The 228,307-nt window shown below is 47.3% G+C and carries 233 protein-coding genes, 6 tRNA genes and 7 pseudogenes (2 of these 246 running past the window's edge); 133 read left to right on the plus strand and 113 right to left on the minus strand.

Annotation, left to right across the window (positions count from 1 at the left end):
- The 5 genes from FDZ78_RS11910 to FDZ78_RS11930 form a co-directional block, all read right to left on the minus strand.
- Positions 1-507, minus strand: the 5' portion of a protein-coding gene (locus FDZ78_RS11910) for a shikimate dehydrogenase (protein ID WP_123398002.1). Its footprint begins 252 nt before the window's first position; the window shows 507 of its 759 coding nt (coding positions 1-507); the start codon lies at positions 505-507; the stop codon falls past the left edge of the window.
- Positions 508-565: 58 nt separating this feature from the next.
- Positions 566-1,123 carry a hypothetical protein gene (locus FDZ78_RS11915; RefSeq protein WP_137426208.1) on the minus strand — a complete coding sequence of 186 codons (558 nt, stop codon included), beginning with the start codon at positions 1,121-1,123 and terminating at the stop codon, positions 566-568.
- Between the two features lie 34 nt (positions 1,124-1,157).
- The gene (locus FDZ78_RS11920; RefSeq protein ID WP_123398000.1) at positions 1,158-2,039 is read right to left on the minus strand and encodes a carbon-nitrogen hydrolase; all 882 of its coding nucleotides are present in this window, start codon (positions 2,037-2,039) and stop codon (positions 1,158-1,160) included.
- 71 nt (positions 2,040-2,110) lie between these two features.
- Entirely contained in the window at positions 2,111-3,199 is a 1,089-nt protein-coding gene (locus FDZ78_RS11925) for an agmatine deiminase family protein (RefSeq protein ID WP_240740274.1), read from the minus strand.
- Positions 3,183-3,419: a hypothetical protein gene (locus FDZ78_RS11930; protein WP_123397998.1), complete on the minus strand. Its 237-nt coding sequence runs from the start codon at positions 3,417-3,419 to the stop codon at positions 3,183-3,185. Before FDZ78_RS11930 ends, FDZ78_RS11925 begins: the two co-directional genes overlap by 17 nt.
- A 270-nt stretch (positions 3,420-3,689) precedes the next feature.
- On the opposite strand from FDZ78_RS11930, the gene FDZ78_RS11935 reads away from it, so the two are divergent.
- Entirely contained in the window at positions 3,690-4,301 is a 612-nt protein-coding gene (locus FDZ78_RS11935) for a DUF4136 domain-containing protein (RefSeq protein ID WP_123397997.1), read from the plus strand.
- 76 nt (positions 4,302-4,377) lie between these two features.
- Here the strand turns inward: FDZ78_RS11935 and hisIE are convergent, their stop codons facing one another.
- Both hisIE and hisF read right to left on the minus strand, forming a co-directional pair.
- Positions 4,378-4,977 carry a bifunctional phosphoribosyl-AMP cyclohydrolase/phosphoribosyl-ATP diphosphatase HisIE gene (gene hisIE, locus FDZ78_RS11940; protein WP_123397996.1) on the minus strand — a complete coding sequence of 200 codons (600 nt, stop codon included), beginning with the start codon at positions 4,975-4,977 and terminating at the stop codon, positions 4,378-4,380.
- Entirely contained in the window at positions 4,974-5,732 is a 759-nt protein-coding gene (gene hisF, locus FDZ78_RS11945) for an imidazole glycerol phosphate synthase subunit HisF (RefSeq protein ID WP_107033080.1), read from the minus strand. Before hisF ends, hisIE begins: the two co-directional genes overlap by 4 nt.
- Before the next feature lie 298 nt (positions 5,733-6,030).
- Here hisF and FDZ78_RS11950 point away from each other — a divergent pair, with 298 nt between their 5' ends.
- The 3 genes from FDZ78_RS11950 (at position 6,031) to FDZ78_RS11960 (ending at position 8,153) form a co-directional block, all read left to right on the plus strand.
- Positions 6,031-6,231: a hypothetical protein gene (locus FDZ78_RS11950; RefSeq protein ID WP_107032506.1), complete on the plus strand. Its 201-nt coding sequence runs from the start codon at positions 6,031-6,033 to the stop codon at positions 6,229-6,231.
- A 225-nt stretch (positions 6,232-6,456) separates the two neighbouring features.
- Complete coding sequence (gene dusB, locus FDZ78_RS11955; RefSeq protein ID WP_123397995.1) at positions 6,457-7,461, plus strand: tRNA dihydrouridine synthase DusB; 1,005 nt, start codon at positions 6,457-6,459, stop codon at positions 7,459-7,461.
- Entirely contained in the window at positions 7,458-8,153 is a 696-nt protein-coding gene (locus tag FDZ78_RS11960; RefSeq protein ID WP_107032508.1) for a GIN domain-containing protein, read from the plus strand. The genes dusB and FDZ78_RS11960 overlap by 4 nt, the downstream gene beginning before the upstream one ends.
- 89 nt (positions 8,154-8,242) lie before the next feature.
- Here FDZ78_RS11960 and FDZ78_RS11965 read toward each other — a convergent pair whose 3' ends face one another.
- The 3 genes from FDZ78_RS11965 to FDZ78_RS11975 all read right to left on the minus strand — a co-directional run bounded on the left by FDZ78_RS11965 (position 8,243) and on the right by FDZ78_RS11975 (position 12,220).
- Positions 8,243-8,968 carry a GIN domain-containing protein gene (locus FDZ78_RS11965; protein WP_123397994.1) on the minus strand — a complete coding sequence of 242 codons (726 nt, stop codon included), beginning with the start codon at positions 8,966-8,968 and terminating at the stop codon, positions 8,243-8,245.
- 85 nt (positions 8,969-9,053) lie between these two features.
- Positions 9,054-10,217, minus strand: coding sequence for a dicarboxylate/amino acid:cation symporter (locus FDZ78_RS11970; protein WP_136408628.1), 1,164 nt, complete (start codon positions 10,215-10,217; stop codon positions 9,054-9,056).
- 47 nt (positions 10,218-10,264) lie between these two features.
- Complete coding sequence (locus tag FDZ78_RS11975; protein ID WP_124075803.1) at positions 10,265-12,220, minus strand: NAD(+) synthase; 1,956 nt, start codon at positions 12,218-12,220, stop codon at positions 10,265-10,267.
- Between the two features lie 125 nt (positions 12,221-12,345).
- On the opposite strand from FDZ78_RS11975, the gene FDZ78_RS11980 reads away from it, so the two are divergent.
- From FDZ78_RS11980 to FDZ78_RS12030, 11 genes are all read left to right on the plus strand, one after another.
- Entirely contained in the window at positions 12,346-12,711 is a 366-nt protein-coding gene (locus FDZ78_RS11980; RefSeq protein WP_136408629.1) for a PLDc N-terminal domain-containing protein, read from the plus strand.
- Between the two features lie 35 nt (positions 12,712-12,746).
- Positions 12,747-13,799, plus strand: a complete 1,053-nt coding sequence (gene cls, locus FDZ78_RS11985) for a cardiolipin synthase (protein ID WP_240740275.1) — start codon at positions 12,747-12,749, stop codon at positions 13,797-13,799.
- Positions 13,800-14,320: 521 nt separating this feature from the next.
- The gene (gene lon / locus FDZ78_RS11990; RefSeq protein ID WP_160630832.1) at positions 14,321-16,708 is read left to right on the plus strand and encodes an endopeptidase La; all 2,388 of its coding nucleotides are present in this window, start codon (positions 14,321-14,323) and stop codon (positions 16,706-16,708) included.
- 46 nt (positions 16,709-16,754) lie between these two features.
- Entirely contained in the window at positions 16,755-17,345 is a 591-nt protein-coding gene (locus FDZ78_RS11995) for a PASTA domain-containing protein (RefSeq protein WP_136408632.1), read from the plus strand.
- Between the two features lie 2 nt (positions 17,346-17,347).
- Positions 17,348-18,418, plus strand: a complete 1,071-nt coding sequence (locus FDZ78_RS12000; RefSeq protein ID WP_107032516.1) for an RluA family pseudouridine synthase — start codon at positions 17,348-17,350, stop codon at positions 18,416-18,418.
- A 106-nt stretch (positions 18,419-18,524) separates the two neighbouring features.
- A complete protein-coding gene (locus tag FDZ78_RS12005; protein WP_123397989.1) occupies positions 18,525-19,403 on the plus strand; it encodes an ABC transporter permease in 879 nt (292 codons plus the stop codon).
- A 17-nt stretch (positions 19,404-19,420) separates the two neighbouring features.
- Positions 19,421-19,708, plus strand: a complete 288-nt coding sequence (locus FDZ78_RS12010) for a DUF3098 domain-containing protein (RefSeq protein WP_107032518.1) — start codon at positions 19,421-19,423, stop codon at positions 19,706-19,708.
- Between the two features lie 32 nt (positions 19,709-19,740).
- Positions 19,741-20,559, plus strand: coding sequence for an undecaprenyl-diphosphate phosphatase (locus tag FDZ78_RS12015; protein WP_123397988.1), 819 nt, complete (start codon positions 19,741-19,743; stop codon positions 20,557-20,559).
- Between the two features lie 22 nt (positions 20,560-20,581).
- Positions 20,582-21,307 carry a tRNA pseudouridine(55) synthase TruB gene (gene truB / locus FDZ78_RS12020; protein ID WP_107032520.1) on the plus strand — a complete coding sequence of 242 codons (726 nt, stop codon included), beginning with the start codon at positions 20,582-20,584 and terminating at the stop codon, positions 21,305-21,307.
- Between the two features lie 391 nt (positions 21,308-21,698).
- A complete protein-coding gene (gene queA / locus FDZ78_RS12025) occupies positions 21,699-22,751 on the plus strand; it encodes a tRNA preQ1(34) S-adenosylmethionine ribosyltransferase-isomerase QueA (protein WP_107032521.1) in 1,053 nt (350 codons plus the stop codon).
- A gap of 57 nt (positions 22,752-22,808) precedes the next feature.
- Complete coding sequence (locus FDZ78_RS12030) at positions 22,809-23,441, plus strand: YigZ family protein (protein WP_123397987.1); 633 nt, start codon at positions 22,809-22,811, stop codon at positions 23,439-23,441.
- A gap of 98 nt (positions 23,442-23,539) precedes the next feature.
- Here the strand turns inward: FDZ78_RS12030 and rsgA are convergent, their stop codons facing one another.
- The 6 genes from rsgA to FDZ78_RS12060 form a co-directional block, all read right to left on the minus strand.
- Entirely contained in the window at positions 23,540-24,487 is a 948-nt protein-coding gene (gene rsgA, locus FDZ78_RS12035; protein ID WP_123397986.1) for a ribosome small subunit-dependent GTPase A, read from the minus strand.
- Positions 24,484-25,362: a tetratricopeptide repeat protein gene (locus FDZ78_RS12040; protein ID WP_123397985.1), complete on the minus strand. Its 879-nt coding sequence runs from the start codon at positions 25,360-25,362 to the stop codon at positions 24,484-24,486. The genes rsgA and FDZ78_RS12040 overlap by 4 nt, the downstream gene beginning before the upstream one ends.
- 55 nt (positions 25,363-25,417) lie before the next feature.
- On the minus strand, positions 25,418-26,263 hold the full coding sequence (locus tag FDZ78_RS12045) for a helix-turn-helix domain-containing protein (RefSeq protein WP_107032525.1): 846 nt from the start codon (positions 26,261-26,263) through the stop codon (positions 25,418-25,420).
- A 122-nt stretch (positions 26,264-26,385) separates the two neighbouring features.
- Positions 26,386-27,513 (minus strand): endolytic transglycosylase MltG, encoded by a 1,128-nt coding sequence (gene mltG, locus FDZ78_RS12050; protein ID WP_240740276.1) that lies wholly within the window; start codon positions 27,511-27,513, stop codon positions 26,386-26,388.
- A complete protein-coding gene (locus FDZ78_RS12055; RefSeq protein ID WP_107032526.1) occupies positions 27,488-27,823 on the minus strand; it encodes a MerR family transcriptional regulator in 336 nt (111 codons plus the stop codon). Before FDZ78_RS12055 ends, mltG begins: the two co-directional genes overlap by 26 nt.
- A gap of 351 nt (positions 27,824-28,174) precedes the next feature.
- A complete protein-coding gene (locus tag FDZ78_RS12060) occupies positions 28,175-30,085 on the minus strand; it encodes an outer membrane beta-barrel family protein (RefSeq protein ID WP_136408633.1) in 1,911 nt (636 codons plus the stop codon).
- Positions 30,086-30,115: 30 nt separating this feature from the next.
- Between FDZ78_RS12060 and FDZ78_RS12065 the strand changes: the two genes are divergently transcribed.
- Together FDZ78_RS12065 and FDZ78_RS12070 are read left to right on the plus strand one after the other, a co-directional pair.
- Positions 30,116-30,487, plus strand: a complete 372-nt coding sequence (locus FDZ78_RS12065) for a transposase family protein (RefSeq protein ID WP_107037111.1) — start codon at positions 30,116-30,118, stop codon at positions 30,485-30,487.
- On the plus strand, positions 30,462-31,427 hold the full coding sequence (locus FDZ78_RS12070; RefSeq protein ID WP_240740261.1) for a transposase: 966 nt from the start codon (positions 30,462-30,464) through the stop codon (positions 31,425-31,427). The genes FDZ78_RS12065 and FDZ78_RS12070 overlap by 26 nt, the downstream gene beginning before the upstream one ends.
- A gap of 13 nt (positions 31,428-31,440) precedes the next feature.
- On the opposite strand, the gene FDZ78_RS12075 is transcribed toward FDZ78_RS12070, so the two are convergent.
- Both FDZ78_RS12075 and FDZ78_RS12080 read right to left on the minus strand, forming a co-directional pair.
- Complete coding sequence (locus tag FDZ78_RS12075; protein ID WP_136408634.1) at positions 31,441-31,689, minus strand: hypothetical protein; 249 nt, start codon at positions 31,687-31,689, stop codon at positions 31,441-31,443.
- 144 nt (positions 31,690-31,833) lie between these two features.
- Complete coding sequence (locus tag FDZ78_RS12080; protein ID WP_136408635.1) at positions 31,834-32,817, minus strand: hypothetical protein; 984 nt, start codon at positions 32,815-32,817, stop codon at positions 31,834-31,836.
- Between the two features lie 295 nt (positions 32,818-33,112).
- On the opposite strand from FDZ78_RS12080, the gene FDZ78_RS12085 reads away from it, so the two are divergent.
- Positions 33,113-33,751, plus strand: a complete 639-nt coding sequence (locus FDZ78_RS12085) for an energy transducer TonB (protein WP_107032529.1) — start codon at positions 33,113-33,115, stop codon at positions 33,749-33,751.
- A 12-nt stretch (positions 33,752-33,763) separates the two neighbouring features.
- Here the strand turns inward: FDZ78_RS12085 and FDZ78_RS12090 are convergent, their stop codons facing one another.
- From FDZ78_RS12090 to rd, 3 genes are all read right to left on the minus strand, one after another.
- Complete coding sequence (locus FDZ78_RS12090) at positions 33,764-34,054, minus strand: hypothetical protein (RefSeq protein ID WP_107032530.1); 291 nt, start codon at positions 34,052-34,054, stop codon at positions 33,764-33,766.
- A 53-nt stretch (positions 34,055-34,107) separates the two neighbouring features.
- Positions 34,108-34,635, minus strand: a complete 528-nt coding sequence (locus FDZ78_RS12095; RefSeq protein ID WP_205743438.1) for a hypothetical protein — start codon at positions 34,633-34,635, stop codon at positions 34,108-34,110.
- Between the two features lie 356 nt (positions 34,636-34,991).
- Entirely contained in the window at positions 34,992-35,153 is a 162-nt protein-coding gene (gene rd / locus FDZ78_RS12100; protein WP_107032531.1) for a rubredoxin, read from the minus strand.
- A gap of 284 nt (positions 35,154-35,437) precedes the next feature.
- Here rd and FDZ78_RS12105 point away from each other — a divergent pair, with 284 nt between their 5' ends.
- The 4 genes and pseudogenes from FDZ78_RS12105 to FDZ78_RS12120 form a co-directional block, all read left to right on the plus strand.
- The gene (locus tag FDZ78_RS12105; RefSeq protein ID WP_016564205.1) at positions 35,438-36,673 is read left to right on the plus strand and encodes a site-specific integrase; all 1,236 of its coding nucleotides are present in this window, start codon (positions 35,438-35,440) and stop codon (positions 36,671-36,673) included.
- Positions 36,674-36,691: 18 nt separating this feature from the next.
- Positions 36,692-37,081, plus strand: coding sequence for a hypothetical protein (locus FDZ78_RS12110; RefSeq protein ID WP_016564204.1), 390 nt, complete (start codon positions 36,692-36,694; stop codon positions 37,079-37,081).
- A gap of 310 nt (positions 37,082-37,391) precedes the next feature.
- Entirely contained in the window at positions 37,392-38,633 is a 1,242-nt protein-coding gene (locus tag FDZ78_RS12115; RefSeq protein ID WP_016564203.1) for a primase-helicase family protein, read from the plus strand.
- 253 nt (positions 38,634-38,886) lie between these two features.
- Positions 38,887-39,384 (plus strand): annotated as a pseudogene (locus tag FDZ78_RS12120) (CHC2 zinc finger domain-containing protein); the annotation flags it as partial.
- 86 nt (positions 39,385-39,470) lie between these two features.
- Here the strand turns inward: FDZ78_RS12120 and FDZ78_RS12125 are convergent.
- The 3 genes from FDZ78_RS12125 to FDZ78_RS12135 are packed head-to-tail and all read right to left on the minus strand — an operon-like array spanning position 39,471 to position 42,676.
- Positions 39,471-40,517 (minus strand): tyrosine-type recombinase/integrase, encoded by a 1,047-nt coding sequence (locus FDZ78_RS12125; RefSeq protein WP_068960001.1) that lies wholly within the window; start codon positions 40,515-40,517, stop codon positions 39,471-39,473.
- Positions 40,501-41,475 (minus strand): tyrosine-type recombinase/integrase, encoded by a 975-nt coding sequence (locus FDZ78_RS12130; RefSeq protein WP_068960000.1) that lies wholly within the window; start codon positions 41,473-41,475, stop codon positions 40,501-40,503. The genes FDZ78_RS12125 and FDZ78_RS12130 overlap by 17 nt, the downstream gene beginning before the upstream one ends.
- Positions 41,468-42,676: a tyrosine-type recombinase/integrase gene (locus FDZ78_RS12135; protein ID WP_123400575.1), complete on the minus strand. Its 1,209-nt coding sequence runs from the start codon at positions 42,674-42,676 to the stop codon at positions 41,468-41,470. Before FDZ78_RS12135 ends, FDZ78_RS12130 begins: the two co-directional genes overlap by 8 nt.
- A gap of 142 nt (positions 42,677-42,818) precedes the next feature.
- Here FDZ78_RS12135 and FDZ78_RS12140 point away from each other — a divergent pair.
- Together FDZ78_RS12140 and mobV are read left to right on the plus strand one after the other, a co-directional pair.
- A pseudogene (locus FDZ78_RS12140) lies at positions 42,819-43,298 on the plus strand (toprim domain-containing protein); the annotation flags it as partial.
- Between the two features lie 193 nt (positions 43,299-43,491).
- A complete protein-coding gene (mobV, locus tag FDZ78_RS12145) occupies positions 43,492-44,859 on the plus strand; it encodes a MobV family relaxase (protein WP_022508104.1) in 1,368 nt (455 codons plus the stop codon).
- Positions 44,860-44,948: 89 nt separating this feature from the next.
- Here mobV and FDZ78_RS12150 read toward each other — a convergent pair whose 3' ends face one another.
- The 3 genes from FDZ78_RS12150 to FDZ78_RS12160 form a co-directional block, all read right to left on the minus strand.
- The gene (locus FDZ78_RS12150; protein WP_016564142.1) at positions 44,949-46,175 is read right to left on the minus strand and encodes an MFS transporter; all 1,227 of its coding nucleotides are present in this window, start codon (positions 46,173-46,175) and stop codon (positions 44,949-44,951) included.
- 636 nt (positions 46,176-46,811) lie between these two features.
- On the minus strand, positions 46,812-47,777 hold the full coding sequence (locus FDZ78_RS12155; RefSeq protein WP_240740261.1) for a transposase: 966 nt from the start codon (positions 47,775-47,777) through the stop codon (positions 46,812-46,814).
- The gene (locus FDZ78_RS12160; protein WP_107037111.1) at positions 47,752-48,123 is read right to left on the minus strand and encodes a transposase family protein; all 372 of its coding nucleotides are present in this window, start codon (positions 48,121-48,123) and stop codon (positions 47,752-47,754) included. The genes FDZ78_RS12155 and FDZ78_RS12160 overlap by 26 nt, the downstream gene beginning before the upstream one ends.
- Before the next feature lie 401 nt (positions 48,124-48,524).
- Here FDZ78_RS12160 and FDZ78_RS12165 point away from each other — a divergent pair, with 401 nt between their 5' ends.
- The 14 genes and pseudogenes from FDZ78_RS12165 (at position 48,525) to FDZ78_RS12230 (ending at position 61,949) form a co-directional block, all read left to right on the plus strand.
- Positions 48,525-49,178 (plus strand): flavodoxin family protein, encoded by a 654-nt coding sequence (locus FDZ78_RS12165; RefSeq protein WP_124076480.1) that lies wholly within the window; start codon positions 48,525-48,527, stop codon positions 49,176-49,178.
- A 417-nt stretch (positions 49,179-49,595) separates the two neighbouring features.
- Positions 49,596-49,668, plus strand: a tRNA-Lys gene (locus tag FDZ78_RS12170).
- A 212-nt stretch (positions 49,669-49,880) separates the two neighbouring features.
- The gene (locus FDZ78_RS12175; RefSeq protein ID WP_123543107.1) at positions 49,881-50,870 is read left to right on the plus strand and encodes a DUF6043 family protein; all 990 of its coding nucleotides are present in this window, start codon (positions 49,881-49,883) and stop codon (positions 50,868-50,870) included.
- A gap of 374 nt (positions 50,871-51,244) precedes the next feature.
- Complete coding sequence (locus tag FDZ78_RS12180; protein WP_160631494.1) at positions 51,245-51,562, plus strand: helix-turn-helix domain-containing protein; 318 nt, start codon at positions 51,245-51,247, stop codon at positions 51,560-51,562.
- Positions 51,543-52,916, plus strand: a complete 1,374-nt coding sequence (locus FDZ78_RS12185) for a DUF3987 domain-containing protein (protein ID WP_240740278.1) — start codon at positions 51,543-51,545, stop codon at positions 52,914-52,916. Before FDZ78_RS12180 ends, FDZ78_RS12185 begins: the two co-directional genes overlap by 20 nt.
- Positions 52,917-53,006: 90 nt before the next feature.
- Positions 53,007-54,092: a DUF6371 domain-containing protein gene (locus FDZ78_RS12190; protein WP_107036991.1), complete on the plus strand. Its 1,086-nt coding sequence runs from the start codon at positions 53,007-53,009 to the stop codon at positions 54,090-54,092.
- Entirely contained in the window at positions 54,089-54,568 is a 480-nt protein-coding gene (locus FDZ78_RS12195; RefSeq protein WP_136408638.1) for a DUF3408 domain-containing protein, read from the plus strand. The genes FDZ78_RS12190 and FDZ78_RS12195 overlap by 4 nt, the downstream gene beginning before the upstream one ends.
- Before the next feature lie 185 nt (positions 54,569-54,753).
- On the plus strand, positions 54,754-55,140 hold the full coding sequence (locus tag FDZ78_RS12200) for a hypothetical protein (RefSeq protein ID WP_124076417.1): 387 nt from the start codon (positions 54,754-54,756) through the stop codon (positions 55,138-55,140).
- Positions 55,121-56,077: a relaxase/mobilization nuclease domain-containing protein gene (locus FDZ78_RS12205; protein WP_124076415.1), complete on the plus strand. Its 957-nt coding sequence runs from the start codon at positions 55,121-55,123 to the stop codon at positions 56,075-56,077. Before FDZ78_RS12200 ends, FDZ78_RS12205 begins: the two co-directional genes overlap by 20 nt.
- Before the next feature lie 2 nt (positions 56,078-56,079).
- Positions 56,080-56,817 carry a hypothetical protein gene (locus FDZ78_RS12210; RefSeq protein ID WP_124076413.1) on the plus strand — a complete coding sequence of 246 codons (738 nt, stop codon included), beginning with the start codon at positions 56,080-56,082 and terminating at the stop codon, positions 56,815-56,817.
- Positions 56,818-57,354: 537 nt separating this feature from the next.
- Positions 57,355-59,385, plus strand: a complete 2,031-nt coding sequence (locus tag FDZ78_RS12215; protein WP_228449333.1) for an RHS repeat domain-containing protein — start codon at positions 57,355-57,357, stop codon at positions 59,383-59,385.
- Complete coding sequence (locus FDZ78_RS12220; RefSeq protein ID WP_123475526.1) at positions 59,382-59,846, plus strand: hypothetical protein; 465 nt, start codon at positions 59,382-59,384, stop codon at positions 59,844-59,846. The genes FDZ78_RS12215 and FDZ78_RS12220 overlap by 4 nt, the downstream gene beginning before the upstream one ends.
- Positions 59,839-61,431 (plus strand): annotated as a pseudogene (locus FDZ78_RS12225) (RHS repeat domain-containing protein); the annotation flags it as partial. The gene FDZ78_RS12220 and the pseudogene FDZ78_RS12225, both read left to right, overlap by 8 nt.
- Complete coding sequence (locus tag FDZ78_RS12230; RefSeq protein WP_107036981.1) at positions 61,410-61,949, plus strand: hypothetical protein; 540 nt, start codon at positions 61,410-61,412, stop codon at positions 61,947-61,949. The pseudogene FDZ78_RS12225 and the gene FDZ78_RS12230, both read left to right, overlap by 22 nt.
- Positions 61,950-62,493: 544 nt before the next feature.
- Here FDZ78_RS12230 and FDZ78_RS12235 read toward each other — a convergent pair.
- From FDZ78_RS12235 to FDZ78_RS12250, 4 genes are all read right to left on the minus strand, one after another.
- The gene (locus tag FDZ78_RS12235) at positions 62,494-63,036 is read right to left on the minus strand and encodes a TetR/AcrR family transcriptional regulator (RefSeq protein ID WP_107036982.1); all 543 of its coding nucleotides are present in this window, start codon (positions 63,034-63,036) and stop codon (positions 62,494-62,496) included.
- 181 nt (positions 63,037-63,217) lie between these two features.
- A complete protein-coding gene (locus FDZ78_RS12240) occupies positions 63,218-63,823 on the minus strand; it encodes a GNAT family N-acetyltransferase (RefSeq protein ID WP_161953445.1) in 606 nt (201 codons plus the stop codon).
- 2 nt (positions 63,824-63,825) lie between these two features.
- A complete protein-coding gene (locus tag FDZ78_RS12245; RefSeq protein ID WP_107036983.1) occupies positions 63,826-64,005 on the minus strand; it encodes a hypothetical protein in 180 nt (59 codons plus the stop codon).
- An 83-nt stretch (positions 64,006-64,088) separates the two neighbouring features.
- A complete protein-coding gene (locus FDZ78_RS12250; protein WP_161953446.1) occupies positions 64,089-65,435 on the minus strand; it encodes a site-specific integrase in 1,347 nt (448 codons plus the stop codon).
- A gap of 756 nt (positions 65,436-66,191) precedes the next feature.
- Between FDZ78_RS12250 and FDZ78_RS12255 the strand changes: the two genes are divergently transcribed.
- A complete protein-coding gene (locus FDZ78_RS12255; protein WP_124076222.1) occupies positions 66,192-67,064 on the plus strand; it encodes a site-specific integrase in 873 nt (290 codons plus the stop codon).
- Positions 67,065-67,330: 266 nt separating this feature from the next.
- The gene (locus FDZ78_RS12260) at positions 67,331-67,567 is read left to right on the plus strand and encodes a hypothetical protein (protein ID WP_124076224.1); all 237 of its coding nucleotides are present in this window, start codon (positions 67,331-67,333) and stop codon (positions 67,565-67,567) included.
- 437 nt (positions 67,568-68,004) lie between these two features.
- Here FDZ78_RS12260 and FDZ78_RS12265 read toward each other — a convergent pair whose 3' ends face one another.
- A complete protein-coding gene (locus FDZ78_RS12265) occupies positions 68,005-68,487 on the minus strand; it encodes a hypothetical protein (RefSeq protein WP_137426209.1) in 483 nt (160 codons plus the stop codon).
- Between the two features lie 124 nt (positions 68,488-68,611).
- On the opposite strand from FDZ78_RS12265, the gene FDZ78_RS12270 reads away from it, so the two are divergent.
- The 4 genes from FDZ78_RS12270 (at position 68,612) to FDZ78_RS12280 (ending at position 69,709) form a co-directional block, all read left to right on the plus strand.
- Positions 68,612-69,022 carry a hypothetical protein gene (locus FDZ78_RS12270; RefSeq protein ID WP_136408640.1) on the plus strand — a complete coding sequence of 137 codons (411 nt, stop codon included), beginning with the start codon at positions 68,612-68,614 and terminating at the stop codon, positions 69,020-69,022.
- Between the two features lie 4 nt (positions 69,023-69,026).
- Complete coding sequence (locus tag FDZ78_RS12275) at positions 69,027-69,299, plus strand: hypothetical protein (RefSeq protein ID WP_136408641.1); 273 nt, start codon at positions 69,027-69,029, stop codon at positions 69,297-69,299.
- Between the two features lie 103 nt (positions 69,300-69,402).
- Positions 69,403-69,477: transfer RNA gene (locus FDZ78_RS14675), tRNA-OTHER, on the plus strand.
- A 13-nt stretch (positions 69,478-69,490) separates the two neighbouring features.
- Entirely contained in the window at positions 69,491-69,709 is a 219-nt protein-coding gene (locus tag FDZ78_RS12280; protein WP_136408642.1) for a hypothetical protein, read from the plus strand.
- 8 nt (positions 69,710-69,717) lie between these two features.
- Here the strand turns inward: FDZ78_RS12280 and FDZ78_RS12285 are convergent, their stop codons facing one another.
- Complete coding sequence (locus FDZ78_RS12285) at positions 69,718-69,990, minus strand: hypothetical protein (protein ID WP_136408643.1); 273 nt, start codon at positions 69,988-69,990, stop codon at positions 69,718-69,720.
- 61 nt (positions 69,991-70,051) lie between these two features.
- On the opposite strand from FDZ78_RS12285, the gene FDZ78_RS12290 reads away from it, so the two are divergent.
- The 13 genes from FDZ78_RS12290 (at position 70,052) to FDZ78_RS12350 (ending at position 77,431) form a co-directional block, all read left to right on the plus strand.
- The gene (locus FDZ78_RS12290) at positions 70,052-70,420 is read left to right on the plus strand and encodes a hypothetical protein (RefSeq protein ID WP_136408644.1); all 369 of its coding nucleotides are present in this window, start codon (positions 70,052-70,054) and stop codon (positions 70,418-70,420) included.
- Between the two features lie 4 nt (positions 70,421-70,424).
- On the plus strand, positions 70,425-72,428 hold the full coding sequence (locus tag FDZ78_RS12295) for a hypothetical protein (RefSeq protein WP_136408645.1): 2,004 nt from the start codon (positions 70,425-70,427) through the stop codon (positions 72,426-72,428).
- Between the two features lie 25 nt (positions 72,429-72,453).
- Entirely contained in the window at positions 72,454-73,326 is an 873-nt protein-coding gene (locus tag FDZ78_RS12300; protein WP_136408646.1) for an ATP-binding protein, read from the plus strand.
- A complete protein-coding gene (locus FDZ78_RS12305) occupies positions 73,323-73,553 on the plus strand; it encodes a hypothetical protein (RefSeq protein WP_240740279.1) in 231 nt (76 codons plus the stop codon). The genes FDZ78_RS12300 and FDZ78_RS12305 overlap by 4 nt, the downstream gene beginning before the upstream one ends.
- A 2-nt stretch (positions 73,554-73,555) precedes the next feature.
- Positions 73,556-74,182, plus strand: a complete 627-nt coding sequence (locus FDZ78_RS12310) for an AAA family ATPase (protein ID WP_136408647.1) — start codon at positions 73,556-73,558, stop codon at positions 74,180-74,182.
- Positions 74,183-74,404: a hypothetical protein gene (locus tag FDZ78_RS12315; protein ID WP_136408648.1), complete on the plus strand. Its 222-nt coding sequence runs from the start codon at positions 74,183-74,185 to the stop codon at positions 74,402-74,404.
- Positions 74,405-74,409: 5 nt separating this feature from the next.
- Entirely contained in the window at positions 74,410-74,628 is a 219-nt protein-coding gene (locus FDZ78_RS12320) for a hypothetical protein (RefSeq protein ID WP_136408649.1), read from the plus strand.
- Positions 74,609-75,097 carry a hypothetical protein gene (locus FDZ78_RS12325; protein ID WP_205746903.1) on the plus strand — a complete coding sequence of 163 codons (489 nt, stop codon included), beginning with the start codon at positions 74,609-74,611 and terminating at the stop codon, positions 75,095-75,097. The genes FDZ78_RS12320 and FDZ78_RS12325 overlap by 20 nt, the downstream gene beginning before the upstream one ends.
- A 1-nt stretch (position 75,098) precedes the next feature.
- The gene (locus FDZ78_RS14680; protein WP_168182060.1) at positions 75,099-75,263 is read left to right on the plus strand and encodes a hypothetical protein; all 165 of its coding nucleotides are present in this window, start codon (positions 75,099-75,101) and stop codon (positions 75,261-75,263) included.
- Positions 75,264-75,284: 21 nt separating this feature from the next.
- A complete protein-coding gene (locus FDZ78_RS12330; RefSeq protein WP_136408650.1) occupies positions 75,285-75,938 on the plus strand; it encodes a DUF3164 family protein in 654 nt (217 codons plus the stop codon).
- A gap of 209 nt (positions 75,939-76,147) precedes the next feature.
- Complete coding sequence (locus tag FDZ78_RS12340; RefSeq protein ID WP_136408652.1) at positions 76,148-76,396, plus strand: hypothetical protein; 249 nt, start codon at positions 76,148-76,150, stop codon at positions 76,394-76,396.
- Positions 76,386-76,943, plus strand: coding sequence for a phage virion morphogenesis protein (locus FDZ78_RS12345; protein WP_136408653.1), 558 nt, complete (start codon positions 76,386-76,388; stop codon positions 76,941-76,943). The genes FDZ78_RS12340 and FDZ78_RS12345 overlap by 11 nt, the downstream gene beginning before the upstream one ends.
- Positions 76,940-77,431 (plus strand): hypothetical protein, encoded by a 492-nt coding sequence (locus FDZ78_RS12350; protein ID WP_370291693.1) that lies wholly within the window; start codon positions 76,940-76,942, stop codon positions 77,429-77,431. Before FDZ78_RS12345 ends, FDZ78_RS12350 begins: the two co-directional genes overlap by 4 nt.
- Positions 77,432-77,515: 84 nt before the next feature.
- Here FDZ78_RS12350 and FDZ78_RS12355 read toward each other — a convergent pair whose 3' ends face one another.
- The 12 genes from FDZ78_RS12355 to FDZ78_RS12415 form a co-directional block, all read right to left on the minus strand.
- On the minus strand, positions 77,516-78,388 hold the full coding sequence (locus tag FDZ78_RS12355) for a DNA adenine methylase (RefSeq protein WP_136408654.1): 873 nt from the start codon (positions 78,386-78,388) through the stop codon (positions 77,516-77,518).
- 67 nt (positions 78,389-78,455) lie between these two features.
- Positions 78,456-78,662: a hypothetical protein gene (locus FDZ78_RS14865; protein ID WP_136409187.1), complete on the minus strand. Its 207-nt coding sequence runs from the start codon at positions 78,660-78,662 to the stop codon at positions 78,456-78,458.
- A 132-nt stretch (positions 78,663-78,794) separates the two neighbouring features.
- Positions 78,795-80,024, minus strand: a complete 1,230-nt coding sequence (locus FDZ78_RS12365; protein ID WP_240740280.1) for an ISAs1 family transposase — start codon at positions 80,022-80,024, stop codon at positions 78,795-78,797.
- Between the two features lie 396 nt (positions 80,025-80,420).
- Positions 80,421-80,906, minus strand: coding sequence for a hypothetical protein (locus FDZ78_RS12370; protein WP_136408655.1), 486 nt, complete (start codon positions 80,904-80,906; stop codon positions 80,421-80,423).
- A 2-nt stretch (positions 80,907-80,908) separates the two neighbouring features.
- Positions 80,909-82,213 (minus strand): reverse transcriptase domain-containing protein, encoded by a 1,305-nt coding sequence (locus FDZ78_RS12375; protein WP_136408656.1) that lies wholly within the window; start codon positions 82,211-82,213, stop codon positions 80,909-80,911.
- Between the two features lie 383 nt (positions 82,214-82,596).
- Positions 82,597-82,830, minus strand: a complete 234-nt coding sequence (locus tag FDZ78_RS12385; protein WP_136408658.1) for a hypothetical protein — start codon at positions 82,828-82,830, stop codon at positions 82,597-82,599.
- Between the two features lie 107 nt (positions 82,831-82,937).
- Positions 82,938-84,239 carry a phage minor head protein gene (locus FDZ78_RS12390; protein WP_240740281.1) on the minus strand — a complete coding sequence of 434 codons (1,302 nt, stop codon included), beginning with the start codon at positions 84,237-84,239 and terminating at the stop codon, positions 82,938-82,940.
- A 14-nt stretch (positions 84,240-84,253) separates the two neighbouring features.
- A complete protein-coding gene (locus FDZ78_RS12395; protein ID WP_136408659.1) occupies positions 84,254-85,591 on the minus strand; it encodes a DUF935 family protein in 1,338 nt (445 codons plus the stop codon).
- Positions 85,592-85,595: 4 nt separating this feature from the next.
- On the minus strand, positions 85,596-86,012 hold the full coding sequence (locus FDZ78_RS12400) for a phage protein Gp36 family protein (RefSeq protein WP_136408660.1): 417 nt from the start codon (positions 86,010-86,012) through the stop codon (positions 85,596-85,598).
- A gap of 10 nt (positions 86,013-86,022) precedes the next feature.
- Positions 86,023-86,253 (minus strand): hypothetical protein, encoded by a 231-nt coding sequence (locus FDZ78_RS12405; RefSeq protein WP_136408661.1) that lies wholly within the window; start codon positions 86,251-86,253, stop codon positions 86,023-86,025.
- A gap of 1 nt (position 86,254) precedes the next feature.
- Positions 86,255-87,823, minus strand: a complete 1,569-nt coding sequence (locus tag FDZ78_RS12410; RefSeq protein ID WP_136408662.1) for a hypothetical protein — start codon at positions 87,821-87,823, stop codon at positions 86,255-86,257.
- Positions 87,813-88,301 carry a DUF1804 family protein gene (locus FDZ78_RS12415; protein ID WP_136408663.1) on the minus strand — a complete coding sequence of 163 codons (489 nt, stop codon included), beginning with the start codon at positions 88,299-88,301 and terminating at the stop codon, positions 87,813-87,815. Before FDZ78_RS12415 ends, FDZ78_RS12410 begins: the two co-directional genes overlap by 11 nt.
- Positions 88,302-88,502: 201 nt before the next feature.
- Between FDZ78_RS12415 and FDZ78_RS12420 the strand changes: the two genes are divergently transcribed.
- From FDZ78_RS12420 to FDZ78_RS12460, 9 genes are all read left to right on the plus strand, one after another.
- Positions 88,503-89,447 (plus strand): phage protease, encoded by a 945-nt coding sequence (locus FDZ78_RS12420; protein ID WP_136408664.1) that lies wholly within the window; start codon positions 88,503-88,505, stop codon positions 89,445-89,447.
- A 114-nt stretch (positions 89,448-89,561) separates the two neighbouring features.
- Positions 89,562-90,557 (plus strand): hypothetical protein, encoded by a 996-nt coding sequence (locus FDZ78_RS12425; RefSeq protein WP_370291906.1) that lies wholly within the window; start codon positions 89,562-89,564, stop codon positions 90,555-90,557.
- 3 nt (positions 90,558-90,560) lie between these two features.
- Positions 90,561-91,064 carry an N-acetylmuramoyl-L-alanine amidase gene (locus FDZ78_RS12430; RefSeq protein ID WP_136408666.1) on the plus strand — a complete coding sequence of 168 codons (504 nt, stop codon included), beginning with the start codon at positions 90,561-90,563 and terminating at the stop codon, positions 91,062-91,064.
- Between the two features lie 19 nt (positions 91,065-91,083).
- A complete protein-coding gene (locus FDZ78_RS12435) occupies positions 91,084-91,581 on the plus strand; it encodes a hypothetical protein (RefSeq protein ID WP_136408667.1) in 498 nt (165 codons plus the stop codon).
- On the plus strand, positions 91,565-91,885 hold the full coding sequence (locus FDZ78_RS12440) for a hypothetical protein (RefSeq protein ID WP_136408668.1): 321 nt from the start codon (positions 91,565-91,567) through the stop codon (positions 91,883-91,885). Before FDZ78_RS12435 ends, FDZ78_RS12440 begins: the two co-directional genes overlap by 17 nt.
- Positions 91,872-92,369, plus strand: a complete 498-nt coding sequence (locus FDZ78_RS12445; protein WP_136408669.1) for a hypothetical protein — start codon at positions 91,872-91,874, stop codon at positions 92,367-92,369. The genes FDZ78_RS12440 and FDZ78_RS12445 overlap by 14 nt, the downstream gene beginning before the upstream one ends.
- Positions 92,370-92,375: 6 nt before the next feature.
- A complete protein-coding gene (locus FDZ78_RS12450; protein WP_136408670.1) occupies positions 92,376-92,852 on the plus strand; it encodes a hypothetical protein in 477 nt (158 codons plus the stop codon).
- Positions 92,853-92,890: 38 nt separating this feature from the next.
- Positions 92,891-93,088: a hypothetical protein gene (locus FDZ78_RS12455; RefSeq protein WP_136408671.1), complete on the plus strand. Its 198-nt coding sequence runs from the start codon at positions 92,891-92,893 to the stop codon at positions 93,086-93,088.
- Positions 93,085-95,841, plus strand: a complete 2,757-nt coding sequence (locus FDZ78_RS12460; RefSeq protein ID WP_136408672.1) for a hypothetical protein — start codon at positions 93,085-93,087, stop codon at positions 95,839-95,841. The genes FDZ78_RS12455 and FDZ78_RS12460 overlap by 4 nt, the downstream gene beginning before the upstream one ends.
- Positions 95,842-95,931: 90 nt before the next feature.
- Here FDZ78_RS12460 and istB (FDZ78_RS12465) read toward each other — a convergent pair whose 3' ends face one another.
- Both istB (FDZ78_RS12465) and istA (FDZ78_RS12470) read right to left on the minus strand, forming a co-directional pair.
- On the minus strand, positions 95,932-96,717 hold the full coding sequence (istB, locus tag FDZ78_RS12465) for an IS21-like element helper ATPase IstB (RefSeq protein ID WP_107031685.1): 786 nt from the start codon (positions 96,715-96,717) through the stop codon (positions 95,932-95,934).
- Positions 96,701-98,272 carry an IS21 family transposase gene (gene istA, locus FDZ78_RS12470; protein ID WP_255575990.1) on the minus strand — a complete coding sequence of 524 codons (1,572 nt, stop codon included), beginning with the start codon at positions 98,270-98,272 and terminating at the stop codon, positions 96,701-96,703. Before istA (FDZ78_RS12470) ends, istB (FDZ78_RS12465) begins: the two co-directional genes overlap by 17 nt.
- Positions 98,273-100,010: 1,738 nt before the next feature.
- On the opposite strand from istA (FDZ78_RS12470), the gene FDZ78_RS12475 reads away from it, so the two are divergent.
- From FDZ78_RS12475 to FDZ78_RS12485, 3 genes are all read left to right on the plus strand, one after another.
- The gene (locus FDZ78_RS12475) at positions 100,011-101,396 is read left to right on the plus strand and encodes a phage integrase SAM-like domain-containing protein (RefSeq protein WP_123615073.1); all 1,386 of its coding nucleotides are present in this window, start codon (positions 100,011-100,013) and stop codon (positions 101,394-101,396) included.
- A gap of 244 nt (positions 101,397-101,640) precedes the next feature.
- A complete protein-coding gene (locus FDZ78_RS12480) occupies positions 101,641-102,252 on the plus strand; it encodes a DUF6088 family protein (RefSeq protein ID WP_123615072.1) in 612 nt (203 codons plus the stop codon).
- The gene (locus FDZ78_RS12485; protein ID WP_123615071.1) at positions 102,236-103,261 is read left to right on the plus strand and encodes a nucleotidyl transferase AbiEii/AbiGii toxin family protein; all 1,026 of its coding nucleotides are present in this window, start codon (positions 102,236-102,238) and stop codon (positions 103,259-103,261) included. Before FDZ78_RS12480 ends, FDZ78_RS12485 begins: the two co-directional genes overlap by 17 nt.
- Before the next feature lie 129 nt (positions 103,262-103,390).
- Here the strand turns inward: FDZ78_RS12485 and FDZ78_RS12490 are convergent, their stop codons facing one another.
- Complete coding sequence (locus FDZ78_RS12490; protein ID WP_123615070.1) at positions 103,391-104,320, minus strand: site-specific integrase; 930 nt, start codon at positions 104,318-104,320, stop codon at positions 103,391-103,393.
- 59 nt (positions 104,321-104,379) lie between these two features.
- Between FDZ78_RS12490 and FDZ78_RS12495 the strand changes: the two genes are divergently transcribed.
- Both FDZ78_RS12495 and FDZ78_RS12500 read left to right on the plus strand, forming a co-directional pair.
- Entirely contained in the window at positions 104,380-105,531 is a 1,152-nt protein-coding gene (locus FDZ78_RS12495; RefSeq protein WP_168182064.1) for a restriction endonuclease subunit S, read from the plus strand.
- A gap of 26 nt (positions 105,532-105,557) precedes the next feature.
- Positions 105,558-106,181 (plus strand): restriction endonuclease subunit S, encoded by a 624-nt coding sequence (locus FDZ78_RS12500; RefSeq protein WP_136408674.1) that lies wholly within the window; start codon positions 105,558-105,560, stop codon positions 106,179-106,181.
- Here the strand turns inward: FDZ78_RS12500 and FDZ78_RS12505 are convergent.
- The 3 genes from FDZ78_RS12505 to FDZ78_RS12515 are packed head-to-tail and all read right to left on the minus strand — an operon-like array spanning position 106,174 to position 111,857.
- On the minus strand, positions 106,174-107,451 hold the full coding sequence (locus tag FDZ78_RS12505) for a restriction endonuclease subunit S (RefSeq protein ID WP_136408675.1): 1,278 nt from the start codon (positions 107,449-107,451) through the stop codon (positions 106,174-106,176). The genes FDZ78_RS12500 and FDZ78_RS12505 overlap by 8 nt on opposite strands.
- 38 nt (positions 107,452-107,489) lie before the next feature.
- A complete protein-coding gene (locus FDZ78_RS12510; RefSeq protein WP_123615066.1) occupies positions 107,490-109,034 on the minus strand; it encodes a type I restriction-modification system subunit M in 1,545 nt (514 codons plus the stop codon).
- A gap of 3 nt (positions 109,035-109,037) precedes the next feature.
- On the minus strand, positions 109,038-111,857 hold the full coding sequence (locus FDZ78_RS12515) for a type I restriction endonuclease subunit R (RefSeq protein ID WP_123615065.1): 2,820 nt from the start codon (positions 111,855-111,857) through the stop codon (positions 109,038-109,040).
- Between the two features lie 262 nt (positions 111,858-112,119).
- Between FDZ78_RS12515 and FDZ78_RS12520 the strand changes: the two genes are divergently transcribed.
- Positions 112,120-113,346: a transposase gene (locus FDZ78_RS12520; RefSeq protein ID WP_136408189.1), complete on the plus strand. Its 1,227-nt coding sequence runs from the start codon at positions 112,120-112,122 to the stop codon at positions 113,344-113,346.
- 186 nt (positions 113,347-113,532) lie between these two features.
- Here the strand turns inward: FDZ78_RS12520 and FDZ78_RS12525 are convergent, their stop codons facing one another.
- The 7 genes from FDZ78_RS12525 to FDZ78_RS12555 all read right to left on the minus strand — a co-directional run bounded on the left by FDZ78_RS12525 (position 113,533) and on the right by FDZ78_RS12555 (position 119,430).
- Positions 113,533-114,741 carry a relaxase/mobilization nuclease domain-containing protein gene (locus FDZ78_RS12525; protein ID WP_123615064.1) on the minus strand — a complete coding sequence of 403 codons (1,209 nt, stop codon included), beginning with the start codon at positions 114,739-114,741 and terminating at the stop codon, positions 113,533-113,535.
- Entirely contained in the window at positions 114,738-115,133 is a 396-nt protein-coding gene (locus FDZ78_RS12530; RefSeq protein WP_123615063.1) for a hypothetical protein, read from the minus strand. The genes FDZ78_RS12525 and FDZ78_RS12530 overlap by 4 nt, the downstream gene beginning before the upstream one ends.
- Positions 115,134-115,312: 179 nt before the next feature.
- Positions 115,313-115,792, minus strand: a complete 480-nt coding sequence (locus FDZ78_RS12535; RefSeq protein ID WP_168182066.1) for a DUF3408 domain-containing protein — start codon at positions 115,790-115,792, stop codon at positions 115,313-115,315.
- Positions 115,779-116,627 (minus strand): toprim domain-containing protein, encoded by an 849-nt coding sequence (locus tag FDZ78_RS12540; protein ID WP_168182069.1) that lies wholly within the window; start codon positions 116,625-116,627, stop codon positions 115,779-115,781. The genes FDZ78_RS12535 and FDZ78_RS12540 overlap by 14 nt, the downstream gene beginning before the upstream one ends.
- Before the next feature lie 125 nt (positions 116,628-116,752).
- Entirely contained in the window at positions 116,753-117,796 is a 1,044-nt protein-coding gene (locus FDZ78_RS12545; RefSeq protein ID WP_123615060.1) for an AAA family ATPase, read from the minus strand.
- Positions 117,784-118,104: a DUF3853 family protein gene (locus FDZ78_RS12550; RefSeq protein ID WP_123399146.1), complete on the minus strand. Its 321-nt coding sequence runs from the start codon at positions 118,102-118,104 to the stop codon at positions 117,784-117,786. Before FDZ78_RS12550 ends, FDZ78_RS12545 begins: the two co-directional genes overlap by 13 nt.
- Before the next feature lie 237 nt (positions 118,105-118,341).
- Entirely contained in the window at positions 118,342-119,430 is a 1,089-nt protein-coding gene (locus FDZ78_RS12555; RefSeq protein ID WP_136408676.1) for a hypothetical protein, read from the minus strand.
- 89 nt (positions 119,431-119,519) lie between these two features.
- Here FDZ78_RS12555 and FDZ78_RS12560 point away from each other — a divergent pair, with 89 nt between their 5' ends.
- Positions 119,520-119,891 carry a transposase family protein gene (locus FDZ78_RS12560; protein WP_107037111.1) on the plus strand — a complete coding sequence of 124 codons (372 nt, stop codon included), beginning with the start codon at positions 119,520-119,522 and terminating at the stop codon, positions 119,889-119,891.
- Positions 119,866-120,831 (plus strand): transposase, encoded by a 966-nt coding sequence (locus tag FDZ78_RS12565; RefSeq protein ID WP_240740261.1) that lies wholly within the window; start codon positions 119,866-119,868, stop codon positions 120,829-120,831. The genes FDZ78_RS12560 and FDZ78_RS12565 overlap by 26 nt, the downstream gene beginning before the upstream one ends.
- Positions 120,832-121,178: 347 nt before the next feature.
- On the opposite strand, the gene FDZ78_RS12570 is transcribed toward FDZ78_RS12565, so the two are convergent.
- Positions 121,179-121,249 (minus strand) — tRNA-Gln (locus FDZ78_RS12570).
- A gap of 389 nt (positions 121,250-121,638) precedes the next feature.
- Here FDZ78_RS12570 and FDZ78_RS12575 point away from each other — a divergent pair.
- The 3 genes from FDZ78_RS12575 (at position 121,639) to lptB (ending at position 124,487) form a co-directional block, all read left to right on the plus strand.
- Positions 121,639-122,844 carry a site-specific integrase gene (locus FDZ78_RS12575; RefSeq protein ID WP_124075939.1) on the plus strand — a complete coding sequence of 402 codons (1,206 nt, stop codon included), beginning with the start codon at positions 121,639-121,641 and terminating at the stop codon, positions 122,842-122,844.
- 187 nt (positions 122,845-123,031) lie between these two features.
- Positions 123,032-123,658 (plus strand): uridine kinase, encoded by a 627-nt coding sequence (gene udk / locus FDZ78_RS12580; protein ID WP_107033491.1) that lies wholly within the window; start codon positions 123,032-123,034, stop codon positions 123,656-123,658.
- 31 nt (positions 123,659-123,689) lie between these two features.
- Positions 123,690-124,487: an LPS export ABC transporter ATP-binding protein gene (lptB, locus tag FDZ78_RS12585; protein WP_107033490.1), complete on the plus strand. Its 798-nt coding sequence runs from the start codon at positions 123,690-123,692 to the stop codon at positions 124,485-124,487.
- Positions 124,488-124,700: 213 nt separating this feature from the next.
- On the opposite strand, the gene FDZ78_RS12595 is transcribed toward lptB, so the two are convergent.
- The 15 genes from FDZ78_RS12595 to porQ all read right to left on the minus strand — a co-directional run bounded on the left by FDZ78_RS12595 (position 124,701) and on the right by porQ (position 135,390).
- Positions 124,701-125,132, minus strand: coding sequence for an RNA-binding S4 domain-containing protein (locus tag FDZ78_RS12595; RefSeq protein WP_123399154.1), 432 nt, complete (start codon positions 125,130-125,132; stop codon positions 124,701-124,703).
- A 40-nt stretch (positions 125,133-125,172) separates the two neighbouring features.
- Positions 125,173-125,736: an aminoacyl-tRNA hydrolase gene (gene pth, locus FDZ78_RS12600; RefSeq protein WP_107033488.1), complete on the minus strand. Its 564-nt coding sequence runs from the start codon at positions 125,734-125,736 to the stop codon at positions 125,173-125,175.
- Between the two features lie 156 nt (positions 125,737-125,892).
- Positions 125,893-126,540, minus strand: coding sequence for a 50S ribosomal protein L25/general stress protein Ctc (locus FDZ78_RS12605; RefSeq protein ID WP_107033487.1), 648 nt, complete (start codon positions 126,538-126,540; stop codon positions 125,893-125,895).
- 138 nt (positions 126,541-126,678) lie between these two features.
- Complete coding sequence (locus FDZ78_RS12610) at positions 126,679-127,467, minus strand: hypothetical protein (protein WP_136408678.1); 789 nt, start codon at positions 127,465-127,467, stop codon at positions 126,679-126,681.
- Positions 127,468-127,494: 27 nt separating this feature from the next.
- Complete coding sequence (locus FDZ78_RS12615; protein WP_136408679.1) at positions 127,495-127,956, minus strand: hypothetical protein; 462 nt, start codon at positions 127,954-127,956, stop codon at positions 127,495-127,497.
- Between the two features lie 245 nt (positions 127,957-128,201).
- On the minus strand, positions 128,202-128,363 hold the full coding sequence (locus tag FDZ78_RS14685) for a hypothetical protein (protein WP_160632081.1): 162 nt from the start codon (positions 128,361-128,363) through the stop codon (positions 128,202-128,204).
- 116 nt (positions 128,364-128,479) lie between these two features.
- Positions 128,480-129,280 carry a nitrilase-related carbon-nitrogen hydrolase gene (locus FDZ78_RS12620; RefSeq protein WP_107033072.1) on the minus strand — a complete coding sequence of 267 codons (801 nt, stop codon included), beginning with the start codon at positions 129,278-129,280 and terminating at the stop codon, positions 128,480-128,482.
- A gap of 23 nt (positions 129,281-129,303) precedes the next feature.
- The gene (locus tag FDZ78_RS12625; protein WP_123399162.1) at positions 129,304-129,840 is read right to left on the minus strand and encodes a 1-acyl-sn-glycerol-3-phosphate acyltransferase; all 537 of its coding nucleotides are present in this window, start codon (positions 129,838-129,840) and stop codon (positions 129,304-129,306) included.
- A gap of 31 nt (positions 129,841-129,871) precedes the next feature.
- Positions 129,872-130,237, minus strand: coding sequence for a hypothetical protein (locus FDZ78_RS12630; protein WP_124075940.1), 366 nt, complete (start codon positions 130,235-130,237; stop codon positions 129,872-129,874).
- 97 nt (positions 130,238-130,334) lie between these two features.
- Complete coding sequence (gene thrC, locus FDZ78_RS12635; RefSeq protein WP_124075941.1) at positions 130,335-131,651, minus strand: threonine synthase; 1,317 nt, start codon at positions 131,649-131,651, stop codon at positions 130,335-130,337.
- A gap of 236 nt (positions 131,652-131,887) precedes the next feature.
- Positions 131,888-132,214, minus strand: coding sequence for a hypothetical protein (locus FDZ78_RS12640; RefSeq protein ID WP_133166557.1), 327 nt, complete (start codon positions 132,212-132,214; stop codon positions 131,888-131,890).
- 20 nt (positions 132,215-132,234) lie between these two features.
- Complete coding sequence (locus FDZ78_RS12645; protein WP_136408680.1) at positions 132,235-132,735, minus strand: 3'-5' exonuclease; 501 nt, start codon at positions 132,733-132,735, stop codon at positions 132,235-132,237.
- Complete coding sequence (locus FDZ78_RS12650) at positions 132,728-133,600, minus strand: 4-hydroxy-3-methylbut-2-enyl diphosphate reductase (protein ID WP_136408681.1); 873 nt, start codon at positions 133,598-133,600, stop codon at positions 132,728-132,730. Before FDZ78_RS12650 ends, FDZ78_RS12645 begins: the two co-directional genes overlap by 8 nt.
- A 49-nt stretch (positions 133,601-133,649) precedes the next feature.
- Positions 133,650-134,345: a (d)CMP kinase gene (gene cmk, locus FDZ78_RS12655; RefSeq protein WP_136408682.1), complete on the minus strand. Its 696-nt coding sequence runs from the start codon at positions 134,343-134,345 to the stop codon at positions 133,650-133,652.
- The gene (gene porQ, locus FDZ78_RS12660; protein ID WP_136408683.1) at positions 134,335-135,390 is read right to left on the minus strand and encodes a type IX secretion system protein PorQ; all 1,056 of its coding nucleotides are present in this window, start codon (positions 135,388-135,390) and stop codon (positions 134,335-134,337) included. The genes cmk and porQ overlap by 11 nt, the downstream gene beginning before the upstream one ends.
- 156 nt (positions 135,391-135,546) lie before the next feature.
- On the opposite strand from porQ, the gene FDZ78_RS12665 reads away from it, so the two are divergent.
- A complete protein-coding gene (locus FDZ78_RS12665; protein WP_136408684.1) occupies positions 135,547-135,996 on the plus strand; it encodes an energy transducer TonB in 450 nt (149 codons plus the stop codon).
- On the opposite strand, the gene FDZ78_RS12670 is transcribed toward FDZ78_RS12665, so the two are convergent.
- Positions 135,977-136,906 carry a DMT family transporter gene (locus tag FDZ78_RS12670; protein WP_136408685.1) on the minus strand — a complete coding sequence of 310 codons (930 nt, stop codon included), beginning with the start codon at positions 136,904-136,906 and terminating at the stop codon, positions 135,977-135,979. The genes FDZ78_RS12665 and FDZ78_RS12670 overlap by 20 nt on opposite strands.
- Positions 136,907-137,042: 136 nt before the next feature.
- Between FDZ78_RS12670 and FDZ78_RS12675 the strand changes: the two genes are divergently transcribed.
- A complete protein-coding gene (locus FDZ78_RS12675; RefSeq protein ID WP_136408686.1) occupies positions 137,043-137,825 on the plus strand; it encodes a polyphenol oxidase family protein in 783 nt (260 codons plus the stop codon).
- A 431-nt stretch (positions 137,826-138,256) separates the two neighbouring features.
- Complete coding sequence (gene dnaA / locus FDZ78_RS12680; RefSeq protein ID WP_136408687.1) at positions 138,257-139,645, plus strand: chromosomal replication initiator protein DnaA; 1,389 nt, start codon at positions 138,257-138,259, stop codon at positions 139,643-139,645.
- Between the two features lie 14 nt (positions 139,646-139,659).
- On the opposite strand, the gene FDZ78_RS12685 is transcribed toward dnaA, so the two are convergent.
- Positions 139,660-140,112: a type I restriction enzyme HsdR N-terminal domain-containing protein gene (locus FDZ78_RS12685; protein ID WP_240740402.1), complete on the minus strand. Its 453-nt coding sequence runs from the start codon at positions 140,110-140,112 to the stop codon at positions 139,660-139,662.
- A gap of 232 nt (positions 140,113-140,344) precedes the next feature.
- Between FDZ78_RS12685 and holA the strand changes: the two genes are divergently transcribed.
- From holA to FDZ78_RS12725, 8 genes are all read left to right on the plus strand, one after another.
- Positions 140,345-141,379: a DNA polymerase III subunit delta gene (holA, locus tag FDZ78_RS12690; protein ID WP_136408689.1), complete on the plus strand. Its 1,035-nt coding sequence runs from the start codon at positions 140,345-140,347 to the stop codon at positions 141,377-141,379.
- A gap of 19 nt (positions 141,380-141,398) precedes the next feature.
- A complete protein-coding gene (locus FDZ78_RS12695; protein WP_124075944.1) occupies positions 141,399-143,159 on the plus strand; it encodes a helix-turn-helix transcriptional regulator in 1,761 nt (586 codons plus the stop codon).
- A 302-nt stretch (positions 143,160-143,461) separates the two neighbouring features.
- Positions 143,462-146,881, plus strand: coding sequence for a SusC/RagA family TonB-linked outer membrane protein (locus tag FDZ78_RS12700; protein ID WP_124075945.1), 3,420 nt, complete (start codon positions 143,462-143,464; stop codon positions 146,879-146,881).
- A 16-nt stretch (positions 146,882-146,897) separates the two neighbouring features.
- Complete coding sequence (locus FDZ78_RS12705) at positions 146,898-148,316, plus strand: RagB/SusD family nutrient uptake outer membrane protein (RefSeq protein WP_123399189.1); 1,419 nt, start codon at positions 146,898-146,900, stop codon at positions 148,314-148,316.
- A 41-nt stretch (positions 148,317-148,357) separates the two neighbouring features.
- A complete protein-coding gene (locus FDZ78_RS12710; protein WP_107033055.1) occupies positions 148,358-149,446 on the plus strand; it encodes a thioredoxin family protein in 1,089 nt (362 codons plus the stop codon).
- A 238-nt stretch (positions 149,447-149,684) separates the two neighbouring features.
- Positions 149,685-150,161 (plus strand): Fur family transcriptional regulator, encoded by a 477-nt coding sequence (locus FDZ78_RS12715; RefSeq protein WP_107033054.1) that lies wholly within the window; start codon positions 149,685-149,687, stop codon positions 150,159-150,161.
- A gap of 37 nt (positions 150,162-150,198) precedes the next feature.
- Positions 150,199-151,473, plus strand: a complete 1,275-nt coding sequence (locus tag FDZ78_RS12720) for an adenylosuccinate synthase (protein WP_107033053.1) — start codon at positions 150,199-150,201, stop codon at positions 151,471-151,473.
- Between the two features lie 63 nt (positions 151,474-151,536).
- A complete protein-coding gene (locus tag FDZ78_RS12725) occupies positions 151,537-152,781 on the plus strand; it encodes a DUF1015 domain-containing protein (protein ID WP_124075946.1) in 1,245 nt (414 codons plus the stop codon).
- 164 nt (positions 152,782-152,945) lie between these two features.
- Here FDZ78_RS12725 and FDZ78_RS12730 read toward each other — a convergent pair whose 3' ends face one another.
- The 3 genes from FDZ78_RS12730 to FDZ78_RS12740 all read right to left on the minus strand — a co-directional run bounded on the left by FDZ78_RS12730 (position 152,946) and on the right by FDZ78_RS12740 (position 154,813).
- Positions 152,946-153,578 carry a C40 family peptidase gene (locus FDZ78_RS12730; protein ID WP_123400449.1) on the minus strand — a complete coding sequence of 211 codons (633 nt, stop codon included), beginning with the start codon at positions 153,576-153,578 and terminating at the stop codon, positions 152,946-152,948.
- A 150-nt stretch (positions 153,579-153,728) separates the two neighbouring features.
- Positions 153,729-154,454, minus strand: coding sequence for a hypothetical protein (locus FDZ78_RS12735; protein ID WP_136408690.1), 726 nt, complete (start codon positions 154,452-154,454; stop codon positions 153,729-153,731).
- On the minus strand, positions 154,451-154,813 hold the full coding sequence (locus FDZ78_RS12740; protein ID WP_135472283.1) for a helix-turn-helix domain-containing protein: 363 nt from the start codon (positions 154,811-154,813) through the stop codon (positions 154,451-154,453). The genes FDZ78_RS12735 and FDZ78_RS12740 overlap by 4 nt, the downstream gene beginning before the upstream one ends.
- A 163-nt stretch (positions 154,814-154,976) precedes the next feature.
- Between FDZ78_RS12740 and FDZ78_RS12745 the strand changes: the two genes are divergently transcribed.
- The 19 genes from FDZ78_RS12745 (at position 154,977) to FDZ78_RS12840 (ending at position 167,050) form a co-directional block, all read left to right on the plus strand.
- A complete protein-coding gene (locus FDZ78_RS12745) occupies positions 154,977-155,333 on the plus strand; it encodes a hypothetical protein (RefSeq protein WP_136408691.1) in 357 nt (118 codons plus the stop codon).
- Between the two features lie 26 nt (positions 155,334-155,359).
- Positions 155,360-155,854: a hypothetical protein gene (locus FDZ78_RS12750; protein WP_136408692.1), complete on the plus strand. Its 495-nt coding sequence runs from the start codon at positions 155,360-155,362 to the stop codon at positions 155,852-155,854.
- A gap of 68 nt (positions 155,855-155,922) precedes the next feature.
- Positions 155,923-155,988 (plus strand) — tRNA-OTHER (locus FDZ78_RS12755).
- Positions 155,989-156,291: 303 nt separating this feature from the next.
- Positions 156,292-156,366, plus strand: a tRNA-Ile gene (locus tag FDZ78_RS12760).
- A gap of 20 nt (positions 156,367-156,386) precedes the next feature.
- Entirely contained in the window at positions 156,387-156,605 is a 219-nt protein-coding gene (locus tag FDZ78_RS12765; RefSeq protein WP_124076704.1) for a hypothetical protein, read from the plus strand.
- 46 nt (positions 156,606-156,651) lie between these two features.
- Positions 156,652-156,858, plus strand: coding sequence for a hypothetical protein (locus tag FDZ78_RS12770; RefSeq protein ID WP_240743517.1), 207 nt, complete (start codon positions 156,652-156,654; stop codon positions 156,856-156,858).
- 415 nt (positions 156,859-157,273) lie between these two features.
- Positions 157,274-157,507, plus strand: a complete 234-nt coding sequence (locus tag FDZ78_RS12775; protein WP_136408693.1) for a DUF3276 family protein — start codon at positions 157,274-157,276, stop codon at positions 157,505-157,507.
- A complete protein-coding gene (locus tag FDZ78_RS12780) occupies positions 157,491-157,898 on the plus strand; it encodes a zinc-finger-containing protein (RefSeq protein WP_136408694.1) in 408 nt (135 codons plus the stop codon). Before FDZ78_RS12775 ends, FDZ78_RS12780 begins: the two co-directional genes overlap by 17 nt.
- Complete coding sequence (locus tag FDZ78_RS12785; RefSeq protein ID WP_124076771.1) at positions 157,891-158,169, plus strand: demethylase; 279 nt, start codon at positions 157,891-157,893, stop codon at positions 158,167-158,169. Before FDZ78_RS12780 ends, FDZ78_RS12785 begins: the two co-directional genes overlap by 8 nt.
- Before the next feature lie 116 nt (positions 158,170-158,285).
- Positions 158,286-159,074 (plus strand): hypothetical protein, encoded by a 789-nt coding sequence (locus tag FDZ78_RS12790; protein ID WP_136408695.1) that lies wholly within the window; start codon positions 158,286-158,288, stop codon positions 159,072-159,074.
- Entirely contained in the window at positions 159,071-160,165 is a 1,095-nt protein-coding gene (locus tag FDZ78_RS12795) for a hypothetical protein (RefSeq protein ID WP_136408696.1), read from the plus strand. Before FDZ78_RS12790 ends, FDZ78_RS12795 begins: the two co-directional genes overlap by 4 nt.
- The gene (locus FDZ78_RS12800; RefSeq protein WP_124076598.1) at positions 160,158-160,721 is read left to right on the plus strand and encodes a DUF3127 domain-containing protein; all 564 of its coding nucleotides are present in this window, start codon (positions 160,158-160,160) and stop codon (positions 160,719-160,721) included. The genes FDZ78_RS12795 and FDZ78_RS12800 overlap by 8 nt, the downstream gene beginning before the upstream one ends.
- Positions 160,721-161,137 carry a hypothetical protein gene (locus tag FDZ78_RS12805; protein WP_136408698.1) on the plus strand — a complete coding sequence of 139 codons (417 nt, stop codon included), beginning with the start codon at positions 160,721-160,723 and terminating at the stop codon, positions 161,135-161,137. The genes FDZ78_RS12800 and FDZ78_RS12805 overlap by 1 nt, the downstream gene beginning before the upstream one ends.
- 54 nt (positions 161,138-161,191) lie before the next feature.
- Positions 161,192-161,767: a hypothetical protein gene (locus FDZ78_RS12810; protein WP_124076600.1), complete on the plus strand. Its 576-nt coding sequence runs from the start codon at positions 161,192-161,194 to the stop codon at positions 161,765-161,767.
- Positions 161,768-161,769: 2 nt separating this feature from the next.
- Positions 161,770-163,506 carry a DEAD/DEAH box helicase gene (locus tag FDZ78_RS12815; RefSeq protein WP_136408699.1) on the plus strand — a complete coding sequence of 579 codons (1,737 nt, stop codon included), beginning with the start codon at positions 161,770-161,772 and terminating at the stop codon, positions 163,504-163,506.
- Positions 163,507-163,695: 189 nt separating this feature from the next.
- On the plus strand, positions 163,696-164,145 hold the full coding sequence (locus FDZ78_RS12825) for a VRR-NUC domain-containing protein (protein ID WP_124076659.1): 450 nt from the start codon (positions 163,696-163,698) through the stop codon (positions 164,143-164,145).
- The gene (locus FDZ78_RS12830; protein WP_136408701.1) at positions 164,142-164,957 is read left to right on the plus strand and encodes a hypothetical protein; all 816 of its coding nucleotides are present in this window, start codon (positions 164,142-164,144) and stop codon (positions 164,955-164,957) included. The genes FDZ78_RS12825 and FDZ78_RS12830 overlap by 4 nt, the downstream gene beginning before the upstream one ends.
- Complete coding sequence (locus FDZ78_RS12835; protein ID WP_136408702.1) at positions 164,869-165,573, plus strand: ATP-binding protein; 705 nt, start codon at positions 164,869-164,871, stop codon at positions 165,571-165,573. The genes FDZ78_RS12830 and FDZ78_RS12835 overlap by 89 nt, the downstream gene beginning before the upstream one ends.
- Before the next feature lie 262 nt (positions 165,574-165,835).
- Complete coding sequence (locus tag FDZ78_RS12840) at positions 165,836-167,050, plus strand: ParB N-terminal domain-containing protein (RefSeq protein WP_137426210.1); 1,215 nt, start codon at positions 165,836-165,838, stop codon at positions 167,048-167,050.
- A 465-nt stretch (positions 167,051-167,515) separates the two neighbouring features.
- On the opposite strand, the gene FDZ78_RS14690 is transcribed toward FDZ78_RS12840, so the two are convergent.
- From FDZ78_RS14690 to FDZ78_RS12850, 3 genes are read right to left on the minus strand one after another with little or no spacing between them, the layout of a single operon-like run.
- The gene (locus FDZ78_RS14690) at positions 167,516-167,683 is read right to left on the minus strand and encodes a hypothetical protein (RefSeq protein WP_168181967.1); all 168 of its coding nucleotides are present in this window, start codon (positions 167,681-167,683) and stop codon (positions 167,516-167,518) included.
- 12 nt (positions 167,684-167,695) lie between these two features.
- Positions 167,696-168,577, minus strand: coding sequence for a phage capsid protein (locus FDZ78_RS12845; protein WP_136408278.1), 882 nt, complete (start codon positions 168,575-168,577; stop codon positions 167,696-167,698).
- A 25-nt stretch (positions 168,578-168,602) separates the two neighbouring features.
- The gene (locus tag FDZ78_RS12850) at positions 168,603-169,694 is read right to left on the minus strand and encodes an HK97 family phage prohead protease (protein ID WP_168181969.1); all 1,092 of its coding nucleotides are present in this window, start codon (positions 169,692-169,694) and stop codon (positions 168,603-168,605) included.
- Between the two features lie 310 nt (positions 169,695-170,004).
- Here FDZ78_RS12850 and FDZ78_RS12855 point away from each other — a divergent pair, with 310 nt between their 5' ends.
- Together FDZ78_RS12855 and FDZ78_RS12860 are read left to right on the plus strand one after the other, a co-directional pair.
- Positions 170,005-170,250 (plus strand): hypothetical protein, encoded by a 246-nt coding sequence (locus tag FDZ78_RS12855; RefSeq protein ID WP_136408280.1) that lies wholly within the window; start codon positions 170,005-170,007, stop codon positions 170,248-170,250.
- Between the two features lie 72 nt (positions 170,251-170,322).
- A complete protein-coding gene (locus FDZ78_RS12860) occupies positions 170,323-170,865 on the plus strand; it encodes a hypothetical protein (protein WP_136408281.1) in 543 nt (180 codons plus the stop codon).
- Positions 170,866-171,453: 588 nt separating this feature from the next.
- Here FDZ78_RS12860 and FDZ78_RS12865 read toward each other — a convergent pair.
- Together FDZ78_RS12865 and FDZ78_RS12870 are read right to left on the minus strand one after the other, a co-directional pair.
- A complete protein-coding gene (locus tag FDZ78_RS12865) occupies positions 171,454-171,720 on the minus strand; it encodes a DNA-directed RNA polymerase subunit alpha C-terminal domain-containing protein (RefSeq protein WP_135472335.1) in 267 nt (88 codons plus the stop codon).
- A gap of 115 nt (positions 171,721-171,835) precedes the next feature.
- Positions 171,836-173,011 carry a phage integrase SAM-like domain-containing protein gene (locus tag FDZ78_RS12870; protein ID WP_136408719.1) on the minus strand — a complete coding sequence of 392 codons (1,176 nt, stop codon included), beginning with the start codon at positions 173,009-173,011 and terminating at the stop codon, positions 171,836-171,838.
- A 707-nt stretch (positions 173,012-173,718) separates the two neighbouring features.
- Here FDZ78_RS12870 and FDZ78_RS12875 point away from each other — a divergent pair.
- The 18 genes and pseudogenes from FDZ78_RS12875 (at position 173,719) to FDZ78_RS12970 (ending at position 189,917) form a co-directional block, all read left to right on the plus strand.
- On the plus strand, positions 173,719-175,374 hold the full coding sequence (locus tag FDZ78_RS12875) for a diphosphate--fructose-6-phosphate 1-phosphotransferase (RefSeq protein ID WP_124075947.1): 1,656 nt from the start codon (positions 173,719-173,721) through the stop codon (positions 175,372-175,374).
- Between the two features lie 170 nt (positions 175,375-175,544).
- A complete protein-coding gene (locus tag FDZ78_RS12880) occupies positions 175,545-176,636 on the plus strand; it encodes a lysylphosphatidylglycerol synthase transmembrane domain-containing protein (RefSeq protein WP_168182076.1) in 1,092 nt (363 codons plus the stop codon).
- A gap of 580 nt (positions 176,637-177,216) precedes the next feature.
- A pseudogene (locus FDZ78_RS12885) lies at positions 177,217-177,918 on the plus strand (PRTRC system protein E); the annotation flags it as partial.
- A gap of 4 nt (positions 177,919-177,922) precedes the next feature.
- Positions 177,923-178,144, plus strand: coding sequence for a PRTRC system protein C (locus FDZ78_RS12890; protein WP_016274015.1), 222 nt, complete (start codon positions 177,923-177,925; stop codon positions 178,142-178,144).
- Positions 178,145-178,479: 335 nt separating this feature from the next.
- Positions 178,480-179,658: pseudogene (locus FDZ78_RS12900) on the plus strand (IS4 family transposase).
- 103 nt (positions 179,659-179,761) lie between these two features.
- Positions 179,762-180,133, plus strand: a complete 372-nt coding sequence (locus FDZ78_RS12905; RefSeq protein WP_136409189.1) for a BlaI/MecI/CopY family transcriptional regulator — start codon at positions 179,762-179,764, stop codon at positions 180,131-180,133.
- A 129-nt stretch (positions 180,134-180,262) separates the two neighbouring features.
- Positions 180,263-180,898, plus strand: coding sequence for a CatB-related O-acetyltransferase (locus tag FDZ78_RS12910; protein ID WP_136408721.1), 636 nt, complete (start codon positions 180,263-180,265; stop codon positions 180,896-180,898).
- 20 nt (positions 180,899-180,918) lie between these two features.
- Entirely contained in the window at positions 180,919-181,815 is an 897-nt protein-coding gene (gene bla / locus FDZ78_RS12915) for a class A beta-lactamase (RefSeq protein ID WP_104404003.1), read from the plus strand.
- A 9-nt stretch (positions 181,816-181,824) separates the two neighbouring features.
- Entirely contained in the window at positions 181,825-182,388 is a 564-nt protein-coding gene (locus FDZ78_RS14980) for a zinc ribbon domain-containing protein (RefSeq protein ID WP_370291694.1), read from the plus strand.
- An 87-nt stretch (positions 182,389-182,475) separates the two neighbouring features.
- Positions 182,476-183,264 (plus strand): hypothetical protein, encoded by a 789-nt coding sequence (locus FDZ78_RS12930; RefSeq protein ID WP_123400332.1) that lies wholly within the window; start codon positions 182,476-182,478, stop codon positions 183,262-183,264.
- The gene (locus FDZ78_RS12935; protein WP_136408722.1) at positions 183,254-185,038 is read left to right on the plus strand and encodes a DUF4303 domain-containing protein; all 1,785 of its coding nucleotides are present in this window, start codon (positions 183,254-183,256) and stop codon (positions 185,036-185,038) included. Before FDZ78_RS12930 ends, FDZ78_RS12935 begins: the two co-directional genes overlap by 11 nt.
- Positions 185,039-185,077: 39 nt before the next feature.
- Positions 185,078-185,680 (plus strand): uracil-DNA glycosylase family protein, encoded by a 603-nt coding sequence (locus tag FDZ78_RS12940; RefSeq protein WP_107033043.1) that lies wholly within the window; start codon positions 185,078-185,080, stop codon positions 185,678-185,680.
- Between the two features lie 2 nt (positions 185,681-185,682).
- Positions 185,683-186,132, plus strand: a complete 450-nt coding sequence (locus FDZ78_RS12945; protein ID WP_057250590.1) for a DUF6194 family protein — start codon at positions 185,683-185,685, stop codon at positions 186,130-186,132.
- A 41-nt stretch (positions 186,133-186,173) separates the two neighbouring features.
- On the plus strand, positions 186,174-186,854 hold the full coding sequence (locus FDZ78_RS12950; protein ID WP_124076277.1) for a zinc ribbon domain-containing protein: 681 nt from the start codon (positions 186,174-186,176) through the stop codon (positions 186,852-186,854).
- A gap of 148 nt (positions 186,855-187,002) precedes the next feature.
- Positions 187,003-187,803: pseudogene (locus tag FDZ78_RS12955) on the plus strand (DUF6597 domain-containing transcriptional factor).
- Between the two features lie 82 nt (positions 187,804-187,885).
- Positions 187,886-188,488, plus strand: a complete 603-nt coding sequence (locus tag FDZ78_RS12960; protein ID WP_107033042.1) for a TetR/AcrR family transcriptional regulator — start codon at positions 187,886-187,888, stop codon at positions 188,486-188,488.
- Complete coding sequence (locus FDZ78_RS12965; protein WP_136408723.1) at positions 188,485-189,114, plus strand: hypothetical protein; 630 nt, start codon at positions 188,485-188,487, stop codon at positions 189,112-189,114. The genes FDZ78_RS12960 and FDZ78_RS12965 overlap by 4 nt, the downstream gene beginning before the upstream one ends.
- The gene (locus tag FDZ78_RS12970; RefSeq protein WP_136408724.1) at positions 189,111-189,917 is read left to right on the plus strand and encodes a 4Fe-4S dicluster domain-containing protein; all 807 of its coding nucleotides are present in this window, start codon (positions 189,111-189,113) and stop codon (positions 189,915-189,917) included. Before FDZ78_RS12965 ends, FDZ78_RS12970 begins: the two co-directional genes overlap by 4 nt.
- Before the next feature lie 425 nt (positions 189,918-190,342).
- On the opposite strand, the gene glmS is transcribed toward FDZ78_RS12970, so the two are convergent.
- The 22 genes from glmS to FDZ78_RS13080 form a co-directional block, all read right to left on the minus strand.
- Entirely contained in the window at positions 190,343-192,187 is a 1,845-nt protein-coding gene (gene glmS, locus FDZ78_RS12975; RefSeq protein ID WP_136408725.1) for a glutamine--fructose-6-phosphate transaminase (isomerizing), read from the minus strand.
- A gap of 276 nt (positions 192,188-192,463) precedes the next feature.
- Positions 192,464-193,267, minus strand: a complete 804-nt coding sequence (locus tag FDZ78_RS12980) for a glycosyltransferase family 2 protein (RefSeq protein WP_136408726.1) — start codon at positions 193,265-193,267, stop codon at positions 192,464-192,466.
- 46 nt (positions 193,268-193,313) lie between these two features.
- Positions 193,314-193,856, minus strand: coding sequence for a putative colanic acid biosynthesis acetyltransferase (locus FDZ78_RS12985; RefSeq protein WP_107033324.1), 543 nt, complete (start codon positions 193,854-193,856; stop codon positions 193,314-193,316).
- Positions 193,846-195,015 carry a glycosyltransferase gene (locus FDZ78_RS12990; protein ID WP_107033339.1) on the minus strand — a complete coding sequence of 390 codons (1,170 nt, stop codon included), beginning with the start codon at positions 195,013-195,015 and terminating at the stop codon, positions 193,846-193,848. Before FDZ78_RS12990 ends, FDZ78_RS12985 begins: the two co-directional genes overlap by 11 nt.
- Positions 195,016-195,031: 16 nt before the next feature.
- Positions 195,032-196,210 carry a glycosyltransferase gene (locus FDZ78_RS12995; RefSeq protein ID WP_124076148.1) on the minus strand — a complete coding sequence of 393 codons (1,179 nt, stop codon included), beginning with the start codon at positions 196,208-196,210 and terminating at the stop codon, positions 195,032-195,034.
- Positions 196,211-196,233: 23 nt separating this feature from the next.
- Positions 196,234-197,229 (minus strand): acyltransferase family protein, encoded by a 996-nt coding sequence (locus FDZ78_RS14985; RefSeq protein WP_107033325.1) that lies wholly within the window; start codon positions 197,227-197,229, stop codon positions 196,234-196,236.
- A 2-nt stretch (positions 197,230-197,231) separates the two neighbouring features.
- A complete protein-coding gene (locus tag FDZ78_RS14695; protein WP_160631876.1) occupies positions 197,232-198,032 on the minus strand; it encodes an O-antigen ligase in 801 nt (266 codons plus the stop codon).
- 461 nt (positions 198,033-198,493) lie between these two features.
- Positions 198,494-199,732 (minus strand): glycosyltransferase family 4 protein, encoded by a 1,239-nt coding sequence (locus FDZ78_RS13010; RefSeq protein WP_124076151.1) that lies wholly within the window; start codon positions 199,730-199,732, stop codon positions 198,494-198,496.
- 3 nt (positions 199,733-199,735) lie between these two features.
- Entirely contained in the window at positions 199,736-200,728 is a 993-nt protein-coding gene (locus FDZ78_RS13015; RefSeq protein ID WP_124076153.1) for an acyltransferase, read from the minus strand.
- Positions 200,729-200,752: 24 nt separating this feature from the next.
- Positions 200,753-201,499, minus strand: coding sequence for a glycosyltransferase family 25 protein (locus tag FDZ78_RS13020; protein ID WP_124076155.1), 747 nt, complete (start codon positions 201,497-201,499; stop codon positions 200,753-200,755).
- The gene (locus tag FDZ78_RS13025; RefSeq protein ID WP_107033331.1) at positions 201,496-202,440 is read right to left on the minus strand and encodes a glycosyltransferase family 2 protein; all 945 of its coding nucleotides are present in this window, start codon (positions 202,438-202,440) and stop codon (positions 201,496-201,498) included. Before FDZ78_RS13025 ends, FDZ78_RS13020 begins: the two co-directional genes overlap by 4 nt.
- Positions 202,431-203,180, minus strand: a complete 750-nt coding sequence (locus FDZ78_RS13030; RefSeq protein ID WP_137426211.1) for a beta-1,6-N-acetylglucosaminyltransferase — start codon at positions 203,178-203,180, stop codon at positions 202,431-202,433. The genes FDZ78_RS13025 and FDZ78_RS13030 overlap by 10 nt, the downstream gene beginning before the upstream one ends.
- A gap of 124 nt (positions 203,181-203,304) precedes the next feature.
- Positions 203,305-204,288: a glycosyltransferase gene (locus FDZ78_RS13035; protein WP_136408729.1), complete on the minus strand. Its 984-nt coding sequence runs from the start codon at positions 204,286-204,288 to the stop codon at positions 203,305-203,307.
- Positions 204,288-205,211, minus strand: coding sequence for a hypothetical protein (locus tag FDZ78_RS13040; protein ID WP_136408730.1), 924 nt, complete (start codon positions 205,209-205,211; stop codon positions 204,288-204,290). The genes FDZ78_RS13035 and FDZ78_RS13040 overlap by 1 nt, the downstream gene beginning before the upstream one ends.
- 21 nt (positions 205,212-205,232) lie before the next feature.
- Positions 205,233-206,699 (minus strand): lipopolysaccharide biosynthesis protein, encoded by a 1,467-nt coding sequence (locus FDZ78_RS13045; RefSeq protein WP_137426213.1) that lies wholly within the window; start codon positions 206,697-206,699, stop codon positions 205,233-205,235.
- Positions 206,700-206,709: 10 nt separating this feature from the next.
- Positions 206,710-207,681 carry an acyltransferase family protein gene (locus FDZ78_RS13050; protein WP_124076163.1) on the minus strand — a complete coding sequence of 324 codons (972 nt, stop codon included), beginning with the start codon at positions 207,679-207,681 and terminating at the stop codon, positions 206,710-206,712.
- 3 nt (positions 207,682-207,684) lie between these two features.
- Positions 207,685-208,836 (minus strand): acyltransferase family protein, encoded by a 1,152-nt coding sequence (locus FDZ78_RS13055; RefSeq protein WP_107033338.1) that lies wholly within the window; start codon positions 208,834-208,836, stop codon positions 207,685-207,687.
- Positions 208,772-210,079 (minus strand): UDP binding domain-containing protein, encoded by a 1,308-nt coding sequence (locus FDZ78_RS13060; RefSeq protein ID WP_136408157.1) that lies wholly within the window; start codon positions 210,077-210,079, stop codon positions 208,772-208,774. Before FDZ78_RS13060 ends, FDZ78_RS13055 begins: the two co-directional genes overlap by 65 nt.
- 18 nt (positions 210,080-210,097) lie before the next feature.
- The gene (locus FDZ78_RS13065; protein WP_136408732.1) at positions 210,098-212,494 is read right to left on the minus strand and encodes a polysaccharide biosynthesis tyrosine autokinase; all 2,397 of its coding nucleotides are present in this window, start codon (positions 212,492-212,494) and stop codon (positions 210,098-210,100) included.
- Between the two features lie 3 nt (positions 212,495-212,497).
- Positions 212,498-213,334: a polysaccharide biosynthesis/export family protein gene (locus FDZ78_RS13070; RefSeq protein ID WP_123400528.1), complete on the minus strand. Its 837-nt coding sequence runs from the start codon at positions 213,332-213,334 to the stop codon at positions 212,498-212,500.
- A 23-nt stretch (positions 213,335-213,357) separates the two neighbouring features.
- The gene (locus tag FDZ78_RS13075) at positions 213,358-214,875 is read right to left on the minus strand and encodes a hypothetical protein (RefSeq protein WP_124076439.1); all 1,518 of its coding nucleotides are present in this window, start codon (positions 214,873-214,875) and stop codon (positions 213,358-213,360) included.
- A gap of 144 nt (positions 214,876-215,019) precedes the next feature.
- The gene (locus tag FDZ78_RS13080) at positions 215,020-215,544 is read right to left on the minus strand and encodes a transposase (protein WP_107033498.1); all 525 of its coding nucleotides are present in this window, start codon (positions 215,542-215,544) and stop codon (positions 215,020-215,022) included.
- Positions 215,545-216,212: 668 nt separating this feature from the next.
- On the opposite strand from FDZ78_RS13080, the gene FDZ78_RS13090 reads away from it, so the two are divergent.
- From FDZ78_RS13090 to FDZ78_RS13105, 4 genes are all read left to right on the plus strand, one after another.
- Positions 216,213-217,751: a site-specific integrase gene (locus FDZ78_RS13090; protein ID WP_107033496.1), complete on the plus strand. Its 1,539-nt coding sequence runs from the start codon at positions 216,213-216,215 to the stop codon at positions 217,749-217,751.
- 79 nt (positions 217,752-217,830) lie between these two features.
- Positions 217,831-218,301, plus strand: coding sequence for a hypothetical protein (locus tag FDZ78_RS13095; protein WP_107033495.1), 471 nt, complete (start codon positions 217,831-217,833; stop codon positions 218,299-218,301).
- Positions 218,298-218,564: a helix-turn-helix transcriptional regulator gene (locus tag FDZ78_RS13100; protein WP_107033494.1), complete on the plus strand. Its 267-nt coding sequence runs from the start codon at positions 218,298-218,300 to the stop codon at positions 218,562-218,564. Before FDZ78_RS13095 ends, FDZ78_RS13100 begins: the two co-directional genes overlap by 4 nt.
- Before the next feature lie 9 nt (positions 218,565-218,573).
- Positions 218,574-219,332: a helix-turn-helix transcriptional regulator gene (locus FDZ78_RS13105; RefSeq protein ID WP_136408733.1), complete on the plus strand. Its 759-nt coding sequence runs from the start codon at positions 218,574-218,576 to the stop codon at positions 219,330-219,332.
- Between the two features lie 267 nt (positions 219,333-219,599).
- Here FDZ78_RS13105 and istB (FDZ78_RS13110) read toward each other — a convergent pair whose 3' ends face one another.
- The gene (gene istB / locus FDZ78_RS13110; protein WP_136408734.1) at positions 219,600-220,385 is read right to left on the minus strand and encodes an IS21-like element helper ATPase IstB; all 786 of its coding nucleotides are present in this window, start codon (positions 220,383-220,385) and stop codon (positions 219,600-219,602) included.
- Positions 220,369-221,951, minus strand: a pseudogene (istA, locus tag FDZ78_RS13115) (IS21 family transposase). Before istA (FDZ78_RS13115) ends, istB (FDZ78_RS13110) begins: the two are co-directional and overlap by 17 nt.
- On the opposite strand from istA (FDZ78_RS13115), the gene FDZ78_RS13120 reads away from it, so the two are divergent.
- Positions 221,950-223,056 carry a hypothetical protein gene (locus FDZ78_RS13120; RefSeq protein WP_136408735.1) on the plus strand — a complete coding sequence of 369 codons (1,107 nt, stop codon included), beginning with the start codon at positions 221,950-221,952 and terminating at the stop codon, positions 223,054-223,056. The pseudogene istA (FDZ78_RS13115) and the gene FDZ78_RS13120 sit on opposite strands and share 2 nt — an antisense overlap.
- 218 nt (positions 223,057-223,274) lie before the next feature.
- Here the strand turns inward: FDZ78_RS13120 and FDZ78_RS13125 are convergent.
- The 3 genes from FDZ78_RS13125 to FDZ78_RS13135 form a co-directional block, all read right to left on the minus strand.
- Positions 223,275-223,359 (minus strand) — tRNA-Ser (locus FDZ78_RS13125).
- Positions 223,360-223,518: 159 nt separating this feature from the next.
- Complete coding sequence (locus FDZ78_RS13130; protein WP_124075757.1) at positions 223,519-224,823, minus strand: pitrilysin family protein; 1,305 nt, start codon at positions 224,821-224,823, stop codon at positions 223,519-223,521.
- 30 nt (positions 224,824-224,853) lie between these two features.
- Positions 224,854-225,678 carry a C40 family peptidase gene (locus FDZ78_RS13135; protein WP_124075756.1) on the minus strand — a complete coding sequence of 275 codons (825 nt, stop codon included), beginning with the start codon at positions 225,676-225,678 and terminating at the stop codon, positions 224,854-224,856.
- A 244-nt stretch (positions 225,679-225,922) separates the two neighbouring features.
- Between FDZ78_RS13135 and FDZ78_RS13140 the strand changes: the two genes are divergently transcribed.
- A complete protein-coding gene (locus FDZ78_RS13140; RefSeq protein ID WP_107031868.1) occupies positions 225,923-227,467 on the plus strand; it encodes a Do family serine endopeptidase in 1,545 nt (514 codons plus the stop codon).
- A 150-nt stretch (positions 227,468-227,617) separates the two neighbouring features.
- On the opposite strand, the gene FDZ78_RS13145 is transcribed toward FDZ78_RS13140, so the two are convergent.
- The gene (locus FDZ78_RS13145) at positions 227,618-227,992 is read right to left on the minus strand and encodes a RidA family protein (protein ID WP_107031869.1); all 375 of its coding nucleotides are present in this window, start codon (positions 227,990-227,992) and stop codon (positions 227,618-227,620) included.
- A 59-nt stretch (positions 227,993-228,051) separates the two neighbouring features.
- A protein-coding gene (locus tag FDZ78_RS13150) for a YihY/virulence factor BrkB family protein (protein WP_136408738.1) crosses the window boundary here: on the minus strand, positions 228,052-228,307 show its 3' portion. 1,142 nt of this gene lie beyond the right edge of the window; only the last 256 of its 1,398 coding nucleotides appear in the window; its start codon lies beyond the right edge, outside the window; the stop codon is at positions 228,052-228,054.

The raw sequence follows: 228,307 nt of genomic DNA on the forward strand, positions 1-228,307 counted from the left end.
GAGTTGAGCATAAGAAAGCTGACCCTCTGCAGGTGTACGTGACACGAAGACAGGTTCGACACCGAGATTTATCAGGGCGCGGTTGATAGCCTTTGATGCGCCCCCAGTGCCAAGTATCAAAGCCCGGTTACGTTTGGGGTTGATAAGAGGTGCGATAGAATTCTGGAATCCCATGGCATCGCTGTTATAGCCTTTGAGCCGGATGTCTCCGTTTTTGTCGCGTATGATCTTTATGACATTCACAGCCCCGATCTGAGCGGCTTCCGAGTCCATCTCGCTCATATAGGGGATGACCTGCTCTTTGTAAGGGATGGTCACGTTGAGGCCTGAAAGATTCGGATTTTCAGAAATTACCTCCATGAGATCGCCAATTTCCGGTATTTCAAAATTGACATATTCGGCGTCGATATTTTCTGACTCGAACATGTTGTTGAAATAGTTCATTGAGAAGGAGTGGGTGAGGGGAAAGCCTATAAGGCCATAGACTCTGTGGCGTGGCAGTGACATATTATTATGGTATTATGCGGGTGGATATATCAAATGGATTTATTTTTTCTGCTGGATGTCAGTCGGAACATGAAGTGGCGCTCGCAGGCCGTAACGCATCCCAAGGGATGAGAAGGAATGTGAGTCTGCTCCCTTTCAGTATGTAGACTCTGAACCTGGATGTGGATCTGACAGACAGTATCTCAGACCACTGGATTGTTTCCGGATCCGGAACGGGCAGAGGCGGAAGAGGTGCACGTTCTTCTTCAGATGCTATGGGCAGGAGGGTGCGTTGAGCGACTGATTTCCCGGATTCTGCATTTTCTTTTTTTTCATCCGACAGATAGATGAGGCGGATGAAATTGTTTTCGTCAATCTCTACCTGCTTTCTGATGACAGCCCGTCGTGCTTCAGGTGTGAGCATGTAGTAGGTATAGAGAAATGACATGAGCATCGGCACCACAATGAAAAGCAACATCAGGGCTATGAGCAGGAAGCGCGGGTCGTAGACAAAGCCTACTGCGGCACAGATGGCTATGGGAAGTATGATTGTCCAGCCGTAACGAGGAATCCACAGGCTGAGCAATACCGACAGGTAGTCACCGGACGAGGTTGTGAATGGTTGTGTTGTGGTCACTTTCCAGATGTTGAGTTCTGACCGCGTAGCACCGTCAGTCAATGAAACGTTTTGTGAGATCTCCGTAGGCTTCAATTCTGCGGTCGCGTAGGAATGGCCACCAGCGGCGCACCTGCTCCGAACGTTTCATGTCAATTTCTACCACGGTCTCAGCCTCAGCATTGTCAGGTGCGAGATAGAGAAGTTCGCCCTGAGGACCGGCCACAAAACTTGAACCCCAGAAAGATATTCCGTTTGTGGCTCCTGACGGATCAGGCTCGTGGCCCACACGATTGACTGTTACAACCGGCAGTCCATTGGCCACCGCATGGCCGCGCTGCACTGTCATCCAGGCATCTCGCTGGCGTTTTTTTTCGTCAGGCGTGTCGCTGCTTTCCCATCCTATCGCAGTTGGGTAGATCAGCATTTCGGCTCCGTTCATGGCCATCAGGCGTGCGGCTTCAGGATACCATTGGTCCCAGCAGACAAGAACTCCAAGACGACCCACTGAGGTTGTGATCGGTTTGAAACCTATGTCGCCGGGAGTAAAATAGAACTTCTCATAATATGCGGGATCATCGGGGATGTGCATTTTGCGGTATTTGCCGGCAAGAGATCCGTCGCTGTCAAACACAAGAGAGGTGTTGTGATAGAGCCCGGCGGCACGGCGTTCGAACAGAGAGGTGACAAGTACCACTCCGGCTTCACGAGCTACTGAGGAATAGAAACTGGCTACCGGTGATTCAAGATCAATGCTGACCGCGAGATCAAAATTGTCGACAGTCTCTACCTGACAGAAGTAGAGAGAGTCATGGAGTTCCTGAAGGACCACAAGCTGTGCTCCCTGAGAGGCAAGCTGTCTGACCTTTTCTGCAAGGCGCAGGCGGTTGGAATCGATGTCGGGGGTGTTGTGCTGTTGTATAAGGCCTACGAGCATAATGCTGTGTATATCTTATTGGGATTGATGATTATTGGATTCGGGTCTCAGTTAAAAAGAGAGAGTGTGTGTCAGATCCAGCGGTTGTCGCTGATGCCATTGACTGTTCCGGCGGGTATCTGCATGGTCACGCAGTGGAGCGAGCCGTGCTGACGGATCAGAGGAATGCAGTCGATTCCGCAGATGTCATGCTCAGGGAATGCTATTTTTAGCACCTGTGCGGCGAGCATATCTTTTTGTGCCTGTCCGTAGGTCGGCATCAGTATCCGCGTCGGTGTTATGAGGAAGTTCGCATAGGTCGCCGGAAGAATCTCGCCGTCAATTTCTATGACATCGGGCAGCGGTAGCTCTATCAGGTTGTATGGCTGGCCTGACGGGGTGCGCAGAGTTGAAAGTTCCTCTTTCATTTTTGCCAGTTCCTGATGGTTCGGATTGTCGGCATCGCCGGGGCCGCAGTAGATTATGGTGTCATTTGGAGCAAGTCGTGCGAGGGTGTCGATGTGGCTGTCAGTGTCATCTCCGATTAGGGCTCCGTGATTGAGATAGAGAATGTGGTTTAGTCCGAATGCTTTGCGGAGGTATTCGGATATCTCTTCACGATTACACTGGCCGTTGCGGTTAGGTGACAGCAGACATTCTGCGGTGGTCAGCAGCGTGTCTTTGCCGTCAGATTCGATCGAACCGCCTTCAAGCACGAAATTCAGCCGGTTTTCGACCCTATGGGCAAACAGACCGAGTGCGTTTAGCCTGGAGGTGATCAGGTTGTCTTTGTCAGCGGCAAATTTCAGCCCCCAGCCATTGAATTTGAAATCAAGCAGTAGCTTTGATCCGTCAGATTCGACTGTGATCGGGCCGAAGTCGCGAGCCCAGGTGTCATTTGTCGGTAGGTCAAAAAATCTGACACGTGAAGAGTCGAAATTCTGTTCGCGGATGGAGTCGAGACAGAATTCCGCCGGACCGACAAGTGCCACACACTCGCCGGCATCAGCGATTGCGCGCACTATCTCCGCAATGCATCTGCGGGCTTCGGGCAGAATATATGCCCAGTCGGTATTTTCATGAGGCCACGCTAAGATTACGCAGTCCTGGTTCTCCCATTCCGCCGGGAGTCGGCGTGAGGCCGTGGTCGTAGCCACGGATGGATTATTCGTCATATTCATCTTTGAGGTTATCCCAAATAGAATCCAGAGATTCGAAATACTCCTCGCAATAGTCAAGGAAGCCTCTCTTTTCGGAGCTACCTACTTCGTCACACCACTGGCGGTAACTTGCTCGAAGTTCCGGATCTTCGTGGATCATTTTTTTTAATTCGGCGTCAGCGATATCAGTGCTCCCGTAGTGTTTGAGCATGTCATCGAAGATGCCAGTAATATCGTCCATTGTATTATTAGGTTTAGGGTAAGAAAAAAGATCGCTTGACGTTTGTTATTACTTGTATAAACAATTTAACGCTACGGAGTCAATAATGTTCAAAATTAGCGCTTAGTTGTGACATTAGCAAATTTTAAATTATAAAAAGCTTAAAAAGAAAACGTCTTTTGCTCAGAGAACTAAAAAGCATTATCCGCGTTTCTTATTATATAAGTGATAATGAATTTTCAGAGTCGCTTGTCGGTTTTATAAAAGATAGGTTATCAAAATGTATATGATATGAAAAAATGGTTTGGTTTCATGGTGCTTGCCGTGATGGTGATACTGAGTTCGTGTAGCCCGTATAATCTGGTGACGAGTACCACGTATAATGACGCGGATCTGAGCAATTACTCGACTTTCCGCATCGTCACCCCCGACGAGGGTAAACTTCCTCCTGGAATGGCAATGGTTACATATTATAATATAGCGGCTGCTATCAGGGAGCAGATGGTCGACCGTGGTTTCAGAGAGGATCCGGCTTCTCCATTGCTGATCAATATAGGTCTTACCATCAAGCAGCAGATCGCTACTGAACCGGCTATTCCTCCGGGAGTCTATCCGTATTATTGGGGACCGTATCACGGTTATGCTCCGTGGTTTATGTATCCGAGAGGCTATTATTGGCCGGGCTATTATGCCAATGCTCAAGTTATAACAGGTGTGTATCGCGAGGGGGTGCTCACTATGGATATAGTCAATATCGCTCAGAAGGTTCCTTTGTTCTCGGCCTCAGTGGGTACAATTCTTGACAATGGTGACACTCAGTTCCGTAACCTGCAAGGCATAGCAGAGGCTGTACAGACTTTGTTTTCAAAATTCCCTGTGCCACTCCTGCCACAGTATCGATAATAATTTCAGAGCCGAGATAACTTTAGATTGTTGTCCCGGCTCTGAAATTATGTCTGACTTGTGTTCAATACTTTCTCTAACTGTGGCGGCGCAGCAGTTCGCGCTCCATGTCAGGAAGCGAGAGCCCCATCTGTTCGATAAGTACGAGAAGATGGTAGATCAGATCGCAGGCTTCGTATGAAAACCGGTCGCGGTTTCCCTCGACAGCTTCAATGGTTGATTCTACAGCTTCTTCGCCTACTTTCTGGGCGATTTTCTTGACTCCTTTTATGAATAGTCGTGTGGTGTAGCTGTCTTCTGGCATTTCCGCGTGGCGTCGGCTGATGAGCGCAGCGAGTGAGCGGATGAAACCTTCCTCGTCAGGAGTGTCAAAGCATGATGTGGTTCCGCGATGGCATGTAGGGCCGATTGGATTTGCCTTTATTAATAAGGTGTCATTGTCGCAGTCGCTGTACATGTCAACTACTTCAAGGAAGTGACCGCTTGTCTCTCCTTTGGTCCACAGGCAGGAACGGGTGCGGCTGTAAAATGTCACATGTCCGCTTGAGCATGTTAGGTCAAAGGCTTCGCGGTTCATATAGCCAAGCATGAGTACGCGGAGCGTGACGGCATCCTGAATTATGACAGGGAGAAGGCCGTCGGCGCATTTTTCGAGATTGAAATCGTTGAAATTCATAATCTGACTGGAATGTTGCGTGTGGCGAGTTCTCGTTTGAGGTCTTCAACGGAGATTTCACCGTAGTGGAATATTGAAGCGGCAAGAGCGGCATCGGCTTTGCCGAGAGTGAGCACGTCGGCAATGTCGCTGACACTGCCCGCACCTCCTGAGGCTATAATCGGTATGCTGAGGGTGGCGGCGAGCTGGCTGAAAGTGTCGCAGGGGTAGCCCCTGCGAGTGCCGTCGTGGTTCATGGATGTGAACATGATCTCTCCGGCTCCGCGTTTTTCGGCTTCTGCAGCCCAAGTGAAAAGTTCTCGATCAGAAAGGCGTGTTCCTCCGTGGGTGGTTACGTGCCAAATGCGGTCATCAGTCATTCTGGCATCAATGGCTACGACTATAAACTGGCTGCCATAGCGGGCAGCTATCTCGCTGATGAGCTCAGGACGGCGGACGGCGGCTGAGTTGACTGTGATTTTGTCGGCGCCGGCATCAAGAAGACGCGATGCGTCATCAAGTGAGGCTATACCTCCGCCAACAGTGAAGGGTATGTTCAGGCGGTCGGAAATGCGCTCAACGAGTCGGGCAAAAGTGTTTCGTTCTTCGAGGGTGGCGCTGATGTCAAGATAGACAAGTTCGTCAGCACCTTCGGCTGCATAACGGGCGCCGAGTTCCACTGGGTCACCTACGTCTGTCAGGCCGGTGAAGTTCACGCCCTTTACGGTGCGTCCGTTTTTGACGTCAAGACATGGGATAATGCGTTTTGCGAGCATAAGTAGCTGTTAAAAGTTAAACACATTATATATAATAAATGTGTGCATGTTAATCTTTGGCAAAATTAAGCAAAAAAATCGTATTTGTAAAATAGGTGCCGGCGGGAAATAAGAAGGCCCGATTTTGCTGCAAAATGTTAAAATATGCGGATGCCAATGACAAAATTTAGCGTTTTTTTACTTGTGGGTTCATTCCCAACAAAAAAATAATAAAAAAAGTTTGGTATGTAAATAAAATGTCTTACCTTTGCGGTGTTTTTGAAGCTTAAAATTGTTTTATAATTTAATCAAAAAGAAAATGAAAAAGTTAGTTTTATTACTCGCTGTAGTTTTCAGCGCATCTCTTTTCTCTTGCGGTTCTTCTGACAAGAAGGCTGAAGCTGCTGACTCTGCAGTTGTAGAAGAAGTTGCTGTAGAAGAAGTTGTTGTAGCTGATTCTGTAGCTCCTGCTGACAGCGCTGCTGCTGTTGTTGATTCTGCTGCTGTTGTTGCTGAATAATTCAGGCAAACAGACACAGACGCAACTTTCACACGAAAGAAATCAAGCTGATTGCTCCAAGAGCGACCAGCTTCTTTTTTTATATATTTGTGTCAATAGCCGGAACGTGGGGCTGCGTCAGATTGTCCTTGGGATTGGTGGATAAGAAGAATATCTTATGCTTTTGGACGCTTATATTTTATAATTGAGAGAAAAATTGCTAATTTTGTTTTAGAATTAGCACTTATGCAGATATGTAACATAGATTTGGGCGAGCGTCCGGTGATGCTTGCCCCGATGGAAGACGTGACAGACCGCTCTTTCCGCCTGATGTGCAAGGAGCAAGGAGCCTCGATGGTCTATACTGAGTTTGTCAGTGCGGATGCGCTCATACGTGACATTCCGGCTACTACCCGCAAACTTGCTATAGATCCGGCCGAACGTCCTACCGCAATCCAGATATATGGTCGTGAAATCGAGCCTATGGTAGAGGCTGCAAAAATAGTCGAAGCAGCCGGCCCTGACATCATAGACATAAATTTCGGGTGCCCAGTTAAAAAGGTGGCCGGCAAGGGTGCGGGGGCAGGAATGTTGCGCGATATTCCGAAAATGCTCTCGATCACACGTGCTGTGGTTGATGCTGTCAAACTACCTGTCACGGTAAAGACCCGTTTGGGCTGGGATCATAATTCCAAGATAATAGTCGAGCTGGCTGAGCAACTTCAGGACTGCGGTATAAAGGCTTTGACTGTGCATGGCCGTACACGCTCTCAGATGTACACCGGATCGGCTGACTGGGAAATGATAGCTAAAGTCAAAGAAAACCCGCGTCTGACCATTCCGCTGATTGGCAATGGCGATATCACTACTCCGGAACAGGCCCGTGATGCTTTTGATCGTTACGGTGTTGACGGGGTGATGGTAGGGCGCGCTTCAATCGGTGCTCCCTGGATTTTTCATGAAATCAGAAGCCTGATTGACGGAAGTGGGGCTGAGCCTTTGAGTGTGGGGGAAAAATTCGCCCTGATACGCCGTCAGATTAGAGAGAGTGTCAGTCGGATAGATGAATACAGAGGCATTTTGCATATACGTCGCCATCTTGCGGCTTCGCCTCTTTTCAAGGGGATATCGCATTTCCGCGATACTCGCATTGAAATGCTTAGAGCATCGACTGTCGATGATCTGTTCGGTGTCCTTGACCGAGTAGAAGAAATTGTAAAAGAAAACCAATCAAAAGAAAACGAGATATGAAAACACTGACCACCTTACTTATGTCGCTTTGCTTCCTTGGAGCATCGGCCTCCGGGCTTGTGAAATATGAATTGAAAGTCAACGAATTTCATGAGCTGAAAGTGGTTGATGCAATTAGAGTTGTCTATTCAAGCAGTACGGATTCGGCCGGCATGGCTGTTTTTACGTGTCCTTCTGAACAAGCTTCAGCTCTGATTTTCAATAATAAAGGCGGAAAGCTTTCCATGCAGATTTCTACTGAAAGTGTAGGATCTAAAGATCTGCCTGTTGTTTATGTCTATTCTTCTTATCTTAACAAGATTGAAAATTCGGGAGATTCCCTTGTTAAGGCTGTGAGGATTACAGAATGTCCGAAATTCACTGCGACTCTGATCGGTAATGGCCGTCTTTCAGTTCCTTACGTGAAGGCGACTGAGGTCAATGCCGCTATTCAGACCGGTAATGGGACTTTGGTTGTCGGTGGTGAATGTCAGCGGGCTAATGTCAAATTCATGGGAACCGGCGTTATTCAGGCTGATGAGCTGAAGGCTGTTGATGTCAAAGTCAAGGCTGGAGGTACCGGGTCGATAGGAGTATGGCCTCAGGAGTCTCTTGCAGTTTCCGGCGTGGGCAGCACTAAGGTCTACTATAAAGGCAATCCCGAAATCAAGAACCGCACTGTCGGAGTCAAGACCCTTCCGATGCAGCAGTAAGAGGTTGTTTATGGAGATATAGAAATCCCGCGTTCCGATATGCCGGAGCCGCGGGATTTTTTTCTGTCTGTATTGTCAGACTTGTAGGATCAGTTTGCGACTTTGATTGATCCGGCTGATGATTTTTCGACTGTCGAGCGGTTGACTTTGAGGGCGGGGGCTTTTATCGAACCTGCGCTGGATGCTTCGAAATCGCCTCTGTCTGCCTGTCCGGAAGTAATGGAAATCGAGCCTGCGGATGATGCCTCGCAACTGATACGCTCCGCTTTTATGGCTGCTGTTTTTACGCTTGCTCCGGATGATGCTTCGAGTTCTATGTGTGAAGCATTGAGATTCCCGGTTATGACAGAGGCTCCGGAGGATGCTTCAATGTCAAGTTTGGCGGCAGTCAGTGATGCGAAGACGATTCTGCCGGCAGAAGAGGCTTCGAGGCTGATTTTCTTTTTGGATGATGAAATCGGATTTGTGCACTTTACGGTAGCTCCTGAAGATGCTTCTACAGAGCAGACAATCGGAGTTGACACTGTGACGGTGACGCCGTTGATTTTCTTATTGGAGCTTTTCCAATTGTGCTTTGGCTGGATTTCAAGTGTTTTGCCGCTGACTTTTACATCAATAAATTCAATCCGTTTTGCATCGCCGGATATAGTTACGTTGGTGTTTTCCCCGGTTGTGGGTTTGTAGATCACGTTGACTCCGGCGCTTGCTTCTATGGCCTCGATTTGTTTGGTGATTTTCAGAACTTTTGATTCGGCAAAGGCGATCAGGCTGACGGTTAGGCACAAAGTGCTCAGAATGGATTTTTTCAGTGTCATAATAATAATGATTGTTGAAACAGTTTTTTTATAATATGACGCGAGAAATTCGGAAAAGTTACATTCAGCCTTTTACAAATTTCTGTTATTGTTTGCTCGTCTCCGGAGGAAAGATGCGGTTGATGATGGCTGCTATCGCGCCGTCGCCGGTTACGTTGCAGGCTGTGCCGAAGCTGTCCATTGCTATGTAAAGGGCTATCATGAGGGCTACCATCTGTTCGTCGAAGCCGAGTATCGACTGCAGCAGCCCAATGGATGCCATTATGGCGCCGCCTGGAATTCCCGGAGCTGCTATGATTGTGATGCCGAGCATGCCGATGAAGTGGCAGAACAGGCCAAGGTCATGTGGCTGATTGTGCATGATCATCAAAGCCAAGGCGCAGGCTACAATTTTCAGGGTGCTGCCACTCATGTGGATTGTGGCGCATAGTGGGATGACAAAGCCTGCGATGTCCTCGCGGACGCCCATTTTTATTGCCTGGCGGAGCGTCACAGGTATTGTGGCGGCTGAAGATTGTGTGCCGAGGGCTGTAAAATAGGCAGGGAGCATGGTTCGCAGCATCCGTAACGGGTTTTTGCGGGCAAACGGGGCGGCTATGCAATACTGGAGAACCAGAATGAAGACATGGAGAATGAATATTATGACTATGATCTTCATGAAGCATTTGAGGATCATTCCGACCTGTCCTTCAATGGTCATGTTGAGGAAAATGCCGAAGATGTAGATGGGCAGAAGCGGCAGAATGGCTGCGTCGATGGTCTTGGAAACAATGTCGCGGAATTCTGAAAAACCATTTTTAAGGGACTTCCCGTTGAGAAACGCCATGCCGAGGCCGAGCATGAATGCAAGGACAAGAGCGGTCATTACTGTCATAAGAGGGGGCATTTCAATTGTGAAATACGGCAGCAGCTGCGAGGCGTTTTCGCTTATAGCGATACTCTCTTCGCCTCCAATCAGAGACGGGAAGGTCAATGTGCCGGTGAAGTAGGAGAGGATTCCGGCCATGAAGGTGGCTATGTATGCGATGGCTGCGGTTACAACAAGCAGTTTGCCGGCGCGGCCTCCGATATCGGCTATGGCCGGCGCTACAAAACCGACTATGATCATCGGAATCATGAAGCCGAGGAACTGGGAGAAAATGGCATTGAAAGTAGCCATGATTCTGCCGCACCATGCAGGAGCTATCAGACCAAGCAGTGTGCCGATCACAATGGCAATGAGGATGCGTGGAAGGAGGCTTAATTTCATGAAATTGCAGATTTAAGAGGTTGTTGTGATGAATGATCGGCATTGTATCAGCGGTTCTGGCGCCAAAGTGTGGATGACGCATCGGATGGCATGCGCCAGTCTCCGCGTGGCGACAGGCAGACAGAGCCGACTTTAGGCCCGTCGGGTAGGCATGAGCGCTTGAATTGCTGGTTGAAGAATCTGCGCATAAACACCGAAAGCCAGTGAGTTATGGTTTCGTCGGAGTATTCGTCTGCTGTAAAGGCGTTGCGGGCAAGGAGGTAGATTCTTTCAGTGGTAAAGCCGTAGCGCAACATATAGTAAAGGAAGAAGTCGTGAAGTTCATAGGGGCCTACGAGGTCTTCTGTCTTCTGTCGGATGTTGCCGTCGCTGTCGGCTGGAATAAGTTCGGGGCTGATGGGTGTGTCTATGATGTCGAGCAGGCATCTGCGGACTTCGGATTTTTCCGGGGCTTCAGATGCAAAATAGTTGACAAGGTATTTGACCAGAGTTTTGGGGACTCCTGCGTTTACTCCGTACATAGACATGTGGTCTCCGTTGTAGGTTGCCCAGCCCAAGGCAAGTTCCGAAAGGTCGCCTGTGCCAAGCACTATGCCTCCGGTCTGATTGGCAATGTCCATCAGAAGCATTGTGCGTTGGCGAGCCTGTGAATTCTCATATGTAACATCGTGATTTTCCGGGTTGTGCCCAATGTCTTTAAAGTGTTGCTTTACTGCGGCGCCGATGCTTATTTCTCGTGATGTCACGCCCAGATGGCTCATCAGTTCTACTGCGTTTGAATGAGTTCTGTCTGTTGTCCCAAAGCCGGGCATCGTGACGCCGATTATTCCTTTGCGGTCAAGGCCCAGGCGGTCAAATGTTCTGACGGCGATCAGGAGTGCGAGCGTGGAATCGAGACCGCCGGAGATGCCTACGGTCAGAGTGTGGCAACAGATTGCGTCAAGCCTTTTGGCCAGAGCGGCAACCTGGATGTTTATGATTTCTTCGCAGCGTTCGTGGATCGCTTCAGAGCCTGCGGGGACAAAGGGGTGAGGATCTATGTTGCGGAGTAATGTCTGAGCCAGGGTGTCCGATCCGGAGTTTTGGCAAGTGATGCAGATACTTGAATCAGAGCTTGAGTTTTCGATTGTAATTCCCTTGCACTCAGTTGAGGCGCAATCCGCAAATGTGGTCATGTGTATGCGGTCTCGTTCAAGCGCCTGAATATCGATGTCGGCAATCGATGTGTTGTCTGACGGATCCCAGCGTCGGTTAGCTTGGAGTGTTGCGCCGTTTTCGCAGATAATAGCTTTTCCGTCAAAAGTAAGGTCGGTGGATGATTCTCCCCATCCGGCTCCGGCGTATGCATAGGCGCAGAGGCAGCGGGCAGACTGCTGTTGTAGCAGGGATGTGAGATATTTATATTTGCCGATAAGGTCGTCGGATGCAGACAGATTCAGAATGATCTGTGCACCGGCCATTGCGAGTCGGCATGAAGGTGGAATCGGCACCCAGAGATCTTCGCAAATTTCTATTCCGACCAAAGTTCCGTGGGAGCGGAAGATGCGGCCTGAGGACATTTCGAAAGTTTCGCCGCAGATTTCCACAGTCTCGCATGAGCCGGGTGGCAGCGGGCGCCACCAGCGCCGTTCGTAAAACTCGTTGTAATTCGGAATGTAGGATTTTGAGACAAGGTCAACTTTGCCGTTGCGTATAAAGGCTGCGCAGTTGTAGAGCGCGCCGGCATGACGCACCGGCAATCCGACTGCAAAATGCACGTTAAGGTTCTTTGAATAGTCTCGAAGGTCGATAAGGGCCTTTGCGGCCGCATCAAGAAGTGTGGCATTGTGGAAGAGATCCCCGCAGGTGTAAGCCGTAAGGCTCATTTCCGGGAATACGGCCAGTTCGACCCGACTTGATTCAAGTTCCATCAGTTTTGACTTTATGCCGTCGAGATTGAACCCTACATCGGCCACCTTTACGGTCGGGGCTGCGGCTGCTATGCGAATAAAACCGTTGTGCATGGGATGATATATGTAAAATACGTGATTTGGAGCACGAAATTAGAAATAAATCCGCTATTTTTATAGTATAAGTTGATAAATTTTAAAAATAGGTTTAACTTTGTGCTTGCTGACATTGGTATATTATGCAGTTTGACTATATCACTTTAGACTGGGAGAGCATCCGGTGGAGCCTGATGATGGCCTACGGGGTGTTGATCCTGTGTGTTATCGGGATTGTCATAAGCGAGAACCGTAATCCGCTCAAGGCATTGGGGTGGATCATGGCGTTGCTGCTGTTTCCGGTAGGAGGGATTATTCTGTATTTCATATTCGGACGCAGCATACGTAATGTGCGTATGATCTCGCGGCGTAACCGCAGGCGTTTGCTCAAACTGGAAAATACATTGCCGCTGCCGAAGCTTGACAAGGGGCTTTCAGCGGAAAACCGCCAGCGTATACGTCTGGCATATAATATAGGGGGGCTAACCTTTACACTGGAAATCAGATAAAAATTTTCAATAACGGAGAACGTCATTTTGAAGAATTGTTTGATGACCTCCGTCATGCAAGGTCTTATATAAATCTTCAGTTTTATATCATAGCTAACGATTCGCTCGGCCGTCGGTTGCGCGACATTCTTGTCGAACGGGCTCAGGCCGGAGTCAAGGTCCGTGTCATCTATGACTACATCGGTTCTTTTGATGCGAGGCGACTGGATTTCTTCCGTCGCATGAAGGAGAACGGGGTGGAGGTTCATTCGTTTTTTCGCCTGTCGTTTCCGAGTCATGTCAACAGAGTGAACTGGCGCAATCACCGTAAGGTTGTTGTGATTGACGGTAATGTCGGTTATATCGGGGGCATGAATGTGGCTGACCGTTATGTCAGAGGGACCGGCCGGGGAAAATGGCGTGATACTGCGGCAAGGATATCTGGGCCGGGTGTGGCGGCTTTGCAGTATAATTTTGCTGTCGATTGGAAGTTTATGGGCCAGCCATTGCTGTGTGATCCGGTGTCGGGAATACCTGACGGAGTCAAAGACTGCATGCGGGGAGTCACGTTGCAGATGCTTGCTTCCGGTCCGAATGATCGTTGGGGCAATATGACGTTGCTGTTCTATAAGGCCATATCCACTGCCCGGCGCAGAATATGGCTTCAAACACCGTATTTCCTGCCGAGCGACGGGCTTCTGAAGGCCCTGGAGTCGGTGTCTTTGGCCGGAGTGGATGTGAGGGTGATGATGCCGATGTCAGCTGACTCGAAAATTCTGACATACGCGTCTCACAGCTATATAGAAGAATGCTTGCTTGCAGGAGTGAAAATATATCTCTATGAGGCTGGTATGCTTCATTCGAAAGTTATGATTGTGGATGACGATTTCTCCACATTAGGCTCTACTAATTTTGATTTCAGAAGCATGGAGCATAATTTTGAAGAAAACGTGCTTCTTTATTCTGCTGAGGCAAATGAAGCGTTGACTCGCGGATTTGAAGCGGACGCTTCTGAATGCAAGCGTCTTAAACTTGCTGACTGGAATCGTCGCAGTCGTGCCACTCGTGCGCTTGAATCGCTCTGCAGATTGCTTAGTCCGATACTTTGATTGAATTCCGGATCGGGGTATATATAAAAAAACGAAGGCTGGCCTCACGGTCATCCTTCGCTGCTTACACATAGTACTTAACGTCAGTGGATTTATAAATGTCTAATAATGCAAATGTCTCTATTATAAGAAGTAGAGTTTTTGGGGTAACGCCACGGATTCAAAATTGTTTTAAGAATGTTTTTGAGCATTGCTCCCGTGATGTTGTTGCAAAGTTATAGTATTATTTTGTTAATTCCTAATATTAATTTGCGCTATTGCGTGGCGCCGAGGTGCGGAATTATCCGGAATCGTGCTTCAAAGTTTGAATTTATAAAAGGAGTGCTTGCAGATGTCTGAAATCTGTTTTTGGGAGCGGGGAGAAAGTAATAAAATGTAATTCGGTTAAAATGTGTTAAAGTGTAATTTTGGAAATACTGCACAATATATAGGAGGTAATTGTGGATTTTTTTGTAACTTTGAGGCCTTGTTTTGCATTGTGCTTACTGACGTTGCAAAACCGGCTAATCATGGATAAGAGTATGAAAGAAGATACAACAAAGATAGTTTCAGTAGGACAGATAGATATAGGAGTCCCCTCCGAGCGGCCTAAGCCAGATTTCTCAGATCTCCCGATCATAGCCATGCGGGACCTCGTTCTGTTCCCGGGTGTTACTTTCCCGATTACATTGGGGCGTGAAGCCTCTGTCCGGACAGCATCGGCTGCTGCTGAACACAGCATTCCGGTTGGAATATTCTGTCAGAAAGTAGCATCAGTTGAAACTCCTGTACTTGATGATCTGTATGAATATGGCGTAGTGGCCGACGTCCTGAAAACATTTGATTTGCCTGACGGCACACATACGGCCATAATAGCAGCCCGCGAAAAAATCAAGATAGAAGGTCTTTCTGCCGGAAGCCATATCCCCGGTGTTCTGTCTGCCCAGGTCAAACCAGTTCATGACAGTGTGTCGCGGTCATCCGACAAAGAGTTTGTGGCTATCGTCGATGACATCCGGCAGACCACTCTCAATATACTCCAGAGCGGAAATGAAAAGATGAGCGATCTGGCCTTCAATATAGAAAATATCCCAGGTCCCCAGTTGCTGATCAATATGATCTGTACCCACTCGCCTTTTACTCCGGAGGTCAAGATCGAATTGCTGAAAAAGAACCGTCTGAAAGATCGCGGACAGCTTCTTCTCAGCCATCTTGCTCATAGCGAGGAGATGGCCGAGATCCGAGCGGAAGTCCACCGCAAAGCTCGGCGTAACATTGACGAGCAGCAGCGCAACGCATTCCTCCAGCATCAGTTTGAGGTTTTGCGCGAGGAGCTGTATGGCGATGATGATGACTGTGCCACACTTGAAGCGAAGGCCAAGGATATCGACTTTCCCCAGCCCGTGCGCCGCACATTCGCAAAAGAACTCGAAAAGCTCAGACGTCTGAACCCCCAGAGCCCCGATTATAGTGTGCAGTATTCCTATCTGCAATTGCTGACAGATCTTCCTTGGGGAAAATCGACCCCTCTGAACGCTGATTTTGCTTCTGCCGAAAGAGTTCTTGATGAAGACCATTACGGTCTGGAAAAAGTCAAGGAGAGAATCCTTGAACAGCTTGCGGTGATGATGAACACTCCTGAAGGCCGTTCGCCAATCATTTGTCTTGTCGGTGCGCCTGGAGTCGGAAAGACCTCTTTGGGACAGTCTATAGCCAAAGCGCTTGGACGTAACTATCAGCGAGTTTCACTCGGCGGCCTGCATGACGAAGCGGAGATCCGCGGACACCGTCGCACATATATCGGAGCGATGCCAGGCCGTATAATTGATGCTGTCAAGAGAGCCGGTTCGTCAAATCCGGTGCTTCTCCTTGATGAAATAGACAAAACCGGCAGTGACTTCAAGGGCGATCCGTCATCGGCTCTGCTTGAAGTGCTTGACCCTGAACAGAACAGTCATTTCCATGACAACTATGTTGATGTGGACTATGATTTGTCACATGTGCTCTTTATCGCCACAGCCAATACTCTTTCTACTATTCCCCGCCCATTGCTCGACCGAATGGAGGTTATCGATATCTCAGGTTATCTTCCTGAAGAAAAGATAGAAATCGCGCGCAAGCATCTGATTCCGCGTATTTCCGAAGAAAATGGATTCGGGAAAGACGAAATCGCGTTTACAACCGATGCTCTTTCGAAAATTATAGAAAGCTACACCGGAGAAAGCGGTGTGCGCATGCTTGAAAAGGAACTTGCCAAAGTGATCAGAAAGATCGTGCTTAACAAAATGCGCGGTAAGGACTATAAACTCACCGTTGAAGCCGGTGATCTGGTAGACTACCTCGGAGTAGAGGCTTACACGCCTGAACGTTATGAAGTGTCGGATACCCCAGGTGTTGCCACCGGACTGGCATGGACTGCGGTAGGAGGTGAGATTCTTTTTATTGAGACATCTGTCACCCAAGGGAAAGGTGAGAAGCTGACCATCACCGGAAATCTCGGCGATGTGATGAAAGAGTCGGCAGTCATAGCCACTCAGGTGGTAAAGGCGCGATCTGCGGCAAATGGCATTGATCCTGACAGTTTCGAGAACCGCCAGCTGCACATTCATGTGCCTGAAGGAGCCATCCCGAAGGACGGCCCTTCGGCCGGTATCACCATGTGTGTGTCTATCCTTTCTGCTTTGACCGGGCGCCCTGTGAAACCACGTCTTGCAATGACCGGCGAGATCACCCTGCGTGGCAAAGTGTTGCCGGTCGGCGGAATCAAAGAAAAGATGCTTGCGGCGAAGCGGGCTGGAATCACTGACATAATACTCTGTGCCGATAACCGGAAAAATATCGAAGACATCAAGCCTATCTATATCGCAGGACTGACATTTCATTATGTCAGGACAATTGACGAAGTATTTGCGGTGGCGTTTGGCGACTGAGTCGTAAAGAATCCTCTCGATCACTCAACTATACATTTTAAAAGACATGAAGAAAGTTTTTCTCCATATCGGGATCATGATAATAGTGGCTGTGGCTATCGGATGGCTGGCCATGCTTTGGCTCGACGTCTGGACACGCCATGACGATACAATAACAGTGCCTCCGGTCAAGACTCTTTCTTATGGCGAAGCTGCCGCCAGGCTTGATCAGCATGGATTGGTCGCCGTGTTGAGCGACTCCGTCTATGACAAGTCTACTCGTCCGGGCACAGTGATTGATCAGAATCCCAAGGTTGGAACCATCGTTAAGGAAGGACGAGAAATATATTTGACAATCAACGCATTTTCCCCAAAAATGGTTTCGTTGCCTACTCTTACCGACATATCCTTGCGCCAGGCCAAATCAATTCTTGAAGGTCTGGAGATAAAGAAGGTGGTTGAAAAACGGGTTCCGAGCGACTTTAAAGATCTTGTGTTGACTGTCCGTTATAAAGGCACACGGCTTTCACCCGGTGCACGTGTTCCGGTCAATGCTACAATCGAACTTGAAGTTGGCGAGGGCAAAGCCGAGGAACTCATTGATACGGTCGGCGAAGATTCGGTCGAATCGGCCGGCGAACAACTGAATCTGTTCTGATCATGACAGTCGAAGATTTTGATGAAGAACTTGGCGGAGCTCTTGACTGCGAGATTTCTGCTTCGGGTGGCGAAGGCGAGCTCTATGAGCATTTCCGTTTCATTGTCGACAAGGGGCAGCAACTGCTGCGTGTGGACAAATATCTTGTCACAAAGCTTGAAAAGTCATCGCGCAACCGTATCCAGCAGGCTGCTGACGCAGGTTGCATTCTGGTCAACGGCAAGGCTGTCAAGTCAAACTACCGGGTCAAACCGCTGGATGTCATCCAGATTGTGATGGACCGTCCGCGATATGAACTTGAGATTATTGCAGAGGATATTCCGCTTGAGATCGTTTATGAGGACGATCAGCTCCTTGTGGTCAATAAGCCTGCCGGACTTGTGGTGCATCCCGGTCACGGAAACTATTCCGGGACTTTGGTCAACGCTCTGGCATGGCATTTCAGGGACAATCCGGATTACGATGTGAGTGATCCGCGGCTTGGGCTTGTACATAGAATTGACAAAGATACCTCCGGCCTTCTTGTCGTAGCCAAGACGCCTGATGCCAAAACCCATCTTGGCCGTCAATTCTTTAATAAGACCACAAAACGTGAATACAATGCCTTGGTGTGGGGAGTTCCATCGCCGTTAAGCGGGCGCATCGAAGGCAATATAGGCCGGAATCCGAAAGATCGCCTGCAGATGACAGTGCTTCCGCCCGACGATCCGACAGGAAAGCATGCTGTCACTCACTATGAGGTGCTTGAAGATTTCGGACATGTGGCGTTGGTGAAATGTGTGCTTGAAACCGGACGCACCCATCAGATCAGAGTCCATATGCGCCATATCGGCCATCCGCTGTTTTCTGATGCCCGCTATGGCGGCGATGTGGTGCTGCGTGGCGAACGAAGCGGATCATATCAGAAATTTGTAGCCAACTGCTTTGAATTGTGCCCTCGTCAGGCACTCCATGCCAGGACTTTGGGCTTTGTCCATCCGGTGACCGGAGAAGAAATGTTTTTCAGCGCTCCGATTCCGGCTGACATGCAGGCTCTGATTGAGAAATGGCGCTCTTACGCCTCACAGCGATAGAGAGTGGCATTGAATGAAGCCCGATATTGATCTGATGTGTTAAAATTAGGTTAAATTACTTGACAAGGGCTTAATAAGATTGTATTTTTGTGTTCTATTATCTATTATGGCAAGAAGGCGTCATCACATAATACCCTTGTTTACTACCCGTGCCACGGCGACAGTCTCGGTTGCTTTGGTTCTTTTCATCCTTGGAATGGCAGCCCTGATCGGGATTGCCACACGTGTTGTCACCGACAATATACGTGAGAATATGGGGTTTGTTGTTTTGTTCAACGAAGATGTGACAGCTTCTGATATAGATGCTGTCAAAAAAATGTTTGATAAGGCATCGGGGGTGTCATCTACGGTTTATTCTTCTCCGGATGTTGTTCTTGAACGCTGGCAGTCGATGGTCGGAGAGGACGAGGATATTGTAAAGCTTTCAGGGATAAATCCTTTTGTAGGCGAACTTGAAGTGCATGTTACTTCGGAATACGCATCGTCTGACAGTCTTGACCGGATGATCGCTCCTATGATGCTCATGCCGCAAGTCAGCGAAGTCAAAGTCCATACAGAACTTGTGGATAAGGTGAACGCCACCCTTCGCAGCGTCGGGCTGGGGCTTCTTATTGTTGCCGTAGCCCTTTTGATCGTGTCATTCGTGCTGATTTTCAACACTGTCAGACTTTCGGTCTATGCACGGCGTTTTACAATCTATACAATGAAACTTGTCGGTGCGACAGGCTGTTTTATACGCCGTCCGTTCCTTGTCGATAATATTGTCAATGGACTTGTGGCGGGACTTATAGCTTCCATTGCCTTGGCTCTGGTTGTGCTTTACTGCCGTTCGCTTGACCTTCCGGTAGCGGAGATGTTCACTCTCCGGACGGTGCTCCCGGTTGTGGGCGCTTTGCTTGTGACCGGAGTGTTGATCTGCCTGATTGCGGCATTGTTTGCGACCAATATATACTTGCGCCTGTCATATGATGAAATGTTTAAATAACTACATATATTAATATAATGGCATACAAACAGACAACAAAGCCATCTGCTCCCCAAGGTTCTCAGCTCGATCCTGAGAGCCGCAGTCAGCTTCCTTTTTTGAAAATGAATTTCATACTCATGGCTATTGCCGGAGTTATGATCGTGCTTGGTTTCTGCCTCATGGCTGGTGGGGCTACCGATTGGGATGCCTTTAATGCTGATATTTTTTCAGTCCGCCGCGTGGTTGTAGGCCCGACTATAGCATTTCTCGGTTTTATCTTTATGGGATTTGCTATAATGTATAGCCCTAAACGGAAAGTGTGAATAAGAAAATCAACTAAAAGGAATTAAAAGAAATGGATTGTATTGATGCCCTTATCCTTGGCATAGTGCAGGGCTTGGCCGAATATCTCCCTATAAGCAGCAGCGGCCATCTTGAAATCTGCCGCGAGATTCTTGGCCTTAGGCTTGCCGGTGCTGACGCTCTTGAATTTGATATTGCACTGCATGTGGCTACCGTCTTGAGTACCATCGTAGTCCTTTGGAGCGAATTTGTGCCGCTGTGCAAGTCGTTTTTCACAATAGCGAGAGATGATAAATTTTTCTATGTCTGCAAGATCCTTCTGTCTTGTATTCCTGTAGCAGTTGTCGGCTTGCTGTTTAAAGATTTTGTGGAACAATTTTTTGGCGGCGGCTTGCTTGTGGTCGGAATCTGTCTGCTTGTGACCGCATGTCTGCTGTCATTTGCTTACTTTTTCCGTAACCCTGATCGGGAGAAGAGAGAGGGTATCAGAGGTCATGATATTTCATGGACCGATGCATTGATCATCGGTTGTGCTCAGGCTGTGGCAGTCCTGCCGGGACTGAGCCGTTCCGGCACTACGATTGCCACCGGTCTGCTTCTTGGTGACAAGCGTGACAAGATAGCACAGTTCTCATTCTTTATGGTCATCATCCCTATACTCGGTGAAGCGTTGCTTAGCGCTAAGGATCTTATTGCAGGAGAAGGTGTCGGTGAAGCCATCGGTATGTGGCCGCTGCTTGTAGGTTTCATCGCTTCGTTTGTGGTCGGCTGTGCGGCTTGCAAGTGGATGATAAGCATTGTCAAGAAAGGCAAACTGGTATGGTTTGCAGTCTACTGTCTCATAGTCGGTGTGCTCTGCATCGTGTGGTAAATACAATTTCCCCTTTTTAAGTATGGATTTCGTAACCGGAGAAATTTTATATATTGACAAGCCTCTTGAATGGACTTCGTTTGATGTGGTAAAGCGTCTGCGAGGTGTTATCCTCCACAAGATTCATAGAAAAAAATTCAAGGTGGGACATGCCGGAACGCTTGACCCCCTTGCTACGGGAGTTATGGTTGTGGTGACCGGTCGTGCGACCAAACTGATAGAATCGCTGCAGGCTGGAGTGAAAGAGTATGTCGCCACTCTGCAACTCGGAGCAACAACCCCTTCTTTTGACCTTGAAACGGAAGTCGATGACACATATCCGACTGAACATATAACTCTTGAGTCGATACAGGAGATTTTACCTCGTTTTATAGGTCGCATAGAGCAGGTCCCACCCGCATTTTCAGCATGTAAGGTCGATGGCAAACGGGCCTATAAGATGGCACGCAAAGGTCACGATGTAGAACTTAAGCCCAAAGTGCTGGTCATTGACACCATTGAGATCACAGACTTTGATCAGGCTTCGATGGTCTTGACGCTCAGAATTGTTTGCAGCAAAGGAACTTATATCCGGGCTCTTGCGCGTGACATCGGTGAGGCTCTTGGCTCCGGAGCGCATCTGATCGGCTTGCGCCGCACAAGAGTGGGCGAGGCTACCATAGAGCGCTGTCTTAGTGTCGATGCTGCTGTAGAGATGATCAGAAATGCAGAAGTGACTTTCCCTGAAGGAGAGGAATCTCAAAGTTGATCACTCCGGAATTATTCACGTTTAATTATTCAGAAATCAGTTCTAAGAGGATGTTTAAAACCAAGAGTTAAAATCTGAGTGGTGTATCTTTTAGATAAATTGATGCAAATGAGGAAGGAGCATAGCGAGCTATGTGACTGACGAATTTCAACAATTAAGCAAAAGAGACACCAAGGCTCAGGTAACTTAAAAAATTCTCAAACATGAAATTACTGAAAGAAAAAAAGACAATACCATCGCCTGCGAAAGTTTTGGGCGCCTATAGCTCTTCATCTCAGTCACATAGCTCGCTATGCTCCTTCGATTCAGAGCCATATCCACCTCAAAACTTTCGCTCAGATTTTAACTCTTGTTTTTAAACAACCTCTAAAAGTTTATCAGATATTTAAGGATGAAATTATCGCAATTTAAATTCCGCCTTCCGGAAGAGCTTATCGCCCAGCGTCCGGCTCCTGAACGGGACCAGTCAAGAATGATGGTTGTAAACCGTCGTACCGGAGAAATAGAACACAAAATTTTCAAGGATATCATTGACTATTTCGATGACGGAGACCTGTTTGTCTATAACGACACGATGGTATTCCCGGCCCGCCTTTATGGCAACAAGGAGAAGACTGGCGCTCGTATCGAGGTTTTCCTGTTGCGTGAACTCAGTGCTGAAAATAAACTTTGGGACGTTCTTGTGGAACCGGCTCGCAAGATCCGCATCGGCAACAAGCTTTATTTCGGTGACGATGAGTCGATGGTGGCGGAAGTGATTGACAATACAACATCACGCGGCCGTACACTCCGTTTCCTCTATGACGGCCCGCATGAAGAATTCAAGAAGGAACTGTATAAACTCGGCACCACACCTCTGCCTTACTACATAAACCGCGAGCCGGACGAAGAGGATGCCGAACGCTATCAGACCATCTTTGCCCGTAAGGAAGGAGCGGTGATTGTGCCCGGTGCCGCGCTCCATTTCTCGCGTGAACTCCTCAAGCGTCTTGAAATCAAAGGTGTGAACCAGGGCTTTATCACAATCCACAGCGGCCTCGGCAACTACCGTGACATTGATGTCGAGGATCTGACAAAGCATCGCATGGATTCTGAAGAGATGGAGGCCGATGAAGAACTTGTAAAGCTTGTCAACGCCACTAAAGACGGCGGCCATCGTGTCTGTGCGGTCGGCACCTCGGTGCTCCGTGCGGTTGCAAGTTCTGTCAGCATGGGCGACCACATGAAGACTTACTCAGGATGGACCAACAAGTTCATATTCCCGCCTTATGATTTCTCGGTTACAGATGCGCTTGTGTCGAATTTCCATCTGCCGTATTCCACAATGCTCATGATGGTAGCTGCTTTCGGAGGCTATGATCTTGTCATGGACGCTTATAAGAAAGCTGTTAAGGAAGGTTACAAGTTCGGAGTCTATGGTGATGCCATGCTCATTGTATCATAACTTTGGGAGATCAATTAATACTCTCTCTTACTGATATTCTCTGACTATAATCAATATATGGCCAATTATCTGACCATTGCGAATCAAAGTGAAGCGGCTTTTCGTGAAAAGATGAGCCGCTTCATCTCTTTTGCCATTCCGGTCACCACGGCTGCGGAGGCTAAAGAGTATGTGGCGCTGTATACAAATGAGTATCACGATGCGCGCCATGTGTGCTGGGCCTATATGCTTGGATCAGACAGGAAGGAGTTTCTTTCGTCAGACAACGGAGAACCTTCCGGCACTGCCGGCAAGCCCATACTCGGCCAGATCAACTCATTCGGGCTGACCAATGTGCTGATAATCGTTGTCAGATACTTCGGAGGGATCAAACTTGGCACATCCGGCCTTATTGCAGCTTATCGTGAAGCGGCCCGGCTGGCTATCGAAGCGGCCGAAATCATAGAAGGCCGCGATATGACAACTCTCAGCCTGACTTTTCCGTATCTGGCCATGAACGATGTCATGAAACTTGTGAAAGCTCAGAATCCTGCCAATGGCCGTGAATGTGTGAAAATAATTTCGCAGGATTTCGATAACACCTGCTCCATGATGTTGTCTTTGCCTCTTGATCTTCTACCGGAACTATCCGGCCGTCTTGAGGCGATATCCGGCACATCTGTCATTGCCCCTGAGGATTCTGAGAATTAAGAGCCGGTTCGACAATAAATGTTAAATTTATACAACCCCACATAGTAGCATTGCAGATCCCCGTGTCAGGTCATGTCTTACAGTCATAGAGGCGCAGATCAGTAGCCTTTGCGGTATTTGTCTTCTTCGGAATCTTCAAGTATCGACAGGTATGATGCGTAGCGTGACTCTGATATCCGGTGATCGTCTACTGCCTCTCTGACGGCACATCCTGGTTCGTGAGTGTGTGTGCAGTCGCTGTAGCGGCATTCCGCTCCGGTTTTGAATATCTCAGGGAAAAAGTGGCTTACCTCATGGCGGTCAAATTCGAGGGTCCCGAATCCCTTTACGCCCGGAGTGTCAATGATTGCAGACGGCTCGTCCATATCCGGCAGATCAAACATTTCTGAAAAGGTAGTGGTATGCATGCCGGTGTCATGAGTCGATGAGATCGAGGCGGTGGCAAGTTGCAGTCCGGGAATAAGATCGTTGATCAGAGTGGATTTGCCAACTCCGGAATTGCCGGAAAACAATGTCGTTTTTCCTCTGAGATTTTCACGTAGAGTCTCCAGCCCTTCACCGGTTTTGGCCGATACTTTCACCACTGTATAGCCGATGGATTCATACAGATAGCTTGCGGCGTTGAGATATTCCATTGCGTCAGGATCATCTTCAAGCAGGTCTATTTTGTTCATGACTATAACAGCCGGCACACGATAGGCTTCGGCTGTAGCCAGAAAACGGTCAATAAATGTGGTGGAGGTTGTTGGATGGAAGAGTGTCACTACAAGACATACCTGATCAAGATTTGCCGCCAATATGTGGGCCTGCTTGGAAAGGTTGCTTGCTTTGCGGATTATATAGTTGCGCCGGGGTGCAATCGCGGTGATATAGCCCGTGTCACCGTCAGGCAGACTTACGGTCACGTGATCTCCGACAGCCACTGGATTGGTAGTACGGATTCCTTTCAGCCTGAAATTTCCTTTTATCTTGCAGTTAAGGTCTTCGCCGCTTTCAGTGCGCACGAGATAGCTGCTTCCGGTATTTTTGATTACAGTTCCGGTCATTTCGATTTATTGTTTGATTGTTTGTCTAAAAATTGCGCCGCTCTTTTCTTGTCCACGCCGAGTTCGATTGCCTTTAGTGCATCGGCCTTGGCGTCGTCGGGGCGATAGCGCATTTTATTTAACGCTGCACGGTAGAGATAGAGTTCACCATCATCTGGGGTCATTGATAATGCTGCGTTGATATCATCCGAAGCATCCTGTAGATTTCCGCAGAGCATATGGCAATAACCGCGACCACTGTAGAATTCGGCATCCTTGTGCTCTTCAAGAACTTTGTTGTAATAGGGGATGGCTGCTGCAAATTCTCCGGTCCCGCTCAGTACAGAGGCACCGGCTATGTTGGTCTCGGTCTCGGAGGGGAAATTACGCTCCATGAATTCGAAATCAGCTTTCGCGGTCTTGAATTTATGAGCTCTTAAGGCGAGGAGACAGTGATGAAAACGAGGGCTGATAACCGTCGAGTCAAGTTGCAGGATCAGATCATAGTCCTTGTAAGCCTCTTCTTCCATACCGAGTGCAGAGAGAACGCGGGCGCGGTTGCTGAGTATGGTGACTGATGCCGGAGCCATCACATGTGCGTCAGTCAGTATGGCCAAAGCCAAAGAGTCCTGACCCATATTGAATCTGATTATTCCGAGATTCGACATGAGAAGAATGTTTGATGGGTTGCCGGGCTCTAACTTCAGAGCTGCTGTCAGAGCCTCGGCTGCTTCTTTCCATTTCCCTTCGTTGCAGGCCTTGTCGGCTTCATCTACTTTTTGCATGTAAGGGCTGTCCTCTTCCGGTTTGGCCGTTGAGGCCGTGGCGGTGAAACAAGGTGTCAGTATGGATAATATCAGTATACTTGTGCGGAATATATTCAGAAGTATTTTCATTTTGGAGACTATGGTGGTGAAAGAGAGGGCGCCGACCGTGAATGGTGGCTTGAAATCAATTTTCAGACAGCTTGTTGCGGTAGTCACGAGGCGACATGCCGGTAAGATGCTTGAAGTATTTCCCGAAAAACGACTGGTTGGAGAAGTTCAGCGCCAGACTTATTTCCTGGATGTTCATACCTGTGCTTCGGAGCATGAGTTTTGCTTCGAGGATCACACGGTGATCAATCCATTCTCCTGCGGTCTTTCCGCTGATATCTTTAAGTACAGCAGAAAGATGCTTTGGAGTTACAAAAAGTTTGTCGGCGTAGAAATTGACCGCGCGTTCTGATTTGAAGTGGGTTTCAATCAGGTCAATGAAATTGGCCAGTAGTTCTTCGCGCCTGGAATGGTGACTGTGGTCTTCCGATCTTGAGGCATAGATGCTGAGGGTGTTGTAGAACAGGAGTTCGCAGCTGGCGCCGAGAGTCAGTTTGTTGAACGGGCGGCCTTCAAGCCTGATCTGCTTCTGGAGCATCTCATAGATCAGATACTGGCTTTCAAGTTCCTCTGCAGTCATCTCGATGATTGGGTTGGAGTTGTAGTGGAGAGTGTAGGGGGCTACGAAATGGAGCGATGGCAGAATTTCGTTCAGCTTGTCTTCATGGACCACAATGAAAAAGCCTTCGAAGTCGTGACTTTCTTTGCATTGGCTGATGATATGGCCGGGTTTGAGGACCATAAGAGAATTAGGCCCCATATACCTGGGGGCGACATCAACGGTCGCTGAAATCTCGCCCTGTCTGCACACGGCTAAAAGCATGTGGGCAAGACGTGAGGGAAATTTGACGTTGCTGATTTCAGAAAGTGAGCGAAACACTCTTATTGTTTCATACGGACGGTCGTGTAGAGCTGAGATCATCGGAATCAATTGATGTTTGTTTCGCTGCAAAGGTAGGAATTATTTCAATAGAAAGTGGTCAGTTTCTCGCTTTTTTGAGTTTAAAGTTGTTTCGGGTGGTTAAATTTTGTCCAGTTTGGCGGTCAGCGTATTCCACGTCGGTTAAGTTCGGCCTGATAGCGCCGGGCATTGGCCATGTGTGTTGCATAGTCAGAGGCAAAGTTGTGGTAGCCTGAAAAGTCTTCTTTCGCACACATGTATATGTAGTCGTGTTTCGGAGCATTCAGCACCGCGTCAATTGTTGCAGCTGCCGGTATTCTGATAGGTCCGGGAGGGAGTCCGTTGACTTTATATGTGTTGTATGGCGATTCGATAGCAAGGTGTTTACCGGTGATTCTGCGCAGGGTGAAGTCACCTGTTGCAAACTTGACTGTTGGGTCGGCCTGCAGTTTTATCCCTTTTTTGAGACGGTTGAGATACAGACGCGCCACTTTCGGCTTTTCATCGGCCTTTGCTGTCTCTTCTTCAACAATAGATGCAATTGTCGCTACCTGAGAGGTTGTAAGTCCAAGGCTTGCGGCTTTGGCCCGGCGCTCTTTGCTCCAAAATCGGTTGCGGTAGTCAAGCAGGCGTCTGACCACATTGGCCGGAGAGGCGCTCCAGTAAAACTCATAGTTGTCAGGAATAAATGCGGCCGAGAAGTTCGGTCGTGAAAAACCGCTGTCAGGCAGGACTTCATCACAAGCCCGCTGAAATTCATCAGGAGTGCATTGAAGCTGTGAGGCTATACGCTCAGACAGCTGCTTCATGGTTCTTGTGCCGTTGAACCGGACATCGACAGGTGTCTGGCGTCCGCGTGCTATGCGTTTGCTGATATTCAGTGCGCTTTGGCCTCCACTCACTTTATAGGCTCCCTGCGAAACATCAGAATTTCCTCCGAACAGTTTCCAGATTATATAGACGCGGGTACCCATTGATGATCCCAGCGAATGTTTCATCGAGTCTTTGACTGCATTTGTTGAGATGCCCTTCGGAATATAGATCCACTCGCTTTTGCCGTCTTTGGCGGAGTAGGGGATAAATACGAATCCTATGGCCGAGCATACCGCTACGAAGATAGCGATTGCTCCGATGAGCAGTCCGAGGCTGTGTCTCTGTCCCCATGACTGTTTCTTCTTTTTCTTCCGTTTAGTTTGTGTTGCCAGGGCTGTGAATTTTAAGGAGTTATTCTGTCTGAAACCGTGTTTAGCGAAGATGGTGGAGCGAATCAAGCATTTCCTGCAGACGGTCGCGGACCTGCCTTAGCCGCTGCACGGTCTCGAATTTTTTTGTAATGCCGTCGCGATTGCGTTTGAGTTCTTCTTGAGCCGCTTCAAGTTTCATGCCTTTGTCCTTGACGAGGTAGCTGATCATGCGTATCGCTTCGATGTCACGAGGAGTATAAAATCGTGTGCCACGGTCGTTTCTGCGTGGATTGATTGTCGGGAAGATGTTCTCCCAGAAACGCAGTGTTGACATTGGCAGTCCTACCATTTCGGCTACTTCGCTGATTTTATAATATTTTTTGCTCGTGCTGTCCATTGGCAATCGGAGGCTGTTAGCTCAAATTGCAGGCAAAATTAGCCATAAAATCCGAATCTGACAATACTTTCTACGAATAGAGCAGAGCCTTGTCACGGCTCTTTCATTTAAAAATGCTTGGAATTTTCAAAGTGCATGACTGATAGTTAGTTAAAAGTCATTAACCCTTTTATCCAAAATGAGATTAATACAGCCATTGCGTAACTGCTACATATAACTACTTGATTAACAGTGGCGCATTGTAGCATCAAAGTTAAATGAAAGAGCCGTGGAGCCTTGTGCGGAGGGGTGTCTGAAAATGTTGCCAGATACTCTCCGGGGACAAGGCTCTGCCGGTATGGCCTGCTGTTTCTACAGGCGTTTAAGTTCTGCTTCGGAAGCCGGAACTCCTTTATATGTGCTCTTGCGGGGCTGAAATCTGTAGATCAGGCTAAGAGCGATGCCTCTGCGGTCATAGCTCTGCTTTTTGTCGACAAAGACACCACAGGTGTTCATTGTCCAATCGTTGTTCGCGGTGTTGAATATGTCAGTTGCCGAGAGTCTGACGGTCAGAGATCTGTTCAGAAATGTTTTTACGACGGAAGCGTCAATTGACATCCATGTCGCACCGAATCGGTTTGTGTGCATGTCTCCCTCTGTCTGTCCGTTCATATTGGCTGTTATCGACCATCCGTGAGGCAGTGAGAACGTATTGTCAAAGTAGTATGAAAATATAGGCTTATTGTGGCTTGTATTGTCGAGAGTCAGCCATTGTCGATACAATCCGGCTGTGACATTCGGTGTCCAGCAACCGACGGGCTTGCTCCATACAAGGTATAAGCTGAGTGCGGTAACGTCAATGTTGACCGGGTGCATGAGCAGTTGCAGGCTGTTTGCTGGATATAGTTCCTTGATGTAAGCGAATGTGTCAAGGCTACGTGTCAGATCGCCCTGTAGTATAAAATCTTTCCACATCCCGAAAAGCCTGATGTCATGCATTCTTTCATCACGCAGACTTGGATTGCCACCCTCTATTTCGTGTTGCCCGACATAGTTTAACGATCCTGTAAGGCGGGAATATGGAGGTTTCACCGTGGACATTTTATAGCTCAGGCTGATCTGAGCGTCATTATTGAATGTGTAGCCGAGCGAAATGTCTGGTGTAAGCATATGGTCGCGGCGGCTTACGTCTTTATCTCGCTTCCTATCGGTCCTGAAATCATAGTCAACATACTCGTATCTTGCTCCGGCAGAAAGAGAAAACTTCCCGAACATGCGTGACCATGACGCGAAAAGCGCGGCTGAAGTCTGCCTTGTGTCGGTCAGAGAGGATGGAATGTATTCTCCTATCAGGCTGTTGAGCATGTGGTAGTCAAGTTTGGTATGAGTGTAGCTGTCCTGTGTGCCTATGGTGAAATTCCCGTTCCAGATAGGGTAATCCAGGTAGAGTTTGGCAGCCCAGAGAGAGGATTTGCGCTTATCTGTAGAGTTGACATCCGGATCTGCTGATTCAGGATATGTCGTTGCTACGCTGCTGTTGCCTTCCGAGAGGCGGAAGTCTCCGTCAAAATGGATTCTGTATTTGTTTGCAAATGTGTTCTCATAGTACACTGATGCGAGGTGGCTGTGGGCACGGATGAGTTTGTCTATGTCACGCCTAAGCGCAGGATTGCTGTCAATCCATTCGGTTCCGGAATTGCTGAAGTCGCCGTGCTCAGGGTTGTAGCGATAATATGCTCCTGCTGATTGGGAGTCTTTGGCATAGTTGAAACCGGCTTTGACAACTCCGGTTTCGGTAGGGTAGGAATTATTCTGACTGCTTCCGACCACTGTTTTTGTCCCCTCATATGTGAGCGTGTTTGTGGTGGTGCCTTTAGCAAGTGAATTATCATAATTGACTGAACCGTTGACAAACAGTTCCAAATTGCCGGTCCGGTAGCTGAGATCGAGATCATCCATGACCGACCATTTGCGCCTTCGCTTAACCTGAAGCTGGTTGGTGGCGGAGAGGCCATCGATGAAATTGCGCCTGGTGGTGATTCTCAGTACTGCGTCTGTCGTGCTTGCGTAAGCAGCGCCAGGAGCCATCAGCAGTTCTACTTTTTTCAGATTTGAGGAGAGTATCTGCCGTAGTTCCTGCTCATCGCGCATCTGCCGCCCGTTGATATAGATTTCAAGATTGTGTTTGCCTATGACACTGACGGCATCATCCTGCACTTTTATCATAGGAAGTTGGGCGAGGACGTCAAGAGTATTGCGGGTCAAGCCGAAAGCACGGTGCATGAATTTTGAGAAAAGTGTTAAATTTGTGGCATGAAAACCGCAGATGCAATATGGATGTGCCTGCCCGAGGGCATGGACGAACTATTTGAAATGGTGCGCTTCGAGCGCACGGAACAGTCCTATGACATATGGCTTGACGAAAAGAAGAAACTGTCTGATGAAGACTATCGTAATCCAAATATCGTAGCGCGAGGCTATACGGATTATGTAACAATACAGGACTATCCGATGCGTGGACGGCCTGTATTTCTTCACATGCGCAAGAACAAGTGGTGGGACAGGCAGACCAACGAAATCTTCAGCTACAATCTCGAACTTCCCAACGAGGAAGGAACACGACTCAGCGCCGAGTTCGTGGCTTTTTTAAAAGACGAAGGTGGAGACGACAGCCCTGTCGATTAAACAGATAGCGCAGATGTACTGCGTCAACGGCAAACATTTTGCCGACTTGTACCGCAATAAGATAAGCGGTTACGCCGACTGGTGCGAACAGGAGCTTGGCTGTGGGTTCTATTTCAACGCCGATAATATCGGCCCTTACATGAGTCTTGATGAGACGTGTCTGAGCAACGGGGAGGTATGGACGTTCCTGACCAACAAGGACGGCCACGGAGGCAAGGGAACACTTGCGGCAGCCATTCCCGGAACAAAGAGTGACGAAATTATATCCATACTCATCGGAGCTATGGAGAAATCAATCAGACGCAGGGTCAAGGAAGTGACCTGCGATCTCTCGCCATCAATGATGCTCATAGCCGCAGAAGTGTTCTATAACGCCCATGTAGTCAACGACCGTTTTCATGTCCAACAGGTCTATAATGAGGCCGTTGACGAAATCCGCATTGACATTCGCCGACAGCTCATCGCAGAGGAAAACAACCGCAACAAGTCCGAACCGCCGGTAACGTACTCCAACGGAGAGACCATGCGCCAGATACTGGCTCGCAGCAAACACACTCTGATGATGTCGCAGAACAAATGGACTGACATACAGCGCCATCGTGTCAACATACTGTTCAAATACTATCCAATATTGAAGGCTGCATACAGCCTTGCGATGGAGCTGCGCAAGATTTTCAACGCTAAAATCTCACCGACAAAAGCCATGGGGAGGATGAACAAGTGGTATGAAAAGGTAATGGCATTGGGTAACAACAACTTCCGCTCGGTAATCAAAACATTCAAGAACCACGCCCCAACAATCCTGAACTATTTCCGTCGTCGTGCGACCAATGCCTCTGCCGAGGCATTCAACTCTAAAGTCAAAATATTTCGCTCACAAATGCGTGGTGTCCGGGACCGCGACTTCTTCATCTTCCGATTAGTCAAACTCTACGCCTAAAAATTTAACACTTCTAATTGCCCAATTTAACATATGCACCGTGCTTTCGGCTTGAGCCAGTATTGCCGAGTGTTGCAAGATTAGAGCCTGGAATGGAAGATACAAGTGTTGAGCCGACAAGCTTTGTGGCGGGCTGTTTTGCCGTGACAATGATCTCCTGCAGCTCATGCGTTAGGCTGTCAGGATCTGTCTGGACTTGAGCTTTTGCTGTAATGGAGGCAAAAAGAATGGTAAGGCCTGTGATGAATGTTTTTGTGTTCATGCGAGTAAAATTGATACTGCAAAATTACTCGCAAAACCTCTGTAAATCCAAAATAATAGTCTGACCAGGAGAGTCGTAATAGGTTGATAATCAGTGGTGCGTTTTGTTGTTTTTCGGAAAAGTCTGACCGCCGGAGAAAAAGGCTTAAAAAACAGACATAATGTCCGGGCGGGCAGGCGCTACGTTTTCTTTGAGGCGCGATTTCAGCCGTGATTTACGTTTATATATCACATCGACGGATTCGCCGAGGAGCAGACTGACAGTGCGTGTTGAAAGTCCGCTTGCGAGATAAACCAAAAGCTGATAGTCTTCCGGCTTAATGGCGGGATAATTCTCACGGACTTTGATGAGAAGATTGTCGCGGCAGTCGTTTACGGCCTGTTCCATGTTGGGAAAAGAGTCTGTGCGCACAGACTCGATTTCAGCTTTTACTTTGTCGATTATCGCCTTTCGCTCAGTTTTTGCCCCTTGTGATTCATAATATGTCTGGCAAAGGGAGTCAATTAATGTAAAACGGCTTTCGAGCAGGCCGTGGAGCTTTGATTCGAGGCGTCCGATGTCACCACGGCTGGCATCAATCTGAATTTTAAGCCCGGAGGCCTCAGACATAAGTGCATCGTTGCGGGCTGATTGCAATCTGATGCGTTGCCGCATCCAGGCTATTGTCATGGCGGCAAAAAGGAGAATGACAAGGCCGATTGCCAGCTGCATCTCACGTTTGGTCCGTTCCTTATACAAAAGAAACTCCTTTTCTTTCTGTAGGTAGAGCGCTGTGGCAAGAGCATCGGATCCACCGGTTGACTGTATCAAGGCTTTAAGCCGTGAAGCTTTTTTGTGTTCATCAGTCTGGTTGTGCCTGTTGTAGTAGTCTACGGCTATATTTATTATAGTATCTGTGGGTGCTGAGAGTCGGTTGATAACCATCGCCTCGCTGTAAAGAAGCGCCCAACGAGCCATCGTGGCTGAGTCGCGGAATTCGGACACATCAATGCTGTTGAGCCGAGACATAGCTGCGGATGGATCACTCTGCATGAGGCGTTCGGCCTCATCAAGCACTACCGGATGCGAACTTGAATAACTGCATCCGGTGACAATGACCATAATGACTATGTAAAGCAGACTACGCATGATGCAAAATTAAGCAAAAAATTCTGTACCATACAATATCGGCTTGTCTTTATTGTCAATCGGCCGCTATTTTCAGAATGACGAATGGTGATTTTTCAGATTATGATGCTGTTATACATTGTTATATGGGTTAAGTTAAATTGTTTTAAAAGCGAGTGCGGAGAGTGGTGAATTATCTGAAATTCTGTGATTTTAAGCCGGATTTAATTATGCCTGATAGCATCTTTTCTCTGCCTTTGATCTGCAATTAGCCGATAAACTCAGAAGAATTTTTTAACTCTCCAAATAAAAAATTATGAAAAAACTATTGCTTGTCTCTGTTGTGTTGATCCAGTCATGTATAGCGCTATTCGCCCAACAATTATATAATGACAGTACTTATAGTTATAGGGAGATACGATTCCCTCTGACAGAGAGTGACACGAATACTGTTTTCTACTATTTCAATGATGAATGGATTCCGGGGCTCATGCTGGAAATGGTCGAGCCACAATCAATAGAGAAGATTGAAATTAAAAATGACAATTTTGGGAATCAGGCAGTTTTCTTTACGTTGCCTTCAAAAACTCTGTCTCAACTGAAAACGAAAGCCGATGAAATCAGAAAGCATCTGTTTGAAAATTATGATCCTATATGTGAATTTCCGGGAGGTAACGGTCTGTTGAAGGAATGGTTGAGCGCCAACAACAGAATTCCGGAAGGATATAAGGGACATGAAAGGGTAGTGGTTTTGTTTAAGGTTCAGCCTGACGGTGAAATCACAGATGCTAAAATGTTGAAACAGAGCAAAAACGAGGCTGTCAATGAAGGGGCTTTGAGGCTGGTTGGTGAAATGCCTAAGTTTCGGGTCAAATACTATACTCCAAAGAAGATGCCGGTCGGAATGGCTCTCCCGATTGTGTTCAAAGATCCGAATGCAATTTATATCAGATAAAAAGGAGTCGGTTTACCAGTCATCATCGTCAAGATCATGGTATAGATCAAGAGTATCTTCTACATCATCGTATATGTCATGATCGTATTCGATTTCGTCAAGGCGGTCTTGCAGTCTGTCTATTTCATCTTGAATACGGTCATAGCGCTCTGACATGATGTCGCAATCGTCAAGCTGGCATTCAAGTCTGTCTATACGGTCTTGCAGAGCGTCAGTGTCATTATCGCTTATATCGTCGGCGTAGCGGGAATGTTTGATGTATGGCTGAATTGGCTTCGACGGCAGTTTTGGAGTTATAAACAAAAAAATACCGACAAGACTTTCGACGGCAAAGTGATATGAATTTTAAGCAGTTTCTAAGATGATGCGTTGTCATTAGAAGTTAGCAGTTTGTCTATAACGTATTTATCAGCTTGTGCTCTGGAGGTGAATTTGATCACGTTTCCGCTGAAATTGTCTAAGAGTAGATTTATGACCGGCAATTGATCGGATGAAAAATTCAGGATCCATTGCCGGAATTCTTCGTCAAGGACGAACTCGGTCCAGGGTATATCTTCTCTCGGTCTGCCAAGCCTGCTGATGGCTCCGTCAATGCAGGCTTCTGATGGAAGATCGAAAAGAAACACAGTGTCGGCTTTCTGAAGCCTCATCGGGAGTGTGCGGAGGTAGTTGCCGTCAATGATCCAGTCTTCATAATTGAGTATTTCAGAGAGCCTTGTGTCAAATTCATCGTGAGTCACTGTCGTTCTGTCTGGCTTGTGCCAGATCATGTCGAGATAGTACAATGGCAGACCGGTCTTAGCGGCAAGTTTACGTGCAAAAGTGCTTTTCCCGGCTCCGGGGCAGCCGATGATCAGGATGTGTTTCATGATTCTGTGGTTCATATTTTGCACATAGAGTTACTTTTAATAACAAGTATAAAGCCGGTATGGAGTCAAAAAGATATAGCGCATCTTTTGTCAAATATAATGATGGTGATATCCTCTCGAAAAATCAATTGCAAAGATATGATTGTTTATGAATCGAGTCAATAGATTGTGCGGAAAATGGCGGCTCCCGATATGTCGATAGAGTTGGCAGACTGAGCTCTGACCCATGATGAACTGTGGGCAAGGCAGAATGTGGCAATAAAGAGAAACAGCCTTGATTTTATTTGAGATCAAGACTGTTTCCTATTTGTCAAAAAGCACCGACGGATTAATAATGTTAATTCCGTTTAATAAAGAGGAGTTGGAGACACCTAAGATTCAGGTTCAAACATATCCTTCCCAACTCCGCATTCAGGGCAGAGCCAGTCTTCGGGGAGGTCAGCAAATGATGTACCGGGCGCAATGCCATTTTCAGGGTCTCCGACAGCAGGATCATAGATCCAGCCGCAGACAGTGCAAACGTATTTGTCCATAAATCAAATGTATGTTTAAAATAAACACCTAACGGAATAGCAAATTTGAGTAAAGCGTAGCGAACAGACTGAAAAAGCGTTCGTTACGCTATATTTTTCTCTTGTTCAAAAGCCAAGAAGAGACAGAATATGGACAAACGCAGCAAAAGTTCAGTTACTTTATCATTACCCGTGCGATGATGCAAATTTCTTGCGAAACCTAAATTTTGCATCGTTTGGCGTTATGTGTCGTATCTGTCGGTAACTCACTATGAATTAATTTTGTAACCAAAAAAAAGTGAGTTATGAGAAGTACATTTAAGGTATTGTTCTACGTGAAGAAAGGCAGTGAGAAACCCAACGGCAACCTGCCTTTGATGTGTCGCATTACGGTGGACGGAGAGATTAAGCAGTTCAGTTGCAAGATGGATGTTCCCTTGCGCCTGTGGGACGTGAAGAACAACCGTGCTTCGGGTAAGAGTGCCGAAGCGCAAAGAATCAACCGTGCCGTTGACAAAATCAGAGTGGAGATAAACCGCCGTTATCAAGAGTTGATGCAGACGGACGGTTATGTCACTGCTGCCAAGTTGAAAGATGCCTATCTCGGCATCGGTATCAAACAGGAAACCTTGCTAAAACTGTTTGAACAACACAACAGCGAATTTGCCAAGAAAGTGGGACACAGCAGGGCAAAAGGAACATTCCGACGTTATGTTACCGTCTGCAAGCACATCCGTGAGTTCCTACCCCATACCTACAAGCGTGAAGATATTCCGTTAAAAGAGTTGAACCTCTCGTTCATCAACGACTTCGAGTATTTCCTGCGTACTGAGAAAAAATGCCGCACCAATACCATTTGGGGCTACATGATTGTGCTGAAACACATTATTTCCATAGCGAGGAATGACGGTCGTCTGCCGTTCAATCCCTTTGCAGGGTACATCAACTCTCCCGAAAGCGTGGACAGAGGGTATATTACGAGAGAGGAGATACACACAATGATGAACACCGATATGCCCGACAAGACACACGAGCTTGTCAGGGATTTATTTCTGTTCTCCACCTTTACAGGTTTGGCATATTCCGATGTCAAGAACCTTACGGAAGACAACCTGCAAACATTCTTTGACGGAAATCTGTGGATTATCACCCGAAGAAAGAAAACTAACACGGAATCCAATATCCGATTGTTGGATGTTCCCCGAAAGATAATAGAGAAGTACAGGGGTATGACAAGAGATAATAAAGTATTCCCCATGCCGAGTAACACGACTTGCAACAAGAAGCTGAAAGCCATTGCCAAGTTGTGCGGTATAAAAGTCCACTTGACCTATCATGTAGCAAGACATTCGGCAGCGACCACTGTGCTGTTATCCAACGGAGTACCCATTGAAACCGTCAGCCGACTTTTGGGACATACCAACATAAAAACGACCCAAATTTACGCAAAAATCACAGCCCAAAAGATTAGTCAGGATATGGAAACATTGTCGCACAAACTGGAGGATATGGAAAAGAACATTTGCAATGCCATTCAGTAACCCTTAAATCAAACGATAATGAAAGAGGAAAGAAACATCATAACAATGAACGAGTTCGGCAATGTAGTTATGCCGAAAGATATACAGGCAACCGCCATGAGTGAGTGGGAGCTTTGCGAGTTGTTCAATGTAACCGCCCCGACTATCAGGGCAGGGATAAAGACACTCTGCAAGAACGGCATTCTGAATGAGTGTGAGATAAGGCATACCATCCGACTGTCCGACAAGTGCAGCATGGAGGTTTACAGCCTTGAAACGATAATCGCCCTTGCGTTCCGTATCGGCACATACAGTGCGAAGCAGGTGCGCAATGCCGTTCTTGAAAGACTGTACTTGCGAAAAGAGAAAACAAGCATCTTCTTTTCGCTGAACACCAACGGCATAGCCAAAGCCGAATACTTCTCGTAGCTGAATTGGTTGCACGACTGACGGAATCCATTCATTCAGTCACGAATAGAGTAATCAAGCCAGCGTGTCAGCATATAATCTGACCGACATATCAACAGGAACTCCAATTTTTTCTCCCGAAAAGCGTAATCCCCACATTCGTTTTTTGGGAGTTTTTTCGTCTGTCCTGCCCGACTTCCGTTCCAAACCATTGAAAGTTTTTTCTTCGGGGGCTATTTGTCACCGTTCTGCCGCGTTTTGCGTAACAACTTATCCGATAAATGCTTATACTTTTGTAGCTGGTATTTTTCAAACTTAAAACCATTTGATTATGTCAGCTAACAAACAACAAGACAGCCACAGACCGCCATCGGATGGTGGCATGGCAAAGGAGGAATTCATCCGAGTGGGGACTACGCTTTACAAGATTGTGGAGCAGCCCAAACTGAACGGAGGGTATGTAAGGAAACGCATAGCATGGAACAACGAAACCCTGCGCCAAGACTACGGCAAGGACTACATCGGCAGCGTTCCCAAGTATGACGGCTTCTGCACCGTACCCGAACACATCGGCTACCATCCCGTGGTCGGCAAGTTCCTTAACCTCTATGAACCGATAGACCACCAACCTAAAGAGGGCGATTTCTCGCATATCCAATCTTTGGTAGGTCACATCTTCGGGGAGCAATACGAGTTGGGCATGGACTACCTACAACTGCTCTACTTGTACCCCATTCAAAAGCTGCCTATCCTGCTGTTGGTATCAGAGGAACGCAACACAGGCAAAAGCACATTTCTGAATTTTCTAAAACTCCTATTTCAGAACAATGTAACCTTTAACACCAACGAGGATTTCCGTAGCCAATTCAATTCCGACTGGGCCGGCAAACTGCTTATCGTGGTGGACGAGGTGCTGCTCAACCGTAGGGAGGACAGCGAGCGGTTGAAGAACCTAAGCACCACACTTTCCTACAAGGTGGAAGCCAAAGGCAAAGACCGTGACGAGATAGCGTTTTTCGCCAAGTTCGTGCTATGCTCCAACAACGAGTACTTGCCTGTAATCATTGATGCAGGGGAAACACGCTATTGGGTACGCAAGATAGACCGCTTGCAGTCTGATGATACCGACTTCCTGCAAAAGCTGAAAGCGGAGATACCCGCCTTTCTTCATTTCCTGCAACACAGAACACTATCCACCGAAAAGGAAAGCCGTATGTGGTTTGCTCCATCGCTGTTGCATACCGAAGCCTTGCAGAAGATAATCCGCAGCAACCGTAACCGACTGGAGATAGAGATGCACGAGCTGATACTTGACATCATGGATAGTGTCGGCACGGACACATTCTCGTTCTGCTACAACGACATTCTTCTGTTGCTGGTACACTCGCAGGTAAAAGTGGAGAAGCACCAAGTCCGAAAGGTGTTGCAGGAGTGTTGGAAACTTACGCCTGCACCCAACGGACTGACCTATACCACCTACCAATTCAACTACAATCGGGAGTGTCGGTATGAGCCTGTAAAACGGGTCGGTCGTTTCTATTCTGTCACGAGGGAACAACTTGAATCCCTGTAATATCATTCTTTTTTTGTTGAATTGATGAATAAGGATATAACTATGCTGACAATAAACAATATACACTCTCAACAAAATCTCAACAATCGAAAAGAGAAGTTGAGAGAGGAACAGCACCCGATTGTTGATTTCTCTTTTGGCGAGTGGTTTGTTGAGAAGATGTTGAGCAAATATCTTTCTGTAAATAAATGTGTTATATAAGCCATTCAACAAATCAACGTTTTTACAATCATCATCAAATCTATAGAATATCATGAACATACAAGAAGTTAAACAAATCAGAATCGCAGACTATCTGCAAAGTTTGGGTTACACGCCCGTCAAGCAACAGGGCAGCAGCTTTTGGTACAAATCACCGCTGAGAGAGGAAACGGACGCATCTTTCAAGGTAAACACAGAACTCAACAAATGGTACGATTTTGGACTTGGCAAGGGCGGTAACATCATCGCATTGGCAGCGGAACTCTACCATACGGAAGATGTAACCTGCCTGTTGAAGCGCATAGAGGAACGGACACCATACATCCGCCCTGCATCGTTTTCTTTTGGCAAGCAGCAATCCGACAACCGCACTTATCGGGTATTAAGAGTTGGCGAGCTGTCATCACCTGCGCTCATTGCCTATCTGCAAGAAAGGGGGATAGACATTGAACTCGCCAAAAGGGAGTGTAAGGAACTGCGGTTTGAGAATGCCGACAAACCCTATTTCGCCATCGGCTTCCCGAATATGGCAAGAGGGTATGAAGTGCGTTATCCAAACAAGAATAAAATCCAAACCTCTTCCGTAAAACCTATATTGTGTAGTCAGTTCTATATATAGGTTTGGATTTTATTTTCTCATTTTATGACACGGAGACCGCAGAGTTCAGCAAAAGATTGAGGAGCCTTCTTCCATTTTTTAGGTATTTCTCTGTCTTTTTCGTTCTCAATTGTGGCAAGAGCCTTTTCTTCCTGCTCGGTTGTAATATCAAGATAAACCATAGTAGTTTTGACATCAGCATGTCCAAGGAGAAAAGATATCTGTACGATATTCATGCCATCTTCAAGCCAATGAGAGGCTTTCGCATGTCTTATTTGATGGGCGTGCAGGTTCAATGGGACTTCCGGGCATTCTCCATTAGCTACTGCCGCATATTTATGAAGTCGTTTTGCAATAGCAGGTTGAGTCATCTTGGTGCTAGTCCCTTTTATCCGTGAATAAAATACATAGGAATCCGGATCTAGTTGCGTTGGATGGAACTCCACTATATATTTTTCAAGATGCGCCACAACTTTTGGAAGCAGATAGAGGGTTCTGACCTTATTCCCCTTTCCTATTATCGTAGCGTATGGCTTGGAGGCATGAAGATGAAGATGTTGTATCTTCATAGACAGCACCTCGTCTATTCGTGCGGCAGTGCCATACATCAATATGAGAAACACGAGATCACGGCGTCCAGTTGAAGTATTCGTATCAGGTGCATTCAACAATGCTTTCACCGCATTCTTACTCAATCCCTCGACTTTCTTACGGACTGACCTCTGTCTTGGTATTTGAGCAGACTCGCAGGCCAGATATGTCAGGCTGACATCTTTCTCGGATAGGTATTTGATAAATGCCCTGATGGATGCAAGGCGGTTGTTGCACGTTTCGGAAGAGTTTTTTCTGTCATTCTTCAGCCAAAGTATCCATTCTTCTATGACCTGACGTTCAAGAAGCTTGAAAGAGAAAGTCCTGGCATCAAGACCTTTTACCTGAGTTATAAAATGTAGGAACAGAGACAGTGCGTCATGATGGTTCTTCACTGTATGGGCGCTGCTTGATTGGACGGTTGGCACATAGACAGTCAACCAGTCATTGATATGGCGCGAGAATGCAACGGCCTCTTTATTCGGTTTCTTCATGGTTGACATCGGTTAAATCAGGGACAATGTTATCGAAGGATTCTTGTGTCCTCTCTTCTATAATATCGGAGAGTCCGGGCACGAGGGAGTAGTAATAGGCAGTGCTCTCTATCACACTGTGCCCCATGCTCTTGGACAGATATAACAACTTTGAGTTAAAATCCATGCCGCGGTTAATCCAGTTGTTTATATTGGTTGTGGCATAATGATGTCTCAGCGCGTAGGGAACAGCATGACATGGACTTACATTTTTCCAGATTTTCCGAAAATTGTCAGATACCCATGAATTATCATGAAAAGAGTTATTTCTTGCGGGAAAGAAATAAGTCCGTTCAGGGAATATGTCAGCTATCGCCTTGTCGTATTCCCGCATAAGCTGAAGCATACTATCGTGTAGGACGACAAAGTGCTGGTCATATCCCTTAGATAGCCTGATATTGAGTACTCCAGTTTCAAGGTCGACATCCTCACATCTGAGCAGACGAGCCTCCGTAGTTCGCACTCCAGAACTGTATAGTAGTCTGAAGAATACCGGTATAGATATATTGCGGATTCTGTTTTGTTTGGTCAAAGGGCCGGACAGAGTGTCGCATCCATTGAAAAATCTTCGTAGTTCATCTTCTGAAAAAGCATGAGGGACGTATGTCGAACGCATCTTTTTGGGAAGCTTCGGTGGATTTACGTTGGTCAACCCTCTTGATTTGAGATATTTTACGAAAGCTATTATCGGATAGGCCCTTGTCTGGCACGATTTTCCACTTTCAGTATCCCGTTTGGCGCACCATCCATCAACCATTTGTTGAGTCAGAATGCTTTCGCCCGGATATCGGTGGTGGCAATATCGATCGAACAGACGCATGCAGACTTCATAAGAGGTGACATTCCAGTGTTCAGAAGCGACTCTGAAAGCGATAAACCGCTTTATCAACGGAGCTATCCCCGAAACAAATTCAGTCATGGAATACCTCCTTTCTTACTGGGAACTGCTCTATGCTGAGAGCGCATTCTTTCAGATGGAGAAAATCCGCGCTCAGATATGGGTTCAACGAGGAAGGTGATGAATGGCCCAATACGGACGATACCACGGGCAGAGGAACACCCTCGTTCAGGAGAGATGTGGCGACATGATGCCGGAATATGTGGAAACCTTTGCGACTTCCCTTGTTCTGCCTTATGCCTGCGACTTTCATGATTCTTGCGGCAATATTATAGGTGTTGTCTAAGCGCAAGTGCAGAGGATACTGACTAACAAAGATTTCCTCGGTGCTGCAGGTTGGACGTTCATGGCAGATATAATCGTATATTGCATTGCCGACAATGGGACGTAAAGGTAGTTTCAGTGGGACACCGGTTTTCTCTTGATTGACAAGTATCACATCATTCTCCCAGTCTATATCAGTTAGTCTCAGGCCTAGAATGTCGCAGCCTCTCAACCCTGTGAATAAGGCAATAAGACCGATAGCCTTATCCCGCAAGCACAGATCAGAGTCCCGAGCTGTCAGAACTTTCTTTACACTGGCAATTTCTTCTGCTTTGAGATACTCGATGTTACGACGCTTGCTTCTTGTCATGGGAAGCAATGAGATGAAGTGTTCGCAAACGCCATCCTCAAAGAATGGAGCACAGCACCTGACCACCACTCTGATAACTTTCCTGTAACCACAGCAGTGTCCTGAAAAAGCTGTCTGAATGTGATTCTCACAAGCCTCGCTAAATGTGAAAACACCTTGTGTCTGCAACTCACAGAAGAAGTTCGTGGCGAGGCTTGCCTCACGCTTGATTGTCGTGGCCTTCTTTCCTGACTTTGGCTCTTCACGGCGATAGATGTCTATTGCGCGTTGAAACTCTTTCGAGAGTGTGTCATACTTCTTTTCCCCGCCGCGAGGTGTATTGCCATGGCCCGGTAGAATACCGGTTCTATCGAAATGTTCGATGGTAGCGAAGAGCCTACGCCAATGGTGAAGTGGACGGTGATTTGGATCCGCATCTACTTTGGATCGATAGATGTCTTCATAAGAGATGCCGGGATGAACACTCCGAAGACGTAACGCATAATTAATCGCCAGCCGGAAAAGGTCAATGGTGTACTTTGAGTACCCATTGTCATGAAAGTGTCCAAGCAGAATTGATGCTTTGGATTTTAAATCCTGTTCTTTCATATGAATGAATATTGATTACTGAAATTAATATAATAAAAATCAAAACAACATGATAGAATATTCACTGGATTCCAGTTGATTATATATGATAGTTTGGATTTTATACTTGTTTGGATAACGAATCTTATCCAAACGTTTGGATAAGTTGCGTAATAGATACTTCAAGGGATGTGTCGCCCCGAAGGACATCACCCATATCCGACAGCAAAAAGAGCCACGAACCGTCTGTTATCTTTTCGAGGGCTTCATGGATTATCTCTCGTTCCTGACCATCCGAGTAAAGAACAATCCGCAACACCCACGATTGAATGCACAGGATTACGTCATTCTCAACTCCGTTTCCAACCTCTCGAAAGCGGAAAGCATATTGGCAACCTATACCCGAATCGGCTGTTTCCTTGACAATGACACAGCAGGACGGAACGCATACGCCAACCTGCAACGGATGTTGGGTGACCGCTTGCAGGATATGTCGGTTCACTATGCAGGGTATAATGACTTGAACGAGTACCTGTGCAAAAAACTCTTGTCCCAATCGACAGAGCCGATAAAGGAGGAGAAGCAAGTACAATCCGCAAGGCGGATGATGCAGCCACCGAAAAAGAAAGGGCTGAAAATATAGAGGGGAACAGGTTCGCTTTCCCAAGGGTATTTAGACAGAAATACCATAGCTCAATAGGGCGTTTTCTTCACGCATTACACGGTAATGCTAAAAACTCCCTATCGAGCCAAAGGGAAATCCCTTTGGAAACCCTGAGAGCCAATGCCACAGGCAGAGAATACACTCATAACAATAACCGTAAAAATCAAACTACATGGGATATTTTTCATTGGACATAAAGAAAGCAAAAGGTTCATCGGACACCGTACAATCCGACCATATAGAGAGAAGAATCATACCTAAAAACGCAGACCCGACAAGAACGCATCTGAACAGGGTACTTATAGAATACCCCGATGGCGTTCATGGCAGGGATGAAGCGATTGCCCACAGGCTGAACACGGCAGGCATCAAGCGGAAGATTACACATGACCAAGTCCGTGTAGTCCGAGTGGTTCTGTCGGGAACACATGAGGACATGATGGACATACAGGAAAACGGAAGACTTGACGAATGGTGCAGCGACAGCATCCAATGGCTGCAAGCCACATTCGGCAGGGAGAACGTGGTTGCCGCCCATCTTCACATGGACGAGAAGACACCGCATATCCATGCAGCCATTGTTCCCATCGTGACAGGTGAAAGGCGCAAAGCCAAGAAAGAGCAGGAAGACGGCAAACGGAAGTATCACAAGAAAGCAAATACCGTCCGTTTGTGTGCCGATGACCTGTTCAACCGTCAGACCTTGATTGCGTACCACGACAATTATGCAAGGGTTATGGCTAAATACGGATTACAGCGAGGTGTGCGAGGTTCCGAAGCACGGCACACCACCACGACACAGTATTATCGGGACATACAGAAAAAGAACGCTGCCCTTGATGCAGAAAACAAGCGGTTACAGGAGCAGAAAACCGAAACCGAACAGGAACTCAGACAAGCCAAGAAAGAGGTACAGACCGAGAAACTGAAAGGTGCAGCCACCACCGCAGCGACCAACATAGCTGAAAGTGTCGGTTCTCTTTTCGGGAGCAACAAGGTCAAGACTTTGGAAAGGGAGAACACCGCCCTGTATCGGGAAGTTGCCACCCATGAGGAAACCATTGAGATACTGCAAAACCGCATACACACGATGCAAACCGAGCACAACCGCCAGTTGTTGGAAATACAGCAGAATCACCGTAAGGAGATGGCGGAAAAAAGTGTCAGACACAAAGATGAAGTATCAGGTTTGAAACGCATTATCGAAAAGCTGTGTGCATGGTTTCCTATGGCAAAGGAAATTATGAGAATAGAGAGCCTGTGCCGCCTTGTCGGGTTCAATGAAAGGCAGACCACGACATTGACTTATGGTAAGCCTTTGATATACGAGGGCAAACTTTATTCGGAGGAACATAATCGGAGTTTTACGACAGAAAGAGCAGGCTTTCAAGTGGTGAAAGACCCTGCGGACAAGTCTAAACTGACACTCGTAATCAACCGCCAGCCCATAGGCGAATGGTTCAGGGAACAGTTCGACAGGCTACGGCAGAGCATACGACAGCCAATTCAACCACAAAGGAAAAGTAGAGGAATTACATAAGTAGTTAAAACAGATTGCAATAAGCCTCCGATAATCGTATTTCCCTATCAGAGGCTTATTGCTGTTTAGATTTAGTTACGTTTCATAAATCATGATTTTTGTTTTTGATTGTCGACCTTTCTAAGTTGTGGAAGACATAAGGCTATTATAGCGAGAAGCAGAATAGCCATACCTGAGAACAAAAACCAACGGTTTACCCCGATTTGGTCTGCAAATGCACCCGACACTACCAACCCAAGCGGCATGGCAAACGACATGATGCTGCCAAGAAGTCCGAAAACACGCCCTAAATACTCGGGTTGTATCTGTTCTTGAAATAGCGCGGTCTGTACTCCATTATAGAATGGGGCAGAAAAGCCCATCAACGTACAACATATCGCAAATATCATAAAACCATTGGTTGGTAGCAAGCCGGAAACAGTCAATGACACTCCCATAAGAAAGATAGAGCCGATGATATTTGCCATGCGCTTTTTGAAACCTCCCCATGCGCCCAATAGAAGTCCGCCCAACAACATACCAACTGCAAAAACAATTTCCACCACGGAAGCATGCAAGGTACTTCCCTCGAAATAATTCATACTCATCAGCGGAAATAGCGCATTGATTGGCATATAAATGAACATATTGATTGCTCCTATCCAAAGCAATGTGAAAAGAGCTTTATTTTGTCGTATTGCGTTATAGCCAATGCGCAGTTCGGTGAAAAAGTTTTCTTGCTGCAGCGCTTCAATCGGTTGTTTTGGGATGTGAACCATTGCAACAGTGATACAGGCAATTATTGCTCCGAATACGTCAAGGGCAACCGCAGAATTCAACCCCCATTTTGCATAGAGAAAAGCGGCAATTGCCGGACTTAGGATGAAACTTGCCGATTGGATGGACTGGGTGTAGCCGGCACATTTGACTAACTGTTCTTCAGGCACTAAAAGAGGTGTTACCGCACTTAACGCAGGGGAATGGAATGCAGTGCCAACGCTTCTAATGAAGAGGATGAGCATTACTATCCATACAGGTAGTTCCGCTGACAGGGAAATTACGGTAAGTACCAGTCCAGCACAAGCTATGATGACATCTGCACCAATCATGACCATTTTCCGGTTCCAGCGGTCAACAAGTACTCCGATTGCAGAACCTAAAACCGCTTGAGGTAGAAACCCAACCAAGGTCGCCATTGACAACACCATCGCAGACCCTGTTGTATTTGTCAGATGCCAGATGATGGCCATTTGAAGAACCCCACTTGTTATCAGGGACACAGCTTGCCCCGCCCATATTGTATAGAAATCTTGTTTCCAATTTCTGATTTTTTCCATTTGAATTTTTCCTTTTATCTTTTGAATGTTTCTTGATTTTATAGCACAAAAAATCTCTCGACAAGCCTGAAATAGCATGCCGGATTACAAAGACAATGACATTCAAATCGAATTAATTAGATTTGAATGTGGAAAAATTACCAAGGTTTATGATATGCAATATTAACGGTGTTTTTACCTGTTAATATTGTACAATTGTTCATAATCATATTGAAAACCACTATATATGTTGCGACTTATCTTAATTGGGATGGTATTATATGCACACCGAATCCGCTGCAAAGTTACAATAAATTATTCGATTTTTGCACTAACTAAAGTAAAGAATTTCAATGCTTCCTGAATTTTGCCTTTCCTTTTTTATCCAAATCTGCAAAAAATAACGGCATAAGCAAATAGGTATATATCGAAAGGCAAAAAATGGCGAATACTGTTTGTATTGGATACTATATCAAAGATTTGTCGTATCTTTGCACCTGAAAGAGTTATTTGATAGTAAAACACCGCAAAACGCTGAAAATCGCACGGTTTCCTAGTCGTTACCATTACTTTTCAGATACTCCGTTAAATGTTTATTCGGCTCAAGCCGAAAGCACGGTGCATATGTTAAATTGGGCAATTAGAAGTGTTAAATTTTTAGGCGTAGAGTTTGACTAATCGGAAGATGAAGAAGTCGCGGTCCCGGACACCACGCATTTGTGAGCGAAATATTTTGACTTTAGAGTTGAATGCCTCGGCAGAGGCATTGGTCGCACGACGACGGAAATAGTTCAGGATTGTTGGGGCGTGGTTCTTGAATGTTTTGATTACCGAGCGGAAGTTGTTGTTACCCAATGCCATTACCTTTTCATACCACTTGTTCATCCTCCCCATGGCTTTTGTCGGTGAGATTTTAGCGTTGAAAATCTTGCGCAGCTCCATCGCAAGGCTGTATGCAGCCTTCAATATTGGATAGTATTTGAACAGTATGTTGACACGATGGCGCTGTATGTCAGTCCATTTGTTCTGCGACATCATCAGAGTGTGTTTGCTGCGAGCCAGTATCTGGCGCATGGTCTCTCCGTTGGAGTACGTTACCGGCGGTTCGGACTTGTTGCGGTTGTTTTCCTCTGCGATGAGCTGTCGGCGAATGTCAATGCGGATTTCGTCAACGGCCTCATTATAGACCTGTTGGACATGAAAACGGTCGTTGACTACATGGGCGTTATAGAACACTTCTGCGGCTATGAGCATCATTGATGGCGAGAGATCGCAGGTCACTTCCTTGACCCTGCGTCTGATTGATTTCTCCATAGCTCCGATGAGTATGGATATAATTTCGTCACTCTTTGTTCCGGGAATGGCTGCCGCAAGTGTTCCCTTGCCTCCGTGGCCGTCCTTGTTGGTCAGGAACGTCCATACCTCCCCGTTGCTCAGACACGTCTCATCAAGACTCATGTAAGGGCCGATATTATCGGCGTTGAAATAGAACCCACAGCCAAGCTCCTGTTCGCACCAGTCGGCGTAACCGCTTATCTTATTGCGGTACAAGTCGGCAAAATGTTTGCCGTTGACGCAGTACATCTGCGCTATCTGTTTAATCGACAGGGCTGTCGTCTCCACCTTCGTCTTTTAAAAAAGCCACGAACTCGGCGCTGAGTCGTGTTCCTTCCTCGTTGGGAAGTTCGAGATTGTAGCTGAAGATTTCGTTGGTCTGCCTGTCCCACCACTTGTTCTTGCGCATGTGAAGAAATACAGGCCGTCCACGCATCGGATAGTCCTGTATTGTTACATAATCCGTATAGCCTCGCGCTACGATATTTGGATTACGATAGTCTTCATCAGACAGTTTCTTCTTTTCGTCAAGCCATATGTCATAGGACTGTTCCGTGCGCTCGAAGCGCACCATTTCAAATAGTTCGTCCATGCCCTCGGGCAGGCACATCCATATTGCATCTGCGGTTTTCATGCCACAAATTTAACACTTTTCTCAAAATTCATGCACCGTGCTTTCGGCTTGACCCGTTTATTCATCAAACGGTTAGACGAAACCGTTCAGAATTTAAAATAGTTGAATTAATTTGTCAATGGCTATAACACCGGAGATGTCTGATTTGTTTATTGATGCTGATGGAAAAATTCCTTGATCTTTTAGTCCTCTGAATAGATCGAATTTCCATGCCTTGTTGATAGACCGGTATACCGGTAGCTTGTTTTTTTGCAAATGGGGGAGGGAGAAGTTGTTGATCTATAACGAAACAAACTTCTTGGTAAGGTGCATACCTGTCGGTAAGTTGTTGGTTTATTTTGGGTTCCATGTAATTTCGCAGTGTGAAAATAATAGGAACAAGATTGAAAATTAGTTAGACAATGAAAAAAGTAATAGTAATCAATGGCAGCCCCAGGCGTAATGGAAACACTCTTCGTATGGCTGATTCAGTGGTTGCCGGTATTCAAACTGTGCTTTCGGAAGTAGAGGTGAAGTGGTATGATCTTTATGAATTCAGGTATAGTGGATGTCGCAGTTGTTTTGCCTGTAAAGCGAAGGATGGTGGTAGCTATGGACGATGTGTGATTGGCGATGATTTGTCAGCAGTGCTTGACCAGATCGCCGATGCAGATTGCCTGATAGTTGCATCGCCAGTATATCTTATGGATGTAAGCGGTCAGACACGGAGCTTTGCCGAGCGGTTGTGTTTCTCGTTGGGCTCATATGAAAAGGGCTACCGGTCGCTTGCGAAGAAAAATATGCCTGTCGTAACGGTCTACACCATGAATGCACTACCAGAAATGGCCTCCTACAGGGCATTTGATAATATAGAATACTTCCTTGGACATATATTTTCACTACCACGGCGCCTGTGTGCACTCAATACTTATCAATTTCAGGATTATACCAAATATGTAGTCGAGACATTCTCCGAGCTGGAAAAGGCATACTGGCGTGACGTGCATTTTAAGGATGATTTGCAAGCAGCTTTTGATGCGGGCAAAGATATCGCCGGACAATTGCATGAAGGGTAGGGGACGGCGAAAGTCAGTTTCGGGCTTGTTTTTTTATATTGTTGTCATCGACATACGGCCCGGATGTCAAAAAAACAGAAATAATGACTCCCAAAAAATCGCATATGAAATAAGTTTGCAATTGTGACAGATATAAATGAATGTTTTTGTCTGGAAGAATCAGTTTGTGCGGTTGATGATGCTGGTCTTACTGGCAATCATCTGATGTATAATGTGTTGCTGCTCATATGAACGGTGCGGAATGATCTTGAACACTGAGTTGAGAAGATAAATGCGAAAAGAAAAACGAAAAGAAAAATCATTTTTTTGAAAAAAATATTCAAAAATATTTGCATGATTAAAAAAAACTCTCTACCTTTGCATCGCTTTTAAGGAAAAGCCCACTTGAAAACTCAAGCGGTCACCGACCAAAGCATTGATTCGCTAGCTCAGCTGGTAGAGCACAACACTTTTAATGTTGGGGTCCTGGGTTCGAGCCCCAGGCGGATCACTTGAAATTAAACCCAAACATCTATATATCAGATGTTTGGGTTTTCTTATTTTTGAAGATTGTCCACAAATTGTCCACCAAATGAAGAGCTGCGCTGATGTGGACAAAAATTTTTCGATGTTGAGTGTTAAATTTTCTCAAACATTATGGCCGGGGTGCGTGTTTTGTATTTCGGTGCGAATTTTTCGTGCTGCAACAACTATCCCCCATTTATGAACAACGAGGAAAAAATTGAACACGCAAAAGGGCTTCTCCGCGAATGGAAAGCCACACACCACGAGGAATACTGCAACTTCACCGACTGGATGCATGACCGCGAAGGCCCCGGCTTCATCGCGGTATTCAACCATGCCAAGGCTTTCATGCCGCAATTTGAGACAGCCGTGCTGCTGCATCTTAAAGATGACAGCTCGAATGATGTGGGCCATCTGGAAAAGATGCTTGTCGAGGGAGGCATGGAGAACCATCTGCTGACAGGGCTGAATACTCCCCACATACCCGGCAACATTTTCCTGCCGATGTTGGCATGGATGTTCTACGGGCGCAGCTTCGAGTGTATGGTGGAGTACGGAGAAGACCTTATCAGAAATCCCAAGACTAATTTTCTTATACGCTTGGGAGCGAAACACCATATCAAGTGGATAATCAAGAGCAGCATAGCATTGAAAGGCCGAACAGAAGAGGACTGGGCTAACTTTGTCGAGGAACAGCGCGAGATGGGCAGCGAACCTAACGTTACCGCCAAGACCATCGCCAAGTTGAAGACAGCTTCGGAAGAAATACGGGAATTTGTAAAACCCGCAGGAAAGAAAGGTGCTCCGGGCAGAGCCGCCCGTCGTCGCCCGTTGACCGAGCTTTTGCCCAATGGCGACAATTATCTCTTTGACTGCATCGACAACCATGTGAAGATACGCAATAGCGGCAAGGATTTCGCCATGCTATTTATCGTGCTTAACGAGGGGCAGGCGTTGGCGAGAACCAATATCGTCGAGTTTCATTCCGCTCTCTCCGAAAGATACAAGGATAATCCCGGAATACCAATCCCAACCCCGCGCAGCATACAGGAGGGTCACAAGAGCTATATGGAGCTTACCGAGTACAAGGGCAACAAAATCCGAATGTTCGAGCGGCCGGAGTATATTTCCGAATACAATGACATCCGGGAGAAGCTGAGTGTAGCCGATTATATGTTTGCCGACTGACATAAGCGCTCGACCAAAACCATAATGCAGAAGCCATCTGACAATTTTGTCGGGTGGCTTTTGTCGTTTTTGGCAGTTTGGTTTACCCCTATTTCAGACAAATTTCTTCGTTTTATTTCGTTACGAACCAAAACGAATTTAACCCACTATCTATCAGTGTTATACATTTGCAAGGGCACGAGATTTGTGCTTTCTTTGCACCGCTGTAACGCTGAAAACGCATAGTGGTAACGAGGCTCAACGGGGAAAATAGACCGGTCGCCCCCAACGCCTCAATACGATTGCCGATGCGTCAGGCTGAACAGCCTTTGACTGCATTTAACTGTTGTCGGTGCGGTCAATGTCTTAACCCAGATGACGCGAATAAAATCAACATGACAGGTTTATCCGAACTTTTGCAGGAAGGAGTGGCCGGGCTTACACTGGCCATCCCCCTGTGCGACCTCAAGGAATTTGCCGACTATATAGTAGCAAAGACCAAGGAGGAACTGCTGCCTACGTTGAAGGCGGCGGACACAGATCCGCTTATTCCCCGTTTGGAGGTGATGCGGATGCTTGGTGTATGCGCCAACACCCTTAGAAACTGGCGTAGGAGCAAATATCTTGAAGCCGTGCTTGTGGGCGCGAAAGTGTATTACCGCACGTCGGCTGTTAACAAAGTCCTTAATGAGTATGGAAAAGAACGTATCTGACAGAAAAGGTATCGACCCGATGCTCGTGCTCGGCAAGGCCGTTGACATGAGCGTGAAGATTAAAGGCGGCGATTTCCCTTTGGGTGCCATGCCTATGAAGATTCAGCGTATCGTGCGGGAGGCGAATGAGTGTTACGGTTACCCGGTGGATTATCTGGCAGGAGCTATGCTTGTGGCTGTCGGGCTGGGTATCGGCAATACCCATTTCGCCCGGCTCAAAGGGAAATGGGATGAGAGCGCGATTCTTTTCATGGCTCTTGTCGGCAGACCCGGTGCCTGTAAGTCGCATCCGCTGAATTTCGCCATACGTCCGTTCACTGAGCTGGACGGTAAGGCAACACGCGCATACGTCAAGGAGTGCGAGGAATACGAGCGTCAGCGTGAACTGCCGATGAAGGAGCGTACAGCCCCACACCCTGTGGCCCCGGTATGCAAACGTTTTCTTATTTCTGATGCCACCCCGGAAGCCATGCTGCTTATTCACTCGCAGAATCTGCGTGGCATACTTATGTGGAATGACGAGCTTGCAGGATGGTTCAAGAACTTCAACCGCTACAACAAAGGTTCTGACGAGGAATACTGGCTCAAACTGTTCAATGCCAATCCGTCGTTCTCCGACCGCAAGGGCGTGAAAAACTCGGTTTATATCAGCCGTCCTTTTATCTCGGTTGTGGGAACTATACAGAACGGTATACTCAATGAGCTGGCTCAGGGAAGTCGCACCTCAAATGGTTTCATCGACCGTCTGCTGTTCGTTATGCCCGGCAATCAGGACAAGCAGCCGTGGAGCGACAGAGAACCATCGTTCGACATAGAAGCGGCATGGGCTGACATCATCGGCAGACTTGTGGCAATGCCCTACGAAACCGATGATGACGGCAATATCGTCGCTGGGATTCTGCCTTTCACTCCTGAGGCAAAATCGCGACTTTACGAATGGCAACGTCAGAACACTGAGGAATGTAACCGGGAGGAATGTGACGCACTGAAAGGTGTCTATAACAAGTTCGATTTCCATGCCATACGCTTTTGTCTAATAATGCAAATGGCGCGCTGGGCATGTGGTGAAGCTGACAAATCGGAAATAGAGCTTGTATCGGTTGAAAATGCCATATCACTTGTGGATTATTTCAAGACAACCGCCACAAGAGTGCAGGGCATTATCCGCGAGCTGTCGCTGTCGGAACTGCAAAGAGCCGTGATGTCGGCTCTACCCGATGAGTTCACAACTGAACAGGGTGTTGAAATCGCAGCCGACAATTCTATGCCGGAGCGTACTTTCAAGGATTTTATCAGGCGTTTCACCGGGATTCACTTTCAGAAAATACGTCATGGAATTTATGGCAAGATATGACTGTAAACCTGCATTTTCTGCACTTTTTGCATTTTCCTCCAACCAAAATGCAGATAATGCAGATAGTGCGAACCGATTTTTTGAGAATCTATGAATAATATACACCGATTCATTCTCCAGCCATACAAAGGAGTGGCTACACGACATCCCTGCCCCGCCTGCCACAAGAAACGTTGTTTCAGCCGGTATATTGACACCGAGAAACAAATCTCGTTTCCCGACGATGTCGGCAGATGCGACCATGAACAGAGCTGCGGCTATCATCTTACGCCGAAGGAATATTTCGAGCGTAATCCACAGGCGAAGCCTGTGCACTGTGATTTCGCAACTCCGTCAGCATGGCGAGCCAAACCGACCGAGCAGCTAAAGCCTACCTCCTTCATCGCGGCAGAGACTGTTTCACAGACTCTGCACGGATATGAGAAGAACAATCTCTATCTGTTCCTCCGCTCCAAGTTTGGGCCCGAGGACGCGCTCCGTCTGATGAAGGATTACCGCGTAGGCACATCGAAGCACTGGCCGGGATCATGCGTCTTCTGGCAGACCGATATTAAAGGTTGTGTCCGCACGGGTAAGGTCATGCTCTACAATGCCGAAAACGGCAAGCGTGTCAAAGAGCCATTCAATCATGTGACATGGGTTCATTCGCTGTTGAAGTTGCCGGAGTTCAATCTGCGTCAGTGCTTTTTCGGCGAACACCTCTTGCCGATGAACCGAGGCAAACCGGTTGCCATTGTCGAGAGCGAAAAAACTGCAATCGTGGCATCTTATTATCTGCCGGAATATGTGTGGCTGGCAACAGGTGGTAAAAACGGTTGCTTTAATGCCGATGCACTTCGTGTTCTCCGTGGCTGTCAGGTTATCCTGTATCCCGATATTGGCGCGACCGACCAGTGGCGGCAGAAGCTGAGTTTGTTACGCAGTCTCGGTATCGAGGCAAGCATCTTCAACCTCCTTGAAGAAGTTGCCACTGATGACGAGCGAACAGCCGGACTCGACATAGCAGATTATCTGCTGCAAATCGAGCCTGACCAAGCGATACTGCAATCAATGATACGCTGTAATCCGATTTTGCAGAAACTCATGGATGATCTGCAACTCACTCTTGTGTCAGTTGAACGGTATAACCCGGATACTGATACTATTCACAAACCCTCAAAAACTGATAAATCATGACAGCAAAGAAATCTCCGTCAACAACCGCATCCAAGTCAACTCAGTTGACCGATGCGCCCGAATCCAAAGTATCAACCCATAATCCCGATTTTATTATGAAGTCAGATAACTCAACCAACCCTGTCAATCCTGTTAACAGCGACAACGCTGTCAACAGCACTTCTCCTGCAAACACAGACAATCTGTTCGACAACGAGCAGACGGCAACCGACACTACCGAGCCACCGAAGCAACAGCGCGTGGGCAAGCAACAGCGCAAATCGGATTACGCCGATTTCAAGGCTACCTATCTCACGCCGGCAAAGCTGGAGAAGCGTCACCCTGTCAACATTGAGGACAGCGTGTGGGAGAAGTTCGAACGCATCGCCCGTATCCTCGGCGACCGTGACACCACCGTCGGCAGCTACATCAACGCCGTCCTCTTGGAGCATCTCAATCTCTATGCCAACGACATCGAAATATGGCGTAAACTCTGAGATGATAATGTCGGGATACCACTGCACCCGGTACACCGTGGGGCAGCTTCCCGATGAACGTAGTGAATTGGGAAGGCAAGGATATGTTTCGGGATTTCTTTTTCTCCGAAAACGACTCCCCAAAACTGCGCAGCATAAGCCGCTCTTTGCCTCCCCGATTCACATAAACCACAACAATGTCTACTATGAGTAAACCTACTGTCAGGAAGGGCGGTCGTCCCTCTAAACCGACCGATGAGAAGCGCACCCATGTGGTGACAATCAAACTGAACGATGCCGAATACTCCGACCTTCTGGAGCGGTCAAAAGCCGCCGGAGTAAAGATGGCGGAGTATGTCAGGCATGGCGCGTTCCGTCTCACTATCGTCAGTCGCCTGAGCGAGATTGAAAAGGAGATTGCCAAAGGAATACTAAATCTCAGCTCCGATTTCAATCAGGCAATGACCTGTTTTCATCAGCTCAAACTTCGCAGCGCGGCCAATAAATTAGCCGCCGTCGTCGATAAGATGTTTGACATTCTCAAAAAATTAAGACCCAATAAAGAGACTGACTATGTTTGCAAGAATACTTAAAAGCGGCACGTTTCACGATGTCGTGGGGTATGTGACGCGCCAGTTCCACGACCCGAAAGAGTACACACCAGACACATGGCGCATCATCGGAAGCGATAATATCTTCATCTCCGACTATGCGAAAATGGTTCAGTCGTTTGAAGCGATACATGGATTTATGCCCGGCAAGGAGAATCCGGCAGGACATATTTCCATCAGTTTTGACACCGCCGATGCGTCAAGACTGACCGATGAATTCATGGCTCAGCTCGCAAAAGAGTATATAGACGGTATGGGAATCAAGAACACCCAGTATCTTGTCGTGCGCCATCTGGAAACCGAACATCCGCATTTTCATATCGTCTATAACCGTGTGAATATGTCAGGCAATGCAGTCGACGAGCGCAAGAATTTCAGGCGCAGCGACCGTGTTGTAAAGGCTATCAAGGACAAATACGGACTCACATACTCGCCGCTGAAACAGAAATACGAGGACAAAATTCCGGTATTTAAGGAGCGGATCAGTCAGGCGATTTATGGCTGTAAGTCGTGGGATGAATTCTCGCGCCGACTCGCCTGTGCAGGAATTGAGGTAAAATTCCATGATGACCACAACACCGGCAAACACATCGGAGTGAAATTTACAGACGGTGACATAACGGTCAACGGGTCTAAAATCGACCGTGCTTTCACATATCGCCGACTGAACAACCTCTTTGAGTTCAACCGCAGGCATGGGCAACAACAGTCTGATCATGCTCCGGCACACCCCAAAGTAACGGTCGAATATACCCCGACGCAAAAGCCCTCACTTGTAGAAGATGTGATTGAAGCCACCGTCGGGGCAATCGGAAATTTGTTCACTCTCGGCCCCGGCTTCGATCCTGAGGAACAGGCGTTTCAAAACGCCATCAAGAAAGAAGAAGCCAAACGTAAACGCAAATCAAGAAAAATCTGAATATGTCAAAGCTATATGATGACGTCAAGAAACAAGGTGAGCAGATTGACGACCTGCAAAAGACAGTAACCAACCACACCACCCGCATCGAGACCCTCGAAACAAAAGCGAAGGCAACGCCACCGCCACAAGCAGTCAATCAAGGGCCGATAACGGTGAAATTGCCCGACAACATAGCAACCAATGAAAGCATCGGCAAACTGCTTGATGAGAAGCTACTGGAAACTTCAACCGACGGCACACTCAAAAAAGTCATGGAGCAACTGCCGGGTAGCCTGTCGAAAGGAGTTGCGGATGTACTGTCCGACAATCTGGGAGACAAGGTCAAGGACGCTCTTTATGAAGGATTCCGCAGGGAGTTTGCGGATGAGCGAAGAAAGCTCTATGACGTGGTGAACGACATGCGCTACAAAGCTCAGTCGATAATTTGGGGGCAATGGTGGCGTGCTACCCCACATTGGGTCTATGCCATCTTTGCTGTTCTACTTATCGCCGCCGGAGGATTCGGTTATGGATTCTTCTATCAGCTCAACAAAAACTCAAAGCTAAAAGATGTGGAATGGCTCTACCGTTACGAGCGTGGACTTAACCGCGACATGAATGTGGTAATGCACCGTGAACGCCTTATGCTCCACGGCAAGCCCAACGAAGTTGACAGCATGAGGTCGCTAATCCGACATCAGGAGCATAGAACCCAAGCCGACACCACTTTTGTAAACTACTATCCTACCAATCCCTAAATATATCCCATGCCACCGGCTGCTACATGAGCTTTCGGTGGCATTTCTCTTTTAATCGGAGTAATACTGATATGTTTTTCAGCATATCGCATTGTTGGTTTAAATATTATCCGTAATTTTGTTAATTAAGATGGAATAGCAATCTCAACTCCTGTAATGATTCTGACGCGATGTATAAGCATATCTATTGATAATGGTGTGACCTTAAATCAGACCAAGACACGCCGCACTCTCATCGTGCCAAATCAGGCGATTGCAACCTACGTCACCCAGTGGACTTACGACAGCCACAACCGACTCATCGAGATGATCTATCCCGACGAGGAGAAGGTTACTTATTCCTACAACCTCGGAGGTCTCCTTGAAAAGGTTCGCGGCGAGAAGTCATACGGCTATGACTACATCACCAAGTTAGGCTACGACAAGTTCGAGCAGCGCAGCTACCTGAAGTACTGCAACGGCGCGGAGACATTCTACACCTACGACAACCGTCGCCGCCTGAGCAATCTCGCTGTCAACAGCGGAGGCACATCCATTATGGACAACGCCTATACGTTTGATGCGGTCAGCAATGTACTTTCGGTGGCAAATAATGCTTCTCTCCCTGCCAACGGCAATGCCGGCGGCCAGATGTCGCACACCTATACTTATGACGGTCTCTATCGTCTCGCCACCGCCAAAGGTACATACACCGGAGCAGACAACAAGTCCGCATCCTATACCCTCGCTATGGGCTATGACAATATGCACCGCATCAAGTCGAAGAGCCAGCATCTCACTCAGGACAACGTTCAGTTCAACGGCACCCTCAATGTCGGTTACGACCTCACTTACGCCTACAGTTCGGAAGAAGGAAAGAAATTCCAACTCGAAAGTGTAAAGGATGTTAATTACCGCACTGAGGAGACTCCCGAAGGTCAACAAGTGGAGAACGGTCACATCTACCAGTACGACAAAAACGGCAACCTTATTTACGTCAACACCAATCGCGTAATGACGGATGGCCATAGAGATAACAGTGTCGGAGAGCGCAAGCTTATCTGGGATGAGGAGAATCGTCTGCTTGCTGTTGACGACAACGGCTTCGTGTCCAACTACTGGTACGACGCCGACGGAGAGCGCACTGTCAAGACATCCGGAGAAAGCGATCAGGTCTATGTCAACGGAGTCTTCTCCGGTGGCTCGACCAACACCGCGAAATTCTCCCTCTATGTCAGCCCGTACCTCGTGGCTAATCAGGGAGGTCGTTACACCAAACATATCTACGCTGGTTCGCAGAGAATTGTGTCCAAGGTCGGCGATTTCGCCTCCTACGGCTCAGACCCGCGCCGCATAGAATATGCCGGTGCCAACACCGACGGCCTTTCGGTTGACTACAAGTCAAAGTATGCAGCGCAGCAGCAGGTTATCAAGGACAACTACAAGTTCTTCGATGTACCGTACAACGGCACTGACAACGACAACTATGCTGACGGCGAAGGATTCTGCTGCAATGACGGTTCAATGGAGGCGGCTGTTGCGCAGGCTCGGAAGGCTCAGACCCGCGCGGTTTCGCGGTCTTTCAAAGATCCCGACAACTACGAGAACTTGCAGTTCTTCTATCACCCCGACCACCTCGGAAGTTCCAGCTTCATTACCAACCTTGACGGTGAAGTAGTTCAGCACATCGAGTATGTCCCCTTCGGCGAAGTCTTCATCGAGGAGCGCAACAACGTGTGGAACACTCCTTATCTCTTCAACGCTAAAGAGTTCGATGAGGAGACAGGTATGTACTACTACGGTGCCCGCTACTATGACCCACGTATCAGCCTGTGGATGTCAACTGACCCAGCACAAGAAGAATATTATAGCCATTCTTCCTACTGTTTCTCAGGCAATAATCCTATAATATACATAGATTACAATGGAAAAGAATGGACTGATTTAGATGGGCAGGTCATAACAGATACTAAGAATATCAAGAAATTCATATTTTATTCAAAAGATTTCAGCAAACAAGCAAAAGTGCAATATAATGACGGCATCAAAAAGTATGGAGCTGGAAGTGTAGCCATGAGTCAGACAAGTACTACTCAGGCTTTCTCAGAAGATTGGAAAAATATGAATGGAACTGAGATTTCTGAAGTATTAATTATGACGCACGGGAAGAATCAATCAATTCTTGTTGGTGAAGGTCAGCAGTTTACGGCAACAGGAGATGGGAAAACTAATATTTCAAGGTCTCCTGCTCCAAATATTCAAGATCTTCCTCAACCGACTGGCAATATTGAAAATGCGATGTTATATATGTATTCTTGCCATTCTGCAGACACAAATCCACATCCACACGGAGAAGGAGATCATCAACAAGGAGCTTTGCTTGGGTCACAACGACCAATAGCGTATGTATTTGCTCAATATTTCAAATTTTATGGAGTGCAAGGCACAAGTGAATCTGTAAATTACCATTACGGCTTAATGGATTTATTTTCGCCTTCATCAGATTATTTGCAACCATATCCAGCAAATGGAGGTAAATGGCGCATTTACTACAATTCCAATAACTCATTAAGAAAGCAGGGCAAATGACAAAAAAAAGACTTTTTCTCATTGTCGTATTTACTGCGACAATAGTCTTAAGTCTACTCTCTATCGCTTATAGCAAGCACTATATCAAATATAGTGCTTGCTATAAGCTCACTACACTTAAGACTCCGTACTATCCTGATGCCTATAGGTTTATAAATACTAAAGAAGATCTTGAGGTTTGTATTGAATCGGTGAACGATACTGTTGATGTTAAGAATTTCATTGAGTCCAATAAAATAGACTTTAGAAGATATTCCTATGTGATGGTATTTGGTGCCCCTATTAAGGAGATGTATTATAGTTTAAAAACAACTATTTTTGACGATAAATCACCAAGTTATGCAAAAGCAATAAAATACAATAAAAAATGTGTTTTTATAAAATATGCTCATCCAACCGGGTATATATATATATACCGAATAAAAAAGGACCTAAGCCTAACAGGTTTCAATGGAATCTAATGGCATAGTCTATGTAAACACCAACCGGGTTATGACTGACGGACATAGGGACAACAGTGTCGGTGAGCGCAAGCTCATCTGGGATGAGGAGAATCGTCTGCTTGCTGTGGACGACAACGGTTTCGTGTCCAACTACTGGTACGATGCCGATGGTGAACGCACTGTCAAGACTTCGGGCGAAAGCGATCAGGTCTATGTCAACGGAGTTTTCTCCGGCGGCTCGACCAACACCGCTAAATTCTCCCTCTATGTAAGCCCGTATCTCGTGGCAAATCAGGGAGGTCGCTACACCAAGCATATCTACGCCGGTAGCCAACGCATCGTGTCCAAGGTCGGCGATTTCGCCTCCTACGGCTCAGACCCGCGTCGCATCGAGTATGCCGGTGCGAACACCGACGGTCTTTCGGTTGACTACAAATCGAAGTATGCAGCCCAGCAACAGGTAATCAAGGACAACTACAAGTTCTTCGATGTTCCCTACAACGGTACTGACAATGACAACTATGCCGATGGTGAAGGGTTCTGCTGCAACGACGGCTCTATGGAGGCGGCGGTGGCAGAGGCACGGAAGTCTCAGACCCGCGCGGTTTCGCGGTCGTTCAAAGACCCCGACAACTACGAGAACTTGCAGTTCTTCTATCATTCCGACCACCTCGGCAGCTCCAGCTTCATCACCAACCTTGACGGTGAAGTGGTTCAGCACATAGAGTATGTCCCCTTCGGAGAGGTCTTCATCGAGGAGCGAAACAACGTATGGAACACGCCTTATCTCTTCAACGCGAAGGAATTCGATGAGGAAACAGGTATGTACTACTACGGTGCTCGTTACTATGATCCACGTCTCAGTCTGTGGATGTCAACGGATCCAATGGAAGAAATTTCGCCCGATATATCCAGTTATACTTTTTGTCATAACAATCCGATAAATCGTGTTGACCCATTAGGATTAACTGACTATTTTAACGAAAATGGAGCATATATTCAAACCATAGATGATCAAAAAGATGTCAGGGTAATGGTTTTTATAACGAAGAAGGATAAGGATAAAGCTGCACTCGCAGTCAGCGAAGGCAAATGTATGGCTGTTCCATCAAGAGAAGTTGTAAAGACCATGAAAGAAACATATGATCTAACCGAGAAAACCGGCAATGAACATGGTTTCCGGGTTGGAAAAAACGGCACGATTTCCCCAATTGTTGAGGGAGAGGGCGATGTTGTTAACGATGCTCACTGGAAAGATGCAATTGACGCTCTTGTCAACGTTGGAGACAGGGTTTCCTATGATGTGCATTCTCACCCGCAGTTAATCTTCCATGAAGGTGATAGCAAGTTATTATACAATAATTTACCCTCTCAAACTGACATAGATAATACTGTTGGAGATAGTCCTAATGTAGTATTAGGTTATAAGATGGTTCAGCTTCCTAATAATCATAATACAATTGGTGGTTCACCAAATGTAACCGTTGAAAAACGAATACGATTCTATAACAGGACTGGGGCATTGAACTCTGACAATTACAAATTCTCATCATTTGAGAGAGCTGTAGATAAGATTCATAAATGGAAACCAAAGACAAAATAGCTATTAAATTAGCAATTATGTTAATTGGTGTATGCACCCTGATTTCTTGTAAAGCAATTATCTCCCCCAACACGAATGGGGGAGATGATTACTCTCTCATAAAAGTATTAGGATATGCCTATGCCAATCCAAGTTCTGGTGATACAATTAATACCATACCATCATATTCTTTCAATTTGCCTAAAAAAATGGTAAAAAGGGTGGATTATGATATGGGGATAACTGTTGTAGAACTCAAAGATTATCAGTACATTTATATCATATATGAACCAAATAAGTTTTCGGATTATAGTGAACTTATTAGTCATCTTAAAGTTTATTTGGAAGAGTCGGACAATTCTCGATTAAATAAACTTAGCAATCACATTAATCTAAATAAAAACACTAAGCGTTTAAATCGTTTTTACAGAAAAGATAATTTTGAAATTGGCATACTCAATGTCCTTCCTCAAAATTACGAGGACCTTTTTAGTGTGATTGAAAACTCGTTTAATGTACAGTATCGAAGCCATAATTAGGTCATCACGAAATTCTCATATGAGTGTTTGGTGAGATACGATTGATAGATAAACAGAGTTCAATAAAATTCTCTTAGAATTGAGGCTGGAATCAGGTTTTTACTAAAACTGATTCCAGCCTCATAATATAAATGTTTGTCGTTAAGCGTGACGTTCAGAAAATTAAACTATGACAAAATCTTTTAGGTGAATTAAAATTGGAAAATCTATATGCGGGTAGAATTATAATTTTGTACATCAAAATTCGCCCCTTGAAATTAAATTCACAAAAATTATTCCTATGTTTTTAATATACCTTCGAAACATATCTATTTGGTATAATTCACAACATCGGTTATTTTGCTCATAAAGTCAACCTCCTCAATCATCAGGTCGTTGATGCTCTTGGTGAAATTCTTATAATGCCGAGAGCCTTGTATGAAAAGATTGAAAATAGCTTGTGCCGCATTTATTATACCGTAATTGTCCCTTAAATCATCCCGGACACTCTCAATCAGCGTAAAAATAATAGCATATCAAATTTACTGAAATGAATGATATATTATTAATTAGAATCAAAATTCATTGACTCGATAAAGATATTTCCGATATTCTCGACATAGACGCGGTTTAGGTCGAGAATGTTGTTTACACGGCCTCCGACTATGCGGCTCATGAAGTCTTGCTCCAGCTGCATCAGTTCGCCGACGTTTGATGTGAATTGGTCGTAGTGCTTGGAGCCTTGAATGAATAGATTGAAGATTGCCTGTGACGGATTTTCGACACCGTAGTTATCCCTTAAATCATCGCGGACTCGCTCAAACGGGGTCTTGTATCTGTTATAGAAGTCGGAGACAGTAGCCTTGGATAGTTTCTCGCGTTCGTCATCCGAGAGCGCGAACACCGGGAAGAACAGTTCGTCGAGGATATTGGCGAAAAGAGTCTTTTTATTCTTGAAATAGTATGCGATAGCACCCCTTGTCTGCTTGATTACCTTTTCAATATCGGAAATCGCGATAGCGTCCCAACTGCCGATAGCAACCAGCGGATAGCACTTTCTAAGTATATCCGACCTATTTCTTAACGATTGTTCCCGATGTTTCGACATTACGCAAAAAGGGTATGGAGAAGCGTCGTATCTAACACGAGGGTTGTTGTGGAAGACCTGTAAGAAAGATACGGCGCAACCCCATACCCGTATGACGTATGGACTCGCGTTTCATATCTATCCGTCTTCTTACTAAAATTTTCCACGCAAAATGCGGATAATGCAGAAAATGCAGAGGAAATTATGCTGTTATCAATTTTAGGTCGAAGAAGAAAATCCGGCTTTTCAAATCCTCATCGGCAGATATGCCAAACGCATCTTTCTCTCCTTGCTCGGTCTTATATAGAGGCTTAAAGCCGTTTTTCAGGTAGTAATGCAGAGTGGATTCGGTATTGTAGGCATCAACGAGCATATAGCGGCAAGCCGCCTTATTATTCTCGTCCATAAACCAGTATTTGAGGACATCCATGAGCTGAGTGCCTATATTCAATCCTTGACCTTGAAATGTCTTGTTCACACCGAGGCGACCAATCAACACCGCAGGATAGCTGCGGTGGCGCTTTTGCTGGGGTATCTTTCGTTGGAGAGCATTTCGTGACGGATTGTCGAGTGTATAGGTCTTAATGCCATCGTAGGAGAGAGTGGCAATCGCCACAATTTCACGCTGATTCTCTCGGTTTATCCAACAATACGTTTTGCCAAGCAATTCATCCTCATAGAGAAAGACATCATGGCTGAAAAAATCGTCAAGGTCGTAATCTCCACAAGAAAAGGGGTCACAGTAATCTGCGACCTCCTTGGTATAAGGCACCATAAAGGTGTTTTCTACGAAAATAAATTCAGCCATTGTCAATTTTTCCGTGGAGGAAATATGATGTTCTTGGCACTCTCCAACATTGTGGAAAGCACCTTACGCTGTGATTCCGAGAGTTTTGGCGTAGGCAATTTGCCATTGCGCTCCGCTTCCTCGGTGAAGATTCTTGCATCTTCGCCCCAAAGTTCGGGGGATGTTTTAATTGTCATTGCCATAGTTTTATCTCCTTTTACTAATTCAATTACAAAGGTACAACAAATTTCTCACATAATCAGCTTAATAGGCTGATAAAATAACATCAGTCGAGCAAGCTGACAAGTTCTTTTTTCAGATCCTCGTCAATCTCCCTGTATCTGGCGAAAGCCTTGCTGCCCTCTTTATGCCCTGACAAAGCCCCAACAAGACTGGGATCCTTGACTTTCTTGTATAGATTGCCGATGAATGTACGCCGTGCCATGTGGCTGCTTGCAATCTCATTTATCGGGCGTTTCTCCTCTTCCCCGGTCTTTGGATTGCGTACAGTCACCATTCGGGTTATCTCGCAGAGAGTGAATATCTTTTTTATTGCCTCGTTGTATTTCTGTGCGCTGATGAAAGGAAACAGTTTCTCAGCTCCTTTGGCAGAATATTTCTCCACCAATTGCCGTGCGCGTGTATTCAGTGGCACTCGTACAACCTCCGGGCGTTCATTCTTGGTCTTGTTGGGGATGTACTCGATTGCACCGTTTATGATGCTTCCCGACGTCATTTCCAACAAGTCCGACACTCGGCAACCGATAAGGCACTGAAAAACAAATATGTCGCGTTGCACCTCCAAAGCCGGTTTATCCGACAGGTCGAAATCGGCTATCAAATCGCGCTCCTCTATTGTGATATAGTAAGGAGTGCCGTATTTCTCACTGCCTATACCTGTGAAAGTTGCGAACGGAGTGCGGTCGAGATAGCCACGTCTCACACACCAGTTGAAGAAAGCCCGAAGCCTTTTTAGTATCCCTATGACAGAATTCTCGCCGCGTTTCTCCGGGCGACGGGGCTTACGTGCAGTCTCAACGACATCAGAGGCGGTCTTGTATATTGAGGGATATTTGTCATAAATTTTCGGCTCATTGACCACAAATTCCTTGAACCGCTCTATCTCAGCGGAATCAAAGTCGTTGAGAATAAGCGTGAACTTTGTCCGGGTCGTTTTCTGCCTGTACAGCTCAAAGCGACGCAACAGTCGGGCAAGCACCTTGTAGTGGCCTGACAGTGGTGCGCCGTCAAGATGCTTGTCGAGAAATTCATTGAACACATCGAAAAACGACATCTTCTTCGGAGCGGCCTCAAACAGTTCCGGGTGGTGGTGACGCAGAATAGCGTCCTCGAAAAATTCTTTGGAGAGAGACTTTTGTGGTGTGCTTACACAGAGCGAAATCAGTCGGCTCTCCAAAGATATCAGATTGTCATTTATTATTTGTAACTTTGCTAGTGTCTTTCGGTCTGCGCGTGGCATAATGATCTTACCGTCACGAAAACGGGTAGCCTCAACAAAGATGCCGCTTTTCAGGCGCAGACGCAGTTCGCGCGACACCGACAGTCGCAACATGATTTCAGCTTCGCCATTGGCGTTGACCTTAGAGGATAGAGAGCGTGTTATGGTTGCCATATTCAGAGAGATTATTTTGATGTGGTACAAAATTACGCAATTTTGTACCACATGGCAAAATTTCCGTCCACGCTTTGTCCACATCTTCTGCCTCTACTTGCGCCCTGATGATTTCCAAAGTTCAATGTCTCGAATGGCTTTGTTATGATAAGGCGCTGATAATCAATCAATACGTAATAATTAGCTTTGAATGCTAAAATTCATTACGATTCAATACGATTCACAAATGTCACTCCCAGGCGGATCACGATAAGATTTATCAAATCGAAGAAAACCTCTGAAAATCAACGATTTTCGGAGGTTTTGCTTTTTGCCTCTTACCCCAAATCGGCGCAATATACGGCAATATCCGGTGTGCAAAAAGGGAGCAAAGAATTTTATACTGAAATTGCTCCCTTTTTAGGGGATATTGGGTTGCTTTTCAATATTTTGCGCCGATTGCGACTACTTTATACCTGCTTCCTGAGGGAGCTTCAGAGGGAACAGTATGCAGACAATACAGCACTTTTGTCAAAGTATGCCAAACTCTGAATCCGGCTTGTCAACCACCTGTCGGCACTTTCTTTTTTAAGAATATTCCATTTGAATAATTGTTAAAAAAGGGAGCAAATCGGGGAGCAAATCAGCGAAAACCATAGAAAATATGATTTTGCTCCCTCTTTACACCCCGTTTTTCTGATGTCTTCTGGTATTTACAGATTGTAAAACTGAAAAATTTTGCGTATCTTTAAGATACCATTAAAGCCACAAGACAAAATGAAACTATCCAATGAAAGCTACTTTTCCTTGAACTTCATCGCGAGGAAAAGAGCCAACAAGGAGGGTGAGCTGCCGATAACCCTCCGTATCACGATGAACGGACAGCGTGCAGAAATATATATTAACCGCACTGTCAGACCCGATGACTGGAATGCCGCGAATGGTAAGTCAAAAGGCAAGTCAAAGAAAGACCTTGAGCTTAACCGCTATCTTGACACGGTGCGCACCAAGATCTGCGAAATCCACAACCGGCTCGTTATGCGTGACGAGCCGATAAATCCGGATGTGCTTAAACGAGCGTTCCTCGGCAAGCTCGAAAAGCCCAAGATGCTTTGCGAGGCTTTCCGTGAGGTTAACGTGAAAGTGAGGGAACAGTATGAGCGCGGCGACATCTGCAAGGCTACCGTGCTTCGCTGGGAACGCTGCGAGAAGTATCTGTCAGAATTTCTGATGATGAAGGAGAATGTGTCCGATATTCCGATGAAGAACCTTACATCGGGAATGGTGGATGACTTCGAGCATTTCCTGCGTGTAAGAAAAATGTGCGCCAACAATGCCGCCGTGAAGTATATCCGCTATCTGAAGAATGTCGTGAGGGTCGGTATCGCCAACAAGTGGATTGATGACGATCCGTTTATCGGCAAGCGTTATACCCGCACAAAGGCTGACAGGGAATTTCTGAGCGAAAACGAGCTGAAAGCGATAATGAAGCTCGACCTTACGACACTCCCCCGTCTTGACCTCGTGCGTGACACATTCGTGTTCTGCTGCTTCTGCGGACTTGCCTTCGCTGACATATATGGGGCACAAAACGAAGCGTTTGATGTTGAGGTCGGCGGTTTTGAGCGAAAGCCTTTGAGTTTGCGGTAGTTAGACGAGGGTGGGGGAGTGCGGCGAAAAAAACGAAGCGTTTACATTGCTTTAATTTCGGTTTAATTTTTGGCTTCACAGGTTTACACGAAGGCTACATGGGGCGCATGGTCGGCGATGATGGGTTTACGTCATTGATCCCAGTGGTCGGATAGGATAGGGCGGTCGGCTTTGTGCCGACTTTTTAGTGCCGGTTCTTGATTTATATAATTTCAAAAGGTTGCAAATAGCGGTTATTTGTGTATATTTGCGGAAAATTTACGAGTATGAGACAGACCAAATGCATCATCGTTCACTTGACAGGCAAGCGTAAAACCCTCGCTTTCGGCTCGATTGCCGCCATTTTCCATCATCTGACCCCGGAACAAGTAGGATGTGGGTATGATTATCTGCGCCGCGCCGGGTTGAGTGGTGGCGGCACGGTCGTTACCAAACGTGCGATAATACAGCAAACTACGCTGCTCACAGCCCCTCGTGGAGCCGGTGATGGCGCAGATGATTGAATGACATAATAACGGCGTTTGAACGGCCTTAGAGAGCCGCTAAAACGCCTACATTCCGGGGGAGCCAAACGGTTCCCCTATTTTGTGTTCGAAAGGCCGATTCTGAGGGGTGGATATTCAGGTGGATATTCAAAGTGGATATTCACTTTGGCTAAACTGGATATTCACATTTGGGGTAATCGGGGGGGTAATAGAGTGGTGGAAAAATACCGTTTTTTCAAAATAGACCCCCGATTTCGGCATTTCACTATTAAGAAAAAACCTCCACTTTGCGCCCAGGTACCTTATTAAATATAGGAATTTCAAGGGTTTGAGCCGATTTAGACCCCATTTTGAGGGGGTAACACTCCGGGAAGGGGCGATTCGAGGGTATTCCGGGGTTTCCTTTGGTATCCGTTTCGTTCAGTTGGGGCATATTCCAAGCCTCTCCCATTCCTCTATAAGTCCACGGTGGATTTGGAAAGTTCCCTTGGGGCAGCTTGAAAGGATTCCTCGCCAACGTTTTTTTCTCGCTCAAGCTGCGCGATGCGCTCCTTGAGGCGACCTATCTCTTCTGCCTGTTCCTTTATAGTAGCCATAAAACGCTCGATGAGTATGGCATTAGAATCTTGCTGCGAAAATTTTTGAGGGTTATTTGCGATATTTTTCTCGGATGCCTCTTCGGGAGGTTCATCCGAGGGTACTGTTGTGTGATCTACTGAGTCTCTCAGCATATCCCCTTGGCCTGTCAATAGCCATACAGGAGAATATTTGGGAAATCTTTCACAAATGAGTTCCAGCCACTTAGACTGTATATCGGTGCCCTTGGATATTGCTTTGGATATAACTCCTCTACTTGCACCTATTGCACGCTCAATGGTGCCGATGGAGACCCCCTCGGCATCCGCTAAAACCTTTATGCGAGATAAAATTTTACACATAATGCGAAAATTATCGTCAATAAATTTGGTGGTGCGAAAATTATCGCTTACCTTTGCAGCGTATTCAGTAATGAACGAGCGGCCAAAGATACGAAAAAACCGCGAGTTCTCAAAATTTACAGATATGAGCGAGACAAAGAAAATGACAACGGAGGAGATTCTTGAAATCTTCAAGGGCGAGTACGACCGCCTTCTCCGTAAGTGCGAGCGCAGAGTTGAAAAATACGCCCTCAATATGAACGAGGACTACGAATACTTCTTCCGTTGGCACGGTGATGACATGTATAAAGCCCAAGTCAACCTCAAGGCTATCCGGGGACTTCGCCCGGCCACTGCATGGGATGACCTTGAAAAAATCAAGACGTGGCTCGGAGGTCACATCAAGAGCATCGAACTCAACCTCATCGACGGAAGTCAGTACCCGACAAGCTCAAGCATCATGCACAATGTTGCCGAAACCCTTAGCCGGGTGGCTCAGCAGGAGCTAAGAGGAGAACTTCAAAGACTACTGTTTGCAATAACCTGTAACGAGTAACACTATGAGCAAGACGACCTATTGGTTTCAGATACATGACTTCTATACCGAACCGGATAAATGCCGCATAATCGAATTGGACGAGGATTATCCGACTGAGGACTCAGCGAAAGCCGCGGGATGGGCAATAATTGAAGCCTTTGCCAAAATACACGGACTCGGCTACGAGAATCAAGGCGACCAATACATGGCCTTCTATCAAGGTGGCGAGAATGATGGACTCGGAGCCTTGACCATCGAGGTCTATGATTCCAGCGGGATGCCGGTGGACTTATAAGGGTTAGACCCAAGAGAGGGCGATCCTCCGGCAAGAGAGCCGGTTAAAGCCGAAAGGCACAACATTTGACCCCCCCGGCGTTGCCAAATGCGCCGGGGAATTCGGAAGGGTAGCTCAATTGGTAGAGTAGCCAAATACAAAGTCGGAGATGCGGGTTCGAATCCTGCCCCTTCCACCAAATTTCAGAAAAGATGAAACAACATTCAGAGAAAAGAACCGAGGTCGCAGTCAAGCTGCTCATTGAGACCTTGACACAGAACCTCACCGACACCGGGGTTGTCCTCGATGAGTTTGAGGCAACTCACAACGACTGGGAGTGCGACCAATCCAAGCAGTACTCTGCCCTCGTTGCCGGACACTTCGCTCTGAAAGAGGCCATCGACGAGATTAACAACCGACTAAATAAGTGAGAAAATGACTAAAAGTAAGAATTTCCCTCAGAATCCCGAAGTTCCACATGATAGTGTGGGTTTCGGACCCGCAGGATGTTCAGAGCCTGTAAATACTCAAGTTGAATATGTTCGGGCAGAGCATCTAAATCTACCTCGAAACAATCCATTCCGGGCATCATCAACTCTTTCAGAGGCTCAATACGAGCGATTCTCGCAAACGACAGTAGGTCGCGCTTATATTCGTCTCTTTGGGTATCGTCGCTGTACTCTACGACTTGAACCCGAATCTTGTATTTCATAATTGGTTCAGTTGTGAATGAGATTGTAAAGATAATAAATAAAATCCAATAAGTGAGACAGATGATGAAAAAGAACATCGCAGTATCAAAAGAAACACGTGAGAAGATTGCCAAGCTCTTCAACGTGACCATGCGTTCAGTATGGAATGCCCTTAATCTCGACTACCCCGAAACTGACCTGACAAAGCGTATCCGCAAGGTCGCAAAAGAGAATGGAGGCGTAGTAATGACTTCTATTCCGGCAGGAGAGGCCATCCACTTCTTTGATGGCACGATGAGAATGGAATTTGACAATGGTGCCATTTTGGAGTTCTATCGCAAGGATGGCACCGGCCACATCTACGTCAAGGGTGCAGAGGTTGAGGTTTATGAGAATGTAACCCTTCCGATGATTTATGAAATCAAGGAACGGGCAGCAGCTTTGAGATAAGGGTATGGAATATTGCAACGGCAGACTTTGTATATCGACCCGCGAGTTATTCGACGGCGGCATCGTTACGGAATCCAATTATCGTAATTGGACGAACCGTAACCGTGTCGAGGTCGTACAACGTGGCGGCGGTGCAAGGGGAAGCTACGCTCTCATTGCCGTTGACAGCTTACCCCAACGCTACAAAGACAAAGTTGAAGAAGTTTATCCCGGCGGCGCACAGGCTCGGCTTGAGGGCTGGGTCAAGAGCAACTATGAGGTCGATCAACAGGCCGTGGCCTTTTTCTTCTCCAAAGAGAAGTGCGGCATGACGCTCCCACGCGAGAAGGCACAGGAATACGTCACCAACGCCTCGGTTCTCAACACCTGCATCAAGCTCTACGACAGAGCGGCCACCGCCCAAAGGCTGTTCGGAGGCAAATACGACTGGAGTATGATGGCCGCGACCATTGAGGTTCTGCGCAAACACTTCGGCCACACCCTCCCGGCATCGACCCTGCGGTTTCGCAAGAAGGTCAACGACTACAAGGCTAACGGTTACGCCTGTCTCATAAGCGGCAAGTTCGGCAATCAGTGTGCCCGGAAGGTTGACCACAAGACCGAGCGTCTTATTCTCGGCATTGCAGTCCTTCCCAACAAGCCGTGGGGTACCAACGTCCTCGAACTGTACAACTCTTTCGTTACAGGCGAGCTTGACGTGTACGACCCGGAATCCGGAGAACTGTTCAACCCCGATGACTTTGCCGACAAGAACGGCGAGCCGATGGTTCTGAGCGAGGCGACCATCATCAACTATCTGAACAAGCCGAAAAACAAAATCATCATAGACAAGGCGACTATGAGTTACACGACCTTCATGCACGAGACCATGCCGCACATGCACCGTCATCACGGCGAGTTCTCGCTGTCGAAGGTGTCATTCGACGACCGCGACCTTCCGCGCAAACTCAAGGACACCCGGATTCGCCCGAAGGCATATTATGCCTACGACGTGACAAGCGGCTGCTGTATCGGCTACGCCTACAACCGCGCCAAGAACGTCGATCTTGTGGTTGATATGTTCCGCAATATGTTCAGGCTGCTCGACCGTCAAGGCTGGGGTTGCCCTGCCGAGGTCGAGGTCGAGAACCACCTCATGAGCCAATGGCGGGACTCTTTCCTCCGGGCAGGTGTTATGTTCCCATTCGTAAGGTTCTGCGCTCCGATGAACTCACAGGAGAAACACGCCGAACAGTTCAACGGTGCAAAAAAACGCAGCATCGAGCATCGCAACCATGTAGGCATCGGCAGGTTCTTCGCCAAGAGCCGACAGTACCGAACCGAAAGCAACAAGGTATTCGATGAGTTCAACAATACCTATGTCGAGAAGGAATACTACACTTGGGATGAGTTGATCGCTGACGATATGCGCGATATCTACGAATACAACCATGCCCTGCATCCCAATCAGAAAAAGTACAAGGGCATGACAAGGTGGGACGTACTTGTAGCCAACATCAATCCGACACTCCAACCCCTCGACAAAGCGACCATAGCCCGATATGTCGGCGAAAAGGTCAGCACCTCAATCCGGCGAAACTCATACTGCCGGGTAGCCGGAGCCGATTGGTGGCTGAGCAAGACCGAAGTCATCGAGCTGCTCGCCCCCAATGACTACAAGGTCGAAGCCTACTACCTCACAGACGAGGAGGGCAAGATCACCGATATGTTCATCTACCAAGGCGATATGTATATCGACCGGCTTGAGAACCTCGGCACCTACAACACCGCCCGTGCCGAGCAGACCGAGGAGGACGAGAGAATCTTCACAGAGCAGCGAAAAAAGATCAGCCACTTCAACAAATATGTCGAAGACAACGCCATCGGGCGTGTGGGCGTAATAGAGCGCGACACACGGCCTCAGACGATCGAGGTGGAAGAAGTTATCGTCCCGGAGTCGGAAACGCGAGAAACGCAAGAATACGGCCTCAGTGAAGACTACGCCGCACGAGCCTTGCAAGACTTATAGAACGAAATTATAACACTGTTAGAATATGATTACAACAGACGTCAAAAACAAAATCCTCGCCGCAATCAAGGCGAACCGCGCCAACTATCCGAGTGACGCGAAACACGCCGCCTCACTCGGCATCACGACCTCGGTTTACAGCGCGGTCAAGAACGGGCAGACCGACCGGGTTCTGAGCGATGCCAACTGGATAAGCATCGCCCGTAAGCTCGGAGTCAGCCTCCGGGGTGAAATCGAATGGAAGGTCGCCAAGACCCCGACCTTCATGTTCATCACGGCGCAGTTGGAGGCCTGTCAGTCGAGCGGCATCAGCGCAATCCTCTGCGACCAGCCCAATATCGGCAAGACTTTCACCGCACGGCACTATGTCAAGACGCACCCCAACGCCATCTACATCGACTGCTCGCAGGTAAAGACCAAGCTCAAGCTCGTGCGCAAAATTGCCGCTGAGTTCGGTGTCGATAGCAAAGGCCGGTACTCGGATGTGTATGAAGACCTCGTTTACTACCTCGGCTCCATCGACTGCCCCCTCATCATTCTTGACGAGGCTGGAGACCTTCAGTATGAAGCCTTCCTCGAACTCAAGGCACTGTGGAACGCCACCGAGCGATGCTGCGCATGGTACATGATGGGAGCCGACGGACTCAAGGAGAAAATCAACCGATCCATCGAGTGCAAGAAGGTCGGCTACACTGAGATGCTCAGTCGCTACGGTGATCGCTACAGCAAGGTTACGCCGGATGACAGCAAAGAGCGCACCAAGTTCCTCATTGAACAGGCGCGGATCGTTGCCAAGCTCAACGCACCGGAAGGCATCGATGCCGGGGAGATTGCCCGGAAGACGGGTGGCGGACTTCGCCGAGTTTACACTGAAATCGAAAAACTTAAAAGACAATGATAATGATAAGCGTAATTGAAAAAGAATACATGGAGACCGTCATCAGAATGGGCAAGCGTCTCCAACGTGGCGAAATCGATTGGGAGCAGCGTCGATACGAGATAGCATTCGCCGTCTATATGGAGCGCAGAAAACTCTTGACATCAAGAGAGGATGATGTTAAGGACGCTGTAGCAGAGGCAGATTTGCTTATAGCGGAACTGAAAAAGCCTCAAGAGAAGAAGTAACGATGGCAAAGCGAGCATATAGTCCGAAAGAGGTTCTTGCCAAGACCTACAAAACCTTGCCGTGGGGTGAGCGGTGGAGCCGACCTTTCGGCACCCCGACCATCAACGAGGCGTGGTTTATCAGCGGCGCGTCCGCTTCCGGCAAGAGCAGCTTTGTGATGCAGCTCGCCAAGGAACTCTGCAACTACGGAATGACACTCTACTGTTCCTTCGAGGAAGGTGTGAGCCAATCGTTCAAGGAGCGTGTCGAGCGATTCAAGATGGGCGAGGTGCAAGGTCGGTTCCGGGTTGCGACGAGCGATACCTATGATGAGCTTATAGAGCGACTTGCCAAACCTAAAAGTCCCCACTTTGTGATTGTGGACAGCTTTCAGGTGGCAGGGTGGACATACGACCAAGCAAAGCAGCTGATAGACCGTTTCCCGGCAAAGAGTTTCATCTTCATCTCGCAGGAACACAAAGGTCAGCCAATGGGCAAAGCTGCCGTGCGGCTCCGCTACATTGCCGGGATCAAAGTCCGGGTGGTAGGTTACAAGGCATTTTGCCAAGGACGATTCACCGAAGATCCCGGCAGCTATTATGTAGTGTGGGAAGAAGGTGTTTTAAGAACTTCAAACAATATCGGATAAATGAGTACGAAAAAAGAAATGATAATACTTGAGCCGAACGGACGCATCCGAAAAGAAGGGTTCTGTTCCCGGCCAATGACCTGTCCGTACTGCGGCGGCAAAGGTTTCTTCATGGAGCGATTCCTGCCTTATGCGGATATAAAAAAGGATTGTCCCGACTGTGAAGGAACAGGCGAGGTAATCGCCTTGGTAACGATAGATTGGAAACCGAATAAACAATAAATAACATGGCACAAAACATCAATCAGGTCTTTCGTCAGTTAGGCCGATCCGAAAAAACTCAATTCATCGAGAAGAACCTTGAGTATGCCTCTGAATGGGCAATCGCCGAATATGTGGACACATATTTCTTAGGAGTGGCAAAGCACCTGCCTGAAGAGACTCTGATGGCAATGCTTCACTATAAACAAGAACAGAGCAAGAACGATGAAACAACAGGTAACTAACTTCGGGCGGTTCTACTCCGCCTTTCACAAGCTCACCATTCATGGCGAGCCGGACGAGGCAAAGCGTCAGTTTGTGTTGCAGTACACTGCCGGACGCACCGACTCCCTCAAGGAGATGACCCGGAAGGAATATGACGACCTCTGCATAGCCATCGAAGGCATGAACGGAACGAGAGATGAACTCAAGCGTCGCCGGAGCATTGCCCTCAAGCTGATGCAGGAACTTGAAGTTGATACGACCGATTGGGCGCAGATAAATGATTTCTGCCGCCACCCCCGAATCTCCGGGAAAGCCTTCGGGCAGCTCTCGATCGAGGAACTGATGGAACTGGCCACCAAACTCCGCTCCATAAAGCGCAAGGGATGGCAGCGCAAGAAGTCAGAACCGACGCAAGCCCCGGAAACACCTCAGCAACGTATAACATATCTCATAAACCTTGCCGCTCCCGGCATGACAAGCTACAACTGAAATGAAGCAAGTAATAAAACAAATCGAAAACTACATTCAGCTCCACACCTCGGACATGGAGAACGGTGATTACATCGAACTCCTGCGAGAGATAGCTGAATGGGCGACGAACCAAGCCAACCTCGTCGAATTCCAATGTGAAGAGTTAATTCCCACCGAAGAATAATCACCCTTTAAAATCATAATTATGGAACAAGTTCAGATGTCCGCCGAAGAGCGGAAAGAGTTCGAGGCTTTCAAAGCCGAGCGCGAGAAAAAACGTCGCGAAGAAGAGCGCAAGCAGCAGCGTCAGCAGTATGCAGCTCTTGTCGATGACGAGATTGCGGCCACCATCCCCAAGCTACGGGAAGTGAGTGAAATGCTCAAGAATGCCAAGGATAAAATCTTTGGCAACTTCGAAACCATTCTCAAGATGAAGGCCGAGATAATCGGAGCCGCACGTGATGGACAGTGCAGCCATACATTCACCAACTCCGACAGCACCCTCCGCATCATACTCGGAGTCAACTGCATCGACGGATACCGTGATACGGTAGAAGACGGCATCGCAATGGTTAAGACATACATCGAGAGTCTTGCCAAGGATGAGGCTACCAAGTCGCTGGTCAACGCCGTACTGCGCCTTCTCAGCCGTGACGGGCAGGGTAACATCAAGGCAAGCCGAGTCCTTCAGCTCCGCAAGATGGCTGAGGACAGTGGCAATGAACAATTCCTTGAGGGTGTTCGTATCATCGAGGAGTCATATCAGCCCACAGTCAGCAAGAAGTTCATCCGCGCCCAATATAAAGATGATAAGGGTGCATGGCGTTACATTCCACTCGGCATGACAGATGTCGATTAAACCGATAGGCTATGAAACGAGAAATATCAAGACCACCCAAGGTCGCCCTCTGCCGGGTCTGCAAAGGCACCGGCAGGGTGGCCGGGGATGAGGAAGGCGAGTTTCACACTTGCCTTCAGTGCGAGGGCAGCGGCAGGGTAACCGTGAGCTGCGAGATGACATTGGATATCAGACCGTATAAACCCCAACACTCTAAACGACACTGACGCATGGGTAAGAAACCCGGAAAGAGTTATCAAAAGAGAGTTACAGACATCAACAGGATATATGACCTTCACGCCAAAAAGGGAATTCCCAACCGGGAAATATGGCGCAGGTACATATATCCTGTGTATGGTATCTGTGAGCGTACTTTTTACAACCTTCTGAAGGCTCCGACAAAGCCGGGTTTCAGCGAGACCTTACCCGATTTACCCAATCTTTTCGATATGTTTAAAGACACGGACGATGGCGAATAATTATGACCAGATAATCAAGAACATTCTCCGCGACATACAAGTGGAGATGACCGATGAGTTCGACCGCAATTTTGAGCGACAGGCTTTCTTCTCTGAGGCTTGGCAGCGCAGAAAAAGCCCCACCCGCCCCGGAGGTCATATCCTCGTCGATACCGGTGGCCTTCGCCGCAGCATCATGAGCTATGAGACCGAAAACAGCATCGTGTTTCGTAGCGAACACCCGGCAGCGGCCATTCACAACGAGGGCGGTGAAATCAAGGTCACAGCCAAAATGAAACGATTCTTTTGGTATAAATACTATTCGACCACCGGCTCTTTCGGCAGACGCAAGGATGGCTCACAGCGTAAGGATAAGAGGACTGTTCAATTATCAACCGAGGCAGAGTTTTGGAAATTCATGGCCTTAATGAAAGTCGGCTCAACCATCAAGATACCACGCCGACGATTCCTTGGAACCGCCCCGGAGGTCGAGCAGACCGTCAGGCAAATTATCGAAGAGAACATCACCGAATTTTTCAACACCGATTTCGATATTATAGAACGATGAGAAAAGAACTTTACAACAAAATCAAACAGCGTCTGACACTCTTATGCGTCAACGCCGCCGGGGAGTATTACGAGGCTCCTCTTGACATGGACGATGATGTACGCTTCCGTGCCATCAAACATATCGACCTGTGGAACCGAAACGTGGAATTCATCGAACAGGAAGCCGCATGGGAGCGTCCGGCTGTGTTCATCGAATTCGAGCCGATACACTGGACATCTATCGTGCCGGGCATAGAGTACCGTGCAGAGGCAAGAGTGCGACTGCATATCGTGACTGATTGGGCTCCTGCCGTAGCCGATGGTTCCGACGGTTCCGGCAGATTCTTTGAGTTGCCGGATAAAATCCACGATGTCCTTGCCGGACTCAATGGTGCAAACTTCAAAGATTTCACCCTCGAAGAATCGCATACAAACCACGACCACGAGGATATCGTTGAAAGCATCGAAGTATATAACTTTATCGCGTTCAAACATACAGCCCAATAAACGCGCTGTGTCGCGTATAAATGAGAGAGCCGTTACCTTTATCGGGTGACGGCTCTCTTGCGATATATGGGCGAGAAAAAGGCCTTATGCGGCGTTGTCGGGAGGAAGGTCGGGTATCGTGAACAGCATGATGTCCGTGTACCGGGCATTGTAGTTCATCGTCGCTTTAAACTCCCTCCTTTGACAACGGGCAAACGGGTCGCCGAGCGAGGGGTGGCGACCCATCCACTCGCACAGTTCGACAATGCACGATTTCTCGGAAGTAAAATAAATGAAGTTGTGTCCGGGCAGAACCGACAGCACATCGAGGTAATCGGCGAGTCGCCAATACATACGATAGGTTCCGACATCGGTGGAAAGGTATGGCGGATCAACAAGGAACACCACACCCGGAGTGTCTTTAAATCTCTCGAACAGTTCCCGGTAATCACAGGATTCTATCTCAAGACCGGCGAGATAATCCGGGCAGGGAGCATAGTCGCTCTTACGGACATTGTTATACAATACCTCGGAGCGCATATCTTCGATGCTCAGTTTATACTTCATAGAGAACATCAATGAAGACGAGAGCGTGATGAAGTCGAGATAACCGGACTCCTGTTCCTCCTGTTCGAGCAGTTTGAATATCTGCTCGCGAGACTCACCGGTGATAGGCTTGTGCCTGTCGAAACGGTCTGAGATAGGCCGTATAAGGGAGAGTAGCCGGTTGGTGCGCCCGATATTGTTGATGCGGTGTCGGTAGTTGTCGAAGTCGTTGTAGATCACCCTTGATTCCGGGTGGTAATATTTGGTGATGTGGGACAGTAGGCCGGAGCCGCCGAACAGATCGACAAAGACCGTACCGGGTGGATACTGTTTGATTACTTCGATGAAATGCTTTGCAAACATTCGTTTTTGTCCTACGAATGGAAGCGGAGCGGAAAGGTATAATGTATGTGGATGATTGGATGTCGCCATTTTTTGATTGTTTAGACAATGCAAAGTTAGTGTACAGGCGACCGCAGCACACTATCGACGTGACGAATTACACTGCAGCCGGATTGCAGTCGCTTTGGAACCGCTTGATTAGAGTATATACCTTGCGCTCTGATACTCGATAATTGGTGGCAAGGCAAGCCACCGCATACGACACCTTTTCCCCGTCGGCAACCATTTTGTTGAAGTCAACAAAAAGGTCGATGTAGTCGGCATCCTCAAGTCTAATTCCGGATTGACGGAGCCTGTTAAGCAGTTCCCGATCACGGCTCTTTCATTTAACCTAAAATAAATAGCATATCTTCCCTTACCCGGTTCATTGAGAATCGGGTAATTTTTCCATGTCTGTATATCAAAGAGTTATTCTGGTATCAAAATCTTATTTTTTTCACTTTTGACTTAAAAATCGAATCAGTCTGGTAAAGCTCATCGAGATATGTCTGATCAGTTCGGCTATGCCTTTATTCTTATCTGATTGTTTCTTGCGAAGTCCTTTCCATATTGAGAACACCGAGTAAACTATTCTTTGTATGGTATCGAGGTTTCTGGCGGCTCTCGTCGACTTGCGTTTTATATTGTCCTGCTGAAGATTGTAGTCCAGCCCCCAGTGCATACTTTCTATTGACCAATGGTTGCGCACGAAGATTCCTGGCTTCGGAGTATGCGTAGGCATACTGCTGACGTACAGGCGTTTTTCTGAGGTGTGTACTCCTGTTGACTTTTTGACTGTGGACGATTCATACTCTATGATGGTCATGTTTCCGCCCCATTTCTTCTTGTCTGCGATAATGTCCAGTCCGTCATATACGCGGTAGGTTCTCGTCTCTATCCTGCCGTGGGCCAGTTCGGGACCTTCGGTGTAAGAATATACCGGTGTGTGTTCCACTAGCCTGTCCTCAATGCCGTATCGCAATGACGGCTGGTTGGCTTTGAGTTCTATCAGAAAGTCTCCGCCTTTCTTTCTGATTTTCTCGACAATATCCTTCTGCATAGACATTGCGTCGGCTGTGACAATCTTTCCTGCGACATCTATTTTATCAAGAAGTATCGGTATGGCCTTTATCTCGTTGCTCTTTTCCTGACAGGCTTCGGTGGCGATTGTTATGCCGGTGCTGAACGAATAGGCAGAGACGATATCCGGGCTTCGCCCGTTTTCCTGAACGGTGCCGCGCTCGGCTTTGCCGTCAATGCAGATTATTTCAATGATGCGGCTGGCGCAAGTAAGTCTTTCAAGGAATATGTCTGCGAACTGCTGCATCCTGTCGGCCATATCCATATCGTTGATGCCGTTCTCCACACGGCAAAGCGTGGCCTCAGATGGTACGCCGTTCCTTAACAGGCCCATTTTGTGTAATTTGTTGAGGTTGTATCTGCCGAACTCCAATATCTCGGCTCGTCCGATGCATCCGGCCATACGTCCGAGTATCATCAGCATGATGATATCGTTGAGGCTGTGACGGAAATTGCCTTTGTCCAATCTACGGAAATCCGGCACGGATGAGGCAAACGCTCGAAGTTCTTCCATGATACTGCGCCTTGTGTCAAATTTATTGTGTACTTTTGCGGTATGATCAGGCGCATAGGCGTCAGTCGAACAGACTTGGTCAAGTGGCTTCATTTTTTTTGGCGTAACTCTTTGATTATCACCTATAAAGTTACTAAAAATCTGCCACTTGGCCAAATTTTCATTGCACTTATTTTCTTGAAAATCAGAGGTTAAAGCCTCTCCACCCGTACTGCTCTCGCTATAAAATAACACATTTGTCGAGAATGAGACGAAATCTTAAATGAAAGAGCCGTGGTTCCCGATTGAATTTCAGTATTTCAAATATGGTCATGTCCCGAAAAATTATTAAATTTGCAGCGTCTCACTTATAAAACACCCGCGTAGGGAAGCTCAAGGAGGACTTAATGCCCCCGGCGAGCTTCCCTACGCGGGTTGTGTTAAAAGTAAGTGAGACGACTATTAACAGGCCGGGGGCATTTTTATGCCCTCCCCCGATGGGCAGATGGGTCAGTTCACTCGGTAGAGTTCCAAGTCAATCGCATCCTTGGCATTCCAACCGTCGAGCAGCGTCTTCTGAACGAACTGCATTGCGCCGGTGTAGAAGGCTGTCAAGGTGTCAAGGGTCTCGAAGGTGACATATTCCGGATTGTCATCATCTCCGAGCTTGAAGGTTACGGGCAATGTCGCTCCGGCAGTCTGAACCGCGAGGTCGTAAGCGGCCTTATAGTTAAACTGATTTTCGGTGGAGAGCCACACCATTTTGCCATCGTATCGATAGCCGGAGAGAATTCGGGAATCGGTCTGAGAGTTTATCCAACCGCTGATGATGGATTTGATTTCCTCCTCGGATGGCTTATGGTTGAATTCTTCCTCCATGTAAGAGGTGATGCCGGATTCATCGACGGACACGTCCCAACGGACACGCCATTTGTTTCTTACCGGGTTTGTACACTCAAGCAGAGCGACATCGGGATTGCCTTGGACTCGTTTCATGTTTAAGTAAAGACGTATTTGGTTTTACCTTTGCCGAAGGTCTCCGCCTTGATGGTGGTCTCGAAAGGGAAACCGTCCGGCATTTCACTAACTTGTTGGAGGATGTTTTTCATCTCCTCCGAGTTGGTGAAGAACTTCTTCTGTTCACCGTTCTGCTCGATGGCGACAACGCAGCGGTCTTCACCCTGCGAGGTCTTGACACCCATCTCGAAGTCGCGGACTACGATGGGAAGGTTCACCAGTTCCCGGATACTTACCACCGCTCCGGGGAATCGCTTCTTGCCGTCATCAGGCTTGTAAGCGACATTGAGGTCTTTGAATGATTTCATTTCTATGCCTGTTAATTTGTTAAAGAGATTATTACATTGCGCGTGCTTGGCCATTCCGTAGAACGAGGCAACAAGCACACGTCGTCTTTTACGACTTTTCACCTCGCCCATCTTCCGGGCGAACTTTTTCTTTATGCGCTTGCGGATGAGCGCATGGTCGGGATAGATGACGTATCCCAAAAAATCAATACCCTCGGTTACCGGGAAGACACGCTCGTTATATTTTATCTTGAGTCCGATGCATTCCACGCACTCGTGAATGATGTCCCGGATTCTCCACAGTTCCTCTTTGGTAGAGGCAAGAACGGCACCATCATCACAGTATCGATAATAGAAAGGCACTCCGAGACGGTCTTTAAGAATGTGATCGAGGTGAACCGACAGTAGCAGGTTGCAAAGTCCTTGGGAACTTCTCAAGCCTATACTCACCCCGGAAGGCATCATACGGATGAACCGCTCAAGTATCACAATCAATTTCTCATCCTTGAAGATGCGCCGGACGCAATTGATAATGGACTGCTGACTGACGCTCTCATAAAACTTTGAGATGTCGAACTTGTAGCAGAACCGGGTCTCATCCGGGTGTTCCCGGAGATCACGCTCGATGTAAGCCTTGAGGTCGTGCATACCGCGACCTTTGATGCTTGCCGAAGTCGTGCGGATGAAGCGGCGTTTCAGATGCTCATCGACAACAGACATCACAGCATGGACGGCGATGCGGTCTTTCATCGTGAGAACCTGTATGTGCCGTTCTTTGCCGCCCTCGATGATTGTGCGTTCCCTGTAACCACCGGCGATGAAATAGCTGCCGTCGGCAATCTGAGCCGAGAGTTCCGCTATCACCTCCTCCCGGTGTGCCAATAGCCAACGACCCTGTCGGCTCCGCTTCCGGCTTGTGCCTCGCAGAACTTGGTCGAATGACTGTGCCATATTTGGATAAGCGACAATCTCCTCTATGATATGTCCTTCTCGACGCATGGTGCGGAGCGTTTTAGAAATTTGTAACAACAGGCTCCTTGAGCCTTCCTTCTCTGAGTCCGGGTTCTTCGAGCTTTCGCCTACCAAACCCTACTCGTTCACTTGGTGTTCCGGCTTTCCGGCTTTCGCCGCTGTTGCCGAGGCTCATCCCTCTCGGCACCTCGGTGGGAACACGTTCCCGGTGATGTATGCCGATTGTTGGTTGTCCAGCCGCGAGCCGACATTCGTGTTCGCATTCGAAGCATCGTTATTCGCATTCGCGTACGACACGCCGCCATTCGCATTCGCGTTGTTGTTGCCGCGATAGACCACACGGCCTATTGAGGGACTCTGCCTTTTGAACTGCAAATTTACTCATAATTTGGCGTTCAGCAGTGAACATATCAAATTATAAGCCAAAACACAGCGGCGATGGCACCTCCGGCAACGGTAAGAATCCAATCGACCCAATCCCAATAGCAGCCGTGTAGCCTGTCTTTCAACTCAAGACATGACGCCGCCACTACCGAGGCGTATATGGCCGGGATAGCACCAAGGGCAAACAGCCCTACGAGAAGACCGCCAATGAGGTGCTTGTAGCGGTTGGAGGTCTTGAGGAATAATAAAATCTTGTCCATAAACTTTTGTATGTCAGAAATTGTTTGTATTTTTGCATTCAAGAATCGCACTGTGTGTGGGCTAAACTTGCGTAAAGCATAAGGGGTCGCCACAGTCGGTTCTTTTTTTATTGTATGGCATCTGTTATCGAATACAGGAATCGGTCATGTCTGATTTTGCCGGTACGCGATATGATGTCGGTCTCTCCGACATTGAGATAGACCTTCCTGCCGTGCAGTTCAGCCTCATAGTAGTAGAATCTCTCGATGCGGTCGCGGCGTGGTTTTGATTTCGCCACTTTTTTTATGAATTTCGCTCCGGCCAAAAGAGAATCAAGCGAGGCGAGATCATCTTTAGTCAGTACGGAACTTCTCCCGAAAGTATCGGCATATAAATGCTTGTTCCCATATTTGGAGAATCCGACATTCATAGGATGGCCGTTGCCGTTGACAGAAATTTTCTTTGTAAGGAGCGGTTCCATCTCACGCATATAATGCTTTTTGACAACGGCACTTTCGGATTTTGAAAGGTCGTTGTAACACTCATTTATAATGGCACACGCCTCGCACAGACTGTTCATCGGCCTAAATGCGAATTTCCGTTTGTTTATATCGCAGTCCCGGCAGCGGCGTATAGTGTATGGATTGTAGTCCGGCACCGTCTTTTGCTCAAGTCCGGGATTGAATCGGAATATTCCTTTGCTGTCGCGTTGCAGAGCCTCGTCGCCAAGCCTCATCGCCTCCGCGTGGGATGTCGCCGGATACTTTGACTTGCGAACCTGTACGACAGTGCATCGGCAGTTCCATCCATTCGGAGGATAGAACTCCGCCCAAAACGGGTCAGACGGAGGCAGGGTCACACCATCGAGGGCGGCGTGTTCCGGGCGAACCTTATCATCCTTTTGAGTTCGGTATTGGAGATTGTATCGGTCTCCATCCTGCATGAATCCTTCCCATTTAGCAGCCATTTCTGCCGAAGCGGTGACAAAGTTATACTCAGCCCGGAGGTAGTTTGCATTATAGGTTTGGTCGATGCTTCGAACATCGTTCAAAAAGCGTTCAAACGATTTTCGTTCGCCGTTCTCATCTACAAGTGAGGGGAAAGCCTCGTTGAGTTCGTGGAATGTTTTAATGCCAGAGAAAATAAAGTCCGAGCGGTGGAGCCTTTTGCGCATGGCATCGGACATCTTGACTTGCTCGAATGACGAGTCAAGGGCAGACGCATGGCTCTTGATGAATTCCCGGACTTGCGGAGTGGATAGAATATCGATGGAGAGCTGCGCACCTTCAGTTTTATACACAGCCTTCATCATTCCGTTGAACAGAACGGAGAGCTGCTTGCGTATTTCGTCCTCACGCTCTTTGCGCCCGGCCATGAACACCTCCGGCATATCCTTGAGCAGACGGGCATAGCGTTCATGCAGCCCCACATAGTCAGTGGGGCTTAGTCGAAAAAAGGTCTGCCGTTCTTTTGCTTGCCCTTATCATCCGCCTTCGTGTCATCGCCATCTTCCCCATCACCTCCGGGTGGTATGATTGGTGCGGTCTCCCGACGGTCTCCCACAGGCATGCCGTATTTGTCGGCAAAGTATGAAGGGTCAACATCGAAATTGTTGAGAACCATAGTCTCGTATGCAATCTGTTGTTCCGGGGTATAATCCACTGCATCGTCCCATTCAAAGCGCAAGCCTTTGAGGGGGAAACCGTGCTTGATCATCCGGGGAATAAGCTGATTGTTCACGATGTCGCGGAGCATATCGCGGTCGGACTCCACAAGGTTCTCGAAAACCTGCAAGTGTGTTTCTGACTGCGACAGTGAAGAACCGTCCTCAATGGTCATGGTCTGGCCGATGGTCAGTTTCGACAGTTCCGAATTGGCACGGTCAATGCGCTTGTCATATACATTGAAGGCATCGCCTTTGCCGGATTCGACAAACTGAACTTCCGTCTCCATGCCGGTCACCATGCCGAGATTGCTTCCGGCTTCCTGTATCATCTGCTCAAGGCGTTTCCACTCCTTTGGGTCGCGTGTTGTTGTCTTTGCGACACGCATAGGCATACCGAATATTTCGGCAAAGGCATCCCAAAACGCGAGTGCGTTCTTTTTGGGTATTGTCTGTTGTGCCGCTTTGAGGAAGAGTCCGAGATCATCGGGTTGTCCGGCTTCTATCAACCAATCCGAATATGGCCTTTCGTGGTAGTCTATGCCCGAAGTCCAGTCATCCCCTACATTTTGGACACAGCGGTGATACTCCGAGATAACGTGCTTGCGAGGTATAAGCCGGACACCGTCATAAGACAGGCACCCGTCCCCGTCCTGCGTGAGCTCTCCGAGTTCAATCAATGAGTGGCCGAACCACAACGAATCGTGGCACAGGCGCAGAAGCTGTTTGAACCAGGATTGATCGAAATAATGCATGGCAGACTCATCCTCGTCGCCGGATTCATTGACGAGCTTAAACGAGCGTGACATTACGAACCCTCGCCGCTGCTCGATACAGCCGGAGAGGTGGAGGTCAACGGCAACGTCCCTGTAAATGTCATAAAGACGCTGCCGGTTAGGGTTGTCAACATTTATTGCGAGCTGCCATGCCGCCCTCCAATCCGCTATGTCCTTTCGCGTCAGTGCATCGGTAGTCCGATGTATGTCCATGACGATGCTCTGAAACTTTGCCCGGTCTTTCGGCTTGGCAAGATTCAGTTCTCCGTATGGGGTCTGGAGTATCATGGGGTCGCTCTTTTTGGAGCGGAAGTTCTCAAGGAATTTGTCGAGTACGCCCATAGTATTACCAATTATGACGGAGCCGTGGCTCCGAGTGAAATATTGTGCCGTTCATGACGGGAGTGTGCTCTTCCTCAATCAGCGGCAAGTCCGGGATGATTTTGCCTGACTGAACACCCTCAAGCCATTCGATAGCCCGTTCATAACGCTCCTTGCGTATCTCGATACCCATCTTCTGAGGGAGTGAGGCAACAAGATGATAGAGGGCTATGTCGGCAGTCCGCATGACAATAAGCCTGTTCCGGGCATCCCCTTCGGCTGAAAAAATCGCCTCGCAATCATAGACAGGACGCAGATACCCGGAGATTTCCTCGATTGCCTCAAGTTCCGCGTTGGCGCGGTTTTCCTCAGAGGCACGTGAGATAACCTTGAGCGCATCTTCGCCTATGACCACGGCGTAGTCGGTGTCGGTGATAAACATGATGCTGAAGTTAAGTTGTTACGAAAAGAGCGTGTCTCTCGATATCCTCGACGGTCACGCCTTTGCGGAACCGTTTGCGCTTGATAAGTTCCTTGATTGTCTGTTTCGGGACGACTTTGAGAGAGCCGCCGAGGTTGATGACGTAATACTTCCTGCCGAACAGTCCGGCGAGTTTTTTTGCTTTGCGCACGGCTCTCTTGAAACGCCATGCGGCATAATACTTTTTGATGGTCTTGAACATATCACCATGAATTTTTAGGGTGCCGACGCGGTATCGACACCGGTTTGAATGTCTCTTGTCTCGTGCTTCGCTGTAGAAACCATATAGCACCTTCGTCTGCGTCCGGCGCGTCATCATGGACACGGGAGCCACGTTCAAGTGCAAGAGTCTGCTCTATGCCTACCTCCATGTCCGGGGTACCCTTGAGAGCTTCGTTGTAGAATACGAATCCACGCTCCCACAGAGGCGAGACCGCCTCGATGCGTTGAATCTTCTCTGGCTTTTTTCGGGTGTCCGGCATGATTGGCAGCTGATAGCCGCGAATGTTTCCTTCAGTCGCAAACTCATCGAGGATAATATCCTGCATAAAATTCGCCTCCATATAGAATGTCACTACGACATTCTCCGGCAAACTTTCATAGAGGTTGTATAGCCAACGCACCATCCCGGAAACGGTATCCTGTCGGACGTATGTGTCGATAAGGTGCAGCTCGGTTCCTATCTTACCCCACAGGCGACACGCCTTGTAGTCATTGGCTGTGGTCGACTTGAAAGACGGGTCGGTGTAGCAGACAAGCATATCGTACTTGTCGAGTTTGGGCATACGCTTGAACCGAATCCATTCATGCCTGAAGATGGTGCCGTCCGTGATGGGGTTGTGCATCATCTCCTTTTCCCATGCCCTGTATCCGACAAAATCCTTATATTCCTGTGCTTCCTCCTTAGTCCATTTTTCAGCCCATACAGGGTTCCCATCGCTGTCAACGGCCTTTATCTCGGACACATGAACACCTTTGGAAGCGGCAATATTGGCAAGCACAGAGTTTTTGGAGATAAGGTTGCCGACCATGATAAAACGACCACGGCCAACGTCGAGCGCACCGAACAGAGCCTCCTTCACCCAATCGGTCAAATCTTTTATACGCTTTTCATTCCGGCATATCTCGTCATCGTCCAAGTCATCGATGACAATATAGTCCGGGCGAGCCTCGCGGTCACGGAGACCACGGGGAGACTGTCCACGGCCAACAGCGAGGAACTTGGCACCGCCCTTGGTCTTGAATTCCCCCTCAAGCCAAGAACCGAGGTTTTTTTGCTCGCCGAAGTCAGCGATCAATTTCTGATTGAATTCAAGTTCGGCCTGTAAATCGCCGAGCAGACGTATTGCGTTGTCCTCGGACTTGCCGACGGTTATCATAAAATTGATGAGTCTCTTCGGTTGGAAAATAAGCCAAAGAGGAATGAACACACCGATATGGGTTGACTTGGCATGACCTCTCGGCCATTTGAACACAGCCTTGAGGTTGGGGGTATTCCTTATCTTCAGAGCGGCCTTCGTGTGGAATGGAGCGTTGTGTATCGTCTTGATGATCTCGCCGGTTGTCTTGTCGCGCAATGTAAGGAAATGGGCGAAGTAATACTCGCAGAACTCGTCATAGTTCGAGAGCAGCCGCTTTATGCGCCTGTCGCGTTCAACCGGGGTCTCTTTGGCGATAGCCATAGACACAGCCGTCAGCGTCTGAACCTCCCGGCAATGTTCCTGCCACCGTTCAAACGCCTCCTTCTGCTCTTTTGTCCATTTAGTCGCCATAGCAAACGAGAGTTCCCTTGTTAAAAGATTCTATGAGGAACCCGTCCTGCAACCTGTTTACAGTCTTGATAAGCTCAAGTGTGATCTCTGGGTCTGTCTTAGCACGGAATTCAAGATATTTCGAGAAGGCGGTGAATACTTCTATTGCCGCCACGACGTTAGCCTGTGACTTGTCAAGTTTATCAATGGCGGCTGTCAGTTTGGACAGCTTGTCTCCGAGACTGTCGATAAGGTTGAGGTCGCCGGAGGCGTTCACTTTGTCAAGAAGGGTGTTTGTGGCAAGCAGCAGCTTCTTGATCAGTTCCGGGCGTGATATTGTTTTTGCCGCACGGGTTTCCTTCCATCCGTCGGCGGTACACCATTTCGATATAGTTACCCTCGATACGCCGACCATGTCCGCGATCTCGGTCTGCTCCTTCCCGGACATATACAAGGTACGGGCAAGGTCTTTTTTTCTTTCGAGTTCTGCTTTTGTCATGTTGATAATGATTTTGCGCGGTTACATTTCGGCAAGCATGATGGTGTCGAGCCGAAAAACTATGCAAATTTGGAGAGTTCACGCCTAAGAGCAAAAAAAGTGTGCAACGGTTTCATACAAGTGTGCAACCGTTGCACACTTTCTTGTCGGGCAGAGGATTACGTCGTAATATTGCACCGAATTTCAAACGCAACGACCGCAATGGGAAAAAGAGTAAGAATGACTGATGACAGTCTCAACAGCCACGGAAGCCGGGTATTGACAGCCGGGTGTGACACCGCACAATATGAGCGGAACCCTGTGCTGCTGTACATGCACGAGCGCGGCAAGGTCATCGGTTACATGAAGGACATCGAGGTCAAGAATGGCGAGATCAGCGGCGAGCCGGTCTTCGACTGCGCGACTGAATTGTCCAAGCAGTGTAAAAAACAATGGGAGGTAGGTTCTCTCCGAATGGTCAGCATCGGAATCGATGTCCTTGAGCTTAGTGAAAAGCCGGAACATCTCGTTGCCGGGCAGACTGCGCCGACCATTACGAAGAGCAAGATCTTCGAGACCTCCATAGTTGACATCGGAGCCAATGACAATGCCATAGTCATGCGCCACAACGGAAAGCAGATAACGCTGGGCAGGGACAGCGAAAATCCCCTGCCTATGCTCAGTAATAAACCTCAAACAACAAAACAACAAATGGAACTCAAGACCATCGCCCTCAAACTGGGTTTGCCGGAAACGGCTGACGAGACCGCCGTGCTTGCAAAAATCGGCGAGCTGAACCTTACTGCCGCAGAAGTGGAGCAGCTCAAAAAAGACAAGGATGCGCTGACTCTCTCGCAGGTTACTTCTGCCGTCGAGACCGCCATCAAGGAAAACCGTCTCACACCCGATAAGAAGGAACATTTCATCAACCTTGGCAAGACAATCGGCATCGACAGTCTCAAGGCGACCCTCGACGCAATGACCCCGGCGGCAAAGCTCAGTAAAACCATCACTCCGTCTAACGGTAGCACACCCCCTGCCGGTCAGAAGACCTACAACAAGTTCCGCGAGGTTCCCGAAGATGAACTCCGCAAAATGCGCAGCGAGAATCCGACAGAATATCGCCGTCTCTTCAAAGCCGAATATGGCTACGATTGCAACATCTAACCAAAAATATCAACAATGATGAAAACAGCATCCAAAACCATCTGCGCTCTGCTTTTCAATATGCTCATGGGCGCAATCATCGCAACGCTTCTCGGCGTTCCCCCTCTCGTCGGTATGCTCTTCATGGTGGCCATAGGCATCACCATGAGCTTCGCGCCGGTCCCCAAAGGCGCACTCCGTGCCGGAGTCTATACCGAGGTATGGACAGGCGAGCTTGTGAAAGGACTCCGCGAGTTCCTAACAGGCTCATGGCTCGACGGTGTTCCTGACCAATCGTCTATCGTCAACAACGATGTCATCCACCTTGTAGAAGTGGGTGTTGACCCCGATGTCCTCATCAATAACACGACCTATCCGATTCCGCTTCAGGCACTCGAAGATAAGGATATCGCCATCTCGCTCGACAAATTCCAGACAAAGGTCACTCCCGTCACCGACGATGAACTGTATGCCATTTCGTATGACAAGATGTCCCGTGTCAAGGAAAGCCATGCCAACGCCCTCAGCGATGCTAAATTCGCAAAAGCGGCACACGCACTGTGCGCACAGGAGAATACAGACAAGACACCCGTCCTTAAGACTACCGGCGCAGCAGACCCCACAACAGGCCGACATCGTCTTACCCTTAACGACCTAATCAGTCTGAAAGAGGCTCTCGACAACCTCAAGGTGCCGGCCTCGAATCGTCGTCTTGTCCTTTGCCCCGACCATGTAAACGACCTGCTGCGTTCCGAGCAGACATTCCGTGAGCAGTTCAATATCAACCGCAATACCGGCACTGTCGGCAATCTGTATGGCTTTGACATCTATACTTACGGAGACAACCCTGTCTATACAACCGCCGGTAAGAAAAAGGCAGTCCAAGCAGCTGCAAGTGCAGGTGAATTCCAGTGTTCATTTGCCTTCTATGTTCCCCGTGTGTTCAAGGCTACCGGCTCCACAAAGATGTATTACAGCGAGGCTTCGACCGACCCCGAATACCAGCGTAATAAAATCAACTTCCGCCATTACTTCATCGCAATGCCTAAGAAGGCTGATGCCGGTGCTGTAATGATGAGTGGCTATACCGCTCCGACTACAGGTGGCGGTACACAGACTGAAGGTAAGTAACGCATGGCAAGACTCAAGTATCTTGTAATTCACTGCACCGCCACCCCGGAGGGTCGTGATGTGTCCGCCGCAGACATACGGCGTATGCATTGCTCCCCGGTGAGTGCCGGTGGCAGGGGATGGAAGCAGGTAGGCTACACAGACCTGTTCCGGCTCGACGGCACAGTCGAGCGTCTTGTGAATAATAACGAGGATGCCAATGTCGATCCGTGGGAAGTTACCAACGGAGCCAAGGGCTACAACTCCATCAGCCGACACATCGTGTATGCAGGTGGCTGTGACGAGTCTATGAATCCGAAGGATACCCGGACAGCGGCTCAGAAAAAAGCAATGGCCGCTTACGTCCTCAATTTCCACCGCCGGTTCCCCGATGTCAAGATCATAGGACACCGCGACCTGTCGCCCGACCTTAACGGCAATGGCATCATCGAACCCTTCGAGTTTATGAAAGCGTGTCCGAGCTTTGAAGTTTCGGAGTGGCTTAAATCTATCGGCATCAACCAATAATCAACAAATCCGAGTGGCTATGACATTCAGTGAAATTCTTAACATACTTCTTGGCGGTGGCTTCCTTGCCTTAATGGTGGGTGTCATTACGCTCAAGGCGACAGTCCGAAAGGCCAACGCCGATGCCGAGAGAGCAAAGGCCGATGCCGAAAGTGTGCGCATCACCAACACTGAGAACGCCACCCGGATTCTTGTAGAAAACATCGTCAAACCTTTAAAAGAGGAACTCAATGCAACCAGAGAAGACCTACAGGCAACGAAAAAGGAGATGGCCTCTACCAAGAGAGAGATGGCGCGTCTCCGCAAGGCTGTCGAAGCTGCTTCCGGCTGTCCTCATTCCGATGGCTGTCCTGTGCTGCGTAAGTTGCGCGACAACCAAAAAGACACAGACGGAACAGATTCAGGCAGTGCAGACGGTAGAGAAGCACGATACCATAACAGTGATAAGGCAGATACACAAGGAGACGGTGCCGATGAGTCAGGCTCGGATAACCGTATCCGTGGACAGCCTCCTTAAACTCCCGGCAGGAGCGTCGTACCATAAGCGCAGCGGTCAAGCCGGAGCCGAGGTCTCCTTAAGAGGCGACACAATCTTCGTCACCGCGACCTGCGACAGTCTTCAGCGCGAAGTGGAATATTACGAGGAGCAATACCAAGCCACCCTCGAAGCTCTCGACAACCTCAAGGAGAGCGTTCAAACGGAGCGCGAACACCGTTCAAATCCAATTAAAATCGCATTGGCGGCATTTATTGCCGGACTGTTTGTCGGCGTACTCTCAACAATAATCATCTTATCAAAATCCCGATATGGAAAAAAATAAAAACTTCCTGTATGGCATCGGCTCGCTTGCTTTCGATGACTTTACGATGGGCTACATCGAAAAAGGCTCATTCGATTTCGGAGGCACCAAGCCGGAATCCGTCGATGTGGAGGCCGAGCAGGTTCCCGATGCGCCGGTTCTGACCCTGCTTCAGAAAAATGGTCAGATTGCCCCGACCTTCAACCTCATTCAGCTCAACTACGAGAATATCGCGGCTGTGCTCGGTGGCAAACTTATCGGCACCAAACCGAACTACACCGGCTGGGAGGCTCCTTCCGACCTCGTTCAAAAGTCCGGCAAGTGGACAATCAATCTCGTTTCCGGCCAAGTGATCACCATTCCCAACGGCACCATTCTCGCAAGCCTTGCCGGTAAGCTCACACTTACCGAAGTCGCAAAGCTCGAATGTCAGCTCAAGGTCAACAAACCGACCGATGGCTCTGCGCCATATTCCATCAAAGACGCTCCGGCTTCGGCAGGTTAGTAACGTATGAAGGACAAGACCATCAGAATGATCCAACAGGAGGCAGCGGAGGCACTCTTAAACGTGGGTGTCTCCCTCCCCCTGAAGGAGTTCCGGCTACCGTTCAGAAAACGACCGATAGTCTTTAGGGTGACGATGCGCCGCCCCTGCATGTCCGGCCAAATCGAAATTGCCCGGACTTATTTGTCAATGGGGGTCAAAAGCTCCGATATGGAGAAATTCTCCAAGGAAGAGCAGATGGAGTTCCTCGCCAAACATGGAGGCAAGATCTGTAGGATGATCGCCCTGACTCTTGGCCGAACAGTCTATGTGAAGCCGTTGACATGGTTCGTGCGCCATTTTGTCCGCTATGAATATCAGATAGCGGCTGTGAGGGAATTCGTCCGTCTCATGGGAACCGACCCTTTTATACCTATTATCAGATCAGCCGAGAAGACAAATCCGATGCGGCTGAGACTGAGCCAAAAAAAGAAGGGGAGTTAACGACTCACTACGAGAATTCCCATAGCCCCTTCGGATTCCTGTGGCAAGTGGCTACCGCCACGGGATGGACGATTGACTACATACTCCACAAGGTCAATTATCAGACACTCATCATGATGTTGAGCGATGCGCCCCGGTATATCGAGAAACGAACCTCAAAGCCGGAGGCCGGAGGTTCGGCAGAGGATGAAGCCAACGAAGTAGCAGGATTTTTCAGAAGCAATCTCTTACAATGAAACCGGTCGAAATAGAATTCTTGATGAAAGACGGACTGACTCCCGGCTTGAAAAACGCCGGGAGGATAGTCCGTCAGTTCTCCGATGACGCAGCAGCCGAGTTAAAGGAAGTGTCAGAGTCTCTCAAATTGCAGAGGCAGCACGTCTCGCGCCTTGAAAAGACTCTCAAGGAATTGGAGAAGGCATCCAAGAGTGCTGCGCCCGGTGCTGAGTGGAGCAAAGCCAAAGCTCGTATCGAGGAAGTCAGGAAGGAACTCGAAGACGAGAAAGCCGGACTTGCCGAGCTTGTCGATATGGAGAATCAGCTCAAGGCTGCGTCGGAGGGAGCGGATGTCTCCCTCCGGCAGCAGCTCCGCAATCTCACTCAAGAGATAGCCACACTCATGGTCGCGTATGCCCAACTCAGCGATGAAGAGCGTGCCACAGCCGAGGGAAAGGCTCTGCAACGTCATATCGAGGAGCTGACCGAACAGGCCGGTGTCTTGAGAGACGCGATGGGCGATACCACTGCGGCCATTAACAACGCAGCTTCCGACACACGAGGCTTCGATCAGTTGACGGGAGCCCTTCAGCTTGCCATCGACAGTTTCGGCTTGGCGACCGCCGGAGCCGAGATGTTCGGAGTCAGCCAAGAGGATTTGGTGGAGGCTCAGACAAAATTACAGGCAGCTCTTGTAGCGAGCAACGCACTCAGTTCCATTCAGAATAACTTGCAGAGGCAGTCTGCACTCATGCAGGGCATCGGAATTATTCAGACCAAGGCTGCTACTACTGCCGAAACGATAAAGACTGCCGCGCAGGGTCGCGGGGTTATTGTCACTAAGGCCGCTACAATCGCACAGGCGGCGTTTAATGCGGTTGCCAAGGCGAATCCTTATGTCTTGCTTGCTATGGCCTGTGTGACGGTCGTAGGGGCTTTGTATGCCTTTGCCAAGGGTAGTAAGGCAGCTCAGAAAGCAGAGGAAGAGCGTCAGGAACAAATGGAGAAAGCGCGTGAGGAGCAGGAGGAATTTGCCCGGACGGTAGCCACTGCTGCCGGAGAGCAGATTGCGTCTTTCCTCAAATTGAAACGTGCATGGGAGAACCTTGGAGACAGTTTCGATAAAAAGAAGAAGTTTATAACAGATACCAAGGAGGAATGGCGCAAGCTCGGTAAAGAGATAGACAACGTCAACGATATGGAGAAGATATTCCGTCAGCATACGAAAGATATGATGACGGCGATCATTCTCCGCGCAGAACTGAAAGCCTATGAGACCCGTATTCAGAATGTCGCAGACCAGATGGTCGAGAACATTGAAAAGAATAAAACATATAAATATGTTCCGGCGACTACCGAAACAAGATTCGTAGATCTGACTGAGGCCGAGAAAGCGGCCATCTCCGATCGGGACAGTGCCGGAAACTTTGTAACAGGCGGTCGTGGGGAACGAAATCTCCGAATGGTAAAAGGAGCCTCTTCATATTGGGCTCTTACTGACGAGGGTGCGCGTATTGTCACTCAGATGCGCAGGGATGCCGGTAATGCTTCGGCTTTGGCCGCTCAGAACAATGCCCGGACAAATGCCGAAAGGACTATTCAGGAATATATCGGTGAAATGAATCGACTGGCCGATCAACTTGATGCTACTATGGCAAATATTCCCGGTACAAATGTTGATCCGGATGGTGGTAAGCCGGACAAACCCGATAAGCCGGACAAACCCGACAAAGATGATCGTGTCGAGCAGGAACGTCGTGTCGCAGAGGAACTGCGCAAACTGCGATGGAAAAATCAGCAAGAGGAAATCGACCAACTTGAGGATGGTGCAGAGAAGCGTCGCCGTCAGATTGCCCTTGACTATGAAAAGCAGATGTCCGAAATACAGGATCAAGAGGATAAGTGGCGAGAGATGCAGAACGGCACGTTGTCGCCGGAGCAAACCGAGGCTATTGCCGAGGCTCGCCGTCTCGCCAACCAAGGTATGCAGAATGCCATTCGTGAGGTCGAGAATGACGAAGTTGCAAAGAACCGGGAAAAGCTCAATGAGCTGCTTGAGCAGTATAAGGACTATGATCAACGCCGCAGGGATATAGAATCATCCTATAAAGCCGATATGGAAACCCTCAATGCTGAACTCGCCCGGCTTGAATCGGAGGGATTGGACACCACCGAAATCAAGTCGGCAATATCAGCCCGCGAACAGGCTTACCGTTCCTCTATTTCATCGCTTGAGGGAGAAATATTGCAGGCAAGCGATTTCTATGACAAACTGTTCGGCACGGTATCCGACCGAGGATATAAAGTCCTCAAGGATTTCTATGCACAGGCAAAGGAGACTCTTGAGAATGCAAAGGTTGACGGCGACGGTGTCGAAATAACCATCCCGGTAAAGGATGCCGACGGCAAGTTTGTAAAGAAGGCGGTCAAAATAACAGTCGATGAGTACCGGCGAATGCTCAAGCAGGTGCAGGAAATCAAGAAGCAGCTTGAAAAGAATAATCCTTTTGCCGCTTTCAGGACTTCATGGTCTGAACTTAACAAAGCCATCAAAGAGGGAGGTGATGTGTCCGGCGCACTCAAAGACCTCAATGCAAAGGGGAAGGAAGTGACAAGTACCATACGGGGCTGGGGAGAATCCCTCGGCTCAGTGTTTGGTGATAACTTCAAGAACTCGATGAATGAGATTCTGACCTTCTGCGACGGAGCAATGGATATGGGTACCGGCATCGCGCAGATATGGTCGGGAGATGGAAAACCCAGGCTCGGATGACCCCTTAGACCAAGGTTGAATTGACCCCTGAAAATATTTTGAATTGACCCCTGAAAACGTTCTGGCCGACGGGGTCAATTTTATTTTGTCTTATCGGCTTTTTATAGCTTTAAGCTTACGGACGCTTTCGCCGGTAAGCGTGATTCGATGAGCAGTGTGGACAATGCGATCGAGTATTGCATCTGCCACTGTGGAGTCACCGATTGCTTCGTACCAGTCCAGTTCGGGGAGCTGTGATGTCACGATGATTGATTTGCGACCATGGCGGTCTTCGATGATTTCCGTAAGGTGTGCGCGTTCCTTGGCGTCGAGAGGCACCAGGAAGAGATCGTCGAGGATCAGGAGCTGCGTTTTTTCGAGTTTCTTGAGCTCCGTTTCGATTGTTCCTTTGTTTTTGGCGATTTTCAGGGTCCCCATCAGTTTGGATGCGTTCGCGTACAGTACGCGCATACCGGCCTTGCATGCCTCGTATCCCAGTGCTGTTGCCAGATAGCTTTTGCCCGTACCAGAACAGCCTGTGATGAACAGGTTTTCACCTTTACGGATAAAGTCCAGCGATGCGAGACGCTCCATCTGATTACGATCCAGGCCACGCGGAAGGTTATAGTCAATCTGCGCCACCGACGCGTCATCGTATCTGAAGTTTGCGTTTTTCACCAGGCGCTCAATATTGCGTGCGGCCCTGTAGTCCCATTCTCTGGATAACAGCCAGTTCAGAAAGCTGTCAGGTGTCATTGTCTCGGCGAATGTGGCCTGAAGACTTTCGGAAAACGCTGCCGACATGCCGTGTAAGCGCATACGGTGCATCAGATCCAGAGAGATGGAGTTGCGGTCTTTCTCCGCTGTTATTGGCGTGGTTTTATTGTTCGTTTCCATGTTGTTCGTTGTTGTTGGCTGATAGTTTTATGCTCGCGGCAAAATATTCTTTACCGCGTATGTTCCGGTGGGATGGTGTCTGACGGTCATTGCCGTCAGCATCAGCCCCCGGCAAATAATCTGCATCGGCTCCGGACTCAAGTATGTCCACCATGTCGCTGACACTGTAAAGGCGTGCGTCCATTGCCGCGGCGCATCCTGACACAAGCCGTTTCAGTCCATACTTTTTCTCAAGTTTCATGATGCCACGGCAGACTCTGAAGGCAAGTTCCGGATAACGCCTGTCCTCGATGACAGCACGCAGATAGTGCAATACGATGTTGTCGATCTGTGCAGCGCGTGAAAGCAGTTCCGCAATGTCGCTCTCGCAGCTCCCCTTGCGTCCGGGCAGATTGTGTGACGGTTTCGTTGTATATTCATACGGAGTATCGTTGCGGTGATGCGTCGCCACATGGGTAAAGCCATGAAAGATGTCGATCGTGTCAGTGTCGTAGACCAGTTCCACACGTTTGCCTACATATTGCACAGGCACACTGTAGTGATGCTTGTGCAGAGTTACGTAGCTGTTACGCTGTACTGTCGCGACAGCCCGCTGTTTCATCTGATAGCGGTTCGCAGGCAATGGCCGGAGATTGTCCCGCTCCACAGCCTCAAAGAGCTGACGGCGTGATTCCTTTCGACGCGTCAGATTACGCGCGTTGAACTTCTCCAGAGACCTGAGGATTGCTTCGTTAAGCGACTCCAGATTATGGAAAATCTGACCTTCAAGGTCTACGTACACAGACCGATACATCAGTTTTACTGCATTTTCCACCAGGGCCTTGTCCTTTGGATGCCGCACACGGGCAGGCACCACGGCGCAGCCGTAATGCTCGGCAAAGGATTCGAAGTCAGGATTTATGACCGGCTCGTCGCGGCCACTGCGCGTGACTGCAGATTTCAGGTTGTCAGGCACAATCGCACATGGTGCGCCGCCGTAGAAACGGATGGCGTTTTCGCAGGCCTTTATCAGATCTTCCTTCTTCTGCGTCCACACTGCCTCGCAATATGTGTAGTGGCTACATGGAAGTATCGCCACAAACACCTCGACCTTTCGTATCCCGGCTGTTGCCTCATCGACTATTTCCAATCTGTCTCCGGCAAAATCGATATACATCTGGTCTCCGGCGCGGTGCTTCACATGCCCGATGGCGTTGGTCTGCAGCATGAACTGCCTGAGTTTCATCCCGAAAGATGCCTTCAGATAGCCATCGGGATGGCCGGTATGATACTCTTCATACAACTTCTTGACCGTCATGCCCTTTCGAGAAAGTCGCGCCGCATAATCGGGCAATAGGGCTTCAAGCCAGACCTGCCGCTCCGACGGTTTACGTTCCTTTGCCCCTGGTATGGCAAATAGTTCCTGTAGCCGCGCATCACTCAGCGACGGCAGCTTCTCAGCGGGTATACCGCTGTCCTGATACATTCTCACATAGCGGCGCACCGTGTTCCGGGATATGTCAAAGGCACTACTGATGCCTTTTATGCCCATCCCTGATGCGTGACATAGGAGAATATTCTTTTATCTTGTGTTCATGTTTTCTTTGAATTATATCCCCCGTCGGCCAAAACGGAATTCAAAGATACATATAAAATCCCCTGCTGACATTACGTCGACAGGGGTCATTTTTATATTGGGCAAAAGGGTCAGTGATATTTTGGCTTAAGGGGTCAATTCAACCTGGTCTAAGGGGTCATCCGAGCCTGGGTTTTCCATCGGAGAGAGAAGCTTGGAGAAGATTATATAAATTCATTGTGAGGTCTGAATTTAAGATTTTACGCCGAAACAATACATTGCCACATCTCCGGCGCTTTCGAGCGGTGACAACGGTCTGTAATGACATAGAGGATGCTGTCAGCTTGTTTCATTAAAGCCAACAATTGTTGCTGCCAACCAATAGAGGTAAGCAAAAGGCGTAGTTCTCCCATGCCGCTTGTGTTCGCAAAAGCCAACAGCAGTAGCGGTCCACCTTTTTGAGGGCAGAATACGCTTTGTGTTCGGTTGCAAATCTTTGCAATCGGAACCTTTCTTCTAATGTTACATTGAGGTCACCTTACCCTGTGCTATCCTATTATATAATTATGCGCCAGATGCTTGGAACCTACTACATATCTCCTCTACTTAACGCCGCCACTAAATCCAAAAAAATCCGGCGTGTTTTGGCAATATACAGTAATGTCCGTCAGTACATTATGACGCGCACAGAGCGTCAGTATTTTCAATTCTCAGTAGCCGCTGACTGAGGAATAAGCCCGTTAAGCATCGCTTCCTTACGGCGAGTTGTTTAGGGCTGGCGGTACAGGCCGCCACCTTACGGCTTCTCATAAGTTCATAGTACATCGGGTGCCTTTTCACCCGACTAAGATAATTACGTGTCGCAACGACAATTAGGCATAGCAACGTCAAAGAGCATCATTCCTAATCCGGGCAATATGGTTGAACGTGTCGGACGGATGCTTCTGCCTCGTAGCGTTACATAAAGATACGAAAAAAATCTCATATCTCCAAAAGAGCACAATCTATAAAGTGGTAATCCTGTATCTCAGCCATCGCTATAAATTGGAGTATAGCCATAGCTTCCATAAGTGCAACATCAAACAACAACAGCCGGCATCAGCGTAAAGTCGGGTCTTTGCCCGCACGCCGATTATAATCGCGTTAGTAAAGTTTCCGGTTACGATGTCTGGCACACACTCTTAGGATTGTGCGTTGGTGTTCGACCCGTTTAGGTCGAATATGTTTGACGCCCACTCTTGGGTCTTGTCTTTTGGTGTGTCTTATACATGACGGTCACGGCATGGTACAGTGTCAGCCCCGCTATTGTCGTGTGAAAACACACCGCAACTACTAAAACCATATAGCCGCCTGTATGGTTCGGGCGAGAGTGAATGAAGTCTTATTAAAAAATGCAAAATCAACTACTGCGCTTGAATGATGATGAATGACGATGAATTTTGAAAGAGATTTTCGGTTTCTGTTGTGCAATTGTTGTGCAAAAATGGCAAAAGAAAATCGCAACCGATTGTTATTTAATCAGTTGCGATTTTGAAGTGTTGCCTTGGAAGGGCAACTTTTGTGATATTTCGTGAAACTTCGATTTTGTAAATATGCCAATATTAAATGGTTATACATTTTAACAATTTCATAAAGTCGCAAAAAGCATCATAATGTCGCTTTGATTTGTATCAACTTTGTATCAACTTTTGAACTATATCATATACCTTTGCCGTTATTAGATAAACACTTATCGAATATGGCTAAATCAGCATATACTAAATTCGTACTGCGAACCACCAAGAAAACCGGCGTTGCGCCTCTTTATACCCGTCGCGTTGGCTTCAACTCCAATCTTATGCTCCACTCTCGAATTGAAGTTGACATCAAGACTTGGAATGACGCCATTTCCACTCCCGGACGGTGGAATACATTTCGTGCCGGTCCAGGGAAGGAACTCTGCGACAAGCTTGATGAAATGTCGGCTCTGATTGATACTATAATCAACGACCCTAAAGGTTCAAGAACGAAACTTGATAAGGCGATAGATGAATTCGCCCATAAAGAGCAACGCGAGTTTCAGGAGGCACAACGGAAAGCACAGGAAGAAGCACAAGAGCGTAAGAAAGCTCAACGTGAGGCTGAACAGCGGCGCAAAAAAGAAGAACTTGAAGCGATGCTCCGACAGCGTGAAGAATCCTTCATTGTGGCTCTTGATGTCTTTATTGATGCTGCCCCGGCTCGAACATGGCACGGCAAACCAATTGGACTGAAAACGATACAGCACTACAAGCATCTTCGCCGCTATATCCGCGACTTTATGAAGAAGAAGCATATCACCGATATTCGGTTTGACGAACTCAATAAGTCGTTTTATTCCGATTATCTATCCTTTGCCTATGGAGAGGGATTAAAGCTAAATACTATCGGCGACCATATCAAGGTAATCAAGACCGTTATCCGCGACCAACCGATGCGCATACAATGTATGGCAGAAGATTTCCTTAGATGTGAAAAGCTGAAAGAGGAGTCGGAAAGTATCGCTCTGCTCGAAAGTGAGATTGATCTGATAGCAAAACAAGAGTTGCCAACCGAACACCTCAGAACCGTGCGCAATCAGTTCATATTGATGTGCTGGACAGGAGCCAGACACTCCGACCTCGAACAACTCAATTACAACTCCATTCATGTAACAGAGGATGGAGAACGATATATCCAATATAAAGCAAAAAAGACCGATAAGGTATCGGTGGTAAAGATTTTGCCCGAAACTCAAGCAATCCTCGACTTATACGATGACGGAAAGGCGATGCCACGTGTAATCAGCAACCAGAAGTTCAACGATGCGCTGAAAGAAATAATGAAAGCTGTATATGAGGCAAATCCGGAAAGTACATTAGCCGGATATGTTACCAAGGCATATACCGCCGACGTAGGCAATGGCAGAGCCGGACGCAAAACCGACATATACCAGCGATGGCAGATGGTGAGCTGCCACACCGGGCGCCGCTCATTCGCCACTAATATGCGACTACGAGGTAATGACCGAGATGTAATCTGTGCAGCCACGGGCCACACCACCGAAGCATCACTCAGCCGCTACATCAAGGAAGACCGTCTTACTCGTGCCTCACGTCTAAAGTAGAACTATGCAAAAGAATAATTTTTCTTTTCACCAGCCCTATCTATATGTTGGTTTGGTTTAAGTCGGGTATATATTACCCGGACTAAACCAAACTGACATATCATACCACACCTATGATTTGCGGCTGATGTAAAATCCTATTTAATTGGATGTAATGTTTTGTGTAATTGGAAATAAAACACTAACTTTGCACTGCTGAGAAAGGACAATTAAGCGTTTATTTTCCTTTTTTACTCATCGCGATATGAAACAAACAATTATCTCAAAGGTCAATCGCAGCAAGAAGGGCACCATCTTCTTGCCGGATAGCTTTTTGCCTATTGATACTCACTACGCCTCCAACATATTGTCAGAACTATGCAATGAAGGGAAGCTTGTCAGAGTTGCCACAGGGATATACGTTAAGCCAAAAGAATCACGATTTGGGCCCGTTATTCCGACGATAGGAGAAATAGCACAGACCATAGCAAAACGTGATGATGCGCAACTGTTGCCAACCGGAGCGACTGCTGAGAATTATCTCGGTTTTTCAACACAAGTTCCAATGAACTCCGTGTATCTTACATCAGGAACACCACGTAAAATAAAGATTGGCAAACGTACTCTGACTCTTAAACATAGTGTGCCATCGACATTTGCATATAAGGGCAAGATTATGCCGATATTAGTGCTTGCGCTAAAGTCTATCAAGCAATATAATGTTGATGATAATACTCTTGACGTAGTTTATGGCGTGTTGAAAGAAAGCCCGGAGGAAGAGACATGGCAAGAAGATATAGCTCGTGCTCCGCGCTGGATTAGAAAAATTATTATCGAAACAAAGGATAAAATCAAACGAAATGAGCAGATGGATTGATGCCTCGGATGCTGACCGTCAACAGTCGGCATATATTATAGCAAATGAAAAGAACATCAGCGTGGGTGCGGTTGAAAAGGACTGGTGGGTTACTGCCATTTTGAAGGTTCTGTTTTCCCTTTCCCCGGCAAAGTATATGTTCTTCAAAGGTGGAACAAGTCTCAGCAAAGGCTGGAACCTGATTGACCGCTTTTCGGAAGACATCGACATAGCCCTCTATCGTGATTTCTATCTCAATGAACTTGGTAAGGATTGCGCTAAAGCTGCAACTAACAATCAGGTGAAGAATCTCCGCATTGTCAATCGTGATTATATACTTGGCGAGTTCGCAAAGGAATTGGAATCGAAACTTATAGAATCCGGTTTAGGCGAATGCAAGGTAGTACCGATAACCACAAAGAAGGACGGTTCGCCAATCGACCACGACAGCGATCCGGTAATCATAGAGATTCACTATCCGGTCAAAGTTGACTCTGATGCGTATGTGCGTCCCGTAGTCAAGATTGAGATAAGTTGTCTTTCGATGAAAGAACCGTTTGAAGTCAAGCGCATATCATCACTCGTTGGCAATGCTTTCCCGGAGATTGACGGTGAGACATTTGCCGAAATACCGACCATAACACCGACACGCACATTCCTTGAAAAAGCCTTTCTGCTCAATGAGGAATACCAGCGTCGTTCACCTCGCTCCGACCGCATGAGCCGCCATCTTTATGATTTGGAGCGACTGATGGACACTGCTTTTGCAGAAGCCGCACTCTCCGACATGGAATTATATCAGGAAATCATCGCCCATCGCCAACGATTCTATCATGTCGGCGGTGTAAACTACGAGCTTAACCATCCGTCAACCATCGCATTCTGTCCGACTGGCGAATTGCGCGACAAAATGCGCCTTGACTACGAAACAATGAAAACCTCCATGATTTACGGGGAGAAGCTGTCGTTTGATGCACTAATTGACCGGCTCGAACAATTGGAAAATCGTTTCCGCTCAATGCCCATGTAACCTATGAGGACAACAACACTCACGCCCAACCTTCTTTTTGCTGAGTATTTCCATATAAGTTTAGGTTTGGTTGGGCATATATAAAGCCCGAACCAAACCAAACTATTGTAGCGGGGATGTTTCTCCGCGTCAGAGGGAGCGGAGCATTTTGTCGATGCACTTTTTCTTTTGCTCAGCGCCCGGATGGACGTAAAGGTTGAGAGTTGTGGCGATGTCGGCATGGCCGAGTATGACGCTGACCGTTTTGTAATCGCAGTTGCTTTCGATGCAGCGTGTGGCGAAACTATGGCGTAGTCCGTGAAATTTCAGCGGGGGTATGCCGAGCTGTTTCATCAGCTTCATGTAGTAGTTGCGGTAGGTACGCGGCTCAATGGGCTGCGGCTCGTTGCTTATGACGTAGTATTCGTTGTTGACGACCTTCTTAAAGGGTCGTATCATTGTCATCAGGGGCTTGTTGAGCGGTATTTCGCGGGCGGAGTTTGCGGTCTTGGGAGTATTGACGACGATTTGAGTGTGTTTGGTGCCGTCATCTTCGAGAACATAGATTCTCTCCACCGTGCGTTGCACAGTCAGCATTGAGCGTTCAATGTCGAGATCGCACCATTTCAAGCCGCATACCTCCCCGATGCGTAGCCCGGTCGTAAGGCAGACGTATATGCCGAGATTGCGGAATGTGAAGTTCTGGCTGATGTAGTCCAGAATTTTGCGGTGGTTTGCGGCTGTCAGGACTTCTAAGCCTTGCTTTTCGGGAGCGGTCGGATATTTGATGTCCCACTCGCAGTGTTGGAGATAGCCGTGCTTTTCGCCGAAGCGAACTATCATTTTCAGGACTATGAGTATGTCCTTGACGTACTTCTGACTCAGACCGGAGTTAAGTCGGTCGATTACAAACGACTGCACATCCGCTTCGGTCAAGGCGTAAAGATTCCCGAATGTCGGGATTATTTGATTCTCTACGATTAGGGCGTAGGCTGAGTATGTGGATTGCTTCACATACTGTCGCTTGTCCTTTTTCCAAAGGACAGCGAGATCTTTGATTGTGATTTTTTCTTTTTCCATATTCGTTGAAATGAATTGATTAGGATAATTAAAGAAAATATCGCATCAATTCGCCCGTTTTGCGCTTCCCCGGCTTCACCGAGCCGTGGAAAAAGTGTCGACTGGGTGACTATATACGCATTTTTAGCGGAGAAAGCCCCAATTGTGTTAGTTCAAAATTTGGAATAATACCATATTACAAGGTTGAACAACTAAATTGGTGTGAGAAATATTTAGGAGAAACTCCATATCTGAGCCAACGAGGAAAGAATATTTTACCAGAAGGCTGTGTCGTTTTCTCTAAAAGAGGTGCCGCAATCCTAACCAACAAGGTCAGAATGAATCTCTTCCCGATTAATATTGATACCAATTTGATGGGAATTAAAGCAGATAATTCGTTTATCTCAGATCAATATTTGTTTTATTTCATTCTCCGAGCAAGATTAAGTCGAATTGCGGATACCTCAACTATTCCTCAAATCAATAATATTCATATTAATCCCATCACTATACATGTTCCATCTTTAGAAGAGCAAGAAAAAATAACTCGGTCCTTGGGACTACTCGATGAGCGCATAGCTACCCAAAGGAGGCTGATTGAGGATTTTATATCTTTGCGTAGAGCATTACTACAAAACGCAATATCAAGAGGCTTATCCAAGAAGTCGTGGAAGTTGACCTCATTAAGTGACATTCTGACCGAGCGCGGCGAAAAAAACTCTGCGGGATACAATGTTTGCTCGGTATCGGTTTCTGAGGGAGTTGTAAATCAGATAGAATATCTTGGTCGCTCATTTGCTGCAAAAGAGACAGGACATTATAATGTTGCTCGCTATGGGGATATTATATATACCAAAAGCCCGACCGGGAGTTTCCCTTATGGAATAGTCAAACGCAACACTCAGAAATTACCGGCAGCTATTTCCCCATTATATGGGGTATTTGTTCCTAAATATGATTGGATTGGTATATTGCTGGGTTACTACTTTGAGAGCGAGGTAAATACTTTTAACTATCTTCATCCTATAATTCAGAAAGGTGCGAAAAACACAATCAACATCACAAACAGTGGATTCTTAGCAAACAGCGTCCCTCTGCCAACCGATGAAAGCGAGGCATTAACCCTCGCTAAATGCTTGGATACAATTAGCGACAAGATTATTCTTGAAAAGTCCATATTGACCCATTACACAGAGCAACGAGAATATTTGTTATCCAAGATGTTCGTGTGACATAGATTGAGGATATATTTCAATCAATGTCCTCAATAAATGAAACGCTATATGAAACATTGACCACGGATTGCAAAACGTCATTCAATGAAATTGGCATTGATTATGGAGGTTTGACCGGGAAATCCGCTGAAGATTTTGGCTATGGAAAGCCTTTTATCTCATATCTGAACGTATATCAGAATCAAGTGATAACCGATTACAATTTTGATAATGTGGAGATTAGAGACGGAGAGAATCAGAATAAGGTACGCACGGGCGATTTACTGTTTACCCTGTCGTCGGAAACGCCCGAAGAAATTGGCTATTCCGCTGTATATATGGGGAATGCTAAAGAACTATACTTGAATAGTTTTTGTTTTGGCATACATATTCAAGAGTCTGAAATGGTGTATCCCCCTTATATGGGATACTTTACTTCAACGACTTATTTCCGTAGGAAGATAATCCCCTATGCACAAGGCAGCACTCGCTTCAATTTACATAAGCCATCGTTGATGAATATAAAATTCTCACTTCCCGCAAAAGAATATCAAATAAAGATCTTCAATACTCTCCAGTTGTTAACCGACAAAATATCGACAGAAATAGAATTGCATAACAGATATATTCAACAGAGAATCTATCTGCTATCGAAGATGTTTATATGAGCATCTTTGATAGAAGGTAGCCTTTCTGACTTTCATATCTTTGTAATATTGTTCTCTCGCATTCTATCTTTATCAAAACGGCTCTAATAGTGGCTGCTATATCTCTTTGCTCATCAAGCGATGGCAAAGGTATTAGCATATTAAAGAAATCTTTTATCGAGACATTCAGCAGTCCGTGATTTCTTGCTCCTTCAACAACAATTTCTGCAATATCTTTGTGCCATTTCTTTGACTCAAAGTAAAACAAAAGATAATCTGAGTCAATGAGTTTTTCTTTTGGCTGGAAGCAGATATAGAGGGGAGACAATACACCTGATTCATATTTGTCCAACCTTTTTACTGCGCCCCAAATATAATCACCTGAATAACTTTTATTGTATGCGAAATCGCCCTTTTTAAGAATATAATAATTGCTTAGATTCTCACTTGCAACTACTTTGTTGAAGAATGAACATTGATCAATCAGTCCATATTGAGCTGCGATTGTAAGAATACGGTTTGATTCAATAGTGGTATTTCTCCTTGTTATGCGTGTGCAAATATCACCAAGTTGACATACTGACCAGTTATCAACATATTTCTTATTGATTCTCTGACGAGGGACATTTTCTCTTGGTGAGCAGTATACTTCTTCAACAATTGAGGACTTTAGTTTTTCCAAATCCTCAATCAGCCTCCTTTGAGTTGCAATGCGCTCGTCAAGGAGTTGTAAAAAATATGCGATTTTTGATTGTTCATCAATTGAAGGAATAGAGACCACGAGCGATTTCAAGGATTCTTTATAGAGATGGACAACGGAAACACCTTGGGCTAATTTGGCGATCTCCCGCTTGCGTACCCCATTTAGTTGATAGCACAAAAAAGAACCACTATCATTATTCAATCGAATAATATTTAAGTCTCCCCCTAAGAAAACATCATTTTTGAGGACACATCGTGCAGTGGCAATATCTTCGGCAGTTTCGCCTGAGGATGGGATTATGACATCATTTGCCACACTTTTAATCAGGCTGTCTTCTGGTAAATTCGTCCTACTGATAACGTTTGTGATATTTGTGGCAGTATACGTGGTATATAGTTCTCCATATAGAATGCATGGTTTCCCGTTCTCATTCCTTTGGTCTTTAGATATACCTGCACCTTTACTGAATGTCGCGATTTTCCCTAATCGAATTCTTCTCCACGGTTCGGTGAATCCGGGGAAGCGCAGGGAGGGTGCGGATGTGGAAACGGGCGAATTGGAGTTTTTATTGTTTTCAGTGTCAGTCATCGGGATTTTCAATCTTTACTGTTCAACATTAAGGATTCTTATTCCACGATTCCAAGTTCGCGGAGATACACTTCGATTTGCGCGTCGAGTTCAGAGCGTTTCGCTTCAAGCTCTTTGATGTCTGCCATTACTGCCTTGATGTCGATTTCTTCCTCTTCCTCGAATGTATCTACATAGCGGGGAATGTTGAGGTTATAATCGTTGTCGGCTATCTCCTTAAGCGAAGCCAGATGGCTGTATTTTTCGATTTCAGTACGATTGCGATAGGTATCTACAATCTTCTGTATGTGTTCGGGGCGCAGTTTGTTTTGCGTCTTAACCTTCTCAAACTCCCGGCTTGCATCAATAAAGAGAATGGAGTCATCCTCCTTGCGGCATTTCTTGGCTACGATGATGCAGGTTGGTATTCCCGTGCCGTAGAAGATGTTTGGTGGCAAACCGATAATAGCGTCAATGTAGTTCTTGTTCTCAATGAGATAACGGCGTATCTTACCCTCGGCATTACCACGGAATAGTACGCCGTGGGGAGCTACACAGGCGAGTGTACCGCCCTCATTGAGATGATGAATCATGTGCAGGATGAAAGCGTAGTCCGCTTTCGATTTCGGAGCCAATGCCCCTGCCTTGCTGAAACGGTCGTCAGAGTTGAATTTCTCCGCCGCGCTCCATTGTGCCGAGAAAGGAGGATTTGCAACCACGGCATCAAACTCTCTGTCGGGGAAAGCATCAGCTTCGAGGGTGTCACCGTTTTCTATGGTGAAATCCTTGTACTTGACACCATGAAGGAGCATATTCATACGGGCAAGATTGAATGTGGTGGGGTTTTTCTCTTGTCCATAAATGGTGTCGGCATTGCCGTTGCGTGCTGTGCGCAGAAGAAGGGAGCCGGAACCGCAAGTAGGGTCATATACATCGCGCAGACGTGTCTTTCCAGTGGTCACTACCTCGGCGAGAATCTGACTAACCTCCTGAGGAGTGTAAAACTCACCGGCTTTTTTACCGGCACCGGCAGCAAACTGACCGATCATATACTCGTATGCATCGCCGAGAATGTCGATGTCGGAAGCCTCGTTAAGTCCGAAGTCTATGCCGTTGAGGGCTACAAGCACGTTGGAAATTAGTGTATTCTTATCATCGGCAGACTTTCCCAACTTAGGCGAAGCGAGGTCAATGTCGGAGAAAAGACCGCCAAAATCCTCATTGCTGTCCTGACCTACGGTGCTGTCCTCTATTTTCTTCAGCGAGCGTTCAAGTTGAGGCAGGATGTTCTCTCTGCGGTCAACCGCCTCGATAATGCTTGAGAAAAGGAACTCCGGCTCAAGGAAGTATCCGAGGTTGCTTAGACACTCGTCTTTTATGTCGGCTTTCAACTCGGCATCGTCGCTTGCCCAAGCATTCTTGAATGTAACACCGTCCTCCGACAATATGTCATCGGCATACATCTCAATCTTCTCGGACAAGTATTTGTAGAATATGAATCCGAGGGTGAAATACATAAAGTCGCTCGCCGACATATTGCCGCGAAGGTTGTTTGCCACAGTCCAAAGCTGACTGCGAAGCTGCTGCTGGAGTTCCTCGCTCATATATTATTCCCAGTTGTAGATTTCTATTATTTTACGAAGTTTTTGAAGAATACGGTTGAATACGCTGCGGCGTTGTTTCAGACCGAGTTTCTTTTTCTTTATGGCATCCTGAAGTATCTCGTCCTTCTCACGGTGGAGATAGTCGTATTCCTCCATGAACTTATGAAGTGCCGTCTGGTCGATTTCTTCCTCCGCAGCAAGTTGCTCTACGGCACGGTCTTTTGCTCTGCGTACATAATCCACCAGTCGTGATTCAAGATCTATTGTGCCGTCAGCCTTAGACCGCCGGAACTCATCCTGATTGGCATCGACATTCTCGCTGATGAAACCGTCGATAAGCTCAGCCTTGCTGCGCATCTCGGCATCACGAATCATCGTGTCAAGAATCTCACGGCGTTTTTCAGAGTAATCATCGCTTGCCGGGTCAAGGTCGTGAATCAGCGCGAGGATGTATGCCACGTTGATTACGTCGCTGTGTAGCAGTTCAAGACAAAAGTCAATATCTTCAAGTGTCGTTTCCGGTTCGGCGCCATAAGCGGCAGCGGGTTCAGCGGCAACCTTTGCCGGTTTTGAACCGAAATTCTGTGCTATGTCAAGATACTTGCTGCGGAAGTCCTGAAACTCCTGCTCAGTCATTATGAAAGATATATCCGAAGGCGAATATTCCTCATAAATCTGCATTTCAGCGTGTTTCTTGATTATGTCGCGGAAAGCAAGGACAAACGCCACTTTGTCGTTCTCACTTTCAAGATTGTCTATCTCATCAACATTCGGATACTTAGACAGGAACTGTTCGGTTTTTTCAATGTACTCGCGCTTGACATCCTTGAACGGCGGACGCACTATATCTTCGATAGGATTATTGTCGGAGAACAGCTTTATAGACGCATCCACGTTGCTTTTGAGGTCGCGGAAGCAGATCACCTTTCCGAATCTCTTTTTCTCGTTCAGTACACGATTCGTGCGACTGAAAGCCTGCAACAGACCATGATATTCAAGATTTTTATCAACATAGAGAGTGTTGAGCTTCTTGGCATCGAAACCCGTAAGGAACATCCCGACGACGAGCAACAAGTCCAAAGGCTTCATCTTCGGGTCTTTCTTTTTCATTCTCTTGTTGATGTCGTCATAGTAGAGTCCGAAGTTTTCTACCGAATGGGATGTGCCGAAGGTTTTGTTGTAGTCATCTATGATTTCCTGCATCTCATCGGCGGCGACTTTCGGATTTGCGAAACCCCGGTTCATGCCGGTGGCTTCATCATCCTGACTGCCGTTTGCTGCGTAAGTGAATATCGCACCGATTTTGATGTCTGGATTCAATCCCTTAAAAATCTTGTAGTAACGCAAAAGCATCGGCACTGACTGAACGGCAAACAGAGCGTTGTACTCGCCATCAAAAGTGGACTTATTGAAGTTGTTGAGGATAAACCGTGCGACTTCGCGCATACGGCTATCGCTTTCAAGATCAAGGTCTGCGTTGCCGGTGTAATATTCAACGAGAAAGCCCAGTACATTGTCATCGGCGATAGCATCTTTAATCAGATACTTGTGCAGGCAATTACCGAAGATTTCTTTGGTTGTGCGGTCATTCTTTGAGTTTTCGACGAATATCGGAGTGCCGGTGAAGCCGAATATCTGAAGGTTGTTAAAGAAGTGGACAATATTTTTGTGACTTTCTCCAAAATGGCTTCGGTGGCACTCATCAAAAATCATCACGACCTTTTTATCGCGCACATCTTGAAGATGACGGTTGTAATAGTCTTTGGTGACTGCGCAATTCAGCTTTTGAATAGTGGTGATTATTATCTTCTTATCACTTCCGAGACGCTGTATAAGTTCCTTAGTACTGTCAGTGCCATCCACAGCTCCCGGCTCAAAGGCTTCATATTCCGCCTGTGTCTGAGTGTCGAGGTCGTGCCTGTCAACGACAAAAAGCACCTTGTCTATTTCATCAATTTCAGAAACAAGCTGTGCGGCTTTGAATGAGGTTAACGTCTTTCCCGCTCCGGTTGTGTGCCAGATATAGCCGTTATCATTGCTGTTGACCACACGGTTGAGGATTTCCTCAACGGCATAATATTGATATGGGCGCAAAACCATCATACATTTATCGCCTTCGTGAAGTACGATGTACTTGCTGATAATTTTGCCGAGTGTGCATGGGTCGAAGAATTCAGCCGCGAAAAGACTTAGTTGGTTGAACGGATTGTTCTTCCGATCAGTCCAGTTAAACGTGAACTTGTAACCACTATTAGGGTTATTGGCAAAATAGCGGGTGTTCACGCCGTTGGAAATCACGAAAATCTGAATATAGTTGAACAGACCGTGGAATGATGTCTTGTGGTAGCGTTGAACCTGATTGTATGCTTGTTTTAATTCAACACCACGTTTCTTCAACTCAATCTGCACCAATGGCAGACCGTTAATCAGAATGGTAACATCATAACGGCACTGACGACGGCCTTCTAAAGTTATCTGGTTGGAAACTTGAAATTCATTCTGACACCATTTATGACGATTAAGAAATTCAAGCCATACGCGCTGTCCGTTGTCAAGTTCCAAAGGAAGCAAATCCCGCAGTTTTTTGGCTTTCTCAAACGTGGTGCCACCTTCAAGATAGAGCATGACCTTATTGAACTCATTGTCCGTAAGTTCCGTTCTGCCATGTTGCGCAAGTTCCTTGGCATTGTGTTTTTCCAACTGTCGTTTGAAATTTGATATAAGGTTAGTCTCCTCATGGATTTCAACGTATTCATACGCCATATCCGTGAGAGTCTTTATCAAACCTTTTTCCAGTGCATCTTCGCTTTGAGTAAGTGCCATTTATAAAAACAAAAACTCCGTTTGCAGTTTTCTGAAAGGTTGACCGAACCTGTAACGACTGCATTGGAGTTTTAAAATATGGTTGGTTTTGGCGGCATCGCTGCCTTTGGGATTAAACCGTTTCGGCCATCTTCAGAAGTTTAAGGTTACTATATTGCAATGATTCGGTAAAAATTACAGAAGTAGTTGAAACTTAAGTTAATATAACGAATTGTCAAATACAAATGAATCGCCAAAGCGTTCATTATAAAAATCTTAGCGTATGAACGTATTGACGATTCTCAAAGACTTCACCTTTCGGTGTAAGTCGGTATTTGAAAATACTACAACCAAGATGAGCAAAAGGTTCCTCAACTGGCTGATTTTAACAATACGCACTGTGGCGTTGATTCCGGGCAAAGTCAATTTTACCCGGCTGTCGCGCTATGGCGGTCGTACAGCCAAGACCTTTGCCTCCAATTTCAAGACACCCGTAGACTGGATGAAAGTCAACATAGGTATGGCACAGGATTGTTTTGGACCGTCCGATGACATGGCAGTGGCAATCGATCCGTCGTTTATCTCCAAATCCGGCAGCCTGACGTATGGCATAGGCCGTTTCTGGTCAGGGGTGGCACAACGTGTCAAACGCGGTCTGGAGATAATGGCGATCGGGGCAATAAGCCTGAGTAAACATACATGTGTGATGCTCGGTGCTGTTCAGTCACCGAACTTCAGGACTCTTGAATCTGAGAAACAAATGTCAATGCTTGACTGGTATGTGGCACTTGTCAGGTCAAAGGCGACAGAGCTGCTCTCACTGACGGATATTCTGGTTGCCGATGCCTTTTTCTCCAAATATGAATTTGTGAATGAAGTGGTTGGCATGGGCTTCCGGTTTGTCGGGAGATTACGTGCCAACTCATATCTGAGGTATCTGGCCATGCCGGATTCCTCCGCCCCGCGAAGACGCGGCAGAAAGAAAAAGTATGGAGAGAAAGTGGATTTCTCCAGCCTTGATATGTCCGTGTTCACTTCATTCATATATGAGGATTCCAAAGGAAACAAAACCCGATGTCACACGGCGGTCGTACACTCGAGGGCATTGAAACGCGACATCCGTATCGTGGTCTGTCCGGTTGAAAACGGAGAGCCTCTCCTGTACTTCTCCACCGACACCGACATGAGGCCTGAAAAGATCATCGGTTTCTACCGCACCCGCTTCCAGATTGAGTTCGGCATACGCGATGCCAAACAGTTCACAGGACTCCAGTCTCAGCAGACCCGGGACAGGGATCGGCTTGACTTTGCGTTCAATCTTTCCTTCACTGCCCTCAATGTCTGCAAAGAGGTCATAAGGAAAGATTATCCGGGTCTTTCGTTAGCGCAGTTCAAACGGCTTATGTTTGAATCTTATCTCGCCTCAACAATTATTTCGACTTGCGGAAAATCTCCGCATCTCAAAATAATTCAGAAAATAAATCATCGGTTGGCTCAGTTAGCGGCTTAGCCAAGGCTGAACAACCTCAAATTTTACCGAATCATTGATATTGCAAAATTAGCGAAAATTTCTGAGATGGCAATTGAATATGCTGATAAACATATACGATACAGCTATACTCATCCATCTCTGAGTCCATTAAGGAGATTAGATGAGAGACGCCGCCGAGGTCTGCTTCCCTCGGCGGCGTTGGGTTTAGTGTAGTTTGGGCCCTTGTCGGCGGCGTTTGGCTTTTTGTTCTTCACGATAGCGATGAAGGGCCTCTTCAATGGTAAGTCCGGGATGGCGGCTCATCCACAGTTTGAAATCATCGGGTAAAACGCCTCCATTAGCAAAACCTTCTTGCATCTGCGAGGTTCCTGAGGATGGAACTTGGGATAACCGAGTGCCATAGTTTTGCGACTGGGATGCGGATTGGCCGACTAAATCCGGATTCGATGAATAGACTCCCGGAGTCATGCGCTGTGGGTTGAATTTTATCCACACAGTAGGCATATCTCCCTGACATCCGTCAACTCGGATAGCTTTCCCCGCAACGTAATCATTCATTTGTTGTGTCGTAAGCCGCACACCTTTGTATGATGCGATAGGCACGATGGAGCCATCTGCATACATCCATTGAGACTGAGAATGTAGCGGTTTGTTGTTAGCCAGATGCTTGGATATATTGCCCAGACTGAATCGCCGGTCAATCTTTGATGCAGCGAAACGCTTGCCTTTTCTGGTGTACCATAGACCCTGCAATTCGCTGGTGCCACGCTTGTATTTGTATTCTATGCCGACACCAGCCGCCTTTAAGCGAGTCTCGAATTGCTCGAAAGTATGGACTGATTTATCGTTCCATACAGCGTCAACGGCATTGAAAATCTCATATCGTATCTTTTCCGTGCCACGCAATTTATTGACATTAGTCTGCTTTTTACCCTCGGAAATGTGCAGTCCATATTCCTTTGTCAAGTCAAGACAGGCTGCCTTGTTGCGACTGAAATCATTCTTATCGGAAATGGTTTCGGCGTGGTTATCTATTCGGCTGAACACGATATGACAGTGTGGATAATCTTTGTCGAGATGCCGGACAATGATGTATGGAGTATCCATGATGCCCATTTTCTTCATATATTTTTGGGCAATCTCTACCATAATCCGGTCATCAACTTTATCCTTGTCGTTGGCATGAAAGTTCAGGGAAATATGCCCGACCGGATTTTTCAAGTCCGGATTCAAGGCGAGATTATCTTCAAAAGAAGCGATAATTCCATTTCTCCCTTCCATCATAGATACATCTTTGCAGTCTATAAGACGCCATTCATTACAGGGCGTGCCGTCGGGATTATCCTTCTTTCGACGAGTGACGTAATCGACACAACCGCCGAAACTGCCGCCTTTTGTTATCTTGCCCATCATACGCTGTCCGGTGTATTACGATAGTTTTTTATCAGTGAAAGGACAAAATCCTTGCACTGAATTATCTCTCTGTATGTGCGGACAATCTGTTCCTCAGAGGCACCACCTTTTAGAATGGCACCGACAAATTTTGCCGTGCGGTTGAGATTTTCAGCGATTCCCTGAAGGTCGCGGATTGCCTTGACATCTCTTGGCGTGAGCCTTTCCACGACTTTACAGTGCAGTGCCGACTGCCGGATATATTCCGAGCGGTTGAGCCCTGCCGTGAGAGCTTTGTCCATCATTACCTGATATTGGTCTATGTCGAATTTCACCGGCACCATGATGGACTTTCGTTCATCAGCCGGGAGCTTGGGACGCCCTTTAGCGGGACGTAAATTGGATTTCTTCATTGGAAATTCTGTTTGAGGTTTGTGACCATCGGGAGCGGAGGGGAGCGAGTCGTTTGAGGATTACTTGTAATACGAAAACATAAACTCGCTCCCTCCGATTCCGAACCCCTACGATAGTTTCGAGGTGCACGAAACTACGAGGACTATTTAGCGGTCAAAATGTAGTTGCAATCACGCGCTCAGAGTTTGCGCCAGATTTCGATGTCTTCGGCATACTGTTTCAGATGCTCGGCGAGGATTGCGTTGGCGTAACTGCTGACGGTAGTGCCACGGCCACCGAGGATTCTGGAAACGCGCTCAAGCTGGTCCCATAGGTCGCCTTCGATGTTCAGGGCATGGCGGTTCACCAGCTTTGCAGGAGTGAGGAACGTTGCCTTGAACTCGGCGAAATCCGATTTGCGCTGCTGCCTGCCGATGCGCTGTTGCTTCGGTGGCTCGGTTACGGCAGTTGCCTCGGTTACTGGCTGTTCGTTGTCAAACAGATTGTCAGCGTTGGCAGGTGTGGTGCTGTTAACAGTGTTATCGCTGTTGACTGCGGGATTAGGGTTGGTGGAGTTATCTGATTTCATTGTGACTTCGGGGTTAAGGGTCGATACTTTGGATTTGGTTGCATCGGTCAACTCGGTTGACTTGGATGCGGTGGGTTTATTTGTTTTCATTGGAAAGTGTGTTTTTGGTGAAACTTCGATTGATAAGAAAATCATTCAAGTCGTTGAACTCGGAGTAGAGCGTGGAGCGGTCAATCATTGTTGAGCCATAAATGGCGGTCAACTCGGCGAGTGCTGTTTTCCCGGCATTGTCGTTGTCAAGGTAGCAGTTGATAGTAGTGTAACCTTTGAGAAAAGGCACAGCCTTGTTGACATTGACAACCGAGTTGAGTATGATTGTGTCGGCTCCACTGATGATGCCGAGTGTGAGTGCCGAGAGATAATCTATAAATCCCTCGAACACGGCACACTCTGCTGACGGGCCATCTCTCGCCCACGGCAAATATGAGATGTCCTTGCGTCTACGGCAACCTTTGAAATATCGGTTGCGCAGTTCCCAGCCTCCGCTGACGTTCTCAAATGCCACGGCAAAATAAAACTTGCCGTTGACGCTGTATTGAGCCTCCTTGCAGTTCGCCGTGGCGATGTGTGCCGGGATGCCACGCTCTTGGAGGTATGCGACAAGTGCGCGGTGTTCCAGTGGCACGACCTCAAACCGCTCCATACTCGGTGCTGAGTGTCGCGGAGCAAAAGAGGAAGCGATTGTCGGCACCGATGGTACCGGGTAGCTGTCAGCGATGCAACGCAGTATATGGCGCAGGTCTGTTGTCTGATACAACTCGGCTGCAAGGTCGATGATGTTGCCGCCTCTGCCAAGTCCGAAATCATACCAGCAGTTGAGCGCAGTCTCGACCTTGAATGACGGCGTATGTTCCTGTCGCAAAGGCGACTTATACCAGAGCCTTGTTCCTTTTCTCGCCGTAGGCTCATGTCCGATTCGGGACATGAAGGAGGCTAAAGGGATTGATTTAATCTCTTTGATCATGGGTTCTAAAATGTTTGGGTGAGATGGTTCTTGGTTTAGCGCCTATTATATATGCCCTTTTCTAAACCAAACCAATTTGGTGTTTCTCAATAGTAGAAATCAGGATTGTAGATATACTCGCGGTTCTCGTAACGAATCATACCTTTGTTGTCAAGAAAGGTCTTCAAGCCCTTTACCTTGTTGTTGGAATAGGAATGACCACAGGCGGCATATCCGCTTTTGAGTGCAGCCTCGAAGTTCCGGCAACCTTTTATCGGACCGTTGGCGAAGATTACGCCTAATGCCTCGCGATGCTGTTCCTCGGTCAACTCCTTGTATGGATAAGGGTCTTTGGCTTTCTTGCCCGGCTCGGAGAACACATACCCGCTTGCAATCTCAGGGAGTCCATAGTCATTGACGCGGAAGGCAAATGGATCGAACTCGGCGGCGCGGATCATGGCGGCGCAGACCTCCGACACGGTATCATCGGTTTTGCTGCGGCTAATTTGGAGGATTGTCTCTGCCTTGTTGTTCAGCTCGGTGCCGACATGACCACGGGCGTTGTCGTCGCTCTTGTTGAGATGCAGGACGGTGTGGATATGAATCTGGAACTTGTCTGTCCATTCCATCAGCTTGCCGATAAGGTCGGTCGATTCCTTGGCGCAGTTGATGTCGTACATAAGGTCGCGCACACCGTCGATGATTACAAGTCCGACACCGGGAGTGTTGATTATCGCCTGTTCGATTACTTCAAGGCGCAATGTGGGTGTTAGCTGGCGCAGAGCGGCGAACTTCAAATGTTCCGGATGGGTGTCGGTCGGGAGTTTCGCCAGGCGCAACGCACGTTCCATAACTTTCTGACAGTGATACGGACTTTGCTCGGTGTCAAAATAGAGGATTGTGCGCTTGTCATCGGGGAACTCTGCGGTGTAGCCCAATACTTTGCCGTTGACGAGTGATGCCCCGACAATCGCGGCGACATTGAATGTCTTTTTGCTCTTGGCTTTGCCGGTCGAAGCCGAGAAGTTGCCGAGTGTTCCGATAACGCTGCCGTTGGCGTACAGCACCTCCGGCGCAGTCTGAATCTCATCCGTGATTCTCAACTGCTTTTCCTCCCAAAGTCGGAGGATGTCCTCTTTCACTTCTTGCATCGGCGACCTCCCTTCTTTGATGACTGGATAAGATCGAGCGCAAGTTGTGCGTCGATAACGATTTTTCTACCCGTTTGAGTAATGGCATCTTTGATTACGCCACTGTTCTTGATACGGTGTGCAGTTGCTTTGCTGCACTGGAGAAGTTCGCAGAGACCTTCAATTCCATAGACGAGCCATCGCTTTGCTGTGATAGCTGCACCGTCTGGTTCGATGTTATCCTTGACATTACGGGAATCAAGTAATTCTAAAAGTTGTTCTCCGGTATACTGCCAGAGAGGAAGTTTGAGTAACTGGTCTTTTGTCATACGCAGTGTGGGTTTGAATTATACTTCCGCCCTCTGAGAGAGCGTATCCGAGTATCTCCCGGACACTGCAAAATTACAACCGGTTATGGGTGGGGTGTATGTGGTTTCATCTTATCCACTTAATAGAACTACCCATCAGAGTATCAGGCTCTGACGGGTAGTATCATAAGGTTTCAAAAGTGGAAATATGAGTGGTGAAAGTGGTGCGCGAGTGGTATCTTTAAGTCGCACAAACTCTCATGCTCGTTTTTTATGGTTTTTGAAGATTCTGTCAATCTCATCAGCATATTCTCTACTTGATGCACTGGCATCATCTCCGCGTGGATGACAATACTTCTTTTCATAGTAGCTCCACTGAATATCAAGATGAGCGAGAATATCCTCGCGCCACGCCGCTTTGTGTTTGGCCGGAACAATCTCATATAATTTCGATATGAGATAGCACGCCTTGATTTTCTGTTTTGGTCGTATCTTTATAGGTTCATGCTTACCATGGAGATTGAGCGATGAATGGAACTGAGTCTCGGTACTATCGAAAACATCAGAGCAGATTTCATATAATTCCGACACAAGAATCATCGGGAACAGTTCCCCTTCCCATTGGCGGCATGATTTCGTATTGGTCTGATTCTGTTTTACAGGTTGTTCAGGCGTGGGATAACTACCATTATGAACCTGCATCTTTTGTATAAAGGTTTCCCTGCATTTCGGATGTAACTGAATTTCACATGGCGGAAAGTATCTTTCCACCGTGATAAAAATTTTGCGACAGACATTTCGCAAGTCATGGTACACATCGAATGAAGGTTTCAACAGAAATTCATCATATTCAACGCTTTCCTGCAATTTCTTAAGAAATTCCCGTTTCTTTTCAAGCCATCCTTCACGGGTTTCGGCCATATGGAATAACTCGATTTCCTGTTTGTACTTATCTATCGTCCAATCATCAGGCACCGAGATTTTGCGACAAGCCTTTAGCGCGTACTCATAATGAGCGGCAATCATATAGAACATCTCCACTTCTTTAAGGAAGTGGTTGCTTTCGTAGCCGTCTATCATGTCTGCCTTGGATTTATTTTTACGATCTTTGTCCAATTTATAGAATACATTTTGGAATGTATCTATTCTTGTCGCAATCTCAGCACAGTAATTTCTGGTCTGGTTAGCTTGCACCTTTCCGATTTCTCCGGAGGCGTGAGATTCGATAATAGCATTTTCGATGTCGATAGAGCAAAGTTTACTGGTGGCTTCGGCTATTCGCTTGTATAAAATTGTATCCTGTTTGGCTACCAGCGGAACTTTTATAAGCTGCCTGAGGTCTTCCAAAATTGGCACAACATCTCGTAATGTCGTAGGGTTTGGGTCAAGCCGAAAGCACGGTGCATGAATTTTGAGAAAAGTGTTAAATTTGTGGCATGAAAACCGCAGATGCAATATGGATGTGCCTGCCCGAGGGCATGGACGAACTATTTGAAATGGTGCGCTTCGAGCGCACGGAACAGTCCTATGACATATGGCTTGACGAAAAGAAGAAACTGTCTGATGAAGACTATCGTAATCCAAATATCGTAGCGCGAGGCTATACGGATTATGTAACAATACAGGACTATCCGATGCGTGGACGGCCTGTATTTCTTCACATGCGCAAGAACAAGTGGTGGGACAGGCAGACCAACGAAATCTTCAGCTACAATCTCGAACTTCCCAACGAGGAAGGAACACGACTCAGCGCCGAGTTCGTGGCTTTTTTAAAAGACGAAGGTGGAGACGACAGCCCTGTCGATTAAACAGATAGCGCAGATGTACTGCGTCAACGGCAAACATTTTGCCGACTTGTACCGCAATAAGATAAGCGGTTACGCCGACTGGTGCGAACAGGAGCTTGGCTGTGGGTTCTATTTCAACGCCGATAATATCGGCCCTTACATGAGTCTTGATGAGACGTGTCTGAGCAACGGGGAGGTATGGACGTTCCTGACCAACAAGGACGGCCACGGAGGCAAGGGAACACTTGCGGCAGCCATTCCCGGAACAAAGAGTGACGAAATTATATCCATACTCATCGGAGCTATGGAGAAATCAATCAGACGCAGGGTCAAGGAAGTGACCTGCGATCTCTCGCCATCAATGATGCTCATAGCCGCAGAAGTGTTCTATAACGCCCATGTAGTCAACGACCGTTTTCATGTCCAACAGGTCTATAATGAGGCCGTTGACGAAATCCGCATTGACATTCGCCGACAGCTCATCGCAGAGGAAAACAACCGCAACAAGTCCGAACCGCCGGTAACGTACTCCAACGGAGAGACCATGCGCCAGATACTGGCTCGCAGCAAACACACTCTGATGATGTCGCAGAACAAATGGACTGACATACAGCGCCATCGTGTCAACATACTGTTCAAATACTATCCAATATTGAAGGCTGCATACAGCCTTGCGATGGAGCTGCGCAAGATTTTCAACGCTAAAATCTCACCGACAAAAGCCATGGGGAGGATGAACAAGTGGTATGAAAAGGTAATGGCATTGGGTAACAACAACTTCCGCTCGGTAATCAAAACATTCAAGAACCACGCCCCAACAATCCTGAACTATTTCCGTCGTCGTGCGACCAATGCCTCTGCCGAGGCATTCAACTCTAAAGTCAAAATATTTCGCTCACAAATGCGTGGTGTCCGGGACCGCGACTTCTTCATCTTCCGATTAGTCAAACTCTACGCCTAAAAATTTAACACTTCTAATTGCCCAATTTAACATATGCACCGTGCTTTCGGCTTGAGCCTAGGGTTTGGCATTTGCGGGTGTTACGTTAGAGTGTTATTAATGGTGAGAGCCAATCAAACTCAAACAGACTTGTTGAATCTTTGTTAAATTTTAGCACTCGATAACATAAACACGCGATACCCAATGATAGTTCGCATATCTATTTTTGATACGATTATCAATCTCTACAAACCATACATTATGGACAATTGTATCAAAATTGTATCAAAAATACAATTTTTAACATTTTGCGGCGGAATAAAAATAAAGAAAGAGCTAAATCTTAGCGACTTAGCTCTTTATTTGTGTTGCCTTGGAAGGATTCGAACCCTCACAGGCGGAACCAGAATCCGACGTGCTACCATTACACCACAAGGCAATTTTTTTGTTTGTCATCGGGTTTGTTTTGAGCTCGCTTACTCGTTTTTCCTTTTGACGGTGCAAAGGTAGGGGTTTGTTTTGAATCCTGCAAATATTTCGGCAACTTTTTTCAATGTTTTTTCTCTTTTTATCTGATTTTTTGTGAACCGGTTGTTTGGATTGGGACTGTTGTGTGGGGTTGCTGCTTGATTTTCAGTTGGTTATTGATGGTGTTGGCGGGGTGTCGCCAAAATGCAGTTTTTTTGATTTTTTTGTGGCGGATTGCATTGGGATAGACTCCGATGCTTGTGAGTTCTGGCAAAATGTGTCGGGGATGATCAGGTGAGTTGGATTTAATTGGTGTCCGCAGGACTGAATTTAGTATATTGAGGCAAAAAAACGTTACAAATGGCTACTGTAAAAGTTAAATTCAGGCCCTTGGCAGGCGATGCGGAGCAAGGACGTCTATATATCCAGATTATTCATGAGCGTCAGGTCAAGCTGATTTCTACTCCTTATATTGTCAATGCCGCGGAATGGGATTCCGAGAGGGGTGGTTTTGTCGCTTCCGGATCAGCAGGCCGCCGGGAAGAGCTCTACAGAGTGAATCATTCTCTGCAGTGTCACATCGGGCGGGTGAAGGCGATAATCAGCCGTCTTGACAAGACGATGCTTTTTTATAATGTAGGAGACATTGCGGATGAGTGCAGAAGTTATGTGGCAAGATTCCGACTTTTTGCTTTCTTCGAGCATCGTATCGGGCAGCTTAAGCTCAAGAATAAAATCCGGACAGCTCAGAATTACCGGTCGACGATGAACAGTTTCAAGTCATTTCTTCATGGTGAAGATATAATCATTGACTTGATAGATGCTGACATGATCGAGCGTTACGAGGCTTTTCTTCAGGCCAGGCGGCTGCGTCCTAACACGACTTCGTTTTATATGCGGGTGCTCCGCGCGGTGTGTAATACGGCTGCCGATGAAGGGGCCTTTGTCTTGCCTGGAATTTTCCGTCATGTGTACACCGGGGTTGACAAGACTGAAAAGCGGGCTTTGCCACTGACTGTTCTCAGACGGATTCATTCAATGGATCTCGCTGCATCGCCTGCGCTTGACTATGCCAGAGACATATTCATGCTGAGCTTTTTCACCCGCGGGATGAGTTTTATAGATATGGCCTTTATCCTTAAGACTGACCTGAACAACGGATATCTTACGTATAGCCGGCATAAAACGCGGCAGATGCTAAAACTGAAGTGGACTGCCGAGATGCAGCGCATAATTGACAAATATCCCTCCAACACGAGTCCATATCTGTTTCCGATACTGATAAATCCGCAATCGAACCTGGCTTATGCTTACCGGAATATTTCATACCGCATAAATTCCAGTCTTAAGAAGATAGCTGTGCTTGCCGGCTATCCGGAGAGCTTCACTCTTTATTCCGCCCGTCATTCATGGGCTTCTGTGGCATGCACGCAGGGGGTTCCAATAAGTGTGATAAGCCAGGGGATGGGCCATGACTCTGAGCGCACCACGAGGATCTATATTTCATCAATTGATTCTTCGGCCATTGACAGGGCCAATTCAAAAGTGATCAGTTCGCTGTTTTGATTTTAATGGCCGATGTCGGTCTTCAGATCCAATCCTTCTGATGTGCATACAATGACTTTTTTAATTACAAAATCAGTAACTATAAATTTGGAGAATCGCTTCAAGCCGATTAACTTTGCAATAATTTTTATTCGCGGACACTCTCCACCCCGTCAGAGAAATCATTTTATACCCGTTTCCAATCGTTATGTTAATCATAGGAATAGCAGGTGGTACCGGCTCAGGCAAGACCACCGTTGTAAACAAGATAATCAACAGCCTTCCTCCGGGCGAAGTTGCAGTCCTGCCTCAGGACTCTTATTATAAGGATTCAAGTCATATTCCGGTTGAGGAACGCAGTAAGATTAATTTTGATGAACCGGCCTCCATTGAATGGACTCTTCTGGTAGAGCATCTCAAGCGTCTCAAGGACGGCAACTCGATTGAGATGCCTACATATTCATATCTGACCTGCACCCGCCAGGCAGAGACAGTCAGAGTCGATCCGCGAGAGGTGGTCATTGTGGAGGGCATTCTTGTGCTGACCGACCCGGTGCTGCGATCGATGATGGATGTGAAGGTCTTTGTCGATGCCGATGCCGACGAACGTCTGATCAGAGTCATTGCGCGTGATTGCGTGGAGCGTGGCCGCACTCCGGCTATGGTGCTTGACCGTTATCAGGATGTGTTGAAGCCGATGCACGAGATGTATATCGAGCCGACAAAGCGTCATGCCGATCTGATTGTGCCGCAAGGCGGAAGCAATGTGGTGGCTATTCAGCTGTTGACCGATTACATAGAGTCGCGCCTCAGACGCACTACTGTAAACCGTTAAATCTATCTCTCCACGCAAGCATCCCCACCAGATGGAACAAAATCCCAATATACAGCCTTCGATACCGGTAGGCACACCTGACAAGATGGTGCTTCGCACAGACAATCTTGTGAAGAAGTATGGCAAGCGAACAGTTGCAAACCATGTGTCGATCAACGTGACGCAAGGAGAGATTGTAGGCCTGCTCGGACCTAACGGAGCCGGCAAGACGACTACTTTCTACATGACCGTAGGGCTGATCACTCCTAACGAGGGACAGATCTACCTGAACGACCTTAACATCACAAAATATCCGGTCTATAAGCGGGCGCAGAATGGCATCGGCTATCTTGCTCAGGAACCAAGCGTGTTCCGCAAACTGACCGTGGAAAACAATATAAAGGCCGTTCTGCAGATGACCAACACATCGGCTGAATATCAGCGTGACAAGCTTGAAAGCCTGATAGCTGAATTCAGCCTTGAAAAAGTGCGTCATAATCTTGGCGATCAGCTCTCAGGCGGCGAGCGCCGCCGCACGGAGATTGCCCGCTGTCTGGCTATCGACCCGAAATTCATCATGCTCGACGAGCCTTTTGCGGGAGTCGACCCGATTGCGGTCGAGGATATCCAGTCTGTGGTCTATCATCTCAAGGAAAAAAATATCGGCATTCTCATCACAGACCATAACGCGCAGGAAACATTGCGTATCACCGACCGAGCCTACCTGCTTTTTGAAGGAAAGATCCTGTTCCAGGGTACTTCTGAGGAGTTGGCTGAAAATCCGGTTGTCCGCGAAAAATATCTCGGCCGAGACTTCATGTTCTACCGCAAAAAATTCGACGCCGAATAGCATAACCTCGGCGCCGTCAGAAATCAGGATCAGATCGGTCACATCCGGTCTGATTTTTTATTGCTTGCTAAATAGGGGGGGCAATTGAGTGATTAGCAACCAGGGTTCTGAACCCATCCGGGAGAAAGTGCGATTTGCTCGCCGGGTATGGGCCAAAGATTTTGATAAGAAGCATAGCCTTCGAGGTTGTTGCGCTTTTGGAAGGCGAAGTAGTCAATCGAGATCGTCGTCGATGTCATCTTCGAGGAAGTCGAAATCCCAGCCGTCAGACATTGATTCTGTGAATTCGGCAAGTTCGCGTCCTTCCCGTTTGGTGGGGCGCCCAAGACCTTTGCGGCGGTCGATGAATCCGGAGATCTTTACAATCTCAAGCAGATCGAGTTCGCTTTGGGGTGTGATGTTTTCCATATAATCAGGCACGAGCTTGGCTCCAAGTCTGTTTTGGGTCAGGGCGAGCACACGGAAAGAGTAGGTCACCGGTGGCTTGCGCACCTTCACCACATCGCCGACTTTGATTGTGCGCGATGGTTTGGCAAGTGCGTCGCCGACATACACGCGGCCTTTCTTGCAGGCTTCCGTGGCGATTGTGCGCGTCTTGAATATGCGCATGGCCCATAGCCATTTATCTATTCTGACTTCGTTCATGATGCTTTTTTATCTTGTGTCTGCGTAGAGAGTCCGGCGCTTACTTTTTGTTGTACATGTTCATGGCTCTTTCGATGCCTGTGAGGCAGAATGCTTTTATGGCTTCTACGGCAATGTCGATCCTTTCAGGCATAGCCTCTTCCTCGGCCTTTGTGAATGCACCGAGCACGTATTCGATCTGCATTCCGCGCGGGAAATCGTTGCCAATGCCGAACCGCAGACGGGGATAGGCCTGTGTGCCGAGCATCTGGGCTATGTTTTTGAGTCCGTTGTGTCCGGCATCGCTGCCGGAGCCTTTGATGCGGATGGCACCGAAGGGAATGGCGCAGTCATCAACAATCACAAGGATGTTCTCAATCTCTATACCTTCTTTTTCTTTCCAGTAGCGGACGGCATTTCCGGAAAGATTCATGTAGGTGGACGGTTTGAGTATCACCAGCTGGGCGTTTTTGACCCTCATGCGGGCTATATCGCCATAGCGTTCGGTCGAGAAGCTTGCGTTGCCGCCGGCGGCAAGAGCGTCAGCGATTCTGAAGCCGGCATTGTGGCGTGTGTTGGCATATTCCGGACCGATATTTCCCAGTCCGACTATCAGGTACTTCATTGGAGTGGTTAAAAGTAGGGTTGATGTGGTGTAGGGCAGGGGAGGTGGCTCCCGGATGCCCGCTAAACAAGCGACAGATTCTCCCGGCTTGAAAAAAGGTCGAGAAAATCTGTCGCAATGAAATCGGTTTATGCGCGGTGTGCGCTGATGCTGAGATTACTGAGCGTTGGCCTGAGCACCACGGGCGGCACGGGTGAGCTGAACGGCGCAGACAACAGCGTTCTTGGCGTTCATCAGTTCGAGACCGTCGAAGTGGAGTTCGCCGATCTGGAGAGTCTTGCCGAGGCCGAGGTGGTCAACGTTGATAACCACACGTTCGGGGATTTCAGTGTAGACAGCTTTCACGCGGATTTTCTTCATAGAGAGGTTGAGCTTACCACCTGCTTTCACACCTTCTGCGTGGCCTTCGAGCTGAACGGGAACTTCGATGGTGACGGGCTTCTTGTCAGTCACTTCGAGGAGGTCCATGTGAAGGATGGTGTCTTTAACCGGGTGGAACTGGATGTCCTTGAGGACAGCCATGCGGGTTTCGCCGTTTACAGTAAGCTCAATAGCGAAGATATCGGGAGTGTAGACGAGTTTGCGGACTGCGTCCTGAGTCACTACGAGGTCAGTAGTCACGAGGCCTTTGCCGTTGCCGATCTCCACAAGCTTTTCGCCGGGTTTCAGAGCCTTCTCATAGGGAAGGTTAACGATTTCGCCGCCGTTGAGAACCACGGGGATCTTGTTTTCTTTGCGGAGGGCTTTGGTAGCCTTTTTGCCGAGGTCTGTACGGGGTTCGGCAGTCAGTTGAAATGTCTTCATTTCTGATTGATTTGTTTGATTGTGTTACTCAAAATTAAGTTGTAATTCAATTGCTCCTTAATTTCCCATCACACGGGGATGCTAAAAAGCGACTGCAAAGTTACTGAATTTTCTGCGATTACATCACATCTGTTCACATTATTTAACAGCAGCGGCTGATCCGGCTCTTTTTGAGCGGCTGAGGTTGGTCTGAAACTGGATGCCGAGTGACAGGGTGAGGTCGTTGGCCCAGGATTTGGATTTGAATTTCTCGGTTGAATCCTGATTGCCCCCGGAGGTGCTGACGGTTAGGCTTGCCGATTCAAGCGGATGGTGATAGCAGATGTCAAAGATCACGCTGCATACTCTTGATGTGCGGAAGCCCACTCCGAATCCGCCTTCGATGAAGTAGGGGGCTATTTCCCGTCTGACGGTAGTCTTTATGCCATTCCACTCTTTTGACTGCTTGTTGGTTTTGACCGCTTGGCATCCGGCTCCGATGCGTGGCATGAACTGCCATCGGCCTACCTGGGAGAGGTGTGATGCGCCGATTGAGAATGAAGGATGTATTGTGCTGATTCCTGGCATGATCAGTTTGACGAGAAGGTCTGCGTATTTATCGGAAAGCGGGTCGGAGTGAATGCTGTAGAATGTGTAGCCAAGGTCGGCATAGACATTCCAGTTGCGGTGAAATCCGAAGTTGAATCGGAAGTTTATCTGAGTGGCGGCATCGGGGCGGCATCCGAACACTTCACTGTTATGACGACCGCCGGTGTTGAAATTAGCCCCTGCTGATAAGGTAAGCATGAATGGTTTTTCAAGCATTCTAAAGCGGTCCTTACGAGCGGTGCTGTCTGCCGTTACCGCAACTTCTCCGATGCTGGCTGCCTGAACTGTCACCATGCCGAGGCATAGCGAGAGAAGGATTGTGGAAAGATATTTTTTCATATGTGGTCCTGTGTATCTGCTAAATGTTTATCGCATAGTTGCTTGTAGTACTATTCGTCTCTGAGGGATTGTCGGGTTTAAGACGGGGTCCATGACAGCGGCTTTCACGCGCAGCTCATCGGCAGTCAGTTTTTCTATCAGCCAGAACAGGTCTCCGTGTGTGGCGCTGTAGAGATAGATAACTGCGAAATTTTCGGTAGTGAAAGTCCAGTCGTAATACTGAGTTTCATTATAGGTCGTATTTCCGTCCTTGTCTGTCCATTTGTAAGTGACAGAGGCTTTGCCTTTTTTGTCAAAACTCCATGACTGGCGGCACTCGATCGGATTTTCCGGATCGTGGGAATCAGTTGATTGCTCAGTCCATCTGGTGGCTGTCAGCAAATCGAGGCGCTTTCTCTGATCATCATTGTAATAGCCCGACCGCTCGCAAGACAAGCAGATCAATAGGCCAAGTATAAGCGGGAGTAAGTGTGACTTGCCGGTTTTCATGTTGCTATTTTGATGCAGAATTCGTATGTTAAGTGGTAAACTGTGCAAATATAGGAAAAACCGATGATAAAAAGTGTGACTGAAATCACATCTGCTGATTTTTACGCGTGATTTATCTTCCATTCAATAAAATAAGAGCCGTCTTAAGAAAGCAAATGCGGCTCGATTAAGCGGAATAAAAAAATGTCAGCCTTACGCTTGGGTGAGGCTGACATCTGATTCTTTTGGTTTGTGGTTTAGAGCTTTCAGCTATGCGACGGAGTGGGTACAGAAGTGGGAATTGACCAGTCGGCAATGAAGTCGAGAGTCTGACGGGGTGTGATTGTCTTGATGGTCTGAACAATTGTCCCTACGATGTTGCCGAAGAATTCCTCATGTACGGTTGAAAATTTGTCTTTAGGTTCCATTGTGTTTGGTCATTACGTTAGATACAAAATAGTATTCAATGGTAATAACACTCCAATGGATGGTAGGGTTTATGGGAATTGCGTTAATAGAAGTTAAAAAACGGCGAGATCTCTTCCTATCGCGAAGGCTTTGGATCAATGGTGAATCTGTCAGCCGCTTTGTAGAACGGAAAGCGCTCTCGGCTTTCTTTCAGATGGTCTTTGTCAAGCAGTGCATAGATGTGGCCGTTGCGGCGGGTTTCGCGGATCTCTTCCCCAAGGCAGTCGAAAACGGAGGTCATACCTGCCGGATAGTCTCCGAATTTGTCGGAGCCGGTGCGGTTTGCTCCCACTGTATAGATCTGATTTTCCACCGCGCGGGCTGCCAGGAGCAGCTTGTAAGGCTTGACTCTTGCCACAGGCCAGTTTGACGGCACCAGCAGAAGGTCATAGAGGTCATCAGGGTTGTTGCGTGTCCACACCGGGAAGCGCAGATCGAAGCAGACTATCATGCGGATGTTCCAGCTACGGAAGCGTATGGCCTGCGGTTCGCCTTCTGCGGCGGTATAGACAGTGTGTTCGTTAGAGAGAGGGAAGAGGTGGCGCTTGTCAATGAATGTGATGTCGCCTATCGGTTCGACAAAAAAGGCGCGGTTGAAATAATTGCCTTGTCCGTCAGTGGCCAGGAAACTCCCGGCTATGGCAAATCCGAAATACTGAGCCCAGCGTTTTAGGGCTTCAACCGTGCGTCCGTCATTCGGCTCGGCGGTGGCGGCCACAGCCTTTGCGTCGGGGACAAAAGCGGTGGTAAATAATTCCGGCAGGACTACTATGTCGGTGTCAGGTTCTACCTGATTGAGCTGATGGGCTGTCGAGATGAGATTGTTTTCGACATCGGCATAGGCGATGTCAAGCGGGATGACGCAGATTTTAAGCATTATTTCGGTGGCAGATCTGAGGCTTAGACGGTAAAATTATCCCGGTTTATTCCGGTAAATGGCCTGTAATAGGCTTTTACGGCTTCCATGTCGGCGTCAGTATCGCCGGTCGGGAAGAACGTTTTTTGCAGATGTATGGTCTTGGTGGCTGCGTCAATGGCGCCGAGCACTATCGGAATTTTGGCCCCGTAGGCAATGTGGAGAAAACCGGTGTGCCATTGCGAGACTTTGGCTCTGGTCCCTTCAGGGGTTATGGCTATTGACATCCGCTCTGTTTCCGAGAATTTTTTGATCAGTGTGTCTGTGAGTGACGAGCCTTTGCCTCTTTTGACCGGGATTCCGCCAAATGCTTTGAAGATGAGGTTCATCGGGAAGAAAAACCACTCCTGTTTGATCAGGAATCCGGCCTGCCGGCCGAGCGACCAGTAGGCCAGTTTTCCGAGAATAAAATCCCAGTTGGAAGTGTGGGGCGCAACGCAGATTATACATTTTGGATAATCCGGAACGCTGCACACCACCTTCCAGCCGAAGAGTCGTAGGATTGTGCCGCTTAATGACATGGCTTTTCTTCTACGTGTTTATTTATCTTTGTTATGCTTTGAGAGCTGCTTTGTTGGCGTCTTTCTGAGCCTGCGGAAGAGCTTCGTTCATTTTTTTGACGATAGCTTCTACGTGAGCGTTGAACTCGCACTTAAGCTTCCTGTAGGCGGCTTTGAAGTAGGCTGAGCGGGCTTTGTTGTATTCAGCTGCGCTTGCAAAGGCTTTGGGCGACTGGGGGAAATCGAAGTTCACACGGCTGAGTGCGTTGTACTGTAGCTCTGCGAGTTCATAGATGATTTCATTGAGCTTTTCGGGATCAATGCCCGGAACGGTGATTTTGGCTATCACGCATTCGCCGGCGAGCGCGCCGCATATCATTCGGATTTCTTTCTTTAAAATACGTTTGTTAGATGCCATAAGTGATGGTGTTTTGGGGATGATTTATTTTCGTCCGGCATCCATGATTGAGTGGATGCCGGATGCAGTTATGCAAATTTAACAAAAAAGAATTGATTTAGGTTGATGTTATCAGGATTTTTTTGAGTGCCTGCAATGCGGGGGTGATTTTAGGCACGTCATGGCGGACTGATATGCAGCCTGTCGAGTCTTGCTGCGGATTCTTGATTTCGGTCCCAGTTATACGTCCTACGATATCGGCGAATTTTGCCGGATGGGCAGTGGCGAGAAAGATTCCGTTTTCGCCGTCTTTAAGGTCTTCGGCGAGTGCTCGGTAGGCTGTGGCGGCATGAGGATCAGCTATATATCCGTGTGATCGGTAAAGATCCGCGATCGAATCGGCTATTTCGTCATCACTGTAGGAGTAGGCCTTCATGTCGGAGCTGATCGGCGCAGGTGCCGCGTTATACATGTCGGTAATGCGCGAGAGATTCGAAGGGTTACCGACATCCATCGCACAGGCTATGCTGTGGTGCGGACGGGCGGGAGTGAAATGACCTGTGCGGACAAAGCGTGTGAAGGAGTCATTGCTGTTGTTAGCCACCACAAAGCGTTTCACCGGAAGTCCCATCTTTCTGGCCAGAAGACCGGCGGTAAGGTTTCCGAGATTGCCGCAAGGCACTGAAAATACCACTCCATCGCTGTCGATCCGGTCTGGCTGCCCGCTGAGGAGCTGACTGTAGGCATAGAAATAGTAGAACATCTGAGGCAGCAGACGGCAGATGTTTATTGAGTTGGCCGAGGTGATGTTCAGTTTACGTCGCAGATCCTGATCCACGAAGGCTTCCTTGACAAGCCGCTGGCAGTCATCGAAGGTGCCGAGCACCTCGATCGGAATTACATTGTCACCAAGCGATGTGAACTGATGGCGCTGTTTGGCTGATAGCCCTCTCTCCGGGTAGAGAACGAACACTCTGACACCGGGCACTCTGTGGAAACCGCTTGCCACAGCTCCGCCTGAATCGCCCGATGTGGCCACCAGTACATTCACCGGTTTGTCGAGATTGCGGGAGTAGTGGCTGATGATGCGGGCGAGAAAACGTGCGCCGATGTCTTTGAACGCAAGGGTGGGGCCATGAAAAAGTTCGAGCACGCTGATATCTGATGATATTTTGCGCAGAGGAATGTCAAAAGTAAAAGTGTTGTAGACAATATCCTTTAGCTCGGCTGCGTCAATGTCATCGCCAAGCATTGTGGAGGCCACCACGTAGGCTATGTCGCGGATTGACATTTCCGCGATATTGTTGAAGAATGCGCGTGGGATGAGCGGGATGCGCTCAGGCATATAAAGGCCGCCGTCAGCCGGCAGGCCTGTCATCACAGCTTCTTCGAGCGAAGCCTGGCTGCTTTGTCGGTTTGTGCTGTAAAATTGCATGATGATTATAACAGAATGTGATTCTTGATAAGCAAAGATAACTAACTCGGAGCGCCGATGCAAGTGCGATGATTTAAAAATGGTGAAAATGGCCAATTTTGATGTCTGTGTAGATCGGACGGAGCATCTGCGGGAATAACTGTTTGCTTCAGGATTTGTTCAGAGTTAGAGGGTGTTTCATAATAATTTATCTAAAAGATACACCACTCAGATTTTAACTATTGTTATTACCCCCCTTAAAATAGTATTCTCGCCAGAGAGTCGTTGTTGGTGCGGATATAGTCGGTGAATCCGCGTTCATAGTCTGCGGCGGCCTGAGTGCCGAGTTTCGATCGGATATTGCTGATGCGGGCGCGAATGTCGAGCAGCCCGTCCTGCAGGGCATCTTCATTATTCGCATATTGCAGCAGGCGTTCGGCATGTTCTTCTCCGAGGTGGTAGGCTTTCTTGTCTTTGACCTTGCTTGAGACGGTCTCGGTGTGGCTGCCGCTGTTTTCAGAAAAGCTGCATGAGAGGCATATCTCACCGGTAAGACAGGCGATGGCGAGAGGCAGGAATTTCAAGATTGTATGATGAAAGAATTTCATAGAAGTGTCATTGCTATTTTTGCACACCCTTCGGCATCGGCGAGTGCATCGTGATGGTTGTAGAAGGGTATGCCGAGAAAATCACAGACAAATGGCAGTGAATATGATGTCAGCATCTGGCGTGGAATCTGTTTACGGGCGGCGGTCAGGGTGCAGTAGAATGGGTAATCTGGATAGTCCATGCCGTAGACGCGGTGGGCGGCACGGATACATTTCTCGTCAAATGCCTTGTTGTGGGCCACAAGCGGGAGATCTCCGATAAACCGGTGGATATCTCGCCACACCTCTGAAAACACTCTTGCGTTTTCAGTGTCCTCGCGTCCGATGCCGTGGATGTTCTGTGTGAAATGACGGAAGTAGTATTCCGGTTCCGGCTTGACGAGCTCGTAGAACCGGTCGGTGATTACTCCGCCGATGACTTTTATAGCGCCGATAGCGCAGATTGATGACGGCTCGTTGTTGGCTGTCTCTACGTCAATGGCTATGAAGTTATCCATTTGACGCTACTTTATCGCGCACTTTCTCCATCAGCCAGCGCGGAGTTGAGGTTGCTCCGCAGATGCCTACGGTGCCTGCGCCTTCTATCCATTCCGGACGGAAGTCAGACGGGTTTGAAACCAGATAAGAACGCTTGTTGACATCGCGGCATTCATGATATAGCACTTTGCCGTTGCTGCTTTTGGCTCCGGCCACGAAGAGAATCACGTCATGGGCGCGGGCAAACTCCCGCAGGTGTTCCACCCGGTTTGCCACCTGGCGGCAGATGGTGTCGAAATATTCGAAACGTACTCCGGGGCTAATCCGGCGGTTGATTTCACCGACCATCTCTGCCAGGCCCTGAAGCGACATTGTGGTCTGTGAGTAGAGAGCAATGTCGCGGTTGAAATCAATGCGGTCGAGCTGAGCTATGTTTTCCACTACGATGGCTTCGCCGTTGGTCTGCCCGACAAGCCCGTTGACTTCTGCATGGCCGGCCTTGCCGTAGATCACAATCTGTGGTCGGGGAGTGGTGCTGTCAAAAGTCTGCTTTATCCGTTTCTGCAACTGGAGCACCACCGGGCAGGTGGCATCAATTATCTCGATCCCTTTCTCGCGGGCTATGGCATAGGTTGACGGCGGCTCGCCGTGGGCGCGCAAGAGGACTCTGGCTCCCGGCAGATGGTCGAGATCGGCATGGGTTATTGTGGCAAGCCCTTTCTGTCCGAGTCTTTCTACCTCATCGCTGTTATGAACAATGTCGCCGAGGCAATACAATGGTTCCGGTGAGCGGTCAAGCTCTTCCTCGGCTTTCCGTATAGCTGTCACCACACCATGACAGAATCCTGAACGGGCATCAATTTCTATTACAGGTGAATTTTTCATCTGGCAAAATTCGCTTGTTATATATAATAAATATATGTGGCGGGACGGCTCACAGTCCTACCGTTTTCCGCCTGAACAGATCGAGAAGCCATCGGTCCTGCTCTTCGAGAGTCATTTCGGAATTGTCGAGTCTGACAGCGTCATCGGCGCAACGCAGCGGGCTTTCATCTCTTGTTTCGTCGATGTGGTCACGGCTGACCACATTGGCCAGGACTTCTTCATAAGTGATTGACTGGCCTTTTTCGGTCAGTTCCTTGAAGCGCCGTTCGGCACGTTTTTCAGCTGACGCATCGCAGAAGATCTTCAGCTCGGCCTGCGGGAAAACCATAGTGCCTATGTCGCGGCCGTCCATCACTATGCCCTTGCTTTCGCCCATATCGCGCTGCATTTTGACCAGTGCGCGACGCACTTCGGCTATCGTTGCTATCGGGGAGACGTGGGCCGAGACTTCGAGTGTGCGGATCTCGTCTTCCACATCTTTGTCGTTGAGTTGAGTCCGCTGTCCGTCGGGGGTGACTTTGAAGTCGATTTTTATGTCCGGGAGGGCGCTGACAAGGGCTGCTTTGTCAATCGAGCCGTCAGCGGAGATGAAACCGTGCTGCATGGCATAGAGTGTCACTGCGCGATACATTGCACCGGAATCTATGTAGCGGTAGCCTATGGCTTTCGCCAGACGGCGGGCCATTGTGCTTTTGCCAGACGATGAGTAACCGTCAATGGCTATGATGAGATTGTCAGAATTCATATAGTTTTGTTGATAGGTTCAGCATTATGGTTGTGGCGCCGGTGTGGGGTTGTGACAGAGCTACGCCTACACCGAAGTTCCTGACATTTAGCCCGGCGCAGACTGAGAACCCGGAAAGGAAGCTGCGCTTGTATGTGGCCATGTCAGTGCGGGTTTTATAGTTGTATCCGAGTCCGATGTGGAATTTCTCGCTCGGCACGAAGTCGGCGGCAAATATCAGGTGGCGGAAGAGGTTTGAGCTGAAGCTGTCTTTGACAGTCGGCTCTGAACTGTCAGTCCCGTCGCCGTTGTCATAGAAGGGAAGATGCCATTTGGTGAGATTCCAAGCTGTGACTGACCATGTGATGGGGATTGTGCCGAATGATTTGGAAACGCCGATGCGCAGATCGACCGGCAGGCGGTCATAAGAGTCCTGAAACCGCTTGACTTGACCGCCGAGATTTGCTATGACGGCTGAGAATGACAGGTTGCTCTCAGGATTGTAGTAGTTGACACCGAGATCAGTGGCAACGGCCATTGCCGAGTAGGCGTCGTAGCTCGAATAGATAAACTTCAGGTTTATGCCGCCGCGCCAGCGGTCTGAGATGTCATGGGCATACATTGCGTTGAACACCATGTCTTTGGGAGAGAAATCGCCGGTCAGGATTCCGTTGACATCTGCACCGCGTATGGTGCCGTAGCCGAAATACTGTATTCCTGCGGCCCACGCTCCGTGTTCTCCGGCGCTGTGACCGAACTTTACGCCTGCAAAATTGCTGTCGCCCACATAGCGCATGTAATTCACGCCAAGCTGCATGTCGATCTCAGGTCCCAGCAGACCGGGATTCTGATCAATGCTGTTGATGTCATCTTCGATTGCCGTGATGTTTATTCCGCCAAGGCCATAGGCCAGGGTTGACGATGGAATTTCCAGGAAACGGTAGGCTGGCGAACTGTCCTGTGCCTTCATCCCTCCGGCTGCTGTGACGGCGAGAAGGAATGAGAACAGAATGCGTATGCCTCGGATATGGGCGTGGGACGTATATTTGGATCGGGGTAATGTCATGACTTGGAATCTTCAAATAAATAACGCGCATGTGCCTGTATTATTATATGTCGCCGGAAATGTCAACAAAACAAAAACAATTGTAATCAATCTCAAAATACTTGCATCAAGACGCTCTGAATTATAATTTTGTATTGTCACATTAGCTGATTTTATATGCCTAAAACTCTACTCCGCTCAATTCTCCTTCTTCCTCTTATGGCTGGTGCCGCTGTCTTTTCAGCGGCACAGCCGCCCAGGCATATTGCCAATGTCTCTTCACGTGCCGGCTCGGCACCGGTCTGTGTGGATGTCTATGAATATGATTGCGTAGATATTCAGCCGCAGTTTCCCGGAGGCGATGGCGCGATGGTGCGTTTCATCAACAAAGAACGCCGCTACCCCACGCAGGCCTATCACGAAGGCATAGAGGGGCGGGTGCTGTGTGGTTTCGTTGTGAATGAAGACGGATCTCTGTCACATATCTCTGTGATCAGAAGTGTTGAGAAATCGCTTGACCGTGAGGCTGTGCGCATTATCTCCAACATGCCGAAGTGGGACGCCGGCGTGCTTTCAGATACTTTTGTTCCGGTCTATTATATTCTTCCTATTCCTTTCCGCCTTTGATTTTATGGGCATCATGAGCAGCCGCGCGGCTGATGGTGACGAGATAGACTCCAGAGAATATAAGCGCCACGGCCACTATTTTCACCGGTGTGAAGCGGTCGAGTCCGAGGCACACGCCGATAACCGATGCCACAATTGGCTGGACATAGTTGTACATTCCGACAAGAGTAGGGCGCAGATTCTTCTGTCCGATCATAGTGCATATATAGGCTATGAAGGTGGCGAATATGACCACATAGCCTATTCCGACAAGTTCGATAGCCGAGACATCACCCCAGGAAGTGCCAATCCATTCTCTGACCGACACGGGGGTGACGGCTATCGCGGCGAAAGTAAACATCCATTTCATCAGCGTGAACACCGAGTATTTCTTTATGAAATTTCTGTAGAAGGTGAGATACAGCGCATAGCTTAGCTGTGCGGTCAGCACGAGCAGGTCGCCGAGCACCGGATTGTCTCCTTTCATGCCGGAACCGGCGCTTCCGAGCACCAGCATCAGCGCGCCTGTGCCTCCGAGGGCTATGCCGCCTGCCTTTTTCCAGGTGATAGGCTCTTTCAGAATGACGGCGGCAAGAAGCATTACCCAGATTGGCATTGTCGTTGTAATGATTGACGCTTCGCCGGGGGAAGTGAAGCCCACGCCGAATACGTAGCATCCTTGATTGAAGACAATGCCGAGAAGGCCGGCGCCTGCGAGTCTCAGCAGGTCACGCGAGGACACATGCTCGCGGGGTGTGAACAGTGATGCGATCCAGAAGAGTATGGCCGCGCCGAAGATTCTGAAATTGGTAAGCAGCAGCGGGCTGACTATGCCCGCTGCCATAACGAGCTTCGCCACGGGTGCCATGATCCCCCACATGGTGTTTGCTCCTAACATTGCCAGATGACCTTTGAGTCTGAATTCCCTCATCGTCGAGTGAGATTGAATGATATTTTTTCTTAATTTTGTGACTTCTTTCCTGCGCGGGAAAAAATCGCGCAAAATTATTCAAAAACATTTAACCGTACAAATGTACAAGCTCTAAAAAAGTCGGTCCCGTCGTCTTATGGCTTCATCTACCTTACATCCGTCTTGGCTCACCGGCCTGGCATCCTCTTCGGGATATCAGGCCATGTTCACTTCGAGAGGCGGAGATGGAAATCAAAAGTCTCCTTACGCAGATTTCAATATCTGTCATTATACCGGTGATGATCCCGCTCATGTGGCTGCTTCTCGACAGATGCTTATCAGTGAACTTGGTCTGGATGCCGGTTCATTGATCGTGCCTCGCCAGACCCACTCCGCCAATGTGCGGGTGATAGATTCTCTCCCGGTAGATCCGGCTGCGATTGAAGGTGTCGACGCCCTTGTCACAAGGTTGCCGGAGGTGGCTGTCGGAGTTTCTACGGCCGATTGTGTGCCTGTGGTGATCGTGGATGAACGGAACGGAGTTGCAGGCGTGGCACATGCCGGCTGGAGGGGCGCGCTCGGAGGTGTTGTCGATAATACAGTCGGCGCAATGCTTGAGCTTGGGGCCGATGTCTCGCGCATGGATGTCTTTTTCGGCCCGTCTATTTGCTGCGACTGTTTTGAGGTAGGGGAGGAGGTGGCTGCTCGTTTCCCTGAGGAGTATGTGGTGTGCAGAGCGGAGTGGCCACGCCCTCATATCGATCTTCCGGCCTATGTGGCCGGCCGTTTGCTGGCAGCCGGCATTCCGGCGGAACGGATAAGAAATTTCTCGCCTGATCTGTGCACCCGATGTCATCCCGGCCGTTATTTTTCGGCTCGTATTACAGGGGTGGAGTCGGGGCGTAATTTCACCTTTGTGATGTTGAAACGGAAGATCTGAACAAGATGTGTTTATTTAGAATGATTATAAATAGAGCTTGCGCCGGAAGAAATTGGCCCGCATTTTCATAATGCCGAATTTCAGCGAGTTCGCAATCTGTAGAGCTTGGTGTAAAGAGTGTCGATAAAGGAGCGTTTGCAGACGTAATATATTGAGAAATAGGAGTATACGCAGGTGTGGCGGATGCAGGGCTAAAGTAAGTGTTAAATACGGTGTAAGTCTTTGTGACTCAGTATTGTATAAATTATTTGAAACTTCCAAATAAAAAGCGGTTTGATTTTGAAGAAAAAAAGTAAGAAATTTGCATTCACAAGTTGACAATTATTCAACGGCGCATAATCAATCAGCCAAAGTTTCCAATCAACCGACACAGACACATTTCTCCTGCCACTCAAGTTTGATTGACATGCGCTATTCACTTTAACTGAGCAATGCAAGAAGAATACTCAAAAAAATGGGACAAATGTCTTGAGATTATTCGTGACATTATTCCGGCAGAACAATTCAAATCCTGGTTCAGCCCGCTGACATTTCTGCGGGTTGAAAATGATGTTTTGACCATTTACTGTCCTACCGAGTTCTTCGCCGAGCAGCTTGAAGAGCGTTATATCAACGTTCTTGGCAAAACCCTCAAACGAGTTTTCGGGCCGTCGATCCGTCTGATCTACGAATATCCTATTGTGGCAGATGATCCGAGCAGCAAAATCTCAGTCGGAAGCGCACACCCCAGCCAGGCTGTCAAGCCTATGCCCGGAGCCACCTCGAATCCGTTCAAGGAACAGATAGTAGAGGATATCGACTCGCAGCTCAACCCTGACTATACGTTTGAAAACTATTGCATCAGCGACAGTAATAAAGTGGCCCGTTCTATCGGTGAGGCTATTGCAAACGATTCGAAGCTCCAGACATTCAACCCGCTCTTCGTGTTCGGTCCCTGCGGAGTAGGGAAAACCCACCTGATTCAGGCCATCGGCATCCGCATCAAGGAGCGCAATCCCCGCGCGCGCGTACTTTATATTACTGCACGTCTGTTCGAAAGCCAGTACACTGCCGCAGTGCAGCGCAGCAAAGTCAATGAATTCATCAACTTCTATCAGAGTATCGACACCCTGATCATTGATGATATCCAGGACTTCATCGGCAAAGACAAGACTCAGAAAACATTCTACCACATATTCAACCACCTCAAGCAGAACCACCGCCAGCTGATCATGTCGAGCGACTGCTGTCCGTCGCAGATGGAAGGTATGCAGGACCGTCTGCTTTCGCGATTCAAGTCGGGTATGACCGCACAGCTTGAGAAGCCTGACCTTGATCTCCGCCGCGACGTACTGACGCAGAAATCACTCCGCGATGGACTCTCGCTCCCAAGAGAGGTGATGGATTTCATCGCATCGAATGTCACTGAGAGCATCCGTGAGCTTGAAGGTGTGGTTGTTTCGCTTCTGGCACATGCCACCTTCCTTGACAAGGATATCTCGGTGGAACTTGCGCGCCGTGTGCTCTCCAACTCTGTGAAACTCAACAAGCGCACCGTCAACTTCGAGACTATCGCCCGTCAAGTCAGCGCGTTCTACAACATTGAGACAGATCAGATCTTCACTAAATCGCGTAAAAGAGAAGTCTCTGATGCACGCCAGATGGTGATGTATCTTGCAAAGAAGCACACCAAAATGCCCCTCAAGGCCATCGGTACACGTCTGGGCCGCACACACGCCACCGTGCTGTATGCCTGCCGCCTGATCGACGAACGTATGCCGCTTGAGAAGAAACTTCAGGACGATATAGCGAAAATAGAAAGCGAACTCTTGTCGGTGTGAAGTCGTGACAGACCTCACACCAGCGCCTCGTAAGCCGGAATCTCTTTAAGAAACCTGTATCTGCCGCTCTCCTCGTCAAGCATACAGCAATAATGGTGCAGCCCGTTTGAAACGGTCAGATACTTCACACGGAGCACAATATTGTAGCGGGCTATCTGCTCGAAAACTTTTTGTGTGATGGCCACGTGAGGCGCCTTATATTCCACTATCATTATCGGTTTGGCCGCATGACTGTAGACCACTGTGTCGCAGCGCTTGCTCGTGCCGTTGAGGTTGATGGCCGTCTCGTTGGCCATAAGGCCTGCGGGGTAGCCGAAATCCGAGATCAGCCACGATATGAAATTCTGACGCACCCATTCTTCAGGAGTCAGAACAAGCCACTTGCCACGCAGCGGATCAAAAATCTCATCTCCTTTTTCGCCTTGACGCAGTCTGAGCTGTGCGGGGGGCAGGTTGAGCGCCTGAATGGCAGAGGATGGTTTTGCTTGCTCTTTCATGATGTGGTGTCTGTGGCTGTTGGATTGCAAAATTAGTAAATAAAGCGCTCTGATCGTCTGTGCATGATGATTTTTCTTGGCTTTTTCGCACACATTGCGTAAATTTGTAATATTAAGAGGTTGTTTAAAACCAAGAGTTAAAATCTGAGTGGTGTATAAACAACCTCTAAAAGCTTCTAAACCATTCATATCACCCCTGCCGATGGCCTCCGCGACTCCTACATTTTCAGAACTCCGACGTCAGCTTGCCGCACGGACGTCTTTATCACCCGTCTACCTGCTTCATGGAGAGGAAGGCTATTATATCGACGAGCTCGTAAAGGATTTTGAAAACCTGATTCCCGAAGAGGAGCGTGATTTCAATCTCTACACTCTCTATGCTCCTGAATCAGGCATTGAGACTGTCATGGATGTCTGCCACCGCTACCCGATGATGGCCGAGCGCCAGGTGGTGATAGTAAAGGAGGCCCAGGCAGTCAGAGCCGATATGCTCAACAAGCTGCATAATTATGTGGCTCAGCCAAACCCGACTACAATTCTGGTGATCTCCTGCCGCGGTGCACAGGCCAAGGGCAAGGAACTGCTTGCCGCTGTCAGGAAAAATGGAGTGATATTTGAATCCAAAAGGCTCAGCGAACGCAACATTCTGCCGGTGATCTCTGATCTGATCAAAGAGAAGAAACTCAATGTCGATGCCAAGGCTCTTTCTATGTTGCGTGACTATATCGGCACTGATCTGTCGCGCCTTTACAATGAAATAGACAAACTGGCACTGATTCTTGGACAGGGAGCCATGATCACCCCTGAAGCCATCGAGCGCAACATCGGCATATCGAAAGACTACAACAACTTCGAGCTGATAGATGCCATAATCGCCCGAAATGCAGCCAAGGCATTCGCCATCATCGAATATTTCAGAAACAACCCGAAGAGCAACCCGACGGTGATGACCGTATCCTCTCTGTTCAACCAGTTTTCCAATCTGCTGGTCTATCATTACACCCGCGACAAAACCCAGAGCGGCTACATGGACGCTCTCGGACTGCGTTCGCCCTGGGCCTTGAAATCATATGAAGCCGCCGCGCGGAGCTACAATGTCAGGCAGACCATTGAGATCATCTCGGCCATACGCGAATTTGATACCCGCAGCAAAGGCATCGGCTCTCGTCAGAATGAATATGACCTGCTGAAAGACCTGGTCTTCCACATACTCACCGCCCGCGGAATCATCGGATGAAAACAAGAATGAGTTACTTATGAAAATACGCCTGCACATATGTCGTCTTCTGGTTTTGGCCTGCCTGTCAGTGCTGACACTATTGTCGCCATGTGTGGCAAAGGCTGATCTTAACGACTCTTTGTCCGGCCGGCTGGCCTATCTGAAAGAGCATGAAGATGACAAGCAGACCATAAAAGATGTAGCCTTTCTTTATCTGAACCTCGGCAACTATGAAGAGGCTAAGAAATATGGCCGGCGCCTGCTTGACATGGGGAGCTCGACCGGCGACAAGGATTTCTGTGAACTTTACGGGCGTATAGTCATAGGCTCATCTATGCTTGACGAGGATGCCGACGAGTGTTTCCGTCAACTCGAAGAAGCACGGCTGATAGCCAATGCCACCGGCAATCTGGATGCGCTGGTCTCGATCGACAACAGTTTCGGAGCATATTATCTTCTTGGGCAGAATGATGCCTATACCTCGGCCGCATATTACTATGAAGCCCTTGAAAAGGCAAAGGAGCTGAATGACACCCGTCGTTACGGCATAATCCTGTCCAACTTGTCAGGAGCTTACCTGCTGATGAAAGATGTCTCCGGCCGCAGGCTTGCGGAAGAGGCTCACGAAATAGCCGAAAAGCGTGGAGATCCCATCCCGTTGTATTACGCCAAGTCCGCATTGGCCCACTTCTGTCTTCTTGCCGACAGTCTCGACCAGGCCGGGCGGCTGATTGCCGAGATCGAAGATCTTCACCGGCAGGGTGAATTCGGAGGCGAACCGAACCTGTATCTTGTCAAAGGTCTCTTGGCCGACAAGCGCGGTGACACTCGCAGCGCCTACCGGGACTATACCCTCGCTATGGAACATTTCCGTGAATCAGATGCCTCTGAGGTCTCTGCCACTTATCTTGCCTATGCGCGTCTGCTTCGGCGCGACGGCCATCTGAAAAGCGCCATAGAGGTTCTTGAACAAGGCCTTGTCCATGCCAGAAGCGCAGAGATGAAAGTCCATGCCCCGGAACTGATGAAAGAGCTGGTCTATAGCTACCGCGATGCAGGCGACTATCGCAAGGCTCTTGATTATAGCCTTGCCTGCCAGGCCCTCCAGGACAGTGTCTTCACTCTGAGCCGCGAGCGGACACTGCATGAAAACCGTATCCGCCATGAAATCTATGCCAATGAACGGCTCATTGACGAACAGCGGATGGAACTGATGGCCACACGTCACCGCATGATTCTTCTTGCTGTCTGCGTGGCAGCGGCTGTCGCTCTGGTGCTTCTGGTCTATTTCAACTACAGGAAAAAAGACCGTCTTTATCGGGCCATCGTATTGCAGAACAAAGAATACATGGCCCGTGAACAAATGCTGGTGGAGCGGCTCGAAAGAGCCAGAGAGCAGGAGGGTCCGCAGGCTCAGGCTTCGCAAGCCTTGGCTGATGACGGTGGCAGAAGCAGGATCAACAGCCTGATGCCAAGTTTCACATCGCTGATGATCGAGCAGAAAGTCTTCTGTGATCCGGCCATTACCGTGGGTAAAGCCGCAGAGATGCTTGGCACCAACCGCACCTATCTCTCAAAAGCCATCAACGAATCCACCGGGAAGACATTCACGCAGATCGTCAACGATTATCGCATCCGTGAAGCGATCGCTCAGATCTCTGATCTGGAAACCGACAAACCGTTGAAGCAGATCTGCAGCGATGTGGGGTTCAGCTCACTTTCCACATTTTATTCGTCATTTCAGTCAATCACCGGAATGACTCCTGCCCGCTATCGCTCCCAGCTTAAGGAGATCTGATCTTCCTGCATCGGCATTTGATTTTGCGCACGTAGGTTTAGGCCCGACAAAAAAGCTAATTGCAGGCTTGTATATCATGGAGTTATTTTTTTTGGGGGCGTCTTGTTTTCCTGTTCTTTCAATTTTTACGTTTTCGGAAACATTAAATTTGCATTTATATCGCTGACATTTCTATATTTGCGATTGACAACAAATAATAGAATCTGTCAGCGATATTATTATTGCATTTCATAAATCACGTCTCATCAGTCGGATTTCGAAGCTTTAAAGTGAAAACCAGTCACCCACAAAATATTTTCCTTATGTTTAAACCAATCCTATACATCCTGACTGCTTCATTGGCTCTTTCCGTGCCGGCAATGGCGGATGCACAGGCTAAAAAATCGCCGTCTGTATCCACAAGCATAGATAAGATTAAGAGCAACACAATCTCAGGAACAGTACTTGACGAAAACGAAGAACCGCTACCAGGTGCCACGGTGATGATTGAAGGCACCGGCGAAGGCACTTCAACTGACATGGACGGCAATTTCACCTTGCTTTGTCACAAGCCGGAGCCGACATTGGTGTTTTCCTACGTCGGCATGAAGACAAAACAAGTCAGGGTTGATAAAAATTACAATTATATCCGCATTGTGATGGAAGCGGTCCCCAACATGATGGAGGAAGTAGTCGTGACGGGCTATCAGAACATCAAGCGTGAAAACGCCACCGGTTCCTACCAGATAATACGGGCAGAGGATATGGACAAGCGTTACACCGGCGACATCACTTCTAACCTCGAAGGCCGGGTGCCCGGTGTGGTTTTCGACCCGAAATCCAACACCAAGGATGAAAATGCCATCACCATCCGAGGCAAAAGCACGTTCAACGCCAAGGAGTCGCCGCTCGTTGTTGTCGACGGGCTCCCGATCGAAGGCGGCATGAACACTGTCAACCCCTACGATATCGAAAACATCACCATTCTCAAAGATGCTGCGGCAGCCTCGATCTATGGTGCCCGCGCTTCAAACGGTGTCATTGTCATCACAAGCAAGAAAGCCAAGTCGCAGAAACTGAGCATCGACTTCAATGCCGATCTCCAGATCAGCGAGAAGATGAACTACGACAACTACAACTGGGCTTCGGCGGCCGATCTGATCCAACTCGAAAAATACAATTTCGATGCCATGCTCAAAAACAGCCCTCAGAGTATCCAGGACAATTTCAACCTGCTTGACCGCGGCAAAGCCAACGAGCTGACCCAGGTGATGCGAGTGCTTCTCGAAAACAACCGTGGCAATATCAGCGACGATGAGATGAACAGCACCTTCGACCGCTGGAGCCGTAACAACTACCGCAAGGAATATCAGAAAGTCCATGACCGCACCCAGGTCTCTCAGCAGTACAATCTTGCCTTGCGTGTCAATGGCAAAACCCTGTCGTCAAACATCGTAGTCAACTGGAACGGCAACAACGGCGGTGTCAGAGGCTATGATGCATCATCGCTCGCCCTCAAATATCTCGGTGATCTCAAAGTCGCTTCATGGATGGACCTCAATTTAAGCCTCAATGTGCTGAACAACCGCACCAAGAGTCATGCGCTCGGAAGCTATGGAAACATCAACTCATTCCTCGCATATCAATCCATGTACAACCCCGATGGTTCCCTTGCGCGCATGGAAGCCGACATCTACCCCGGCGAGGAAGTGCTTAACAATCCTGAATACGAACTTAAGGATGTGACCTACAACGTAGCTGACGAAATTGACAAAGGCTACAACACAAGCAAATCGCGCTACACCAATGTGCGCACCAACGTCCTTGCGCTTTTCCGTCTTCCCGTGACCGGATGGACTGCCCAGGCCCAGTTCCAGTATGAGGATATAGTTTCAATCAGCAGCACCCAATACAGCAAGGACTCTCAGTTCATGCGCAGCCTCTACAACCGCTACACAACCTCTTCCTCCGTGACTGAGTGGGTTGATACCGACGACCCATTCAACTGGGACTTCGGTAGCTGGGACGGTGATCCAGACCATTTTTATAAAGATCCTGTGACCATCAACAAGACAATCCACAACATCCCTGACGGCGACGCGCTGAGCGAAAGCACTGCACAAAGCCAGTACTATACATTCCGCGCACAGACCCGCTACAACCGCGAATTTCTCGGCGTACACGCCATCGACTTCATAGCCGGTTTCGAATACCGTCAGACCCATTCCTCTATGGAACAGGGCGGATACTACGGCTATGACCGCCAGACAAGCTCGAACCTCAACATGATCACCAACTGGGAATATATCAACAAACCGACCGTCGGTGTGATGGGCTCGAACTATACTCCCTATGGCGCACCCATAAGTTTTAGAACCTCTGAGACTCTTCACCGTTACTATTCTTACTACTTCACCGGCAACTATGTCTATGACAGCCGCTATTCTGTTTCAGGCAGCTACCGTGTCGACAAAGCCGACATGTTCGGAACCGACCCCAAATTCCGCGGCAAGCCCCTCTGGTCTGTCGGTGCTTCATGGAACGTCCACAACGAACGCTTCCTCCGCCCCGCCACCTGGCTCAATGTCCTTAAGCTCCGTGCCAGCTACGGTCTCACCGGCAATATCGACAACTCCGTGTCATCCTATCTTACCGCAAGCATGGCCACTAACCAGTTCGGCAATCTGCAAGGCACCCTTAACACACCCCCTAACGACCAGCTCCGTTGGGAAAAGACCGCCACTTGGAATGCCGGTATTGACTTCGCTTTCCTTGGCTACCGTCTCGCCGGTACATTCGACTTCTACCGCAAAAACAGCTCTGACATTCTGACTTCTGCCGAGCTCGACCCGACTACCGGGTGGACCACCCAGACCATCAACAGCGCCAAGATGACCAACACCGGTGTGGAACTTCAGCTTGACGGACAGATTCTTCCCGCGCGCCGCCGCAAAGACATCGGCATCAACCTCGGATTCAACATCGCCTATAACCACAATAAGGTGACCGACCTCCGTCGTTATCCGACCTCGGCAAGCGAATTTCTCGGCATGACCTATCACAAGGGCTATCCGCTCAACTCTCTCTTCTCGATCGACTATGCAGGCCTTGTTGACAAGGACGGCACAATCTTTGTCGGGTGGTATGACAGAAATGGAGAAGTCCAGACCACTTCTACCTCAAGTTCGACATTCACAATGGACGATGTCATCTTCTCAGGCACTACCACGCCCAAAATTTCCGGCTCTCTGACTCCGGAAATCAGATGGAACGGCTTCTCGCTCTCAGCAATGTTTGCCTTCTACGGCGGCCACTACATGCGCACCGACAATGACGCATGGACAAGCTTTACAGCCGGAACTGCCGGCTACAAGGGCGCTTTCGGCGATGCTTCCTTCTCCCGCGACCTTCTTCGCTACTGGAATGGCGATGAGGTTCCCGCCAACGGCTGGATGTCGACAAAGAACGGCAGCAACATCTCCACCGGCACTATCCGTAACACTGCCGTCAAACATGCCGACTACATGAAATTCCGCAGCCTGATCCTCAGCTACAGCTTCGATCAGAAACTTTGCCGGAAAATCGGACTCAACGATCTTCGTCTCCGTTTCCAGATGAACAATATAGCGACATGGGCGCGCAACGGCATAGGCATCGACCCCGAAGCCTATAATCTCACCTCCGGCTTCCACATGGATAAAACTCCGCGTAGCTACACTATGAGCCTTATGTTCAACCTCTAAAAAGCCAACCGACACAATGAAAAAGATATTACTGACACTTGCATCCGCTGCGATGTTGCTTACATCCTGTGATGACAAACTCGACATAAAGCCCTACGGTTCCTCAACCCTCAGTACAGTCGATGAACTTGAGACTCTTCTCAATGGGCTGCCATATCTGTGGTCAGGCAGCGACTACTTCGATCTGGAGGTCATCTGCAACAACACCTATCGTCCCTGGAACGGTGTCGCCGACTATATCGGCAATGACAACAGTCTCCGCTATGCCTATTTCACTTATGACGAAAGCATAGACCGGGCCGACCTTACTGATGATGACTATCGCTATAACAACCTTTATCAGAAAATAAATTATATGAACACGGTGATCTCCAAGGTGCCCGGCGCCGATGGAGGAACCGCTCAGAAGAAAGATCAGATCGTAGCCGAAGCCCGTGTGCGCCGTGCCTGGTATCACTTCCTGCTTGTCGGAATGTATGCCCGGCAGTATGACGAGGCCGAGGCCGACAAGCTTGGCGGAATCCCCTATGTCGATAACACCAATTCCGCCGAGGAAAAGACAAAACTCAGTCTCAAGAAGACCTATGAGCGGATTCTTGAGGATTGCGCTGACAATGTCCTCGAAAAACTCGTTCCGACCGGCGTCGACAACGTCTGCCGTTGCGGTCTCGACTTCGGCTACGGTGTCCGTGCCCGTGTGCTCTTCCAGATGAAACGCTATGACGAGGCTCTCCGCTATGCCGATCTCGCGCTGAAAATCAACGGCCGTCTTGAAAACCGCTCTGCTGTCAAAACTACAGGAAACTGGATTCTTGACTACGATTGTCCGAGCAACTACTATCTGATTTATTCAGACAATTCCAACCTCGGCGACTTGTATGGCTACGTGATTTCGCCCGAAGTCGCTGCCTGCATCGACCCGGATGACTACGTGTTCAAATATTATGTTGCCGAACCTTATATGGACCCAGCTTGGGGCACGCCTTATCCAACAGTTCCTGAAGGCTGTCTCCAGTCAAACATCGGTGATGCCCGTTGTAACGTCTGGGGCCTTCGTTCGGAGTCCATGTACTACATCAAGGCCGAGTGCCTGATCCGTTCAGGACAGATATCCGAAGGCCTCGCTCAGATTGACAAGGTCCGTGCCTCGCGCATCGAAGATCCTGAAATCTACGCTGACAAGACCGGTCTGACCGAAGCCGAGGCCATGAAGCTCCTCCAGGACAGCAAGCGTTTTGAATTCATCAAGACTTTCGAAAATTTCTTTGACCGCAAGCGCTGGAACTCGGAAGAAGCCTACAAGGCCACAATTGTCCGCGATCTCACCTCGCTCGGACTTGGTACATACTCCCTTTCGCCCGATTCGCCCATCTGGGTGTTCCCCTTCCCGATGAACGCTGTCAAACACAACAAATCTCTGACTCAGAACTATTGAACAGATCAAAAGACAACCCATAAATATCATTCATAAATATCATGATGAAAAGATTTTTCCTGAGTTCGGCTCTCTGTCTTGGCTTCGCCTTGACAGGAGCCGCACAGACTGAATTCCGCCACATTTCATTCGAAGAGGCTCTGACGGCAGCCAAAGCCGAGGGAAAGAAAGTGTTCATTGACTTCTACACCTCATGGTGCGGTCCGTGCAAGCGCCTTGCCGCCAATGTTTTCCCTACAAAAGAAGTGGGCGACTATATGAACAGCAACTACGTCTGTCTGAAACTTGATGCCGAAAAGGAAGGCGCCGATCTCGCAAAACAATTTCAGGTCAGCGCATATCCGACCCTGATTGTGGTCGACACCGACGGCAAACTCCTTGGCTCATTTGCCGGATATAAGGAAGGCAAGGATTTCATTGCGGCTGTCGATGCTCTCAAGGACCCTGAAATGAATCCCGAACGTGTAAAGGAACGCTATCTGGCCGGAGAGCGCAACGGCAAGCTCGTTTTTGCCTATGCCCGCTACCTCATGGAAAACAACCGTTCATATCAGGAGGGAATCCGTCAGAGCCAGCAGGTGATTGACGAGTATTTCAACTCACTCTCTGACTCCGACCGCCTGAAGCCCGAAAATGCGTTGATGTTCACAAACTACACCTATGAATATTCTAATCCGAGGCTGAAATTCATGTGCGACAACGTCAATGCTTTCGATGAATCACTGCGCGAGGATGTAAAGAAGATGATCGCCATTCTTTACCGCCAGGAAGCCTATCGCTATCTTTCCGGCAATCATCTTGTTGATGAAGCCTCTCGCTCTGCCTATGACCTCTTTAAAAAAGAATCGGCCGGCCTTGGCTATGCCGATGACTTTGCCGGAATGTTCCGCTTCATAGAGAAACGGGCCGAGTCTGATGACGCTGCCTATCTTGCATATTGCAACGAGAATTTTCCCTCGCTTGATGATGATGCGCAGTCAAGCCTTGTTTCCGGAGTGGGCGAGATCTTCAATACGGATACCCCTGAGCAGAAAAAAGCCATCTCGGCCTTTATCCGCAAATATATCGGCACAATGTCAAGCCAGGGAGTCTATATGGCGGCAATGTCGATCTATCAGCTTGAAAAGTAAAATAGGGGAGAGAGACTCCCTGTCTTGCTTAACATAAGGTTAATATATTTTGTGAGAGTGCTTGCCTGTTGCACGGGCAAGACACTCTCTGTTTGGTTGGAAATGGAACCGGCGCTTGGTTTGCGTCGGCTTCATTGTTTTTTTCTGCCGGTTTGTACACGTTTGTTGTTGAACGACCTCTTAAATTCGTGGTCCAAAATTTGGAAATTATGGCTCTGAATTGTAATTTTGTCGATTGATGAACGAGGAAAAGCGAAAAAGCGAGGCTGAAAGCCGTCTGCGTCAGTATCTTTCTGAGCGTCACCTGCGTTGTACTCCCGAACGTCTGGCGATTCTTGGAGTAGTTATGGATGCACGCGGTCCGTTTACACCAGCCGACCTGCTCACAGAGCTTTCCGGCCGTGACTTTCGGCTGAGCCAGGCTACTGTCTACAACACTCTGAAACTTCTTGAAGCAGCCTCGGTGGTCAGACATCGTCCTTCATCGGGCGGCGTAGAGACCTACGAATGCGCCTCGCGTGTCTACGAGCATCTCACCCTTGTCTGTTCGCGTTGCGGCCGCACCCGCGAGCTCCGCGATGCCGAACTCACCAAACTCATCAAGCTACGGCGCTATCCGTCGTTCGTCATGAGCGGTTTCGACCTTTATATCCACGGTCTGTGTTCGCGGTGCCGTGGGGTAGGGAGGGCCCGCCGGACAGCAAAAGAAAAATAAACATCACACAGTATAAATCATAGAACTTAGTAAAATCATGAAAGTTGACGTGCTTCTCGGTCTCCAGTGGGGCGACGAAGGGAAAGGTAAGGTGGTCGATGTGCTGACCCCGCGCTACGATGCAGTTGCCCGCTTCCAGGGTGGTCCAAATGCCGGCCACACCTTAGAGTTCGAAGGCAAGAAATATGTGCTCCGTTCAATTCCCTCAGGCATTTTCCAGCATGGCCAGATCAATATCATCGGCAATGGCGTGGTTCTTGACCCCGTGCTTTTCAAGCAGGAAGCCGAGGAACTTGAAAAAAGCGGAGTTGATCTGCGCTCCATCCTGAAGATCTCGAAAAAAGTTCATCTCATAACCCCGACCCACCGTCTGCTCGACGCTGCCAATGAAAAAGCCAAAGGCGGCAAAAAGATCGGCACCACAGGCAAGGGCATAGGCCCGACCTACACCGACAAGATCTCGCGCAACGGCCTGCGTCTCGGCGATGTCTTCCACAACTTCAAGGAAAAATATTCAACTCTGCGCCAGCGTCATCTCGAAATGCTCGCATCGCTCGGTGCCACCCCTGACAATCTCGAACAGCTTGAAGAAACCTGGATGGACGCCATTGTCTATCTCAAAGGCTTCGGCATTGTAGACTCCGAATTCCTCATCAACCAGCTTCTTGCCGAAGGCAAGAGTGTGCTCTGCGAAGGAGCTCAGGGCACGCTCCTCGACATTGACTTCGGTTCATATCCCTTTGTGACATCATCCAACACAATCAGCGCCGGTGCATGCTCCGGACTCGGTGTGGCTCCCAATAAGATCGGAGAAGTGTTCGGCATTTTCAAAGCCTACTGCACCCGCGTGGGCAGCGGTCCCTTCCCCACAGAACTTTTTGATGCCACCGGAAAACGCATCCGCGACCTCGGTCATGAATACGGCGCCGTTACCGGCCGCGAACGCCGCTGCGGATGGATCGACCTCGTGGCTCTCCGCTATGCCATCATGCTTAACGGTGTGACCCAGCTCATCATGATGAAGAGCGACGTACTTGACGATTTCGACGAAATCAAAGCCTGCGTGGCCTATCGCATAAACGGCCGCGAGACAACCCAGTTCCCATTCTCGATCGACGAAAGCATCGAACCCGTCTATGCCACTCTTCCCGGATGGAAGACCGACATGACCGGAATGCAGAGTGAATCGGAGTTCCCGAAGCAGTTCAAAGACTATATCGACTTCCTTGAAAAGGAACTTGCCACACCGATCACCATCGTGTCAATCGGTCCTGACAGAAAACAGACAATCATACGCGACAGAAAGGCCTGACAGGGGCCTTTCTCCTCGCCTTGTGACAATATACAACTTACCTTAAACCAAAAACCAAAACACATGGCAAAAGTAAAACCGTTCAAGGGGATTCGTCCCCCGCGTGAAATGGTCACCCGCGTCGCATCCCGTCCTTACGATGTTCTGAACTCCGAAGAAGCCCGCCATGAGGCCGAAGGAAATCCCAGCTCGCTCTATCACATCATCAAGCCTGAGATTGATTTCGAGCCCGGAACAGACGAGCATGACCCCAAGGTCTACGAAAAGGCCGTTGAAAACTTCAACGCTTTCCGTTCCAACGGATGGCTGGTCCAGGACGAAGAGGACCACTACTACATCTATGCCCAGACCATGAACGGCCGCACTCAGTACGGCATCGTTGTGGCTGCCAATGTGGCTGACTACATGGAAGGACGCATCAAGAAGCATGAGCTTACACGCCGTGACAAGGAAGAAGACCGCATGAAGCATGTCCGCATCAACAATGCCAACGTCGAACCGGTGTTCTTCGCTTTCCCTGACAACGAACCGCTGCAGAAAGTCATCGACACTGTCACTGCCGGCGAGCCTGAATATGACTTCACTGCTCCTGACGGCTTCGGCCACCACTTCTGGGTTATCAGTGACCCGGTTATGATTCAGTGCGTTACCGAAGAGTTTGCCAAGATCCCTTATCTATATATCGCCGACGGCCATCATCGTTCAGCAGCAGCAGCACTGGTGGGGCATGAGAAAGCCCAGGCCAATCCCGCGCATACCGGCGAAGAGGAATATAACTATTTCCTTGCCGTGGCTTTCCCCGCTTCGCATCTTAACATCATCGACTACAACCGTGTGGTGAAAGATCTCAACGGTCTCACCCCCGCGCAGTTCCTCGACCGTGTGGCCGAAAACTTCATAGTCGAAGAAAAGGGCGCTGACGAATATCGCCCCCAGGAGCTCCACAACTTCGCGCTCTACCTCGGCGGAAAATGGTATTCGCTCACAGCCAAGCCCGGAACCTATAATGACAATGATCCCATCGGAGTGCTTGACGTGACCATCTCAAGCGATCTGATTCTGCGTGACATCCTCGGCATAACCGACCTCCGCAGCGACAAGCGCATCGACTTCGTGGGTGGCATCCGCGGCCTCGGCGAACTCAGCCGGCGTGTCGACTCCGGAGAGATGGCTGTGGCCCTTGCTCTCTATCCAGTGTCGATGAAGCAACTGATGGATATCGCGGACACCGGCAACATCATGCCTCCGAAGACAACCTGGTTCGAACCTAAACTCCGTTCAGGCCTCGTTATCCACAAACTCGACTGATACCGCCAATCACCCTTGGCAGTCAGACCGATCGGCCTGACTGCCAAGGGCAATAAAAAAACAAATCTCACAGATCCGTCGCGGATTTGTGAGATTTTTTGTTGGCTATGTCTGATATGATAAAACTATGGTTGTTATAGTGTGTATTTTATGAGAGTCGTGTTTTAGGCTGTCGGGCTGTTGACGCCGATGATCCGCTTGGCTCCGATGTAGCGTTTGGAGTAGTAACCGCCGTCGGGGAAACGCTGGTAGGTCACGCCCTGCGATGTCGATGCGTGGATGAATGTGCATGAGCCGTCTTCCTTGACATCGACCACCATTGCCACATGGCCAACGGTCTTCTTGCCTCCTGCTCGGCCTGAGAAGAAGAGCAGGTCACCGGGACGGAGATCTTCGGTGTTCACCTTTTCTCCTTCGGTGTACTGGCTGCGTGACGAGCGGCTGAGATTGAAACCGAATTTCTTGAACACGTAGCCCACAAAACCTGAGCAATCGAAAGCCGAAGGGCCGGAAGCTCCGCGACGATAGCGTGTGCCGAGAAATTTTGCAGCGTAATCGGTCATCTTGCCGATGAGATCTGAATCAAACTCCTCCTCTGCACTTTCTTCTGAAGTGAAAGGCGAGAATGCCTGAAGGGCGCTGATGGCATCTCCGCTTACGCCCGATGCCGCGTTAAACAACTCTATGTGGGCTGCCGGAAGCTTGAAGGGAGTGGGATTCTGTTCTGCTTTAGTCTGAATGGAACACATGAGCGGGAGCAGGAGTGTTGCCATTGCAGTCACTATATATTGTTTCATGTCTTGTTGATGATTCTTAATTTCATTTATCGGCCTCTGTGGCCTCCATTTCTGAATTGCATTGCAAAATTAGTAAAAATTTGTCGTACTTCTGCGTAGTCGGCTGAAAATCTTGTAATTTCAATAGGTCTTAATTCCGTGCCGACAATTTTACGGAAATGTTTTTGAGGATGTTACAGGTCCATAATCTGCTACGAATGTGTCATATTGATTTTTAGTTTTACCAATTATTGAGAATGATTGAAATCGCTTGGTTAATTCTTGGAGTTCATGCTCTGATGCCTTAGGAATCACAACAGACCATTGGAGTGTTCCACAAATACTCTTGCCATAGAAATCAGATGCTGCTTGGGGAGAAGGATATTCCCAGTGATAATTCGGCTCGGATACAAGAAATGACGCATCTATCATATTCTGAATGTTTTCATCATACCATTTGTTGAAATCTTCACTATTACTGTGTATATAAGAGAAAGATTCCAGATACACTATCCTCCACGGTCCTGTAAATTGAGGATTGAATTTTCTATACGATGCTCCTAAAGTAGAGTTATCTGCTTTGCCAATCAAAGTATTGAAAGATTCAGTTTTGAATTTTGCTTCCTCCTCGGTATTTACATATTCTAACCACTTTATAATTAAAGTGGATTCATACGAAAATGATGGCATATTGCGAACTGGGATTGAATATGTCATTATTTCCTCATTTTCTTGACACCATCGTAAATAGTCATTTATACATTCGGGGTTAACAGATATTCCGGATGCTTGATATTCAACAAGCCATTTGTCTTGTGCCATCGGCGTTGGATCATCAGAAGAGCATCCATATAGAAAGATGCTTAATATCCCGATTGTCCAATATAAGTATTTCATTTTCCGATTTGTTTTTCAAGTTGAGTAATACGCTCTTTGAGCATGGCGATAGTTTCTGATTTGGATTTGAGGGCATCGTTTAGAGTAGTGATTGTATCCACAAGACCATTTATACGCGCTATGTCCTCTGAGTTGTCTTCTTTTCTTATTAGCATTTCACCGTTGCCCCTTAGCAGCCACTCAGCAGAGATTTCAGGATATGCCTGAAGAATGCTTACAACTGTTTCGATACTGATACCTCTAAGACCCTTAATCTGGTTATCAAGGGTCTTTTGAGGTATTCCGCTTCTTATGGCAAGTGCGCGAATCGACATGCCGCTATATGCAACGATTTCCTTTAGACGGGTAAGAATGTCCATATTACCTAAATGTTAATAATTCTAAAAATTAGCCCAAACGAGCCTACATAATTTGCATTATTAGCTCAAATGGGCTAACTTTGCATCATCTTCAATCAAACACTACAAAATTAGCGAATTTGATTGAGATGAGCAAGAACATAATCAACAAAATATAAGCAAGATGACCCCAAACGAGACTAAACTCCAAAACCTCCGCAACTACCTTGATACCCTCATCGGGGAGTATCGGGAGGCAATTTCATCATCCGTCCGCGAGATGGAGAAGTTCAATATCTCTCCCGAAGATTTCCGCAAAGAGTCCGTCAGCCTCAACGTAGCCGCCTTTACCCTCGGCTATCTCAATCTGGCAAAAGAGGTATCCGAAAAATCGGACTACAAAACAACCGAGAATTATATCCGCTTCCACAAGCATCAGATTGAAACCAAAGCGATCGGCGAGGCTGGCGTAATCACTCTTGCCCAGAACGCCACAATCTCGGCTCTCTCTACCATCATCACCCTCTACCTTGATAAGTAAAGTCAAACCAATAACCCCAACAAAGTATGGCAAATTTAACCCCTTACTGCTACAAAGCACTCAATGCAGAGTCTTACAACGCTCTCGCCGCTCAGGTTGTAACTTCAACCATCAACGCATCATTCTTCCCCAAACTCTTCACCATTGTAGTAACTCCCCAAGAGGGAGAGGAAGAAGCCTTTAGGGAGATTGGCAAGTTCATCGACACCGAGGGTCTGAGTTTCCACATCAACCCCATCATCCTCCACGATGAGTGCCAGGGAGAAATCATCGACGACGAAGTAACACCGTCCTGCATCCTCCAATCCATCATCCACAAGTTGCTTGAAGAGAAAGCACACGACAAAGAGGTTGCGACCAGTCTACAGACTCGTCTTGATGCCTGCGAAGATAATCTCAACTCGGTTCGCAAGGACAAAGAAAGCTACTACAAATGGTGGCAGGAAGAGGTCTCCAAGCGAACCCGTCTGGAAGAGAGCGTTAAAGCCTTCCGCACCCTGCTCAACGCGGTAGTTGAGTAACCCCGCCAAAGTCAAACCAACCTATAAGGCCGGTTGAGTTGCAAATCAACCGAAAGGCGCAAGCCTTGGAGAATGTGGTGTAACGGTAGCACAAGAAGGAACCGAAGGTGCAGGTTCGAATCCTGCCATTCTCGCAACCAAAGAAGAGTACCTTGACAAGTCTGAAATTCCGCTGAGATGGCTGGACGGGAGACCGCCGGAACATCAGCGATGAGTGGTAGCCGATAAAGAAGCATTCGAGTATGCCGAGAGGTGAAAGACACTTTGAGACGGGTCGGTGCCACGGTAAGAAAGAACCATCCGAGCTTATGCCGAACAATGACGGATGGCGGGTTGAGTCGTGTCCGCCCGTGGCAAATGGACCGGTTATTAACGATTATCCCCGGTTGGAGTAAGCAACTATGATTTTTACGCGAAACAACCGGCAAATATATCAGAACGGTGTAGCTCAATTGGTAGAGCAACGAGGTATGATAATCCGTAGGTCGGCGGTTCAAGTCCGCCCACCGTTCCTAACTCAAATTCTACGAATATGGATAAGACTATTAAAGTAGCCACTCTCGGCATAGCTGAAGAGCTTAGAAATATGGAGATAGGCGATGTCGTTCAGTTTCCTGTCCCCAAGTATAATTACAATTCAATTCGCACTTCTCCCGGCACCACACTTGTAGCCGAAACAATGGAGGGTCGAAAGTGGAAAACCAAAAAGGACATTGACAATAAATGTGTCCTTGTTACAAGAACCGCGTAAGCCTATGGGAAGATGTCTTGTAACTTCGGTCAACCCTGCGGAGATCATGCTTGAGAATATATTTCGCGTCATGGAGCGTGAGACATTCTGCAAAGATACGGCTGCAAAAATCGTTGGCGGTGTAAAGAAGTTAGAGGACTTGATTGCCGCCGGCGAAATTGATGCTGAAAAGGGATGCAACGCCCAGAACAGCAAATGGAAATGCAATGCTGCACAAGTTCTGCGACATTGCCGGAATATGAGAAACAAATGAACTTACCACATAGTAGCCCGTGAGGGTGTTTTTCATTATAAGAATCAATAGATTGCCTTGAGTGCCCGTGAGGGTCGTGGCATCATCTTTAATCAAACCCCGATAGCCGAGCGGGTAATCTCGGCCACTTGGTCGGTAAAGTTCACGTGTTGGAGGCGTGAGGAGCGAAATAACCGATGGAGCCATCGGCCCTCATGGGTTCGATTCCCATACCGGCCACACCCCAAATTAGAATAATATCATTAACGCCGGATGGTCTGTGAAGATAGTCCGGTTTTTTCACATGAGAGACTGACATTTGGTGAGTGTCCCCCGGGTTGAACCGGGCGTAGGTGAATAATCGCGGCCGCTAAATAGCCTACAAGCAGGTTCGACTCCTGCTCTCTCAACTACATCATCAAAACACATCATCAAAATGGATAAGCCAACAATCTCCAAGCGCATCAGCGCCGGAACTCGCGTCTATTACATCGACGCGCACAACGACCGCAAAGGTCAGCCGTATATTTCCATTTCGGAAATACCTACCGACAAATCGCCAGGCAAAAAGAAAAGGCAGTGTATCTTCCTCCATGCAGAGAACGTGGACCAATTCGCCCAGGCATTTGCCGAGGTTGCAAACCATATTAAAAATGACACTCAAGGATGACCCGATTGTTCTTCTCGGCTGGAGTTGCCCGTATTGTGGTTCTCCAACAAAACTCGTTGACGACACGGAAATCTACGGGCGATCATACGGTACCAAGTGCTATCTCTGCAAACCGTGTGGAGTGTGGGTCGGCTGTCATAAGAACTCGGACAAAGCACTCGGCCGAGTCGCAAACAAAGAACTGCGACAACTGAAGCATCAGGCTCACGAGGCTTTTGACCCCATCTGGAAAGACGGCTATCTTCCACGCACTGCCGCTTATGAGGTCTTGTCCGTTGCTTTCGGACTCCCGATAGAGCAAACTCACATAGGAATGTTCGATGAGGATATGTGCCGGAAAGTAATCTCATTGTCAAACACAATTCTTAAATACATCAGAGAAGATGGCTAAACAAATAACACGCGGCAAGTTTCTCCTTATAGAATGTACCGCTGGTGAGCTGATGAATGCTGTCGGCTCCGACATCTGCATCTGCGATTGGTGTGGCAGACCATACCTCCCCTCTGATAAAGGGGTCTACATTGCAGTCCATAATCATTGGTATTGTAAGGAGTGCTTTTATGAATGGGCGGCACAAGCCACCTGGTATCCCCAAGATGCCGATGTTGAGCGTAAGAATTTCAGCTTCTATGCTCCTCGTCTCGGAGTCAAATGTCAGTAAATGTTAAGGCGTAAAAATGGCGGGCAATGCGTTTGTGTAACTCGCTAAAAATGACTAACTTTACTGTATATCAGAAACAATGATATTAAAAGTCAAACCAATAAAAACCTACCTATATGGCAAAGGAAAAACAACCAAAAGTTGAGCAAGACCAAGAGGTCAACGATGCTCAGATGAAAACCGAGGCAGAGGCTAAGGCAATCATCGAAAACAACCTCCGCTTCTACTCGCAAGGATGCGAGGTTCCGGCAGACGCGCTCAAACCAATCAGAGCAGGCCGACTCAAAGGGATGTCCGATGTGAATCCGATGTGGCGCATGAAGAGAATGACCGAGATTTTCGGTCCTGTCGGATTCGGCTGGAAATACGAAATTGTAAAGCAGTGGACTGAGACCTACGGAAACGAGGTCAAGTGTTTCTGCGTTGTCAATCTCTTTGTCCGCGATCCCGAAACAAAAGAGTGGAGTGAGCCTATACCCGGCAGTGGAGGTTCTGCCATCGTATCAATGGAGAGCAAGGGTGCTTATGTGAATGATGAGGGCTACAAGATGGCTCTTACCGATGCACTCTCAATCGCCATGAAGCCGCTCGGAATCGGAGGCAATATCTGGTATGGTCCCAAAGCGTCAGGGCATAATGAGAGCAAGTATGAGGCATCCACAAGAGAAGATGCCAATCAGAACCAACATCCTCAGCAAAGTCAAGGCACCTCAGCGATGGCGTTCACCGGCGCACAGCTCAACCAAGCCATTCAGGAAATGAACGCAACCACCACTGAGGCAGAATTTCAGGCTTGCTGGCAGAAATGGGCACAAATATCTCCTGCGTTGACAAGCAATGGCACTGACTTCTACAAAGCCGCGTGTGCAAAAATCAACGCTATCAAAAATCCCTCCGCAAAATGATGCAGTTCAAACAATCCCCTGTAATCTTCGACGAGGATAGCCACAGCTATCAACTCGACGGCAAGAGATTGCTCGGCATCACGGGACTTATACACTCAATCCTCGGATTGGGTGTATATCCCGATGCAAGTGAGCACGTCAAAGATTTCATCATTCCAAGAGCCGGAAGTCGCGGCACCGCCGTTCACCATGCCATTCAGACCTATGACCAACTCGGTATCAAGCAGACTACTCAGATAGTCCACACTCGCTACGGATGCCGGGAGCGTGATAACATTTCCTATGTTGATGAGACGTGGGATGTGAGTTCAGAACTTGAGGCATATATCCGACACCTCAACGGGTTCAAACCTCTTGCCAACGAGTTAACTGTTTCCGACAATGTGCGCTACGCCTCGCAGATAGACAATGTTTGGCAGTACGAGAAAACGGGTGGTATATGGCTTGTCGATACCAAGACTAACAACATCAAACTCTATCCGCTTTGCGGCTACTACAACGCCAACTATTTCAATAGCGGTGAAGATGCCCTCAAAGAATACCTCTCCTGGCAGCTCTCAATCTACGCAGAGTTATTTGAGGCAGAGAACCCCGGACTAAAGGTGGAGGGGCTGGCTTGCAACTGGCTGAAAGCCGATGCCGATGCGTTCTGGGTTATAGAGCGCAAGCCATCGGAGTTGGTTCAGGAACTCCTTAAAACCACCTATTTTTTCAGCGACAATGGGCCGGTCTATTTCCATCCCGATTTGTCGATGTTCGGCATCGGCTCGACTCTCCCTGCCGAAGTCAAAGAGCAAACTCCGATAGTTGCCCCCGATGTAGTGGATTATTTCACAAGACTTCTGAAAACATATAAGGATGCAGAGGCGAAACTTGAAGAGGCTAAAACAGCATTGAGAGCCGCCATGACCGAGCATAAAGTGAAGTCTTTTGATTTTGGCACATTCAGTGCCACAATCGGAGCCGACAGCGTTTCAACCTCCTTTGACACCAAAACATTCAAAAAGGATCATCCCGAACTATACAAGAAATATGCCTCATCAAAAGCCAAAAAGGGCAGTTTCACAATAAAACTCAAAGACAATGATTAAATTTTCAGCAACAAACGCCCTGGTTCACTCGGTTACTCCGGTGATTGAGATTGAGTCCAGATCCGGCGGTCAGCCGTTCTGCAAACGAGAGCTCATCATTGATGACTCTTGGGATAAGGATGGCAAGCATTATGCCAACTTCGTTTCAATCGAGTTCACCGGCGACAAGATGGCTCAACTTGACAGTGTCTATCCCGGTATGCGTGTGAACGTGGATGGACTTCTGAGCGGCCGAGAGTATAACAACCGCATCTACAACTCCGTCAGGGGTCAGTCGGTTTCTCCTTATCAGGCTCAACAGCAGAGCGCGCCCGCCCCGGCCCCCATGCCTATCGGTTATCCTCAGCAACCGCAGTATCAGCAGGCTCCCGGCTATCAAGCAGCTCCCATGCCTGGTGGCTATCCTCAACAGCCTGCCGCTCCTGCTTATCCACAGCAACCTCAACAGTATGCACCACAACCCGCGCCGGCGGCCGCGCCCGTGGCGGCTCCGGCACAGCAGCCATACAGTCAACCATCCTCGCCGGGTGTGAATGACCTACCGTTTCCCCACTGATGGAAGCCAATCTCACCAAACGTAACGGAGTAGTGACAATGGATAAGACTTTTGACCTTATGTGTTCACTACTCCGTAACGGAGAATATGTGGTCAAGATAGTACGAAAGACTCAACCTCGTACCATATCCCAGAACTCATTGATGTGGATGTGGTACAAGTGTATGGAAGAGGCTACGGGAACTCCCAAAGAGGACTTTCACGACTACTATAAGGCCAAGTATCTGAGCCGTGATGTTGTTGTCGGTAAAAGGTGGTATCGGGTCCCCGGCAGTACAACCGACCTCAACACCTTGCAGATGACAAACTATCTGGAAAAGGTCAAAGCGGATGCCGCCACGGAATTTGGCATCATGCTCCCACTCCCCGAAGATAGGAACTATCAAACGTTCATATCGGAATACAGAATAAGATAACTCGTCGGACAGTCTTAATGACCGCCCGGCTTTTTTATTAACAATTTCAAAAAAATGGAAACCTCAGACATCCGAATTAAAAAAGCCAAACTGAGTAAGGGAGGCTGTATCGAGGCATCCTACATTGATGCCGATGGCAACGAGATTACCCTCAAAGGTAAGAACAAATGCCACAATGACCTCAAGGTTGCACTCGCCGCTCTGGTCCCATACTTTGCCGACCTTACCGAGCAGAAGGAAGCGGACAACATCAACTGGGACAATCTTGAAAGTGCCGAGAATGTTGACCTCCTCCGCAAGCTCGATGTAACGGGTCTCAGCATCGGTGGTGATGACAACAACCGCATCATCACCATGACCGGCAGACGAACCCTCATCACCTCACGGATTCTCAACCTCAACTCTCCTGGCGTGGAGATGGAATCCGAGACATTTGAGTGGGAACACATCGACGAGTTCGACTTGGCGGTGCAAAACCTCATCTATGAGGTCAAGGAGTATATTGTGAACCGCAAGTGGGAGGTAGTTCAGGCTACCCTCTTTGATGGAGATCCCGATGACCCCTTTGCGGGAGCCGAGCCAACAAATGACGCTCCACCTGTTGAACAGCCTGCCGAAAATGTAGCGTAAGAATGAAACCAATATATATTACCGAAACGCCCAACACTTTCCGCCTCTCCTTTGACTACCACAAAGACCTCGTCTCGACCATTAAGCGTGTGCCGAGCAGTCCGAGATGGGATGCCCAGGAAAAGGAGTGGATCGTGAAAAAGGAAAGTATCTGCTATCCTCCCGGGCGTGATGCTCGGTGGTATGTAGAGGCTTTCGCTCAATGGGCAGTTGCCAAACGCTTTTGTTCTAACATCTCAAGGCGTAGCGAGACCCACGATGTAGTGTATGAGATTCCGCCGATGAAAAACTTCTCCGGCGAACATTATATGCTGCTCAATCCATACGAGTATCAGTTGGAGGGTGTGCGCTACGCCTTGGATCATCAGCGTTGCATCTTCGGAGACCAGCCCGGCTTGGGCAAGACTCTTCAGGCGATATGCTCTGTTGTCAAAGCGCACAAGGAGGCTAATATCTATGGCGACACATTCCCGGTCCTGGTTATATGTCCTGCGGCTCTCAAAGTCAATTGGCAACGAGAGTTCAAGAAGTTTGCCGGAATCAATGCCGTTATCCTCGATGACAAGAACCGCGACAGTTGGGAGAGACTTTATGAGTTGAGGCGAGGTGACGGAGACCCCTATGCTCCGGTGTTCATCACCAACTATGAGAGCCTTAAAAAGTTCTTTGTTGTTGATGTCAAAGACCACGCCCGAATGACCCTCCGCTCCATCGTGTTTGATGATCGCATCAAGCTGTTCAAGTCAATCATCATTGACGAGAGCCACAAATGCAAGTCAAGCAAGACGCAACAGTCAAAGTATGTCGAGGGTATCTGCAAGGGTAAAAAATGGATATTCGCCCTAACGGGTACGCCTGTTGTCAATAACAACACCGACCTTATCCAGCAGCTCAAAATCCTCGGCAGGCTTGATGACTTCGGAGGCTATAAGCAGTTTGTCGGCCGTTTCTGCGACGGTCCCAAACAATCCTCCAATCTCCGAGAGCTGAATTACCGCCTATGGATGTGCTGTTTCTTTCGCAGAGAGAAAGCAAAGGTGTTGACCCAACTCCCCGACAAGATGCGGCAGTATATCACCTGCGACATCACCAACCGCAAAGAGTATGACGATGCCGAGAATGATGTTATCAAATATCTCCGTCAGTATAAGAATGCGAGTGATGACAGAGTGGCACGCGCCATGAGAGGTCAGGTGATGGTAAAGATGGGCATCCTCAAACAGATTGCGGCGAGAGGAAAAATCAAAGCCGTCTCCGAGTTTATCCATGATGTCATAGACGGAGGGGAAAAACTCATCATGTTCGCATATCTGAAAGAGGTTGTCGAGGCTCTGAAAAAAGAGTTTCCCGATGCCGTAACAGTTACGGGTTCCGATGACATCAAAGCAAAGCAGAATGCCGTTGACCGGTTCCAGAACGACCCTGAATGCAAGCTCATAATCCTCAACTACAAGTCCGGCGGTACTGGACTGACACTGACGGCTGCAAGCCGTGTCGGATTTATCGAGTTCCCCTGGACCTATTCGGATTGCGAGCAAGCAGAGGATCGCGCCCATCGCAACGGACAAAAGAACGCTGTGAACTGCTACTACTTCCTCGGAGATAAGACCATCGACCGCTATATGTATCAGGTCATTCAGACAAAGAAAGACATAGCCAACGAGGTTACGGGTACCACCACCCAAATTGAAGAGGACATGCTCAACATCACAATGAACCTGTTCCAAGACAGAATATGAAAAAGAGATACAAACTACTTGAAAAGAATGGCAAGGTTCATATTCTACATTGGGTTACTGATGGGGTGCTCTTCGGGCCCGACTGGGAGAGCATAGCGACATTTGACAAACAAGACTCTAATCTGGAAAGATGCAAGACAATAATACGGCTTATGAACGAGTGCGACAAGCACACAGACCACCCTAACGATGACAGAACAAGAAATAACAAAAACTGAGCAAGGTTACTCGGAATCCAAGATACAGCATATTTGTGTGAATTGGTTCCGGCAGACTTTTCCTCATGTCGGCAATCTTCTCTTTGCCGTACCTAACGGCGGATGGCGCGGCGCCCGTGCCGGCGCACAGATGGTATATGAGGGACAAGTCAAAGGTGTTGCCGACATTATCCTGCTTTATCCGTCAGGCGGGAAATCGAGCCTTTGTATTGAGATGAAAGTTCCAAAGAAAAAAGGTAGTAGTGCCGGGACACAGTCTACCGCTCAAAAGGAGTGGCAGGCTCTCGTTGAGCAATATGGCAGCACCTATGTAGTGTGCCACGGACTCATTGAGTTTATACAGGCTGTTTGCTCCTATCTTCAAATCAACTCTCAAAAGTATATTACTGAAGCTCTCAATAAGTATCCACTTTATCGATGAACTATATTGAATTAATTAACCGCTTTTGGCAGGAGGTCGAGATGAAGGATTTTCTTCCCTCGGAGGCTTGCGTATATTTCAGATTGCTGGATATATGCAACAAGTTAGGATGGCAAAATCCGTTCTCCCTCTCCAACTCACGGGCAGTCGCGCTGATGGCGATGAATGAAAAGACCTTTCGTGCTATCAGAGACAAGCTCGGCGGGCGCGGCTTAATAGAGTTCAAGAAAGGGAAAAAGAGGGAGAGCGCACCGATGTATTGTTTCCCGGAAAAGACTGAAAATGGATGGGTTTTTCCTTGGGGGAATTTTTTGGAGGTAAAAAATACCGTAAACACTACCGCAAACACGCCCGTTAACACGCCCGCATATAATAAAACTAAAACTAAAACAAATAAATCTCCTAACGGAGATGGCGCGGCGCCAATCCAAACGGAAATCTCATTGTTTGCGGAGGAAGAGAAACGAGCGGCCCGGAAAAAGCCTAAGGCATCAAAAGACCCACCACCGCCGCCGACACTCGAAGAGGTTCTGCAATATTTCCTCAGCCGAGATGCCGACAAGAGGCTGGAGAATTGGGAAGAGTCCGCCCGACGATTCTACGACAATTTCAATGCAGTTGACTGGAGAGACAAGTACAACCGCCGGATCATCCATTGGGACAGTCGGGCCAACTCTTGGATTCTTGATGATGAGAAACGACAAAAAGAAAGGATAACACCAAATGAAAGTGAGCAAGGAGATAAATTTTCGGGACGTCGAGGGACTGAGCCGACTGCTACAAGCCGAAAAGGTTTCAAGGGAACGCTTTAGTCTTGAAATTTCCGAAAGAGACTGCGCCAACGCTATCATGTCCGCCATGAAAGCGGAGGTTGAATATCGCGGAGGGGTTTTCAAATGTGATGAAGACACTCGCGCCCATATCCTCACCGCCGCTCAATGGCTCGTCAATCCGGAATCCACTCCAGGTCTATTGTTGTGCGGATTGTGTGGTAACGGCAAAACAACTCTTGCAAAGGCTATCGCCTGGCTTATCGGTTATCTCACGGAACGTGAGGAAGGTTACTCCAAGCGCAAGAGGATGTTGCTTTACACGGCAAAAAACATCTGCCGGCTATGTGCCGCAAGCGAGAAGTTCAAGGAGCAGTACGATGAATATGGCAGGCTGTTTACTGAGCCGATGATGATAATAGACGACCTTGGAGAAGAGCCGAAAGAGGTGATGGTCTATGGGATGATTCACACTCCCATCATTGACATCATCAGTGAGCGTTATGCTGCTCAACGAATGACCATCATCACAACCAACCTTGAGGTTGACGCTCTCAAAGAGAAATATGGCGATCGCATCATTGACCGGTTCCGGGAAATGCTAACCTCAATCATTTTCACTAATGACTCATACCGAACCCGAAAAAATAGTAATTAGGTGGACCACAAAAGACGAGAATGCTATTGCCGCCATCCGCAAGCGGTTCAATATGCCGAGTTACACCACGCTTAACGGCTGGAGCCCTGTTGAGGTGAAGCCGGAAGACAAGGATATATTTGAAGAGTGCGCCCGGCGCGGATTCTTTGGTATAATGCCGCAAAAATAACTAAAAAATGGTGAACAATATATTTTCATATCTCGTAATTAATGGCTATCTTTACAGTATAATTAATTAAAAGTCAAACCAATAAACCCAACTATGGAAATAAGACAAATTCCACTTTCATTGGTGTCTCCATCACCGATGAACCCTCGCAAAACATTTGACGAGGATGAGCTGCAAGAGTTGGCTGACAACATCGAGAAGCAGGGTTTACTCCAGCCAATCACCGTTAGGCCCATTGCAGACAAGACGAAGTTTGCCGTAGTAGATGGCAATGCCGACTTCCACCCCGAGTATGAAATCATTTGCGGAGAGCGCCGTTTCCGTGCTTTCAGCAAACTCTACGACAGATGGAGTGAAAGGAATCTCACTGATTCCAATGGTGAGCCTATCAACAACTTCTCTGAAATTTCCGCCATTGTGCGAGAGATGGACGATGACGAGGCATTTGAAGCGATGATCACCGAGAATCTTCAGCGCAAAGATGTTGACCCCATTGAAGAGGCTTTCGCTTTTGACCAACTCATTCAAAAGGGTAAAACCGCTGAAGAGGTTGCTGTCCGCTTTGGCAAATCCATCCGATTTGTTCAGGATCGCGTAAAACTCAACAACCTCATTCCGGAACTCATGCTTGCCGTCAAAGATGACAAGATGAGCATTTCGGCGGCAATGCTCATCGCCAAACTCGACGATGAGGACCAACGGAGATTTTATTCAGTTTACTCCAATCACTATCAAGGCTATTCAAAGTCAAACGCTCAGAACTTTGTCAATGACCTGTTCATGACAATAGAGCAGTCGCTATGGTATAAGAGCGACAATCAGGCTGACGAGGATTTTGAAGGAGGTTGTGGTCGTAAATGTTCCGAGTGTCAATACAACACCTCCAATCACGGTTGTCTGTTCTGGGAAATGAAAAGTCAGGATGCCGGGCGATGCACTGACCGGACCCAATTCCAAGCAAAGACATTGGCTTATATGCTCCGAGAGATTGACCTCATCGGCGACAATCTCGTGAAAGCTGGTGAGCCGCTTGAATTTGGCAAAACCGTTCTCTGCATAAGAGAGAACTATGTCAGTGATAACTCTGACATCAGACAACTAATCACCCTGCTCAAAGAGAAAATCGCTGAACGTGGCTATGAAGTTGTTGATCCCGACAAAGTATTCCAAAGCCGTTGCTTCTATGACCTTGATGACGAGAGAACCCAAGACTTCCTCAAAACTGGTCAGGCTTATCGTTGTTTCAACCTCATGGATTGGCGGTCTCCCAACCTCCAGCATGAGCGATGGTATGTGAAAAAAGTATAATCGGCAAAACGAAAAGTGCAATTTAGCAAAATCAAAAGTACCGCTTTAGTACCGCTAAAAAAATCGCCTAATCGTTTGATATAGTTTACATTGCGACCAATTTTCCGAAATTCCGTTAAAAAAATTAGCGGTACAACTCTAAAAAGTTAGTACCGCAAAACAAGTATTGATTTTCAGACACTTACAAAAGCGGTACAAACCCCCAAAAAACGAAAAGTACATTTTTTGAGTTGGAGTGCGAAACGGACTAAAAATGCCGTTTTATGTGGTTAAGCCTTGTTTAATCAGCGTTTTAGAAATAGTCCCCTCCTCGGTTTTGCTATTCAGGCAATAATTGCGCTGCTAAATTGTTCCACGGCCAAATTTGCCCGGTTTCGGGACTGAAAAAGCGCGGCGGCATCGGTTGAGATTGCCGCCGCGCTCCGCTGTGGTTGCCGCGTTTGTTGTAGGTATGTGGTTGGCGTCCTATTCGGTTTTAAGATAGCTCAGATAGGTTCTGTAACCTATGCCGTAGACCGGGAGAATGAACCTGCGCCAAACGCTTTTGTGGCACTTGGCGAGATTGCCCTCCTCGTAATGCTTTGCGGCCAGTTTCTTGACCGCCTGTATTCTGCGTTTGGTGTTCTCGTGCATTGTGTCTGTATTTTATTCGGTTAATGCGCTTACGATTGCGCCAATACCCTTGCCACGGATAGGCAGCGCGACAAAACGCTTGTCAAAGCCCACGATTGTGGCGCGTTCGCCTGGGTCATCCTCTTTGGAATACATATAGATTTCGCCGTCCGCTTTCATCACCTCCCCGGCATAGAACGCCACGGACGCGAACTGCGCGTTTGCAGGCTTTACGGCGTTGAACGCCACTTTTGTAAGTGCGCCGTCCTTGACAGAATATACGGGCATCTGCGCGAATGAATAAAAACCGAATCCGGCGAACTGAAACGGTTTGCCGTCCTTGATGTTGGTGAGGTTCTTGAACAGTTCCGTGTCCTGCAAAAGCAGGTCGGTGACATGTTTCGGGTGCAACACAATGTAGCGGTCGGTCAGCGGTATGTCTGCGTCATCGAAACGCTCTTTAAGGGCGAGAATGTCGGCGAATGTCAGACGCTTGCGCCCGGCGGTGGCGAGTCCGCTTGTATGAATTACCGGAGTGTCGGTCGTGTCGGCGGTTGGCGCATAAGCGTGTATCGCTTTCATCGCCACGCTTTTGCGGAGTGTGGCGCGGTGCTGACTGATTACGCTTTCGAGCTTGTCATAGCTGTACTCGATAGCCTCGGGGCGGCGCACAAGCGTGTTTTCGGTCTCGAACTTGTCAAGCACGATTTCATTGTCATCGTCCTCGCGCTCGACCGTCTTAATAGGATATGTCGTGTTGTTAATCAACACTTTGGGGTCTATTCCCGCGCTTGCAATGTGCAGACGGTCATTTTCCACAAAGCCGGAAAAATCCTTTGCTTTCTGCAAAAAGCTGTCATCGGGGTAAAAACCCTCCATTATCTGGTTAATCCAGACTTCTTTGTTTAATGCCATTCAGCGTTTTGGGGGTTGGTGGTTTTTATTGGTTTCTTTTTCTCTGTTCTCGCTCTTTTTCAAGTAGTTCCCGATATATTTCGGGGTGCTCTTTGAGATATTCGGGATTGTTGCGCCGATACCATTCAAGCGAATGAGGCTCGACACTGCGCCCCGTCTCCTCCTTGACTAACCGGGCGTATAAATCGGGGTTGTCCTGCAACTCTTTAGGGGCAAACTTGCGGTATTCGCGCAATCCCCAGCCCTCGCGCCCGTTCCCTCGGTTGATAAAGTCAAGCGGTTTTGTCGGGCCGGGCAGCGTATCAAGCAGTTCGCGGAGCGTACGCGCCCCCATCGCCTCACCGATACGGCGGTAAAGGTCGGTTTCGTAACTCAATATCCTTGACGTTCCGGCGGCGGTTCTGAGCATTGTTTCTATCTCTTTCGCCTCGGTATTTCGTTGGGTGTCTATGTACGCCATGAGGGCGCGGCGGTTGCCGTTCGCCATCGCCCGGAAGTTCTCGCGTTGCGCCGGGTCGATATATCCGCGTGCTACGGCGTTGTTTAGCAGTTCCTCGGCGTTTTCCGTGCCGTTTACGGCCTTTTCTATCGCCCGGAGTATCTCGGTATCACTCGCGCCCGGTTCAAGCCCTAACGCGGCAATTACGGCGGTTCTGAACGCATCGGAGGCGTTGTCGTTGAGATCGGAGAGCCGATAGGTGAACGACCCGGAGCGGCGAAAGAGTTTCACGGCGTTGGCGTTGCTCGGTATATCCACAATCGAAGCCTCGATTAAACGGCATTTGACAACCGTCTGAACGTTGTTCAAATCCTCCTGCGTCACATTGTCGATACCGATTGACACGCAACGCAAAAAACCGTTGTCAACCTGCTTTTTAATCTTTGCGCCCAACTCGGTGCTTTCATCAAAAACCGCGTCTGCGATTAGCTTGGTGCCATCCTTGCGGATATTCTCCCAGCGGCCAACAACGCCGCTTTCGCGGTCGTGCATGTAGAGCATAACCGGGTTACGTTCAAACTGAGCCGTGTCGATTCCGGCTGTCTGAACCACAAAGCCGTAAGAGTTCAGTGACTCGTCCGAAAGTATGAAAGTTGTTGTTTTTGTGTCGTTTGCCATTGTCGTAATGTTTGGCGCAAAATTGGCCGTTAATGCCATAACGGCAAAACGGAGTGTAAAAACTTTACACTCTTTTTGCGTAAAATTTCTACACTTCCCAATTTTGTACCCGAAATATTTTGTCAAACCGAATTTTAGGGCTAAATTTGCGCATCCTAAAAAACTTGAGTAATGATTCATTTCAACAACACCCCAAAGATATTTAGCGGCCTATGGTGCGGAGCGCGGAAACGCCCCGGCGCTTTTACTCAAGTAAGCGTAGGACACCTAAGGGTCGCTTTTTTATTTAACTTCCTTAAATACTTGAGTTATGAACAAGCAGACGCAAACAGCTGACGCGCAGACTATCGCTTTTTACAAGCGATGCACCAAAGAACTATTGGAACGCCTCGCGGAGGCGCATGAGCAAATCGGAGGTCTCCAATACTATTTGGAGAAAAACGGCATTGATTTACCCCGACATCTCGCCGAGAAAAAAAGCCACAATACCGCAATGGCCGTGGCTCTCGCAAAGGTAAACCCTAAAATCCTGCTTGGCGGTTTTTCGCTGAACTGATACACAACACGGCGGCGGTTGCTTTCGGGCGACTGCCGCCGCTTAACGCTCAAATATAACATATTATGCTGAATGTCAAATAAATCCAAATCAAAGAAACAAAGCATTATTGAGTTGATTTCGTGTGGCTTCACTGACAGCGAGATTGCCGACACGTTGCATATAAGCGCACAAAGCGGTTATATCCGAAAATTGCGCCGCTCGCTTGCTGAGTCCTCACCCGAAGAATCCACGCAGGAGCAGGACAAACCGAAACTGACCCCGGAACGCTATTACAACGCTGTGATGAAGCACAACGGCACAAAAGATGATTTGGCCGCCATATTAGGAGTTTGCCGAAAGACACTTTACACATTTGAGCATAGCGCACAAATGAAAAACAGATTGGCTCGTTACATGAGGGTGCGCGGAATGAGCCTTGAAGTGATTGCCGGGCAAATCGGTACTAAGGTTTCTACACTTGAAAAAATGGGTTTGGATAAACTACCCACACTTGACGGCATAAAGATACAAATGGAAATTGCACTTGAACCTCTCGCCGATATAGCCCAATGGGACAATGAAGCCGCCTCGCTGTTTTACCGATTGCAGGACGCTTTGAAACGCCTAAAATAGATTGTTCCACGCACTTTGTTGGATGGCAAATGTAACCCCAACACTATATCCATTACACAATCTCGGCGCAAAACGAAAAGTACATTTTATAAAGTATTGTTATATTGCGTTTTATCACATTTGAGCCATTACACATTCAATCTTTATACAAGAGTGCCGTTTTACACAATCTCCCGGAGTCGCGCAAAATAGAGGTCAATCTTACGCTAACTGACACCTCGCGCCGCAAATAAGACAACGCACAAGACGCACAATAACCACCGCATCACCCTGCTAATACAGCTAAAATCCAAGATAACAAAGCCTTAATCCAAGTAAAAATCACACTTTCAGCCGCGAAAATCCAAGCAAAATCCAAGCAAATCCAACTAAAATCACGTTTTCAGAGTGCCAAAAATCGCCCTCAAAACGCCCTGCAACCCACTGAAAATAACACCGTTTACCATTACACAACGTTTTGCACTTTTCGTTTTTCCGCCCATATATGCGAACTTTTAAGAATGTCGTTAGTAATTGGTAGTGGAGCGTCTTTGATGATGTAAATTGATGATGTGTGACGCTCCGGGCTGTCGAGATGGCAGCCCTTTTTTATTTGGCGAGTGATAGACCGTGATAGGCGAGGAATTTTTCAAGCGTCTCAACTGAGATCCTGCCGAGTTGATTAATTTTTCTCAACCCTTTGGCGGTTTGATTTACCAAATCGCCGAGTGTTCTGATTCCTGCTTTTTCAAGAGGGCAAAGGATGCGTAGGGAGATGTCAAACTCTACAAGGTGAGCTTTCAGCAACCTCTCCATGTGGAGCCTCGGCTCATCGTATTTGTCAAATTCATTGCTTGTGGAGGGAGTGTCAAACATGGCTGATTGAATTGATGGGTTAATAAAAAAGCGGAGGGAACCACCCCTCCGCCAAAGTCAAACCAATAAGACCTTTCAGATGGAAAGAACTTATTGATAATGCAAAGTTAACACTTTATTTCAGATTATCCAGCACCTGTCGCACGGCTTTTGTAGCTTTATCAGGCGTTACCGAGATATAGGCGTAAAGAGAGGTGCCGCCTTTGTCAACTCTATGGCCCAGGATATAGTCAATGACACTCTCACTGATGCCGAGGTCAAAGGCGTGCTGGCTGAATGATTTTCGCGCCGAGTAGAATATGAGTTGTTTGATGCCCGTTATCTCTGCCAACTTGGGCATATTGACATCGAAGAAGTAATGACAGTTTGATTTTCTCTGAAACTCCGTTACACGGATGAAACCATCGGTGCCCTTGTGACGGGCAATAATATCCTTAGCCTCGTCTGGAATACGGAACTCTACAAACTTGTTCATCTTTGGGCGATACTCGGTCTTTGTCCTAACGTAGTGGATTGTGTCGGTCTGCTCATTGAAATTGATGTTGAGCAGATCAATCATGTTGATACCGCCAAGATAGTATGAGAGCATGAAGAGGTCCCGGCATTTCATGATGTTAGGCTTAACGCTCTCTATGTCCCGGATTTTTCTTACCTCATCTACGGAAAGCCAAGATTGGCGAACCTCCATCTTTGGCAACTCATATCCGGCAAAGGGGTCCACTCGGAACTGCACATAGCCACATCGCTTGGCATAGTTTAGCAAGACCATCAGGAACACGAGATAGTTGCGAACAGTAGTGGGTTTCAGCCCGCGTTCACGGAGATACTTGTCGAGTCCCAGGATTGTCCCGTGTGTAATGTTCTCAACAAGCATCTTCTCGCTGAGGTGCCCGCTGATAGTTTTCCAGATGTTCACATAGCCCTTGTATGTTCCCGGCTTGATGTGGGCGTTATCCATATACTCCTCGTAGATCGATAATAGGGTGCGGTGCTTATAATTTCCTGCGTTTTTGATTTGGTAAACGAGTTCCGAGCAGGTCAGACCGTTTGTGTATGCCAAATCATCGATCACGCCTTGATAGCGTTGTAGAAGACCACGGAGTTTGGTATTGAGAATGGCTGCATCCGGTCTTTTGACTATTGAGCCATTCTTAAACTCTTTGAGGGATTCGATTGTGATGTCAGTTACTATGTAGCGAGTTTCTCCATTGTGCGCCACTGAGATTCTGACCTTATGCCGACCACCCTTGAGGACTTTCGCCGGCACAATAACTGCGTTCAAGATTGCCATATTTCGGACAATTTTTAGGAAATGTTTTTAGCTCAAAGGGTCAATTTGACGATTGTCGGCTATTGTCAAAAATGACCCGATTTGAAAAGGGTTACTAACAAATCCTATTGAAGTTCAGTTATTTCAGCCTCTTAGAGCGGATTTTACGGCATATTTACACAAAAGTCGCATTGCCTCAAAATGGCAAAATATTGACTTTTCGATAATTGACAAAATGAAACTTTTGGGCTTGGATTGAAACAAAAATTAGCATTAAATGTGTAAATGTTAAAAGGTAAAGGGGTAAAGCGCAGTAAAAATACAATAATTAACATATTGTAACAATTGAGGTGTGCCAAATATGACAAATTGTTGACCGATTTTTCATATGCAGGGGGGAGTTGATATTGTAAATGTTAAATTGGTTAGTGGGTTTTTAGAGTGTACTTACCTGTAAAACAGCTATTAGCGCAATACAGCGGGATGTGTGCACTTTTACAATATTTTGCAGATTTTAACGCAGCAAGATCACGCCTGGGAAATGGCTATAACACTCAGGGCAAAATCGCTTGATTTTTTCCGAAATATTTGCGACCTTTGCCAAAGTAAAAAGCTAATTGTCTTTTAGAAGTGCAGATTCAGAGGTTGAGATTATACAATCTCGAAGCATTCTTTCCTCGTTTTAGGTGCAATGTCAAAATAGAAATAACCCTTTATAAAGAAAAAAGATGAAAAAAAGCGCTTTGCAGCAAGCCCGTGCGGCTTACAAGCCCCAACTCCCCATCGTGCTTACCGGTGGTGTGAAAGTGGTTGAAGGTGAGGCTACCCAGTCGGCCGACAATCAGGAAGACATCAAAAATCTTTTCCCCAACACCTACGGTCTCCCCGAAATCCGTTTCGAAAAAGTTCCGGCAGAGGAGTCAGTAGAGCCTATCAATGTAGGTGTGATCCTTTCAGGAGGCCAGGCCCCCGGCGGACACAACGTCATCAGCGGTCTCTTCGACGGTATCAAGAACATCAATAAAAAGAGCCGTCTCTACGGTTTCCTCATGGGCCCCGGCGGTCTCGTTGACCACAAATATAAAGAACTCACTGCCGAAATCATTGACGAATACCGCAACACCGGCGGCTTCGACATCATCGGTTCAGGCCGTACAAAGCTCGAAACCAAAGAGCAGTTCGACAAGGGCCTTGAAATCCTCAAGGAACTCGACATCAAAGCGCTCGTTATCATCGGCGGTGACGACTCGAACACAAACGCCGCCATCCTCGCCGAATACTACAAGGCCATCGGTGCCGGTGTGCAGGTGATCGGTGTGCCCAAGACCATCGACGGCGACCTCAAGAACAACGTCATCGAAACCTCGTTCGGCTTCGACACCGCCACCAAGGTGTATTCCGAAGTGATCGGCAACATCCAGCGCGACTGTAACTCAGCCAAAAAATACTGGCACTTCATCAAACTCATGGGCCGTTCGGCTTCTCACATCGCCCTCGAATGCGCTCTCCAGTGCCAGCCCAACGTCTGCATCATCTCTGAGGAAGTCGAGGCAAAGAATCTAACACTCGATCAGGTTGTGGATGACATCGCCGATGCGGTAGTGGCACGTGCAAAAGACGGCAACAACTACGGTGTGGTCCTCATCCCCGAAGGCCTAATCGAATTCATCCCCGCTGTCAAGGCCCTCATCTCCGAACTCAACGACCTTCTCGCTGTCAAGGCTGAGGAATTCGCTGCAATTGATCCTGAAAAGCAGCGCGAATGGGTGCTCGGTCAGCTCAGCGAAGCAAATGCCAAGACCTACGAGTCGCTCCCTGCAGGCGTGGCCCGTCAGCTCACTCTCGACCGCGACCCCCACGGCAACGTGCAGGTTTCTCTTATCGAGACTGAAAAGCTCCTCTCGGAAATGGTTGGCAAGCGTCTCGAACAGCTCGCTGCCGAAGGAAAATACAATGGCAAGTATGCCACAATGCACCACTTCTTCGGCTATGAAGGCCGCTGCGCCGATCCCTCTAACTTCGACGCAAACTATTGCTATGCGCTCGGCTACACCGCAGCCTGCCTGATCGCAGCGGGCAAGACCGGCTACATGTCAAGCCTCCGCAATCTCACCTTCGCTCCCGTCAACTGGATTGCAGGCGGTATCCCCATCACCATGATGATGAACATGGAACGCCGTCACGGCGAAATGAAGCCTGTGATCCGCAAGGCTCTCGTTGAACTCGACGGTGCGCCCTTCCTGAAATTCGCCAAGGAACGCAACACTTGGAAATATAACACCTGCTACACTTATCCCGGCCCGATCCAGTACTTCGGTCCCTCTGAAATCTGCGATCTTCCTTCACTCACACTCGTCTACGAGCAGAAGCGCCGCCGCTATTGATAAATAGCATTTAGAATAAAAATCCACCCGTCCCGCCGGACCGCTCCGGCAGGACGGGTGGATTTTTATTGTGAGCAATTATGCGTTTTCACTTGTTGTAAGAGATAACAGGTTGTTCCCGAACAGCCTCGGAGAGAATACGAACCGGAAATTCAATGATGCAACAAAAAATGTCAGAGGGATCAGCTCACAGACTGGTGGCTGTCATAGCGCGCGTAATGAAATATCTGCTGCCCGTAGCGGTGTCGGTAGGAATGGTCGTCTGGCTCTTCCACAAAGTCGACATCCGCCAGATAGGTGAAATCATGAGCAGCGGAGTGGACTATCGTTATCTTGTTGCCATGATGGTTCTGACAGTCCTGTCACACGTGATCAGAGGCATCCGATGGGGCATACAGCTCCGCGCCGCAGGCATTCCCCGCATACCAGTCCTGGCCGAAAGTGTCTCGATCTTCGGGGCATATGCTCTGAATCTGCTTTTCCCGTATCTCGGAGAGGCCTGGAGGTGTGTCTACATCTCCCGCCGCGAGCAATGCAAACTGTCAACCGTTGTGGGCACCGACATCGGCGACAGGGCTTCTGACGGAATAATGATTCTGCTGCTGGTGTTTATCGCCCTTTTTGTGGCCAGACCCTATATGGACCGTTTTCTCGACCGTTATCCGCTCGGTGAGGCCATTGACCGCATCACCACCAGCGGCGGGTTGTGGATCTGGATTGCCGTAGTGGTCGCGCTTCTGGTAGCCGGAGACTATTTCTTCCGCCGGACGGCCTTTGTCAAAGGTGTCAACCGGAGTCTCCGCAGAATCTGGAACGGATTCGTGGTCCTGTTCCACATGAAAGGGACCGGCCTCTACATAGTGCTCACGTTCGGCATATGGATCTGCTATTTCCTCGACACCTATCTTTGTTCCTTTGCCTTCCCCTTCACACGTCAGCTCATAAGCGGCCAGGGCTATTGCTGGGGGTTGATTCCGGGGCTGGTGGTGTTTGTATTCGGATCATGCAGCATGGGAGTCCCCTCGAACGGTGGACTTGGTCCGTGGAACATCGCCGTCATGTTCGCGCTCAGCCTTTTCGGTATCAGCGACAGCGACGGTGCGGCCTATTCACTGGTCTGCTGGAGTTTCCAGACCGCCATGCTCATAGCGTCAGGCATATTCAGCGCCATCTACATAATACTCTCCCGCCGCAGACTCCCCGCTCATCGCCCAGTCATAGATAAAGCGAATCTCATAAATTCAGGCAATTCAGAGAAATGAACACTGCTCAGGGGTGGTGAGAAGAAAATTACGGTCAGATGGAGCCGGCAAAGAATCATCCTTCACGATAAGCGATTCATATTCTATGCCGAGCTTCTTTAGGAACTCAAAAGACCAGTTGCCATCTATCGCGACAATCGAGTCATGACGGCTATCACTTGATGCTGACGCAGATCCTTTGTCCCTGCACGAGACACTCAAGATCAATATGGCTGTAATTATCAAAAGTATATGTTTCATTGCTTACCTCCTTTCCACCATAGTTTCATAAGACCTTTGAATTTAGTTCAATACTTACTATAATGTGCAAAAGGTCATAGTAATAGAAATATTGCTGTCCGATAAAACTTTTTGAGGCAAAACAAAATTAGGACTGGCACCTATTGCAGGAGTCAGTCCTTTTAGTTTTATCGGACAGCAATAAAAAAGAAATGACTATGAGACAGGCTGTCATGACAGCGGCACAACCGGCGGTGACAATTCCGGTGCCGAAAAAAAGAATCGTCCGGATTGAAAGACCCGGAATCAAGTCAAGGCGAAAGAATCCAAAGAGGACAGGGAAAAGCGCGAGAAGTATGAGAAGAATCTCAAGAAGGCAAAGGAGCATATCGCCGCCAAGAGACATAAGGAGGCCGTGGATGCGCTTACCGAGGCACGCAAGTACGCCAACCCCGGCGACTTGAAGGCTATCGACGAACGGCTTGACGAGCAGAAGAAACTGTCGGAACAAGGCGACCTCTTCGCAATGATGGAGGAACCAGAGCAGACTCAACCGCAGCAGTCCCAAGTCCAGCAACCGACACAACAGCCCGCGACGGCGCAGGTACAGCCTCAGCCAATGCCGGAACCTGTTAAACCGATTCAACAACCGATCGTTCAACAGCAAGCTGCACCACAACATCAGTCCGCCATGCCACAGCAGGAAATGCCGGCGCAAGCTGCACACCCCGCTCAACAGCCATACGGCAACCCCGGACAGGGATATAGTGGCCAGTACGGATATCCGCAACAGGCACATCCCAAAGGTGGCTATCCTCAATATGCACATTCAAATGGCGGAATGATGCCGCCAAACGAGGGGCAGAACGCCGCGTATCCTCCCAACGGTCAGCCACGGTACTCACAGCAGCCGATGCCGTTCGATCACGACATGGCGACTCATGCGCCGAGAATGGCGGATCCGGACGACGCGCCTCCTTACCGGCCGGAGGAATATGCGGAATATCCCGACTTCCCCGCGTCAATGTTACAAGGTAATTATGTACAACCCCAAATGATGTAAGACTATGGCACTCGAAATCACAGGAATCAAACGCGTGTTCACTTTCAAGAAAGGGACAGCCACAATCACACTCGACGACCCCAATCCGTCGGACAGCCCCGAAATGGTGATGGGATTCTATTCCAATACCTATCCCGAACTGACAACCGCCACGGTACACGGTCCCACCATGAAGGACGACGCGGCGGTCTATGAGTTCAAGACCACAATCGGAACCAAAGGATAAGAACTAATGCCCGTAAAACCTAAAAAAGAGAACCAATGCAGACTCCTGAGCGAATCACAGTCGGAACAGCTCGCAAAGCTGCTCATAAGTCAGACAGAGAGGCGCTATCATTACGGAGTGAACCGGCAAAGAAGAATTACAGCACCCAGCGGTGCTGTAATTCTTTTCTGAAAACGACCTTCCAGAGCACCGTACCTTCGTTCATAATTAGTAGTGGTGCGATAAAAATCCAACTACTGTGATTAATATATTAGTATTTAGCCAAATACAAGAGTACATTGATTCTTTGATTTGAATTTGGTTTATTAGTCTTGTTGTTCAGAAGCATCAAGATTATGAATCAAGGAAAGTTCGTGTTCTCCCAAGTCATCGAGTTTATACCGCGCTACTGGTTCGATAAGCTGGTAAAGCAATATAAAGGCGATTGGCATGTAAAGAATCTCACCAGTTACAACCACCTCCTTCATCTGCTCTTTGTTCAATTGACAGGGTGTGATTCACTTAGAGACATTTGTCTATGCTTGGAAGCTCACTCAAAAATTCTATATCACCTCGGTTTTCGCAACACAGTGAACCATACATCATTGTCTCGCGCAAACGAAAGCAGGGATTATCGTATTTTTGAGGGCCTTGGGTTTTATCTTATCGGATTGGTTAGACCAATGTATTCAAAGGTTCAACTCTCCGATATAACCATAGACAACGTAATTTATGCGTTGGACTCCACGACCATATCCACAAGCATAAAACTCGCAGCATGGGCGTTGGGCAAATACAGCAAGGGCGCAGTTAAAATGCACACATTACTTGATTTACGAGGAAGTATACCCACCAACATCCATATCACTGATGGTAAATGGCATGACAGTAACGAACTCGACATGCTCACACCGGAACCATTCGCTTTTTATGTAATGGACAAGGCGTATGTTGACTTCAAGGCACTGTTCAGATTCCATCAGTCGCAGGCATTCTGGGTGTTACGCCCAAAAGAGAACATGAAGTTCACAACCATCGAGCAGTTGGCTATCCCCGATACGACCCCAAGTATCATAGAAGACTCTCGGATTCGTGTCACCGGATACAAGTCCTGCAAGCTCTATCCTGAGGATATGAGATTCGTATGAGTATATGACCCGGACAATGATGCCATTGTTGATTTCATATCCAATAACTTTGAAGTCTGCGCATTGGAAATCGCCAATCTTTATCGTCACCGTTGGGATATAGAGGTTTTCTTCAAGTGGATTAAGCAGAACATCGTCGTCAAGAATCTTTGGGGATTCTCCGAAAATGCCGTTAAAGTCCACATTTGGACTGCCATCATAGCCTATCTGACGGTAGCAAGAATAAAAGCCAATTATAACAGCTGCTATTCTATTACCGAGGTGGCGACCTTGATCAGAATCTCTGCCTTGGAGCGTGTCGACCTGCGATGGCTTATGACCAAACAAGACCCATCAACCAATTCAGACCAAAATGTCAAAGAACTCTCTTTATTTGATGATTTTTAAACTAACGCGATTTTTATCGCACCAGTAGTAATTTAAGCATATAAATCTTTGCGGTCTAACGAATTTAGACTAACTTTGCACTATAAATCTTAAGTTGAAGATGATGGAACAACTTACCAAGCGTGAAGAAGAAGTGATGAATAAGTTTTGGGAGAAGGGCGAAGCTACCGTTAAGGAGATTATTGCCACTTATCCCGAACCTCGTCCAAGTCGAACTGCCATATCTACATTCGTGAAGTTTCTTGTTGATAAGGGCTTTTTAGGCCACAAGCCGGCAGGAAACAACGGATTCATCTACTATCCCCTTATAGAAAGAGAGGAGTATTGTGGTAACAATCTGAAAAATGTCGTTCAGCGATATTTCAACAATTCCATTCGTGGAGTGATAAGCACTCTTGTAAGAGATAGGAAAATGTCAGACGATGAAGTCCTGGAGTTGATAAATCAGGTGATAGAAGGCAATCGCCAAGAATAGAACTGATTATTATATGGAAGTCAAGAGCGTTATTGGCATTAATGGTGATGCGCAGGAAGATGGCAATATTTATCATTATTTGCACATATTGAATATAAATGAAATAGAACGGCTCAAATAGTTTTAGATATGAACCAAACAGAGATATATCCTCGTTCTGGTGATAATCAGACTGTCTATCTTAAATCAGTCATAACGCACCAGAATATTGAAGTCGGAGATTTTACCATTTACAATGATTTTGTGAATGACCCTCGTGACTTTGAGAAGAATAACGTGCTGTATCATTATCCTATAAATCATGATTGTTTGATTATCGGAAAGTTTTGCTCAATAGCCTGCGGAGCAAAGTTTATATTCAATTGCGCCAACCATACCCTGAAATCGCTTTCTACATACACGTTCCCGCTTTTCTTTGAGGAATGGGACTTACCGAAATCTGATGTTGTTTCTGCTTGGGATAACAAGGGCGATATTGTAATTGGCAATGATGTGTGGATTGGATATGACGCTATAATAATGGCTGGGGTGACCATCGGTGATGGTGCTATAATTGGCACACGAGCTGTTGTCACAAAGGATGTCGAGCCATACTCGATTGTTGGCGGTGTTCCTGCAAAGGAAATACGAAAACGATTCTCTACAGATATTATAGCCCGATTGCAAGAACTCCAATGGTGGAACTGGGACGCAGATATAATTCGTAATTCAATCAAAGCTATTCAAGACGGGGATTTAGGTTCATTAGACTGTCATTTTATATGAGGGACAAAACTGTATTCAAAATGAGAAAGTTACTGTTTATAATTATATATTTGTCTTTTATATCGCCTGCTTTCGCTGGTGGAAACAAGGCGATAGAGAATGCTTTGCACGAGTATATCAAAGGGAAAGATGCCCGTATAGGTGTCGCGGTCATTATCAATGGCAAAGACACCGTATCTGTCAACGGCAATCGGGACTTCCCTATGATGAGCGTAGTCAAATTTCCGCTGGCTCTGACGGTAGCGCACTGGATAAATACTAACGGTATGTCCCTGAACGATACCGTAACATTCAGCGAGAAGGCTATGAAAGAGGATACCTATAGCCCGATGCTCAAAAAGTATGGTAAGAGCCGAAATACCATAACTATAAGAGAACTGATTGAATGGTCTTTGGTTGAGAGTGACAACAATGCGGCAGACATACTCCTGCATCGCGTCGGTGGAACATCGGGAGTAACATCAATAATGAGGCAAATGGGTATCTCTGATGAGATTGTAATCGGAGCCTCGGAAGAAGATATGCACCGTGATCCATACCTAAGCTATCTTAACCGTACCACACCTTTGGCAATGGCGCAGCTATTTGATAGGTTTTACCACGAATTGAGAAACGCATCACAGTTATATTCTGAAATATCCGTCATGCTTGAACAGTGTCGCACGGGGCTTGACAGGCTTGCTTTCCCCCTTTTGCCTACTAATGCCCTGATAGGACATAAGACAGGTACGGGATTTCCGACACCCGAAGGTCGCATATCCGCAGTAAATGATTGTGGATATGTGAATTTGCCTAATGGTACAAGATATTCTATTGCCGTGTTTGTTGCTGATTCCAATTACGACATAGCAACGACCTCAGCCATCATTGCTGAGGTTTCTAAGATTGTCTTGGAAGGTTTGATTAAACAAAAATAAGATAAGAATATGGAACATAAATTTTGTCAAAGCTGCGGAATGCCGCTGACTACAGACAACAAAGGTACTAATGCTGATGGCAGTCGCAACGAGGATTACTGTATCTACTGCTATAAGGATGGCAGATTCACACAAGACTTCACTATGGAGCAGATGATTGAACATTGCGCTCAGTTTACCGACGAGATAAACAAGGAGTCAGGACAGACCTTGACACAGGAGCAGGCAAAAGACATGATGCGTCAATTCTTTCCACAACTCAAACGCTGGAAAAACCGGACAGCCATGTTTATTGCAATTCTGACATATAAAAAACCGCTTGAAGAAGTCGACCGTTTCCTTCAGGCACATCGTGACTATCTTGCCGAGCACTATGCGGCTGGCGATTTCATCGCATCCGGTCCGCAGACTCCCCGCGTTGGCGGTGTGATAATGATAAAGTCTGACAATCGCGCGTTGGTAGACTCCATCATCGCTCAAGATCCGTTCAACATCAACGGAATTGCCGACTACCGGATTGTGGAGTTTACTCCGACAATGTTCGTTTCCGAAGAATTGATTTGGAAGAACTGAAAATATCACGACAAGAACTAATTTATGCCCTACATATCAATCGAGAGCGGCAAACTGACCGCTGAACATAAAAACCGTTAATTGAAAATGAGCAACGATACACGAGACATCTTTTCCGGACTTAAAGCCCGCAAACCACAATATGTGCTGGGCACAAAGAACGGGGATATACGCACATCAAACGTGACCGAGGAAAAGATCCTTGATGCTATAGATGACATTGAGGATAACGGATGTGTATACCTTGAAAAATGCGTGCCGGTGGTGTTAGTCAGCGATGCAAAGGCATACTCAATTGATTACTTTAAAGATAGCAGTATAGCGGTATGTTTTATGGTCAACGGATATATGCTGCGAATGTGGCGGTCGGACGTTGATTGCGACATGGCCGCCGATATCATGTGTGACTTCTTCCGCACCGCATCGCTCCCTGATATGACCGGCTGGCACTGCCAGAAAATCCATCCCGAGCAAGAAATGGCAGAGACGAAACTATGTGTTGACGGCGAGGATTTCCGATACTTTGATATGGCGGATGTGTTCTGTGCTTTGGAAGATATCATAGAGGGCAAATCGCTATGGATGCTTTATGATTTCACTAAAGGCGATGGCGGGTATATCAACATCAGCAGGCGTGACAATGATACCGCTCCGACCACCGGATATAAAGTTGAATATGTAAGGTGGTCGGAGCCGGTACCTATTGGTTACAGAGGTGTTGTTTCTGATGAAGGACTCCTGCGGAGCTGGCTGTGGAGTCTGATTGATGGCGAGAGATTGCCCGATCCTCTGAGCTGTTGGGAGGAGTTTGACGTAAACGATTATTTTGGAAGACTGGTATTCAGATTTTTAGACGAAGAGAAAGATGAAAGGTAAATATAGCAGGCAGGTGAAAACGGCAGTCAAGCTGATTTGGTCAAGTTTTGACCGCGATGAAATACGCCGGGGATACTCAATACTTATATTGGAGGCGCAAAAGGGCGATGCAGATGCGCTGGCATTCATAGCCCGCTGCTTCATGGGTGAGGAGTATGTGTGGCCACAAGCAGGCTTCAAAGTTGACGATGCCAACGCATCGAAGTTGATGCAAAAGAGCGCGATGATGGGCAGTGCCACGGGCGTTCTTTGTGCTGCGCGAAGCGCAAACCTCACCCCTTCGGTGGTACGTGCAATGCCGTTCGCCTCGTTTAAGGAAGCGTTTGAAGAGATTCTCGGTCAGGCAGAGCGTGGCGACGCCTTCTGTTGCTACATGGTCGGCAATGTGTATTATTGGGGCGACTATCTACGTGTTGAGCCAGACTATGCCAAGCAATTCAAAGACGAAAGCGACTATAACGCATGGGCCTGGCCGATAGCAAAGGTGTGGTACGAGCGCAGTTTCGACGGCGGTCTTTGTGCCGGATGGGGCAATTATTGCGACATACGCAAATCCGGCTTCTGCGAAATTGCGCGGGATGTTTATGAGAAATATTACTTGATGCTGGCGGATATTTCACCCGTAATCTGCAACAACTACGGCTATTATCTCCGCACCGAGAAGGGCGACTCATACGGTGGGCTGTTGCGATATGTGGAGGCTGCCCGCAGGGGCGACCCACAAGCCGCATACAATGCAGGGCATATCTACGAAGCCGGTGAAGAAGTGGATGAGAATATCGACCTTGCATATCAACTCTATGAAATGGCTGCCAAATGCGGACATCCCGCAGGACAATTTGAGGTAGGATATTATCTGTTTGAAGGCTTCGGTGATGTGGAGCAGGACTACGCCAAGGCTGTGGAATGGTTTGAAAAGGCATACCAAAACCCGAAATGCAGCAAGACCACCCGGACGCAGACCGCCGCCTACCTCGGTTTATGCTATCAGGAGGGGCTTGGAACAGTTCAAGACGACGATGTGGCATTCGAGTATCTTCATGAAGCCGGGGAAGACATCGACAATCTATGGGAGTCAATAACCGTCAAGGTGCTCACCGCACTCGGCGTGGCGTATGCCTTCGGTCGTGGCACCGAAACGGATATTGAGTTGGGATACCAGTATTTTGAGGATGCTGTAAAACTCGGTTCGGAAGAAGCCAAAGAGTATATCGGCTATATCAACTCGCCCGACTTTGAAGCCCGCGAGCGGAAAAAAGAAGAACCGGCCACTCCCGTAGCCCCGTTCTGGCAGGAAGTGACTGAAAAAATCAGAGATGCGGTTACAACTGACCTGCGCGAAATTCTTGGCTGCATAGATGATGAGCACATATACACTGCCGCCTTGGTCACCGACAGGTATTGCTGCTCTCTTTTTCTCGCTGTGAACACGTTGGAGTACCTTCAAAGCGAAGACGAAGAACCCGATGACGAGAGCAAATGGCATCCGGATGAATGGGGATATTCCGACGGACATGGCAGCGAACTGGTGAAGCTCAGCAAATCGCTGTGGGAAAACCACGCTACTTTGCCGGGCGAAGCCTTTTTCTTCAGCGCAATGATATCAGCGATGGCGCAGGTCAAAGGTTCGGGAATATTCGGAGAGCGCACCGACGAAATCACATTCTTCATTTCAATATCGGATGATGAAGACGCTGAAAATCTCGAAGACTCGTCAGCCATGACACTGAACAGCCCCGAACTGGCAGCAGCTTTTTTGAATAGAAACAAGTAACTTTGAAAACAGCTAAATTCGTTTAACCTCAGGAGAATCATGAATATAAAGTTGGAACTACAACAACTCTGTGGGGATACCCAAAATCTACGGCTTAATGACGTAAATATTGAGCCGGAAACGATACGGGCAATCATGATAAACGAGGTTGTCCCGTCATGTCCGGAGGAGGATTTCTACGGGAAACAGGATTCCGCGTATATGTCAACGACAATTCCATTGTTCAGAAAAGCAGGGATAGAGGTAAATTCAATACAGGATATTCTGGATCATGGAATTTACATTACCAATGCTGTCAAGACACCTAAAAGCGAATATGCAGTTTCAAAGGAGAGCATAGAGGATAGCCTGCCCTATCTGGAAAAAGAGCTTGCTTTGTTTCCAAACGTCAAGGTTATCATGCTTATGGGTGATGTGGCAAAGAAAGCCTTTAATATGATATGCAAGAAGGCGACCAAGAAAAATGCCGTTCCAAGTATATCTACTTACAAGTTACGTAATACTGAGATTTTCTATAATGGAATACGCATTATGTCCTCTTACATTATGACCGGCCAGAACATTCTGATTGAAAAGTCAAAATTCGAGATGGCATCGAAGGATATAGAAACGATGTACAGGTTAATTAAATGTTTTGATTAAAGATGGCTATTGCACCTGATGATATTTTGAAATATTGCCTTGACAACCTTGAAGGGACGGTCGAAGTAAACAGTTGGGGCGAGCGTGGGATTTTCTACAATCCGGATGGAGTGTTGAAACGTGGGGTTTATATCTTGACGATAAAAGAAAAGGATGGCGACAATGATCGAGCTTCCCACCTTGACCGCAAGGATGTGTGGCGAATAAATATAGGAGTCAGAAAACAGACTTTCCGCACTTTATTCGGAGAACTGCCCAAACGTCCATGTAAAGGTTGCATTGTAGATATGCCGTATGAATTTACCGCAAAGGATGTCATTATGCCGCATCCGGTTTATGCGTGGATGGGCTGGATTTGCGCTTTAACCCCATCTGAAGCGACATTTGAATTATTAAAACCTTACATCCTTGAATCCTACGAATACGCAAAAGAGAAATTCAAAAAAAGATGACGGGATAGTGAACTGATTATTTGAAAACGATGATAGAACATATGGAACAAAGATTTTGTCAAAGCTGCGGTATGCCCCTTGTAGAGGGTAACATCGGCACAAATTCAGACGGCAGTAAAAGTAAGGACTATTGTGGCTACTGCTACAAAGGCGGTGCTTTCCTCCAAGATTTCAACATGAGCCAGATGATAGAGTTCTGCACTCAGTTTACCGACCAGATTAACAAGGAAACGGGTTGGAATCTGACGCCCCAACAGGCAAAGGCTCAAATGCAACAAATCTTCCCAACACTCAAACGTTGGAAAGAAAAAGATGAAAGAAGTTTGACTGAAAAAGCTACACACCTGCTTTTGCAGTGCAAAGAGGTTACGCTGGCATCGGTCAATGCGGACGGTTTTCCGCGCCCTGTGCCATTGGATAAAATTCATTCGTTAGGATGCAATGAGGTCTGGGTAGTGACCGCAGCAGACTCCGAAAAGGTTGCCGATTTCAGGCTCAATCCCAAAGCCGGGCTTTCCTATTCATTTTATGGCGATAGTGTTGCTTTGCGCGGCACAGTCGAAATCATTACGGATGATGTAACCCGCAAGCGGATGTGGCAGAAGTATTTTATAAATTATTTCCCCGCCGGCCCAGCAGATTCGAACTATGTGCTTATTCGCTTTATCGGAAATGAGGCTACCATCTGGATAAACCGCGAGTTTGCTCACATCACCATATAACACATAAATTATGAGAGATTCGGAACAAATGTATCCGGTCGTTTTTACAGCAGCTATCATTCAGAGGAATTTACGGATGAGTGAGGCATATAACACCAATGTCCGTTTTTTACTATCATCGAAAATAATCATGTTGTAATTTTGCGGGATGCAGACATTCAGAATCATACAGCCAACGCCTGCCCTGAAACCGTTTATACGGTATTATTGGATATTGTAGGATAGTACCTCAGGCATAGTGTCGCAACGCACTTTGCCGACAGGCTGTATATCACTTGTGTTCCATCGAGGCGAAAGGCTCAAAGTCACGAACCGTGATGAATTGCAACCGCATAGTTTTATTTGCGGTCAGGAAAGCGGTTATTCAGATGTGACTTCAACCGGTGACATCGAAATGATAGTGGTGGTATTCCAACCTCATGCGGCAAAAATATTCTTTCATATGCCAGTCACTTTACTACGTGACATGAATGTAGCGGTTGCGGACATTGAAAATCCAGCCTTGCGTGATTTGGCACACAGAGTTGAAGACAGTGAAAATCACGACATCTGCATTAAACTGATAGAGAATTATTTCTACAAGAGCCTGATGTATGGGACACCTTATCATCTGCCACGACTGGCGGAAGTGGTACGTCATATCAACAATTCCACTCAAACAAATATCAGGGCACCTTCGAATATTGCGTGCCTGAGCGAAAAGCAATTCTCCCGGATTTTCTCGGAAAACATAGGAACGACACCCAAAGATTTCATGCGTATAGTCAGGTTGCAACGTACCTTATCTGTCATGCAGCATAATCAGGGAATAGGTTTTGCGCAGCTGTCATACGAATGTGGGTACACCGACCAATCCCACATGATTAAAGAACTCAAGCTATTCTCCGGCTACACACCGAAAGAGTATATTGCTCGATACTCTCCTGTTTCTGACTATTTTACATTCTGAAAAATAGCGTTTATACAGCCTTGTATTTGGTTGTCACCGATTATTTTTATAATTTTGTCACCACTTAGTGACGTTATATAAGATGGAATTGAAAGAAACAGAAAAAAGGCTTCTTGAAGCCGTGAGCCATATCGTAGAGAACGACGGTTTTACCAAAATCGGAGTTAATCGCATAGCTAATCAAGCCGGATGCGATAAGGTTTTGATTTATCGCTATTTCGGCGGATTGGATGGTTTGCTCGTGGAATGGGCAAAGCGTCATGACTATTATTCGTTTGCCTATTCGGAGTTTATTGACACCATTAAACGAGCTAAAGACGGTAACATAAAGCAGATTGTTAAGGATGTGTTTATGTGTCAACTTAACTATCTAAAAGATAATGTACTCATGCAAGAACTTCTGGTATGGGAACTGTCAGGTCATTCCTCTTTCAAGGGAATCATTGAAGAACGGGAACGTATCGGATATAAACTGCAGGAGGAACTGAATAAGTTTTTGGATAGAGACAGTGACAACAATATGTCGATTGCAATAATCATATCCGCAATCAACTACATCGTTCTTTTCACAAGGCAATATCACAAAATCAACGGTATAGATTTCAGTAACCCGGAAGCATGGGAAAGAATGGAAGCTATGATTTCCAAATATGTGGATTTTATCTTTGACAACAATAATCTATGAAACATATTATAACAATAATACTTACATTATTTCTTGCAGCATTTGCTATGGCGCAGGAAAGAAATTATATTTCCATCTGCGGCAAGACCAAAACATCCATCAAATGGACGGAAGAACGCAAGAATGGAAAGATATACCTGTACACGGTTCAAGGTGGTGAGAAGCATGAGTATATCTTAGGAAGCGGTTATAAAACCGAGAGTTGGAAGATAGTAAATACTTCTTCAAACACCAATCTGTCAATCAGTCTGAATAATGGGATATACTCCATATCCGGCAAGTTCAACGGGAAACGGATTTCAAAGACGGTGAAAAGTAAAGGCAAGCCGTGGTATCAGAACATCGCCTATAATGCAGGGCTGACCCTGAAAAACGTAGAATCTGTGGAATATGAGTGTTTCCGCCCCGACAACATGAAACTATATACCATGTCGGCAGCAAAGAAAGGAACTGAGAGATTAGACGGAAAGAATGCCGTAAGAATCGAAGTCAGTCTTACCGGCTTTATGTCTGCTTTCTGGAGCTGTGATTATTACTTTGACACGAGTTCTCTGATGTTTGTGGGGTATAAAGGCGTAAACGGTGGCCCCGGAACACCTGAAACAAAAATATCAGTCGCGAAATGAAGACAATAATATTCTATCGTTCCTCATACAAAGGAAATACGCTGAAGATTGCGGAAAGCATGAAGGATGCCCTATCTGCCGAATTGATATCTATCGACAGCAATCCGTCAATCGACCTGTCGGATTATGACCTTATCGGCTTTGGCTCCGCGATAAACTTTGCCGCTCACGATATACGACTTCAAAGATTTGTTTCACTCCAAAATCTTAAAGGGAAAAATGTGTTCATATTCTCCACACGTTGCCGACCCTTCCTGGGGGCATATCATAAGCCCCTCAAGAAAGTTATCGAGGGAAAAGACGGAATTATAACCGGCGAATTTTCCTGCCGGGGATTTGACCGCACCGGGCCGTGGGTTATTATGGACGGCTACAATAAATCCAGACCGAATGAACGGGATAGGTTCAAGGCAAGACTATTTGCGGAAAAACTTCGATGGAAGTTGCATCCTTTGGCTCTTGCCCATAAAAATCCTGTTGCAGGATATTCAGATGGCATACCGATACGCCGCAAAGGTTCAGATACAGTAGCAGGTGGCAAGGTTGTGTTTCTCAATACCTCGACCTGTATAAACTGCGAGAAATGTATCAAGGTTTGTCCGATGCACATATTCGCACGAAGAGATACGGTTTTACCGACTGACGAGAAAAATTGTATTCAGTGCCGGTTATGCGCTGACAACTGCCCGACATCCTCAATATATATCCGTGAATCTTTTTTGAATGGATTGCGGATAGCTCTCATGGAATCATTCAGTAACAAATTGCAGAATAGTTATAAAGCTGAGGATAATCATCATTAGGTCTTTTAACCTAACACGGATGTCCGCTTTTTACTATCACAGGCTATTACGTCGCTGTAACTTTGCAGCGTACTAATCAAATAATAAAAAGTATTATTGCTGTACGATAAAACTTTTTGAGGCAAAACAAAATTAGGACTGGCACCTATTGCAGGAGTCAGTCCTTTTAGTTTAGTTTGTGTTGGCCAAAACATATTCTAAACTATTGCTGTCCGATAAAACTCAAATAGTGCAATAAAGTATGGCTCGAACACCGTAAAATCAGCGTTCGAGCCATAATTTGTTGAGTTATCTGAGTTTTACTGGGCAGTAATAAAAAAGCCTCGTTTGCGTTGAGTTGGCAAACCGAGGCTTAATAGATTCCTCCGGATGGAACGGAATCAAGTTAGGATGAGTTATGTTTTTGGCTGTATCTGACAGTGGAATTATTCTACGGTCACGGATTTGGCAAGGTTGCGTGGCATGTCGACGTTGCATCCTTTGCGGATGGCAATGTGGTAGGCAAGCAGTTGGAGAGGAATCGAGGATATTATTGGAGATATGCAGTCCGGGACAGATGGTATTTCAAGAATATCATCGGCTATTTGCGAGATTTCACGGTCATTTTCATTAATGACGGCAATAACTTTGCCTCCACGAGCTTTTACCTGTTGGATATTGGATATGATTTTATCATGGAGATCATCTTGAGGAGCGATGACTACTGTGGGCATCATTTCATCGATCAGGGCTATCGGTCCGTGCTTCATTTCTGCAGCCGGATAACCTTCGGCATGTATGTAACTGATTTCTTTGAGTTTCAATGCACCTTCAAGTGCTGTTGGATAATTGTAGCCACGTCCAAGGTAAAGAAAGTTGTGTACGTAAGTGTATATTTTGGACAAGTCTTCAATCTTTTCGTTGAGATTGAGTGTTTTGCCTATCAGTTCTGGCAGGTTGCTGATTGCTGTCGCTATCTGGCTGACTTCAGCATCACTGATTGTTCCTCTGAGATTTCCGACGGCTACGGCGAGCATTGCAAGGACGGTCACTTGGCCTGTGAAGGCTTTGGTCGATGCGACTCCTATTTCCGGGCCAACGTGGATATAGGTACCGGTGTCGGCTTCACGGGAGATTGAGGATCCTATAACATTGCAGATACCATAGACGAAAGCACCACTTTCATGGGCCATCTTGATGGCAGCGAGAGTGTCAGCTGTCTCGCCTGATTGAGAAACAGCGATCACGATATCATTGGGAGTGAGAAGAGATGTGCCGTAACGGAATTCACTGGCATATTCTACTGTAACTGGTATATGGGCCAGTTCCTGGAACATGCGTTTGCCGATTAGATAGGCGTGCCATGATGTCCCGCAGGCAACGATTACGATGCGATTGACGTTGAGAAATTTTTCTTTGAAGTGGTTGACTCCGTTGAGGAATATCTTGGTGCCGTTGTCATAGATGCGGCCTCGTATACAGTCTCGGATTGTAGCCGGCTGTTCCATTATTTCCTTAAGCATGAAATGTGGATAGCCTCCTTTCTCAAGTTGTGCTATGTCGAGATCTATCTGCTGAACAGATGGGCTGACTGCCTCATTATCGAGGTTGAAGACTTCAATGGCAGTTCCACGGCGGATAATTGCAATCTGATCATCGTCAAGATATATGATGCGATTGGTGTATTCTATGATTGGTGACGCATCAGAGGCCATAAAGAATTCATCGTCACCTAAGCCAATTGCAAGCGGAGAGCTTCGACGGGCGCAGATAACAGTGTCGGGATTCCTACGGTCTATAACTGCAATGGCGAATGCACCGATCACTCGCTGGAGAGCCTGGCGGGTAGCTTCATAGAGCGAACAGTTATTTGACGTGTGGATATGTTCGATCAGGCATACAAGGACTTCGGTATCGGTTTCGCTCTGAAATGTGTATCCGTTGTTGATAAGAAATTCTTTGAGGACGGCATAATTCTCAATGGTGCCGTTATGGACCATTGCAATATTGCCGGCGTTACCGACATGAGGATGTGCGTTTGTGTCGTTCGGCTCTCCGTGGGTAGCCCAGCGGGTGTGGGCAATTCCGACCGATCCGCTTATGTTTCTCGATGAACAGACGCTTTCAAGATCGTTGACTTTGCCTTTTGACTTATAGATGTTGAGATTGCTCCTAGAATCGATCAGTGCGACTCCGGCACTATCATAACCTCGGTATTCCAGACGGTGAAGACCGTTAATAAGGATCGGATAGGACTCACGATGGCCGATATATCCTACAATTCCACACATAATATATTGTATTTAGTTACTATTTTGATTTAATTTTTTCCAATGCGACTGTTGTTACAGCCATGAAAGATTATTGAAGATGTCAAGCATCTTTTTGCCTGTCTCCGGTTCGACTGAATTGATGAACATTATTCTGCACAACAATCATTCTTGAGTGCCACTGGGATTTCGGCGGATTCGAAATTACCAAGCTAGGTTATGATGGATGTGACAGAAATGCGGTATAAAAGGAGAGGAACTAAATTCTATTCGCGATTTCAGGCGGTAGAGAGGTCATCACTCTGTCAGGATGCGGTTATTGCGGTTCCGAATATTGTTGACTTTTGAGTTGAGGACTTCGCTTGCCTTGTAGACGTAGCGGGAAGCGTCGAGGAAGAGGTTAGAGTTGACGCCGTTTTTGCGGTAGGCCTTGAGGTGGTCTGAGAGGATGCGCAGGTGGCTTTTGAGACCGGAGGTGGAGGCGCCGCCGGTGCGCATGGCCACGCAGTCAAGCGGGATGTAGCGGGTGGGGATGCGCTGGATGTAGATCAGACGAAGGAGGTGTTCAAAGTCGGCGGCGACGCGGAAGTTGATGTCGAAGCTGCCGTGGCGGTCGTAGACGCTCTTGCGGCAGTAGAAGGTGGGATGGGCGGGCTGGAAGCCGAGTTTCATCATCCAGGGGCGGAAGGTGCGGGAGGAGTAGTAGCGGACACTGCGGCTGAGATCGGAGTCGTCGACGTAGTGGACGTCGGCATAGACGGCATCGATTTCCTGATCGGCGAGTTCGGCGGCAAGGGTGGCCACGATCGAGTCGGCGGTGAAGAAGTCATCGGAGTTGAGGATGCCGATGATGTCGCCGGTGGCCATTGCGATGCCTTTGTTCATGGCGTCGTAGATGCCGCGGTCGGGTTCGCTGACGTAGCGCAGACGGCCTTGGTAGAGAGGCTCAAGCTCACGGACGATGTCCATTGTGTTGTCTGTGGAGGCGCCGTCGACTATGATGTGCTCGATCTGTGTGTAAGTCTGTCGCAACACTGACTCCATTGTGTCGCGCAGTGTCGCACCGCTGTTGTATGTGGCGGTGATGATGGAGATTTTCATTGAGGTTAAATATTGTGTGTGATATGTTATTTAATAACATTGGGAATCATATTCGCTCACCTTTGATTACAGCCGGAATGCCTTGATAAATTTTATTAGGTTCAAGATCTTTTGTGGCTATCGAGCCGACTGATAAAAGTGTATTCTCTCCTACATTTACACCAGGGCATACAGTGGATTTAGCTCCTACCCAAGCTCCGTCCGCGATGTTTATTGGCTTGACTATTAAATCAAATGTTGGTAATTTATAATTATGATTTCCACATAGCAACATCGCACCTTGACTTATACAGCAATTATGACCAATTGTTACTGGTGCTAAATTGTCAATCCATACGTCTTCGCCAATCCATGAGTAATCGCCTATTTCAAGTAGCCAAGGATATTTGATGTTGATGCCTGGTTTAATAACAACGCCTTTCCCAATCTTAGCCCCGAAAAGTCGCAATAGTTTCACCTTGAATCTTGAAAGCGGATTAAGATGGTTTTTTAGAAAGATGACGTTGATAAAATACCAGCTAATACGTTTGATAGAAGAGCCCCCTGGATTATACCAGGAATTATCATATTGGCTGAGATTAGTTTTCATAGATAAAATCAGGTTTGACACCACCCAAAAGAAGCCATTTATACATATTGAGCATCTTTTTAGCTACCTTGTTTGCCTCGAAATTTTCGAGTACCATCTCTCGGCCGCGGCGACCCATTTCGAATAGTTCTTGAGGTGAGGTGGCGCATATTTTGTCTATCACAGAAGCAATAGATTCTGATGAGTTTTCAGTCCACCAGCCACAGTGGTGTTCATTAAGCGATTTCCAAGGAGTGCCTTGGCTTGCCATGACAGGAGTACCAACAAGAAGTGCTTCAGGGACAATCATGCCGAAGTTCTCCATGTCGCTAGGTACAAATAAAGCTGACAATTCTGCAAGTTTATCATACTTAGTTCGGCCAGAGACGAATCCGCAAAACTCCACTTTATTAGTAATTCCAAGGTATTGAGACATATCAACAAGATAGCGTGCATAATTCTTATCTCCTGAACCTAAGATGCTTACTGAGATATTTGCATCAGGACGAAGTGCCACTGCTTTAAGAAGTGCTTCACAATTCTTTCTTGGATGTAATCGTCCCAGGAATCCAAGTTTCCTTGTTTGTGCATTTTGCATTAAAGAGTTATTATTAGCACGATCTTCGAATATTTTAGTGATTTCTGCGTTCACAGGGACAGGATTGCCAATCAATGCAATTGATCCACGATACCCCAACTCTCTCAGATGAATCATTTCTGTCTCACATGTGGCGTGTATACAAGTAGCCCTTAAAATATCATTATTGAACCACAGTTTTAGCAACGGCCATTTCTTCCAATAACTTCGGCGCATGGTTTCTGGGTAAAGCATTCCATGAGGTGTAAGGACGTAAGGTTTGAGTTTAGAACGCGCACATTTGCACGTTTCATGTACAATGTATTGCCACATCCCGTTTGCATGATAAATGTCATATTCTGTGGAATATAGGATTTTTTTGAGATTTGGCGAGTAGTTGAACGGTCCGATTCCGTCATTAGAATAGGTCATAGCCCATTTGGCGTCAGTGCCAAGATTTGTATCATTTTTGTCCCGGAGATCCGGAGAAAGGATTCTAACGGAATCTATTGGATTCTGCATTGCGTTCAGAAGATCATAGGTACATGTCGCTATGCCACCGAACTTGGCACCGAGACCTTCTATTGTATGTAGTATTTTCATATTTGGTTTTATTAATTTAAGCTTTGGAACAGGGGCCATCTTCGTAGGGAGAATCCTTTCCCGATCTTAGATTTTCAATCAGTTGCAACAATCGTGCGGCAACGATACGTGGGCTATATTCCAATCTCATTTTTGAGATTGAGTAGTAAGCCATTTTGCGCCTTTGATCTGGATTCTTGAAAAGCCATTCCACTTTTTGACATAGATCGTCGAGAGCGTTGATGTCGGGATTATCAAATCCTGACGAGGATACAGGGCTACGGAATGAGAATCCTGTCTTCCCTGCATCAATAAGGTATGGGGTACTTCCTATGTCGTCACTTGCCACAAGGACGCAACCTGCTGCCATACTTTCGTTGGCTACAGCTCCCCATCCCTCATTACGATCGGAAGTAAAAATGAAGATGTTATGCTTACGCATATCAGCAATCAGTTCATCGTTGGGTTTGTTGTCGATGAATCGCACTACGTCATCGACTCCGAGTTTTTTTACCAACTTAATGGAACTGTTCTTGAGCTTACCCTCGCCGTACATGTCAAGTATGAAATTTAGACCTTTTTGCTTGAGACGATGCGCCATCAACACAGGAAGTTCGGGATGTTTCCAAGTGAGAAACCTCGCACACCACATAAGCTTTATGGAAGATCCTGATGAAATAGACTCCTGAATAACTTCATCATCAAAGTTATTTACACTGGTAAAATACCCCCACTTATAGCATTTATCCCTGAATGTAAACAGCTTGAACTGATCTTCTGCGGCAAATGCGCTGCAACAAAGTTTATAAAGAGGTTTGTGCTTCCATCCACCAAAATGGTAGGTTAGGAACATATGTAAAATCGTTGGAGAAAATAGGTTTATCCATCCTTTTTTCAGCCATCGTTCGCTCATGTCGAATGATAGTAGTCCTTTTTTCAAACGGGCTTTTTCAAACGGTAGCGCAGGCAGGCCGGAGAAAATGCAGCATTCGGCTGTCATAGCCAGTTTCATCGCCTTACAATAGCTTTCGTCTGATTCCCAAGCACACAATAGATAGGGGCGATTTCTGTAGTTTTTTGTACCCCCCTTTTTGTTGCTGTCATTGGGTTTGACAAGTTCAACAAAGCAATAACTATGGTTGGTCAACTCCCACAGTTCATCAGCAACACAGGCCTGATGGTTGTTGAGTATTATTGAATAAATTACAAGTTTCATTATCATCCTTGTGAAGATTGTCGTTATTTTGCGAGGTGATTAATACTTAAATCCTTGATATTAATTCGATATTTACCTGAGAATATCGGGAAATATCGATTAATCAAAATTACTGGGATTGAAATCAATAGACTTGTATATAACATAATAACCACGAATTCCACAAATTGAGGCAAATCGATATTGAGATGATTTATGAAGGACCATATGTTGCGTATCGTTACCGATTGCAGATAATAATATAAGAGAGAGTTAGAACCGATGAAGAGGATTAATTTGTTATATCGCCTAAATTTTGAACATAACCATATAAATGCAGGCACACCCAAAAAGGATTCTATTATGAAAAATGGATAATTTGTAAACGACTCATTGAAATTGCCAGAGTTTAGATTCCAATGAATGTCTGCAGACACAAAACAGATGTATATCATCATCAGTGATAGTCCAACTTTGTTGCGTAAAAAATGTGAGGTAATATTATAATCGCGACAAATCATTCCGATCGTAAAGTATACTCCAGCAAACATCGCATTTTTTAAATTCCAGATATAATGGTCTAAATCAGGTAAAACAAAATATATGAACATGAATAAAAATGGACATGCAAAATTTATGACTCTACCATACCTTTTGGATGCCCATAAAATGCATAAACCCAATAGTTCTATGATGACAAGAGCGGATATAAACCATGATTTAATACCGAGTAAAGATATCTTGATGTCTGTAGCAAATCCTTCATATTCTCCAATAAAAAAATTAAAAATAGATGTTAGGCAACAATATATGCAATAAGGTATGATTAAAGATGTAAATATATTCAATGCCTTTTGCGAAATGTGATGGTATTTATTCGGTGTGTTGAATAAGAAACCGCTTATAAAGAAAAAAACAGTTAAAAAAACTGGTAAATAAGCCTTTGTTAACCATATTTCGGCAATTCCAGTATGATGTGCTATTACACATAATAAGGAAATCCCTCTGGCGTTATCAATCCATAAAATTCTATTTTTCATACTTAATAATTATCATTGGGGGCATTTGTGAGATTTTCAATTGGTAGATATTTTTGATCTCTACAAACTCCTATGGTTATCCAAAATAAAAAGGAAAGAAAACTTCCTCCAAAAAAGATATAACCTTCGGTGAACATATTTACAGTTAGTAGCGTTATAACACCAAATAAAAACGGGTTACGCGAATTTTTTGCTACAGCGAGGAGTGCTTCCACATAGATACTACCAATAAAAATAAGACCGATTATTCCAGTCATAGACAAAACGCTTAACCAAGAGGAGCCTGGTTCAACTGATTGTCCTCCTGCTCCGATAGAGTTATCTTTGTTTGTTGGATCGACAGACACAAAGCCATAACCACAAATAGGATTGCTTTTAAATTCTTCGAATCGTTGATCCCATTTATCTTCCCTTGATGCGAACGTGCTTCCAGCAACCACATTCCCATTCTGTTTTTCAATTAGTCCCTTCATGGCGCCTTGCCAAAGAGGTATACTGCATGCCAATAAAATGAAAATGGCCACGAAATACTTGAAAAATGTTCCTAAATTAGCAGTCTTAAAATGGAGATATACAAATCCGGCCGCGATTGTGGATAGAAAAGCAGAACGAGAAGATGCAAATAAAACGCTTGCCAAACAGAGTATTGAGCAAGCAAACAAAAAAACACTTTTATTTTCTAAGGCTTTATTGACAATATATAATGAGCCGACCCCTGCAGTTGGTCCCAACAACATAGAATGGGAAGCTAATCCTCCGAATATTCCAGCTCTTGATAAATCTGTAATACCGTTTACCTGCATATAGTTTATGCCCAGAAAACGTGCAAAAAAGGACCCGACTCCGATAATAGCGCAGGAAAAGCAGATAATTTCAAAAATTCTACCTCTTTCGGATCTTAATATTTCACTTTGGCACATTCCGCTGCACGTGATAATAATTATGGCAAATAAAAGGTATCTTTGCCAAGGGCTGAACATTACATTAGGAGATGTTATCAATATTTGCAATGGAATGTACGATAACAGTCCTAAATAGATTGATTCATAATTTTTTGTATGCAAAAGACAATGGATGGCATATATTATGATTATGCCGTAAATAATAGTACTTGAAATGGGTGGCAAAAAACCAACTATTTTAGTAAGTTCGGCGCAAATAAACAATAAGACTATTTTATTGATGCCTTTTAGGTACTCATATATGGGAACAGCCCAGTTCGTTATTGGAAATATCATGAATATAAATCAGATAATAAAGTTCATCATATCCGACTTTCTAAATTTAAATTTTTTAGATAGTTCAAATACTGAGTTATCAGTTTATCAATGTCGTATGTGTATTTTAATGGTTGAGTGATCGGTTCTTTTATTTGCCGGCTAATCAACGTCGCCAAGGTTTTGTAATCATGTGGCTTAATCAGCCATTTGCCGCGATCGGCTTCGGGAACATATTCTGAGTAACCCTGATTGATGCATCCGATAAAGGGAACTCCGCATGCGGCGGCTTCGGTATATACACAGCCGAAACCCTCAAAATAGCTCGGAAGAACGAACAGATCCAAAGTATTGAAATATTCGGGTAACGACTCATGTGGCATTTCGCAGACAAATTCGAAATATCGGTTGAGCTGATGTTTGGAAATGTATTCGCTACAGGAGACAAGTGTAGGCCCACTACCTACAAAAGACACCAGAAGAGGTATATCGGATTGGTGTTTCACCACTTGTTCAACGGCCTTTATTAAAGTGATGTGGTCTTTAAGATCATTGAAATTGGCAATACATCCGATTTTGAAAACTGAATGATCGGTCTGTGTGGGGAGTTTGCGAAAGACCGTGGTGTCTACTCCGTTGTAAAGCACATAGGTATTGATATTTCGCGGTACCATCAGATGTTTTGCCGAGTGGAGGGCGGTCAGATACGGAGCATAACATTCATCTGGGTGGGGAGTGGGAAAATTCAGAAGATTATATCGTGTGTGCTCACTGATACATAGGTGCAGATCTATGTTTTTGAACTGACTGGTAAACTTTTTAACGCGATAGGTCACGTTGGGACGCCATGTCGCAAATTTGCCGCAACGAATCTGAAAAGGGTCGAGGTCATGATATTGCAACACTGTTTTGACATGTGGATTAAGATGCTTTATCGCGGTTGCAAAACAAGCGAAGCCGGCAGTGTGACAGTGGCATACCGCAATATCATCGGGATCGATATGGATGGCTTTGAGCCGACGTATCAGGCTCTGTCCATTCAGACCGCCTGACATGCCGTTGAAAAAATAACTTGGCATCTGTAAGCATGGGATGCGGTGGACTGTTAAACCGTCAATTTTGAATGAAGATGGCTTTTCAAAAAAGCCACAAGGCACAAACACCAGTACTCGATAATCCGATTGACGCTCAATGGCTTTGACTTGATCGAATACATATGCTCCTCTCCAGTTCCCCGGAGTGGGGAAAAAGGGAGTGACGCAGATATAATAACGCTTATTTGACATCAGCTATTTATCAATTTTTTTGCCGAAGAAGATGAAGTAGAGCCACTTATTCATCTCCATCAGTTTGTATACAAATATGCTTGCGGCGACTATGGGCACAGCTATAATCATCGCAAATGTCAGTTGCCATATGAACGGATTTCCACAGTCGAGAAAGTTGCCGATCACTCCTGATATATCAGGGATAAAGAAATAGTGAATAACATATATGCCCAAACTACATTTGCCTATGTAAATCAGTAGTTTGCCGACAGCGCCTTCTGCAGGTATGTAGTTTTTTACAAACGACTGAACGACAATGATGCCTCCCAAAGTTCCCAGAAATATCAGGGCTATGTTATGGAATTCAAAAAAATACCAGTTAAGGATGTAGGCGAAAAAAGCGAAAGCTCCTATGAGTTTATTGTCAAAAAGCAGATCGTTGAAGCGTACGTATTTTTTGCAAAGATAGCCTATTAGAAAATAACGGTAATAGTTGACAAAACCGGCGATAACAGCTTGACTGTCAGCCCCCCCTATTTTCGCGGCTCCTGTTTTAGCCGCTATCAGGAAAAAGTAGGGCAATATCCAGAGAGTAACGTATGCGAAGTTGCTGCGGACTCGTTTTATCAAGTATTCATAAACAAGAAAGAACGTCGAGATGATAAACAGGTCGTATAAGAACCAGTAGCGCTGTCCTCCGCAGTAGATTATTGACAGATTCCAGTCAGTGCCCTTTGAGAATATCTCGTAAAGACAAAGAAATATGAGGTAGGGAAAGAGCAGAACAATACCGCGCTGCAGAATACGTTTCCCAAGTTCGTGCAAAGTATAAAAATTCTTATATGCCAAGTAACCTGAGATATAGAAGAACAGTGGCATATTGAAATATATAAACTTTGATGGTTCTGAGGGGTTAATGTCAAATGAAAAAAGCATTACATGTCCCATTACAACAAGTATTATAGCAATGCCTTTCATCACATCAAAATGATAAAGGTATTGTCGGCCACGCATAGATAATATGTGAGATTATAATTCCTACCACATACGGGCAGAATGACGATATCCTCTCAAATAGAGTATAGAAGAATACAATTTTGCTTTTTGTCGACCACAAAAATGCCTTATCTTGAGAATAATAGGCTCGTCGTTATTTTTTTGAGAAAGACCAATTTCTCCAAGACCTTCAGGATAACTGATCATGTGTGGAACCACTCCAAATAAGTGGAGTCCAAAAGATATGAATATTTCCCAGGCATCGGCGGTGTATTGAACCGGATAAATGTGTTTGATCAGTAGCCTGGCAGCAGCTTTGTTTATCATATAGCCAGAGGTCATATAGCCATCATATACTGGAAAGATTCTATGCTTGTTGTCAATCTTTGATATAGGAGTAGTGGTGTACCAGAAATCTGGGGTTAGCAGAACTGCCACTGGGCGGTCTGTTTCGAGCAAGGTCTTGATTTCGTCTAAATGCAAGTCTGACTGCAGGCGTGCGTCATCTTCGAGAATCAAGGCATGGCTAATGTCGTTGGCTACCATGTCACGATAGATGCTTATATGGCTAAGCGAACAGCCGGCTGCCGGTAGTGTGGCACTTTTTCCGTAGCGCTCTTTGAACGCCGGCAGTATCATCTCGGACTGCTGTTCGGGTGTGAGTTTGCGACCTTCTACGGCTATCCAAAACTGCCAGTCCAATTCTGGGTGAGAGGCCAGTTGGGCTTCCATTGCCGTCTTCTTGCCAACATCTTTTACCATGTTGACCACATATGTCTTTTCTCTCATTTGCTTCGTATGTTGTAGATTATTCGATAGATTGTATAATAGAACTTTACGTTTATTCTTGCAATTCCAAGGGAACCGTTGCCGATATTGTTGAATCCAAGTTGCCTTAATTCTTTAAGGTAGTGTCTAAACGAGATCGTGAGTTCATTGACAGTTGTTACTTTTGCTTTTAAAGCGGATTGTAGCAGGGCTTTGAGGCGTTCGGACAAACGTTGCTCAAGCCACAAATTGTCTCTGACTATCGCAGGAGTGAGAGTTCTAACCATAATGTCAAGCAAGTGTTTGGCTCCGGCATAGTTGGCTGCTGCAGACGAAGCGCTGCGGCTTGCTGATCCCTCACGCTCACGGATATGATAGAAACCGAATGGGGTCGTTGCAAGTTTGCGGGAATGAATCAGGTAATTGTATTGAAATTCAAGATCCTCACCCATGCGGATACCTACTGGAAACTGAATGTCATTTCGAGCAATAATCTCACGGCTGAAGATCATCAACGGGTTGCAGAAACATGTGCACCGATACAGAAAATCATTGCGGTCATTGATTATCTTATATTCTGATGCTGTATCTGCGGCAAAAGATTCGTCGCCGAAGAATAAGGTGTCGCATCCTGACTGCCGGAGGATTTCGGAAATATAGCAAAGCGAGCCTGGAAGGATGTAATCGTCGGCATCAACGAACCAGATATATTGACCCGTAGCCATATCCAAGGCATTGTTACGAGCTACCGACACGCCCTGATTGGGTTGATGTCTGAGCTTGAACAGTCCGGGGTAAGCCGCGGCATATTCATCGCATATGGCACTACTTCCGTCTGTGCTTCCGTCATCGACGACACACACCTCATAGTCCTTAAATTCTTGCCTGATAACGGACTCCAAACATTCGCGCACATATGGCGCCACATTATAAACCGGAATGACAAAGCTGATTAATGGCATTGTCTGAGATATTTTGTCAGTTTGTTTATTAATTCAAGGGTTTGCTGCATTGCAAATTTTCGGGCAAACATTGCATCCGAATTTATTAGTTCGTCAAAATCGCCGTCTTGCCAAGTATATGGCGCGCCACGTTCCCAGTCTATTTTCCTAAGATTTCCTCGTGACGAGATGTTGTTGGCGAAAGGCGAGATCAAAGTGAAAGTCTGCACCATCATTTCATCAGGACACCAGACATGCTTGAACGTTTTCAGGATATCTTTTCTGTTATTTACAAGCCAATGTGCCAGCCCTTTCGTGATGCTGAACCACTGGGGGCCTTTGTGTAGCTCAATATCATAGTGTGATCTAAGTCTAAGTCCTTTGACTATCATTCGGGAAATATGGAACATGATGCGACCTACTGTCTTCGAATATAATCCGTCAAGTCGCAGATGTCGCCCCCAATAATAGGGGTATTCAGTTTTCTCTTTCAGATCGCGGAGATTGAAGTCTGAGTTGTCGAACTGTATGAACTCGTTGCCCATATGCTTGTCGCAAAAGTCATGAATTTCATCTTGGGTTTTGAGAGGCATGTCGACACCCGATATAAGATGAATGTAGCTGTATTCCATTCCAGAAGTAAGAACCGATTCAAGCAGATTGAGCTCGCATACGATTTGCGAATAATGTCCCCAATATACTTTTACCCTTTTACTGATAAACTCTATCTTACTTAGATATTTGCGGCAGGGGGGGTAAATGCTTGAATATCAACCTTTTGATCGACGTGGATGTAGATATCATTGCGCTCATCATCCAGTAAATCAATGAGATGCCACAGTTGTTGAGGATTAGAGTGCGCTATGATGCAATAAGCGTGTCTCATTATTTTCTCGATAAAATTTTGGCAATATTATATCTGAGTTGGCAGAACAATCTGATGGCGCGATAGGAGAGATTTTTCTGGAGGTATGACGAAAAACAGGTTGCTCCAACAATGTCATTCATAAATTCAACTTGCTCTTTACAAATAAAATAAGTCGGAGCATAAAAAGATGATTTGCAGTTCGCAATCAACTCTTTTGTTTCAGGTGATATTTCTCCTGTCCGTTTAATCTCCTCATATAGCTCATGTCCTAAGAAAGGAGACAGTTGCTCTTTGCCCTGCCATACGTTGTTGAAAAAATGTATAATTTTGGCTTTGTGAAGATATCGTACACTGGTTAGAATTTGGCAGTTATATGTTCCGTCAAGCTCGCCGATTATGTGACCGCACTTTCTGTTGGCTATCATCAGTGCGGGCTGGTCAAAACATTTTCCTGCTTCAAAGGCAGCTATTTTCCAATAGTGATTCCACTGGTCAAACAAACTCCTGACTGCAGGAGTATCCTTGAACCATATCACTCCAGAATTGAAATAAATATTTTCATCCGATATATTCTCATTGAATATTGACTGTACATTCTGTCTGATTTTGTCCCCATCTAACTGTTGGTCCAAAGTTGCATGATAGTCTAGCACACATGCCATGTCAGCGTTGGTATTTTCAACATCTCTGAGATTGTCTGTGATGACGGTATCTGTGTCGATAAAAAGCAGGTTGCCTGAGAGGTAGTTACGGAAAGTGGTTTTTATATACCGTGACCGTTCTTTGGAATTGTATTCTTCAGGTACTTCCACAATTTTTATTTCATTTGCCAGTTCCCGAACTTTTGAACGTTTGCCGTGTAGTGTCCGCTCCGTTTTTTCATCGACCAAGACTACCACATTCAGCTCTGGATTGTGCATTCTCAGCGAGTAAAGCGAGACCAACAACTGTTCATAAAATAAGTCGTCACCGTTGCTTATCAGTATATATACCGCTGTCATTATTTAAGATCTGATTTGAGAATATCGTATATGCCGTAGGCCTGAAATACAGCTTTAATCTGCTCATCGTTCTTGCTCTGGGCTACATTGGTGGAATTAAGCGATACTGCCTGTACGCTATCGTTCTGGATGTAGTCTTCGCCCGAACTGTTTCTGGTAAAACATTTCTTTACCCTATATCCGTTCAGCAACGCCATTGCGTAGAACCATACATCATCAGCCATTGGGGAGAGCCGTGTGAATGCTTCTGAGTCAGTCACGTCCGGACTAAGGCTGTGAGGCGGATAAAGGATTCCACCTGCTCCGGTGGCAAAGTTATATTTAGTAGCTTCTTCGGAACCCGCGCCCCAGTCCCAGTCGTTGTAGTGTACCGGATAGCCGTTGTTGTCAACTTTGATGTGGTGCACTCTGCAGGCATGAATGCAACAGGGGTCTTCATTATAGGCCTTGATGAGATTTTCCAGCAAGTCGAAGTTATAGATAATATCATCGTCAATGGTGACGCAGACGGCATCTGGATATTTTACAAGTGTCGGGACCAGTTTTTTGTAAGAACGTATGTCAGTGGTATATTCAATTTCAAGGCCACGAGCCATTTGTTTTTGCAATGTCACTGGGAGAACTTTGCCCCGCATATCCTCGGCAATCCAAAGAATTATGCGGTTGGGGCATAAGCTTCCCTGCATAATTGATTCAATCGTAAGGTAGACATCATATAAGCGGCGACCGAAAGTTGTGAGTGTCACGATTACTTCATGCTCACACAGCCTTTGATCACTTATTCCTGATTCGGTTGAGTGAAGGGTAAAATATCTGAGCATTTCGGACTTTTGCTCGAAGAACTGTGCCTTGTTGGCTGTGTCGGCACCGAGTTTAGCTCCGCCTATGATATATTTTATGTACAAATTGCGTAAACTTTTCATATTGTATTGTAATTTGTCGTTTTAGTTTACATGTTTGTGCCGAAACTTGTTCCATAGTGCGCGTGTCATCTCCCTGAGGTTAATATCTCCGATGAGATTATAGAAAGTCAAGCCCAAGATCAGACCTAAAAAACCTTTTAAGCATAAATTAAGGAAGACCGGAATCTTTACATCAATGTAACCGTAACCGATATATGCCGCAATAAGAAGTGCGGCGCAAACCAAAGGATGTATGAAGTGGCGGAACACACAAACGGGAGACATTTTAATTATGCGTCCATATAGTTGAGTGTAAGAATTCAGTACATTTATAATACTTGTAATGGTCCAGCCCCATGCAATCATCTCGATAGTTCTGTCTATAATTGAGGCTATCACAAATCCAGAGATGGTTATGCAAGTGTTGATGACACCTGTATAGAAGAGCCTTTTCGAGGCGTTGCATGCTAGAAATACCGGTCCTGTCGGATTGTTAATGAGTATAAAAGGAACAGATATTGCAAGGATTTTGAATGCTGGGATAGCGGGGGTCCACTGGATACCGAACATAACGGTGATGATTTCCGGGGCGCAGAAGAACAAAATTACGCTTAGAGGAAATCCTACCAAACTGATCATCGATATTATGCTGGCGAACTTGACTCCGATTTCTTTGGGATTATCCTGCAAGTTTGACAATACAGGCTGCAATACAGGATAGATTACAGCGGTAATGTTTTGGAGCGGCAACTGCATGAGACGATACGACTTCTCATAATAGCCAAGTGCGTTTTCGGAAATATATCTACCGATGATGATTTTGTCAATGTTTCTTGAGAAATAGTTAAAGAGTTCAAATAGGAAGAGATAGGATGAAAAAGAGAATATTTTCTTGATTGGAGTCAAAGAGAAATGCAATCTGAATTTTACAGGGTAGAAGTGGCTGTTATAAAGGAAGGTGCATATGGATGCGAATATAGGCGGCACTATCAGGGCATAGACACCGGCGCCATAGAAGGCGGCTGCGATGCCAAGCAAACCGAAAAAAATCTGGAAAGCAAGGCTGCGGGTTGCCATTTCCTTGAACCTTAAATGTTTGGACATCAGCGCTGCCGGTACCATGTTGATTGCACTCAAGACTACACCTATGGCAAGTATCTGCAACACCGGGACTATTATCGGGTTCTTGTAATACTCGGCTACCAGCCAAGAACTTCCGAAACAGATACAGCCACAAACCAAACCGACGATTACTGTAAACGTGAAAATGTGATTGATGTCCTCATTGCTCAGATCTTTTTTCTGTATCACGGCAGGGCCTATGCCGATGCTCGTAAATATAGAGAGAAAATTGATGATTACCGAAGCTGTAGCTACGACGCCGTAGTCATAGGGAGTCAGCAGTCGGGCGAGCACCATTGATATGCCGATAGCTATAATTTGTCCCGAATACTTGTCGAGAGCTGTCCAAAGAAGGCCATGTTTGAGGTTTTGTCTGAATTCGCTCATAAAGATTTTTCTATCTGCCCCCCATGATCAGTTTCCATGTTTTTGGTTTTTTTTTCAGAAATATCTGGAGGATTATAATCGCAATTATTGTTAATGCTACCGCAAGTACAAAAGCCGCAAACTCGGAGCTTACACCGAAAATTGATGGGATTTTGCTTGTGATGCGCATAATATTGCCATGAAGACAATAAATTAACATTGTGTAAGGACCAAGAGCGAGTGCCACAGTAGAAGGTATTATATGAATATTCATTATCAGGAATATTACAGTAGGCGCTGTGAGAACTCGTATCATATAATCATCACAAATGCCTGAATACCAAGCGACTGTTGCCCCCCCTAATATAATTATCAACGTGCTGATATATAATTTTTTGTATCGTGTGTAATAAACAGTTAGCTGTTCGTGCCAGATTGCTATATAGGCACCTGTGAATATATTTACCATCCAGTAGATAAAACTTGAATAGGGAGCATATTGACATAGCAGATATATCGGCACTACAAGAAGAATTGACCATTTGGTAGCCCTTATGATATAGCCGATTGATGGAGCAATGAGCGCAAATTCAAACAGAGCTCGCAGATACCATAAGGCGCCGTTCCATTTGCTATGATATAGTGCTTGTAGACAGTTGCCCGCATTTACTCCGTCCAATGGATGATAATCGACAGGATGGATTTGAAGCAAAGCCAGGCTGAACAGAAGTCCGAATATATTGAATACTATGAATGGGACTAAGATGGTGCGGGTGCGGGTGAACAGTTTTGACTTATAGCTCATCCAGGGAGAGGAGAAATCGAAACTTGCGAAATAGAGAAACGCAGAGATTGTCCAAAAACATGGCACAGCAATGATTGCTATTTGTTGCACCCATTGTGGAAGGTTAAAAATCGGCGCTATATGAAGCCATACAATCAAGATTGTCATGACCACATTCACTTCGGTGAGCTTTATAGAGAGGCTTTTATCTATTTTCATTATTCAAACCGTCAGTTCAATGCGTTTCCATAAAAAGATTCGGATTGTATCGATCACCGCTATTGCAATATATATGATTGCGACCAAGCCAAGCACGATTAGCCAGTACATAAGATCGGAATAGGTGTGGTAAAGGTCGCTGAATAAATTGCGATAGGGAGTTAAAAGATTTGGGTTTACACATACTAAATAGACTGCAAAGCTGCTGGCGGCAAGTCTATTGATCAGTTTACTTGAAATATGTAGCTTGGAGGTGGCTATGATCAGTAACATTGCTGTTGCCACAGTAGTGGGTGATATATACTGCAATAGAATATAGCCATACACAGCATCCCCCCCTATGTAATAGGTTGATATACATATTAATAATACAAAGAAGGCTGTGATGCTGTAAAATATAATAGCAGTTACAAAAGTCAATTGGGTGAGACGGAAGGAATAAAGTCGCATATATCTCGCAAGCAGATACAGCCATACAAAAAATAGGGGAGAATAGCCACCGGCTATATAATCGGTAGATGTTGGGAATAGCCATCCCCATATCAGAATAAATGCGTAGTATGATATCAGTATGAATTTGAATTGGCGCTTATTGGCTTTCGAGACGAATGCGTTTAGTACTGGCGCAATTATGTATAGCAAAATATATGATTTGAGAAACCAATTGGATGATGTCAGCATGAACAATTCCTTTATTCCGGTCATGTTTAATTTTGACAATCCGCAGGCTATACAAACAACATATATTATGATAAGGTAGAAGAACGTCTGAAACAAAAAGTTAAAGATTCCGTGTTTAGAGTGTTGGATGCCATAATATCCGGATATCATTACAAATATGTCGACAGCCGATATGGTCAAAGCCTGAATTAAAATTCTCATTGAAGATCCTGACAAATCAGACATGATGTCAGCCGCCGATGGACCTTCAAGCGAAAAAAAGTCAGCATGAAGTATGAGAACCATTGATATTGCAACGATTCTCAGTAATTCAAAATTAGAATCTCGGACCTTGGAAAACTTTTGATTCATCAAAGTGTATGATTTTACATATGACACCTTAAAAGTATGTTTAATTCTGTCATATGGATCAATCCCTCTTAAAAATATCCCTCGTATAAACCTTTCCTTGAGCATCATCCAGACATACATCATAGCGGTTTGCTATGATGGCGTTGCTGAGGCGCTTGAATTCGGTAAGATCGTTGACGACGCGAGAACCGAAGAATGTTGAACCGTCTTCAAGAGTAGGCTCATAGATGATGACCTCGGCGCCTTTGGCCTTGATACGCTTCATCACTCCCTGAATAGATGACTGGCGGAAATTATCGGAATTCGATTTCATCGTCAGACGATAGACACCGATTGTCACAGGGCGTTCGCTGGCAGATCCGAAGTGGTTGGCCGAGGAATAGTCATACCACTCCGCCATTCTCAACACCTGATCGGCGATAAAGTCTTTGCGTGTGCGGTTACTCTCGACGATGGCTGTCATCATCTGCTGGGGCACGTCGGCATAGTTGGCCAGCAGCTGCTTGGTGTCCTTCGGCAGACAGTAGCCACCGTAACCGAACGACGGATTATTGTAGTGTGTGCCGATGCGCGGATCAAGGCCTATGCCCTCGATGATAGCCTGGGAATCAAGGCCTTTAACCTCGGCATATGTATCAAGCTCGTTGAAATAGCTGACGCGGAGAGCGAGATAGGTATTGGCGAAGAGTTTCACAGCCTCAGCCTCCTTCATGCCCATAAAAAGAGTGGGAATTTCCTGTTTTATAGCACCTTGCTGCAACAGCGATGCAAACTCATGGGCTTTTGATTCAAGAAATTCGACATCGGCAATAGTCCGGATCGCATCATTTTCCTCTGCAAACTCCGGATTGTCGATAATCTTCGGATAGCCCACTATGATTCGGGAGGGGTAGAGATTGTCATACAGCGCCTTGCTTTCTCTGAGAAACTCCGGCGAGAACAGAAGATTGAACCTGCTGACCCCCTTGGCCGCATATTTCACATAAAGACTGCGGCAATAACCCACAGGGATGGTGGATTTTATCACCATCACCGCATCGGGGTTGACTTCAAGCACAAGATCGATAACATCCTCTATGCAGTGCGTATCGAAATAATTCTTTACCGGATCATAGTTGGTCGGAGCGGCTATGACCACGAAATCAGCCTCGCGGTAAGCCTCCCTGCCGTCAAGCGTAGCGGTCAGGTCCAGATCCTTTTCAGCGAGATATTTCTCGATATACTCATCCTGAATGGGCGAGATGCGCCGGTTGATCTTCTCGACTTTTTCAGAGATGACATCAACGGCTGTCACCCTATTGTGCTGCGCCAGCAGAGTGGCTATACTCAGACCGACATATCCGGTCCCTGCGACTGCGATATTCATTGTTACTATTTCTTGATTTTATTTTTTCTTCTCCCCGCCGCCGTAATTATACCCATACCCGTAGCCATATCCGTAACCGTAGCGGTAGGTATGGCTGTAGCCGTAGCGGCCCTGGTCATTGCGGGAACCGTTGAGGATAAACGACATGTTGCGATACTTCTTCTCCTCATACAGCCGGTCGAGTTCCGGAAGCATCGAACGGTCGAACAGACCGGCTCGGATCACGAAGAACGTCCGGTCGGCAAACTTGTCGATGATCTGAGCATCAGCCACAACCTCGATCGGCGGACAGTCGATGATAACATAGTCAAACCTCGACTTAAGCTCACCGATCAGCTCACCGAAACGCGGCGACTCAAGCAGCTCCGTCGGATTGGGCGGAATAGAACCGATCGGAAGCACCTGCATGTTCTGACACTCCGGAGTCTTGACAATCAGCGTATCGACCTCAGACACAGCACCACCCAGATAATCAGCCAGGCCCTTTGCTGGAGAACCCATATAGGCCGACGTCGAACCGTGGCGCATATCGCCGTCGACAATCAGAACCTTCTTGCCCTTCAGAGCGATAGCCATGCCTAAGTTCATCGAAACGAACGACTTGCCCGAACCAGGATTAAACGACGTCATGGCAATCACCTTGTTGCCCTCCGAACTGTTGCACATAAACTCAACATTGGTCCTGAGTACGCGGAACGCCTCGTTGATGATATCACGCTTGCCACCCTTGACCACGATCGTGTTCGCCTCGCCGGCCTCCTTCTTCTTCTCGTGTCCGTCTTGCGGCAGCTCGCCGAGAAAAGGCACAGCCAGATGCTCCACATCCTTGCGTCCGCGCACCTTAGTGTTGTTGCTCTCCATCAGATAGACCACCCCGAACGGAATAGCCAGACCAAGCAGAAAGCTCATCATCAATATATTGCGCGTATTCGGCGCAGTCGGACCGAAACTTGCCGGCTTATTGACCACACGGGTATTATAAGCCGTAAATGCCTGCGAAAGCTCGTTCTCCTCACGCTTCTGAAGCAGGAACAGATAGAGCGACTCCTTCACCTTCTGCTGGCGCTCCACACTCAGAAGATACTTGGCCTGCGAAGGATTCGAAGCGATTTTCGACGTAGTCGACGCCTGCGAACCCTGCAGACTCGAAATCTGCATGTTCAGAGCATTGATCGAATTATCGACCGACGCCAGTATCGCATGACGCATCTGATCCATCTGCTCGTTCAGCTGGACAACCAGCGGATTCTTGTCCGACGACTTGGCCAGCAGCGAATTACGCTGAAGCACCAGATTGTTGTAATCAGTAATCTGCGACTGTATGTCCACATTGGCCACACCCGAATTCATCGGAAGCATCTTCTCGTTATCGCTTGCAGCTCCGAGATACGACTTTATATACAGCGTCTGCTTCAGCTGATTCCTCAGATCCATGATCTGCTGCGAAATCTGCTGATTCTGCGACATATACATCGACGACGCCGCACTGACATCCGGAATCAGATGCTGACTCTTATAAGAAGAAATATCCGAATCCACATTTCCGAGCTCACTCTCGATCACACCCAGACGCTCATTGATAAAATTCGACGTCGAGACAGCAATCTGATTTTTGTCGCGAATCCAATACTCATTATAGACACCGATCAGCGTGCTCAGCAGCGCCTGCGCACGCTGGGTCGACTGATCAGTAACCGTCAGATTGATCACACTGCTCTTGTCACCGCTCATCGCTATCACCATACGGCTCTCATAGCCACCGGCAGTAGCCGAAACCGGAGCTTTGACAACATTCAGTTCCACCGCCTCACCGGGCTTATAACCCTCCGCAGCCACAACCACCATCGGCCCGACAACCGTCATGAGCGTATCGTTCATAGCGCCCTGAACCCGCTCTTCCGACTTCAGGTCACCCGACTTGACATCTGACACCGAAACCTTTCCGGCCCCGTCGACCTCAACTCTGAACAACGCCGAACCATTTTCAGCAAACCCAGGCATCTCAACCCTCACAGGAAGATTCGAGCCATAGGCCACAACATCATGAAAACGCCCCGGAATATAATAATTCATATCAAGATCCAGACGTCTCACAACCTCTTCCATCAGATCGGCCGACTTCAGAGTCGTAATTTCATTCTGTATATTAGTCTTATTCTGAAACAGCCCGAAATCGCCGAAATCCTCAGCCCCGGCCGACTTACCGGCAGCCTCATCCTTGATCATGATCGAAGCCGTAGTCGTATAGACCTTCGGAGTGCACAGCAGATAAACCACAGCAGCACCCACACATACCACCAGCGAGAGCAACACCCACGGCCAGTGATGCAGTGTCCTGTACAATATATCCGTCAACGGCACGGCGCTGCCCGCGTTGACACTCTTCCTTACCTCTGATTTGATAGTCTCTGCCATTGCTTATTTTGTGAGAGTGATTATAAGTGTTGCTACTGTCAGACCAACTGAACCCATTGAAACCCAGAACGAAGGCGTATACGGTGTATTACCGTTAGGCGTCGTCTCGCGCTTCTTCTTGTCATTGGGCTCCACATAGATCACATCGTCCTGCTGCAGATAAAACACCGGCGATGAAGCCAGACTCTGCGCATCAAGCAGATTCACCCTGTAGGCCTCCTGCTTACCGTCGCCAACATTGCGCAACACAAGTATATTCTCACGCATACCGCTGATCGTCAGATCGCCGGCCATCGCGATAGCATCAATGATCGTCAGATGATCCTTGTTAAACTCATAACGGCCCGGAGCCGACACCTCGCCGATAACCGAGATACCCGTATTGGCAAACTCAACCGTAACTATCGGATCCTTCACCAAATCCTTACCGACAAGCTGCTCAGCCACATAATTCGCCACCTGCTCGCGAGTCATCCCCGCAATATGCAACTTGCCGATCACCGGAAAATTGATATCGCCCGCCGAATCAACCGTATAGTAAGCCACCTGACCGTTACCGCCGCCCGAAGCATCGCCCACGCTCTTTGTCGTTGACGTCGTCCCTCCAAGACGATTCTGGACCTGCAGCAGATTAAACAGAGCCGACAGCGCCGGATCCTGCGTATTGACAACAATCGAAAGTTTATCCTCAGGCTTCACCCTGATATCAAGCTGACGCTCAGCCTGCACCACGGCACCGGTCCCAAGATCCGGAAAATAAGTTATATTTTTCGGAGTCGAGCAAGACCCCAACAGCAACGCAGCTGCAAGAAAACATGATGAGATGAATCGTATGCGCATATGTAAAGTTTTTATTAGCTGATTTATAGCAGGGATTTTTTCTCAATCAGACGCGAGTCGTTTGCACGCCATTCGATGTTGTTGTTGTCACCCCAGAGCATGATTCGGTAAATCACACCATTTTCGTTCAGAGACTGGCCTATAATTTCTCCTTCCTTTCCGGTGAAAGCTCCACCGACCACAACTATTCTATCGCCGGGGCGCAGAGCAATTGAACCGACTGGTCCGATTTCATAATCTGGTGTAAACTTGCCGATGGCTTTTTGGAATGTTTCCATTGCTGCCTGAGGAATCGAGGCATAGGTATCGCCGTTTCTGTAGCACCATGCCAAGTCTCCAATTTTGTGGAACAATGGTAATATGTCTGTCACACAACTTTTAAAGAAAACGATATCTGGAATGATAGGCCGCTTTTCAAAAACGAGTTTACGGTCAAGCTTTTTAGCTATTTCTTGACATGGATAGAACAGTTCTGGCGTTACAATCTCATTCTTGCAGTCGGCAATCCGTTCTTTCAATCTGTCAAACTTTATTCCGGGGCGCAGTCGCATAGCATACCAGTTAGGCGGATTTCCGATGAAGAGGTCAGTCACGCTGTCTGACAGCAGTTGCTTTTGCTCTGCTGATACAGCTTCTTTACGTTCAGAACAGATGGCAAGAATCGGGAGTCCGATAGGGGAGTGTCCCAGAGCCTTAATGATCATCTCTGGCAATACACCACATTTTAGGGCTGCATAAGCCCAATAGCTGCGAATGCACTCCTGAATATTTCCAATGATCATAATATTGCGGGCTCCAAGAAGCTGAGAAAGCTTTTCGGAGAGCGTTTTTTCAATCTGTCGGGGTGTCTTTCTGCTTTGCTCAAGAGGGAATACATATTTCCGTTTGGACGAAATGTGCCTTTCTGCAATTATCTGACACGCAGGGCTATATTTGTGGATATCCTCATATTGCAATTTCGCAATAGCTGAAATGTCCATTCCGCAGTTGAGAAGCGAAAAAAGAAGGATGTCTGTATATAGTCCAGCCTCGTCCTGCTGTCTGTCAGCAAGTTTTGTTAAATTTACCAGTCGTTTGAAGCTTTCCTCAGTTACGAGCATACGCCATTTTTCTGATGCGATTTCCTTGATTCTTGCTTTGATATTCCTGAACCGGATTATAAGTTCTCCGTCGGTTATTTCCTTGTTGGCAAGTCCAGCAATTAGATCAAAATAATGTAGACTTGTTTTTGCCGTGAGCCCGCGGAAAAACATGAATATGAACCAATCTTCAAGAAACTTTGTTGTAATGGAAAGATCAGTAGGAGAAGCGCATGGTGGCCGGCTGATTATGAATGAGCGCAGGCATATGACCGCTTTTCTATAATTCGCTGCGGTCGGTCCGGAGGCTGATTCTGCCTTAGACTGGAAAATGTTGAGTAGCTGAAGGATGCTATCTTGGGTTATGTCAGTGTGTTGTGCCAAAGTGTAGCTTTTAACTTTCCCTAAAATGCCGGCAATAGTTTCCGACCCTCCAGTCTGTGGGTATATGACTTGAGGCAAAGGCGTTTATATGATATGCCAACAGTGTTAGGTCTCACAGCAACAAAGAGATTGCGTGTGAATCTCTTTAAAAGAGAGTATTATTTTGGGTGCAAAGATAGCGAAAAAACTTAAACCGGCATAGCCTTTGATGGAAAAATAGTGTCAAAAAATCAGTAATAGCATCTCATTTGCTGATTCTGTCGTTTCCTCGCAATTTCGACATAGCCTTCTGAAGTTTTCAAGCCATGCGAAAGTTCTCTCCACAACCCATCTTTTCTTTGCCGGGACAAACTGACCAGAATAATTTGAATGTGTAATTTCTACATCAATCTCAAAATCATGTCTGGCCTTCTCTATGAAATTACCGCGATAGCCTCTGTCGGCATATATGCGTTTTGTCCAAGGGAAGGCAATGGCAAGCATAGCCAGAAGGGCATAAGCGGATTTGGAATCATGGATATTGGCATGAGTAGTGGAAGCCTCCAGAATATCCCCGTCCTTGTCTGTTATAATATTGCGCTTCACCCCTTTAACCTTCTTGTTGCCGTCAATCCCCTTTTGGGAACGCGGCAACGCTGAACGGGAGCTTTCGCTGTCAATCGCACCAATTGTGGGTTGCGGAGATTCGCCTCTCCGAAGTCTTACCGCCTCCACAAGACTATCCTCAATCTCGGCAAATGCATCCATCGCTCCCCAACGTCGGAAATAGTATTATACTGTCTGTCATTTGGGGTACTCCTTGGGCAACAGTCGCCACTGGCAGCCGCTGACATCTATGAAGATGATGGCATCAAGTATGAGAAAAAAGGGGGTACGCACCGTTGGCTTTCTGCTTGTCTTTCTTTGCGTAAAAGCAAATGTTGAATGTCGATTGCATAACTCACTTTTTAAGTTGTAAAACTATTGTAATTCTCTAAAAATGAGTTCTATGCAGGCAAGCCAAATAGCGACAGGACTTCGCCAATTTCGGACAATCTGTACCCCCTTTCCGTTTTTGTTTATCGGGGGTACGAGTTAGGTTACGAACTTTGTCTTTTAGGGGCGAAAAGATGTACTTTAAGGCAGACACAAGGGAATAAAAAAAAGTCCCACAAATCATTGAATTTGTGGGACTTGTCTGCTTGCTGTCCGGTATTGTCCGGTTAGTTCAGCGGAGAGAGAGGGATATGAAACTATAGTATAATGAGGTTTTATAGATAATCAATAATGCTGAAACAATCCTTATTTATCAACTAATTACAATAATATATGATAAAGAAATTTAAATTGTAGTTTCCTTGATTGAATGAAAATTTGTATGTGATTTTGTATGGGTAAAATTGAGACAGCCTCAAATACATACAAAAGAATCGTTCATGGATAAATACAAGCATCGCGTCAGCTTCCGATTGGAGAAGCGTAAAGATAAAAATGGAAACTTCCCGGAGGAAATGCCGATAAATGCCGACATTACTTTTGGCGGCAAGCGTATATGGTATTACTCTGGGTATCGGATTGCCCCGGCAAAATGGGATGAAAAGGCTCAAAAAGTGAAGCGCAACAACTTCAACAGTGATGATGTGTCTGCCTCAGACATTAATCAACGGCTGATTAAGATTGCGTCTGCCGTTGACGATGCTTTTGCTCAATTAGAGCTGAGAGAGGAAGAGGCTACTCCGGCCACAGTCAGAGAGGAAGTAAAAAAGATACTCGATGAAGAGAGGTGCACCCGACTGACAGTATGCCAGACTTATGATATTCTTATTGATGAAAGGGAAAAAGAAATAAAAGAGACTCCTGCCACCGCTCAATGGTCAAAAGGTACGCTGACAAAGCATAAGACCATGCGGAAGCATCTGTCGGGTTTTCGAGCCACATTATATTTTGAAGACATCAACGATGAACTGCTTGCAAAGTTTGAGCTGTACCTAATCGGCAAGAGGCTCTCCAACAGCTATGTGTTCAAGTCCATGAAGGATATCAAGACTTTCCTTAACTGGGCCACTAAAAAGGGCTATAACCGCAATATCAAATACCAAAGCTATCAGCAACGTTTCCATGATGAGACAACTTCCGATACAGCAGTAAATCATTTCGCTCTTACTCCGGAGGAATTACAGTCCATTATGACTTTTCCTACCCATAGGCAAGCTATTGATCGGGCAAGGGATGTGTTTGTGTTCTGCTGTTTCACAGGGCTAAGGTTCTCGGAAGTCATGGCCTTAAAAAGGTCAAATATGGATGGGGATATACTTGATACGACAGCGCAGAAGACCAGACAACGAAAAAGAATTCCCCTTGCAGAAGACGCCATGCGTATTTTATCAAAATACCCAGCCGCACCTGATGAGGACGATCCGAGAATATTTCCCAAAATATCAAATCAAAAATTCAATTCACATCTAAAAGAAGTCGGGAAACTTGCCGGAATGACAGGCGATTGGATTATAGAAACACAAAACGGACGCTCTCGGACACGAACCACTGTAAAGAAATATGAGGCACTGGCCTCTCACTGCGCCCGAAGAACCTTTACAACCCTTTGTCTCCGTAAAGGAATGTCACCGGAGGATATTCGCGCAGTCACAGGGCATACTACGGCCAACATGATGATGAAATACGTCAAATTTGACGACGAAAGCAAGAGGGAAAAGATGAATCTTCTCAACAACAGCCATAGTCACGGTGTTGAAACCGTCTTTGACCATGCCATTACCGATGATGAAAGAATTCGTCTTGGCATACCGACGCGTGAAGCTTATCTTGAAATGTTCGAAGGCGATACAACCTCCGTCAATGCTCACCTCGCAGTCCTCACTCATATCCGTGGCAACCTCGATGACCGCGCCAACTACATCAAGCGTCTTCCCACAGATAAACTCAACGAAGTCCTTGAAATCATAATGAAACTATAAAAAAACACCCTATTTGTTTACTTATAAGTAAAACATTTTTCGTACCTTTGCGTTTACAAAGACAAAGCACATATCGATTATGAGTGAAGCAGAACTTATACAGCTGAACAAAGACCGTAATTGCACCCTCTACACCATTCAGTTTATCACTGAGGATAAGGGTGAGTATCTCCGTTTCTATAACCGTTTTAAGAATGATGCGACCTATAATGAGGATTTGGCCCGTATAGCCAAATTCGTTGAAAGTATCGCTGACCTTGGTGCTCTTGAACGATTCTTCAGACCGGAGGGAAAGATGAGTGATAGGGTTTGTGCACTCCCGGTCGTAAAGTCGAAGTTGCGCTTATATTGTCTGCGTCTATCAGACAGCATCCTTATTCTCGGTAATGGAGGAGTTAAGAAAACACGTACATACGACGAGGACGATGAGCTGCGCGGATTTGTAGTCACCCTGCAAAACTTTGACAAGCTTATCAAAGATGGTGTAAAGGACGGAACCATCACCATTTCCGAAAATGAAATTGAAACCGACAAAACCTTTGACATATGAAAACTGCATTTGAAGAATATAACAAAATAGTGGACTCGATACCGGCTTCTATTCATAAGGAAGTAGCTATGGAGATAGCTGTCTCCAATAGGATTTACGAGCTTATGCAAGAAAAAGGACTGTCAAAGGCCGAGTTTGCCCGTTCGCTTGGTAAGCGTCCATGTGAAATTACCAAGTGGCTGAGCGGACAGCATAATTTCACCCTTTCCACCCTCGCGATGCTCTCCGCCTTTTTCGGTCAGCCAGTCATCACTGTAGGATAAGATAAACTTATGTTGAAAACAACTGACGATTTCTTCATACCTGATAATGAGGTCAGGCTCCCGAAGGAGCTTGACTACAGCCGTGTGTCGGAATATGTGAGGTCGGCTGAGGCGTTCTCCCGCTCGACTTATCAGAGCGTCTATATCATTGACTATTTCAGGCAGAATTTCTTGTATGTGTCGCCCAATCCGATGTTTCTCTGCGGACTGCCGCCGGAGCGGATGACGGCACTCGGCTACCGTTTTTATTCACGTTATGTGCCAGAGGATGAACAGCCGATGCTCATTGAACTGAACAGGGCAGGTTTCTCGTTCTACAACAATATTCCGATCAATGAGCGTAAGGACTGGTACATCTCCTACGATTTCCATATCCTCAACGACGGGCGAAGGATCCTTGTCAACCACAAGCTAACTCCGCTTGCCCTCACCTCGGACGGGCGGATATGGCTCGCCCTTTGCGTGGTGTCGGCTTCGACACACACCGAGTCCGGACATATTGAGATGCACCGCGTAGGCTCGTCTGATTTCTTTGAGTACAATCTGACCACACGTCGCTGGGACAAACGGCAGATGCTCGTGCTGACCGACGGCGAAAAATCGGTGCTTACTCTATCCATACAGGGCTACACCATGTCGGAGATTGCCGATAAGATCTGCCTGTCACCCGACACCATCAAGAAATACCGTCAACGTATCTTCGAGAAACTTGATGTGCGCAATATCTCCGAGGCGATAGTTGCAGCCACGAACAACAAGCTACTCTGAATTACGATAAAGTTTTATACATTAATCTCCTGCAATCAAAATCCTGATAACGAGCACTGGGATAACAATGACAATAATGGTTATGATAATGGATAATATCCAACATAACCATTTTGACTTGATTTTATCTTCTAAATATCTCTCGACTTTATAACTGGAAAACCCAGGCTCGGATGACCCCTTAGACCAAGGTTGAATTGACCCCTGAAAATATTTTGAATTGACCCCTGAAAACGTTCTGGCCGACGGGGTCAATTTTATTTTGTCTTATCTGCTTTTTATAGCTTTAAGCTTACGGACGCTTTCGCCGGTAAGCGTGATTCGATGAGCAGTGTGGACAATGCGGTCAAGTATTGCATCTGCTACTGTGGAGTCACCGATTGCTTCGTACCAGTCCAGTTCGGGGAGCTGTGATGTCACGATGATTGATTTGCGACCATGGCGGTCTTCGATGATTTCCGTAAGGTGTGCGCGTTCCTTGGCATCGAGAGGCACCAGAAAGAGATCGTCGAGGATCAGGAGCTGCGTTTTTTCGAGTTTCTTGAGCTCCGTTTCGATTGTTCCTTTGTTTTTGGCGATTTTCAGGGTTCCCATCAGTTTGGATGCGTTCGCGTACAGCACGCGCATACCGGCCTTGCATGCCTCGTATCCCAGTGCTGTTGCCAGATAGCTTTTGCCCGTACCCGAACAGCCTGTGATGAACAGGTTTTCACCTTTACGGATAAAGTCCAGCGATGCGAGACGCTCCATCTGATTACGATCCAGGCCACGCGGAAGGTTATAGTCAATCTGCGCCACCGACGCGTCGTCGTATCTGAAGTTTGCGTTTTTCACCAGGCGCTCAATATTGCGTGCGGCCCTGTAGTCCCATTCTCTGGATAACAGCCAGTTCAGAAAGCTGTCAGGTGTCATTGTCTCGGCGAATGTGGCCTGAAGATTTTCGGAAAACGCTGCCGACATGCCGTGTAAGCGCATACGGTGCATCAGATCCAGAGAGATGGAGTTGCGGTCTTTCTCCGCTGTTATTGGCGTGGTTTTATTGTTCGTTTCCATGTTGTTCGTTGTTGTTGGCTGATAGTTTTATGCTTGCGGCAAAATATTCTTTACCGCGTATGTTCCGGTGGGATGGTGTCTGACGGTCATTGCCGTCGGCATCAGCCCCCGGCAAATAATCCGCATCGGCTCCGGACTCAAGTATGTCCACCATGTCGCTGACACTGTAAAGGCGTGCGTCCATTGCCGCGGCGCATCCTGACACAAGCCGTTTCTGTCCATACTTTTTCTCAAGTTTCATGATGCCACGGCAGACTCTGAAGGCAAGTTCCGGATAACGCCTGTCCTCGATGACAGCCCGCAGATAGTGCAATACGATGTTGTCGATCTGTGCCGCACGTGAAAGCAGTTCCGCAATGTCGCTCTCGCAGCTCCCCTTGCGTCCGGGCAGATTGTGTGACGGTTTCGTTGTATATTCATACGGAGTATCGTTGCGGTGATGCGTCGCCACATGGGTAAAGCCATGAAAGATGTCGATCGTGTCAGTGTCGTAGACCAGTTCCACACGTTTGCCTACATATTGCACAGGCACACTGTAGTGATGCTTGTGCAGAGTTACGTAGCTGTTACGCTGTACTGTCGCGACAGCCCGCTGTTTCATCTGATAGCGGTTCGCAGGCAATGGCCGGAGATTGTCCCGCTCCACAGCCTCAAAGAGCTGACGGCGTGATTCCTTTCGACGCGTCAGATTACGCGCGTTGAACTTCTCCAGAGACCTGAGGATTGCTTCGTTAAGCGACTCCAGATTATGGAAAATCTGACCTTCAAGGTCTACGTACACAGACCGATACATCAGTTTTACTGCATTTTCCACCAGGGCCTTGTCCTTTGGATGCCGCACACGGGCAGGCACCACGGCGCAGCCGTAATGCTCGGCAAAGGATTCGAAGTCAGGATTTATGACCGGCTCGTCGCGGCCACTGCGCGTGACGGCAGATTTCAGGTTGTCAGGCACAATCGCACATGGTGCGCCGCCGTAGAAACGGATGGCGTTTTCGCAGGCCTTTATCAGATCTTCCTTCTTCTGCGTCCACACTGTGTGTAGTGGCTACATGGAAGTATCGCCACAAACACCTCGACCTTTCGTATCCCGGCTGTTGCCTCATCGACTATTTCCAATCTGTCTCCGGCAAAATCGATATACATCTGGTCGCCGGCACGGTGCTCCACATGCCCGATGGCGTTGGTCTGCAGCATGAACTGCCTGAGTTTCATCCCGAAAGATGCCTTCAGATAGCCATCGGGATGGCCGGTATGATACTCTTCATACAACTTCTTGACCGTCATGCCCTTTCGAGAAAGTCGCGCCGCATAATCGGGCAATAGGGCTTCAAGCCTGACCTGCCGCTCCGACGGTTTACGTTCCCTCGCCCCTGGTATGGCAAATAGTTCCTGTAGCCGCGCATCACTCAGCGACGGCAGCTTCTCAGCGGGTATACCGCTGTCCTGATACATTCTCACATAGCGGCGCACCGTGTTCCGGGATATGTCAAAGGCACTACTGATGCATTTTATGCCCATCCCTGATGCGTGACATAGGAGAATGTTTTTTAACTTTGTGTTCATGTTTTCTTTGAATTATATCCCCCGTCGGCCAAAACGGAATTCAAAGATACATATAAAATCCCCTGCTGACATTACGTCGACAGGGGTCATTTTTATATTGGGCAAAAGGGTCAGTGATATTTTGGCTTCAGGGGTCAATTCAACCTGGTCTAAGGGGTCATCCGAGCCTGGGTTTTCCAGTGGCATCGCCTGTGAAGATGCCTTGACCTTGGTTGCTATTATCAATTCTTTCCCTTCTGTTCACGATGTAGAATCTGGAATAATGGACTTGGTTCTGAAAGCACCAGCGGAGCGTATGGAGATTGTTCTTAAAAGTCTACATACCGATTTAGACAAAATTGTAACGCTATATAATGATAACAGCATCTACTATGATTGTAGGGATTTGAGATTTCTTTGGGACAAACCGTTGTCATACGTCGATAAGGATATTCAAGCCCAACAAAAGAAAACACAGGCAGCAAGCGACGAACTAAAAGAAGCCTCTAATTCGTATGAAATGACTCCGTTCAATGGTATGTCGAAAGATGAAGCAGCCGTGTTGGAACGAAGGGTAGACAAGCTGACAGCAGAATACCAAAAGGAGAAAGCGAAGCTTCAAAACTTTTACGCAAAGCGGAAAAGCCTCGAAGAGGAAAGATGGAGTGTACCGACCGATATTTTCAGGCTAATATATCTTAAATGCAATGGTCTACTGCCTGTCATAGAAAAATACTATAATAAACCTGTAGAAAAGAACAAAGAACAGTCCGAACGGACTGAAGTGTATTTATCAATGTCGCTTTTGGTGTCCGTCCATGAGCTCTGTAATGGACGGCAGTTTGAAGATATGGCAGCCATTGATTTTTTCCATGCACTTAACCTGCATCAAGCCTCCAAGCCTTTGGAGGTTTGCAGGAATGAGAAAGTAAGAGTTTGCTACCTCATCCATCAGCTAAGCGAAAAGATTGATAAAGGTATGCGCAGCGAGTGGATTGGAGCCATGCTCCGGAATACAGGCATTGAACAAGAATATTACCGTTCAAAATACCGTGAACCCATAAGCGATCCACCAAGCAAAAAGAACAAGGAATTTGCAGAAGCCTTAAAAGAAATCCTAGGCTGACGCTTTACTTTATCATCGTACCTTATATATACGGCTCTAAACTAAAGTGGGTGTAGAGCCGTATTCCTTCTTTTTGGAAGGAACAAAAGGGAGAATAAAAATTTTTATTCCCTTCTTTTCTCCCTTTAAGCCCCAAACAAAACACCCAATCTCACGCCCAAAACTGGGTGTAAAATTGGGTGTATATACAACAAAAGCCTGATAATCAGGCTTTATTGCGGAGAGAGAGGGATTCGAACCCCCGGAGGTGTGACCCTCAACGGTTTTCAAGACCGCCGCAATCGACCACTCTGCCATCTCTCCAAATTTGTAACACTTAAGAGCTTTAGATCATTTCTCTTAATGTTCTGTTGGATAGCTCTCTTGATTACGGGTGCAAAGTTAAGGAGTTTTGTTGAACTGTGCAAATTTTTCGGAAACTTTTTTGCGCGTTTTTGCAAAATAGTTGTTGCGAAAATTTCTTTATAGACCGGCTACTGCGGTTATTCTCCTGGAAACATTGAAGTTATCGGCTATGGTTGAGACAAGCAGTTCTGCGGCTTCTTTTGATGAAGTATTTGCCGGATCGAGCCTTCTGGCGAAGTTTTCCTGGATTTCGAAGTAGTCATCGGGTGTCGAGGCATAAAGTTTTGTCTTGAAAAAATCCATCCGGCTGAATGGTGTGTCAAGAGTTGCGGCAAGTCCTGAGAGCAGAAAACGGGACAGACGCATGAGTTCGTCTTCGGTATAGGATGCCGGGTCTTTCATCCGCTCGATTTCTTCGAGAATGAGTCTGCGCACGTCTTTTACGGAATCGCAGGCGGTCTGGGTTGCCACGCTTATGAAACTGCGCTCAGGATAGCCGAAAAGTGAGGCGGAGATGCCATAGGTCAGGCCGCGGGCTTCGCGTATGTTAAGCATCAGGCGGCTTCCAAAATATCCGCCAAGGGCTGTGACGGCGCAGCGCAATGACACGAAACTGCTGTCAAGCCTTCCCGGAGCCGGAATCATCATATTCACGGCGCTCTGTTGGGATCCTGGAAGTTCGACGAGTACTTCGCGTGGACTTTCTGCTGGCGGGGCGAAACTGAGTGATGACATGCCAAAGCTTGTGCCTGAGGCGATGCGCGAGAATGTATCGGTAACGAGTGCCTCTATCCGTGGTGTGATATTACCTGAAAGGAATACATGGATGTCATTGGACGACAGGCGTGAGTAGTGGAATTCGCGGAGCTGGTCAGGGGTCAGACTGAGGATCTGTTCTGCAGATTCAGAGCGGGCGAGGGGGGAACTTGCGCCATAGGCCAGCGGCCGTATGGCTTCGTCTGCGAGAAATGACACCTTGCGGCGTTCGATGTCGATCCTTGCGGCCCTTCTGCGCAGAATGCCGTTGGTAGCCTCTGCCGGGAATATGGGATGGAATACTATGTCGATCAACAGAGGAAGCAGTTCTGCAAATTTGTCGTTGAGGCTGGAGAGGGTGATCGAGGTGTGGTGAGTCGAAACAGAAGTTCCGGTCCACGCGCCGGCATATTCCAGCCGGGCTGCGATGTCTGCTCCGCTGTAATGATTGGTCCCTTCGGCGAGAAGTGACGCAGTGCAGGATGCCAGGCCTGCCACAGGCTCTTCGGCTCCTCCTCCGGGCAGTGCGATGGTGAGACGGTTGACATCGGCCTCGCTTCCGGTTTCTATATATATATGTATGCCGTTATGCAGGCGGATTACACGGGGGGACGTCAGATGCAGTGGTCCGAAATTGTGGACCTGAGGGGCGATTGTTCTGTTCATATAATATATAGGTGTGGCGGAGGAGGTGGCTTATCGGTTGAAAATAGAGTCGAGTTTTTGCTCTATCAGGGTATTGAGCACTTTCTTTCGGGCTTCTTCCGGAGTCGGTTCGGCTGTTTTGGGAGTGCCGGTAGCGGCAGGAGTGACCTTGCGCGTAGGCGGCGAAGTCACGGGTGAAAGAGTGAAGGGTTCTTCTGCCGCTGCCTCGTTGCGTTTCTCGACAGTTACCGCACCGGAGTTTTTTGATGGCTGCTGAGCCGGGCTTGGCTTCGGAGTGTTTGAGGCTATCATGTCTCGGTATTTCTCCACATACCCGGCTCCGGCAAAGGTCCGCTTGAAATAGTCGGCATTGATATCGCTGACTATTACGCCTTTTGATGACGATGAATGGATCATCATACCGTCACCCACATATATCCCCACGTGAGATATTTTTTTCCCTCCGCCTCCTGCGGTGTCAAAAAAAATGAGGTCTCCGGGCATAAGCATGGCTTTCGACAGCGGTTTACAGAAGTCGGCCTGAGCTGCGGAGTTGCGTGGCAGTTTGAGCTGAAGAGCGCTGCGGTAAACGTTGAGCACCAGCCCGGAGCAGTCCACTCCGTTGCGATCTTCTCCACCATATCTATATGGTGTCCCGATCCAACGTTTGGCTTCTGTCAGCAACGCGTGTGACTGAGGTGCCAGTGACGCAGGTATGTCGAATGTCTTTTTGTCAGGACGAGAGCCCCTGGTGCCGGCAGGTGTGGTCTTGTATACCGTAGCATTTGACGAACGCGATGTTCCGCACGATACAAACAGCATCGAGCAGGCTATTGAAGCGGAGACGAGGATTGAAATGGATAAACGTGACATCATGACGCAAATTTAGTCATTTTTTGTGACAGTAAGCCGTCAAATGACAGTTACAAATATCGGTCGGAGTGGTAAATATATCTTAAAAACGTAAATTTTCTGCTTAAATTATTTTAAACCTGTCAGTAATTGGCCTCAAGCGATGTAACAACGCACACTTTTTGCCGTCTAATAGTCAGAAATGACATTCATCAGAATTCACATCGTACAAAAAAACAGAGTAAGCACAAAAATTATAGTAAAGCAAATGAAATCAAGCAGCAAAATCATTATGCTCGCTGCCGCGACAGCGGTAGTCAGTTCGGCCATCACAGCCTATGCGATGAAACAGGTGCTTTTCCCCGCGGAGGAAGCGCAGAGTTTCAATGAACTTTTTGCAGGCTCTGCCCAGGCTCAGGGGCAGGTAACAAGAGTTTCTCAGCTTCCGGCCAACACATCCGACTTCACCAAGGCTGCCGAAAGCACCATCAACGGTGTTGTCTCTATAAAGAGCTATGCCACTCCGCGCGGCTATTCACGTCAGCAGCAGGGAGGCGGATTTTTCGATGATCCGTTTTTCGAATATTTCTTCGGCTCTCCAGGCGGGGGCCGTCGCAGCCAACCTCAGCAGGAGCAGCCTAAACAGCAGCCCCTCGGACTTGGATCTGGTGTGATCATCAGTTCTGACGGTTATATAGTCACTAATAATCATGTGATTGACGAGGCCGAGCGCCTGGAGGTTACTCTTAATGACAACCGCACATTCGATGCCACTGTTGTGGGTTCCGACCCGACTACAGACCTCGCTCTGATCAAGATCGACACCAAAGACCTGCCTGTGATCCCGATGGGCGACAGCGAGGCTCTCAAAGTAGGAGAGTGGGTGCTTGCCGTAGGTAATCCATTCGGCTTCACATCAACTGTCACAGCAGGCATTGTGTCAGCCAAAGGGCGCAGCATCGGTAGCGGAGGCCACGGACGGATGAACATCGAATCGTATATCCAGACAGATGCGGCTGTCAACTCCGGAAATTCAGGTGGTGCGCTTGTCAATCTTGCCGGAGAGCTCATAGGCATCAACACAGCGATCTATAGCCAGACCGGAAGCTATGCCGGCTATTCGTTTGCCATCCCGACCTCGATTGTCAAAAAAATTGTCAGTGACCTGAAGCAGTTCGGCACTGTGCAGCGTGCGGTTCTCGGAGTCTCGATCTCAGAACTCACCAATGAGATTGCAAAAGAGCATGGCATCACCGCTGTGACCAAGGGTGTCTATGTCGGAGAGATCAGTGACCGCAGTTCTGCCAAAGAAGCCGGTCTGCAGAAAAATGACGTTATCATAAGCATCAACGATATACCTACCGACAACGTGGCCCAGCTTCAGGAACAGGTAGCCAAATACCGTCCCGGCGACAAGATCAAGGTCACTTATGTCAGAGACAACAAGACCAACTCGGTCAACGTACAGCTCCGCAACCTGCAGGGCACAACTCAGGTGACCAAGGCGGCTGACATCATGGACCTCGGATGTGCCTTCAAGAAAGTTGATGAGTCCACACTTCGTCAGCTTGGTCTCAGCAACGGTGTGCAGGTGACCGGCCTCTCAAAAGGCCGCTTCCATGACGCCGGTGTCAAGGAGGGCTTCATCATCACCTCGATCAACAATTCTCGCATAAGCACTCCTGAAGATGCCGAGAAAATGTATAAGGCAATTATGAAAGGCAACGGCGATGAGAAGGTCATGATCCTGCGTGGTGTCTATCCCACCGGGAAGCGCGGCATCTATGCCGTCGACCTTTCAGGCACCGAATAAATTCTGGATAATAACACAGATATAGATTAAATAGAATACGGACAGATCCCGGATTCACAGAATGTGAATTTATGGATTTGTCCGTATTGTTTTTTGCCCCTGTCAGGACTTCATGGTGACCGACAGGAGCAGCCTCTTTAAAAGCGGAGATCAGAGAGCCGCGATGACTTCGATTTCAACGAGAACCTGCTTGGGAAGTTCGCGCACGGCTACAGCCGAGCGGGCAGGGAAAGGCTCGTTGAAATTCTGGGCGTAAACCTCGTTCATTTCTCCGAAAAGGCTCATGTCGGCAAGGAATACGGTTGTCTTTACGACATTGTCGATGCTTGCACCGGCGGCAGCAAGGATGGCCTTGACATTTGCGAGCGACTGGGCGGTCTGAGCCTTGATGCCTTCTGGCACGGTGCCGGTGGCAGGGTCAACGGGGATCTGGCCTGAGCAGAAGAGCAGGTTGCCTGCCTTGATTGCCTGGCTGTAAGGACCGATGGCTCCGGGAGCCGCGGTTGTTGCAATGACTTCTTTCATGATTGGTAGTTAAATTTTGTGGTTAATGAAATTTGATATGAGGGAGATGTTGATATTTCCTATTTTATATTGTTGACCTGTATGTCGGCCAGACGAATGTCACCGGCTTCATTTTCGATCTGAGCGGAGAGTTTATCAAGAATGCCGGTCAGCAATCTGAAGTTTTGATCGAATTCAGGAATGAAGTCCGATTCTCCATGATTGTCAAGGACCTCAAGCACATGGCCGAGAGTGTAATGCTCCGGGCTAGTGGCTGGTATGAGGGGCGGATCAGTTTCATCCGGACTCCCGTCAGCTACCGCGAGTCTTACAATC

The sequence above is a fragment of the Duncaniella sp. B8 genome, from assembly GCF_005304985.1.
GTDB classification, from domain to species: domain Bacteria; phylum Bacteroidota; class Bacteroidia; order Bacteroidales; family Muribaculaceae; genus Duncaniella; species Duncaniella muris.

What these genes read in the sequence shown, in the direction of transcription:
- FDZ78_RS12185 (WP_240740278.1), top strand. Translation starts at nt 51,543, where the DNA reads ATGGAAAAGAACGTATCTGACAGAAAAGGTATCGACCCGATGCTCGTG.
- FDZ78_RS12665 (WP_136408684.1), top strand. Translation starts at nt 135,547, where the DNA reads ATGCCTAAAACTCTACTCCGCTCAATTCTCCTTCTTCCTCTTATGGCT.
- FDZ78_RS12980 (WP_136408726.1), bottom strand. Translation starts at nt 193,267, where the DNA reads ATGAAAATCTCCATCATCACCGCCACATACAACAGCGGTGCGACACTG.
- FDZ78_RS12130 (WP_068960000.1), bottom strand. Translation starts at nt 41,475, where the DNA reads ATGACTGAATTTGTTTCGGGGATAGCTCCGTTGATAAAGCGGTTTATC.
- FDZ78_RS12375 (WP_136408656.1), bottom strand. Translation starts at nt 82,213, where the DNA reads ATGCGTCGAGAAGGACATATCATAGAGGAGATTGTCGCTTATCCAAAT.
- FDZ78_RS13045 (WP_137426213.1), bottom strand. Translation starts at nt 206,699, where the DNA reads ATGAGCGAATTCAGACAAAACCTCAAACATGGCCTTCTTTGGACAGCT.
- FDZ78_RS12750 (WP_136408692.1), top strand. Translation starts at nt 155,360, where the DNA reads ATGGCAAATTTAACCCCTTACTGCTACAAAGCACTCAATGCAGAGTCT.
- mobV (WP_022508104.1), top strand. Translation starts at nt 43,492, where the DNA reads ATGGGATATTTTTCATTGGACATAAAGAAAGCAAAAGGTTCATCGGAC.
- FDZ78_RS12550 (WP_123399146.1), bottom strand. Translation starts at nt 118,104, where the DNA reads ATGACAAAAGACCAGTTACTCAAACTTCCTCTCTGGCAGTATACCGGA.
- FDZ78_RS13145 (WP_107031869.1), bottom strand. Translation starts at nt 227,992, where the DNA reads ATGAAAGAAGTCATTGCAACAACCGCGGCTCCCGGAGCCATCGGTCCT.
- FDZ78_RS12480 (WP_123615072.1), top strand. Translation starts at nt 101,641, where the DNA reads ATGAAACAAACAATTATCTCAAAGGTCAATCGCAGCAAGAAGGGCACC.
- queA (WP_107032521.1), top strand. Translation starts at nt 21,699, where the DNA reads ATGAAATTATCGCAATTTAAATTCCGCCTTCCGGAAGAGCTTATCGCC.
- FDZ78_RS13070 (WP_123400528.1), bottom strand. Translation starts at nt 213,334, where the DNA reads ATGCGCATACGATTCATCTCATCATGTTTTCTTGCAGCTGCGTTGCTG.
- FDZ78_RS12040 (WP_123397985.1), bottom strand. Translation starts at nt 25,362, where the DNA reads ATGAAAATACTTCTGAATATATTCCGCACAAGTATACTGATATTATCC.
- FDZ78_RS12795 (WP_136408696.1), top strand. Translation starts at nt 159,071, where the DNA reads ATGATGCAGTTCAAACAATCCCCTGTAATCTTCGACGAGGATAGCCAC.
- FDZ78_RS12395 (WP_136408659.1), bottom strand. Translation starts at nt 85,591, where the DNA reads ATGGGCGTACTCGACAAATTCCTTGAGAACTTCCGCTCCAAAAAGAGC.
- FDZ78_RS11995 (WP_136408632.1), top strand. Translation starts at nt 16,755, where the DNA reads ATGAAGAAAGTTTTTCTCCATATCGGGATCATGATAATAGTGGCTGTG.
- FDZ78_RS12160 (WP_107037111.1), bottom strand. Translation starts at nt 48,123, where the DNA reads ATGAAAACCGCAGATGCAATATGGATGTGCCTGCCCGAGGGCATGGAC.
- FDZ78_RS12855 (WP_136408280.1), top strand. Translation starts at nt 170,005, where the DNA reads ATGAACAAGCAGACGCAAACAGCTGACGCGCAGACTATCGCTTTTTAC.
- FDZ78_RS12825 (WP_124076659.1), top strand. Translation starts at nt 163,696, where the DNA reads ATGACAGAACAAGAAATAACAAAAACTGAGCAAGGTTACTCGGAATCC.
- FDZ78_RS12890 (WP_016274015.1), top strand. Translation starts at nt 177,923, where the DNA reads ATGGCACTCGAAATCACAGGAATCAAACGCGTGTTCACTTTCAAGAAA.
- FDZ78_RS12805 (WP_136408698.1), top strand. Translation starts at nt 160,721, where the DNA reads ATGGAAGCCAATCTCACCAAACGTAACGGAGTAGTGACAATGGATAAG.
- FDZ78_RS13080 (WP_107033498.1), bottom strand. Translation starts at nt 215,544, where the DNA reads ATGGATGCATTTGCCGAGATTGAGGATAGTCTTGTGGAGGCGGTAAGA.
- FDZ78_RS12385 (WP_136408658.1), bottom strand. Translation starts at nt 82,830, where the DNA reads ATGGACAAGATTTTATTATTCCTCAAGACCTCCAACCGCTACAAGCAC.
- FDZ78_RS12190 (WP_107036991.1), top strand. Translation starts at nt 53,007, where the DNA reads ATGAATAATATACACCGATTCATTCTCCAGCCATACAAAGGAGTGGCT.
- FDZ78_RS12850 (WP_168181969.1), bottom strand. Translation starts at nt 169,694, where the DNA reads ATGGCAAACGACACAAAAACAACAACTTTCATACTTTCGGACGAGTCA.
- FDZ78_RS12410 (WP_136408662.1), bottom strand. Translation starts at nt 87,823, where the DNA reads ATGGCGACTAAATGGACAAAAGAGCAGAAGGAGGCGTTTGAACGGTGG.
- FDZ78_RS12500 (WP_136408674.1), top strand. Translation starts at nt 105,558, where the DNA reads ATGTCCTCAATAAATGAAACGCTATATGAAACATTGACCACGGATTGC.
- FDZ78_RS12845 (WP_136408278.1), bottom strand. Translation starts at nt 168,577, where the DNA reads ATGGCATTAAACAAAGAAGTCTGGATTAACCAGATAATGGAGGGTTTT.
- FDZ78_RS12230 (WP_107036981.1), top strand. Translation starts at nt 61,410, where the DNA reads ATGGAAACCAAAGACAAAATAGCTATTAAATTAGCAATTATGTTAATT.
- FDZ78_RS13025 (WP_107033331.1), bottom strand. Translation starts at nt 202,440, where the DNA reads ATGCCATTAATCAGCTTTGTCATTCCGGTTTATAATGTGGCGCCATAT.
- FDZ78_RS12985 (WP_107033324.1), bottom strand. Translation starts at nt 193,856, where the DNA reads ATGAAAACTAATCTCAGCCAATATGATAATTCCTGGTATAATCCAGGG.
- FDZ78_RS12030 (WP_123397987.1), top strand. Translation starts at nt 22,809, where the DNA reads ATGGCCAATTATCTGACCATTGCGAATCAAAGTGAAGCGGCTTTTCGT.
- FDZ78_RS12560 (WP_107037111.1), top strand. Translation starts at nt 119,520, where the DNA reads ATGAAAACCGCAGATGCAATATGGATGTGCCTGCCCGAGGGCATGGAC.
- FDZ78_RS12595 (WP_123399154.1), bottom strand. Translation starts at nt 125,132, where the DNA reads ATGAACGAAGTCAGAATAGATAAATGGCTATGGGCCATGCGCATATTC.
- FDZ78_RS12700 (WP_124075945.1), top strand. Translation starts at nt 143,462, where the DNA reads ATGTTTAAACCAATCCTATACATCCTGACTGCTTCATTGGCTCTTTCC.
- FDZ78_RS12940 (WP_107033043.1), top strand. Translation starts at nt 185,078, where the DNA reads ATGAATATAAAGTTGGAACTACAACAACTCTGTGGGGATACCCAAAAT.
- FDZ78_RS12270 (WP_136408640.1), top strand. Translation starts at nt 68,612, where the DNA reads ATGAGCGAGACAAAGAAAATGACAACGGAGGAGATTCTTGAAATCTTC.
- FDZ78_RS12765 (WP_124076704.1), top strand. Translation starts at nt 156,387, where the DNA reads ATGGATAAGACTATTAAAGTAGCCACTCTCGGCATAGCTGAAGAGCTT.
- bla (WP_104404003.1), top strand. Translation starts at nt 180,919, where the DNA reads ATGAGAAAGTTACTGTTTATAATTATATATTTGTCTTTTATATCGCCT.
- FDZ78_RS12330 (WP_136408650.1), top strand. Translation starts at nt 75,285, where the DNA reads ATGGAACAAGTTCAGATGTCCGCCGAAGAGCGGAAAGAGTTCGAGGCT.
- FDZ78_RS12235 (WP_107036982.1), bottom strand. Translation starts at nt 63,036, where the DNA reads ATGTCGAAACATCGGGAACAATCGTTAAGAAATAGGTCGGATATACTT.
- FDZ78_RS12305 (WP_240740279.1), top strand. Translation starts at nt 73,323, where the DNA reads ATGATAATGATAAGCGTAATTGAAAAAGAATACATGGAGACCGTCATC.
- FDZ78_RS12815 (WP_136408699.1), top strand. Translation starts at nt 161,770, where the DNA reads ATGAAACCAATATATATTACCGAAACGCCCAACACTTTCCGCCTCTCC.
- FDZ78_RS12800 (WP_124076598.1), top strand. Translation starts at nt 160,158, where the DNA reads ATGATTAAATTTTCAGCAACAAACGCCCTGGTTCACTCGGTTACTCCG.
- FDZ78_RS12880 (WP_168182076.1), top strand. Translation starts at nt 175,545, where the DNA reads ATGTCAGAGGGATCAGCTCACAGACTGGTGGCTGTCATAGCGCGCGTA.
- FDZ78_RS13120 (WP_136408735.1), top strand. Translation starts at nt 221,950, where the DNA reads ATGTTTTCTTTGAATTATATCCCCCGTCGGCCAAAACGGAATTCAAAG.
- FDZ78_RS11925 (WP_240740274.1), bottom strand. Translation starts at nt 3,199, where the DNA reads ATGAATATGACGAATAATCCATCCGTGGCTACGACCACGGCCTCACGC.
- FDZ78_RS12290 (WP_136408644.1), top strand. Translation starts at nt 70,052, where the DNA reads ATGATGAAAAAGAACATCGCAGTATCAAAAGAAACACGTGAGAAGATT.
- FDZ78_RS12775 (WP_136408693.1), top strand. Translation starts at nt 157,274, where the DNA reads ATGGATAAGCCAACAATCTCCAAGCGCATCAGCGCCGGAACTCGCGTC.
- FDZ78_RS12175 (WP_123543107.1), top strand. Translation starts at nt 49,881, where the DNA reads ATGAACAACGAGGAAAAAATTGAACACGCAAAAGGGCTTCTCCGCGAA.
- FDZ78_RS12545 (WP_123615060.1), bottom strand. Translation starts at nt 117,796, where the DNA reads ATGCAAGAAGTGAAAGAGGACATCCTCCGACTTTGGGAGGAAAAGCAG.
- FDZ78_RS12220 (WP_123475526.1), top strand. Translation starts at nt 59,382, where the DNA reads ATGACAAAAAAAAGACTTTTTCTCATTGTCGTATTTACTGCGACAATA.
- dusB (WP_123397995.1), top strand. Translation starts at nt 6,457, where the DNA reads ATGCAGATATGTAACATAGATTTGGGCGAGCGTCCGGTGATGCTTGCC.
- FDZ78_RS12745 (WP_136408691.1), top strand. Translation starts at nt 154,977, where the DNA reads ATGACCCCAAACGAGACTAAACTCCAAAACCTCCGCAACTACCTTGAT.
- FDZ78_RS12245 (WP_107036983.1), bottom strand. Translation starts at nt 64,005, where the DNA reads ATGGCAATGACAATTAAAACATCCCCCGAACTTTGGGGCGAAGATGCA.
- FDZ78_RS12705 (WP_123399189.1), top strand. Translation starts at nt 146,898, where the DNA reads ATGAAAAAGATATTACTGACACTTGCATCCGCTGCGATGTTGCTTACA.
- FDZ78_RS12010 (WP_107032518.1), top strand. Translation starts at nt 19,421, where the DNA reads ATGGCATACAAACAGACAACAAAGCCATCTGCTCCCCAAGGTTCTCAG.
- FDZ78_RS12005 (WP_123397989.1), top strand. Translation starts at nt 18,525, where the DNA reads ATGGCAAGAAGGCGTCATCACATAATACCCTTGTTTACTACCCGTGCC.
- FDZ78_RS14685 (WP_160632081.1), bottom strand. Translation starts at nt 128,363, where the DNA reads ATGGAACCTAAAGACAAATTTTCAACCGTACATGAGGAATTCTTCGGC.
- FDZ78_RS12965 (WP_136408723.1), top strand. Translation starts at nt 188,485, where the DNA reads ATGAAACATATTATAACAATAATACTTACATTATTTCTTGCAGCATTT.
- dnaA (WP_136408687.1), top strand. Translation starts at nt 138,257, where the DNA reads ATGCAAGAAGAATACTCAAAAAAATGGGACAAATGTCTTGAGATTATT.
- pth (WP_107033488.1), bottom strand. Translation starts at nt 125,736, where the DNA reads ATGAAGTACCTGATAGTCGGACTGGGAAATATCGGTCCGGAATATGCC.
- FDZ78_RS12945 (WP_057250590.1), top strand. Translation starts at nt 185,683, where the DNA reads ATGGCTATTGCACCTGATGATATTTTGAAATATTGCCTTGACAACCTT.
- FDZ78_RS12405 (WP_136408661.1), bottom strand. Translation starts at nt 86,253, where the DNA reads ATGTTCAAGACCATCAAAAAGTATTATGCCGCATGGCGTTTCAAGAGA.
- FDZ78_RS12830 (WP_136408701.1), top strand. Translation starts at nt 164,142, where the DNA reads ATGAACTATATTGAATTAATTAACCGCTTTTGGCAGGAGGTCGAGATG.
- FDZ78_RS11970 (WP_136408628.1), bottom strand. Translation starts at nt 10,217, where the DNA reads ATGAAATTAAGCCTCCTTCCACGCATCCTCATTGCCATTGTGATCGGC.
- FDZ78_RS12085 (WP_107032529.1), top strand. Translation starts at nt 33,113, where the DNA reads ATGAAAAAACTATTGCTTGTCTCTGTTGTGTTGATCCAGTCATGTATA.
- FDZ78_RS12150 (WP_016564142.1), bottom strand. Translation starts at nt 46,175, where the DNA reads ATGGAAAAAATCAGAAATTGGAAACAAGATTTCTATACAATATGGGCG.
- FDZ78_RS12990 (WP_107033339.1), bottom strand. Translation starts at nt 195,015, where the DNA reads ATGAAAATACTACATACAATAGAAGGTCTCGGTGCCAAGTTCGGTGGC.
- FDZ78_RS11980 (WP_136408629.1), top strand. Translation starts at nt 12,346, where the DNA reads ATGCAGTTTGACTATATCACTTTAGACTGGGAGAGCATCCGGTGGAGC.
- FDZ78_RS12695 (WP_124075944.1), top strand. Translation starts at nt 141,399, where the DNA reads ATGAAAATACGCCTGCACATATGTCGTCTTCTGGTTTTGGCCTGCCTG.
- FDZ78_RS12350 (WP_370291693.1), top strand. Translation starts at nt 76,940, where the DNA reads ATGAGAAAAGAACTTTACAACAAAATCAAACAGCGTCTGACACTCTTA.
- hisF (WP_107033080.1), bottom strand. Translation starts at nt 5,732, where the DNA reads ATGCTCGCAAAACGCATTATCCCATGTCTTGACGTCAAAAACGGACGC.
- FDZ78_RS12065 (WP_107037111.1), top strand. Translation starts at nt 30,116, where the DNA reads ATGAAAACCGCAGATGCAATATGGATGTGCCTGCCCGAGGGCATGGAC.
- FDZ78_RS12460 (WP_136408672.1), top strand. Translation starts at nt 93,085, where the DNA reads ATGAAACCGGTCGAAATAGAATTCTTGATGAAAGACGGACTGACTCCC.
- FDZ78_RS12315 (WP_136408648.1), top strand. Translation starts at nt 74,183, where the DNA reads ATGAGTACGAAAAAAGAAATGATAATACTTGAGCCGAACGGACGCATC.
- FDZ78_RS12605 (WP_107033487.1), bottom strand. Translation starts at nt 126,540, where the DNA reads ATGAAGACATTTCAACTGACTGCCGAACCCCGTACAGACCTCGGCAAA.
- FDZ78_RS12275 (WP_136408641.1), top strand. Translation starts at nt 69,027, where the DNA reads ATGAGCAAGACGACCTATTGGTTTCAGATACATGACTTCTATACCGAA.
- FDZ78_RS12125 (WP_068960001.1), bottom strand. Translation starts at nt 40,517, where the DNA reads ATGAAGAAACCGAATAAAGAGGCCGTTGCATTCTCGCGCCATATCAAT.
- FDZ78_RS12610 (WP_136408678.1), bottom strand. Translation starts at nt 127,467, where the DNA reads ATGAAAAAATATCTTTCCACAATCCTTCTCTCGCTATGCCTCGGCATG.
- FDZ78_RS12000 (WP_107032516.1), top strand. Translation starts at nt 17,348, where the DNA reads ATGACAGTCGAAGATTTTGATGAAGAACTTGGCGGAGCTCTTGACTGC.
- FDZ78_RS12080 (WP_136408635.1), bottom strand. Translation starts at nt 32,817, where the DNA reads ATGCGTAGTCTGCTTTACATAGTCATTATGGTCATTGTCACCGGATGC.
- FDZ78_RS12340 (WP_136408652.1), top strand. Translation starts at nt 76,148, where the DNA reads ATGGGTAAGAAACCCGGAAAGAGTTATCAAAAGAGAGTTACAGACATC.
- FDZ78_RS12310 (WP_136408647.1), top strand. Translation starts at nt 73,556, where the DNA reads ATGGCAAAGCGAGCATATAGTCCGAAAGAGGTTCTTGCCAAGACCTAC.
- FDZ78_RS12785 (WP_124076771.1), top strand. Translation starts at nt 157,891, where the DNA reads ATGGCTAAACAAATAACACGCGGCAAGTTTCTCCTTATAGAATGTACC.
- FDZ78_RS12650 (WP_136408681.1), bottom strand. Translation starts at nt 133,600, where the DNA reads ATGAAAAATTCACCTGTAATAGAAATTGATGCCCGTTCAGGATTCTGT.
- porQ (WP_136408683.1), bottom strand. Translation starts at nt 135,390, where the DNA reads ATGACATTACCCCGATCCAAATATACGTCCCACGCCCATATCCGAGGC.
- FDZ78_RS12265 (WP_137426209.1), bottom strand. Translation starts at nt 68,487, where the DNA reads ATGTGTAAAATTTTATCTCGCATAAAGGTTTTAGCGGATGCCGAGGGG.
- lptB (WP_107033490.1), top strand. Translation starts at nt 123,690, where the DNA reads ATGGAACAAAATCCCAATATACAGCCTTCGATACCGGTAGGCACACCT.
- FDZ78_RS12790 (WP_136408695.1), top strand. Translation starts at nt 158,286, where the DNA reads ATGGCAAAGGAAAAACAACCAAAAGTTGAGCAAGACCAAGAGGTCAAC.
- FDZ78_RS12370 (WP_136408655.1), bottom strand. Translation starts at nt 80,906, where the DNA reads ATGAAACGAGTCCAAGGCAATCCCGATGTCGCTCTGCTTGAGTGTACA.
- FDZ78_RS12875 (WP_124075947.1), top strand. Translation starts at nt 173,719, where the DNA reads ATGAAAAAAAGCGCTTTGCAGCAAGCCCGTGCGGCTTACAAGCCCCAA.
- FDZ78_RS12365 (WP_240740280.1), bottom strand. Translation starts at nt 80,024, where the DNA reads ATGAAGCCACTTGACCAAGTCTGTTCGACTGACGCCTATGCGCCTGAT.
- glmS (WP_136408725.1), bottom strand. Translation starts at nt 192,187, where the DNA reads ATGTGTGGAATTGTAGGATATATCGGCCATCGTGAGTCCTATCCGATC.
- FDZ78_RS12725 (WP_124075946.1), top strand. Translation starts at nt 151,537, where the DNA reads ATGGCAAAAGTAAAACCGTTCAAGGGGATTCGTCCCCCGCGTGAAATG.
- FDZ78_RS12325 (WP_205746903.1), top strand. Translation starts at nt 74,609, where the DNA reads ATGAAACAACAGGTAACTAACTTCGGGCGGTTCTACTCCGCCTTTCAC.
- FDZ78_RS12345 (WP_136408653.1), top strand. Translation starts at nt 76,386, where the DNA reads ATGGCGAATAATTATGACCAGATAATCAAGAACATTCTCCGCGACATA.
- FDZ78_RS11950 (WP_107032506.1), top strand. Translation starts at nt 6,031, where the DNA reads ATGAAAAAGTTAGTTTTATTACTCGCTGTAGTTTTCAGCGCATCTCTT.
- FDZ78_RS13035 (WP_136408729.1), bottom strand. Translation starts at nt 204,288, where the DNA reads ATGACAGCGGTATATATACTGATAAGCAACGGTGACGACTTATTTTAT.
- FDZ78_RS12115 (WP_016564203.1), top strand. Translation starts at nt 37,392, where the DNA reads ATGTCAGCTAACAAACAACAAGACAGCCACAGACCGCCATCGGATGGT.
- FDZ78_RS12625 (WP_123399162.1), bottom strand. Translation starts at nt 129,840, where the DNA reads ATGTCATTAAGCGGCACAATCCTACGACTCTTCGGCTGGAAGGTGGTG.
- FDZ78_RS13090 (WP_107033496.1), top strand. Translation starts at nt 216,213, where the DNA reads ATGGATAAATACAAGCATCGCGTCAGCTTCCGATTGGAGAAGCGTAAA.
- FDZ78_RS12905 (WP_136409189.1), top strand. Translation starts at nt 179,762, where the DNA reads ATGGAACAACTTACCAAGCGTGAAGAAGAAGTGATGAATAAGTTTTGG.
- FDZ78_RS12320 (WP_136408649.1), top strand. Translation starts at nt 74,410, where the DNA reads ATGGCACAAAACATCAATCAGGTCTTTCGTCAGTTAGGCCGATCCGAA.
- truB (WP_107032520.1), top strand. Translation starts at nt 20,582, where the DNA reads ATGGATTTCGTAACCGGAGAAATTTTATATATTGACAAGCCTCTTGAA.
- FDZ78_RS12165 (WP_124076480.1), top strand. Translation starts at nt 48,525, where the DNA reads ATGAAAAAAGTAATAGTAATCAATGGCAGCCCCAGGCGTAATGGAAAC.
- FDZ78_RS12510 (WP_123615066.1), bottom strand. Translation starts at nt 109,034, where the DNA reads ATGAGCGAGGAACTCCAGCAGCAGCTTCGCAGTCAGCTTTGGACTGTG.
- FDZ78_RS12355 (WP_136408654.1), bottom strand. Translation starts at nt 78,388, where the DNA reads ATGGCGACATCCAATCATCCACATACATTATACCTTTCCGCTCCGCTT.
- FDZ78_RS11930 (WP_123397998.1), bottom strand. Translation starts at nt 3,419, where the DNA reads ATGGACGATATTACTGGCATCTTCGATGACATGCTCAAACACTACGGG.
- FDZ78_RS12195 (WP_136408638.1), top strand. Translation starts at nt 54,089, where the DNA reads ATGACAGCAAAGAAATCTCCGTCAACAACCGCATCCAAGTCAACTCAG.
- FDZ78_RS12675 (WP_136408686.1), top strand. Translation starts at nt 137,043, where the DNA reads ATGGCTTCATCTACCTTACATCCGTCTTGGCTCACCGGCCTGGCATCC.
- FDZ78_RS12670 (WP_136408685.1), bottom strand. Translation starts at nt 136,906, where the DNA reads ATGAGGGAATTCAGACTCAAAGGTCATCTGGCAATGTTAGGAGCAAAC.
- FDZ78_RS12620 (WP_107033072.1), bottom strand. Translation starts at nt 129,280, where the DNA reads ATGCTTAAAATCTGCGTCATCCCGCTTGACATCGCCTATGCCGATGTC.
- FDZ78_RS14980 (WP_370291694.1), top strand. Translation starts at nt 181,825, where the DNA reads ATGGAACATAAATTTTGTCAAAGCTGCGGAATGCCGCTGACTACAGAC.
- FDZ78_RS12860 (WP_136408281.1), top strand. Translation starts at nt 170,323, where the DNA reads ATGTCAAATAAATCCAAATCAAAGAAACAAAGCATTATTGAGTTGATT.
- FDZ78_RS12180 (WP_160631494.1), top strand. Translation starts at nt 51,245, where the DNA reads ATGACAGGTTTATCCGAACTTTTGCAGGAAGGAGTGGCCGGGCTTACA.
- FDZ78_RS12425 (WP_370291906.1), top strand. Translation starts at nt 89,562, where the DNA reads ATGCTCTTCATGGTGGCCATAGGCATCACCATGAGCTTCGCGCCGGTC.
- FDZ78_RS12105 (WP_016564205.1), top strand. Translation starts at nt 35,438, where the DNA reads ATGAGAAGTACATTTAAGGTATTGTTCTACGTGAAGAAAGGCAGTGAG.
- FDZ78_RS12250 (WP_161953446.1), bottom strand. Translation starts at nt 65,435, where the DNA reads ATGGCAACCATAACACGCTCTCTATCCTCTAAGGTCAACGCCAATGGC.
- FDZ78_RS12055 (WP_107032526.1), bottom strand. Translation starts at nt 27,823, where the DNA reads ATGGACAGCACGAGCAAAAAATATTATAAAATCAGCGAAGTAGCCGAA.
- FDZ78_RS12015 (WP_123397988.1), top strand. Translation starts at nt 19,741, where the DNA reads ATGGATTGTATTGATGCCCTTATCCTTGGCATAGTGCAGGGCTTGGCC.
- FDZ78_RS12810 (WP_124076600.1), top strand. Translation starts at nt 161,192, where the DNA reads ATGGAAACCTCAGACATCCGAATTAAAAAAGCCAAACTGAGTAAGGGA.
- FDZ78_RS12780 (WP_136408694.1), top strand. Translation starts at nt 157,491, where the DNA reads ATGACACTCAAGGATGACCCGATTGTTCTTCTCGGCTGGAGTTGCCCG.
- FDZ78_RS12110 (WP_016564204.1), top strand. Translation starts at nt 36,692, where the DNA reads ATGAAAGAGGAAAGAAACATCATAACAATGAACGAGTTCGGCAATGTA.
- FDZ78_RS12045 (WP_107032525.1), bottom strand. Translation starts at nt 26,263, where the DNA reads ATGATCTCAGCTCTACACGACCGTCCGTATGAAACAATAAGAGTGTTT.
- FDZ78_RS12255 (WP_124076222.1), top strand. Translation starts at nt 66,192, where the DNA reads ATGAAACTATCCAATGAAAGCTACTTTTCCTTGAACTTCATCGCGAGG.
- FDZ78_RS12715 (WP_107033054.1), top strand. Translation starts at nt 149,685, where the DNA reads ATGAACGAGGAAAAGCGAAAAAGCGAGGCTGAAAGCCGTCTGCGTCAG.
- FDZ78_RS13020 (WP_124076155.1), bottom strand. Translation starts at nt 201,499, where the DNA reads ATGAGAGAAAAGACATATGTGGTCAACATGGTAAAAGATGTTGGCAAG.
- lon (WP_160630832.1), top strand. Translation starts at nt 14,321, where the DNA reads ATGAAAGAAGATACAACAAAGATAGTTTCAGTAGGACAGATAGATATA.
- FDZ78_RS12525 (WP_123615064.1), bottom strand. Translation starts at nt 114,741, where the DNA reads ATGATGGGCAAGATAACAAAAGGCGGCAGTTTCGGCGGTTGTGTCGAT.
- FDZ78_RS12910 (WP_136408721.1), top strand. Translation starts at nt 180,263, where the DNA reads ATGAACCAAACAGAGATATATCCTCGTTCTGGTGATAATCAGACTGTC.
- FDZ78_RS12280 (WP_136408642.1), top strand. Translation starts at nt 69,491, where the DNA reads ATGAAACAACATTCAGAGAAAAGAACCGAGGTCGCAGTCAAGCTGCTC.
- FDZ78_RS12540 (WP_168182069.1), bottom strand. Translation starts at nt 116,627, where the DNA reads ATGTCCCGAATCGGACATGAGCCTACGGCGAGAAAAGGAACAAGGCTC.
- FDZ78_RS12865 (WP_135472335.1), bottom strand. Translation starts at nt 171,720, where the DNA reads ATGTTTGACACTCCCTCCACAAGCAATGAATTTGACAAATACGATGAG.
- FDZ78_RS12300 (WP_136408646.1), top strand. Translation starts at nt 72,454, where the DNA reads ATGATTACAACAGACGTCAAAAACAAAATCCTCGCCGCAATCAAGGCG.
- FDZ78_RS12995 (WP_124076148.1), bottom strand. Translation starts at nt 196,210, where the DNA reads ATGAAACTTGTAATTTATTCAATAATACTCAACAACCATCAGGCCTGT.
- FDZ78_RS12740 (WP_135472283.1), bottom strand. Translation starts at nt 154,813, where the DNA reads ATGGACATTCTTACCCGTCTAAAGGAAATCGTTGCATATAGCGGCATG.
- FDZ78_RS12520 (WP_136408189.1), top strand. Translation starts at nt 112,120, where the DNA reads ATGAACGTATTGACGATTCTCAAAGACTTCACCTTTCGGTGTAAGTCG.
- FDZ78_RS13095 (WP_107033495.1), top strand. Translation starts at nt 217,831, where the DNA reads ATGAGTGAAGCAGAACTTATACAGCTGAACAAAGACCGTAATTGCACC.
- FDZ78_RS13140 (WP_107031868.1), top strand. Translation starts at nt 225,923, where the DNA reads ATGAAATCAAGCAGCAAAATCATTATGCTCGCTGCCGCGACAGCGGTA.
- FDZ78_RS13065 (WP_136408732.1), bottom strand. Translation starts at nt 212,494, where the DNA reads ATGGCAGAGACTATCAAATCAGAGGTAAGGAAGAGTGTCAACGCGGGC.
- FDZ78_RS12770 (WP_240743517.1), top strand. Translation starts at nt 156,652, where the DNA reads ATGCTTGAGAATATATTTCGCGTCATGGAGCGTGAGACATTCTGCAAA.
- FDZ78_RS14680 (WP_168182060.1), top strand. Translation starts at nt 75,099, where the DNA reads ATGAAGCAAGTAATAAAACAAATCGAAAACTACATTCAGCTCCACACC.
- FDZ78_RS12210 (WP_124076413.1), top strand. Translation starts at nt 56,080, where the DNA reads ATGTCAAAGCTATATGATGACGTCAAGAAACAAGGTGAGCAGATTGAC.
- FDZ78_RS12095 (WP_205743438.1), bottom strand. Translation starts at nt 34,635, where the DNA reads ATGAACCACAGAATCATGAAACACATCCTGATCATCGGCTGCCCCGGA.
- FDZ78_RS11975 (WP_124075803.1), bottom strand. Translation starts at nt 12,220, where the DNA reads ATGCACAACGGTTTTATTCGCATAGCAGCCGCAGCCCCGACCGTAAAG.
- FDZ78_RS12630 (WP_124075940.1), bottom strand. Translation starts at nt 130,237, where the DNA reads ATGGCATCTAACAAACGTATTTTAAAGAAAGAAATCCGAATGATATGC.
- FDZ78_RS13010 (WP_124076151.1), bottom strand. Translation starts at nt 199,732, where the DNA reads ATGTCAAATAAGCGTTATTATATCTGCGTCACTCCCTTTTTCCCCACT.
- FDZ78_RS12445 (WP_136408669.1), top strand. Translation starts at nt 91,872, where the DNA reads ATGGAAAAAAATAAAAACTTCCTGTATGGCATCGGCTCGCTTGCTTTC.
- FDZ78_RS12400 (WP_136408660.1), bottom strand. Translation starts at nt 86,012, where the DNA reads ATGTTTATCACCGACACCGACTACGCCGTGGTCATAGGCGAAGATGCG.
- FDZ78_RS13055 (WP_107033338.1), bottom strand. Translation starts at nt 208,836, where the DNA reads ATGATGTATGTCTGGATGATGCTCAAGGAAAGGTTTATACGAGGGATA.
- FDZ78_RS14985 (WP_107033325.1), bottom strand. Translation starts at nt 197,229, where the DNA reads ATGAAAAATAGAATTTTATGGATTGATAACGCCAGAGGGATTTCCTTA.
- FDZ78_RS11935 (WP_123397997.1), top strand. Translation starts at nt 3,690, where the DNA reads ATGAAAAAATGGTTTGGTTTCATGGTGCTTGCCGTGATGGTGATACTG.
- FDZ78_RS12435 (WP_136408667.1), top strand. Translation starts at nt 91,084, where the DNA reads ATGACATTCAGTGAAATTCTTAACATACTTCTTGGCGGTGGCTTCCTT.
- FDZ78_RS12645 (WP_136408680.1), bottom strand. Translation starts at nt 132,735, where the DNA reads ATGGATAACTTCATAGCCATTGACGTAGAGACAGCCAACAACGAGCCG.
- FDZ78_RS12530 (WP_123615063.1), bottom strand. Translation starts at nt 115,133, where the DNA reads ATGAAGAAATCCAATTTACGTCCCGCTAAAGGGCGTCCCAAGCTCCCG.
- FDZ78_RS13015 (WP_124076153.1), bottom strand. Translation starts at nt 200,728, where the DNA reads ATGCGTGGCCGACAATACCTTTATCATTTTGATGTGATGAAAGGCATT.
- FDZ78_RS12970 (WP_136408724.1), top strand. Translation starts at nt 189,111, where the DNA reads ATGAAGACAATAATATTCTATCGTTCCTCATACAAAGGAAATACGCTG.
- FDZ78_RS12615 (WP_136408679.1), bottom strand. Translation starts at nt 127,956, where the DNA reads ATGAAAACCGGCAAGTCACACTTACTCCCGCTTATACTTGGCCTATTG.
- FDZ78_RS14690 (WP_168181967.1), bottom strand. Translation starts at nt 167,683, where the DNA reads ATGCACGAGAACACCAAACGCAGAATACAGGCGGTCAAGAAACTGGCC.
- FDZ78_RS12935 (WP_136408722.1), top strand. Translation starts at nt 183,254, where the DNA reads ATGAAAGGTAAATATAGCAGGCAGGTGAAAACGGCAGTCAAGCTGATT.
- rsgA (WP_123397986.1), bottom strand. Translation starts at nt 24,487, where the DNA reads ATGACCGGAACTGTAATCAAAAATACCGGAAGCAGCTATCTCGTGCGC.
- FDZ78_RS12505 (WP_136408675.1), bottom strand. Translation starts at nt 107,451, where the DNA reads ATGACTGACACTGAAAACAATAAAAACTCCAATTCGCCCGTTTCCACA.
- FDZ78_RS11965 (WP_123397994.1), bottom strand. Translation starts at nt 8,968, where the DNA reads ATGACACTGAAAAAATCCATTCTGAGCACTTTGTGCCTAACCGTCAGC.
- FDZ78_RS12205 (WP_124076415.1), top strand. Translation starts at nt 55,121, where the DNA reads ATGTTTGCAAGAATACTTAAAAGCGGCACGTTTCACGATGTCGTGGGG.
- FDZ78_RS12060 (WP_136408633.1), bottom strand. Translation starts at nt 30,085, where the DNA reads ATGCACCGTGCTTTCGGCTTGACCCGCAATACTCTTGACGTCCTCGCC.
- FDZ78_RS13050 (WP_124076163.1), bottom strand. Translation starts at nt 207,681, where the DNA reads ATGAAAATAGATAAAAGCCTCTCTATAAAGCTCACCGAAGTGAATGTG.
- FDZ78_RS12135 (WP_123400575.1), bottom strand. Translation starts at nt 42,676, where the DNA reads ATGAAAGAACAGGATTTAAAATCCAAAGCATCAATTCTGCTTGGACAC.
- FDZ78_RS12930 (WP_123400332.1), top strand. Translation starts at nt 182,476, where the DNA reads ATGAGCAACGATACACGAGACATCTTTTCCGGACTTAAAGCCCGCAAA.
- FDZ78_RS13135 (WP_124075756.1), bottom strand. Translation starts at nt 225,678, where the DNA reads ATGATGTCACGTTTATCCATTTCAATCCTCGTCTCCGCTTCAATAGCC.
- FDZ78_RS12515 (WP_123615065.1), bottom strand. Translation starts at nt 111,857, where the DNA reads ATGGCACTTACTCAAAGCGAAGATGCACTGGAAAAAGGTTTGATAAAG.
- FDZ78_RS12840 (WP_137426210.1), top strand. Translation starts at nt 165,836, where the DNA reads ATGGAAATAAGACAAATTCCACTTTCATTGGTGTCTCCATCACCGATG.
- FDZ78_RS13040 (WP_136408730.1), bottom strand. Translation starts at nt 205,211, where the DNA reads ATGAAAAGTTTACGCAATTTGTACATAAAATATATCATAGGCGGAGCT.
- istB (WP_136408734.1), bottom strand. Translation starts at nt 220,385, where the DNA reads ATGGAAACGAACAATAAAACCACGCCAATAACAGCGGAGAAAGACCGC.
- thrC (WP_124075941.1), bottom strand. Translation starts at nt 131,651, where the DNA reads ATGCAATTTTACAGCACAAACCGACAAAGCAGCCAGGCTTCGCTCGAA.
- FDZ78_RS12285 (WP_136408643.1), bottom strand. Translation starts at nt 69,990, where the DNA reads ATGAAATACAAGATTCGGGTTCAAGTCGTAGAGTACAGCGACGATACC.
- istB (WP_107031685.1), bottom strand. Translation starts at nt 96,717, where the DNA reads ATGGAAACGAACAATAAAACCACGCCAATAACAGCGGAGAAAGACCGC.
- FDZ78_RS12415 (WP_136408663.1), bottom strand. Translation starts at nt 88,301, where the DNA reads ATGACAAAAGCAGAACTCGAAAGAAAAAAAGACCTTGCCCGTACCTTG.
- holA (WP_136408689.1), top strand. Translation starts at nt 140,345, where the DNA reads ATGGCCTCCGCGACTCCTACATTTTCAGAACTCCGACGTCAGCTTGCC.
- hisIE (WP_123397996.1), bottom strand. Translation starts at nt 4,977, where the DNA reads ATGAATTTCAACGATTTCAATCTCGAAAAATGCGCCGACGGCCTTCTC.
- FDZ78_RS12835 (WP_136408702.1), top strand. Translation starts at nt 164,869, where the DNA reads ATGAAAGTGAGCAAGGAGATAAATTTTCGGGACGTCGAGGGACTGAGC.
- FDZ78_RS13130 (WP_124075757.1), bottom strand. Translation starts at nt 224,823, where the DNA reads ATGAACAGAACAATCGCCCCTCAGGTCCACAATTTCGGACCACTGCAT.
- FDZ78_RS12490 (WP_123615070.1), bottom strand. Translation starts at nt 104,320, where the DNA reads ATGGAAAAAGAAAAAATCACAATCAAAGATCTCGCTGTCCTTTGGAAA.
- FDZ78_RS12870 (WP_136408719.1), bottom strand. Translation starts at nt 173,011, where the DNA reads ATGGCAATCTTGAACGCAGTTATTGTGCCGGCGAAAGTCCTCAAGGGT.
- FDZ78_RS11920 (WP_123398000.1), bottom strand. Translation starts at nt 2,039, where the DNA reads ATGCTCGTAGGCCTTATACAACAGCACAACACCCCCGACATCGATTCC.
- udk (WP_107033491.1), top strand. Translation starts at nt 123,032, where the DNA reads ATGTTAATCATAGGAATAGCAGGTGGTACCGGCTCAGGCAAGACCACC.
- FDZ78_RS12075 (WP_136408634.1), bottom strand. Translation starts at nt 31,689, where the DNA reads ATGAACACAAAAACATTCATCACAGGCCTTACCATTCTTTTTGCCTCC.
- FDZ78_RS12720 (WP_107033053.1), top strand. Translation starts at nt 150,199, where the DNA reads ATGAAAGTTGACGTGCTTCTCGGTCTCCAGTGGGGCGACGAAGGGAAA.
- FDZ78_RS12215 (WP_228449333.1), top strand. Translation starts at nt 57,355, where the DNA reads ATGGACAACGCCTATACGTTTGATGCGGTCAGCAATGTACTTTCGGTG.
- cmk (WP_136408682.1), bottom strand. Translation starts at nt 134,345, where the DNA reads ATGAATTCTGACAATCTCATCATAGCCATTGACGGTTACTCATCGTCT.
- FDZ78_RS13060 (WP_136408157.1), bottom strand. Translation starts at nt 210,079, where the DNA reads ATGAATATCGCAGTCGCAGGGACCGGATATGTCGGTCTGAGTATAGCC.
- FDZ78_RS12950 (WP_124076277.1), top strand. Translation starts at nt 186,174, where the DNA reads ATGGAACAAAGATTTTGTCAAAGCTGCGGTATGCCCCTTGTAGAGGGT.
- rd (WP_107032531.1), bottom strand. Translation starts at nt 35,153, where the DNA reads ATGGACAAATACGTTTGCACTGTCTGCGGCTGGATCTATGATCCTGCT.
- FDZ78_RS12730 (WP_123400449.1), bottom strand. Translation starts at nt 153,578, where the DNA reads ATGAAACAATATATAGTGACTGCAATGGCAACACTCCTGCTCCCGCTC.
- FDZ78_RS12295 (WP_136408645.1), top strand. Translation starts at nt 70,425, where the DNA reads ATGGAATATTGCAACGGCAGACTTTGTATATCGACCCGCGAGTTATTC.
- FDZ78_RS12535 (WP_168182066.1), bottom strand. Translation starts at nt 115,792, where the DNA reads ATGAAAACAAATAAACCCACCGCATCCAAGTCAACCGAGTTGACCGAT.
- FDZ78_RS12710 (WP_107033055.1), top strand. Translation starts at nt 148,358, where the DNA reads ATGATGAAAAGATTTTTCCTGAGTTCGGCTCTCTGTCTTGGCTTCGCC.
- FDZ78_RS12430 (WP_136408666.1), top strand. Translation starts at nt 90,561, where the DNA reads ATGGCAAGACTCAAGTATCTTGTAATTCACTGCACCGCCACCCCGGAG.
- FDZ78_RS12200 (WP_124076417.1), top strand. Translation starts at nt 54,754, where the DNA reads ATGAGTAAACCTACTGTCAGGAAGGGCGGTCGTCCCTCTAAACCGACC.
- FDZ78_RS12485 (WP_123615071.1), top strand. Translation starts at nt 102,236, where the DNA reads ATGAGCAGATGGATTGATGCCTCGGATGCTGACCGTCAACAGTCGGCA.
- FDZ78_RS13100 (WP_107033494.1), top strand. Translation starts at nt 218,298, where the DNA reads ATGAAAACTGCATTTGAAGAATATAACAAAATAGTGGACTCGATACCG.
- FDZ78_RS12475 (WP_123615073.1), top strand. Translation starts at nt 100,011, where the DNA reads ATGGCTAAATCAGCATATACTAAATTCGTACTGCGAACCACCAAGAAA.
- FDZ78_RS12240 (WP_161953445.1), bottom strand. Translation starts at nt 63,823, where the DNA reads ATGGCTGAATTTATTTTCGTAGAAAACACCTTTATGGTGCCTTATACC.
- FDZ78_RS13105 (WP_136408733.1), top strand. Translation starts at nt 218,574, where the DNA reads ATGTTGAAAACAACTGACGATTTCTTCATACCTGATAATGAGGTCAGG.
- FDZ78_RS12260 (WP_124076224.1), top strand. Translation starts at nt 67,331, where the DNA reads ATGAGACAGACCAAATGCATCATCGTTCACTTGACAGGCAAGCGTAAA.
- FDZ78_RS12575 (WP_124075939.1), top strand. Translation starts at nt 121,639, where the DNA reads ATGGCTACTGTAAAAGTTAAATTCAGGCCCTTGGCAGGCGATGCGGAG.
- FDZ78_RS14695 (WP_160631876.1), bottom strand. Translation starts at nt 198,032, where the DNA reads ATGCAGGTAAACGGTATTACAGATTTATCAAGAGCTGGAATATTCGGA.
- FDZ78_RS12960 (WP_107033042.1), top strand. Translation starts at nt 187,886, where the DNA reads ATGGAATTGAAAGAAACAGAAAAAAGGCTTCTTGAAGCCGTGAGCCAT.
- FDZ78_RS12735 (WP_136408690.1), bottom strand. Translation starts at nt 154,454, where the DNA reads ATGAAATACTTATATTGGACAATCGGGATATTAAGCATCTTTCTATAT.
- FDZ78_RS11960 (WP_107032508.1), top strand. Translation starts at nt 7,458, where the DNA reads ATGAAAACACTGACCACCTTACTTATGTCGCTTTGCTTCCTTGGAGCA.
- FDZ78_RS12450 (WP_136408670.1), top strand. Translation starts at nt 92,376, where the DNA reads ATGAAGGACAAGACCATCAGAATGATCCAACAGGAGGCAGCGGAGGCA.
- FDZ78_RS12420 (WP_136408664.1), top strand. Translation starts at nt 88,503, where the DNA reads ATGGGAAAAAGAGTAAGAATGACTGATGACAGTCTCAACAGCCACGGA.